Here is a 230686-nt window from a genome sequence, read left to right as displayed (position 1 = left end):
CCTGCTGGCTGAGCGCCGCCTGCACATCGGTCAACAACGCGCGCATTTCCTCATGCTCGCTGCGCATTACCACGGTCGGCCCCATGCGCATACCGGTCGCGTCTTCAAAAGCCGGAAACAGCTGTGTCTCCTCCAGTGTGAAGTGCGCCAGCATGGCAGTTTCGAAAGCCTGCCAATGGCTCAGGGCCGGCTGCCACTGGCCGGCGCGCACGGCAGACTCGCAGTCCACCAGATGGGCATCACAGGCACGGTGTTGGTCGATCAGTCTTTCTATGGCATTCATGGCATCGCCTTCCGGAAATCAAAAATGAGTGAAGCATCAGACATTGCGTGGCAGTATGTCGGCACGCCCTTATTAGCCAGAATGATTTGAATCAAGGATTTCAAGATCCCATGCCCCACGTCGATATTGCTGCCCTGTTGCGTCACCAACCCCTGTTCCAGGCGCTCTCGCCCGAGCAACTGAGCGCCTTGCTGCCGCATGCGCAGGAAGTGCGCGCCGACAAGGGGCAGGTGCTGTTTCAGAAGGGGGATCCCTGCGATGGCATGTATGTGGTGGTCTTCGGTCGCGTCAAGCTGTCGCTGTTCTCTGCTCAGGGCAGCGAGAAGGTCGTGGAGGTGATCCAGCCCGGGCAGAGTTTTGCCGAGGCGGTGATGTTTCTTGGCTACCCGATGCCGGTGCTGGCGCAATGTCTGGATGATGCCTTGCTGCTGAAAATTGATGCGGATGGCATTCTGCAGGCCTTGTCGGCGGATGCTGATTTCGCCCGGCGCCTGCTGGCCGGCATGTCGATGCGACTGCACGGCCTGGTGCGTGATGTCGAGCGCTACTCGACCGAAAGCACCTTGCAGCGTGTCAGCGGCTATCTGCTGCAGAGCTGGCGCGAGGCCGGCGAGCCGTCACAGGCGTTTCCCCTGCCGCTGAATAAAAACCTGATTGCCTCGCGCCTCAACCTGACGCCGGAAACCTTCTCGCGCATGTTGCAGCGGTTAATGACGGCGCAGCTGATCCAGGTGAACGGCAGAGAGATTCTGGTACTCAATCCGGCCGGCCTGGGTGAGTTTGCGGGAGAGGATGGCGACTGATGGAGGTGATTCGCGAAAGTCCACTGGAAGCTTTGCTGCGCCAGGCTGCCGCCGATCCGGCGCATCGGCCGGCGTTTTTCGCGGCGCTGCTGCAGGCCGAAGTGTTCATCATCGGCCATACCGATCTGGGGCCGGGCGAAACGACCATACAGGCCGGCAGCCAGCTGCATATCCAGCATTGGCAGCGTCCGGACGGGGTCAGTACCATTCCCTTCTTCACCTCGCTCGGCTTGCTGCAGCAGGCCATCGAGCAAGAGAGCCGCTACCTGGCGCTGCCGGCCCGCTCGCTGTTCGTGCTGACACTGGGCAGCGCACTGGATCTCAATCCCGGCTCGGACTGCGGCAAGTCATTCGAGGCCGCAGAAATCCGCGAGCTGCTGGCCAGCGGTCTGACCCATGCGCCGGAGCAGCGCGAAATCCGCGAGCAAACGAGCGTATTGCTGGGACAGCCTCTGCATGACCCGCAGGATCTCAAGCAGGCGCTGTCTACCCTGTTGCTCAAGCATCCGCCTGTGCAGCGCGCCTATCTGGCGCTGATGCACGACACCAGTCAGAGCGAGCAGCCACACCTGGTGATCGGCCTGGAGGGCGAGGGCGATATCGAGCAGGTCTTGCGCGAAGCCGGCAATGTGCTGGCTGACCTGCTGCCCGCCGGCGAAGTGGCCGACCTGCTGCAGATTCATGCCAATGAGGGTGGCCTGGCCGACTACTTTCATCAATCCGTTGTTCCCTTCTATCAGCGTGGCCCCTGGGCGCGCTTCAAAGCCTGGTGGCACTGAGTTGCGGTGTCTGGCCGTGCTAAATGCTTGATGCACCTGTAATTATTTTGTTTTTCTTCCTATATTTTTGGAATAAAGGTTGTCTCGACTAGATCGCAGGCAGCGACCATCTTCATGGGCGGTTCCAGAATTCGGGAGGGGGCATGCATTGGCAGTGTGCTGGCCTGTGGGTTATGCAGCAGTGTGGCGAGCTGATCGTGTGGTGCCGCACCGCCAGGTTTGAGGAAGGTCTCCATGCCCGGACGACTTGAACTGCGCACTCTGGCGGGCTGCTGGTTGCTGGCGCTGCTGGCCGTCTGGCTGGACCGGCATGCCCTGGCCGCGCTGGCCTGGTGGCCGGCCAATGCCTGGCTGGCCGGCATGTTGTGCCGCCTGCCCTGGCGGCGCAGCCTGCCCGTGCTGCTGCTGGGGCTGGCTGGTTGCCAATGGATAGGCGGACTGGGCAGCGGACTGCCGGCGGCCGTGATGTCCATACTGGAAGTGCTCAGTACCATTGCCCTGCTGCGCCATTTTGATCTGCCCTCCCGTTTCCATGCCGGGGCCATGCAGATGGTGCTCACGCTGAGTGTCGGTGCCATCCTGCCTGCCATGCTCGGTGGTGTGGCCGGCGCCGTGGTGTCGACCTGGGGATATGGCGAGGGGTTTGCCGCCCAGGCGCTGTTATTCGGTCAGGGACATATGCTGGGCGCCCTGACGGCCTTGCCGCTGGCGCTGTGGCTGAGTCAGCCGAATCAGCTGCGCGGCCCGGGCATGCCGGCGATCCTGCACTTTGGTGGCGGCCTGTTGCTGGTGACCTTGCTGGATTGGCTGGCGCTGCGTCTGTTGTCCTCCCCGTTCGAAGTCATTATTGCCGTCGAAGTACTGGCCAGCCTGCTGCTCAGCCTGAATGAGCTGTTCATCCTGCTGTGGTTGCAGACCCTGTTGATGAGCTGGGCACTGGCCAGTGGCCTGTATCTGCCACCGCCGGTACTCACCGAGGCCGATCAGGCCATGTCGGCTCTGCCGCTGCTGCTGACGCCCTTGCCTGCGCTGATCATGGCGGCGGCCGCCTGGCAGCGGCAACAGGAACAACGCCTGCTGTCGGCCGCCAAGCTTCGCCTGGATACCGTGCTGGAGTCGATGAACGAAGGGATTGTCATCCAGGCAGCCAATGGCCATATCGTCGGCCACAACCGGCGGGCGCTGGAAATTCTCGGCCTGGAGGAGTCTCAGTTGCTCGGCCGCAGCTCGCTCGACCCTGCCTGGCACTGCATTCATGAAGATGGCCGCCCGTTTCCGGGGGGGGATCACCCGGCCATGCAGGTGCTGGAGCATGGTGTGGCGATCGAGCGGGTGATCATGGGGGTGAATCTGCCCAGCGGAGATACCCGCTGGATCGAGATCAACGCCCACCCGATGCAGGAGCCCAGCTCGGGCGAGTGCATGTGCGTCTGCACTTTCTCTGATATCAGCAGCGAGCGTGAAACCGCCCTGCGCCTGCGCGCCATGCAGGCGCGGTATGTCGGACTGGTGTTCAATGCCCCGGATGCCATCATCACCGTCGACAGCCAGCAGACCATCGTCTCGGCCAACCCGGCCGCCGGCCAGCTGTTTGGCTACAGCACTGCCGACCTGATCGGGCAGCCGCTGTCGATTCTGATGGCGACTGACAGTCACGAGCGCCATACCCGCCTTTTCGAGCGCTTTGCCAGTGAAGAAGTTTATGGCCGCAGCATGGCCGGCGGGCGCAAGGTGCGCGCGAAGCGCAGTGATGGCAGTCACTTCCCGCTCGAAGTGACGCTGGCGACCGTCAGCCTGCCCGAGGGCAAATACTTCATGGCCATTGGCCGCGATGTGACACAGCGCGAGGCCTACGAGCAGACCCTGCTGGAGCTGTCGCAGGCCATCGGTCAGAGTCCGGTCGGGTTTGTCATGATCGACCGCGACGGACAGATCGAGTATGCCAACCGTGCCTATGAGCAACTGACCGGCCTGCCGAATGCCGAGCTCAAGGAGATGGCGTTGCAGGCGCTGTGGCAGTCTGCTGATCAGGGGACGGTTTCGGCCATGCCCTGGCGCAACGCCGAGGGCGGCCAGCCCTGGCAGGGTGAAGTGAGTCAGAAACGACCAGATGGCCGTGAGTATCAGGTTTTTTACGTCATTTCGCCGCTGTTTGATGCGGAGGGGCTGGTCGGCAAATACGTTGGCGTGGCGCAGGACGTGACCGACAGCAAGCGCACCAGCGCCGAGCTGGAGGCGCATCGTCACCATCTTGAAGCGCTGGTCGAGGAGCGGACCCGTGATTTGCTGGAGGCCAAGGAAGCGGCCGAAAGTGCCACCCGGCTGAAGAGTACCTTTCTGGCCAATATGAGCCATGAAATCCGCACCCCGCTCAATGCCATCGTCGGTTTCGCCCATCTGGTGCGCAACCAGGAGCAGAATCCGCGTGCCCAGGCCTGGCTGGACAAGATCGACAGCGCGGCTCAGCACCTGCTGGCCATCATCAATGATGTGCTGGACTTCTCCAAACTGGAGGCCGGCCATGTGGAAATCCACAGCGAGCCATTCAGCCTGCAACCCTTGCTGGAATTCATCCGCGATATGGTGATGCCGCGGCTGGCCGACAAGCCGGTCAGCTTCGAAATCCGGGTCGAGGGGACGGTGCCGGCCAATTGGCTGGGGGACAGCCTGCGCATCGGACAGATTCTGGGGAACTTCGTCAGCAATGCTGCCAAATTTACCGCCGAGGGCCGGATCGAACTGGTGGTGCGCGAGGAGGGCCGGGAGGGTGAGCTGGTGTGGCTGCGCTTCGAGGTCCTGGACAGCGGCATCGGGATCGACCCGGCCCAATTTGCCCGGCTGTTCGTGCCTTTTGTCCAGGCGGATGCCTCGATTACCCGACGTTTCGGTGGCACCGGCCTCGGCCTGGCGCTCAGCCGCAGTCTGGCGCAACTGATGGGCGGTTCGGTCGGAGGCGAGAGCCGGCCCGGTGGCGGCAGCTGCTTCTGGCTGACCCTGCCGCTGCGCCCCATGGAGACGCCGCAGGCGGAAGCGGTGCTGGCCGAGGAGACAGGGGACCTGCCGGTACCACTGCGGTTTGCCGGACATGTGCTGATCGCCGAAGACAATCCGCTCAACCAGGATTTCATGCAGGGACTGATGCAGGATCTGGGGCTGAGCTGCAAGGTGGTTGGCGATGGCCAGAGTGCGGTGGCCGCCTGTCTGGACGAGTCGTTCGATCTGGTGTTGATGGACATGCAGATGCCGGTGATGGATGGCCTCAGTGCCACCCGCGAGCTGCGTCAGTTCGCTCAGACACGTCATTTGCCGATCCTGGCCCTGACCGCCAACGCCTATGCCGAAGACCGCGATGCCTGCCTGCAGGCCGGCATGAACGACTTTCTCAGCAAGCCGATCGAGCCGCTGGTGCTGCGCGAGCGCCTGGCGCGCTACCTGCCGGCGGCAGCTGCCAGCGATGCCGAGCGTATTGCCTTGCCGGAGGCTCCGGCGGCGCTCTTCGGCCCGCTGGGGCAGCGGCTGCAGCAAGCCGGGCTGGTGGATTTTGCCTACCTGGAAAAGATGACCAAGGGCAATCCCGACACCATCGAGCGCGTGCTGGGCATGTTCCTGCAGCACCATGTGCCGCTGGCGGCCGGCTTGCCGGCCTTGCTGGCCGGCGGGGATCTGAGCGCGGCGACCCGCATCGTGCATACCCTTAAGGGCACAGGCATGTCCCTGGGGGCGGACGCGTTGCGTCTGGCCGCTGAGCGACTGGAGGGGGTGTTGCGCGGCGACACCCCGGCGCAGGCAGACTGCGGGGCGCTGTGCCATGAAGTGGCGCGGCTGGAGCGCGTTCTGCTCGGTCCGCAGGCTGCCGAGGACGGGGAGGCTGCCGAACAGCGCCTGCGTCACCGTCTGCAGACGCATGATGTCGAGAGTGCCGCCTGGCTGGCACAACAGCGCGCGGCGTTTCTCTGGATGCATGAAGAGGATTTTCAATATCTGCTGCGGCTGGTCGACAGCTTTGAGTTCGGCCCGGCGCTGCGTTTCTTTGACCAACGAAGCCTGGCTGCAAAGGAAGCGCCATGAGTGAAATCAAGACCATCCTGCTGGTGGATGATGATCCGATGTACCGCATGCTGACGGCCGATGCCCTGACGCCGCACTATCGCCTGCTGGAGGCAGAAAGCGGGGCCGATGCCCTGATGCTGGCGCGCGAGTATGTGCCGGCCCTGGTGTTGCTGGATATTACCCTGGCGGATCAGGACGGTTTTCAGGTCTGTCGCCAGCTCAAGCAGCATGCCGCCCTGGCCCAGGTGCCGGTGGTGTTCATCTCGGCCAATGTCAGCCTGTCTGACCGGCTGGCCGCCTATGAGGCCGGTGGTGAGGATTTCATCGGCAAGCCGGTCGAACCGGATGAGCTGCGCGCCAAGGTGTCGCTGACCCTGAAGAACGTGGCCGAGCGTCTGCGACTGGAAAGCGGGGCGCGGGATGCCATGGGCGTGGCGATGACGGCCATGTCTTCGGCCAGTGAGCTGGGGGTGTTGCTGGGGATTTTGCGTCGCTGCTTTGCCGTCAGCGACGAAAGCGGTCTGGCGGCCTGCGTGCGGCTGCAGACCAGCGCCGGGGTGTATGGCCGCAGCCAGCAGGGGGTACTGACCCGGGTCGAGGCCGGCGTGCTGGATCTGCTGTCCACCGGCGAGCGCATTGTCAGTCTGGGACGGCAGTCGGTGTTCAATTACGGGGGGCTGACCTTGCTGATCAAGAATATGCCGGATCAGGAACCGGATCGGGCCGGTCGGCTGCGCGACCATCTGGCGATGCTGGCCGAGGGGGGGCAGGCCTGCCTGCGCATGATCGAGGCCATGAACCAGCTGCGCGTGCGCGAACGCGCCCGGGCGCATTTTGGCGAGCAGGCCATGGCGGCGCTGGCCGAGATCGATGCCACCTTTCATCGCCATCAGAGCCAGACCGAAGCCTGGCTGGAAAGTACCCTGACTGAGTTGCAGATGGCATTCCCGACACTGGGACTGACCGACCACCAGGAAAACATCGTTCTGAGTCTGGTCGGCAGTGCCGCCGAACGCATTGCCGGTCAGTATGCGGAAGGGCTGGACATCGCCGGTCACCTGCATCGGCTGCAGGCGCTGGCTGGCGACAATGGCTGACTGAGCGGATTTAGTCAGCGTCCGGCAGCGCGGCCCAGCGGGCGACGCGGGCCAGCGGCTGACCGCAGGCGCAGCGCAGCCGGTCCGGGTGGCGACCGGCGCGCTCGCGGGCACAGGCCTGACACCGCGTGCGTCCGCAGGCCAGGCAGACATAGAGCGCTTCAATATTGTGCCGCGCGGCACAATCGCTGCAGTACTGGTAAATGCCGTGATGCAGTATCCCTGCCAGTCGCTGATGTCGGGCGGCGGCCAGCTGCAGGCGGTCAACCGGATGAGGCATGATGCTCTCCCAGACAGGTTGTGACCTGTTATCGGCTGTTTTTCCCCGGCATTGAGCCGGATGAGTGAAATCTGCAAGGCGGCTTGTCGGCTTTCTCGCAGGATGGGCGCGTCGGTTCCTGCCGACCGTTGTTCATCCACCATGGCGGATACGCGCTGTATCCGCGCAGAGAAAGCAGACACTCATGATTCTTCCCGATCCCATTCCCCTGCCGCCCGAACCGGATGGCGTCGAGCCGGCACTGGCCGCAGAGCTGGCCGATGCGCAGTGGCAAGGCGCCATTACCGAAGCCGAAACGGTCGAGCGCTGGCCGGAGGTGGCGCGTGCCATGCAGGCGGTTCGCCAGGCGCGCCAGCAACTGCTGAGTCGCTATCCGGTCATCCGGCGCCAGGTCGAGCAGGCCAACCTGGCGCTGAACGTGGCGCAACAGGTCATGGCCATGTCACAGCCCGGTCCCGAAGCCGAGTCCGCCGCGGCGCACGCCGTGCAGTTGGCTACTGAGGCGCATGCGGCCTATCGGCAGTATGAGGTTCAGCGCCAGCAGGCCGAGCAAATGCGCCAGCAGGCCGAGCAGCTGGCGCGTCAGGTGGCGGGGGAAATCCGCCGGATGGGCGCGCAGCGCGTGGCGCTTCAGGAAGGGGCCGATGCCTTGCACGGCGATCCTCAACTCATGTCGCCGGAGGATTTTGAGCGCGGGATGCAGGCGGAGGGACTGATGGTTGCGGTCAGTGACGATCCCTATGCCCGTCCGCAGATGGTGCATTTCGGCGACGTGCGCGCGGCGCTGGAGACCCTGCAGCAACAGACCCTGACACCACGCAGCCAGGCGCAACAACTGGGGGTCTTGCTGGCGGCCTTGTCTGCGACAGAGGTGGATCCGGCACTCAGTCCGACCCTGCGTCGCCTGCGTCTGCAGACCATGGCCCGGCTGGCGGCCCTGGGTGAACCGGCGCCAAACAGGGTGCATGCATTGTGGATCGGCGATCTGCCTAATGCGGCTCGTGCTGCCCTGCGCCTGTTGCTGGCGCGCCAGATGCAGGCAGATGCCTTACCAGGCGAGTTGCCATGGCAGTTTTATCTTGGTCATGATCCGCGTGCGCTGATGGCGCCGCGGCTGCGTCAGATCATTGCCCGCGTTGGCCGGGCCAGTGTGGCCGGCAGCCCGCCGGGCGCGGCGCGGGATCTGCGCTATCAGCGGGCCGTGCTGCAGATGCAGAACCAGGCTTATCAGGCGGTACTGGCCGGGGCGCAGCAAAATGGCGGCGATTTCAATCTGGCCGCCATCGATTTTCTGGTCGAGTTTCAGGCGCAGTCGCGGGCCGAACTCACGCAATGGCTGAGCGAGGTCAGACAGCGCTGGATCGAATTCGACGCTGACTTGCGCCAGCGTTTCGGGGCCGGGGCGCTGACCCTGGTCGATCTGGGCGAGCTGCTGCCAGCGGATCATCCGGTATACGACGCCTATCTGCAGGAGCTGTGGCTGCGCGGCAATCTGCCGGCGGCTGCCGATCTGGCCCGCTCCACCATGCTGCACCGCTATGGCGGCACCTATCTGGATACCGATGTCAGCCTGTTACCCGTGGATGAGGCGTTCGGCCAGAGCGTGTCGGCGCTGGAGACGCAAATCCTGCGCGAGATCGATTTGGCCAGCCAGCCGGGCGAGCAAAGACTGACCAATCGCATTGTGTTCTCTGCCCGACTGTGTGCCGCACGTATCCAGGCGCTCGGCAATTATCTGGCTGAGTTGCCGGGCGATCCTTATGGGGTGAGGGGGCTGCAAGGTGAGCTGGCCTATGAGGCCTTGCGCGACAGTCTGCTGTGCCAGCATTTGCCCGGTTTGCGCGCGCTGATCGCCGAATATCTGCCGCTGGTGGCGCAGGCGCCGGCTGCGCGGGTGCGGGCGCTTGGTATCGCGCCAGGCGAGGCCTTGCCGCAGTTATTCCAGCGGCTGAGTCCCGGGGTCGTCGGTCCTGCCGGTTTGTCCCTGCAGGTGCAGCTGAACATCGATCTGGGGGTGGACATCTCCGTGATGCATGGCCAGGCTGGCGCGGCGGTGTTTGCGCACTACTGGCAGACGGTGCAGCGGCGCTACCGCGCGATGTCGGCCAGCGGTCAGCGCTGGTTCCCGCAAGTGCCTGAGTCACTGGCACCTGATTCAATGTTCGCCGGCAAGGCCCATGGCATATACCGACTGGATGGCCTGGTCGAGGAGTCGGCGGCGACCGGGTACATGACCGGGCCGCAAGCCTATTTGCGTGCGGTCTACGACAGTCTTCAACCCGAGGAAGAGCCGGCACGCAGTCTCTGGGCCAGGATGGATTTCCTGGATCGCAAGGCCCTGTGTCTGGCGCCGGTGCGGCTGGAGATGGATACGCCGGGGGATCTGGCCTCTTCCTGGCGCGCCAGCGGCCTGTCGGCGCTGCGCGATGAGCCGGGTTCCTCGCCCTATGACCGCCAGGTGGTGGTGTTGCTCGACAAGGGGATGTCCTCGCTGAATGCGGCGCGCTATTTGAACAACGCCCATCCGCACTCCATGCTGATCGTGCGCCTGGCCGATGGCACCCTGCTCAGCGGCAAGCGGGCCATCGTGCAACTGAAGCTGGAGGACTGGGGCAGTCGTCCCCGGGTGGTGCTGGTCGGACACCTCAGCGCCGATCAGCGCACGCTGGGCGAGTTGCCGGCGAGCACGCTGGCGCAGTTACTGGGGGATTTGCTGCCGTCTGACAGCGAGACGCCACTGCATATCGAGCGACTGCGACTGGTGGCCAGTCATGCCATGCCGGCTCCCGGGACCCTGTTGAGCGGGCCGAGCTATGCCGAACAGCTGTTGCGCGCTCTGCGCCAGGTCGGCGTGTCCATCGGCGCGCTGAAGGGCTATGCCGGGCCGATTGCCGTGGATGTGTTTGGCCATGTCTGGGTGCAGGACGGGCAGCGCGGCATGCCGGTGCGCCATGCGGAGTCGCTGCGTTTGCTGGCGCGCTTGCAGGGTGAGCGCTTCGAGTGTGTGCCGGTGCAGGGCCGCACGGCCGCGTTGCCGGCACCGCGATTGCCACCGTTTGCTGCGCCCTTGCCGCTGGTGCCGACTCAGCGGCGGGCGGTGTTGCTGCTGGCGCCGGAGGCCGCGCTGCAGGGGATGGGCGGAGATGCTTTCCATCTGGCCATCGACAGCCTGACCCGCAAACACCCCACCACCGAATTTTATGCCCTGACCGAGCAGCATGGCGTATGGCGCCAGTGGGTGCAGCGCATGCCGCCGGGGCTGGACCGTCCCTGGGGCATGCGCTGGCAGCCCCTGCCGGCACCGCTGGCCGGCGCTTTCGCCAAGCTGACCTTGCTCGGGCACGCCCAGGGGGATCTGGGGCTGGTGGACTTGCTGCAGGATGGGGCACGGCTGTCGGCATTGTCGGCGATGTTGTCCGAGGTGCAGACCATCGGGCACCTGAGTGTGCTGGCCTGCGCCATGCGGCCGGAGAATGGCGTGTTGTTGCTGCGGGCACTGAGTACCTCGCCCGGGCCGCGCATCGGTCGTATCACCGGCTCGGAGCGGCAGGTGTTCATCATGGGGCCGGGCGATGTCAATCCGACCCCGCTGTCGGCCGGGCGTCGTCTGTATCGTGTCGGCGAGGTGGCGCAGCACGGCGGCCATGCCGGCAAGTGGCAGGTGAGCGCCAGGGAGGATGGCAGTCTGCAGGTCGACAGCCTGCTGGCCAATCTGCACGACAAGCCGGTGCAGTTGCGTCCGCTGGCGGCACCACTGATCGGGCCGTTTGATTTGCTGCTCTGGCAGCGGCAGGCGGTCCAGGCACGGCGTCAGGTCGCAGCCTGGCTGAATGAGCAGGAAGATCTGCTGACCCGGTTCTATGGCGAGCACGATTTGCCGCGGGCGCAGTGGCTGGCGCTGCCGGACAGCTTGCGGCGTGATGGCCGCGGGCAGTATCTCCTGTCGGTGAGTGATCGTCGCCAGGGTGTGGTGCGTGAGGTGGTGTGTCCTGACGGTGAGCGCCTGGCCGCTGTGCACGGTGCCTTGTCCACGCTCTGGCGCCAGTTGGCGCCACAGTTGCAGCGTGATGATGCCCACCGGCTGCAATGGCGTGGGGCGGCTTCCGGGCAGATCTGGCAGGGCGGCACTCCGGGCAGCAGCAATGGCGCCTTCCTGATCATGGCGCTGATGTCCTGCCTGCAGGCAGGACAACTCAGTGATGAAGCGCGGTTGTCTGCCTGGTGGAATCTGGCCGCCATGGGCACCGCCGCCACCGGGGACGGCGTGCAGCTGGGGCAACTGGTGCTGGCCGCCACGGCCCCGGATGGCGCCGTGGCGCAATCGCTGGCCCTGCTGTCCCGGGTCTTCGAGGCCGGCAATTTGCTGTTCCTGGCGGGGTCGCTGGTGTGGGACGCCTGGCATCTGAGCAACAGCCAGGATTGGGTCGGCCAGGTGAGCCGCGCGGTGCAGTTGGGCATGACCAGCGGGGCGCTGGCACTGCAGTTTGGTGCCAGTCTGCTGGCCTGGGCGCTGCCCGGGGCCGCCAGTGCCACGGCCTTTGGTCTGCTGGCGGCGCCGGTGATGGCGCTGGGTCTGGGATGGTCGGCATTCGCCAGTCAGATTGCCGCCCATCAGCAGGGAAGCCATCAGCTGCTGGATTATCTGCTCAAAGCGCAGAAGGCCTACCGTCAGGGAGGATTCCAGCAGGAGGAGAGCGGCCTGCGTGCTGCTGCCGACCCCTATGCCGTGATTACCCGGCTGGACTTTGTGCGCGGCGAAGTGACCTTTGGCAGTCAGATGCTGCTGCGCAGTAGCCCGCGCCCGATCAGTGCGCCGCATCTGGACATGTATCACGAGTTTCCGCTGCGCGATTCGCTGGGTCTGCCGGCCACGGTGCCCCTGCGTTTCACGGCTGATGAGTGGTTACTGCCTTCGACGCCACAGTTGTCGCTGCACTATGAGTACCTGGCCGGCGAGGTGTCGCTGAACGCAGAGGAGCAGGCGCTGGTCAGCCGGCTGGAGCAGGCCGGGGTGTTCTGGTTCGATGGCGGGATTTATTCCGCCAGCAAGCTGCAGTTGCTGGCCTCGCCTCTGCAGATCGAGGTGCTGCTGGCACGTGAGGCGCAGACCTGCTGGTTCAGCCAGACGGCACAGCCGGTCAGCTATCGCCTGCAGGGGCATGGAGCCTGCTATCAGCTCAAAGGTCTGCATGCCGGTCTGTCGCTGCAATTGACCGATGCTGACGGTCTGTCGGCCCCGTCGTTGTTCCAGTTGCAGTTGCCGGAGGCCCGTCTGATGGACGCGGGTGATCTGCAGCTGGCGCAGGGGCAGTTGCGGCTGCGCGATGATCAGGGGCGCTGGTTGTCAGTAGGGGTCTCGGGGCTGCAGGGGCGGCTTCTGGTCAGCGGGACGGCCGGTAGTTGGGACATCGATCCGCTGCGTGGCCGCATGGTGCTGATGACGCTGGATGTGCGGCGTCTGGGGGATGCGCCCTGGTTGTTGCGCCTCAGCCGCCTGGCTGCACAGCAGCAATGTGCGCCACTGGTACGGGTGATTCAGGGCAAGCTGCCCTTGCCCGTGGCGGATCTGCCGGCACAAGACGAGGCGCTGCGCCTGGCGGCCATGACCCGTCTGTCGAACCAGACGGTGTTCGATGCCGGGCAGGGACGTCTGTTGCGCCATGGACTGGAGCACGAAACAGCCCTGCAGTTCGGTACGCGCTTTGTCGGGGCCTCTGAGCAGCACGCCTACTTTTTCAATGGGTTGCATCAGGGCTTCTGGTGCACCTCGCGTCAGGATGACCGCGCCGTGGCGCAGTATGTGCTGCCGCTGAACCATGCTGAGGGCCAGGTCGAAGAAGTACGCCTCCAGGGCAATCTGTTGCTGGTGCGCCAGCGCATCGTGCTGGAGGGGGACACATTACAGCTGGCCTATGGCATGACCGCCGATGGCCCGATGCAGCTGCGGGTGCTCGGTGGCTTGCAGGGGAAGGCACTGACTGCCTGGCAGGCCATGCTGGCCCAGATGGTGCACCAGCCTGGGGAGGCACTCTGGCCGGCGCTGGCCGTGGCACTGGGACTGCAGGCAGCAAGCGCACGGCAGCTGTCGCCATCGCTGCCACAGCACGAGGTCGCTCTGGCTCCCTGGTTGCAGGTGGAGGGGCGCCATCAGGATGGGGCCGAGTTCCGTCATGCCGTGCAATTGATGCAGGGACGGGTGGTCGATCTGCTGCAGACCGGCGCGGACGATGTCTTGCTGGCACACCATTGGCCGCATGATGCCGGGGTGAGCCTGCTGTGCTGGTCGCCGCGTCAGGGGCGAGCCTGGCGGCTGCAGCTGGATGAACATGGTTTGGTGGCGGTGCAGCCGCTGGCGACCCGGGGCATTGTCGCGGTGGACCATCAGGGCGGGCTGGTCTGGCTGGTGTGTGGTGATCAGCAGTTGGTGGTCGTGGATGCCGGCGGACAGGAGCAACACTGCGATTGGGTGACGCTGGAGGGTTAGTCGTCGACGCGTGAGCGCTTCCTGCAAGTTGCGTGAAGGCGGGTTGCCTAGAGTATCGGGGCGTTCCATCGGGACGCCTCGATTCTTTTTGATGGGCATCGGCCAGGACCGGTGCCGGAAAGCGAAGCCATTCATGATTGATACAGATTTCCCTCTTGAGCCCGGGGTGTCGGCATTGTCTCTTGACCCGCAGGCGGCTGCCGCGCTGGAGGCAGTGCGTCAGGCTGCCGCCATGGACGAAGCGCTGGCCGTTGAGGCCCTGCCAGCGATCCAGCAGGCGCTGGACCAGGCCGATGCAGCCCGACTGCAGTGCGAGCAGGCGCACGAGGCGCTGCGTGTCTTGCGCCAGGACCCGTCGGCCGACCGTGCCGCGCTGGCCGAGGCCCGCCAGCACTATGAGCAGTCCCTGCAACAGGCCCGTGCCTTGTGGCAGTCTGCCGCCGCGGCGGCACGTGCCGCCCATCAGGCCCTGCGCACCGAACAGCTTGGCCAGATCGAACTGGCGGATGAGACCGATGAGGCCGAGGTGGCGGAAAGCGGTGAATTGATGTCGGAGGCGGCATGGCGTCAGGGCCTGGAAGCCGAGGGCATCGTACTGAACCCGTCCGGCGGGCATTACCGTCCCTTGTGGCTGATGCGCCTGCAGGATGTGCGGCTTTATCTGATCAACGCCCTGCAGCCCGGGCTGAGTCGTATGGCGCAGACCCAGCGTCTGGCGCTGTTGCAAGCCGCACTGCGGAGTGTGCCGCGTGCCAGCGCCACGCTGGCCCGTCTGGCACGCCAGGCCACGGCACGGCTGCAGCAGTTGGCCAAGCCGGTGCCGGGCAATGTGCACTTTCTCTGGCTGGGGGCGTTGCCGGCCACGCTCAAGGCCAGTCTGCGTCTGTTTCTGGCTCGTCAGCAGGCTGCCGATGCGGTGCCGCTGCGCTTCTATCTGGCCAGTGACGAGCGGGCGCTGATGGCGCCACGCCTGAATCAGTTGTTGAAAAAGCTGGCGCTGGCCAGTATCAATGGCCTTCCGGCTGACAGCGAGCGCACGGCACTGTTCCGGCAACGCTGGCTGCAGTTGCAGAACCAGGCCTATGAGGCCCTGCTGCCGCGGCTGATGCCGTCGGGCAGTGACCCGTCGCAGGTGGTGATCGATTTCATGGTCGAGGTACATGGTCAGCCACGGGCCGAGTTGCAAGCCTGGCTGGCGGCGGCGCGTCAGGAGTGGGCCTCGGTCGAGCAGATCTTTGCCGAGCGTTTCGGCGCCGGCAGCCTGCAACGCGTCGATCTGGCCAGCCTGTTGCCGGCGGAGCATGCGTTGTACCCGATTTATCTGCAGGAGCTATGGCTGCGCGGCAATTTGCCGGCGGCGGCGGATCTGGGGCGCTCCCTGCTGCTGAACCAGTACGGCGGCAGCTATCTGGATGCCGATGTCAGTCTGCGGCCGCGGGCCGAGGTGTTCAGCGGCCGTACCTTGCCCACGCTGGAGCGTGAATTGCTGGCACGGGTGGCACGTCATAGTTCGCCAGACACCCTGACCGGTAATCTGGCGGTGTTCTCCACCCAGTTGCACGCCATTCGGGTGCAGGCGACTCACAATCATCTTGCGCAGTGGCCGGGCGATCCGTTCGGCGTGGCGGCGCTGGCGGGGGATCAGGCCTATCAGGCGCTGCGCGACAATCTGATGGTGCAGTTCGTGCCGGAGATTGCCGAGCTGGCTCAGCGATATTTGCAGGAAGTGCAGGGAGCACCGGCCAGGCGCCTGCAAGGGATCGGGCAGGAACTGTCGCAGGTGTTGCCGGCCTTGTTCGAGCCGATCCCGCGGGCGACGGTTGGCGCCGTGGGGCTGGCGATGCAGCGTCGTCCGCGCCTGACCATCGGCTTCGACATTGATGTCATGCATGCTCGTGCCGGGGCTCCCGCCTTTGCCCACTATTGGCAACTGGTGCAGCAACGCTATCGCGAGCTGTCTGAACGACAGTTGCTGTGGTATCCGGACCTCCCGCAAGCCCTGCCCGAAGATGCCGACTATCGTGAGCGTGCCCACGGTCTGTACCGGCTGGATGGCATGGAGGTGGATTCGGGGGTAACCGGCTATCTGACCGGACCGAATGCCTTTGCACGCGCCATCTTGCAGGCGCTGGCACCGGATGAGCCGCAAGATGACAGCGACGACAGTGCGCAGAGTGACACCTCGGGGGACAGTGCCGCCAGCGAGATCAGCGATGAGGAGGAGGGTTCTGCTGTCCGTGAGGCCGATGCCATGCCCTGGATGGCCTGGCGCGACTGGCAGCAACTCACGGCGGAGGATGCTTTGCCGCTGTATGCCGCGCCGGCGTGGCTGGCGTCGGATACCCCGGCGGATATCGAGTCGTCCTGGCGCGGCGCCCCCTTGCCGGCGCGTCTGTCGCTGAGCGAGGCGTCGAAGTATGCCCGGCAGTTGGTGTTGTCGCTCGACCAGCGTGAACTCACGCAGACCGCCGCCCGCTATCTGAACAACCGTCACCCGAACTCGCGGCATATCGTGCGCCAGGGGGATGGGGCGCTGCGGCTGGACAACCGTCTGGTTCAGCAACTGGATGCCAGTCAGTGGGATGACAACAGCCGTCTGGTGCTGGTCGGGCAACTGAGCGCCGATCAGCGCGAGCTGGGCGATCTGCCGGCGGCGGCGCTGGCGCGGCTGATCGCCCAGCTGCTCCCGCCTGGCGGGCAGATTGCCCGCATCAAGCTGGTGGCCAATGCCAGTCTGCCGCTGGCACCTGGCCGCGGGCCGGACTATGTGGAAAACCTGCTGCGCGCGCTGCGTGCCGAAGGTGTCGACGGGGCGACGGTCAAGAGTTATGGCAGTGAGCTGGTGGTCGATGTGTTCGGCCAGGTGTGGCAGAGCGACATGCCGGGTGGCGAGTCCTGGCAGCGTGGCGGCGGCCTGCGCTATCTGGCGCGGCTGGAGGGCGAGCAGTTTGTCCGTGTGCCGGTCCCTGAGGCCGGTGTGCCCGGGCTGGCGCGTTATCAGCCGCCCTATGCCGTGGCTCTGCCGGGCGAGGCGGTCAGCCGGCGCGCCGTGCTGCTGGTGGTGCCGCAGGAGGTGTTGCAGCGTGCCGGGGGCACCTTGTTTCATCAGGCGGTGTACAGCTTGCGGCACAAACATCCGGAGACCGAGTTTTATGCCTTGAGCGAGCAGGATGGCGTCTGGCGTCAGTGGGTGATGCGCCCGGTCGGCGAGGGCAGCGGGCGTGATGGCTGGGTGCGTCTGGCCGAGCCCCTGCGTGGTCGCTTCGCCAAGCTGACGGTGCTGGGGCATGGCGAGGGTGATCTGGGGCTGGTCAGTGCCATGCGCCAGCCGGATTTGCCGGCGCAACTGGCGGGGATGCTGTCCGAGGTGCGGGCCATCGGGCATCTGGCACTGTTGGCCTGCCAGAGTGAGCCCGAAACCGGTGCCTTGCTCTATCACGCCTTGCGTCAGGCTCATCCCGAGTTGTCCTTGTCGCGCCTGAGCGGCTCTGAGCAACAGGTTTATCTGGTGCGGCGTGGCGGCCCGCTGCAGGGCACCATTCAGCCCGGTCGCCATGTCTACCGGGTGGGCAATCAGTTGCAGCATGGCGGCCATGTCGGCAAATGGCAGTTGACCCCCCAGCCTGACGGCAGCCTGCAGGTAGCGCGTCATGTGCCGTCACCCTATCCCCGAGCGACCACGGTGGTGAACGATGGGGGCCACGGGGTGGTGGGCCCCTTCGATCTGTGGCAGCAGCAGGCGGAGGCCCGGGCGGCACAGGTGCAGGTCGAGGACTGGCTGGGCACGCAGGAACGCATCCTGAGCGCGGTCTACGAGGCGCAGGGCTTGTCGCGCAGGGAATGGCTGGCGGTGCCGGACAGTCTGCAACGTCTGGCTGACGGGGGGTATCGCCTGAGTCTGGTACATCGTCAGCGTGGCGAGGTGCGCCAGGTGATGTTGGCCGAAGGGGCAGCACTGGCGCGGGCCCAGGCATCGTTGCGAGATCTCTGGCGGCAGCTGGCGTCACAGGTCGAGGTTGGCCCGGCAGGGTCGCCGTTGCGGTTGAAGCCCGCTGTGGAGGGGGAGGCCGGCGGGCTCAACAGCATGAACTCGGCCTTCCTGATCATGGCGCTGATGTCCTGGCTGTCCGGACGCGCGTTGTCGACCGAGGCGCGCCTGTCCGCTTACTGGAATCTGGCCGCCATGGGGACCGCCGTGGCCGGTGACGGCGTGCAGTTCGGCCGTCTGGTGCTTGAGCTGGCAGCGCCGGAGAGTGCCGCGCTGTCTTCGCTGGCCTTGCTCGCCAGGGCTTTCGAGACCGGTAACATGCTGTTCATGGCCGGGTCGGTGGTCTGGGATGGCTGGCGCTTCTTTCATGCGCCGGACCCGGTCAGCCGTGCGGCAGCGGGAACACAGTTCGGCTTTTCTTCGGCGGCGCTGTTGCTGCAGCTGGGCAGCGGTGTGCTGACGCGCCTGTTGCCTGAAGCGGCGCTGGCGGGTCCCTTTGGCCTGCTGGCACTGCCGCTGGCGGCGGCCGGTTTCGGCTTTTCCGCGCTGGCGGGGCAGATCGCCGCGCATCAGCAGCAGAGCCATGGCTTGCTGGACTACCTGAGCAAGGCGCGCGATGGCTATCGGCGTGGTGGTTTTCTGCGTGATGAGGAAAGTGGCGCCATGGTGGCCGACCCTTATGTGGTGATCGAACAGCTCGACTTTCTCAACGGTCAGCTGACCTTCGGCAGCCAGCAGATGGTCAAGAGCGGTTATGACGATGCGCTGAGTCGCCCCAGCCGGCGTCATGGCCAGCATTTCGCCTTGCGCGAAGCGTTCGGCGTGCCGCGCCAGCTGGCCTTGCCGGACAGCGATGCCGAGTGGGTACTGCCGTCGACACCGGCTTTGTGGCTGGATTATCAGTACACCGCCGGCCGGGTCAGTCTGAGCGAGCGCGAGCAGCAAGTGGTGACGTTGCTGGAGCAGGCCGGGGTGTTTGCCTTTGCCCGCGGTATTTACTCGGCCGGGGCGCTGACGCTGCGCCGTCAGGCGCTGTCCCTGTCGGTGATCCTGGCACGCGGGGCGCAGACGTTGTGGTTCAGCCGGGGCAGTGGCGAGATGGCGTATCGCCTGCAGGGGCAGGGGGGCAGCTACCGGCTGATGGGGCTGCATGCCGGTGTCCGTCTGCAGCTGAGCGAGGCGCAGCCTTCACATTTCGAGTTGTCGCTGCCGGATGCCCGGCTGGCCACGCCGGAGAGCGTGCAGCTGCAAGATGGTCAATTGTTGCTGCACGATGATCAGGGTGGCGTATTGACGGTGGGAATGCATGGTTTGCGCGGCAGTTTGCAGGTGGCGGGCAGTATCGGTCGCTGGCAGATCGATCTGTTGAGCGGGGTGGTGCGCCTGCAGGCGCTGGATTTGCGCAGCGGATCGCCTGTGCCGGCACGCGAGCAGTGGCAGCAGTGGCAGCGCCAGAGGCGCGTCGCCCCGCTGGTGCGGCTGATTCACGGGCAACTGCCGGCGCCGCTGCCCGCTTCGGCATCCGCCGCAGCTCGCGCAGTCTGGCGCCGGCAATGGTCCGAGCAACAGTCATACTGCAGGGAGCAATGGTACGACAGTCGGCAGGGGCGCCTGCTGTCCAATGGCATTGACGATGTTGGTCGTCTGGCGATCGGTCTGCGTTGTGTCGGCGTGACTGCCGAACATGCCTATTACTTTAATCCGCTGCAACTGGCGTTCTGGCGCAGTGCGCGTGACAGCGACCGGTTTGACGGCCGCATCCCGCTGTGTTTTGGCGGCGAGCAGAGCCTGATCGAGTCGGTGGTAGCCGCCGGGGCGCATTGTCTGGTGAGCCAGCGCATCGAAGGCGAAGGGCGGCCTGCGCTCGGCTTGCGTTATGTGCTGCAAGACGGGCAAATGGTGTTGCACAGTGTGCAGGGGCTGGAAGAGCGCCCGCTGCATGCCTGGCTGGCCGGCTGGCGGTCCCCGGTGGCGGGCGAAAATCTGCTGGCGCCCTGGCAGTCGCTGCTGACCGGTGCCGCACCAGGACGTGGCGTACAGCTGACCTCGCCACAGGTGATCGAGACGGTGCTGGCACCCTGGTTGTTAATGGAGACGAGCACCGCGCGTCGCCTGGTCTGCCTGCCGGCGCAGGGGTGCTGGCAGGTGCTGGAGGCCGGGATTGCAGACCAGGTGCCGGTTCATGTCTGGCACACGCCGGCCGGTGCGCGCCTGTTGTGCTGGTCAGCCTCCAGCGGCCAGCTGTGGTTGAGTGAGGCCTTGCAGGCGGGCGTACCAGGTGGGGCGTTGAGCTGCCTGCCGCTGCGTGGTGTGCGCGCAGTGCAGTCCCGCGGCACGGCTTTGTGGCTGACGTGTGCCGATGGTGCGCTGCGCATGCTGACGCTGACTGATGGCGGTCAGCCGCGCTGGTCTGAGATGATCCGGCCGGAAACGGCGTAGCACCCTTGCAGGGTCTGACAGCAGGAATGAGACGGTTCCGGGGCACTGCCCCGGACCGTTTTTTGCATGCTGCAGCCGCAGCATGGATAATGGCGGTTCTCTGTCTCGATTGCTGCTGCCGTGAACCCCACTGTTACCACCGATATCGATCAGGCCTGTGCACGCTTGCGCGTGGGCCAACTGGTTGCCATTCCCACTGAAACCGTTTATGGACTGGCGGCCGATGCCTGCAATCTGGACGCGGTGCAGAAGGTGTTCCGGCTCAAGCGTCGTCCGGCCAGCAATCCGCTGATCGTGCATCTGGCGGAAGCCGCGCAGTCGGTCAACTGGGTCAAGGATGTCCCGCCCGCCGCAGAAAAGCTGATGAAAACCTTCTGGCCCGGGCCGCTGACGCTGGTGTTGCCGGCGGCCGACCATGTGTCGCGGGTGATTACCGCCGGTCAGGGCAGTGTGGCGCTGCGTGTGCCGGCCCACCCGCAGGCACGCGAACTGCTGCATCGTTTTGGCGGCGGGCTGGTGGCACCGTCAGCCAATCGCTATATGTCGATCAGTCCGACCTCGGCGGCGCATGTGGCGCGCCAGTTTGCCGGCGAGGATTTGCTGATTCTGGATGGCGGCGCCTGCAAGGTCGGACTGGAGTCGACCATTGTCGGCCTGCTGCCCGGCGAGCCGCCGCGTCTGCTGCGCCACGGCATGTTGTCTGCGGCCGAGCTGGAAGCGGTGCTGGGCTGCAAGCTGGAGGTCGGTGCCAAAGGCGGGCTGCGCGTGCCCGGCCAGCATCACCGTCACTATGCCCCGCATACGCCGGCCTGGCGCTTTAGTGAGGTGCCGGCCGAAGCGCTGGCGGATGCTGGCTGTGCCTGGCTGTGGTGCGGTGGTGCCCAGGCCAGCGCCGGTCCGGCGCTGGATCTGGGGGACGATCCCAAAGCCTATGCGCGTGCGCTGTACGATGCGCTTTACCAGCTCGATCACCTTGAGGGCATCAGCCGTTTGCTGATTCAAACCCCGCCCGACACGCCCGCCTGGGCGGCCGTGCACGACCGCCTCCATCGCGCCAGTCAGCCGGTCTGACGAAATGGCTTTCCGTTCTCCATAAAAAAACCGCACGCCAGCAGCATGCGGTTTTTTTGATCACTACCGGATGGTCAATGAGACGGCCAGTCCTGATTCTGGGAAACAGCGCCGATATGGCCTGCATTGAAGTTATCCATGCTGTCACCATACATCTCCGGCAAATAATCCCCCAGTTCCGCGGCAGTCACCGGCTGCTGTACGGCCGGTGAGGCATAACAAGCCGCATGAATCGGGGAGCCTTGCCAGTTCTCATCCGCCAGCTTGTACCGCAAGATCACAGCGTAATCCGGGTTGCCCAGATAATAGCCCCTGTATTTCCCCCAGGTAATGACCGGCGGTGTGTTGGGATCGTCGCTGTATTGCAAACTCTTGGCTCGCGAGTCGCTGTTTGGACCAAAGAAGACGTAGGCATAGCCATCCTGGTCTTTCTGGCTGTCGAGCATGCGGCCGTTGACCGTCCAGTAGGGCATGGTCGGGTTGCTTTGCGTGGTGTTGGCACTGACGCTGAAGTAACGGGCCTGATAGGACTTGAAGACCAGATCTGGTTTGTCAGCGCTGATGAAAGTCTTGGGGACCTTAATGCGCATGATCATCATTTCCTGATTGGGCTGTTTGTAGGCAGTCAGGTAGTTGGCGCTGCAGCCATCTGCGGCAATGCCGTCCAGATGGTTATTGCCATTTTGCGATGTCTGCTGATCAGGGCGGTAAAACGCAATGGCACCATCATCATTGCTGCTCAGCGTGGCAGGACGAAGCAACTGCGCAGACCGCAACGGCGGGATGGCAGAGGGCTGGGGTGCCGCTTTGTGTTGCGCCGCCTTGTTTGCTTGAGTGCTGAATGGTTCCTGGTAGGCGAACACCGACGGGTTCAGCTGTCGGAAAGGATTCGCCTTGCTGGTGGCCATATCCTGATCGTAGATCTGGATTTGCTCGCCGGAGGAGAGATTGTCGAGCGAAACGTTCATGAAGGCGTACTGCTGGAAGGTGCCATGTATGGTCACCTGGTTCGCATAAGCCGGAACAAACGCGGCATAGTATTGCGCATATTGGTCATAGCCCAGCAAATTGGATCCCCCCAGATAATCGAGACCACCAAAGCCGCTGAGATAGAGCAGATCAACCGTGCTGCCGTCGTCCAGCGTGACGGTGGGTGGGGTCATGTCTTTTTGCCACCCCGTTTCGCTGCCATCTCCCCAGGGTTGATAGATGCGAACGATCAGCGCATTCCCTCCCCATTGCCAGTTTTCCGGAATATTGATGGTGGCGGAATAACCCGGCATGGCGTTGTCAGCGCCCTGCGGGAGACTGACGGGGGCCGCCTGAGCGCCTGTGGACGCGCCGAGGAGCAAACAGGTGGAAAGCATGGAGGAAAGAATGTGTTTTTTGATCATCTTGGCCAGAAAAGTCAGAGCCAGCACTCAGCCTTGCCGTGATCCTGGCGCGTCTGGTGCAGGACAAAAATAAAAAATTCGACGACGCCCGTGCCTTCGACAACGACACGTGCCTGACGCCGATGGTTTTGGTTGCTGTCAGTGTGACGTGCGTATCTTCTTGTCCTGTACCCGATGTTGTCTGTAGGTCCTATCTTAATTGACGAAATGTCGAAGGGAATCAATGCGATCCTTTAAGTCTTCCATGCCGCCAGCAGCGCCGCGAGTCCCGGCGGCTGGAACTGCCGTTCGACAGTAATGGCGTAAAACGTCTCTTCGACCTGGGGCAGGGTGCAGTACTGCACCAGCTGCCCCTGTTGCAATTCATCCTGTACCACCACAGCCGGCACCAGCGCCACGCAGCCGGCATCGCGCGCCAGCAGGCGCAGCATCGCCATGTCGTCGACTTCGGCACGGATCTTCGGCGTCACCCCCCATTGTTCACACAGCGTGCTGAAGCGTCCGCGCAGTTCGCTGTCCGGACCGGGCAGGATCATGGCGCAATCCTGCAGGCTCTGCGGTAGCCGGAAGGGCTGGTCGTCCCGGCGCGGCGGGCCGACCAGACAGACACTCTGGCGCGAGAGCGGGCGGCAGCGCCAGGGTTGGCGCGCATCGCTGCTGACTGGCCGGTTGGACAGGATCACGTCCAGCTCGTGGGCCTTGAGCAGGGGCAGCAGGGTTTCCAGCTGACCGGACCTCAACAACAATTGCGTGTCGCTCGTGGCCAGCAGCGGACGCAGGAAGTTCTCCTGAAAATTGCGCGACAGGGTGGCGTCACTGCCGACACGCAGCCGCCGGATCCCGGCGGCTCGGTGGTTGTCCAGCGCCGCCATCATTTCCTTGCCCAGAGAAAAAATGCTCTCGGCGTAACTCAATACCATGCGACCGGTCTCGGTCAGGCTGAGACTGCGGCCCTCACGCTCGAACAATGGCTGGCCGAGCTGCGCTTCCAGCTGACGGATTTGTGAGGACAGCGCCGATTGCGACACATGCAGGCGCTCTGCTGCGCGTGTCAGGTGGCCTTCGCGTGCCACGGCCCAGAAGTAATGCAGGTGGTGGAAGTTCAGTCTGTGCATGGTTCTTTAAAATAGAACGGAATGTAAATTTTATTCTATTTTACGAGAGGTAAAGGGCAAGGCAAAGTATGCGCCATGCTTGTTTTCAGGAGGCGCTCATGCCGAATTCCCTTTCTCTGCTCGCGCTGTTGCCACTGAGCTATCTGCTGGCCGGGGCGCTGCTGCCAGTGTTTCGGCGCGATGACCAGGCGTGGTCATGGGCCGAGGCCATCAGTCTGCTGGCCTTGTTTTTTGTGCTGGCGGGCGCCTGGCCGGCCTGGCTGGCTGCTCAGGGGGTGATGGTCGCCGTCAGCCTGCTGATCGCTTTGCTGGGCTGGGTGATCGTGCGCTATTCACGGCGCTATTTGCGTGGCGAGCCCGGACAGCGCCGCTATTTGCTGGCCATGCTGTGGACCCTGGCCGGCGCGGCCACGGTGGTGCAGACCGATCATCTGCTGTGGCTGGCGCTGGCCTGGACCGCCACCAGCCTGACCTTGCACCGTCTGTTGCTTTTTTATCCGCGGCGTGAGGCGGCGCAGGTGGCTGCGCACAAGAAGTTCATTGCCAGCCGGCTGGCCGATGTTTGTCTGTGGCTGGCACTGACCCTGATCTATCAACAGGTCGGCAGCGGTTCGCTGGCGGCGCTGAGCAGCGAGCTGGCGCGCCAGGGAGGGACGCCGGGGCTGCAGCTTGCCGCCATCCTGCTGGTGTTTGCCGTGTGCCTGAAGACGGCGCAATTGCCGGTGCATGGCTGGCTGCTGCAGGTGATGGAGGCGCCGACGCCGGTGTCGGCGCTGCTGCATGCCGGAGTGGTCAATCTGGGGGGCGTGGTGCTAATCCGGCTGGCGCCCTTGCTGGAGGTCGTCCCGCTGGCGCAATGGCTGCTGGTGCTGGTGGGCAGTCTGACGGCTTCGGTGGCCGGCCTGGTGATGATGACCCGGGTGAGTATCAAACTGCGGCTGGCCTGGTCGACCTGCGCCCAGATGGGTTTCATGTTGCTGGAGTGTGGTCTGGGCTGGTATTCGCTGGCTCTGCTGCATCTGCTGGCGCATTCACTTTATAAAGCGCATGCCTTCCTGTCGGCCGGCGAGGTGCTGCAGCATTATCGTCAGCGCCAGGGGTGGCCGGCGCTGTCCCTGCCTGGCTGGCCCTGGCTGTGTGTGGTGCCGCTGCTGCTGTTTGTCATGCTGCTGCCGACAGGGTTGCCTGCTCCCCTTTGCGGGATGCTGTCCCTGGGGCTGGCACCCTGCCTGTGGCAGGTGGCTTCGCCGTCACTGGCGCTCTGGGGGGGCTTGCGCGTGGCTGGCCTGCTGGCGCTGTATCTGCTCTGGCATGCGGTATTTGGCCAGTGGCTGCCTCATGGTCTTGCCCCCGAAGGGGCGGCCTGGTGGGCCGTGGCCTGGCTGACGCTGCTGTATGGCCTGCAGAGCTGGCTGGCTTGTCATCCGGCCGGACGTCTGGCGCAGTGGCTCTATCCCCGTGCATATGGTGGTTTCTATCTGGATGAGTGGTTTACCCGCCTGACTTTTCGTCTCTGGCCGCTGGCGCGGCCGCTGTCTGCAGGAGAACGCCCATGAATGCCCGTAGCGACGCTGCCGTCAGCCAGCAGACGACCTTGTGTGCCGCGGTGGAGCGTGCCTGTGGCGGCATTGCCCCGGCCTGGCCTCTGGATCAGCTGATTGCGGTCAATCCGCACTGGGGCGCCATCGACCTGCCGTTTGCCGAGCAGGGGGCACGACTGACGCGGCTGATGGGGCGTTCGCTGTTTCCATCCCGTCAGCGTTTTGCCGAAGACTGGCGCCAGGGCCGTATTCAGCCCGGGCATCTGGACCTGGCCTTGCAGGAGGGCGACCACAGCTGGTCGCGTGCCCGGCTGATCGCGTGGCTGGATCAGCCTGAGCCACCCGCGCAGCGCTGGCCCTTGCTGGTGCATGTCCTGGATGCGCGGAGAGATCTGGGGCATGCCCCGGCCTGGAGTACGGTGCTGACGCAGCAGATCAGCCAGTTTTGTGCCGCCTGGTTTGACGATGGTCAGGCGGATTGGCATGCGCCGCATGAGGGCAGCCTGTATCAGGCCTGGTTGCATGGTGTGCAGCATGATCATGCCGTCAGTCTGTTGCTGAACGCGCCCTGGCTGGCGGCGCGGGCGCGTGGCTTGCCCGATCAGGCTGAGGCGCTGCTGTGCCATGCCCTCTCCGTGCTGGGGCTGCCCGAGCCGTTGTGGGCAGACTATCTGCAGGCCCTGCTGTTGTCGGTCAATGGCTGGGCAGCGCATTGTGCCTGGCGTGACTGGCCCGAGCGACCGCAGGCGGGTCAGTTGCGTGAGTTGCTGGCCATCCGGCTGGCCTGGGAATGTCTGCTGGATGATGGCCGGCGTGAGGCAGGCAGCGTCTGGCATGACTGGCTGCAGGCCTGGCAGCAACGGCCTTCGCCCCGGGTCGATCAGGCGGCGGCCTTGTGGCTGCGTGCCCGTGAGCTGGCCTATCAGCTGCCGCTGGCGCGACAGCTGGCCGGGGTACGGCCAGCGGCGGCAACCTCGCCGTCGGTGCAGATGGTGTTTTGCATTGATGTGCGTTCCGAGGTGTTGCGGCGCCATCTGGAGCAACAGGACAGCCGCATCGAGACGCGTGGCTTTGCCGGCTTTTTCGGCTTGCCGATTGCGTTTGAACCGCTGGGGATGGCGCTGCGTCAGCCGCAGTTGCCCGGTCTGCTGAGTCCGACGATGACGGCGGTCGAGAGTAGTGGACAGTCGGCGCTGGATCAGCGTCTGACCACCCTGAGACAGAGACGGCTGCTGCGCCGTCAGGCGGCGCAGCCGTTTGCCCGCATGCCGGCTTCGTCTTTCCTGCAGGTCGAGGCGCTCGGTCTGGGCTATGTGGGCAAGTTGCTGCGTCGCAGTCTGCCGGGACGCGCGCTGACCGCCGCAGTCGCTGGCTTGCGTGGTGCCGAGGCCGCGCGCCTGCGCCCGCGGGTACAGATCGAGGGAGATGCCGCGCTGGATCTGGCCGAGCGGGTGTTGACGGGCATGGGCTTGCAGGGGGCGCTGGCGCCGCTGGTGTTGTTGGTCGGTCATGCCAGCCAGAGCGCCAACAACCCGATGGCGGCCGCGCTGGATTGCGGAGCCTGTTGCGGCCAGAGTGGCGAGGTCAATGCCAGGGCGCTGGCTGAGTTGCTCAACCGTCCGTCGGTACGGGCCGGCCTGGCGCAGCGCGGCTGGCCGCTGGGCGAGACGCTGTTCCTGGCTGCGCTGCACCAGACCAGCACGGATGTCCTGCAGTTGTTCGACACCGCTGGGCTGCCGGCGGCGCAGCAGGCGGCGGTGAATCGGCTGCTGCCCGTGTTGCAGCGTGCCAGCGAGGGGGCGCGTGCCGAACGCGCCGGGCGGCTGGATCTGGTGCCGCAGAGCGGGCAGGGTGCGGGCTTGCTGGCGGCCTTGCAGGTCAGGGCCTGTGATTGGGCGCAGACCCGTCCGGAGTGGGGGCTGGCCGGCAACGCAGCGTTTGTCGCCGCTCCGCGTCGGCGCACGCAGGGGCGGCCGCTGGATGGCCGGGTCTTCCTGCACGACTACGACTGGCGGCAGGATCCCGACGGGTGCTTGCTGACGCAGATCATGACAGCGCCGGTGGTGGTGGCGCACTGGATCAATCTGCAGTACTACGCCTCGACCGTCGACAACGAGCGTTTCGGCAGCGGCAACAAGTTGCTGCACAACGTGGTGGGCGGGCATCTCGGGGTGTTTGAGGGGAATGCCGGCGACTTGCGCATCGGTTTGCCGCTGCAGTCGCTGCATGATGGCCGCGACTGGGTGCATGAACCCTTGCGCTTGTCGGTGTTGGTGGAGGCGCCGGTCGCCATGCTGGATCAGGTGCTGGCCGCGCAGGATCTGGTACGGCAACTGGTGCAGAATCAGTGGCTGTTCCTGCTGCAGATCGATCCGCAGTCCGGGGCCGTGGCGCTCTGGCGCCGCGATGGCTGGCAGGTGGTGGCCGGTGATGGCGCCTGATCCGCTGTATGCCGGTCAGACCGTCGCGTTGTTGAGTTTGCATGACAAGGCGCGTCTGCTGGCGCCGCTGCTGAGCCAGGCCGGGCTCGCCGTGCAGCCGGAGACCGGCTTCGATACCGACCAGCTGGGCAGTTTTACCCGCGAGCATGCCCGGGCAGGCTCGCAGTTGCAGGCTGCCCGAACCAAGGCCAGGCTCGGTATGTCGCTGACCGGGCTGCCTCTCGGTCTGGGGAGCGAGGGCAGTTTTGGGCCGGATCCTTTCGGGATGGGGCTGCCGTGGAACGTCGAAGTGCTGGTGATGTTGGACGATCGTCTGGGGCTGGAACTGGTGGCGTGGGCGCAGGGGCCTGCCCGGCATCATCATGTGCGGGTGCCTGACTGGCCGGCCTTGCTGGCGGCGGCCCGGGCTGCCGGATTTCCTGCCCATCGCCTGGTGTTGCGTCCGGAGGGACCGGATCATCCCCTGCTGTACAAGGGGCTGGCGGACGAGGGGGCCTTGCGTCAGGCTTTCGAGCGGCTGCAGCAGGCTTCCGCCAACGGCCAGGTGTTCATGGAGAGTGATTTGCGGGCGCACTGCAATCCCACCCGGCAGGGCGTGATTGTCGAGGCCGGGCAGGCCTTGCTGGCCCGTTTGCGCGCACATTGCCCGGCCTGTTATGCCCCCGGCTGGAACAGGGTCGATACGGTGCCGGGTCTGCCCTGCGAGGCTTGTGGCTGCCCGACACGTCAGCCGCTTGCCTGCCGCTGGGTCTGCCTGCGTTGTCGCCATGAGCAGCTAGAGCCGGCTGCGTCCGGTGCGGCGGATCCTGCCACTTGCGACTTCTGCAATCCCTGATGCGCTCGCCTGCAGTTCTTCGGCAATGCTGCTACAGTCCATAAGTCGACCTGTCCTGCAGGACGGGTATTCCAAAGGAGAGCTGCATGAATGCCAAAGATACCAAAAAAGCGATTGAAGCCCTGAATCACATCATGGAACTGGAGTTGGCCGGGGTGGTGAAGTACACCCACTATGCGCTGATGGTGTATGGCTACAACCGTATCCCCATCGTGTCATGGCTCAAGGGCAATGCCACGGAGAGTCTGGACCATGCCCATCGTGCCGGCGAGCTGGTGACTCTGCTGGGCGGTCATCCTTCACTGAAGATCGGCGCCCTGCTGGAAACTGAGCGTCATGATATCGGCGATATCCTGCGCGAGAGTCTGTCGCATGAGCAGGCCGCACTCGATGCCTACTACGAGCTGCTGAAGATCAGTGCCGACAAGTCGGTTCTGCTGGAGGAATATGCCCGCGAGATGATCGTGCAGGAAGAGCTGCATCTTGACGAGGTCAACAAGATGCTGCGCGCACCGGGCGCACTCAAACCCTTCTCTGCCTGATCCTGACTGACCGGTTGCGGCTTGCACCGCAGCCGGTCATGCCTTGCTGCGCTTGAGACGCCGCCTCAACTGGAAGTTCAGGAAAGTGCGGCCGAGCGAGGGATGCAGCAGGGGCAAGCCCACCCATTTCCTTTCTCCTGGCGCCAGCGGCAGTTTGCGCAGCAGGCCGAGCGTCAGTTCGCCATCCAGGCGCAGGCTGCTGAGCAGGCGTTGATAGAGAAACTCGTCCAGAGACTGGTCGCGGATCAGATCCTTGAAGCCTTCCCTGCCGAGAAAGCGTACCGCCAGCTGCTGGAACTCCGGGCGCAGCGCCGGCCAGTGCTGGCTTTGCTGCAGGGTGTCCTTGACGCGTTGCAGGATGGTGATGCGGTCTTCCACCAGGAAGGGCGCGTACTGCGCACGAATGCCGCGCTGGCGCTGACGATTGCCGTACAGGGCCAGTGGCACGATCTGCACCCGCGTGACCGAGGCCATCAGCCGGACGGAGAACTCCAGATCCTCGTAAACCAGTCCTTCGGCAAAGCGCATCGACCCCATGCTCTCGCGCCGGTACAGCCGGCTGCAGACGCTGACGGGCAATTCTCCGGTCAGCAGGGCGCGCAGTCCGTCCAGGCCGGCCATCCCTTTGCCTGCCACGGTATAGGTTGGCGGGAAGTTGCAGGGGGTGCCATCGGCAAAGCCGTGCATCCAGCATTGCACCACGTCGGCCTGACTGTTCTCGGCCGCGTTGACCAGGGTGTGCAGGAAAGTGGGGTGCAGCAGATCGTCGGCATCGACAAAGGCAATAAAGCGGCCTCGAGCCTGCTCCAGCCCGGTGTTGCGAGCTGCGCCGACGCCGCCGCGCTGGCGGCGGGCATAGCGCAGCCGGGTGTCGGAGGCGATCAGCGAGCGCAGCCGAACCGGTGTTTCGTCGCTGCTGCCGTCATCGACGATGATCAGCTCGAAATTGGTAAAGGTCTGTGCCGTGATTGAGCGCAGCGTGGTTTCGAGATAACTGAGGTCGTTGTAGCTGGGAAGGATGATGGAAACGATGGGCTGCATGGCAAACCGCAAAAATGGAATGATTATCCATGCTCATGGGTTTGATCACAAGGCAGAAGGCCATTGTTGTCATGAATTCGTCCTTCAGCGGGGCCGAGGCTCAGGATCTGCTCGCATTGCTGCAGGCAATAAGCCGAGTGGCTGGCGACGATGATGGTCAGGCCACTGCTGCGCAGCCGGGCCAGTAACTGGCGCTCGGTTTCGCTGTCCAGCGCCGCCGTCGGCTCGTCCAGAATCAGCACCGCCGGCTGGTGCAGCAGGGCTCGTGCAATGGCCAGTCGCATCCTCTCTCCGCCGGACAGATTGCCCCCCTCCGGGCTGACCGGATGCTCCCATCCCTCAGGCTTGTCTGCGATGAGCCGGTCCAGGCAGGCCAGGTAGCAGGCACGCTGCAACAGCTGGGCATCGACCGGCTGGCTCAGACCCAGGGTCAGGTTGTCGCGCAGGCTGCCTGCCAACAGCTGAGGCTGCTGTCTGACGCCGGTCACCAGCGCATGCCACGTCTCATCACTGCAGGTTTCGGCGCAACACGTTCCCAGGCAGATGCTGCCCTGATAACCACTCAGTTTCAGCAGGGCGTCCAGCACGCGGCTTTTGCCTGTCCCTGAGGGGCCGGTGAGCCCCAGCCATTGACCGGGGGGAACGGAGAACGACAGGGGGGCACCGCTGCCCACCTGCAGTGCCGCCACCTGCAGTGCCGCCACCTGCAGGGTGGCCGGTAATGCCGGATGGAGAGCGGGCCGGGACGGCTGGCAGTCGGTCGATAGCCAGCGGACGCCTTCTTCCAGCGCCAGCAGATGACGCTGCATGTCGAACAGGCTGCCCGCCAGCCAGGTCATGGGCATGGCGAACTGGATCATGTAGGCATTGAGCATGACCAGATCGCCCAGACTGCCATGCCCCTGCTGAATCGCCAGGGTCGACAGCAGCAGGCCGGCCAGCAGGCCGGCCGAGATCAGCAGGATTTTGCCGGCGTAGAGTGTGCCCAGTCGGCGGTTGCCACGGATGACCGCGTCCTGCCAGCGTGTGCAGTACTGGCTGGCCTGCTGCATGGCCTGGGTCTGCGCGTTGTTCAGCTGCAGGGTGGGAATCAGGCCGAGGCGCTCCTGCAGATGTCCGCTCAGCCGGGTGCTTTCGTGGTGGATGTCGCGGGTGACGTCGCGTGCGACGCGCACGGTGAGCAGCGAGCAGCCGAAGAAGGCCGCCATGGTCAGGAGCAGGACCAGCGCGATCTGCCCGCCCTGGCTGAGGGTCAGCAGCCAGGCCGCACCGATCAGTTCGATGACGATGGGCAGCAGGCCCCAACTGAGATTGCAGGTCAGGGCGCCGACGCTGCCGGCTACGCGGCGGAAAATCGCCAGGGTTTCGCCGGCCGGCTCCTGCGGATTGTGTGTGCGCCATGGCTGGCGGATGCGATGTTCGAACAGCGCCAGCCCGAGGCCGCATTCGAAAGAGGCCGACAGGCTGGCGGCCAGGGTGTTCTTCCAGAAGAAGGCCACCTGGCTGGCGCCCCAGCACAGGGCATAGGCACTGATGGTCAGGATGCCGGGCCAATGTTGCTGGTCCTGCAATTGGTCCAGCGACTGCTTGAGCAGCCAGGGCGTGAGGATGCTGGCGCTGCTGATCAGGCAGACCACCAGCGAGATCATGCCCAATTGCGCCAGGGCACGCGGGTGGTGGCGGCGCAATGCCGCCAGCAGGCGGCGATAGTGTTGCCAGGCGACAGGCAGGTTCATCAGGGTATTCGCACCAGAAGATGCAGCGCGTGATTCAGGTCGGGGCGGTCGAGCAGAACCTCTCCGCCGACATTGAGCCAGGCGTGCGCCAAAAACGGGTTGAGCTGGAAGCCGATGCAGAACTCGCAGGCGATCGACTGTCTTGCCAACCATAGCGCGGTCACCAGGGCATTTTCCAGACAGGCTGTCCGGAAGGGCAGGTAGAGGCTGCAGGCGCGAATCTGCAGCGCCAGTGACCGGCATTGCGCAGGCGCCGCCGGGCGACAGTGCTGCGTCTGGCGCCGGGCCAGCCGGACAAACTGACCATGCAGGCCGCGCGTCTGCGTCATGAGGCGGGTCAGCAGGAAGTCCCACAGGATCCGGCTGCGCTGGCCCGGGACCAGGGGCGGCGGGTGGTCTGGCGGCAGCTGCCATTCGTGCAGACCGACGCCGGCCGGGCGGTGTGTCTCCTCGCGCAGGGGCTGTGACATGGCGGCGTGCCGCAGGACCCCGCCATGCAGGGCGCGTTGCACGATCGGCGCCGGTGCCCCTTCTGGGGCGGCCTGCAGGGCTTGCCGCAGCAACAGGCTGTCCGGCGCCTCGATGAAGAGGTAACGGTCACGCCGGGCATCGAGCAGGATCAGTCGCTCGCCGACAAACAGATGGTGAATGTGGGGAGCAAAGATCAGATGCGCCGTCATGTCAGCTCCCGGCTGGCTTGCTGCAGGAAGCGCTCGACGGCGATGACCTTCATCAGCAGCGGCGAGATGTCGCCGATGCCGTAGCGCTGCCGCTGCAGTTCAGCTTCGAGTGCCGGCCAGGAAAGCAGTCCCTGCCTCACCAGCCAGCCTTCGCGGATCAGTTCGGCCAGGGCCTGGTGATGCCGGTTCAGTGCGCGCAGCACCATGGCCGTGGTGTGACCCTTGCTCTGACGCCAGAGACCGGGTTCGCGGTAACGCTGGTACAGGGCGCGTCGCAGCGCGAGCCGGCTGTGTTGCGCATCAAAGCTCTGCCAGGCTGGCAGCGCATGCGCAGCGCGCAGAATGGCCCGGTCAAAGAAGGGAAACACCACCCGGGTGCAACCATCGCGCAGACGATGGTGTGACAGCTCCTGTGCCAGCTGGAACAGCAAGGTGGCGCGCCAATGCTGCATCAGCGTCAGCGTCTGCATGCCGGGCTGCTGGCGCCAGCTTTCCGCCTGGCGGGCCAGCCGCTGCAGGCGCAGGCTGCCTCCGTTGCTCTGCCAGGTCTGGTCATCCGGCATCTCCGCTCGGCCGCGCAGGGTTTGCCACTGCAGTTGCAGCAACTTGAAGCGCAGGCTCAGCAGGGGGAGTCCGTAAAGGGCGGCGAGGCGGCGCAGGGTGTCTTCGCGCTGGGCTGCCGGTGCCTCCAGCACGCTGGCCACCGGCGGGCTGGCAAGAAACAGATGATCGCCACCGTGACCGTTCAGGTGCGGCAGTGAGCTCGCGCCATGACAGTGGTCGAGCAGGCTTTGTTCATAGCCGAGGGCGAGAAACATCATCGAGGGGTGGTTGGCCGGCAGCGTCGTATGCAGCGGCATGCAGTCGATGTGTGCCAGATCGATCAATTGCTGTGATACACCGAGCCGTACGGCGCATTGCTGGGCATGACGCCGGTCATCCGGCGCGCTCGACTGGCTGTCCCAGGCGGTGACGGTCTGTACCGGGATGCTCAGGGCGCGGGCGCTGAGCAGCAGGGCAGTGGAGTCGAGGCCGCCGGAAAACTCCAGCAAGGCCCCCTGCTTGCCCAGTCGGGTCGCCAGGCTGTCCTGCAGCCCTTGCGCCAGATCTCCGGGCGGATCCTGGGGGATAAGGCAATCAAGTACCTCGTGCATGCTGCTGTCCATGCGGCCCCCCTGACGCTGCAGGCGCAGTTGCTCGCCATTGAACAGTTGCAGGATGCCCTTGAGCGGGGACTGGCGTAGCTGGGTTTCCTCCCGGCACAGGAAGTAGGCCAGATGGGGCAGGTCCCACTCGCGCCAGCCGGTCTGGCGTTGCAGCCACAGCCAGCGGTCGCCGATCAGCAGCGTGTCGTGGTGCAGGCAGAAGAACAGCGGAAAGCGGGCATCGATGGCTTTGCGCAGGGTGATGTGTTCGGGAGTCAGATGGAGCTGGTTGCCCTCCGGCAGGGGCAGGGTACGGTCCAGGGGGGCGCTGAGCAGTCCCGGTGTGGCCAGCAGGGCGAGATCGTCCGGCCAGACGGGGGAGTGCAGAGGGGTGACGGGCTGATCGGAGAACCATAATTGGATTTGTCGGATGGTGGTGGTCATGGCGGGCTTGTTGGTAGGGAAGAAAACCGCCCCGGCCAGGTTCCGGGGCGGCCGTGGCGGGGTCAGACGCGCTTGTAAACCCAGGCGGAGATTTCATAGATCGAGCCACCCTGGGTGCCTCGTGTGTGGTGAGAGGCGCAGATTTCGTGGCCCAGTTTTCCGGCAGTCAGTACATGGCGCTTGAACAGTTTCATGAGGCTTTCTCCAAGAAGAGGCGTCCGTGAATTCGGTCGCCTTTGTCACAGAGGCGGCGGGCGGGCGATGGTTTCCGGCCTGCCACGGCATGGCCCGCCGCGCGGGCGGCGCCGGGCAGGAAATCAGCCTTCAGGGTTGTTTCGGCCGATTGCCGGAAGGGCCTTGCCGTGTCGCGATCGCGTCAAGCAAGGATGTCGGCGCTTTGTGGTTCGCGATGATCTCGCGTGCCAGAGAACGGTTCGAGGCCGGCTGGGATACAGAAAAAGCTGATGTCACGAGCGGCGCAGCACTGGCATGGGTACAGGCCAAGCCCTGCCGCTGGCGGGGCATTTTCTCTTTGTCTGCCTCGCGCCAATCATTGGTGTAATGGTTTTTTTACGCCGTTTTTATATCCCAAAGCGTAATGTGCCAGCGTGAATCCCCGGGCGAGGTACTGCGGTGCCGCCGCCCTGAATAACCTGGAGATCGTGATGGATTTGATCTACGTCGGTCTGACGCTGCTGTTCGCGCTGCTGACTTTCTTGCTGATCGAAGGCTGCGCGCGGCTGGGAGGCAAGTCATGAGTCTGATTTACCTGTTGAGTGCTGCCTCGGCAATCGGGTTGCTGGTGTACCTGATTTATGCCCTGTTGAAACCGGAGAATTTCTAACATGACGTCTGATGCCCTGATTTTGCTGGGGACCTTTCTGCTGGCGCTGTTGCTGCTGTCCTATCCGCTGGGTGGCTATATGGCGCGGATCATCAAGGGCGAGACCCCCGGTGCGGCCCGCGTGTTGCGGCCGCTCGAATGTGCCATTTATCGCCTGTGCGGCGTCGACCCGGAACAAGAGTCTGGCTGGAAGGGCTATGCCATCGGACTGATCGTTTTTAGTCTGGTGGGCACCCTGTTTACGTATCTGCTGCAGCGCGTGCAGGGCTATCTGCCGCTCAATCCGCAAGGAATGGGCGCGGTCGGCCCGGATACGGCATTCAATACCGCCATTTCCTTTGTCGCCAATACCAACTGGCAAAGCTATGGCGGTGAAAGCACCATGAGCTATCTGACCCAGATGATGGCGCTGACGGTACAGAACTTCCTGTCTGCCGCCAGCGGCATTGCCGTGGTGGTGGCGCTGATTCGCGGTTTTGCACGCCACAGCGCTGCCGCCATTGGCAATCTGTGGGCCGATTTGACACGCATTACGCTGTATATCCTGTTGCCGCTGGCTATGGTGTTCAGCCTGTTGTTTGTCGGCCAGGGGGTGATCCAGAATCTGCGCCCCTACCAGGAAGTGACCACGGTGCAGGCCACCCAGTATCAGCAAGCGCGTCTGGACAAGGAGGGCAATCCGGTCAAGGACGCCAGCGGCAAGCCGGTGGTGGATACGCTGACCGCCAGGACTCAGACCCTGGCCATGGGCCCGGTCGCCTCGCAGGAGGCCATCAAGATGCTGGGGACCAATGGCGGTGGTTTCTTCAATGCCAACTCGGCCCATCCGTTTGAAAACCCGACCCCGCTGAGCAATCTGCTGCAAATGCTGGCGATCTTCCTGATCCCGGCGGGTCTGTGCTTTACCTTCGGCAGCATGGTGGGCGACAAGCGCCAGGGCTGGGCGGTGATTGCCGCCATGACGGTGCTGTTTGTCTCGCTGACCTGCGTCGGCCTGTGGGCCGAGCAGAAAGGCGTGCCGGCACTGAATGCGCTGCATGTCGACCAGCAGGCCAGCAGTCTGCAGGCCGGCGGCAATATGGAGGGCAAGGAGACCCGTTTTGGCATCAACAGCACCATGCTGTTTGTGGCCGTGACCACCTCGGCCTCCTGCGGTGCGGTCAATGCCATGCATGACTCCCTGACGCCGCTGGGCGGTCTGGTGCCGACCTTCCTGATGCAACTGGGTGAAGTGGTATTCGGTGGTGTCGGTTCCGGTCTGTACGGCATGCTGATCTTTGCCATTCTGGCGGTGTTCATCGCCGGGCTGATGGTTGGGCGCACGCCGGAGTACCTCGGCAAGAAGATCGAAATTTTCGAAATGAAGATGACCGCGCTGACCATTCTGGTGACCCCGACGCTGGTGCTGGTGCTGACCGCCATTGCCGTGATGACCGATGCCGGTCGTGCCGGCATTGCCAATCCGGGAGCGCATGGTTTCAGTGAAATCCTGTACGCCTTCACCTCGGCGGCCAACAACAACGGCAGCGCCTTTGGTGGCCTGTCGGCCGGGACCCCGTTCTACAACACCATGACTGGTCTGGCGATGTGGTTTGGCCGTTTCTTCATGATCGTACCGATTCTGGCCATCGGTGGTTCGCTGGCGGCCAAGAAACGTCTGCAGGCAACCTCCGGCACCCTGCCGACGCATGGGCCGCTGTTCGTGGTGCTGCTGATCGGCGTGGTGTTGCTGGTCGGGGCCCTGAACTATGTCCCGGCGCTGGCATTGGGGCCGGTGGCCGAACATTTGCAAATGATCCTGGCGCACTAACAGACGACAGGAGAGACGGAAAATGAGCCAAACAAACAAAAACCTGTCGATGTTTGATCCGAGTCTGGTCAAGCCGGCACTGATCGATTCTTTCAGAAAGCTGTCGCCACGGGCGCAATGGCGCAATCCGGTGATGTTCGTGGTGTTTGTCGGCAGCATCCTGACCACCTTGCTGCTGATCCCGGCGGCACAGGGCAAGGGCGAGGCCTCCTTCGGCTTCATTCTGGCCATCACCCTGTGGCTGTGGTTCACCCTGCTGTTCGCCAATTTTGCCGAAGCGCTGGCCGAAGGGCGCAGCAAGGCCCAGGCGGCCAGTCTGCGCAGTGCCAAGAAAAATGTGGTGGCCAAGAAGCTGACGGCCGGCGGCAAGTACGGTGACTCGGTGACCGTGGTCGATGGCGCCAGCCTGCGCAAGGGCGACATCGTGCTGGTCGAGGCCGGCGATACCATTCCGGTCGATGGCGAAGTGATCGAAGGCGTGGCCTCGGTGGACGAGTCGGCGATTACCGGCGAATCGGCCCCGGTGATCCGCGAGTTCGGTGGCGACTTCTCCTCGGTCACTGGGGGTACCCGTGTGCTGTCCGACTGGATCGTGGTGCGCATCAGTGCCAACCCGGGGGAGACCTTCCTCGACCGCATGATTGCCATGGTGGAAGGAGCCAAGCGGCAGAAGACCCCGAACGAGATCGCGCTGACCATTCTGCTGGTGGCGCTGACCATCGTGTTCCTGGTGGTGACCGTGACCCTGCTGCCGTTCTCGGTGTTCAGCGTCAATGTGGCTCACGCCGGCACGCCGATCACCATTACCGTGCTGGTTGCCCTGCTGGTCTGTCTGATTCCGACCACCATTGGCGGTCTGTTGTCGGCCATCGGTGTGGCAGGCATGAGCCGCATGATGCAGGCCAATGTGATTGCCACCTCGGGCCGTGCCGTGGAAGCCGCCGGGGACGTGGATGTATTGCTGCTGGACAAGACCGGCACCATCACGCTGGGCAACCGCCAGGCGGCCAGCTTCCTGCCGGCCATGGGCGTCAGCGTGGAAATGCTGGCTGATGCCGCCCAACTGGCCTCGCTGGCCGATGAAACCCCCGAGGGGCGCAGCATTGTGGTCCTGGCCAAGCAGCAGTTCAATCTGCGCAGCCGGGCCATTCAGGATCATGAGGCCACCTTTATTCCTTTCTCGGCCATGACGCGCATGTCGGGTGTCGACTATGACGGCCGTCAGATCCGCAAGGGCGCCATCGACGCCATCCGCAAGCATGTGCAGTCTGCCGGCGGTACCTTCCCGGAAGACGTGGGCCGCATCGCCGACGAAGTCGCCCGTCGTGGCAGCACGCCGCTGCTGGTGGCCGAAGGCAATCGGGTGCTGGGGGTGATCGAGCTCAAGGATATCGTGAAGGGCGGCATCAAGGAGCGCTTTGCCGAACTGCGTCAGATGGGCATCAAGACCATCATGATCACCGGCGATAACCCGCTGACGGCGGCGGCCATTGCGGCCGAGGCCGGGGTGGACGATTTTCTGGCCGAAGCGACGCCGGAGAACAAGCTGTCGCTGATCCGCAAGCATCAGGCAGAAGGCAAGCTGGTGGCCATGACGGGCGACGGGACCAATGACGCGCCGGCGCTGGCCCAGGCCGATGTGGCTGTGGCGATGAATACCGGTACCCAGGCGGCCAAGGAAGCCGGCAATATGGTCGATCTGGACTCTAATCCGACCAAGCTGATCGAGATCGTGGAGATCGGCAAGCAAATGCTGATGACCCGCGGTTCGCTGACCACCTTCTCGATTGCCAACGACGTGGCCAAGTATTTCGCCATCATTCCTGCCGCGTTTGCTTCGACCTATCCGCAGCTCAATGCGCTCAACGTCATGCATCTGAACAGTCCGAATTCGGCCATTCTGTCGGCGGTGATTTTCAACGCCCTGGTGATTGTGGTGCTGATTCCGCTGGCGCTGAAAGGGGTGAAGTACAAGGCGCAGGCCGCCGCGCAACTGTTGCGCGACAACCTGCTGATTTATGGCCTGGGCGGCATCATCGTCCCCTTTGTCGGCATCAAGCTGATCGACATGATCATCGGTGCCATGGGCTTGGCCTGAGGAGAACATCATGAATAAAACCATTCGTCCTGCCGTTGTGCTGTTCGTCATGCTGACGCTGATGACCGGTCTGATTTACCCGCTGGCGATGACCGGGCTGGCGCAGTGGCTGTTTCCGCAGCAGGCCAACGGCAGCCTGGTGAGTCGCAACGGCCAACTGGTCGGTTCCCGCCTGATCGGGCAAAACTTCAGCGATAATCGCTATTTCTGGAGTCGTCCCTCGGCCACCAGCCCGATGAGCAATAATGCCGCCAACTCAGGTGGCTCGAATCAGGGGCCGACCAATCCGGCGCTGAGCGATGCGGTCAAGTCGCGTATCGAGGCGCTCAAGGCGGCGGGTCCGGTGCCGGCCGGTGCCGTACCGGTGGATCTGGTCACCGCCTCGGCCAGTGGCCTGGATCCGGACATCTCGCCCGCCGCGGCTTACTATCAGGTGCTGCGTGTTGCTGCCGTGCGCAAGCTGCCGGCCGAGCGGGTGAAGGCCCTGGTGGACAGCCAGGTCATTGGCCCGCAGTGGGGATTCCTCGGTGAGTCGCGGGTGAATGTCCTGCAGCTGAACCTGGCCCTCGACGAGATGAAATAAACCGTTGGGTGCCGTGTTGGATGGCGCACTTGAAGAGTGCGCCCTACGCATTTGTGCCGTAGGGGGCATTCGCCGAAGGCAATGCGCCAATGCACCTTTCCGATATTGAAGGAATGGCAACATGACCGATGATCAGCGACCAGATCCGGACGAACTGCTCAATCAGCTAAAGCGTGAAGAGGCGGAGGCGCAGCGTGGCCGGCTGAAAATCTTCTTCGGTGCCTGCGCCGGTGTCGGCAAAACCTACGCCATGCTGAGTGCGGCACAGGAGCGTATGGCTGGTGGCGGCGAGGTGGTGGCCGGGGTGGTGGAGACCCATGGCCGCAAGGAAACCGAAGAGAAGCTGGCCGGGCTGAAGCAGTTGCCGCTCAGGGAGATCGAGTACAAGGGGCACACGCTCAGGGAGTTCGACCTGGATGCCGCCCTGGCGCTGCGGCCCCCGCTGATCCTGATCGACGAGTTTGCCCATTCCAATGTGCCGGGTTCGCGCCATCCCAAGCGCTGGCAGGATGTCGAGGAGTTGCTGGCGGCCGGCATCGACGTCTACACCACCCTGAATGTGCAGCATCTGGAAAGCCTGAATGATGTGGTCGGGCAGATTACCGGCATCGTGGTGCGCGAGACCTTGCCGGACAAGGTCTTCGACTCGGCGGACGAGGTGGCGCTGGTCGATTTGCCGCCGGAAGAGCTGCTGGGGCGTCTGCATGCCGGCAAGGTGTATATCGCCCACCAGGCCAAGCGCGCCGTCGACAACTTCTTTCGCAAGGGTAATTTGCTGGCCCTGCGCGAGCTGGCGCTGCGCCGTACGGCTGACCGGGTCGATGCCCAGATGCGTGCCTATCGTGCCGACCAGGCGATCAAACCGGTGTGGCAGGCGCGCGAGCGTCTGCTGATCTGTCTCGGGCCGGCGCCGGGCGGCGAGAAGCTGGTGCGCAGTGCCAAGCGCATGGCGGCCAACCTCGATGCCGACTGGATCGTGGTGTATGTCGAGACGCCGCATCTGCAGCGGCTGAGTCAGGCGGCGCGTGACCGCATCCTGAAGGTTTTGCGTCTGGCGCAGGAGCTCGGCGCCGAGACCAGCGTGCTGGCCGGTGCCGATCTGGCGGAAACCGTCGAGGCCTACGCCAATACCCGCAATGTTTCCAAACTGGTGGTCGGCAAATCGCCGCGCAGCCGCTGGTCGCAGATTGTCCGTCCGACCCTGGTGGATGAACTGTCGCGTCGCCACAGCCAGTTCGATATCTATGTGGTCGGTAATGAGGCGACCACCGAGGGCGACGCCCGCCCGGATGGTCTGCGTCGTCGTGACGGCCTGTACGCGTCGCGCGAGGCGGAAGAGAAGAAACGGGTCGGCTATCTGGCCGCGGCCGGGGTGTGTGCCGCCACGACGGCACTGGCCTCCGTGCTGGTGCCACTGCTGGATCTGTCCAACATCATCATGATCTACCTGATGGTGGTGGTGGGGATTGCGGTGCGCTTCGGGCGCGGGCCGGGCGTGCTGGCGTCCTTCCTCTCGGTGGCGGTGTTCGATTTCTTTTTTGTGCCGCCGCGCATGTCGTTCTCGGTGTCGGATACCCAGTATCTGGTGACCTTTGTCGTCATGCTGGGGGTGGCGCTGACCATCAGCCAGCTGACGGCACGCATGAGTTTCTCCGTCCGCATTGCCACCCAGCGCGAACGTCGCACCCGCGCGCTGTTTGACCTGGGACGCGAGCTGGCCGGTGCCCTGACGGCGCAGCAAATCATCGAGATCGGCGCCAGTCATGTCGAGGCGCTGTTCCAGGCGCGATGTGATCTGCTCACGCCCAATAGTCAGGAGCAAGTGCGCCCGGCGCTGGAGAAGGAGATTGCCGATGTGGGGGTGGCGCAGTGGGTGTATGACCACCAGCAGCCGGCGGGACTGGGGACCGATACCTTGCCATCCAGTGCCGCGCTGTATGTGCCGCTCAAGGCGCCGATGCGCACGCGCGGCGTGCTGGCCCTGGTGCCGCAGGACCTGCATCAGGTGTTTATTCCCGAACAGCAGCGATTGCTGGAAACCTGTGCCAGCCAGATCGCGCTGTCACTGGAGCGGGTGCACTACGTCGAAGTGGCTCAGGATGCCATCGTGGCGATGGAGTCGGAGCGTCTGCGCAACAGTGTGCTGTCGGCCATCTCGCATGATTTGCGTACCCCGCTGACCACCATGGTCGGGCTGTCGACCTTGCTGGCGCAGACGCTGTCGCGCGAGCGCCAGCTGGAGGTGGCCCATCTGATCCATGACGAGGCCTTGCGCATGAACAATCTGGTGACCAATCTGCTGGATATGGCGCGCTTGCAGTCCGGCGTGCGGCTCAACAAGCAGTGGCAGTTGCTGGATGATGTGGTGGGCAGTGCGCTGCGCTCGGCCGATACGGCACTGCAGCACCATGAGCTGCAGATCGCTTTGCCGGCGGATCTGCCTCTGCTGGAGTTCGACGAGGTGCTGATCGAGCGTGTGCTGGTCAATTTGCTGCAAAATGCCGGCAAATATACCCCGGAAGGGTCCCTGATCTGCCTCTCGGCGCGTGTTGAGGCGCGTGAGGTGGCGATCATGGTGAGCGATAATGGTCCGGGCCTGCCGGTGGGGTTGGAAAACCGGCTGTTCGATAAATTTACCCGGGGTATCTCCGAGTCGCCGACGCCGGGTGTCGGTCTGGGGCTGGCGATCTGCCGCTCGATTGTCGAGGCGCATGGGGGCAGCATTGAGGCCAGCGCGGTCGAACCACACGGTGCCCGCTTCACCTTTACTTTGCCGCTGGGGCACCCCCCGGTGGTGCCGGAGGCCTGATTGCCATGAGTGAACTGCCGATTTCCATCGTCATGATCGAAGATGAAAAGGCCATTCGCCATTTTCTGGTGGCGGCGCTCGAGAACGAGGGCATGCGCGTGTTTGAGGCGGAAAGCGGCAAGAAGGGTCTGATCGAGGTCGAGACGCGCAAGCCGGATCTGGTCATCCTCGATCTCGGTTTGCCGGATCTGGATGGCGTGGAGGTGATCCAGCGCCTGCGCCAGTGGTCGCAAGTGCCGATTCTGGTGTTGTCGGCCCGTACCCAGGAAGCGCAAAAAGTGGCGGCGCTGGATGCCGGCGCCGAAGATTATCTGACCAAGCCCTTTGGCGTGGCCGAGTGCCTGGCGCGGGTGCGGGTGTTGCTGCGGCGCCGGGTGCGCGACAGTGCTTCGGCCAGTCAGGTGTTCGAGTTTGGTGATGTGCGGGTCGATCCGGTCAGGCGCCTGGTGTACAAGGCCGGCACCGAAGTGCGCCTGACGCCGGTGGAGTACCGGCTGCTCAGCGTGCTGATCCGCGATGCCGGCAAGGTGCTGACGCATCGTGAGTTGCTGCGCGAGGTCTGGGGGCCGTCTTATTCGGAGAGCAACCAGTATCTGCGAGTGTATATGGGGCATTTGCGCCAGAAGCTGGAAGATAATCCGGCCATGCCGCGCCATATCCTGACCGAGACCGGGGTCGGTTACCGGCTCAGCACGACGGGCTGAGGCCGGACCTTTGGTCAGGCCGCTAGCCCGCCCTGGCGAGGATCCGAGATCTTTGCTTGGCGCTGGTCAGGGTGCGGGATAAACTGCTGCTTTTCCCGTCGCCTGCCCTGATTACCCATGTTGAAGTCTTTGCGTTCCCTGTTGCCCCTGCTGCCGCTGTCCCTGCTGGTAGCGTGTTCCAGTCTTCCCCCGTCTGCACCGCTCACCCCGCCGTCTCCCGGCGGATCGCCGGTCAGTGCCGGTGCGATCCATTTCAGTCCCGGGCCGGTGACGGCGCTGCCGGATTGGCAGCAACAGGATCTGTCCGCCTCGCTGGCGGCCTTGCGCCAGAGTTGCCGTGTGGTGGCGCGGCAGCCGCAGTGGAGCGCCCCTTGCCAGGGGCTGGCGAGTCTCGGCAGCGAAGACAATCAGGCGCTGCGCCAGTTTTTCGAATCGCACTTTACTGCCTGGAAAATTCAGGACGGTGCCAAAGACAGCGGTCTGATCACCGGCTATTACGAACCGATTCTCAGCGGCAGCCGCACGCGCAGTGCTGCCACACCCTGGCCGGTCTACGGGCTGCCGGACGATTTGCTCTCGCTGTCCCTGCCTGCCTCGGCCCGCAATGGTGGCACGCTGGTGGCACGTCGGGTCGGTGCCAACCGCCTGCAGCTGGTGCCGGGGGCGAGCAGTGCCGCCCCGGGCCAGGTGCTGGTGAATCCTGCCGACTTCCCGGCGGATGCCCGCGGGCAGCTCAAGGGGCGCATCGATAATGGTCGTCTTTTGCCCTATTACACGCGCGCCGAACTGGCGGCCGGGCAGGGGCATACACCGCCGGTGCTGGCCTGGGTGGAAGATCCGGTTGAGCTGTTTTTCCTGCAGGTACAGGGCGCCGGTCGTATCCAGCTGGACGATGGCAGCATTCTGCGTGTCGGGGTGGCCGACAATAACGGCTGGGGTTATCAGTCGATCGGTCGCTGGCTGGTGGATCACGGTGAGCTGACCATGGGGCAGGCATCGATGAGCGGCATCCAGAACTGGGTGCGCCTGCATCCGGATCGCCAGCAGACGCTGTTCAATGTCAATCCGCGCTATATCTTCTTCCGCGCCATGCCGGGCAACGACGAGGGGCCGGTCGGGGCGCTCGGGGTGCCGTTGACCAATGGCTACAGCATTGCGGTTGATCCACATTTCATTCCACTGGGCACGCCGGTGTATCTGGCGACCACCCGGCCGAATTCGCAGCAGCCGCTCAACCGGCTGATGCATGCCCAGGATACCGGCAATGCCATTCGTGGCGCGTTGCGCGCCGATTTCTTCTGGGGTTATGGTGCCGAAGCCGGACTCAATGCCGGCAGCATGAAACAGGCGGGCAGCATGTGGTTGCTGCTGCCCAATGGGGCACGTCCCTCGCTCTGATGACAGGAAAGTCTTTGCCATGCGCCGATGGTTTTGCTGGTGTTTGTTGATCGGACTGACCGCCTGCGGCAAGCAGCAGGCCGAAGAAACGGCGGCGGTGGTGCCCCGTCTGTTATCGGCGCAGGACGTCCAGGTTGCGCGCATCGCGCCGGTGGTGGATGGATTGCCGTTTACCGGCACGCTCAATCCGCTGCGCAGCAGTGTGGTGGGCTCGGAACTGGAAGGAACGGTGCTGGAGGTGGCGGTGCGCGAGGGCGAACCGGTGCGGCGCGGGCAGGTGCTGGCGCGCATCGACAGTCGTGTGGCGCGCGAGGCGATGTCGGAGCAGCAGGCGCAGCTGGCCAATCACCAGTCTCGCCTTGCGCTGGCCCGTATCAAGCTGGAGAAGCAGCGCGAGCTGTTTGCCAAGGGCTTCATCTCCAAGCTGGCCTTTGAAGAGGAAAGCAGCAATTACCGCATCGCCGAAGGTGAGTTCCGTGCGCAGCAAACGCAGCTGGCGCGTGCGCGCAAGGTGCTGGCCGACAGCGTGCTGCGGGCGCCGATCGATGGGGTGGTGTATCAGCGCAAGATCAATCCGGGCGAGCAGGCGCAACGCGGAGCCAGTCTGTTCAGCATTGCTGATCTGTCGGTGCTGGAAATTACCGCCAATATCCCTTCGCAGCAGGTTGCCCGACTGCGTTTGGGCATGACGGGCCAGTTTCGTATCGAGGGCAGTGATCAGCGCTGGCAGGGGACGCTGGTGCGCATGAATCCGGTCGCTCAGTCCTCGACGCGCAGTTTTGCCGTGTTTCTGCGCGTGGCCAATCCGCAGGGGCAGTTGCGTGCCGGACAATTCGTCCAGGGGACGATCGGCCTGACTCAGGTCGCGGATCAGGTGGCGCTGCCGTTGACTGCGGTGCATGACGCCGATGGCCAGCCATGGGTGATGGGCGTGCGCGACGGCAAACTGGTGCGACTGCCGGTGCAGATTCGGCTGCGGGCCGAGGCAGAGCGCCTGGCCGCGATCTCCGGGGTGACGCCGGGGCAGACCGTGGTGGTCGGCAGTCTGCTGGGGCTGAAGGCGGGCGACGCGGTGACGCTGCCTGCCGGTCACTGAGGAGCGCAAACATGTGGCTGACCCGCATCAGCGTCCATAATCCTTATTTCGCCACGGTGCTGATGCTGGCCCTGGTCGTGCTGGGGGCATTCTCCTGGTCGCGCCTGCCGGTGGAAGAGTTTCCGGATATCCGCTTCCCGGTGGCGGTGGTGATCACCGAGTACAGCGGTGCCTCACCGGCGGTGGTGGAGAGTGAGGTCAGCCGGCCGCTGGAGGAGGCGCTCAACACCATCAGCGGCATCAAGCATATCCGCTCCTATTCCATGCTTGGCTTCTCTTATGTGGTCGCCGAGTTCGAGCTGGGCATCGATCCGACCGTGGCCCTGCAGGATGTGCGTGACCGCGTCGGCGGGGTGCAGGGACAGTTCCGGCGCGAGATCGGCACACCGCGCGTCTCGCAGTTCAATCCCAATGATCGTCCCTTGATGTCGCTGACGCTGAATACCAGTCAGGTGAGCCAGCGTGCGCTGACGACCTGGGTCGAGCAGGTACTGAAGAAGCGCCTGCAGACCGTGCCGGGGGTGGGCGAGGTGAAAATGTATGGCGGGGTGTCGCGCGAGATCCGCATCGATGTCGATCCCTACCGGCTGGAGGCGCTTGGCTTGTCGGTGCCGGAGATCGCCGATGCCGTGCGCGAGGCCAACCGTGATTTTCCCGCCGGCACGGTGACGACGGCGCACAACGAGCTGGCGGTGCGCATCGCCGGCAAATTGAAGACGCCGGAGGATTTTGCCCGCCTGGTGGTGGGCTATCGCGACAATCGCGCTATTGCGCTGTCGGAGGTCGCCAGCGTGAGCGACGCCGAGGGAGAGCAGGACAGTGTGGCCCTGATCAACGGCCAGCCGGGCGTCGGACTGGATATCCGCGCCACCCGCGGCGCCAATGTGGTGCAGATGGCCGATGGTGTTCATGCGCTGCTGGCGGAGATGCAGTCGCAGATGCCGGCGGGTGCCACGGTGCACTTTACCGAAGACAAGTCGGTCAGCATCAAGCGCTCGCTGGCCAATGTGCAGGCCACGCTGCTGGAAGGGGCGATCCTGACCGTACTGATCGTGTTTCTGTTTCTCGGCTCCTGGCGCAGTACGGTGATTACCGGCCTGACGCTGCCGGTGGCGCTGATCGGGACGCTGTTTGCCCTGCAGATGGCGGGATTCACCCTCAACATGATGACGCTGATGGCCCTGTCGCTGTCGATCGGCCTGCTGATCGATGATGCCATCGTGGTGCGGGAAAATATCGTGCGCCATGTGAATCTGGGCAAGGGGCACCGGCAGGCGGCGCTGGACGGCACCAACGAGATCGGTCTGGCGGTGCTGGCCACGACCCTGACCATCGTGGCGGTGTTCCTGCCGGTGGGCTTCATGGGCGGGGTGATCGGCAAGTTCTTTCACCAGTTCGGTCTGACGGTGACCGTGGCGGTACTGATCTCGATGCTGGTCAGCTTTTCGCTCGATCCGATGCTGTCCTCAATCTGGCCCGACCCGCATCGGCATGGCGACCGGCACAAGGGCTGGCTGGGGCCGTTGCTGGATGGTTTCGAATCGCTGCTTGACCGGGTTGGCGGGCATTATCTGCGCGCCCTGCAGTGGTCGCTGGCACATCGCAAGACGGTGATTGGCCTGGCCCTGCTGCTGACGGTGGGCAGCTTTGCCCTGGTGCCGCGCATTGGCGGCGAGTTCATGCCGCGCCAGGACCGTGGCAGTTTTCTCATCAGTTTCAAGACGGAGGCCGGCTCGACGCTGGCGTATACCACGGACAAGGCGCGGACGCTGGAGGTGCTGATGCGTCAGATCCCGGAGGTCAAGACGGTGGGGATCTCGACCGGCAACGGCGACTTCGGTTCAGCCGCCTCGGAAGGTTCGCTGCGGGTGGATGTCGGCCCGCGTGACCAGCGCCGGCGCACGCTGACGCAGATCATTGCCCAGGCCCGCACGCTGGCGGGGCAGGTCGGCGGTATTGAGGTCAAGTCGGTCAGTGAGCTGGATCAGGATGGCGGTGGCGGGCAACCGGTGAGCATTGCGCTGCGCGGCAACGATCTGACTGCGCTGTCGCAGGCTGCCCAGCAGTTCATCAGCGGTCTGTCCAAAGTGCCGGGCATTCGCGAGCCGCGCTCCTCCCTGGCGGAGGCCGATCCCTCGCTGGACATTCAGGTGCGACGTGATGCGGCCGCCTCGCTGGGCATCGATCTCAGTCGGGTCGGTCAGACCTTGTCGACCCTGCTGGGCGGTTCGGTGGTGACTACCTGGGAAGCGCCGGATGGCGAGAATTACGATGTGCGCCTGCAGGTGCCCAAGTCCCTGCGCCGCAGCGAATTGCTGGATGTACTGACCGTGGCCGGCAATCGGGATGCCAGCGCCGGCGCCAGCATGGTGCCCCTGTCGACCGTGACCCAGCTCAAGCGTGGCGAGACGCCGCGCGAGATTGACCGGGTCGATCTGCAGCGCGAGATCACCGTGACGGCCAATATCAGTGAACGTGATCCGGCGGCGGTGTTTGCCGATGTCGACCGTCTGATCAAGCAAACGCGCCTGCCGGACGGGGTGAGCATCGATCAGCAGGGCGACAGCCAGAACATGCAGGAAGCGCTGTCGGCGGCCTTGCAGGCCCTTGGTCTGGGTGTGATCTTCATTTACATGATTCTGGCCGCGCAGTTCCGCAGTTTTACCTTGCCGGTGACCATCATGATGGCGCTGCCGCTGGCTTTTGTCGGGGTGTTTGTCGCCTTGGGGCTGTGGGGCTCGACGCTGAACATGTTCTCGGTGATCGGGATCGTGATGCTGATGGGGCTGGCGGCGAAGAACGGGATTCTGCTGGTGGACTTCATCAATCAGTCGCGCCGCGAGGGGCTGTCGCGGCACGAGGCGATTCTGGCCGCCGCGCAGGTGCGTCTGCGTCCGATCGTGATGACCAGTCTGGCGATGATCTTCGGCATGTTGCCGCTGGCGCTGTCGGGCGGCGAAGGCGCGGAGACGCAGCGGCCGATGGCGCATGCCATTATCGGCGGCCTGGTGACCTCCACCCTGCTGACGCTGCTGGTGGTGCCGGTGGTGTATACGTTGCTGGACGGGTTGCGCCGGCGCGTGCGGCGCCTGATCGGTCAGCCGGAGGCCTAGGCCCCCGGCCTGGGGCTCACAGCAGGGCGAGATGGACGCGTTTGTTGCGTGCGCCCTTGTTTTCGATTTTCTTCACCTGCACCTGGCCGATTTCGCCGGTGCGCCGGACATGGGTGCCGGCACAGGACTGCAGGTCGATGCCCTCGATTTCCACCAGGTGCACTTCTGCCGCATCCATTGGCGGCGGGGCGCTCATGGTCTTGACGAGATCCGGCTGCGCGCGCAAGACCTCGCTGCTGGTCAGCTTCATGTGTACCGGATAATCGGCACCAACCAGCCGGTCCAGTTCGCGCTGGATGGTCTCCTTGTCCAGCACCACCCCTTCGGGCAGGTTGAAATCCATGCGCCCGCCTTCTTCGTTGAGATTGCCGCCGGTCACTTCATAGGGCAGCACCACGGTCAGCAGGTGCTGGCAGGTATGCATGCGCATGTGGCGGTAACGGCGAGACCAGTCGAGTTCCAGGCTGACGCGGGTGCCGGGCGGCAGGGTCGGTGCTGCGCCGAGGTAGTGCACGATTTGTCCGCTGTCCGGGTCGCGCAGGGTGTTGACGATCGGGTAGCACACGCCACCGCTGCATAGCGTGCCGGTATCCGCCGGCTGGCCGCCGCCTTGCGGGTAGAAAATGGTGTCGGCGAGGATCAGGCCGCCCTGCGCGTCCTGACTGACCACCTCGGTCTCGAGTCGGGTTTGATAGGTGTCTTGGTAAAAGAGCTCTGCCAATTGGTTTCTCCTCCTCAGGCGTCGGCGAAGGCAATCACCACGCGCTTGTTGCGCTTGCCCTTGTTTTCGATTTTTTTCACCAGCACCGGGCCGATTTCGGCGGTATGGCGCACATGGGTGCCGCCACAGGGCTCCAGGCTGACGCCACTGATTTCAACCAGGTGAACCTCCGGTTTGTCCAGCGGCGGGGGCAGCGCCATGGAGGCGATCAGGTCGGGTTGCCGGATCAGCTCGGCGGCCGGGATCATTTTCATGGTGACCGCATGGTCGGCCGCGATCATCTGGTTGAGACGGGTTTCGATGTCGTCCTTGTTCAGTTCCTCACCCTCGGGCAGGTTGAAGTCGAGCCGGGCGCTCTCGGCGGTCAGGTTCCCGCTGGTGACTTCGTATTTGAGGACTTCGGACAGCAGGTGCAGACAGGTGTGCATGCGCATGTGGCGATGGCGCCGTGCCCAGTCGATGCGCAGGGTGACCGGGCTGCCGCTGGCCGGGTACTGGGCGGTCTCCGGCAGGAAGTGCACGATCTCGCCACTGTCGGGGTCGCGCCGGGTATTTTCCACCGCGATGACGCTGCCGTCCTGCAGGGTCAGGGTACCGGTGTCCCCGGGCTGCCCGCCGCCTTGCGGGTAGCTGATGGTGTCCGCCAGCACCACGCCGCCGGGGCGGTGGTGCAGGACGGTGGTCTGCAGTTCGGTCTGATAGGGGTCGAGATAGAAGCATTCCTGCATGATGGCCTGCCCTTGTGAGATGTCTGTTTGACAGTATTCTTACAGCGTGGGGGCAGGATGCGTCAAATGCAATACGGGTGAAGCGGCCGGCGCTCAGTGGCGCAGTGGCCAGGGGAACCAGAACGGACCGCCTCGGTTATCGATCAGGTATTCGCGGTAGGCCGGCTGGTATTTGGCCAGGAAGGCCGGCTCGCTGCTCGCCGGGCAGACGCCTTCGTAGCCCTCGCCCCGCTCGCCGACTTTTTCCCCGTTTTCCGGGGTGCAATAGCTTTGTAAACCCGTTTCGCGTGCGGTCAGATAGGCCTGGCGGTCAAAGTCGATACCGAAGCGAGCGCAGGATTCGACATGTTTCTCCAGCCGCCACAGCCCGTAACCTTGCCGGCCATCCTTCAGGCCCAGCTGTGCCGGGGTGATGTTGCGGCACTCCTGTTCGTTCATGGTGGCGCAGCCCGCCAGTGGCAGCAGGCAGAGCAGGGCGGTCAGGATTTTCATGTCATTGTCTCGCGGTACGCAGGTTGACCGGTCCGGTGGCCTGCGGGTCGTTGCTGCGCCAGGGGTTGATGTCCAGACCGCCGCGGCGGGTGTAGCGGGCATAGACGGTCAGGCGGGCCGGGGCGCACTGGCGCTGAATGTCGGCAAAGATGCGCTCGACGCATTGTTCGTGAAACTCGTTGTGCTGACGGAATCCGATCAGGTAGCGCAGCAGGCCTTCGCGATCCAGACGCGGGCCCTGGTAGTGGATGGTCACGCTGCCCCAGTCTGGCTGGCCGGTGACCAGACAATTGGATTTGAGCAGGTCGGAGCACAGGGTTTCTTCCACGATGTCGCCGGCATGCGCACGCAGGCGCAACGGGTCGGGACCGTAGTCGCTGACTTCGATGTCCAGCTCGTCGATGGATTCGCCCGGCAGTTCGGCAAAGCGTTCGGCGGCAAAGTCGGCGCGCCGGGTCAGGCTGACGCGTACCGGCGCACCGGCGGCCTGGCTCAGGTCGCGGGTCAGGCAGTCCAGCAGTGCCTGCTCGTTGTCCAGTCGGGTCTGGTTGAAGGTGTTCAGGTACAGCTTGAACGACTTCGATTCGATCAGGCAGGGCGATTCGGCCGGAATCTCGAAGGTCACGATGGCGACTTGCGGTTTGCCGCGCGCATTGAGCCAGGAGAGTTCGTAGCCATTCCAGATGTCGACGCCGCGAAATGGCAGGGCCGCCTCATCAATGCCGATTTCTTCGCGTTTGGCGCGACGCGGAATCGGGAACAGCAGGCTGGGGTCGTAGTGATCCTGATAGTCGACTTTTTTGCCCAGTGGCGAGTTTTCGGGTTGTTGCATGGTCATGCCGTGATTCTCCGTATTACTGGTGTTTCAGATCGCGCGGGCGCAGACCGAGCGCCAGCAGTGTCAGAAAGTAGCCGATGGCACCCAGGCCGATGAGCAGCGCCAGGCCGGCCATGCGGCCATGAGCCTGCTGATCCCAGCCTGCCGGCAGCCCTTGCTGGAGGCCGTGCAAGAGCAGTGCCATGACGGCCAGTGCGCCGGCCAGTTGTGCCAGATAGCGTGGCCAGCCCGCGGCCGGACGATAGATGCGGCTGCGCCACAGTTCATAGAGTAGCAGGCCGGCGTTGAGCAGGGAGGCCAGTCCGATGGACAGGGCCAGTCCGGCATGGCGCAGCGGGACGATCAGCAGCAGGTTAAGCAGCAGGGTGGCGGCCAGGGTCCACAGGGCAATCCGGACTGGTGTGCGCAGATTTTGCCGGGCGAAGAAGCCCGGTGCCAGCACCTTGATCAGGATCAGGCCGACCAGACCGATGGCATAGGCGATCAGTGCCTGACGGGTCATGGCGGCATCGTGCAGGGTGAACTGGCCATAGTGGAACAGGGTATTGGTCAGCGGGCCGGCCAGCATGGCCAGGCCGAGGGTGGCCGGCAGGGCCAGCAGCAGGGTCAGTCGGATGCCCCAGTCGAGCAGGGCACTGTAGGCGGCGTGGTCGGCATCGGCGGCATGGCGGCTGAGCGAGGGCAGCAGGATGGTGCCGAGGGCCGCGCCGAGTACCCCGGTGGGGAATTCCATCAGCCGGTCGGCGTAATACATCCAGGAGACGCTGCCGCTGGGCAGGAAAGAGGCAAAGGTCGAATTCAGCAGCAGGGAAATCTGCGCGACCGAGACACTGAAGATGGCCGGCAGCATGCGCAGCATGACGCGCCAGGCCGCTCGGTCTTGCAGGTTGAGCCGTGGGCGCGGCAGCAGGTCCAGTCGCCTGAGGGCGTAAAGCGGATAAAGCAGTTGCAGGCAGCCGCCGAAGAAGGTCGCCCAGGCCAGCGCCGCCACCGGCGGATCGACATGGCGGGCGACGGTCAGCGTGACCACGATGAAGGTCAGGTTGAGGATCGCCGGGGTAAAGGCCGGAATGGCGAAGCGTCCCCAGGCATTGAGGATGCTGCCTGCCAGCGAGGACAGCGAGATCAGCAGGATATAGGGCAGGGTGATGCGCAGCAGGTCGACGGTCAGGGCAAACTGGGGGCCGCTGCGGCTGAAGCCGGGGGCCATCAGCCAGACCAGCAGCGGTGCGGCCAGCATGCCCAGCGCGCTGAGCAGGGTCAGGGCCAGTCCGAGCATGGCGCTGATGCTGGCGATGAAGGCGCGGGTTTCGGCATGGCTTCTGTGATGGCGGTGCTCGCTGAGCATCGGCACGAAGGCCTGGGCAAAGGCCCCTTCGGAAAACAGCCTGCGCAGCAGGTTGGGCAGCTTGAAGGCGACGAAAAAGGCATCGGTGGCCGGACCGGCGCCAAACTGGCGTGCGATCAGGGTGTCGCGCACAAAGCCGAGGATGCGCGACAGCAGGGTCAGACTGCTGACCCGGGCCAATGTCTTGAGAAGATTCATGCCGCTTGCGGAGGTTTTGTGAAGGGGGCCAAGTGTAGCGCAAAGCTGCCAGTGAGTTGTTTTCTGTCATTCTGTTGTATCATGCGAGACCGCTCGCGGCGGAGTGCTGGTATTTTTCTTGCAAAACTAGAACTTAAAGCATAAAATCGCGGGTTTCAGATTCAGTTCACCAGGAGAAAGTTTCATGGCTAATAGCGCACAAGCTCGCAAGCGTGCACGCCAGGCTCTCAAGCAGCGCGCGCACAACGCCAGCCTGCGCACTGCGTTCCGTACCGCAGTGAAGAAAGTCCTCAAGGCTGTCGAGGCCGGCGACAAGGCTGCCGCCCGCGAAGTCTTCCAGTCTTCGGTCAAGGTTCTCGACCGTATCGCCGACAAGGGCGTGTTCCACAAGAACAAGGCCGCTCGCCACAAGAGCCGCCTGTCTGCCCAGATCAAGGCAATGGCTGCCTAAGCAGTTTTCAGCCAGACAGAATACGCAAAAAGGCTCCTTTCGGAGCCTTTTGTGTTTTCCGGTATCCCTTCATGCCTCTTCGCGGGTCGCCAGCAGCAGGGCGGCGCTGCGTGCCATTTCTCCTTCTTCGTCCGTCGGCAGCATCCAGGCGTGTCGCGTGCTGTTCGGCGTGGTCAGTCGCCGCGCCTGTGACAGATTGGCCGACAGGTCCAGGTCGAAACCCAGCCAGCTCAGTTGCTTGAGGATGCGGGCGCGGATTTCCGGCGAGCGCTCCCCGATGCCGGCGGTAAAGATCAGGGCATCGATGCCCTTCATGCAGGCAGCCAGTGCGCCGATTTCCCGCACGGCGCGATAGCAGAACAGTTCCACCGCCTCGCGTGCCGCCGGGTCACTGCTGGCCAGCAACTGTCGCATGTCGGCCGACAGGCCGGAAACGCCGAGCAGACCGGAGTTTTTGTACAGCTCGCGCCGCACGTCGCGCACGCCCATGCCCTCGTGCTCCATCCAGTACAACAGCACCTCGGCATCCAGCGAGCCGGGCCGGGTGGACATCATCAGGCCCTCCACGGCGGAAAAGCCCATGCTGGAGGCGACGCTGGCTCCATTGACCATGGCGCAGGCGCTGGCCCCGCTGCCGAGGTGGCAGACCACCACCCTGGCTTCGTCCAGCCCCAGCTCCGGCAGGCGGCGCGCAATCGAGGCATAGGACAGGCCATGAAAGCCATAGCGGCGGATGCCTTCGTCGTGCCAGTGGCGGGCAATGCCGAAGCGGGTGGCGACTTCCGGTTGGCTGGCATGGAAGGCGGTGTCGAAGCAGACAATCTGCGGCAGGGCCGGGTCCAGCACCAGGAAGGCGTCGATGACCGCCAGGCTGACCGGCTGGTGCAAGGGCGCCAGGGGGATCCATTCTTCCAGGCGGTTGCGCACGTCCTCGTCCAGCCAGACCGGGCGGTTATAGAAGCCGCCGCCATGCACCACCCGGTGCACCACGGCATCGACGCGCAGGTGATGTTCGGCCAGGGTGGCGATCATGCTGGCAATCGCTGCCTCCTTGTCGCCCCGCTCCAGGCGATGTTCAGCCAGTTGATGGCCACGGGCATCGGAGAGGGTCAGGGTGCTGTCCTGACTGTCGCCAAAGCGGTCGATCAGGCCGCTGACCAGCAGGGTGCTGCCGGCGTCGTCGTAGACGCGGAATTTCAGCGTGGCAGAGCCGGCGTTGACGGCAAGCAGGGATGACCTCATGCAATCTTTCCGATTTTGCGCCGGCGGTGCGCCAGCAGGTTGGCAATGGCCGCCGAGGCCAGCCGGCCGGGCGCATCTTCCGAGCGGCTGGTCAGTACGATGGGCGCGCGGGCGCCCATGACGATGCCGGCCGAGGCGGCTGCCGCCAGATAGGTCAGCTGCTTGGCCAGCATATTGCCCGACTCTAGGTCAGGCACCAGCAGGATGTCCGGACTGCCGGCCACGGGGGAAACAATGCCCTTGGTGTCGGCCGCCTGCAGCGAAATCGCATTGTCGAAGGCCAGCGGACCATCGAGGATGGCGCCGCGGATCTGGCCGCGATCCGCCATCTTGCACAGGGCGGCGGCATCTACGGTCGAAGCGATTTCCGGGGTGATGGTTTCGACAGCCGACAGGATGGCCACCTTGGGTTCGGCGATGCCGAGCGAGTGACACAGATCGATGGCGTTCTGGCAGATGTCGCGCTTGGTCATCAGGTCGGGGGCAATATTGATGGCGGCATCGGTGATGAACAGATAGCGCGGATAGCTTTCGACCCGCATGATGAAGACATGGCTGATGCGGCGGTCAGTGCGAATACCGGTATTGCGCGCCAGTACTTCGGTCATGAACTCATCGGTATGCAGGCTGCCCTTCATCAGGATGTCGGCACGACCGTCGCGCACCATGGCGACCGCGGTTTCGGCTGCGGCATGGCTGTGAGGCATGTCGACAATTTCGATGTCCTGCAGGTCGATGTCGATTTCCTCGGCCAGGCGGCGGATTTTGTTTTCCGGACCGATCAGGATGGGGGTGGCGACACCGTCGTGGCTGGTTTCGATGGCGCCCTGCAGCGACTCGCGGCTGCAGGGGTGCGCCACGGCCATGGGCAGAGGGCCCAGGCGCTTGGCCTCCTCCCGGATGTCTTCAAAAGCATGGATGTCTCGCAACAGCATCGTCGGTTTCCCCTCAGGCCATGATGTTGAAGCCGCCATCGACATAGATGGTGGCACCGGTCAGTGCACGCGCCGCATCCGAAATCAGGAAGGCGGCGACCTGACCGACGTCCTCGATATCGACCAGGCGATTCTGGGGCGCCCGCTCGATGGCATCGCTGATCAGACTGTCGAAGTGGGCGATGCCCGAGGCGGCACGGGTTTTCAGCGGTCCGGGCGAGAGGGCGTGCACGCGGATGCCCTTGGGACCCAGCTCGTTGGCCATGTAGCGGCTGACGCTTTCCAGCGCCGCCTTGACCGGTCCCATGATGTTGTAATTTTCTACTACTTTATCCGATCCGTAGTAACTCATGGTCAGTAATGTGCCGCCATGGGTCATCAGGGGTTCGGCGTGGTGTGCCAGTTCCAGGAAGGAGTAGCAGGAAACCCGCATCGCTTGCTGGAACCCGTCGAGCGAGCAGTCGACCACGCGGCCGTGCAGGTCTTCCATCGGGCAGTAGGCGATCGAGTGGACCACGAAGTCGAGATGGCCCCATTCCTGGCGAATCGTGTCGAACACCTGAGCCATCTGGCCGGGTTCTTCGACGTTCAGCGGCAGAATCAGTTTGGCATCGAGACCTTCGGCCAGGGGGCGGACGTATTTCTCGGCTTTTTCGTTCAGGTAGGTGACCGCCAGTTCGGCACCCAGCTGACGCAGCACTGTGGCGCAGCCGTAGGCGATACTCTGGTCGTTGGCGATGCCGACGATCAGTCCCTTCTTGCCTGCAATGATGTTGCCGCTGACGTTCATGCCTACCTCTGTAAGTGGTTTAAATACTTCATGGTAGTCTTGTTTTGTTGCAATGCAATATCAGGAATGTTTCCATACGTTGTGGGCTGCGATCCCACGTGTTGTCAGATATAATCGGGGTTCCGGGGGCAAGTCCCCTTGAGTTTGTGCCGTTTGACCGCATCTGCGCTTGCATGGTGCAGCGGTTCGGGGCACGCGGTCCCGACCGTGTCAATGTCAAGAATGCGGAGTACGAGAAATGCCGATTTATGAATACCGCTGCGACGACTGTGGCAGCCAGAAAGAACACCTGCAGAAGATGAGCGATGAGCAGATTGCCAGCTGCCCGTCCTGCGGCAGTACCCAATATCGCAAGCTGATGTCGGCGGCCGGTTTCCAGCTGAAGGGCAATGGCTGGTATGCCACCGACTTCAAGGGCGGCAGCTGCCCGGTGGCCGAGTCGGGTGGCGGTCACACCTGTTCCGGATCCTGCAGCCACTCCTGACATGAAACCCATCAAGATGACCCTCAAGGGGTATCTGGTCACCGGCCTGCTGCTGTGGTTGCCGCTGGCCGTGACGCTCTGGGTGCTCAACCTGATCGTGGGCACGCTGGACCAGACCCTGAACCTGCTGCCGACCGCCTGGCGGCCGGAGCATCTGTTCGGCGTGAACATTCCGGGCTTCGGGGTCGTCTTCGCCGTGCTGGTGCTGCTCGGCACCGGCATGCTGACGGCCAACGTGCTCGGCCAGCGTCTGCTGATGTTCTGGCATGGCGTGATTTCGCGCACCCCGGTGGTCAAGTCGATCTACAACAGCGTCAAGCAGGTGAGTGACACCCTGCTGTCCGACTCGGGACAGGCTTTCCGCCGGGCCCTGCTGGTGCGTTTCCCGCATCAGGACGCCTGGACGGTCGCCTTCCAGACCGGCAAGCCGGCGGCGAACCTGGTCCCGCTGCTGGGCGAGGACGAGTACATCAGCGTCTATGTGCCGACTACGCCCAACCCGACATCCGGCTACTTCATCATGGTGGCCAAGAAGGATACGCGCGAACTCGACATGAGCGTCGACGACGCGTTGAAGTATGTGATTTCCATGGGGGTCGTCGCGCCGCAAACCGAGCGCAAGTCCTGAACAGGGAAAGCCGATAACCGGCCTGCGGCCGGTTTTTTGCTGTTCCTGCCACGATCTGTCCGTTTGCCGGGCGCCGGATTTTGATTCGGCGCTCAAACGCGTTAAGCTACCCCTCTTTACGAATGAATGACTTGAAGCGATTGTAAATATGCGAACCGATTACTGCGGACTGATTGACAAGAAATATCTGGGCCAGACCGTGACGGTCAAGGGCTGGGCACACCGCCGTCGCGACCATGGCGGCGTGATCTTCATCGACTTGCGCGACCGTGAAGGTCTGGTACAGGTCGTGATCGATCCGGATACCCCGGAAGCCTTTGCTACCGCCGATGCCAGCCGCAACGAGTTCGTCCTGTCGATCACCGGTATCGTGCGCGAGCGCCCGGCCGGTACCACCAATGCCAATCTGATTTCCGGTGAAATCGAGATCCTGGCCAAGGAAATCGAAGTACTGAACAGTGCGGTGACCCCGCCGTTCCAGATCGATGACGAAGGCCTGTCGGAAAACGTTCGCCTGACCAATCGCGTGATCGACCTGCGTCGTCCGCAAATGCAAAAGAACCTGCGCCTGCGCTACCGCGTGGCCATGGGGGTGCGTCAGTACCTCGACCGCATGGGCTTCATCGACATCGAAACCCCGATGCTGACCCGCTCGACGCCGGAAGGCGCACGCGACTACCTGGTGCCGTCCCGCGTGCACCCGGGCGAATTCTTTGCCCTGCCGCAGTCGCCGCAGCTGTTCAAGCAACTGCTGATGGTGGCCGGCTTCGACCGCTACTACCAGATCACCAAGTGCTTCCGTGACGAAGACCTGCGTGCTGACCGTCAGCCTGAATTCACCCAGATCGATATTGAAACCTCCTTCCTGGGTGAAGAAGAGATCATGGACATCACCGAAAGCATGACGCGCGAGATCTTCCGCGACGTGCTGGGCGTCGACCTGCCGGCCTTTCCGCGCATGACCTATGCCGATGCCATGTTCTATTACGGTTCCGACAAGCCGGACATGCGTGTGCCGCTGCAGTTCACCGAACTGACCGATCTGATGAAGACCGAGTCGTTCAAGGTGTTCCGCGCCGCCGCCGACCTGCCGAACGGCCGTGTCGCTGCGCTGAAGATTCCGGGTGGTGCCAGCCTGTCGCGCAAGGAAATCGATGACTACACCCAGTTTGTCGCCATTTACGGCGCCAAGGGTCTGGCCTACATCAAGGTCAATGACGTCAGCAAGCTGAGCAATGGCGAAGACAGCGGCCTGCAGTCGCCGATCGTCAAGTTCCTGTCCGAAGCCGCGCTGGCCGAAATCATCCAGCGTACCGGTGCCCAGAACGGTGACCTGATCTTCTTCGGTGCCGACCGTGCCAAGGTGGTCAACGAGGCGCTGGGTGCCCTGCGCATCAAGATCGGGCATGAAAAGGGCCTGGCCAGCAAGGACTGGAAGCCGCTGTGGGTGGTGGACTTCCCGATGTTCGAGCATGACGAGGAAGACGATCGCTGGACCGCCTGCCACCATCCGTTCACCTCGCCCAAGCCGGGGCACGAAGACCTGATGGACAAGGATCCGGCAGCCTGCCTGGCGCGCGCCTACGACATGGTGCTCAACGGCTGGGAAATCGGTGGCGGTTCGATCCGTATCCACCGTGCCGAAGTGCAGGAGAAGGTATTCGCCGCACTAAAGATCACGCCGGAAGAGCAACAGAACAAGTTCGGCTTCCTGCTGGACAACCTGAAGTTTGGCGCGCCGCCGCATGGTGGTCTGGCCTTTGGCCTGGATCGTCTGGTGACCCTGATGGCCGGTGCCGAGTCGATCCGCGACGTGATTGCCTTCCCGAAGACCCAGCGTGCCCAGTGTCTGCTGACCCAGGCGCCGAACCACGTCGACGACAAGCAATTGCGCGAACTGAATCTGCGCTTGCGCAAGACCGAAGGCCAGTAAATGGCCCGGCCAGCGCGCTGATCAAAAACGGATGCCACGGCATCCGTTTTTTTATGTCACTATAGCGAGCCTAAGCTGCTGATCTACCGGGTGCATTGAGAAAGTTAATTACCTCGATATTAATTTACTATTTCCCGTTTGGTGTTGTCTGGGCTATAAATATGCCAACTCCTGGCGCCAGACGCCAAACAGATGCTAAAAAAGGAGATCCATGATGGCAGTACTAGTTGGTAAGCAAGCTCCGTTTTTCCATGATGCAGACAAGAAGTTTGCCGCCGTACTGGGCAATGGCAACATCGTTGAAGACTTCAACTTCCAGAAGGCCACCGCCGGCAAATACACCGTCGTGTTCTTCTACCCGTTGGACTTCACCTTTGTTTGCCCGTCCGAACTGATTGCATTCGACCATCGCCTCGAAGAATTCAAAAAGCGTAATGTCGAAGTGATCGGTGTATCGATCGACAGCGAGTTCACCCACAATGCATGGCGTGAAACCCCGGTCGAAAAGGGCGGTATCGGTAAAGTGGGTTACACCCTGGTCGCTGACGTCAACCACGTGCTGGCACGCGAGTTCGATGTCGAGTCGGTCGATGGTCCGGCATTCCGCGGCACCTTCCTGATCGACAAGAGCGGCGTGGTGCGCCACCAGGTCGTCAACGACATGCCGCTGGGCCGCAATATCGACGAAGCCCTGCGCATGGTCGATGCCCTGCAGTTCTTCGAAGAGAACGGCGATGTCTGCCCGGCAGGCTGGAACAAGGGCAAGAAGGCCATGGAAGCCAGCATCAGCGGTGTGGCTTCTTACCTGGCAGAAAACGCCAAGGACCTGTAAGTCTCAAGACGTCCGTTCCTGCCTCCGAACGGATCAAAGGCCAGCCCTCACCGGCTGGCCTTTTCGTTTTTTGCTGCGGATAATGATGTAGTCATTTTATCTGCGGGAGACGCGACGGTGAGCACACAAGCCCTGCACCCGGCCCTGGCCAGCTGGCTGGCCGAGTTCAACCAGCGCGTGGCACAGATGATGGCGGACGGATACAAGCCGACCGCCATTGGCGCGCGCGAGGCCCTTGCCGGTCTGACCCGCCAGATGGTAAGTGAGGGGCCGCCCATCGCCTGGGTCAACGATGACCTCATCCCCGGCCACGACTATAGTGTGCCCGTACGCATCTATCATCCGGCCCCGACGCAAGCATGCCCGGTGTTGCTGTTCCTGCATGGCGGAGGACATACCGCCGGAGGGGTCAGCGTCTATGATCCGATCAGCCGGCGGCTGGCTGCCGCCACCGGTCATATCGTGGTTGTGCCGGAATATCGCCTTGCCCCGGAAAACCCTTATCCTGCCGCGCAGATGGATACCCGCACCGTCATCAAGGGGGTATTTGCCATGCTGCAGGGGCGTCAGATGACCTTTATGCGCCGCCTGTCGGTGGCCGGCGATTCGGCGGGGGCCGCGCTGGCGGCCGCCGGATGTGCCTGGGCACAGCATGAGGGCGAGGTGTCGATCCACCGGCAGGTACTGATCTATCCCTCGCTGGACTACACCATGACGTCACCGTCGATGCAGGAGAATGCCGACGGCTACTTCCTGACCCGGGCACGCATCGCCTGGTATTTCAACCAGTACTTCCAGCATGGCGAGGATCGCCGTGCGGCTTCACCCCTTTACCTGCCGATCGGCCCGCGCCTGCCGGCAACGCTGGTGATCAGCGCCGGCTTCGATCCGCTGCGCGATGAGGCACGACAGTACAGTCAGGCGCTGCAGGCCGCCGGCGTCAACGTGGCGTACGAGGAGAAGCCGGACATGATCCATGCCTTCCTGAATCTGGAACGGCTGGTGCCTGCGGTGTGTGCCGAAACCTATCGGCGCATCCATGACTTCTTGCAGTGATCAGGCCTGCTGCGGCAGGGAGGCCGGGACGCCCGGTTGCAGGATTTGCCTCAGCGGTGCCATCTGGATCAGCGCCGCCAGGGTGGTGGCCAGCGCACAGCCTACCCAGAGCGTCACCCCGCCGGCCGTGCCGTAGACCCAGGCGCCCAGCGCCGGGGCAAACAGGGTGCGACCTGCCCAGGCCGAGCTGTACATGCCCATATAGCGCCCACGCAGACGACCTTCCGAGCGCCGCATCACCAGCAGCATGAAAGCCGGTGAAATCAGCAGTTCACCACAGGTCTGCCCGATAGCGGCCAGCACCGGCCAGAGCGGGTGTGGGCTGACCAGCAGCAACAGGTAGCTGAACCCGGTCAGCATCACCCCGATCTGGGCGCAACGCCCGATCCCCCAGTGGTTCATCCGCTGGGACACCGGCACTTGCAGGAAGACCACCATCAGACCGTTGATGGTAAACAGGATGCCCAGCCAGTGCGGTCCGAGATGGTTGTACTCAGCCAGATACAGCCCAAGCACTGAATACATCTGATCGAAGACGGCAGCGGCAATCACCATGCCGAACATCAGTCGCAGAAAGGGCAGGTCATGCCAGGGACTGAGGCTGGCCGTCGTCGGGGTCGTCGCTTCGCCCCGCTGCAGGCGTCGCTCCAGCACCACCGGATAACGATGATAGGCCCAGGCCAGCCAGAGGGCCCCCAGGCCGGTCGCGATCCCATTGCTGAGATAGACCCACTGATAGCCCAGGGTCGCCAGAAAACCACCGGTAATGCCGCTGACCGCCACCCCAAGATTGATCGCCACGCGCAACATGCCCTGAGCCTGCCCTCGCTGCTCCGGCGTACAGGGCTCGAGTGCCAGTCGCTGATTGACCGGACGGAAGGCCCCGTCGCAGAAGCCGGACACAATCAGTACCGGAGCAAACAGCCACAGCGGGATCGGCAGGGCCAGCAGCACCATGCTGATGCTGGCTCCGGCCAGAAACAGCTTGGACAGCAGACGGCTGTCGTAGCGATCGGACAGGCTGCCGCCGCGATATGAGCCGACCAGGGCACCGATGCCGTAGGCCGACACCATCAGCCCGACCCAGCGATAGGGCACGCCATAGTTGGCATGCAGATACAGCGGCAGAAACAGCTTGGCCATGCCACCCATATTATTGAGAAAGGAGCAGACGATCTGGATGTAGACCGTGCGCGGCAGGCCGCGGTAGGGGGCAAGCAGGCGCAGTAAAGTCGAGCGTGGCATGAGTCGGTGATTTCCGTTACGGTTCAGTCATATTTCTGAACCAATCGCTGCGCCGCACCCTGTGTGCTGGCGCATAATTCATAAAGGTAATGCCTGCCGGACGGTCTGCATCATCTGACCTTGCGCCGACGCAGCCGGATGAATGCCATCCGCCTGAAAACGCGACAGGTCGCCGGCGAAGCCCGCCATCAGTTGTGGGACATAGGACAACTTGAGTTCTCGCGCCAGCCGGTCGTACACCGCGTGAAATGCCCGGGTGTAGTCCGGTCCGTAATTGGGCGGCAAGGCGATGCCGATCAGCAGAACGTTGGCATGCGCCTGGCGGCTCAACCGGATCATGCGCTGCAGATTGGCCTGCATGGCGGGCAGAGGCAGGCCGCGCAGACCGTCATTGGCACCGAGTTCGAGAATCACCCAGTCCGGTTTGTGCGTCGCCAGCGCCTGGGGCAGGCGACTGAGCCCGCCGGCAGTGGTTTCGCCGGACAGACTGGCATTGACGACCTTGTGCTTCGGCGCCAGATCCCGTGCCAGCAGGGCGACCCAGCCCTGGGATGGCGACAGTCCGTAAGCCGCCGAAAGGCTGTCGCCAAAGACCATGACCGTGGCGGCCTGCAGCGGCAGCGACAGGCCGCAGATCAACAACCCAGCCAAATGGAAGCGTCGAAAACGCATGCAAGATCATCCGGAGCAAATTGTGCTGACAGCCCGTGGCCTGGCCAGACAGATTCTGTTTCAAAATGAAACAATTCCCATTCTGCATGACATCAACCTGAATGTATATCAGGGCGACAGCGTGGCGATTGTCGGCGTTTCCGGCTCCGGCAAATCGACGTTGCTGGCCCTGCTGGCCGGACTGGACCAGCCCTCTGCCGGCGAGGTCGCACTGTTCTCGACGCCGCTGGGCGGACTCGACGAAGACGGTCGAGCGCGATTGCGGCGGCAGCGTGTCGGTTTCGTGTTCCAGAACTTTCAGCTCATGCCGCAACTGACGGCGCTGGAGAATGTCATGCTCCCGCTGGAACTGAGCGGGATTCACCCGGCCAGGGAGCGGGCGGCGCAGATGCTGGCAAGGGTGGGGCTGTCGCATCGGCTGGCGCACTATCCGCGCCATCTTTCGGGGGGCGAGCAGCAGCGGGTAGCCCTGGCACGTGCCTTTGTCGGCCATCCGGCGCTGTTGTTTGCCGATGAGCCGACCGGCAATCTCGATGCCGCCTCGGGGCAGCAAGTGATCGAGCTGCTGTTCGAGCTGAACCGTGAACAGGGTACGGCCCTGGTGCTGGTGACGCACGACCCGGCTCTGGCCGGGCGCTGCCAGGCGGTGTACCGCCTGCAGGATGGCCATTTGCAGGCCGAGCCCTCATGAAACGGCGGATGCTGAGCTGGCGCTTTGTCTGGCGCGAAGGCCGATCCGGCGAGTTGCGCCTGTTATGGCTGGCCCTGCTGGTGGCCGTCTGTGCTACCAGCAGCGTGAGCATGCTGGCGGATCGGGTGACGCAGGGAATGAGCCTGCAGAACCGGCAACTGCTGACTGCCGATGGTGTGTTGCTGGCCGATACACCCTTGCCGGAAGGGCTGGCCGCCCGGGCGCAGCGCGACGGGCTGCAAGTCAGCCGCAGTGTGACCTTTCCTTCGATGGTATCGAGCGGACAAGCCATGATGCTGGCCTCCCTGCGCGCCATCCCCGGCAACTACCCCCTGCGGGGAGTGTTGCGCGTGCGTCTGGCCGATGGTCGGGTGGTGCAAGGGCGTATCCAGCCGGCCCCGGGCGAAATCTGGGCCGATACCCGCCTGCTGGCGCGGCTTGACGTCCGGCCGGGGGCCAGGCTTCGGCTGGGGCTGCTGACCTTGCGGCTCGGCGGCGAACTGCTGCGCGAACCGGATCAGGCGCTCAATGCTTTCAACTTTATGCCGCGAGTGCTGCTGAACCAGCAGGATCTGGCGGCGACCGGCCTGTTGCTGCCGGGTGCGCGTGCCAACTGGCGTCTGATGGTCAGCGGGGAGCCGGCGCGTGTGCGACAGTGGCTGCAGTGGGCCAGGCCGCAACTGCCAGCGGGGGCGCGCATCGAGAGCGCCGAATCCGCTCAGCCGGCGCTGCGTCAGGCCATGGATCGCGTACAGCGTTTTCTCGGCCTGAGTGCCATGCTGACGGTCACGCTGGCGGCGGCCGCCGCCCTGTTGGCGGTGCGCCGCTATCTGGCCCGCCACTGGCAACAGGTGGCCGTGCTGCGCTGCCTGGGTATGACACGACGGCAGGTGACCGGGTTGTTTGCCGGCATTCTGTTCCTGGTCGGGCTGTTGGCCGGCGCCTGTGGCAGCCTTGCCGGTTATGGCTTGCAGGAGGTGCTGGCACGGGTGGCCTTGCCAGCTCAGCTCGACAGTCTGCCGCCCCCTTCACGCTGGTTGCTGGCGCTGGGGCCGTTGAGCGCCCTGTTGCTGCTGCTGGGGCTGGCTTTGCCGCCGCTGCTGATGGTGCAACGTGTGCCGCCGATGGCGGTCCTGCGGGCCGGCCTACGACCGCAGCCGGCCGGGCTGCTGCTGTCGGTATTCAGTGTGCTGGTGCTGCTGGCGCTGTCATTGTGGCAGGTGGGCGAGCCTGGACCTGCCGTCTGGCTGCTTGTCGCCATCCTGGTCTATGCCTTGCTGGCCGGGGGGCTGGCCTGGGGGGCCGTGCAGGGGATGCGCTATCTGTCGCGGTACGCGGCCGGGGTTGGCTGGCGCTTTGGCATGGCAGCCCCTGGCCGGCGACCCGCGCTTGCCGTCCTGCAGGTGCTGGCGCTGTCGCTCGGCCTGATGGCCCTGCTGACCATGACCGTCGTGCGTACGGATCTGCTGCAGGCCTGGCGGGCCAGTTTGCCGGCCGATACGCCGAATCAGTTCGTCCTCAATCTGCAGGAGGACCAGCTTGCGGCATTCAGCGCCCGGTTTCGCTCGGCGGGCCTGCCCGTCCCCGAGACGGCCCCGATGGTGCGGGGCCGTTTGATCGCCATCAATGATCGCCCGATCGTCCCAACGCACTATGCAGATAGTGAAACGCAGCGGTTGCTGCAGCGTGAGTTCAATCTTTCCTGGCGTGACACGCCGCCGCCGGGTAACCAGCTGGTCGCCGGACAATGGTGGTCGCCGGATGCCAGCGGGGCGTTTTCCGTCGAGCAGGGGCTGGCCAGGAAACTGGGGCTTCGCCTGGGCGATCGTCTGACCTTTGACCTGGCCGGCACCCCTTTGCAGGGGCGGGTCATGAATCTGCGCCAGCTCGCCTGGGATAGCTTCCGGGTGAATTTCTTTGTGCTCGCGACACGGCCGATGCTGGCGTCGCAACAGGGCAGTCTGGTGGCCAGTTTTTATCTGCCACCGGGGCGTTCGCTGTTTGCCACACAACTGGTGCAGGCCATGCCGAATCTGACGCTCATCGATGTCAGCGAGGTGCTGGCACAAGTGCGGGAGATCATCGAGCGTCTGGCGCAGGCTATCGAGGCCTTGTTCGTGCTGACCTTGATGGCCGGTCTGCTGGTGCTGTGGGCGGCGCTTGGTGCGACCCGTGATGAGCGCCTGAGCGATGCGGCCCTGCTGCGGGCGCTCGGCGCCTCGCGACAGCAGTTGCTGGCGGTGGTGTTGGGCGAATTGCTGAGCCTGGGGGCGGTGACCGGCCTGATTGCCGGCAGCGGTGCCATGTGTCTCGGTGCGCTGGCGGGCTGGGTCCTGTTTGATCTGCCCTGGCACTTCAAGGGGCTTTTACCTTTACTGGGCATGCTTTGCGGCATGTTCCTGGTGCCATTGGCGGGCTGGCCGATATGCGGTCAGCTGTTGCGCCAGTCTCCCTTGCGCCTGCTGCGTGACGGATGAACTGGAAAAAATGCCTTGGCTGGGCTTTGATGAAAAGTACCTGAGTGGAGGAGTGAACATGGAATTCAATGAAGTCAAGCCGGAGCATTTCAGCACCCTGTCGCGCGACCCCCATCCGCACATTCTGATCGACCGCTATCTGATGCAACTGGTCGGCGGGGGCACGGCAGCACCGCCCTTCCACAAGAAGATCATGGCAGCGGCCGGCTGGAAGCATCACAGTCTGACCCCGTTCACCAAGTATCCGGCCGAAGCCAGCGTCGCCTACAACAAGGTGCGCGAGGCGCTGCGATCCTGCGATCAGGATCCCGATGCGCTGCTGCAGGCGCTCGGTGGTGATCCGGATCTGCGCTGAGTACCGGCACGGCGCGATCATCTTGCCGGGTCGGTCATGATATTCAGGCGTCTTATCCATTTCGGGTAAGATGCCTGATGTCAGCAAACCGTATCGACAAGGAGCGTGCATGGATGCGCAAGTCATTGCCGCGATGGCCAAATGGCCGGATGTGGCCGCTGTCTTCGGCTGGTTGCGGCTGGATGCCCGCGGGCACTGGTGGCTGCGTGACGAACGGTTGTCACACGATGCAATGAATGCCTTTTTCCAGCGCAACTACGGTTGTGATGGCCAGGGGCGCTACTACGTGCAGAATGGCCCGCAAAAGGTCTATGTGGCCCTGGAGACAGCACCGTATGTTGCCAGGCGGGTGAGTCATGGCTGGCAGATACGGCCCGGAGAGACGGTCCGCCCCGCCCGCAGTGCTTTTGTGACACCGGATGGCGAGATGTTGCTCGACATCGACGGTACCCTGGCTCTCATCGACGATCGAGAACTGGCCAGCGTGGTGGCAGAATGCATGCCGCACTGGGATGGCATGCTGTCATCGCTGCCTGGCAGCGTGGCGCTGCCGGAGGGCGAGATTCCGCTTCAGGTGGAAACCCTGCCCCGGCTGTGGCGCCAATACGGTATCGAGGTCGATCCCTGCGATTGACGCCTAGGCCTGATCCCGGCCCAGAGCCTGCGCCAGTCTGCTGGCACTGGCCAGACTCCAGTCATCCAGCAGGGCGGTCATGTCACTGCGCTTGCCGCCCGAATGCGGCGTCTGACCCAGCTGGGCCACCCCGGCCAGCAGCAATCCGCTGTGTGAGTCCGCCACCTCCCCGACGATCTGCACCTGAGACAGATAATGCGCCACGCCGTCGGTCAGACGGTTCAAATCCAGCGAGGCCGCCACCAGCGCCGGGTCGGCGGGGTGCGCCAGTGCCAGCTTCAGGCACAGGATATCGCTGGCAGGCTCAGCGGCCAGAGACAGCCCCTGGGCCTGCAGCGCCTCGCTCATGACCAGGCGGAAATGCTGCTCCAGCGGGTGATCGGCGCTGGCGCGCTGCAACTGCCAGTCCGCACCCGATGCCGCGATGAAGGACAGCGGCGCCAGCATCACGCCGCGGTATTGGCTCAGATCCACGCCGGGACGAACAAAACTGAATCGTTCCGGATGCTCCTGCGACATCTGGAAGGCAGTCATGGGCAGCGAGGACAGCGGTTGTGCTGCCAGTGCGCCATCCGACATCGACAGGGCCGACCAGGCCACCAGTGCGCAGGCCAGTTTGTAGAAGGCATTCATAAATCATTAAACCTATGCAGAAGGTTTAAAAGAGACCAAAGTGCTAGGCAATGGTTCCGGCGCAGACGTCAGGTCGACCAGCCTGCCGGGCAGAATTCTCCTGGCCGGAGGCAGGGAGAGGGTCGGTAGAAGCGGCGCAGTCTGCTATCATGCACATACTTTTTCTCACCGGCGCTTGGCCGGTCAGGCGTATTGACATTGCGGACGCGGTAGATGATGAAATGGTTGACCCGTTTGGTGCTGGCAGCATTCCTGCTGGCGGTTGTCTGGCTTTCCTGGGTGGTGTTCGTGCCGATCGAACCGCCGGCCACGCCATACACGATTACCGTCGGCCCGAGCCGCACCCTGTCGCAGGTAGCGACCAGCCTGAAGCAGGAGGGGGTGGTGCGCAGCCGGGGCGTGATGGTGTTGCTGGCCCGTCTGCAGGGGACGGATCGCCGCATCAAGGCGGGCCAGTACCGTTTCAATGGCTCGATCAGCCTGTGGGGCATTCTGCAGCGTTTTGCCGAGGGCAATCCTGATGAGGCCAGTGCCACGGTCGTGGAGGGATGGACCTTCCGCCAGTTCCGCAATCTGCTGGATCAGCATCCGGATGTCACGCACGATACCGCCGGCCTGAGCGATGGCGAAATCCTGGCGCGCATCGGTGCCAGCGAACCGCATCCGGAAGGGCTGTTTTTCCCCAGCACCTACTACTTCACGCCCGGTTCCAGCGATCTGGACATTTATCGGCGTGCCTATGTCACCATGCAGCGCAAGCTGGCCGAGGCCTGGCAGGGGCGCAACAGTACTTTGCCGGTCAGTTCTCCCTACCAGTTGCTGACCCTGGCCAGTCTGGTGGAAAAAGAAACCGCGCGGCCGCAGGACCGGACGATGATTGCCGCCGTGTTCGTCAACCGGCTGAACAAGAGCATGCGCCTGCAGACCGATCCGGCCGTCATCTACGGGATGGGCGATGCCTACCATGGCAATATCACCAAGGCCGACCTGCGCCGGGATACGCCGTACAACACCTACACGCGCAACGGGCTGACCCCGACGCCGATTGCCCTGCCGGGCTCGGCCGCGCTGGCGGCCGCCGCGCATCCGGCGGCCAGCGATGTGCTGTACTTCGTTGCCCGCGGCGATGGCAGCAGTTATTTTTCGCAAACCCTCGATCAGCACAATGATGCTGTGCGCAAGTACATTCTCAAGAAGGGCAACTGATTGATGAGTCCCCGTTTCATCACGCTGGAAGGTATTGACGGCGCCGGCAAGAGTTCTCATCTGGACTTCATCCGCCAATGGCTGGCCGAGCGCCACATCGATGCCGTCTTTACCCGTGAGCCGGGCGGTACCGTGCTGGCCGAGAAACTGCGCGCGCTGCTGCTGGCACCGGAAACCGAGGTCTCGCTGGAAACCGAAACCCTGCTGATGTTCGCCTCGCGCCAGGAGCACATCCAGCGCGTGATCCGGCCGGCGCTGGCCGCCGGTCGCTGGGTGGTCTCCGACCGTTTCACCGACTCTTCCTTTGCCTATCAGGGGGGCGGGCGTGGCCTGCCGTCCGCACGCATCGCCGTGCTGGAAGACTGGGTACAGCAGGGCCTGCAGCCTGATCTGACCTTGCTGTTCGATGTGCCGATCGAGGTGGCCAAGGCGCGCATGGCCGGGGAACGTACCCTGGATCGTATCGAACGCGAGCAGCAGGATTTTCATCAGCGTGCACGACAGGCCTATCTGGATCGTGCCGCCACTTTCCCGCGATTCTGTGTGCTGGACTCGACCCGTCCGCTGGCGGTGATCCGCGACGATATCGCCGCCCGTCTGACCACCCTGCTGGAGTCTGTCTGATGCGCTATCCCTGGCAAGCGGAGGATTGGCGGCGCATCAACCTCGAACGCGAGCGCCTGCCGAATGCCTGGCTGCTGACCGGCCTGGCCGGCATCGGCAAGGCCGCCTTTGCCGAAGAGCTGGCGCGCTCGCTGCTGTGCGATTATCCCGCCGCCGATCATGCGGCCTGCGGCGAATGCGAGTCCTGCCGCTGGTTTGCCCTCGGCAGCCACCCCGACTTCCGCCGCCTGTCGCCGCTCACCGAAGAGGACGAGGAAAAGACCAGCCGCAAACTGCCGGTCATCAAGATCGAGGCCGTGCGCGAGGTGATCGAATTTGCCCACCTGACCTCTCATCGCCAGGGGCAGCGCGTGGTGCTGGTCGAGCCGGCCGAGGCCCTCAACCCAGCCGCGGCGAATGCCTTGCTGAAAATCCTCGAAGAGCCACCGGCCGATGTGCTGTTCCTGCTGGTGGCCCATGCGCCGCAGCGTCTGCTGCCGACCATTCGCAGCCGCTGTCGTCAGTTCGCCATGACCGCTCCCTCGCAGGAGCAGGCCCTGGCCTGGCTGCGCCAGCAGGGGGTGGCCGATGCCCAGACCGAGCTGGCCCACCACGGCGGCGCCCCGCTGTTTGACCACGACCCGGCGCTGAGCACCGCCCGGGCGGCATTCATCGACGGGCTGATCCAGCCGAGTCTGGCCAATGTGCTGCAGATGGCCGAGCGTGCCGACAAGCAGAAACTGCCGCTGGCTGTGCCGCTGGAGTGGCTGCAGATGTGGCTGCATGATCTGGCGGCACTGCGTCTGTCCGGCATCGTGCGCTATTACCCCGATCATCGCGTGGCGCTGGACAATCTGGCCCGCCGAGCCGACTTGCCGCAGCTGATGCAGGCGGCAGCGGCTCTGGATCGTCTGGCCCCCTATGGTCAGCACACGCTGAACGTCCGGCTGCAGCTCGAGTCTGCGCTGATGGAATATCTGAAAATTTTTGCCTGAGCGCGCCGTGACGCCGCTCACTGAAGGATGCCCCATGCTGGTTGATTCGCACTGCCACCTGAATTTCCCCGATCTCGCCAATCGCCTGCCCGAGGTGCTGGACGCCATGCGCGACCAGCAGGTCAGTCATGCGCTGGTGATCGGTGTGACCCTGCCCGATTTCCCTTCGGTGCTGGCCCTGGCGGAACAGCACGACAATCTGTGGGCCACGGTCGGCGTCCATCCGGACAATCCGGAGGCGGTCGAGCCGTCCTGCGAGCAACTGATCCAGCTGGCCAGCCATCCGCGGGTCGTCGGCATCGGCGAAACCGGTCTGGACTATTACTGGTGCAAGGGGGACCTCGGCTGGCAGCATGAACGTTTTCGTACCCACATTCGCGCGGCACGTGCCTGCGGTCTGCCGCTGGTCGTGCACACCCGCGAGTCGGTGGCCGATACCCTGCGTCTGCTCGAAGAAGAGCAGGCCGGCGAGTGCGGCGGCGTGATGCACTGCTTTACCGAAGACTGGGCCAGTGCCCGGCGTGCCCTGGATCTGGGCATGTATATCTCGATTTCCGGGATCGTCACCTTCAAAAATGCCGCCCAGGTGCAGGAAGTGGCCAGCAAGGTGCCGCTTGACCGCTTGCTGGTGGAAACCGACTCCCCTTACCTGGCCCCGGTGCCGCACCGTGGCAAGCAAAACCAGCCGGCCTATGTGCGCCATGTGGCCGAGTTCATCGCCGCACTGCGCGGGGTGCCGTACGAGACGCTGGCGCGGGCGACCAGCGAGAACTTTTTCCGCCTGTTTGCCAAGACCGGCGTCCAGGTCGCAGAGGTCACGCCATGAGTCAGTCTGTCGAAGCGATCGTGCTGGGCTGCGGCTCCAGTTCGGGGACCCCGGCGATCGGCTGTGGCTGTGAGACCTGCCGCTCGACCGATCCGCGCAATCAGCGTCGTCGTGCCAGCCTGGCGGTACGCGCCGGCGGGCAGACCTTCCTGATCGATACCGGCCCCGACCTGCGGACCCAGGCCCTGGCGCACGGCATCGACTGGCTGGATGCCGTACTCTACACCCACCCGCATGCCGACCACCTCAATGGCATCGATGACCTGCGCGCCTTCTGCTATCGCCGCAAGGGCGCGCTGACCCTGTACGGCAATGCCTTTACCCTGGACAACATCCGCCAGCGTTTCGGCTACGCGCTGCAGGCCCCCTCGGCGCACTGGGACAAGCCGGTGCTGGAGCCGGTGGTGGTGACCCAGCCCTTCGAGCACGGCGGGGTGCGTCTGACCCCGCTGCCGCTGGAGCATGGCGCCTGGCCCTGCCTGGGCTGGCGTATTGGCGACATGGCATGGCTGACCGACCTGTCGAACATTCCCGAGGCCACGATGGACAGCTTGCAGGGCGTGCGGCTGTTATTCCTGGACTGCCTGCGCCAGACGCCCTATCACTCGCACCTGTCGGTCGCCGAGTCCTTCGAATGGGCAAGTCGCATCGGGGCCGAGCGTACCGTGCTGATCCACATGACCCACGAGCTGGAGTATCACGCCTTGCAGGCACAATGCCCGCCCGGTGTCGAAGTTGGCTACGATGGCCTGCGGATTCGGCTGGACGCCTGATGCCAAAATAATATCCAAAAAAACATTTAATAATCATCGATTTGACGTGTAAAAATTCGCAGTCGAGACTGGGCGTTTTTCTGAACTCGATATGGGAAAACACGTGGCAATTTTTGCTCGAAAATCACTTCCGCCCTGGCTGGTGATTCTGCTGTCGATGGTGTCCGGCGTGCTCGCCGGTCTGCTGCTCGGCCAGCAGGCTCAATGGCTCAAGCCGCTCGGTGATCTGTTTGTCGCCCTGATCCGCATGATGGTCATGCCGGTGATCTTCGTCTCGCTGGTCTGTGCGGTCACCGCGCTCAACGATCTGTCGCGCATGCGTCGCATCGCCGTCAAGACCCTGCTGATCTATGCCCTGACCATGATGCTCTCGGCCATCCTGTCGATGGTGCTGGCCGAGACCTTCGCGATCGGCAAGGGTTTGCACTATGCGCACCAGTCGGTGGTACAGGACATGGCGATGGACTGGTCCAGCCTGATGCCGACCAACCCGGTGCAGGCCATGGCACAGGGCCAGGTCCTGCCGGTGATGCTGTTTTCCCTGCTGTTCGGTCTTGCGATCAATCTCTGCGGCGAGGCGGCCCGGCCGGTGACGCATTTCTTCGATGCCCTCAACCAGGTGATCTTTCGCCTGATCAGCATGCTGCTGCGCCTTGCCCCGCTCGGGGTGTTCGCCCTCATGGCCTGGGTGACAGCCAATAACGGCCTGGGTATGCTCAGTCAGCTGGCATCGCTGGTCGGCACGCTCTATCTGTCCTGCCTGCTGGTGCTGACCGTGGTCTATGGCGGTCTGTTGCGCCTGGCCGGCCTCAACCCGCTGCCCTTCATGAACAAGATGCTGCCAGTGCAGTTGTTCGCCTTTTCCACCTGCAGCTCCAACGCCGCGTTGCCGATGACGCTGGATACCGCCAACCGGCTCGGCGTGCGCCAGACCATTTCGGCCTTCGTTCTGCCGCTGGGCTCCACCATCAACATGAACGGGCTGGCCACCTATCTCGGGGCGGTGGCGATCTTTGCCGCCAATGCAGCCGGGGTCGAGCTGTCTCTGCTACAGAAACTGATGGTGGTACTCACCACCACGCTGGGCGCCATGGGCGCGGCCGGTGTGCCGGGAACCGGTCTGGTGGTCATGAGTCTGGTGCTCAGCAGCGTGGGCCTGCCGCTGGAGGTGATTGCCATCGTCGCGGCCGTTGACCGCATCATCGACATGATCAATACCTCGACCAATATCTCGGGTGATGCGCTGGCGGCGGTGCTGGTGGCCAAAAGCGAGGGGGAGTTTGACGATGCACGCTATGCCGAAGTGTCGCGCGCCTGAGTAAGGCGCAAAAAAAGCCGGAGCACGCGCGGTGCTCCGGCCGGGGATCGTGCAGGCAGGCTCAGAAGTAGTTGATGCCCATGGCGCCCTTGACTTCAGACAGGGTGCGGCCTGCCGCTTCGCGCGCCTTGTTGGTGCCTTCCTTCAGCATGGCCATGACCTGCGCCGGATCACGGGCGAACTCTTCGCGGCGAGCACGGATCGGCGCCAGCAGGGCCTGCAGGATTTCCTCCAGACGACGCTTGATCACCATATCGCCCAGGCCGCCACGGCGGTAATGCGCTTTCAGCTCTTCCACCGCAGCGGTATCCGGATCGAACACATCCAGGTAGGTGAAGACCACATTGCCCTCCACCTGACCCGGGTCGGCCACGCGCAGGTGATTCGGGTCGGTGAACATCATCTTCACGGCCTGGCGGATTTCGTCTTCCGAGGCCGACAGCGGCAGGGCATTGCCCAGCGACTTGGACATTTTGGCCTTGCCGTCGATACCCGGCAGACGTGCACCGTTTTCCGGCACCAGGGCACGGCATTCGACCAGGATCTCGTCATTCACGCTGTTGTTGAAGCGACGTACGATTTCATTGGTCTGTTCGATCATCGGGATCTGGTCGGCACCAACCGGCACCACGGTGGCCTTGAAGGCGGTGATGTCGGCCGCTTGCGCTGCCGGATAGGTGAGGAAGCCGGCAGGGATGTCGCGCTCGAAACCGCGCAGCTTGATCTCGTCCTTGATGGTCGGGTTGCGTTCCAGCCGTGCCACGGTCACCAGGTTGAGGTAGTAGGAAGACAACTCGGACAGTTCCGGCACCAGGCTCTGGATGAAGATGGTGCTCTTGGCCGGATCGATGCCGGCAGCCAGATAGTCCAGCGCCACCTGCAGCACGTTGTCGCGCACCTTGACGTAATTGCCCATGTTGTCGGTCAGGGCCTGGGCATCGGCCAGCAGCAGGAACTGCGGGCAGACCTCCTGCAACACCACACGGTTTTTCAGCGAGCCGACATAGTGGCCCAGGTGCAGCGGGCCAGTGGTCCGGTCACCGGTCAGAATAATGTCCGAGGCCGTAACCGGTTTGTTTTCCTGTGTTTCCATCCGCAATCTCCGTTTTCAGATTTCTGGAGGCGGCCGGTGAAGCCCGGAAACAAAAAACCCGGGGTCGCCTGGCCGGCTGCCTCCGGGTGTTTGGGGTACGACTCTCCCGGGCGCCTAGTTGTGGCGCCACCACCAGTTGGAGAGGCGTGTGCTTGAATTCGTCATGCGGGCTATCAGACCACGTTGCCCGCTTTCCGTCAAGGGACCCAATGTTTTCAGAAATGTCTCTCTAGCGTGGCCTTGTGCATGATGGTAGAGGCAATTTCCTCGATGGATTTGTGCGTGGTGCTGATGAAGGGCACGGCATGCTGGCGGAACATCGATTCGGCCTCGTTGACCTCAAAGCGGCAGTTGTCCAGGCTGGCGTAGCGCGAATCCGGGCGCCGTTCGGAGCGGATATGGTGCAGCCGGGCAGGGTCGATGGTCAGTCCGAACAGCTTGCTGCGATAGGGCAGCAGGATCTTCGGCAGCGAGGTGGTGTCCAGGTCTTCCGGTGTCAGCGGATAGTTGGCGGCCTTGATGCCGTACTGCAGGGCAAGGTACAGACAGGTCGGGGTTTTGCCCGAGCGCGATACGCCAACCAGGATCACGTCGGCCTCGGCCAGATCCTTCAGTTTGACGCCGTCGTCATGGTTGAGCGAGAAGTTCACCGCTTCAATACGGTGGTCGTACTTCTCTTCGCTCACCATGCCGTGCGCCTTGCCCATGGTGAGCGAGGCGTTCTGACCGAGTTCGGCTTCCAGCTCGCTGATGAAGGTCTCGAAGAAGTCGATCACCAGCGCATTGTCGATCTTCAGCACCCGGCGGATCTCCGGGTTGACGATACTGGTGAACACCAGTGGCTTGTGATGATCGATCTGCGCCCGCTCGCGGATACGTGCTGCCAGCGCCTGCGCCTTCTCCACGGTGTCGATGAACGGAACCGTCTCGCGATGGAATTCCAGCGTGTCGAACTGGGTCAGCAGCGTCTGCCCCAGCGACTCGGCCGTGATGCCGGTACGGTCGGAAATGAAAAAGGCGGAACGTTGGTGTGGCATGGATGCACCTGTTTGCACGATAAATCCGGAATTCAAGTATACCGCGTTGTTGTCATGACGCTCGGGTTGTCATGCAGGTTTTCTCAGGGGTGAACCCGCGCCCCTTGTAGTTTGAAGACTACATTAACTTTATGTGAAGATATTTTTACGTCAACATTATGCAGGTGGAATTGTCGGAAATGCGCCAGAAAGCCCGGTATATCAGGATTGTGCGATGCAAAATGCACTACGCAAAGCCAGGGTTATTCGGATAGAATCTCGGCTTCTACCGTTCCAATCCAAAACAGGAAATGAAGTGATGGCAGAGAATTACGTGATCTGGTTCGAGCATCTGCGGATGACCGATGTCGAGCAGGTGGGCGGCAAGAACGCCTCCCTGGGGGAAATGATCAGTCAGCTGGCCCATTCCGGCGTCCGTGTTCCGGGCGGTTTTGCAACCACCGCCGAAGCCTACCGTGATTTCCTGCAGCACAACGGCCTGGCAGACCGCATCAATCAGGCGCTGGCCAAGCTGGATATCGAAGACGTGACCGAACTGGCGCGTGTCGGCAAGGAAATTCGCCAGTGGATCATCGATACCCCCTTCCCGGCCAAGCTTGAGCAAGACATCAAGACTGCCTGGGACAAAATGGTCGCCGATGCCGGCAACAGCGACATCTCGGTCGCCGTCCGTTCCTCCGCGACCGCCGAAGACCTGCCGGACGCGTCATTCGCCGGTCAGCAGGAAACCTTCCTGAATATCCGCGGGCTGGACAATGTCAAAGAGGCGATCAAGCATGTGTTCGCCTCTTTGTACAATGACCGCGCCATTTCCTACCGCGTGCACAAGGGCTTTGCCCACGACGTGGTCGCCCTGTCGGCCGGCATCCAGCGCATGGTGCGCTCGGACTGTGGCGCCGCCGGTGTGATGTTCACCATCGACACTGAATCCGGCTTCGAAGACGTGGTGTTCATCACCGCCTCCTATGGCCTGGGCGAAACCGTGGTCCAGGGTGCTGTGAACCCGGACGAATTCTATGTGCACAAGCCGACCCTCAAGGCAGGTCGTCCGGCCATCCTGCGCAAGAACCGCGGCTCCAAGCTGATCAAGATGGAGTTTACCGACGCCTCGCAGGCTGGCCGTTCGGTGCGTACCGTCGACGTGGAAGACAAGGACCGTCTGAGCTTCTCCATCAGCGATGCCGAAGTCAGCGAGCTGGCGCACTATGCCCTGATCATCGAAAAACACTACGGTCGCCCGATGGACATCGAGTGGGGCCGTGACGGGATCGACGGCAAGCTGTACATCCTGCAGGCTCGTCCGGAAACCGTGAAGTCGCAGGAAAACCGTGTCGAGACCCTGCGCCGCTACCGCCTGAAGAACAAGTCGAAGATCCTGTGTGAAGGCCGTGCCATCGGCCAGAAGGTCGGCCAGGGCGTGGTGCGCCTGATCAAGAGCGCAGCCGAAATGGATCGCGTCAAGCCGGGCGACGTGCTGGTGACCGACATGACCGACCCGGACTGGGAACCGGTCATGAAGCGTGCTGCGGCCATCGTCACCAACCGTGGCGGCCGTACCTGCCACGCGGCCATCATTGCACGCGAACTGGGCATTCCGGCCGTTGTCGGCTGCGGCGATGCCACCGATGTGCTGTCGGACGGCATGCAGGTGACCGTGTCCTGCTCGGAAGGCGATACCGGCAACATCTACGATGGCCTGCTGGACATCGAGGTGATCGATCTGGCGCTGGACAAGATGCCCAAGAGCCCGGTCAAGATCATGATGAACGTCGGCAACCCGGAACTGGCCTTTGACTTTGCCCAGCTGCCGAACGAAGGCGTGGGTCTGGCTCGTCTGGAGTTCGTCATCAACCGTCAGATCGGCATCCACCCCAAGGCACTGCTTGCATTCGACCAGCAATCGGATGAGCTGAAGGCCGTGATCCGCGAACGCATCGCCGGCTACGCCAGCCCGGTCGACTTCTATGTCGACAAGCTGGCCGAAGGCATCGCCACGCTGGCCGCTGCCTTCTATCCGAAAAAGGTCATCGTGCGCATGTCGGACTTCAAGTCCAACGAGTACGCCAACCTGATCGGCGGCCAGGCCTACGAACCGCACGAAGAAAACCCGATGATCGGTTTCCGCGGCGCGGCGCGTTATGTGTCCGAATCCTTCCGCGACTGCTTCGACCTCGAATGCCGTGCCATGAAGAAGGTACGCGACGAGATGGGCCTGACTAACGTCGAGGTCATGATCCCCTTCGTGCGTACCCTGGCGGAAGCCGAGAAGGTGGTCGAGCTGCTGGCCCACAATGGCCTGAAGCGCGGTGAAAATGGCCTGCGCCTGATCATGATGTGCGAGCTGCCGACCAATGCCGTTCTGGCCGAGAAGTTCCTGCAGCATTTCGATGGCTTCTCCATCGGCTCCAATGACATGACCCAGCTGACCCTGGGGGTGGACCGCGACTCCGGCGGCCCGATCGCCTCGACCTTCGACGAGCGTAACGAAGCGGTGAAGGCCATGCTGTCGATGGCGATCTCGGCTTGCCGCAAGCTGGACAAATACATCGGTATTTGCGGCCAGGGCCCGTCGGACCATCCGGATTTCGCCAAGTGGCTGGTGGAAGAGGGGATCGAAACGGTCTCGCTCAACCCGGACACCGTGGTAGAAACCTGGCTCTACCTGGCCAAGGAACTGAATCAGTAAGGCCTTTGGCCTGGCAAGGACAAACCGCCTCCGGGCGGTTTTTCTTTGTTTGTCGCAGGCCGCGCGCCATGGGGGGCAATTTTCCGAGTTGTCTCATTCGACAGCAGGCGGCCTGGCAGGCGACAATATGCAGACAAAATAATCAAATATGAATTAGGGATTGCCGTGCCGTATGTTGCCATTCTGACCGCCATGTTCCTGTGGTCGAGTACCTTTGTCGTGCTCAAGCTGGTGTTTGCTGTCTTTGATCCCATGGTGGTGCTGTTTGCCCGCATGCTGGTGGCCTCGCTGTGTCTGGGCCTGCTGGTCTGGTGGCGCGGCGGCGTGCGTTTCGACTACCGGGCGGGGGACTGGAAGTGGCTGCTGGCCATGGGGCTGATCGAACCCTGTCTGTATTTCCTGTTCGAAGCGCGGGCGCTGCAGTACACCAGTGCCTCCCAGGCCGGCATGATCACCAGCGCCATGCCGTTTCTGGTGGCCCTGGGCGCCATGCTGTTCCTGCGCGAGAAAGTGTCTTTGCACAAATGGCTGGGCTTGTGTCTGTCCTGTGCCGGCATCATCTGGCTGACGCTGGGCAGCCATCCGGACGAACATGCGCCCGACCCCTGGCTGGGCAACCTGCTGGAGCTGGCCGCCATGTGCTGCTCGGCGGCCTTCGTACTGATTGTCAAAAAACTGTCGGACCGCTACTCGCCGCTGGTCATGACCGGCATGCCCGCCCTGATGGGCTGTCTGTGGTTCGGCGCCGGCATGTTGTTGCCCGGCGTGCAGCTGCCGCAGCATTACCCGCTCGGCGCCTGCCTGCTGATCCTCTATCTGGGCGCCGGGGTGACCCTGGGTGCCTATGGCCTGCATATCTGGGCGGTGACCCGGGTGCCCGTGACGGTCGCCGCCTCCTTCAACAACCTGATCCCGGTCATGACCGTGCTCAGTGCCTGGATTGTCCTGGGAGAGACCCTCAGCCTGCCGCAGATGCTGGCTTGTGCCCTGGTGCTGCTGGGGGTGCTCATCGGCCAGCGACGTTAGCGCGTGCTGTCTTGCCAGTACCAGCGCGCGGCAAATCCCGAGTAACCCTGCGGGTCCAGCACGACCTCGCCTTGTGCACTGCGACGCAAGCGCAACGGCGCCTGGTCCAGGCTGTCCAGCTGATGACTGTCGTTATGGAACCAGTGCCGCAGGGCCTGCTTATCCCGGCAGTCACCCAGCAGGACCTGATTACCCTGACGCAGCAGGCATTGCTGCGCATGGCGCTCATTGATCAGCCGGTATTGTCCGTCAATGCGCCAGCGTTGCTCACTGGCCCCGGGCTGGCAGGTGGCCAGCACCACACGCCAGACGCCCTCGGCCCGCACGCTCAGACACTGCTGACTGTCATGCCAGCGCAATGGCCTGAATGGTCGGGCGCCAGCCATATTGAACCCTTGTCCGCGGTATCCCGGCGCATCCTGTCCCCAGCGTTGCCCGGGAGAGGCCCATTCCAGTGCCCGTATCCCGCCCAGGGCATTGGGCATGGCGATCGGGGCCCGGGTCGGTTGCCAGCGGTAAAATTGAAACAGGTCTGCCACATCCGCCTGTCCAATCCGCAGCTGCGGCCCCTGCGCCTTGCCATCGACGATCAGCGACAAATCAGGACTGTCGCGCAGGGTCAGTTGCGCACCGGCCTCTCCACCACCCAGATGCCCGTAGCGCGGGGTGCGCCAGTGCCATTGCTGATCCGGCGCCTGATCCTGGCAGGGCTGCATGGCGGCGTAACCGGTCAGGCGAAACCCTCGTTGCAGGTAGCTGTGGTGTCGTTCCTGGCCAAGCCGGGCACGGTTTCTGCCCAGACACAGCCCGGGCAGGGCAGGGCTGCGCAACTGACCGTTATCGAGTAATGACCAGCGCTGGAGCGGCTTGCCCGGGTCACAGTCTGCGATGCCGACCCCGCGTTCCTGCGGGTCAAAACCGGGCGGGCGTCCCGCCAGAATTTGCAGGCACTGCTTGGCCGTTTGTCGCGCACTGGCACCGCCAAGCAGAGGAATCATCCGTCCGGCGGCGTCAGGCAGGGAGTGCGGTGTGGTGCCGGGCTCTGTTGCACGTGGTGCCGGTGCGGGCTGCTGACCGAAGGGCTCGATTTGCCAGCCGCTGCGCAGACCCGGCGCGCGCGGGCGGACAAAAAACAGCTGTCTGTCTGGCGAGGTGGCCAGCAGGTGCAGGTCCTCGCTCAGCAGGGCATTGAAGCTGGTGCTGAGGACCTGCTGCGCACTGCCTGTGATGCTCTGTATGGTCCAGCGCTGTGGTCGTCGGCCCTCGCGACAAGGCTGCAGAACCGGCATGGCGCTCGGTCTGGCCGGTTCTCCGCTGCTGTCCAGGCACCAGCCAGGATGCGCGACGTTACCAAGACGCCCCCGGATCAGTTGCCACTGCAGGCTGCGACGAGTGTCGCAGCGTTGCATGCTCAGCGGGATCGTCGTAGATGTCGCACCGGCAGCGCTGCCGAGGCAGTACTCCCCCTGACGCAGGCGCAGAACCGATTCGCCAAGGTGCGGCTGGCGGTTCAGCGTGAATTGCCAGGGGTCGAAGGCGGCGGCTTGGGCCGCCACCACCGGTCTGGCTCCCGGCGTCGTCACTGCCAGCGCTTGCCACTGCGACCTGAGTCGCTCGTCCTGCCCCCAGACCAGTACATTGCGTCGCTGTGGATCAAATTGCAGGCTCAAATGTGGCTGCGCCTGCGAGACCAGTTGACCTGAGCGCTGCTGCCACTGCTGGGCCGGTTCTCCCGGGCGGCGACGTACCAGCGCGGCATGGCTGCCGGCGCGCGCATCGTGCGCCGTTTCCGCCAGCCGCATCACACAGTGATCAGGATAAGGCAGGCTGTGCAGGGCACCGTGGCGGTCGAAGGCCCAGCGTTGCCCGGGTGACAGTTCATCGCAGCGTGCCACGAACAGCTCGCGCCAGCGGTGCTGCCCAACGGTCTGGTTGCCTGGAATGGCGCCTGTTTGCAGACATTGTCCCTGCTCGATCGACAAACGTTGAAATGTCAGATCCGGTCGCTCGCGTGCGGCCCGTGCCAATTGGCCGGCCAGTGTCTGCTCGGGACGATAGTACTGGCGGATGCTGGCCACATCCTGAGTCGACAGCTCCTGAAACCATCGTCCCGTGGCGTCGCTGCCGTGGCGCAGTCTCACCAGCAGGATGTCGTGCGGTTGACGTTGCTGGTCCAGTCGTTCTCCCTGCACGCCATCGTTGTAGGTGATCGAGTCATGATCGACCTGCTCGCGGGTATCGGCATAAAAGCCTCGTGCCCAAGGGCGCCGCTCGTGATCCATGATGGCCTGAAAGCGCTGGTTTTCATGCAGGAAACCCAGCGTATGCATCAGCTCATGCAGCGCAACGGCACGTGTTTTGCAATCGCTTCGATCGGTCAGCTGCAGCGTGGCATGGCTGTGATAGCCCACACTGGCGATGCCGCAAAGATGCTGATCCGGGTGGTCGGGCATCAGTGACATCCGGACGCGCTGCGGATGATCGGTGGAGGGCACGAACACCACGGCCTCTGCCGTGCGCTGACGAATGTGTTGCATCGCCTCCAACAAAACCTGCCGTGCGGCCGCATCCAGCGGGCGCCGTGTCTCGCTCTGGGCCGGATCACTGTGTGAGGCCTGCTCGATCAATTCGTAATACACCACGCCATCCGGCCACAAACGCCAGGTCTGGTCTTCGGCGATGGCCGTCGGCATGGCATGGCTCCAGCCCAATGCCGGCAGGCAGAGCAGGGTGAGGGCGCACATTCTGTTGTGTCTGGGAGAAAACACGTGCATCTGACAGGAACTCCTTGCAGTCATGAATGGGAAACGCGCTACAAAAGGGCGTGCAGCTTAGTCATGACTGGCTGCAATTGAATCTTCCCTTGCCGTGTTTTGGCTGTTATCGGCCGGTGCCTTCAGTCTCCACTGTCAGTTTTTGGGTCTCCCACCGCTGCCTGGGGCAACTTTTGCTAAAGACGGGACGTTTGCCAAAGCTCGCTGTCGAGCCCGGTGGCACGATGCCAGGCAAGTCAGTGGCAACTAAAGAGGCGGGAGATGCAGGATCTGGACAATTTCCATCGGGTGGTGGGTGAACTGCTGAAGCATATCGGCATGCCAGGATCGGGTTTTGTGGAAGGGCAGGAGATGCTGACGCTGGATGTGGATCAGCGCTACACACTGCATTTTGGTCATATCGATCGCGAGCATTGCTTTGTGCTGGTGGATCTGAGCGCAGCGCTGCCGGCTGCGTCGGAGGCCGTGTGGCGCCGCCTGCTGCAGGCTAATCAGATTGGTCCCCGACGCTGGCAGCCGGTGCTGGCGCTGGACGAGCAGGATCGCCTGACGATGTGGCTGCGCTTGCCGCTCAGTGGTTCGACCTTGCCACAACTGCTGGAGGCGTTTGACGGGCTGCTGGCCGAGGCGGCGGCGCTGTGGCTGCAGTTGACGGCACCGGCCAGTGGACCTGGCTCGGCGGGTGAACGCCGGGGGCCGCCGATCCTGCCTGGCCGCTGACTTTTAAAGCCGCTGTTATCTACGTTATCTGGAGGTTGAAATTATGAGTTTATTTGCCAGTGCCATGGGTCGTGCGCGTCTGACGACCGAGTCGTCTCCTAAAGTGATTCTGAGCCGCATGGAGAACTTGCAGGGTAGCTCCACCGTGTTGGTGAACGAATCGGGGAAGTTTTCGTACGGGGGTTCCAATATGTTCTGCTCCCGTGAGTCTCAGCAGCGAGCGGTAAAATTTTTGAATGGCAAGGGAGCCGATACCGCAGGCATGAAGTCGGCGTCGGTCAGAGATTTCCGACGTCTGCTGGGCCAGGGGGGCCGTCAAGCTGGCCAGACGGATGCGGCAAGCCAGACGGATGCGGCAAGCCAGACGGATGCGGCAAGCCAGACGGATGCTGGCAGTGCCGGCAGCAAGTTGCGGGCCAGAACCAACGTGGCCTTGCAAGCCGATGGTCTCTATGTGCGCATCATTCCGCGTCCCCAGTTCATCAACAGCGGTAGCAGCAGCAATTTGCTGGCCAAAACCAACGTGGCCTTGCAAATTAACCGCGCTATTTCACGGTCCTAAGCTTGTCGTCTCGTGCTGAAACCACCACGCCCTGCCGTCCTGGCAGGGCGTGGTTTGGTCAGCTCAACTCCTTGAACAGCTCCTTGACCCGTACCACGCGCAGGGCCACGTCCTCGATGCCGACCTCGACGCGCAGCTTGTCCTGGCCGGCCAGTTTGTAGTTTCGCTTGCTCTGGATCAGGCTGATGATCTTCATCGGCTCGATCGGCGGGTTGGCGATGAAGGTCAGCTGGATGGCGCTGTCGCTGGCATCCACTTTCTGCACCCCCAGCTGTTTGGCGGCCAGCCGCAGGCGGTGGCTGTCGATCAGTGTCTTGACCGGCTGCGGCGGCAGGCCGAAGCGGTCGACCAGCTCTTCGTGAATGGCGTCGATCTCGCTGTCGGTTTCGCACGTGGCCAGCCGCTTGTACAGCACCAGCCGTTCGTGCACGTCCGGACAGTAGTCTTCCGGCAGCAGAGCCGGGCCATGCAGATTGATCTCGGTGGTCACGCCCAGCGGGGCATCCAGATCGGGCTGACGGCCCTTCTTCAGGTCGCGCACCGCCTGCTTGAGCATTTCGGTGTAAAGCGCAAAGCCGACCTCCTGCATTTCACCCGATTGCCCTTCGCCCAGTACTTCGCCAGCCCCGCGGATTTCCAGATCATGCATGGCCAGATAGAAGCCGGCGCCGAGTTCGCCCGACATCTGGATGGCTTCCAGCCGCTTGGCGGCGTCTTTGGTCATGCCATCCGGGGTCAGCAGATAGGCGTAGGCCTGGTGATGCGAGCGGCCGACCCGGCCACGCAGCTGGTGCAGCTGGGCCAGGCCGAACTTGTCGGCACGGTTGATCAGGATGGTGTTGGCATTGGGGATGTCGATGCCGGTTTCGATGATGGTCGAGCACAGCAGCACGTTGAAACGCTGCTGCAGGAAGTCGCGCATTACCTGCTCCAGCTCGCGTTCGCGCAGCTGGCCGTGCGCCACGCCGATGCGCGCTTCCGGAATCAGCTCGGCCAGCTTCTGGTGCATGTTCTCGATGGTGTCGACTTCGTTGTGCAGGAAGAACACCTGACCGCCGCGCTTGAGTTCGCGCAGCATGGCTTCGCGGATCACGCCATTGGACAGTGGCGAGACGAAGGTCTTGACCGCCAGACGGCGCGACGGGGCGGTGGCGATGGCGGAGAAGTCGCGCAGGCCTTCCAGCGCCATCGACAGCGTGCGCGGAATCGGGGTGGCGGTCAGGGTCAGCACGTCAACATTGGCGCGCAGGCGCTTGAGCTGCTCTTTCTGCCGTACGCCGAAACGGTGCTCTTCGTCGATGATCACCAGACCGAGGTTTTTGAATTCGATATCCGGCTGCACCAGCTTGTGGGTGCCGATGACGATGTCGACGGCGCCGGTTTTCAGACCCTCCAGTGCGGCCTTGCTCTCCTTGGCCGAACGGAAGCGGGACAGTTCGGCAATCTTCACCGGCCAGTCGGCAAAGCGGTCGCTGAAATTCTGGAAGTGTTGCTCGGCCAGCAGGGTGGTCGGCACCAGCACGGCCACCTGCTTGCCGCCCATGACGGCCACGAAGGCGGCGCGCAGCGCCACTTCGGTCTTGCCAAAGCCGACATCGCCGCAGACCAGCCGGTCCATCGGCTTGCCGGAGCACATATCCTCAATGACCGCCTGGATGGCGCTGGCCTGATCCGGGGTTTCTTCGAAGCCGAAGCCGGCGGCAAAGGCGTCGTAATCGTGGTGGGCCAGCGAGAAGCTGTGGCCTTCGCGTGCCGCACGCTGGGCGTACAGATTGAGCAGTTCGGCCGCGGTGTCGCGCGCCTTCTCCGCGGCCTTGCGTTTGGCCTTTTCCCAGGCCGGAGCGCCCAGCCGGTGCAGCGGGGCGTTGTCGCTGGCACTGCCGGCATAGCGCGAGATCAGCTGTAGCTGAGACACCGGCACATACAGTTTGGCGTTGTCGGCGTACTCGAGCTGCATCATTTCGCTGGTGCCTTCGCCCAGATCCATGGAAACCAGACCCATGTAGCGGCCGATGCCATGCTGCTCATGCACCACCGGGTCACCGATCTTGATCTCCGCCAGGTCGCGCAGCATGGCGTCTGACTGGGGTTTGCTGCGCGCGCGCCGGGTCTGGCTGCGCGCGATATGCTGATAGAGCTCGGTTTCGGTGATGACGGCGATGGCCGGTTCACGCAGGCAGAAGCCACGATACAGCGGCGAGACCGTCAGCATCAGCGGCGCCTGGCCGCCGAGGAAACCTTGCCAGTTGTCGGTGGTTTGCGGCTTGAGGCCATTTTCCGCCAGAAACTGCAGCATGGTTTCGCGTCGCCCCATGCTTTCGGCAATCAGCAGCACGCGACCGGGCTGTTGCTGCAGGAAGGCCTGCAGACGGTGCAGCGGCTGTTCGGCACGGCGATCGACCGCCAGGGCGGGCAGCGACTGGATGCCGGCCGTCGCTTCGCCGTCGCGCGGCAGCTCGTAGCGCGCGAAGTCTTTCAGGCGGCGCATCAGGTCGTCGGGGCGCAGGAACAGTTCGGCCGGCGGCAGTACCGGGCGTTCGCTGTCGCTGCGCGCCATCAGGTAACGGCTGTCGACATCGCGCCAGAATTGCTCGGCCTCCGCCACGTCAACGTGGTGCAGCACCACCAGGGCGTTGTCGCCGAGGTAGTCGAACAGGGTGGCGGTCTCGTCGAAGAACAGCGGCAGATAGTATTCAATGCCCGCCGGAAAGAGTTGCTGCGAGACGTCGCGGTAGATGCGGCTTCTCGACGGGTCGCCTTCGATTTTTTCACGGTAGTGCTGGCGGAAACGGGTGACGCCGTCTTCGTCGGCCGGATACTCGCGTGCCGGCAACATGCGGACTTCCGGCACCGGGTAGAGGGTGCGCTGGCTGTCCGGGTCGAAGGTGCGCAGGGTCTCGATGTCGCGATCGAACAAGTCAATGCGGTAGGGCAGCACCGAGCCCATCGGAAACAGGTCGATCAGGCCGCCGCGCAGGGAGAACTCGCCCGGCACCATGACCTGGGTGACGTGGTTGTAACCGGCAGTGACCAGATCGGCGCGCAGTGCCTCGACGTCGAGGGTCTGGCCGGTCTGGAGGAAGAAGGTGCGGCCGAGCAGAAAGGACACCGGCGGCAGCCGGGTCATCACGGTCGACAGCGGTGCCAGCACCACATCGCACTCGCCATGGCGGATCTGCCAGAGGGTGGCCAGGCGTTCGCTGATCAGGTCGCTGTGCGGCGAGAAATGATCGTAGGGCAGGGTTTCCCAGTCGGGAAACAGCGCCACGCGCAATGCCGGATCAAAAAAAGGGATTTCCGCCTGCAGTCGCTGTGCGGACTGGGCATCGGCGGTCAGGATCAGCAGCGGACGTTCTGCCTGGCGGGCCAGGCCGGCCAGCCACGCGGCATCCACGCCTTCCGGCAAGGTGCCGAGGCGATGTTTCTGTCCTGGGGAAGGAATTTCGGGGTATTTGTCCAACATAAATTGCTTCACATTCATGGCGCTCACGGTATTATACCAGCAGCCCGATGGCTGTTTCAGAAAGGTTCCCGGCAGGAAAGACCGGTTGACCGGCCGCTCGGGAGACAATGAGGGAATCTGCGGGCGTGAATGCCAAAAGACTGTCCGATGCAGGGGCCTTCCTCTGCTTTCTTGCCGCCCTGGCCTTTTGGCCCCGGGCGCCGCTGGCTGCCATTTCACTGGCCTCCTTTCTGCCGCACGCTTTTTTTGCCGCCAGCGTGGTGCGTGCGCGTCGCGCGGCACCGGTGCTGTGGTGGCCGCTGTGTGCTTTCCTGGCCATGCTGCCTTTTTCTCCGCCTGGCTGGGCCGCCTGTCTGTCGCTCTCTTTGTATGGGCTGGCTGCCGCTCTGTCGCTGCTGGGGCTGACCACGGAGCGCGAGTCGCTCGACAGTCCGGCCAGTCTGCTACGCCTGGTACTGCGGCTGATTTTCTATCCGGCGCTGTTGCTGGCGCTGTCGCTGTCCCTGCTTTCCCTGCTGTTTGACGTGTCGCTGCATCTGCTGGCCTGGGGCGGCATGGTGTGGGGCTGCGCCAGTCTGTGCCTGTGTGCGCTGGTACCGCCGGCGATGAGCGACGAAGCGCCGGAGCGTCGTCGCCTGGTGGAGCTGCTGCTGTATGGCCTGCTGACGCTCGGGATTGGTCTGGCGCTGTATCCGGGACGCCATCTCTTGCTGTTTCCCAGTGCCCTGTTGTTCCTGCCGGTGATCGTGGTGGCTGCCTATCGCCTGACCTGGCGTGGCGTCGCGCTGGTCTGCGTGATGGTGATGGTGCTGCTGACGGGGTTCAATCTCGGCGGCACGACGTATGGTGCCGTCGCCGATGGGCTGGTGCTGTTGTCGGCCGAGATCATGGGGCTGGTGGTGGCGGCCGTGGTGGCAGTGCAGCGTCGGCATGAGCGCAGCCTGGGCGAGTTTCAGGCGCGGGTTGAAGCCCTGGTCAACAATAGTCCAAACCTGATGGCCTTCAAGGGGCCGGATGGTTGCTATGCCATGGTCAATCGTGCCTACGCCGCCCATGTCGGTCTGGCGCCGATCGACATGATCGGCAAACGGCCGAGTGAACTGTTTCCGGTCGAGATGGCCAGCAAGATTCGCGCGCAGGACGAGATGGTACTGCGTTGCCTGGAACCGCGGCAGTTTGAATACGATGTCGAGGTGGCGGGCCGCAATTACTATCTGCTGGTGTCCAAGTTCCCCTTGTTTGATGCCCAGGGCCTGCCGGCCGGGATTGGTTCGGTGGTGACCGACATCACCGAATCACGCAAGCAGCAGCAGGCGGTTCAGGAAGCCGAGCAGAAGTATGGCGCACTGATTGAGCAGTCGCTGGCGGGGATTTTCATTTTCCAGGATGACCGTCTGGTCTATCTCAATGACAAGCTCGCCGAAATGCTCGGCGGCAGCAGCGAGTCGCTGCATGGTTGCCGCCTGGAGGACATCCTGCCGGCAGAGGAGCTGTCGCGCATCCGCGAGCAGGTCCGTCTGCGCTTTGACCAGCAGTTGCCGATCATGCATTACACCACCCGCATCGTGCGCCGCGATGGCAGCCTGCTGGATGTCGAGGTGCACAGCCGCCTGTTCGACTATAACGGCCGTCAGGCCAGCATTGGTTTTGCACTGGATATCTCGGACCGCATCGCCGCCGATGCCAATCAGCAGCTGACCGCCAAGGTATTCGAGACCTCGGCCGAAGGCATTCTGATCTGTGATGCCGAGCTGCGCATCATTGCGGTGAACCGTGCCTTTACCCGCATTACCGGCTATCAGCGCGAGGAAGCGCTCGGCAAGGTCTCGCGGGTCTTCAGTGATGAGCAGCGTGATAACTATGCGCAGATGATGAGCGCGCTCAGCAGCCAGGGCTACTGGCGTGGCGAGATGCTCGACCGGCGCAAGAATGGCGAGTGGTATCCCGCCGAGCTGTCGCTGTCGGTGGTGTTGGATGCGCAGGGCATGGTGGTGAACTATGTCGGCCTGTTTGCCGATATCACGGTGCGCAAGCAGGCGCAGGAGCGCATGCACTTCCTGGCCAATCACGATCCGCTGACCCGTCTGCCCAACCGCAGTTGCCTGATCTCGGCGCTGGAAGATCGTCTGCTGTCGATGGTGGAGGGCGAGGGCAAGCTGGCGGTGATTTTCATCGATCTGGATCGCTTCAAGCTGATCAATGACTCGTTTGGTCACCAGTCGGGGGATGAGCTGCTGCGTGTCATTGCCATTCGTCTGGCCAATGCGATCGGTGATCGCGGCATGCTGGCGCGGCTGGGGGGCGATGAGTTTACCCTGCTGGTATCGGATTTCGAGGGCCAGGCAGATCTGTCGGCGATTGCCGAGCAGGTGCTGGGGGTGCTGGCCAAGCCGCTGCGTCTGGAGGAGCACGAGGTGTATGTCACCGGCAGTATCGGTGTCAGTGTGTATCCCAATGACGGTGCCGATGCACGTACCCTGCTGAAAAATGCCGATGCCGCGATGTATCGCGCCAAGGACTCCGGCAAGAATACCTATGAGTTCTTCGATGCCGAGATGAATGCCCAGACCGTGGAACGGCTGGTGATGGAGAACAGTCTGCGGCTGGCGCTGGAGCGCGATGAGTTCGAGCTGCATTTCCAGCCGCAGGTCGATGCCAAGCGCCGCGAGCTGGTCGGGGTCGAGGTGCTGCTGCGCTGGCGTCACCCGCAGCTGGGACTGGTGGCGCCGGGGCGCTTCATTCCGCTGGCGGAGGAAACCGGTCTGATCAAGCCGATCGGCGCCTGGGTGCTGCGGCATGCCTGTCGCCAGCTGACCGCCTGGGATCGCGAGGGTTTGTCGGTGCCGCGTGTGGCGGTCAACCTGTCGGCTCGCCAGTTTGAGCAGGCCAATCTGATCGGTCTGGTGGCCGAGGCGCTGCAGCAGACCGATCTGGCGCCGCACCGGCTGGAGCTGGAGATCACCGAGAGCATGATTATGCAGAATCCGGTCGAGACGGTGCGGATTCTCAATGAGCTCAAGCATCTGGGGGTGAAGCTGGCGATTGATGATTTCGGGACCGGCTACTCGTCCTTGTCGATTCTGAAGCGCTTCCCGCTGGACTCGCTGAAAATTGACCGCTCCTTTATTGATGGTCTGCCGCAGGATGGGGATAGTGCGGCGATTACCGAGGCGGTGCTGGCGATGGCACGCAAGCTCGGCTTTGCGGTGGTGGCGGAAGGGGTGGAACACGAGGGGCAGGCCAATTTCCTGCAGAATATTGGTTGCGATACGCTGCAAGGGTATTACTTCGGCAAGCCGATGCCCGCCGAGCATTTTGTTGCCTGGCTGGCCGCGGATGAGGAGATCGTGCAGCCGGCGCGCTGAGATCGTGGGCTCTGTCGGGCATTGCGGTTGCATTCCCCGGCGCTGCGCGGTTAAATAGCCGCGAATCTTCATATGAGTAAATAATGAGCAACAAGCGCCTGATACACGGGTTTCATGCCGTGAATGCCCGTCTGTGGCAAAACCCCAAGAGTCTGATCGAGATCTATCTGGCCGGCGGCCGTCAGGATGAGCGCGCGCGCGCGGTGTCCGAGCGGGCGCAGTCGGAAGGGGTCAAGCTGCATGTGGTGGACAAGACCCGGCTGGACAGCCTGACCGGCAATGCCCGTCATCAGGGGGTCGCTGCCTGGATTGATGCCAGCCACCAGTTTGTCAGTGTCGAGGATGTGCTCGACAGTCTGCAGGAGCCGCCGCTGTTGCTGATCCTGGATGGCGTGACCGATCCGCATAATCTGGGTGCCTGCCTGCGGGTGGCGGACGCCATGGGCGCCCATGCGGTGATTGCGCCGAAAGATCGCGCCGCCAGCATCAATGCCACGGTGTCGAAGGTCGCCTGCGGCGCGGCCGAAACCATGCCCTACATCATGGTGACCAATCTGGCGCGCACGCTGCGTGATCTGAAGGATGCCGGCGTGTGGATCGCTGGCACCACCATGGAAGCCGATACCGATCTGTTCCATTTCGATCAGCGTGGTCCGCTGGCCTGGGTGATGGGCGCCGAGGGCGAGGGCATGCGCCGTCTGACGCGCGAACATTGCGATGTGCTGGTCTCGATTCCGATGTTCGGTACGGTGGAAAGTCTGAATGTATCGGTGTCGGCCGGTATGGTGCTGGCCGAGAGCCGTCGCCAGCGTGTGCTGGCGGCCGAGGGGTAAACATGAGTGAAGCCACGCACGACTGTGGTTGCTCGACCGGCGCGGACAAGTCGGTGGTGCAACCGGACAAGACCCGGCTGTTGCAGCGTCTGGCCCGCATCGAAGGTCAGGTGCGTGGGATCAGCGGCATGATCGCCGATGATCGTTATTGTGTGGATGTGCTGACCCAGGTGGCGGCGGTGAAATCGGCGCTGGATGCGGTGGCGATGCAATTGCTGGAAAACCATGTGCAGGGTTGTGTGGCACGTTCGTTCGGTACGGCCTCGGCGCAGGAGATGGCGGCCGAGCTGCTGGATGTGGTGAAGAAAATCAGATAGGAGCGGGCCATGAGCCAGCAAGTCTTGCAGGTGCAGGGAATGAGTTGCGGCGGTTGTGCCGCCAGCGTGGAAAAGGCGCTCAAGGCGCTGGACGGCGTCGAGGCGGTCGCGGTGGATCTGCCCAGCGGCCGGGTGACGGTTGAGCTGGCTGCTGAACTGGCACCGGCCCGTCTGGCCGATGCTGTGCGCGCGGCCGGCTTTGACGTTGCCTGAGTCAACGGGCGCGAATCAGACACCTTTTTAACCATTACCGGAAAAATCCCTCGTTTCATCAGGTATTTGCTTGCCTGGCGAGGGGTTTTTGCGTAGAATCGCCCGGTTTCTACCCTTGCTTTTCCACACGCATGGTGGAAGGGCTTTAATCCAAAAGGAGTTCACATGCGTCATTACGAGATTGTGTTCATCGTACATCCGGACCAAAGCGAACAGGTTCCGGCGATGATCGAACGCTACAAGGGCATGGTTGTCAGCGCTGGTGGCGTGATTCACCGTCTGGAAGACTGGGGCCGCCGTCAACTGGCTTACCCGATCCAGAAGCTGCACAAGGCTCACTATGTTCTGATGAACATCGAGTGCGCAACCGAAACCCTCGCTGAACTTGAACACGCATTCAAATTCAACGATGCGGTTCTGCGTCATCTGACCATCAAGATGGCTCATGCCGTGACTGAAGCTTCCCCGATGATGAAGGACGAGAAGGCCAAGAACCTGCTCGACGGTCAGCAATCGGCTGAAGAGGCTGAAGCCGCTGCCTGAGGCGGATGTTTTGCAGAATCACCTGGTATTGACCGCGACAGTCGAACGCGAAGAAGCACTGAGATACACCCCGGCCGGTCTTCCGGTGCTGGAAATGTGGCTCAGGCACCATTCGAAGCAGAATGAAGCAGGCTTCGAGCGGGATGTGACCTGTGAAATCCAGGCCGTCCTGATCGGCAAACAGGCGCCGCTCCATGCGGGCAAGCTGGCCGGCAACACGGTGACACTCACCGGTTTCCTCAGTCAGCGCAGTCTGAAAAATCCGCGGTTGGTACTGCATATCGAATACGTTGAATTTGTAAAAGGTTAGACAAATGGCACGTCAACTCTTCAAGCGCAAGAAGTTCTGCCGCTTCACGGCAGAAGGCATCAAGGAAATCGACTACAAGTCGGTTGAACTGCTGAAGGATTTCATCGCCGAAAACGGCAAGATCATCCCGGCTCGCATCACCGGCACCAAGGCCCGCTACCAGCGTCAGCTGACCACCGCGATCAAGCGTGCTCGCTTCCTGGCGTTCCTGCCGTACACCGATCAGCACTAATCCGGGAAAGGAACAGACAAGATGCAAGTAATTCTGCTCGAAAAAGTAGCCAACCTGGGTCAACTGGGCGATGTCGTCAAGGTCAAGGACGGCTACGGCCGTAACTTCCTGATCCCGCAAGGCAAGGCCAAGCGTGCAACGGAAGCCAACCTGAAAGAGTTCGAAGCTCGTCGCGCCGAACTCGAAGCCAAGCAAGCTCAGATCCTGGCTGATGCCAAGGTTCGTGGCGAAAAGCTGGAAGGCGCTGTTGTCACCATCGAACAAAAGGCCGGTGTTGATGGCCGCCTGTTCGGCTCGGTGACCAACGTTGACATCGCTGAAGCGGTTACCGCTTTCGGCGTTGAAATCAAGCGTCACGAAGTTCGCCTGCCGAACGGCCCGCTGAAGGCCATCGGCGAATACGAACTGGAAATCGCCCTGCACCACGACGTGGTTGCACCGATCAAGATCGTGGTTTCGGCTCTGGCCTGATCCTCGTCTGATCGCATGAAAAAGGCTGCCTGAGGGCAGCCTTTTTTCTTTTCTGCGCCGATCCATTGCTCAGGGCTGTTCCCCCTGCAGATAGGTCTTGCTGGCGGCCTTGAAGGCATCGGTACCGGCCTGCTGCAGGATTTCAAACAGCACCATCTCACGCGTCACGATCTGGGCTCCTGCCTGGCGCAGCCGTTCCAGTGCCAGCTGGTGATCGGCTGCATGGCGGCTGCCGATGGCATCTGCCACCACGAAGACCTGCTTGTCCAGGCGCAGCAGATCCATGGCGGTTTGCAGCACGCAGACATGACTTTCCATACCACACAGGATGAAGTGCCGTTGCCGCAGGGCATGGTCCGGCAGGCAGCCGGCGGCGATGCAGGAGAAGTGCAGCTTGTCGACCACGCTGGCGTCCGGGGCCAGGGCCAGCAAGGCCGGCAGCGTCTGTCCGAGACCGCGCGGATATTGCTCGGAGAAGACAATCGGCAGCTGGTGGTCATGGCAGGCGCCGATCAGCCAGGCCAGGCGGCGTTCGAGCAGGGGGGCGTCGAGGATGGCGGGGAGCAGTTTTTCCTGTACATCGATGACCAGCAGAACAGCGTGTTGCTTGTCGAGCAGCATGGTAGGGCTCCTGAGCGGTGAATGCCAGAATCATACCCTGCGCATCAGGGGCCAGCCAGCTGCTCAGCGGAAGAAAAGGCCGGGGGTCGTCCCGGCCTGTCTTGTCAGAGATCCTGCCCTTCCGGAATCCCCTCATGACTGGGGGCATGTTTGGGCAGAATCAGGTTCAGGATCAGTGCCAGCAGCGAGCACAGGCCGACACCGGCCAGACCAAGGTTGCCGATTTTCAGTTCCAGGCCACCGATGCCGGCGGTGAGTACCACCGAGATGATCACCAGATTGCGTGGTTCCATCAGGTCGACCTTGGCTTCGATCAGGGTTTTCAGACCAATCGAGGCGATGGTGCCGAACAGCAGCACCATGATGCCGCCCATGACCGGCATCGGGATCGACTGCAGCAGTGCGTTGAACTTGCCGAAGAAGGCCATGGCGATGGCAAACAGGGCAGCCCAGGTCATGGTGACCGGATTGAAGTTGCGGGTAATCATGACCGCGCCGGTGACTTCGGCATAGGTGGTGACCGGCGGGCCGCCGATCAGACCGGCCAGACAGACGCCCAGGCCGTCACCGAACAGCGTGCGGTGCAGGCCGGGATGCTTGGTGTAGTCCTTGCCGGTGACACCACCGATGGCCATCACGCCGCCAATATGTTCGATGGCCGGCGCAATGGCGACCGGCAGCATGAACAAGGCGGCCGCCCAGTTGACCTGCGGGGTGATGAAGTGCGGTACGGCAAACCACGGTGCTGCGGCGATTTTGGCCAGATCCACCTGACCCATGAACACGGCGCACAGGTAGCCGACGCTGACCCCGGCCAGGATCGGCACCAGGCGGAACATGCCGCGGGCAAACAGCGACACCACGATGGTGGTGGCCAGCGAGATGCCGGCCAGCAGCAGGGCCGTGTGGTAATCCATGACCTGTGCGCCGCCGGCACGGCCCATGGCCATGTTCGAGGCGGCTCCGGCGACGGACAGGCCGATGATCATGATGACCGGGCCGATGACCACCGGGGGCAGCAGCCGATTGACCATCTCGATGCCGCGCCAGCGGATCAGTGCGGCGAACAGGAAGTACATGAAGCCGGCACAGAACAGGCCGAACAGGGTCGATGGCATGCCCCAGGTGTGGGCCGAGTAGATGATCGGTCCGATGAAGGCAAAGGAGGAGCCGAGGAAAATCGGTACCTGGCGCCGGGTGCAGAGCTGGAACAGCAAAGTACCGATGCCGCCGCCCAGCAGGGCCATGGCGGGGTTCAGACCGGTCAGCAGCGGCACCAGAACCAGCGCGCCGAAGGCGACGAACAGGATCTGGGCGCCGGAGACGGCTAACTTCAGTTGTTGGAACATGGGCGATCTCTCTTGTCGGGATAGTGATAATGGGGGCGCCGTTCCGGCGCCATGTTGTCCTTCATGCGGTGCAGTACATGATGGCCTGGGCAATGATGTTGTTCTGTCCGGCTGCCAGGGTGCTGTGCTGGCGGAAGGTCTGCACCATCTGCCGTACCCGCTGGTAGGTGTCGTAATTGGGCAGTGCCTGATAGGCAATGTCCACCTGCAGCCGTGCCGCCAGACGCTTGATAGTGGTCGGCTTGATGCAGACATGCTCGAACGGCTGGCTGTAGGCCAGGAAGCAGGTCACGACCGGCCACTTGGCCGGGTTGGCGTTGTGGTCGTGGCGGCAGAGCTGCAGCACCTCGACGAAATCGGCAAAGCTGCCCGGTCCGAAGTGATGCAGCAGGGCATGCAGACTGTGCAGGAAGGGCCGGTGTACGTCGCTGAAGGCCAGATAATTGCGCATGGCCATCTTTTCGAAGGTGCTGACCGTGGTGCTGCGACCGATGATCTGGCGGCAGGTGTCGATCAGACCGGCCAGATCATCCTTCGCCAGGGCAGCGGCCATGGCGGGTTCGGCCAGGCCTTCGGCGCACAGCCGCATGACGTTGTTGACACTCTTGTGCTTCTTGCCGAGCGTCAGCCAGTCCGGGTCGGACAGGCCGCCGGGAAAGCGCAGCAGAAAATCATGGTCGATCTGTTGCCAGGCATTCATGGCTGTTTCCTCTGGTGTGGCGTTTCGGCAGGTTGCAAAAAAGCCGCTTGGCCAAAAGGGGCAAGCGGCGTGGTGTCGGATGTCATGTCAGGCGTGCTTGGTGCCGAAGATCTTGTCGCCGGCATCGCCCAGACCCGGGATGATGTAGCCGACTTCATTCAGGTGGCTGTCGAGCGAGGCCGAATAGATCTGCACGTCCGGGTGGGCGCTGTTGACGACTTTCACCCCTTCCGGTGCCGCTACCATGACCACGGCCTTGATGTGCTTGCAGCCCTTGCGCTTGAGCAGGTCGATGGTGGCGACCATCGAGCCGCCGGTGGCCAGCATCGGGTCGATGATCAGGGCGATGCGCTCGTCCAGGCTGTCGACGAACTTGTCGAAGTAGGGAACCGGTTCCAGGGTTTCTTCGTTGCGGTACAGGCCGACGACGCTGATCTTGGCCGACGGCACCAGATCGAGTACGCCGTCGAGCATGCCGAGGCCGGCACGCAGGATGGGCACGACGGTCACTTTCTTGCCCTTGATCTGTTGCACCTCGATCGGGCCGCACCAGCCCTCGATGGTGACCGTTTCCAGTTCGAAGTCGCGGGTGGCTTCGTAGGCGAGCAGACGCGCCAGCTCCTGAGTCAGCTGACGGAATTTCATGGTGCTGATTTCGCCCTCGCGCAGCAGGCCGAGTTTGTGCTGGATCAGCGGGTGATTGACGACGGTGATGTTCATGCTGGGTCCCAAACCTTGTGAAAAAGCTGTTTTTCCACGGCTGCGACCGGTGAAAAACAGCTTTTCATACGTCAACGGCAGCTTTCGCTGCCGCTCGGTGCGGGTGTCGCGCTGCCGGCCGGTTTCGGTGAACCGCGGCGCTTTTCTGACACTGACGCAGGTATGGGAGCGTATTCTAGCACGGTCTGTCGTGCCAGACCATGCCTCAGCCGGCAAATTCCTTCAGCAGGCTTTGCAGCTCTCCGTTCTGGTACATTTCGGCCATGATGTCCGACCCGCCGATGAACTCGCCCTTGACGTACAGTTGCGGGATGGTCGGCCAGTTGGAGAATTCCTTGATGCCCTGACGCACGTCCGGGTCAGCCAGGACATCCACCGTGAGGAATTTGGCGACGCCACAGGCCTTGATCAACTGTACGGCGCGGGAGGAGAAACCGCATTGCGGAAACTGGGCCGAGCCCTTCATGTAGAGTACGACCGGATTGTCAGTAACGGTTTGCTGAATGTGTTGCTGGGTGTCCATGGCTGGGCTCCTGATGATGAGGGCATGCGGGATTAATACCCGACTGATCTGATTGGGTATTTTACGCGGCGCGCCGCGCCTGGTCAATTTGTGCTTCTTGCTGCCGGACCTTGCGCAGCAGCATATTGCCCAGTTCACCGTACAGCGCCTTGCGGCAGATGAAGCGCGACAGGTTGGCGGCAATCAGTGCCGCGGCCATCAGCGGGATGATCATGCTGGAGGAGTCGCTCATTTCCATCACGATGACGAAGCCGGTCATCGGCGCCTGGGTCATGCCGGAGAAGAAAGCCACCATGCCCAGCAGGATGATGGCGGTCTGCGGCAGATCCGGCATCAGCGACGCCAGATTAAGTCCGATACCTGCACCAACCGCCAGCGAAGGCGCCAGCGTGCCGCCCGGTGCGCCGCTGATGAAGCTGATCAGCATGGTCAGCCACTTGAGGGGACCATAGGCCTCCAGGCCGTCACCGCCTTGCAGGATGATTTCGCGCGCGCGCCAGTAGCCGGTACCGAAGGTGATGCCATGGGCCAGAATGCCGATGACGGCAATCAGCAGGCCGCACAGCATGGCAAACAGGATCGGGTGCTCCGCGCGCAGACGGTTGAGCGGGGTCGGCAGATGACTGGCCAGCTTGAGCATGACCTTGGCGGTCAGGCCGCCGAGCAGCCCCCCGGCGATGCCGCAGACCGGCAGGGCAACCCAGCCCTGGTGCAGGTCGATCGTGACCGAGGTGATGCCGAAGTAGTTGTAATTGCCTTCCAGACTCATGGCGGTCAGACCGGCAATGATCACCGACAGCAGAATGGTCGAGGTGGCCCGCTGGTCGAAGGCATGGCTCATCTCTTCAATGGCGAACACGATGCCGGCCAGCGGCGCATTGAAGGCGGCGGCGACGCTGGCGGCGCCGCCGGCCAGGATCAGACTGCGCGAGGTCCCCTCGTTCTTGATCGCGGAGGCCCGGTTCAGGCTGTACTTGATGGCAGCCCCGACCTGCACGATCGGGCCCTCGTAGCCGAAGGTGGCGCCGGAGGAAATACCGATCAGGGTCAGCAGGATCTGACCGAAGGCGGCCTTGATGGTCAGGATGCGCTCGCGCAGCGCCAGGGTGCCGGGATGTAGCGAGGCAATGGCCTGCGGAATGCCGCCGCCGACGGCCCCGGCAAAGTAGCGATTGAGCAGGAGCACCGACAGCCCCAGGCCGCAGGGGGTAATCAGCAGCGACCAGTAGGGCGAGTGGGCGTAGGCGGCTTCGAACAGGCTGTGCGCCAGTTTGCTGCCGCTCGAAAAGATGAAAGCGGTAATGCCGATCAGCACGGCCGCCAGCCAGATCGGGGAACGTCGTCGCCACAGGGCTGTCGACAGGACAAAGTGGCGCAGACGCCGACTTATCTGTTGTCTGAGCAGTCCGGCAACGTGCTGATCTGGCATGCGGCTATCGTCCTTTTTTGAAAAATTCGAATTATCTAATATTCAATCTTAGGTCATTTGCCCTCTTTTGCCAATACCACGGCGAAGAAACCGTCCATATTGTCACGTGCCGGATTGATGCTGAGCGTGTCTTGCATTGCCAGCGGGATTTTCTGCTCGGCGAGGATCTCTGATGCCGGAATAATAGAATATTCCGTATGAGTAGAAAGGAAGCTGTCGACGATCTGCTGGTTTTCTTGTGGCAGCAGGCTGCAGGTCGCATAGACCAATCGTCCGCCCTGGCGTACCAGGCGGCTGGCGCTGGTCAGGATCGAAAGCTGCTGCTCGTTCAGCGCGGCCACCGATTCCGGCGTCTGGCGGAACTTCAGATCCGGGTTGCGGCGCAGGGTGCCGAGACCGGAGCAGGGGGCATCGACCAGCACGCGATCCAGCTTGCCGGCCAGGCGCTTGATACGGGCGTCGTTTTCATTGGCAATCAGCTGCGGGTGAACGTTGGACAGGCCGGAGCGGGCCAGGCGCGGCTTGAGATTGGCCAGACGCTTTTCCGCGATATCGAAAGCATACAGCCGGCCGGTGGAGGCCATCTGTGCGCCCAGCAGCAGGGTTTTGCCACCGGCGCCGGCGCAGAAATCGGCCACCATCTCGCCGCGGCGGGCACCGACCATCAGGCCGAGGATCTGGCTGCCTTCGTCCTGTACCTCGATGGCACCGCTCTTGAAAAGCTCCAGCTTGTTGAGTGCCGGCTTGCCTTCGACACGAATGCCGATCGGCGAATAGGGCGTGGCCACCGCCTTGATGCCGGCTTCATCCAGTCGGCTCAGCGCCTCGTCGCGCTTCATCTTGAGCAGATTGACGCGCAGATCCAGCGGCGCACTTTGCATCATGGCGCGGCCCAGTGCCATCACGGCTTCCGGGCTTTGGTCTTCCAGGCGGTCGATCACCCATTGCGGCAGCTCGGCCTGGATGGCCAGATCGTCCGGCAGGGTGCGGGCCTTGAAGGTGGAGAGCCACTCTGCCTCGTTGTTCTTCAGGGTACTGCCGAATTCTTTCAGATTGAGGCCGCGCACCCGGGCCAGGGTGGCCAGGGCCAGGCGGCGCGCGGTGATACGATCCGGTTCGATCAGCGCCCGCAGCTGGCTCAGCCGGCGCAGGCAGGCGAAGGCGGTTTCGGCAATCAGGTGGCGATCCTGCGCGCCGAGCGATTTGTTCTGGTAGAAGTAATTCGACAGAACCGCGTCGGCCGGTCGATCAAAGGCCAGCATCTGGCCGATAACGTTTTCAATATGTCCCAGTTGGGCGGCGTGAATCATTTGTCGTGCTTTCTCGGTGTGGGTTTGGGCAGGTGCCACTCGCTGTTGTCGTCAATGACAATGTCGGTGACCCGCATGTCCAGTTTCATTCTAGTGTCCGAACGGATGATCCGGACGGGTTGATTGGCGAAATCCGGCGCCAGCCAGAATTCGGTGGTGTCGTCGCTGCCGCTGGCGCGGAAAACCAGCGCATGGATCTTGCCGAAGCCGGTATCGAAATCGGCCTGGCCGACCGCGGTCAGCGGATATTGGTAAACCTTCTTGCCGGTGGTGATCTGCACCGATTCGCCATCCGACCCTTTCAGCGCCAACTGGTAAATCAGGCTGAAAATATCCTGCGCCCCCTTTTGCAGGGCGACTTGCTGGCGATTGTCCTCGCCGTAATCCAGTATCAGCCCGTCCCAGTCGAAATGCGCGTGTTCGCGCGCATCGTCGTTGCGGAAGGCCTGGTAATCGATGGGCTTGAGCCCGTGCCTGCTGATCACCCCGCTCGAGCGATAGCGCAGCGTGGGGCCGAAAATCGGCCGGATGCGGCTTTCCAGCACATAGTGGTTGCCGCTGCGCTGCCAGTCGATGATCGCCACCCCGGCCATCAGGGCACCATAGAAGACCTGGTAGTGCAGTTGGGCGACCTTGGGGAAGCGCGGCAGGGCGTGCTCCGGACTCAGGATGGCATTCCGGCTGTCCTCCTGCGGGGCGGAGGCCTCCTGCTGCGGCAGCCTGCTCGCGACGTCGGAGGCAACCGCCGCCGGGCTACTGCTGGCCTGGTCGCTGCCCGGCCGCTTCTTGAGCGGGCGTTGCCCGTGGCCGGGCAGGGCGGCCACGCTCATGGTGCCTTTCTCTTCTTTTTTGGCTGCGGGGGCGGGGGGCGCTGGTGCCGGGTCCAGTTGCATGGCCTGCAGGCGGATGCTGATCGGATCGAGCTTGCTGTCCGGCGGCGGGGCGAAGGAGGGCAGCCAGCCGGAGCCCAGCAGTGCCAGATGCAGCAGCACCGAGACCAGCAGGGCCAGCAGCAGGGCCTGTCGCTGCAGACGCTTCATCCGCGCGGATTCACCAGCGCATCGCCACCGCGATCCGCCTCCTCGTGCAGGTAGACACGCCCCTGTTGCCATTGCAGGCGCCCTGCGGCAAACCAGCCAATGACCTGGGGATACAGCCGGTGCTCCTGCTGCAGCACGCGGGCCGCCAGACGGCTTTCGTCATCATCCGGCAGGACGGGGACGGCCGCCTGGGCCACGATCGGCCCGTGGTCCAGCTCTGCTGTGACGAAATGCACCGTACAGCCGGCCAGCTTGCAGCCGGCCTCAATGGCGCGCTGGTGCGTGTGCAGGCCGGTGAAGGCCGGCAGCAGCGACGGGTGGATGTTGAGCATGCGTCCTTCGTAATGACGGGTGAACGCCGGGGTCAGGATGCGCATGAAGCCGGCCAGTACCACCAGGTCGGGGTGGTGGCGGTCGATTTCCTGCGCCAGGGCGCTGTCGAAGGCTTCGCGCGAGTCAAATTGCTTGTGATCCACGACGCCGGTGGCAATGCCATGCTCGCGGGCGAAGGCCAGGCCGGCCGCCTCCGCCCGGTTGGACAGGACGGCGGCAATGTGCACGCCGGGCAGCCGGGCGCGCACGATGGCCTCCATATTGGAGCCGCGACCGGAAATCAGGATGACGATGTTTTTCATGTGTGTTCGCCTGGCTGTGCCAAAAAATAACGGCGCCGCGGGGACGATCCGCGGCGCCGTGACGGACGGAGCTTAGCTTACCCGGGTCTGATGCTCGGCGCCATCCCGCTGGCGGATCTTGCCGATGGTATAAACCGTTTCACCCTGCTGTGCCAGCAGCGCACTGGCCTCGGCCGCATGCTCCGGCGCCACGATGACCACCATGCCGATGCCGCAGTTGAAGGTACGGTACATTTCCTGCGCGTCGACACCACCCTGCTGCTGCAGCCACTGGAACAGCGGCGGCAACGGCCAGCTGGCGGCATCGATTTCCGCGACCACCCCTTCCGGCAGGACGCGCGGGGTGTTCTCGGTAATGCCGCCACCGGTGATGTGGGCCATGCCCTTGACCGGCAGCTGCTGCATCAGCGCCAGCAACGGCTTGACGTAGATGCGGGTCGGGGCGATGACGGTGTCGCGCAGCGACTTGCCGTCGGCAAACGGCGCGTCCAGATCCGGCGCGGCGCGCTCGATGATCTTGCGGATCAGCGAGTAGCCGTTGGAGTGGGCGCCATTGGACGCCAGGCCCAGCACCACATCGCCCGGGCGGATACTGCGGCCGGTGATGATGGCCGCTTTTTCCACCACGCCGACGGCAAAGCCGGCCAGGTCATACTCGCCGACCGGGTACATGCCGGGCATTTCCGCGGTCTCGCCGCCGATCAGCGCACAGCCAGCCTGTTCGCAACCGGCTGCAATGCCCTTGACCACTTCCGTGGCCTGCGCGACGTCCAGCTTGCCGCAGGCAAAGTAGTCGAGGAAGAACAGCGGTTCAGCGCCCTGCACCAGAATGTCGTTGACGCTCATGGCCACCAGATCGATGCCCACGGTGTCATGGCGCTGCCAGTCAAAGGCCAGCTTCAGTTTGGTGCCGACGCCGTCGGTACCGGAAACCAGTACCGGCTCGCGGTACTTTTTGGAGATTTCCACCAGTGCGCCGAAACCGCCGATACCGCCGAGCACTTCCGGACGCATGGTGCGCTTGGCGTAGGGCTTGATGTTTTCGACCAGCGCGTCGCCGGCATCGATATCAACACCGGCATCGCGATAACTGAGGGACGTGGGATTCAAGATCTGCTCGCTTTCTTCACGTGACATAGTTTGACGTCGAGCTTTTATCTGCACAAAAGCCGCTGTATTTTAACCGAATTTTCCTCCTTTGGCTGGTCAATCGACTGTCATGAGACAGGGCGGGCAGCGGACAAAAAAACGAGGTTTCGCCCAAGCCCCGGTTCAGCGTAAAATCAGACCCTGAACTTTTCTTTCGCACGCCCAAGATTTTGGATCAGCTCGTACTGGATTTAGCCCCTGTTCCCCTGCCGGTTTTCGATACTTTCGTCGCCGAGCGCAACCGGGAAGTGATCTCTGCCCTGACCGACCCGGGCAGCGAACGCTTCATCTATTTGTGGGGCGATGCCGGCAGCGGCAAGACGCACCTGCTGCAGGCCTGGATTGCCCATGCCGAGACGCTGGGGCGTTCCTCCATCTATCTCGACGCCAAGCTGGAGCGCCTGCCGGACTTCGCCCGCGAGGCCAGCTTCATCGCCGTCGACCATATCGATGACCTGGATCCGGATGATCAGATCACCCTGTTCTCGATCTACAACTCGCTGAAAGATGCCGGCAGCGGTTACCTGCTGATGGCCGGGCGCAAGCCGCCGCTGGCGCTGGCCGTGCGCGATGACCTGCGCACCCGGCTGGGCTGGGGCCTGGTGTTCGAGGTCAAGGCGCTGTCCGACGAGGAAAAACTGGCTGCCCTGCATGCCCACGCCGCCAAGCGGCAGCTGGCGGTAGCCGACGATGTGTTCCGCTATCTGCTGACCCACTGGCGGCGCGACCTGTCCAGCCTGATCTCGATGCTCGACATGCTCGATCGCTACTCGCTGGCCATGCGCCGGCCGATTACCGTGCCGCTGGTCAAAAACGTTTTGCAAACCACCAGAGCCCAACCATGAATCTCGCGATTTTCGATCTCGACAATACCCTGATTGCCGGTGACTCCGAGGCCGAGTGGCCGCGTTTCATGCTCAAGCGCGGACTGCTGCCGCCGGCGCACCTGGAAAAGAGCGAGGCGTATTACCAGCAGTACCTGGCCGGAACACTCAACCTGCAGGAAGCACTCAACCACCAGCTGGCGCACCTGGCGGACTTCCCGCGCAGCGAGCTGGATGCCCTGCATGCCGAATACATGGCCGAGCACATCCTGCCGATCATTCCGGACAAGGCGCGCCAGTTGCTGGCGGCACACCGGGCGCAGGGCGATCTGGTGCTGATCATTACCGCGACCAACCGCTTCCTCACGGCGCCGATTGCCGCCGAACTGGGCGTCGAGCACCTGATTGCCATCGAGCTGGAACAGGATTCGGCCGGCAATTTCACTGGTCGTTCCGAAGGCGTGCTGAGCTTCCAGGAGGGCAAGATCACCCGCCTGCATGCCTGGCTGGCCGAGCGCGGCGAACAGCTGGCGCAGTACGACAAGACCTTCTTCTACAGTGACTCCAAGAACGATCTGCCCCTGTTGTCGCTGGTGAGCCACCCGGTGGCAGTGGATCCGGACCCGGTACTGCGTGCCCATGCCGAGGCGCATGACTGGCCCGTCGTCTCGCTGCGCGACTGAGGCGGCCCATGGACAAGCTCGAAGCCTTGCTGGTGCGCGCCGAGACCGTGCTGTCGCGGCTGGAGACCCTGTTGCCGCCGGCACCGCAGGCCCCGGACTGGACCGCCCCGGCCTTCGTCTGGCGCCGTCAGGGCGCGGCGGGCTGGCTGGCGCCGATTCATGAGCCCCACACCCTGTTGCCCGGGCAGTTGACCCATGTCGAACGGCAGCGCGAGCAGCTGATCCAGAACACGCGCCAGTTCGTGCGCGGCCGGCCGGCCAATAATGTGCTGCTGACCGGGGCGCGCGGCACCGGCAAGACCTCGCTGATCAAGACCCTGCTGCCGCTGTTCGCCGACCAGGGGCTGCGCCTGATCGAGGTCGACAAGGATCATCTCGCCGATCTGCCGATGATGGTCGATCTGGTGGCCGGGCGACCCGAGCGCTTCATCCTGTTTTGCGATGACCTCTCCTTCGAGGCCGGCGATGATGGCTACAAGGCGCTCAAGGTGGCGCTCGATGGCGGAATTGCCCGCCGGGCGGCCAACCTGCTGGTGTATGCCACCTCCAACCGGCGCCACCTGCTGCCGGAGCGTCAGGCCGACAATCTCGATACTCACGCCCGCGATGGCGAGATCCATCCCGGCGAAGCCATTGAGGAAAAGATCTCGCTGTCGGATCGCTTCGGCCTGTGGCTGTCGTTTTATCCCTTTGATCAGCAGGCGTACCTGGATGCCGTCCGTGGCTGGCTGGCGCATTTTGCCGTCGAATTCGATGCCGTGGCCGAACGGGCAGCGCTGCAATGGTCCCTCACCCGTGGCGGCCGTTCCGGGCGTGTGGCCTGGCAGTTTGCCTGCGACTGGGCCGGGCGCAGCAAGAAAGAACGCAAGGTATGGCAGGCGACATGACCTCCCCAAAAATCATTGAAGTGGTGGCCGGGGTTCTGACCCGGCCCGATGGCAGCTATATGCTCGGCAGCCGCCCGGAGGGCAAACCCTATGCGGGTTACTGGGAATTCCCCGGCGGCAAGGTCGAGCCGGGCGAAAGCTTCGAGCAGGCGCTGGCGCGCGAGCTGGCAGAAGAAATGGGCATCCGCATGACGCGGGCCAGTTACTGGCAGACGCGCGAGCACCACTATGAACATGCCTCGGTCAGGCTGCGCTTTTTCCGTGTCTGGGACTGGCAGGGCGAGCCGCGTCCGCTGGAGGGGCAGCAGTTTGCCTGGATGGCGCCGGGCACCGTGACGGTCGAGCCGATGCTGCCGGCCAATGGCCCGATCATCAAGGCCCTGTCCCTGCCATTCGACTATGCCATCACCTGTGCCCATCTGGTGGGCGAGGACGCCATTCTGCACCGGCTGAGTGCGCCGGATGCCCCGCGCCTGGTGCAGGTGCGCGAGCCGGAGATGAGCCTGCCGGCGCTGCGGCGCTTCACCGAGGCGGTGGCGCAGCGGGTGCATGGCTATGGGGGGCGTGTGCTGGTCAATGCCGATCCGGCACAGCTGGCTGGGTGGCCGATTGATGGTGTGCACCTCACGGCGGCACGCCTGCAGGCCTGTCATGCCCGGCCTGACTTCCCCTGGGTCGGTGCCTCCGTGCATCAGGCCGCTGAGCTGCAGCAGGCCGGTGAGCTCGGTCTGGACTATGCGCTGCTGGGACATGTGCTGCCGACGCCGAGCCACCCCGGCGCGCCGGGGCTGGGCTGGACTGGTTTCAGCCAGATGCTGGCGGTCGGTGCGCCCCTGCCGGTGTATGCGCTTGGCGGGCTGAACGCGGCGGACCTGGCGCTGGCGCAGGCGCATGGCGCGCACGGCGTGGCCCTGATGCGGGGCGCCTGGTCATGAACCGCCGCCAGTGGCTGCTGCTCGCGCTGGCCTTGCTGGCGCTGGGCATCGTCAAGCTGGTGGTGCTGCGCTGGTATTGGCAGTCCGGACAGGACAAGTCCGTGGCACAGACCTTGCCCTGTGCGGCAGGGGCGACCTCCTGTGCTTTGCCGGGCGGCGGCACCCTGCGCTTTTTCGGTCCGATCGTGGTGGGGCAGTCCTTTGTCATCGAACTGACCGGGGTCGGCGGCGAGGAGCCGGCAGCGGAATTCAGCATGCAAAGCATGGACATGGGATTCAACCGCTACCGCTTCGTACGCAGCGCCACGGGGTGGCGCGCGCGGGCGACCCTGCCGGTCTGTGTTACCGGGCGCCGCGACTGGCAGATGGTCTTGCTGCTGAACGGGCAGCGCTACCGCCTGCCCCTGCAGGTGAAATGACAACAGGCGCCGAGGCGCCTGTTGTCGTCTGAAGTCCACCGGTTTATGCGGCGGAGGCCTTCTTCTTCATGTGCATCTGTTTCTTGTGCATGGGCTTGTGCTGTTTTTCCATCTGTTTCATGTCCTTCGGGGCCGAGGCGTCGGCGGCAAAAGCCGGCGCGGCGACGGCGCACGCCAGTAGCAGGGCAACAACGGTTTTCATGGGCGGTTCCTGTCTGTGCGGGGTTGTCAGAGGTCGCGAGCAGGGAAGGGCCTCGGCAGCTTATCGGCTCAGGTAGTCCAGGACGATGGCGACAAACAGCACCAGACCGACACGGTTGTTATCCAGGAAAGCCTTGAAGCAGCGCTGCCGGTCACGCCCCTTGATCTCGCGGTACTGAAGCATAATCAGGAATGCGGATACAAGTATCCCGGCATAAAAGACCAGGCCGAACTGCCACTGGCGGCCGAGCCAGCTCATCAGGACCAGAAACACGGCGTGGCACAGCATGACCGCCTCGGCATCGAAACGGCCAAAGGTAATGGCCGAGGTCTTGATGCCGATTTTCAGATCGTCCGGTTTGTCGGCCATGGCATAGGCCGTGTCGTAGGCCACCACCCAGAAAGCCGTCGCCAGCATCATCAGCCAGGCCAGCAGCGGGACATGGTTGCCGATGGCGGCAAAGGCCATGGGGATGCCAAAGGAAAAGGCGATGCCCAGATAGGCCTGCGGCAGCGGGAAGAAACGCTTGGTATAGGGGTAACTGGCGGCCACCAGCACCGCCGGCACGCTCAACAGCAGGGTGAGCCGGTTGAGCGGCAGGATCAGCAGCAGGGACAGCAGCGCCAGGCCGCCAGCCAGCAGCAAGGCCTCCTTGCCACTGACCGCCTTGCGTGCAAAGGGACGCCCGCTGGTGCGCGCCACCAGGGCATCGAAATCACGGTCGGCATAATCGTTGATGACACAGCCCGCCGAGCGCATCAGCAAGGTGCCCAGACAGAAGATCAGCAGAACCGGCAGCGTCGGGTGGCCGGCCGAGGCAATCCAGATGGCCCACAACGTCGGCCAAAGCAGCAGCAGGGTGCCGATGGGCTTGTCCAGACGCATCAGTTGGCTGTAGATGGTCAGCCTGTCGCGCAGCGCTGTCGTCACAGGAAGGTCTCCAAGACCGGCAGAAAGGCCTCGCATACATTCAGGGCGGCGCCATCGAGCAGAAAAGTGGAGCGTCGGGCGGCATAGCGCGGCGCCTCTTCCATATCCTGGCCGCGCACCAGCGCAAACAGCGGGTGGCCGGGCTGCAGCTCACGATAGCGCAGGGGTTGACGTATAATCGCGCTGTCCTGACTGAACAGCGTCAGGCCGAGCGAGCGGCTGCCGCGCTGCAGGATCGGCTCCCAGACCGGGCAACCGGGGCGGATGATGCTGCGCGCCACGACGACACAAACGCCATCCAGCGTCAGGGCGACATGCCGGGCGCTGAGCGGGCTGCCGGCGGCCGCGCCGACCAGGTCGGCCTCGTCGGAGGCGGCCACCGAAGGCCCCTGATACAGTACGCGCACGGCAAACTCGCGACCGGTGGCCATCAGTCGTTCCGTCAGGGAGGTGCTGTCCGTCAGCCATGGCTGCAGCAGCGCAGAGGTGTGGGGCGGCGTGGCCGCCCAGTGTGTATCGGCAAACATGGCGCACATTATGCCAAACGTAAACCCTGCTGTCCCGTGGCCCGACGACACGGCAGACAGATCATCCTGTGGAGACCCGCCATGCTCAATGCCCTGATCTGGCTGCTGGGCTACCAGATCGCCGGCGAGGCGCTGGCCCGCCTGCTGTCCCTGCCGGTGCCCGGTCCGGTGCTGGGCATGCTGCTGCTGTTTCTGACACTGTGCCTGCGCCGCGGCATTCCGGATGACCTGCGCAGCACCGTACCGGGCCTGCTGCGCCATCTGTCGATGCTGTTCATTCCCGCCGGGGTCGGGGTCATGCTCTGGCGCAGTCAGCTGGCGCCGCTGGCCTGGCAGTTGCTGGCCGTCGTGCTGCTGGCCACCCTGTTGACCTGGCTGGCCAGCGCCGGCCTGCTGCATGCCTTGCTGCGCAGAAAGGCCAGACAGCCATGAACGCAGCCCTGCTGGCCGTCCGCCACTCCCCGCTGACCGGCCTGTTCCTGACCCTGCTGGCTTATCGGCTGGCCATCCTGCTCAACCGGCGCTGCCATGGCCATCCCCTCACCAATACGGTGCTGGTCGGTGTCCTGCTGGTGATGCTGGTGCTCTGGGCAACTGGCATCCGCTACGAGGAGTACATGGCGGGCGGACGTTTCATTCACCTCCTGCTCGGCCCGGCAACCGTGGCGCTGGCCGTGCCGCTGTATGACAACCTGCACCACCTCAAGCGCCATGCCGCCGTGTTGGGGCTGGCGCTGCTGGGCGGCGGGGCAGTCGGCATTCTCTCCGGCGGTTTGCTGGGCAAGCTGCTGGGACTGCCCCGGCCCATCCTGTTGTCCCTGCTGCCGCGCTCGGCCACCACCCCCATCGCCATGGGCATTGCCGAACAGATTGGCGGCATCCCCTCGGTGGCGGCCGCCGGTGTCATCCTGACCGGCATCCTCGGCGCTGCCTTGCTCGGTCCCTTGCGGCAGCGCTTTCCACGGCTGGACGACATGACGCTTGGGTTTGCCACCGGTGTGGCGGCGCACGGCGTCGGCACCGCCAGAGCGCTGCAGTTGTCGGAGACCGCTGGCGCCTTCGCCGGCCTGGCCATGGGGTTGAACGGTTTGTGGACAGCGGTGCTGGTGCCTCTGATTTGCAGTATGCTGAAGTAATAACCAACGCTTTGAATGTCATGCAGAGAGGGACTCATGGATTTGATCCTGTGGCGTCACGCCGACGCCGAAGAAGGCTCTGACGATTTGTCGCGGGCCCTGACCCGCAAGGGCCAGCAGCAAGGGCGCAGCATGGCGGCCTGGCTGGGGCGTCGTCTGCCGCAAGACTATGTGGTGCTGGCGTCAGAGGCCAAGCGCTCACGCCAGACGGCGGCCTTTCTCAGCAAGGGGTTCGAGACCGAGGCGGCCCTGAACCCCGGTGCCGCCATGGAAGACGTGCTGGCGGTGCTGGATCAGTACCATCATGTCGACACGGTGGTGCTGGTCGGCCATCAGCCTTATCTGGGCCGCCTGGCCGCCCGGCTGATGTCCGGCGATCCGCAGTACTGGAACATCAAGAAGGGGGCCATCTGGTGGCTGGGCCTGCGTCATCAGGCCGGTGGCGATCCGGTCCGCCTGAAAGCCATGATCACCCCGGGGATGCTCGACGACTGATTGCGTTACAATGTCGGCATGAAGCGGATTTTTCTCATGATGCTGGCGCTGTGCCTGACAGTGCCGGCACTGGCTGCGAATCAGAATCTGACCTTGCTGGAGCAGATGGCGCGCAGCTATGTGCAGGGCGAACTGAGTCAGCGTCCCCAGGCCACCTTCCGTCTCGGCAGGCTGGACCGCCGTCTGGCTCTGCCGGCCTGCCCCGCCCCTCAGGTGGCATGGGCCGATGGTGCCGTGCCAGGCGGCAACACCTATATCGATCTCTATTGCCTGGCACCGGCCTGGCGTCTGCGCCTGCCGGTCGCCATCAACGAGACCGTGCTCGGCCTGGTGCTGACCCGGCCTGTCAGGGCCGGCGACACGCTGGAACCGGGCGATGTGCGCCAGGCGCCGCTACCGGATGCCGCCATGGCGCGTGATGTACTGTCGGACCCCGCCCAGGTCGTTGGTCAGAGCATGACCAGCGGTGCTGCCGCCGGGATCTGGCTGCGTAATTTCATGGTGCGCCCGCCATTTGTTGTGAAAATGAATCAGCGTGTGAGAGTGGTTGTCAGTGGTGACGGATTCAGCGTGGAGGCCGAGGGGGTCGCCATCGCCAATGGCCGCGCGGGTGACGTCGTGACGGTGCGCATGCCCAACGGACAGTTGTTGCGCGGCGTGGCGGGACAAGATGGTGTAGTAAGCTTATCTAATTAAAATAATTTCTCATGTTACGCATATTTGAGACGATAATACAGGTAACCGTGGAGTCTTGAAGGAAGGGACCCAATCATGAAAATCGATCAATCGGGTAATATCCAGGATCTTTATCCGGCGCAGAACAAGCCGGCCAAGCGCAAGCAGGACACTGAATCGTCCAGCTCCAGTGCGCCGTCGTCTCAGGTTGCCATCAACCCGCTGGCCAGCCAGATCAATGAGGTTGCCCAGAACATGGCGACCGAGCCGTCTTTTGATATGGCCAAGGTCGAATCCATCAAGAGTGCGATCGCTGCCGGCAACTTCAAGATCAACGCTGAGGATATTGCCGACGGGCTGATTAATTCGACCAGGCAGTTGCTGGCGGGCTGAGACGCGCGCATGACAGCCTGATATATGGATGGTTATGGCGGATATTGAATTGTTTGCCAGATTTTGCCGGGACGAAACCGAACAGGTGTCCCGGCTAATTGCATTTCTGGAAATGGAACAACAGGCCCTGTTGGCCGGCGAGGTGCTGAAGCTGGAGCAGCTGGCCGATGACAAGAGCCGGGCGCTGGATCAACTGGCGCAACTGAGCCAGCAGCGTCAGCAATGGATGCAGACCCAGGGGCTGACCAGCCCGCAGGCGGTGCATGAATGGCTGACTTCGCGGCCGGCACTGTGTGATGCCTGGTTTCAGCTCGAGGGCGCGATCAAGCGCGCCGTGGTGCTGAACGAATTTAACGGCCAGCAGATCAATCAGGGGCTGCACCGTGCCCGGGAGGGGCTGAATGTCCTCAAGAGCGCGGCGGCGTCGATGATGTCCTACGGGCCGGATGGCGCCCAGGCGCAAGTACCGATCGGTGGCCGTCACCTTGGTTCGGCCTGACAAGTGATTGCCGGGTGGTAGTTGTGGTATCTTCCAGTTGGGCCTGAACAACCTTCCAAAAACAATGACCCTGCTATCACTGATCTTCGCACTGGGGCTCGAGCAGATTCGCCCGCTCGGCAACCGCAACCGCGTCTGGCTGCTGTTCATTCGATTCGCCAATCATCTCGAGCGAAATCTGAATGCCGGCGCCAACCGGCATGGCGTCTTTGCCTGGCTGCTGGCCATTGTGCCGGCGATGCTGCTGAGCATTGTCATTTATTACGGACTGAAAGCCATCAGTCCGGTGCTGGCCTTGTGCTGGAACGTTTTCGTGCTGTACCTGACGATGGGGTTCCGCCACTTCTCCAGTGCGTTTTCCGATATTTCCCTGGCGCTGGCCGAGGGGCGTGATCTGGATGCCAGGGTCGCCCTGTCGCGCTGGACCGGGCAACCGAGCGCCGAGCTGTCCGTCAACGAGATCGCCCGCCTGTCGATCGAGCAGGGCGTCATGGACAGCTATCGTTTCGTGTTCGGGACCATGTTCTGGTTCGTACTGCTGCCGGGACCTTCCGGCGCGCTGATGTATCGCCTGAGCCAGATGCTGTACCAGAAGTGGGGCAATCGTCCGCAGGCGGAAGACCGCTTCGGGCAGTTTGCCGACCGGGCTGCCAGCTGGCTGGACTGGCTGCCTGTGCGTCTGACCGCCGCCAGTTTCGCCGTGATGGGCGATTTTGAAGATGCGGTGTACTGCTGGCGCTCCCAGGCCAAAGCCTGGGGTCATTACGCCAACGGTATCCTGCTGGCGTCCGCAGCCGGTGCCCTCGGCATCCGGCTGGGTGACCCGCTGAAGCAGGACTATACGGTCAAGTTCCGGCCGGAACTCGGTCTCGGCGATGAAGCCGATCCGAACTATCTGCGTAGTGCCGTCGGGTTGATCTGGCGCTCCGCCCTGTTGTGGTTACTGGTCATCCTGCTCATGAGCGTGGCCAGCCTGCTGGGCTGAGAGATCGCGCCGACCCCCTGCGCCGCCCCGAAGGGCGGCGTTGGCATTCTTGCCCCTTGCGGGTGTGATGTACAGTGCCGTCGCTGGCACTGCTGAAGAATTATCAGTGGAGATTTCACATGTCTTTTTCCGAACTTGGCCTGTCGCCGGAGCTGCTCCGTGCCATCGGCGAGCAGGGCTATAACGAGCCCACCCCGATCCAGGCCAAGGCCATCCCGTTGGTGTTGACCGGCCGCGACATGCTGGCTGCCGCACAAACCGGTACCGGCAAGACCGCCGCCTTCATGCTGCCGATCCTGGAGCGCCTGAAGAAATACGCCAATGCCAGCGCCTCGCCGGCCATGCACCCGGTGCGCGCCCTGATTCTGTCGCCGACGCGCGAGCTGGCTGACCAGATCGGCGTCAACGTCAAGGCCTACACCCGTTATCTGCCGCTGCGCGCCACCACCATCTTCGGCGGCATCAATATGGATCCCCAGGTGGCCGAACTGCGGCGCGGGGTCGAGATCCTCATCGCCACCCCGGGGCGCCTGCTGGACCACGTTTCGCAAAAAACCGTGCAGCTGAACAAAGTCGATGTGCTGGTGCTGGACGAAGGCGACCGCATGCTCGACATGGGCTTCATCCAGGACATCCGCAAGATCATGGCCTTGCTGCCGCGTGAACGGCAGACCCTGCTGTTCTCCGCCACCTTCGCGCCGGAAATCAAGAAGCTGGCCGAAGACTTCATGCGAGACCCGCAGGTGGTCGAAGTCGCGCGCCAGAACTCGACCAATGAAGACGTCGAGCAACTGGTCTATGCCGCGGATGGCTGGCAGAAGCGCAAGCTGCTGTCGCACCTGATCCGCAATCGCGACATGGGCCAGGTCATTGTCTTCTGCAAGACCAAGCTCAGCGCCGATCAGCTTGCCCGTGACCTCAAGCGCGACGGTCATGCCGCCGAAGCCATTCACGGCGACAAGGCCCAGGCAGCCCGACTGGAAACCCTGTCTGCCTTCAAGGAAGGCAGCATCAAGGTGCTGGTGGCGACCGATGTCGCTGCCCGCGGTCTGGACATCACCGAACTGCCCTATGTGGTCAACTTCGAGCTGCCCAACGCCCCGGAAGACTACGTGCACCGCATTGGCCGTACCGGTCGTGCCGGTGCCTCCGGCGTTGCCATCTCGCTGATGTCCCAGGAAGAAAGCCGTCAGCTCGAGGCGATCAACAAGCTGATCCGCAAGAACCTGGAAGCGCAGGCGGTGGATGGCTTCTGGCCCTCCTGGATGCCGCGCCCGGTGGTGGAAGCCCCGGTGGCACCGACGGCCGCCGCCCTGACCGGTGCCCCGGAAGGGATCAAGCAGCCCAAGGCCGTTCGCCGTGGTCGCGGCAAGCAACAGCGTGAAATCCCGGCATTGCTGCTGCCGCCGCGCTACAAGGTCAACGCCCCTGCCCGCTGAGCATTCTGACCGGCATTTCCCTGCCATGGGTCGCAATCCGATATACTGCGACCCATGGAACCCTCTGCGCCGCCCTTTGCCGGGCTGACTCCCGATACCCTGCTCGACGCCGTCGAGACCCTGGGCCTGCGCCCTGATGGCAGCCTGCTGGCGCTCAACAGCTACGAAAACCGTGTCTATCAGATCGGCATGGACGAAGGGCCGCCACTGGTCGCCAAGTTCTACCGGCCCGAACGCTGGACCGAGACACAAATCCTCGAAGAGCATGCCTTCGTGGCCGCCCTGGCCGGGCTGGAAATCCCGGTTGTCCCCGCGCTGGACTTTGCCGGGCACACCCTGCACCGGCACGCTGACTACCGTTTTGCCCTGTTTCCGCGTCGCGGCGGTCGCATGCCGGATTTCGACCAGGCCGACACCCTGATGTGGATGGGCCGCTTCATGGGGCGCATTCATGCGCTTGGCGCCAGCCAGCCCTACCAGCACCGTCCTGCCCTGAATATCGAGACCTTCGGCGAAGAACCGCTGGCCTGGCTGATGGCGCATGACTGGCTGCCGGCCGAGTTGCGCGAGGTGTATCAGGGCGTGGCCCGACAGGCCCTGGATGGCGTGCGGCGCTGCTTTGACCGCGCCGGCGCGGTACGCAGCATCCGTCTGCATGGCGATTGTCATGCCGGCAATGTGCTCTGGACCGATGACGGTCCGCACTTCGTCGATTTCGATGACAGCCGCAGCGGTCCGGCGGTACAGGACCTGTGGATGCTGTTGTCCGGCGAGCGGTCAGACCAGGTGCGCCAGCTGGCCGATCTGCTGGCCGGCTATGAGGACTTCTGCGAATTCGATACCCGCGAGCTCTATCTCATCGAAGCGCTGCGCACCCTGCGCCTGATGCATTACAGCGCCTGGCTGGCACGGCGCTGGCATGACCCGGCCTTTCCCGCCGCCTTCCCCTGGTTCGGCAGCCAACGCTACTGGCAGGATCGTATCCTTGAGCTGCGCGAGCAGATCGCCCTGATGGACGAGCCTCCCCTCTGGCCGGTCTGATCCTGCCGACGAAAAAAAGCCCGGTCACCATGACCGGGCCAGACGGAATGCCGGTCACTTACCAGAGGTGGATGCGCTCGCTCTGCGGCTTGAACATCTTGTCACCTGCCTTGACCTCGAAGGCGTCATAGAACCCATCGGTATTCACCGCCGCCCCCTGCGGCCGGAACGCCGCTGGTGAGTGCGGATCGGTCACCAGCAGCTTCAGCAGGGCCTGATCCTTGATCTTGCTGCGCCATACCTGCGCAAACCCGATAAAGAAGCGCTGATCACCGGTCAGCCCGTCGATCACGGCCGCTGGCTTGCCCCCCAGTGACAGGTGATAAGCCTTGTAGGCAATCTGCAGGCCGGCATTGTCGGCAATATTCTCCCCCAGCGTGAGCTTGCCGTTGATGTGCTTGCCCGGCAGCGGCTCATAGGCATCGTACTGCGCCACCAGCTTGCTGGTCAGCGCATCAAAGCGGCTGCGGTCCTCCGGCGTCCACCAATTGCGCAGCTTGCCATCCCCGTCGAACTGGCTGCCCTGATCATCAAAGCCATGGCTGATCTCATGGCCGATCACCGCGCCGATCGCCCCGTAGTTCACCGCCTCATCCGCCCTGGCATTGAAGAACGGCGGCTGCAGGATGCCGGCCGGGAAGACGATTTCATTCAGCGAAGGGTCGTAATAAGCGTTGACCGTCTGCGGCGTCATCTGCCATTCCGTGCGATCGACCGGGCGGCCCAGCTTGCTCAGCCGGTACTGATAGGCAAATTGCGAGGCACGCAGCACGTTGCCGGCAAGATCGTGGCGATCAATCTGCAACTTGCCATAATCTCGCCACTTGGCCGGATAGCCGATCTTGATCTGATACTTGGACAGTTTTTCCTGCGCAGCCTGACGCGTCGCCGGCGTCATCCAGCTCAGCTTGTCGATGCTTTGCTGGTAGGCCTGCATCAGATTGTGGACCAGCTCATCCATCCTGGCCTTGGCCTCGGGCGGGAAGTACTGCGCCACATACAGCTTGCCCAGCGCCTCGCCCATCGAGCGTTCCACCAGCGACACGCCGTTTTTCCAGCGCGCGCGCTGCTCCTTCACGCCGGACAGCGCCTGCTGATGCAGCGCGAAATGCGCATCCACAAACGGCTTGCTCAGGAAGGGGGCATAGCCGTCCAGCAGACGGATGGTCAGATAATCGCGCCAGACCGGCAACGGCGTGTCATGCAACAGCTCGCCCAGTGCCTTGACATAGCTTGGCTGGGTCAGGTTCAGCTTGTCCGTATTGCCCACCCCGGCCGCTGCAAACCAGATCTGCCAGTCGATGCCGGGTGCGGTTTTCTGCAACTGGGCCCGGCTCATCGGGTTATAGGTCTTGATCGGGTCGCGGTTGGTGACGTTGTCCCATTGCGCCTGGGCAATGCGGGTTTCCAGCGTCAGCACGGCCGTGGCCCGTTCGGCGGCATGGCTCATCCCGGCCAGGGTAAACAGCTGGGTCAGATAACCCTGGTAGGCCTGGCGCGCGGCGACAAAACGGGCATCGTTCTGCAGGTAATAATCGCGATCCGGCAGACCCAGACCATCCTGATTCAACTGCAACAGCGTCACGCCCGGATTGGCGGCATCCGGATCGACGCTGACACTGATCGGCAGCTCTATCGGCGCGGCCTGCAGCTGACCCAACAGACGCGTGAGCGCCGGCAGACTGTCCGCCCCGGCGATCTGAGCCAACTGGCCGGACAGCGGGCTGAGGCCGCGCTGATCAGCCGATTTCACATCCATGAAGCTCAGGTAAAGATCCGCCAGCTTGCGTTCCTCCTTAGAGGCGGACGGCGCCTTGGCGACTTGTTCGATCAACTGCCGGCTGCGGGCTTCATTGTCATCGCGCAGCTTATTGAAGGCGCCATAGGAGGCATGGTCGCCGGGAATACTGGTGGTCTTGACCCACTGACCATTGACGGCCGAGAAGAGGTCATCCTGGATGCGAACCGAACGATCGAAGCCGCTGAAGTCGATGCCGGATACCGGTGCGCTCAGGGCTGAGGCAGAACCAAATGCCAAACCAAGCAATAATGCCAATGAATGCAGTTTCATGGGTGTCTTTCTTGTGATTTGAGCGAAAGAGGATGCAAGTCTGCTATTTTGCGGCATGGCGCGAGAGGGTGCCACTGGCGTAGTTGCCTTGGGTCAAACGATATGCCGTAAACATACCTTGGCATGCAGGTACCCGCCTGTCCATTGTCCTGACCGGACAGGCGGGGGAAGAGGAGGGCAGTGAAGCGGGGCCGGTGACCGCGACGGGTACCGGCCGGTACAAGCATCAGGCGGTGGTATTGATCTGCGAGCCGGTCAACTGGCCACTGGTGTTGACCGTCGGGGCCTGAATCTTGCCGCCCCCGTCATCTCCGTCACCATCACTGCGGGCTTCCTTGCCATTGACCTTGGGCTCGGCGGCCTCGCGCGTCGCACTGGTTGCCGGGGTATAGACCTGGCTATTGCCAGAAGAAACGGGGCTGATCGACATCATGGACTCCTTGTTCGGCGATGCGCCGGTCTGTAAGAGAAGAGCTCAGTAAACTGATCTCACTTCTTCTATCGGCACGGCAGCGGTTGAGTTTAGGGTTTTTTGCTAAAAAACACAAAAAAATCAATATATTAATCCAATATTAAGGTCGAATGGCCATGGGCGGTGCCTGTTGCTTGCATTGTAGTCGTCATACAGGATTTTGCTGCCAGGCAAGGGGAAGGGTGCCTTTCCTGCGCCGGAAAAATTCCGAAGGATGGCTGCTGCGCGGTATCATGCACCATTGTCTTCGAATGCATTGATTTCATGGATACCCTGCAAGCCCTGCAAACCCTCGCCAACGATCCCGATTTCCGCCTGTTGCGCCGCGTGCCGGAAAGCCTGCCGCCCGTTGCGGAAGCCGAAGGGGATACCGGTCTGGCGCTGATCATCGATACCGAAACCACCGGCATGGACAAACAGCGGGACCTGGTCATCGAGGTTGGCATGCTGCTGGTGCGTTATCGCCGCGATACCGGCGAGTGGCTGGCGATCGAGGGACACTATGACGGCCTCGAAGACCCGGAGCAGCCGCTGTCGCGCGTGGTGCAGACCGTCACCGGTTTGCGCGATGCCGATCTGGCCGGCCAGCAAATGGATGACGAGCGCGTCAATGCGCTGGCCAGTCAGGCCGATCTGGTCATCGCCCACAATGCTGCCTTTGACCGCCCCTTCCTCGAACGACGCTGGCCGGTGTTCCGCGACAAAGCCTTTGCCTGCTCGGTGAACGAAATCGACTGGATGGAGGCGGGTTTCACCAGTGCCAAGCTGGAGCTGCTGGTCTACCACTGTGGCTATTTCTACGACAGCCACCGTGCGCTGAATGACTGCTGGGCTCTGCTGTTCATGCTCGGGCAGGTGCTGGAACCGCGCGGCGAAACCGCGCTGGCCGCCCTGCTGCAAAGCGCGGACAAACCGTCGTTTCTGCTGAACCTGCAAGTGCGCTTCGACGACAAGGACAAGCTCAAGGCCGTCGGCGGGTTTCAGTGGCAGGACGGCAGCGATGCCCGCTACCTGCCCAAGAGCTGGTTGCGCCGCTGCAAGGACAAAGTCGAACTGCGCGCGGTGCTGGACCAGATCCATGCCGCGGTGTTCGGCGGCAAGTCCTTTCCCTGTCAGATCGGCAAACTGACTGCGTGCGAACGTTATGCGGCAGATTCGCCGAATATTCGCATGAAAAGCTATGAATTCCCCGCGCCGGGAGCTTGATCCAGGCCAAATGCCGAACCCATGCGGCAGTCTATATTGAAGCGATTGACCGGCCTGCGGGCTGCTGTCCTAAGGCCGTGAAATGCCGGTGCCTTTGATGACCTGCATTTCCGGATCGCTGACAATCTTTTCGATCTTGAAGATGTCACTGGCCAGCCATTCGCTGGTCAGGGTGCGATACCGGTCCATGTCGGCGCATTGAATGCGCACGACATAGTCGAACTGACCACTGACCAGCCAGCAATCCAGGACTTCGTCGCGCTGCCGCACTTCCGCCTCGAAGGCCTGCTGTGCCGAGCGGCCGCTCTGGCTGGAAAACGCGATCTTGGCGTGCAGGGTCACGCCCAGCGGGTGGACGTCTTCGTCGATGATGGCCGTGTAGCCACGGATAATGCCGGCCTGCTCCAGCCGGCGTACCCGCTCCTGGCAGGGGCGGGGGGTCAGGTAAACGATTTCCGACAGGCGCTGGTAAGTGATGCGCCCGTCCTGACGCAGGACCTCGAGGATTTTGCGATCAATGCGGTCGAGCTGGCTGATGGCAAGTTTCTTGTCGTCCCGTTTCATGGCAAAAGCCCCGGAGAGTACTGTGTTTAAAGGTTTGCAGCGGAATCCGCTGTCGTGCTGTCGAATATAACAGAAACCGCTGTCAGCCAACAGGAATTACAGCCGGAATTGTTAGGCAAATGCTCGCAAAATGAGCCCCATTCTCACCCGCCTGATTTCATCACGAGGTCATGTCATGCAAACCACGAAACACATCCTGATGGTCCGTCCGACCAACTTCACCAGCAACCCGGATACCATGGGCAGCAACACCTTCCAGCACGCCGATATGACGGCCGAAGAAGGCCAGGCCGCTGCCGTACGCGAGTTCGACGAATACGTCGCGCTGCTGCGTGAAGCCGGTGTCGATGTCATGGTGATTCAGGATCGCCAGACGCCGCACACCCCGGACTCGATTTTCCCGAACAACTGGATCACCACCCATGATGACGGCACGGTCATCCTGTACCCGATGGAAGCCCTGAACCGCCGCCTGGAACGTCGTCGCGACATTCTGGAATGTATTGGCGAACGCTTCGATATTTCCTCGGTCATGGACTTCAGCTCCTACGAATCGAAAGAGTACTTCCTGGAAGGGACCGGCTCGATGGTGCTGGACCGGGAAAACTACATCGCCTATGTCTGCCGCTCCTCGCGCAGCCATGAAATGGTCGAAGGGGCATTTGCCAAGGTCATGGGCTACAGCACTGTCTGGTTCACTGCCGTCGACAAGTCCAACATGCCGATCTATCACACCAACGTGATGATGCATGTCGGCAGCAAGATGGCCGTGGTGTGCCTGGAATCCATCCTCAGCCCGTACGAACGCAAGGCCGTTGTGCAGTCGCTGGAAAAGAGCGGCAAGGAAATCGTCGACATCACCCTGGATCAGGTCGAGCACTTCGCCGGCAACTGTATCGAGCTCAAGGGCCACAAGGATCAGCCGATCCTGGCGCTGTCCCGTCAGGCATGGGGGTCGCTCAGCAAGGGCCAGCAGGAACAGATCCTGAAGTATGTGACCCCGGTGCAGGCCCCGGTCGATACCATCGAACGACTCGGTGGTGGCGGTGCACGCTGCATGGTGGCGGAAATCCATCTGCCGCTGCGTACCCCGAGCCAGGCCATCGTGTTGCCGGAAACCCATACCCGTCAGGACGATTCGCCCTACCTGTCCTGATCGGCTTGCAAGACGCAGGGAGAGAGAAAGCAAAACCGCCGCGACAACCTGTCGCGGCGGTTTTTTCATGCGTGGTGCAGACAGGGCTTACTGCGCGTTGTCGGCGATAACGACCGGGAAGCGGTCGGCACGCAGGCCGTACAGAATGTAACCGGCCAGCATCACCAGCGCACCCCAGAACACCGCATCGGTACCGGCGGCATAGATGCCGTACAGGCTATACAGCAGCGCGACCATCACGATCACCATATTGCGCAGGTAAATCCCCGACGCCACGGCGTTTTTCTTCATGATGGCCGACAGGGCCGTCAGCGACAGGATATAGGGCACCACATTGGTGAACACCGCCAGATTGACCAGCACGTTGAACTGCTGGTTCAGGCTCGGCGAAATGGTCATCAGCGAGATCACGGTCTGTGCGGCCGTGACGATCACCATGCCCTTGACCGGCGCGCCCTTGCTGTTGACGGCGCTGAATATCTTGGCAAACACCCCCTGATCGGCGGCCGCCTTGGAAACCTGACCGATCGTGAATTGCCAGCCCAGGAGCGAACCGGTGCAGGCAACCACGGCCAGCAGGCTCACCAGGCTACCCAGTGCCGGCGAGAACAGCATGCTGAACGCCAGGCCGAACGGTGCCGAGGACGTGGCCAGTTCATGGTTCGGCACGATACCCTGCATGGCGGTCGTCGACAGAATATAGATCACTGCCGCTACCCCGGTACCGGCCATCACGGCGATCGGTACATTCTTCTTGGGGTTTTCCACCGCGTCCGAGTTGGCGCAGGCCGACTCCATGCCGAGGAAGGCCCACAGGGTCAGGGCAATACTGGAGGAAATGGCTTCGCCGAACGGCTTGTGCTGCACGTTCCAGGCGCTGGTAAACAGATGCGGGTCAAACCAGAACCAACCAAAAATCGCCAGTGTCGCCACCGGGATGATCACCCCCCACACCGTGACGCCACTGATCCGGCCGGTAATGCGCGGACCGCCAAAGTTGGCGATGGCGGTGATCCACAGCAATGCGATGACCCCGATGCAGGTATTCACCGGCGAGGCCGACAACCATGGAACGAAGGGGGAGAGGTAGCCAATGGCCGTGATGGCGATGGCCACGTTGGCGATGGCCAGCGAGAGGTAGTAGGTGTACGAGGCCATGAAGAAGGCCGACTTGCCGTGAGCCTCTTCCGCATAGGCCGACATGCCGCCCGAACGGCTGACGAAGAAGCCGCACTGTGCGAACGAGTAGGCCAGCGCCATCGAGCCCAGCGCCGTGACGACCCAGGACAGCAGCGAAATGGTCCCGACCTTGGCCAGGCTGGCTGGCAGCATGATGATGCCGGAACCCATCATATTGACGGCAACGATAATGGTCAGACCGACCACCCCCATTTTGGTACTTTTGGCAGAACTGGAAGACATGATGATCCCGAATCAATGTTTAAAAAATTTGCGCGTGCTTTGAAACTTGCGCCACAGGGCGCGGGTAGTGCTGAAGGTATGTGCCAATTCACTGCTTCCTGGTTGGCGGTTGGAACATGACGGTTCAATGACGATGTCATTGACGCTGGGCAAGCCAGAGACAGGGACGGAACCGTCGCTTTTTCAATCACATTTCAGAAATCGACAGACGTGTCACCCGCGGTGACACGGCAGGGTGTGCCCGGGGGCACCCGTTTTGACCTGGACCGCCAAGGCCGTCAGCCTGCAGTCCAGCAGAAATCACGTCATACAACCGAATCAGCGTGGGGTAGTCTGACTGGGCCGAAGAGGGTACGTATGCCGGAGATCATGCTCCGGGGATGACAAAACGTCGGACTCGCACAAGGAGTCGAAAAAAGCGGAAGGCCTGATCATTCCAGGCGGTGAAACATCCGAATCAGGTATTCGGCATAATTGTTATATTCGAAAATAATTCTATAGTAACGAGCTCTGGGCAGGCAAGGCAGCCCATTGATCCAGATCAACCCTTTTCCGGGTTGGCTGATTGCCCGTAAATTCCAATGGAATATGACTTGGGTATTTATTCTTGCGCTCACTGCCCGAGGGATCTGGGAGAGACGCAGCGCCTCAGTATTTGTATGGCTTGGCGCCGGGACTCGGTTTGACCCTGTGGCGTAAACCTGTCTAAATCACCGTTTTTTTGAAATGGTTAATTAAGCGTCATTTTGCGACTTGTTATCATTCAAATATGCGAATGATTCTTGCTAAATGACATGCAATATTTTGTCTTGGACTTCCGGCAAAATGACTGTTTACAATAGCTTTCACTTGACCATTTTGGCGTGATGGCGATTTTGCTACGGTATTTAAAAATCAGGGTGTTTTCATGAGTTCAGAAATGACGGTCCGGCCAGCGCAGGATCAGGACGTACAGCGGCAGCAGGTCGCTCATCGCAGCACCATGGTCAGCGTCCTGACGAATGTGGTGCTGACGGTGGGGCAGGTGATGGCCGGTTTTCTTTCCGGCTCGCAGGGCCTGATTGCCGATGGTATCCACTCCTTGTCCGATCTGCTGGCCGACTTCGTGGTGCTGCTGGCCAATCGCCACAGTCAGAAAGCCGCCGATGAAGACCACCAGTATGGCCACCTGCGCTACGAGACCGCCGCATCCCTGGTGCTGGGCGTGCTGCTGCTGGTGGTGGGCGTCGGCATGGTCTGGAACGGTGCGCACAAGGTGCTGGATCCGCAACTGATCGTGCAGGTGCATGGCCTGGCACTGTGGGTGGCGCTGTTCGCCCTGGTGGCCAAGGAAATTCTGTTCCGCTACATGCTGCGCGCCGCACGAAGCGTGGGTTCCAGCATGCTGGAAGCCAATGCCTGGCATGCCCGCTCCGATGCCGCCTCCTCACTGGTGGTGGCCATCGGCATTGGCGGCAACCTGCTGGGTTTCCATCTGCTCGATCCGCTGGCCGCCCTGGTGGTCGGCGTCATGGTCGGCCGCATGGGCTGGACCTTTGCCTGGAATGCCATGCACGACCTGATGGACCGGGCCGCCAGTGACGAACAGATCCGACAACTCAACGACTGCCTGCTCAGCACGCCGGGCGTGCAGGGGCTGCATGATTTGCGCACCCGCATGATGGGCGATCGCATCGTGGTGGACGTGCATCTGGAGGTGGATGGTGACCTGACAGTGCGCCAAGGCCATGCCATTGCCGTGGCCGCCCGCAACAAGGTCCTGACCGCCCTGCCGGTGCTCTATGTCACCACCCACCTTGACCCCGCCGGCGAAGAAGACGAGGACGGCGACTGAGTCCTCCTCCCGGGGGCGGTCGGCAAACCGCCCCTAGACCGACACATCCACCTGACTGATCAGGCCTGCCTGGCCTTGTTCGGTCAGGTAGACCCCGCTGCGGCGCACCTCCCCCTGAGACTGATTGTCGCTATCGCGCAAGCTGAACGGCGTGTCGATGCTGGGCAGCAGAATGGCGCCGATCTGCAGGGACGACAGTGATGCCAGTTGTGCTTTACCCTGGCTGTCCATGCCGGTCCAGACTTTAAGATCGGCAAACACCGGATCACTGCTGTCGATGACCTGATCATGATTACTGTCCTGGCGGGCCAGATCGGCGAAGCCGTTGCCACTTTGCGGGCCAAACAGCTGTCGGCCATCGGTCATCTTGCCATCGTGATTCTTGTCCCAGACCAGCCAGCCGCCCTGGCTGGCAAAAGGCAGGTCGACCAGTTGGCCATTGGCCTGCAAGTCGAATTTCACACTGGCACCACTGAACCGGGTTTCATCCCGGGGCAGCGTGATCATCAGTGGGTCGATGCTGCCATGGGCATTCAGCCGGCGCACGCTCTCGCTTGTCTGCTCAAATGAACGCTGCAGGCTGCTGTTCAACTGAAAAGCAAACACCTGCCCGTCTGCGGTGGTGATGCTGCCATTCGCCTGAAAGCTACTCTGCTCCTGCTCCTGCGTGTGTTGCCGGGTGATCAGCCAGCCGCTTTGCTCGCGGTTGGCTGGCGTGGTGTTCGGTGCGGCCGGCGTGGTCGTCGCCTCGGCGTTATCGGTGGACGGATCAGGCTGCAGCTTGCCGTGATAGAGCGAGAAGTGTACCCCCATGACCTTTTCCAGAATCATCTTCGCCAGGTTCAGCAAGGGCGGGATGCTGCTGTCGTCGGCCATCTCCTGTGCCGAGCCCGCTGTCGACGAGGCTGCCGCCGGTGATGCCGTACTGGCGGTGCTGATCTGACTGCGCTGGGTGCTCGCACCGGTTTGCCACGCGGATTCAACAGATAACTCGGGTGAAGGGCCTGCCGACAGGCGGGTGAGGGTGCTGGATTGCCTGGACATCTGGCTATGTTGTGCCGCCATGTCCAATGAGAACGAACGAATCTGCATGACGATCTCCAAAAAAACCCAACGGATCAACCTGCTGTCGACAGTGACCCGTCTCATTCCCTTGCCTTGTTCGGGACAAAAAAAACGATCGCCAGACTGCACGATCGCCGATGGAGGCTGTGGATGGACTCTTCGTCTCTATTTCGATGCCGGATTTGCCCGGCATCGAATCATGCCTCGTTGCTTGCCAGATCCTTCGCCTGTGTGGCGGTGGTGTCTGCCTGAGCTTGTGTCTGGGCAGCGGTCTGGGTAGTCACGTCCTGGTGTTTGCCCTGGCCATGCTTGTGATGACGATGAGCGGGTTGCAGCAAGGCGCTGATCTGCTGCTGTGCCTGACGCTTCGTTTTCCCGTCCTGTTGCTCTGGTGTCAGGATCAGGCTGGCCAGCGCGCTGTTGATCTGCTGGCCGATCGAGGCCAGCGTCGGGGCGCTGCTGGTTGCTGAGCCTTCGTCCTTGTCCTTGCCCTTGTCCTTGCCTTGCGTCGCAGACTGCAGCGTCGGTTGCGGATAGCTCAGGCTGGCACCGCTGAACAGACCGGCCATGGCGCCCAGCTGCAGGCTTTGCATGCCGCCACTATTCTGGCTGGCATTGCCCGGGCCAAATGTACCGGACTGGCTGCTGCTGATGGCGACATCCACTTCCAGATCGACCTGCAGGGAAAACTGGTAGCGCTGACCACTCGCCGTGGTCAGCTGACCACTGGCCGCGAAACTGAAATGCTGGCTCTCCGCCACCGACACCTGACTGAGATAGCTGCCCGAGGCGCCTTGCGACACGGCACTGCCCAGCAGGCCGTTCATCATCGATTGATTCTGGGCAGACAGGTTGTTGAACAGCGACAGGGCATCGCTTTCGACCGAGCGGCCCATATTGCTCAGGGCGCTCAACAGGCTGTCCTGGTTGCCGCCACTCTTGGCAGACTGGCTGGCGCCATCGCCCTGCAGGGCCGACAAAATGGAAGACGTCAGCTGATCCAGCGAGCTGTCCGGGCCACGCTGGCTGGTGTCCGAGCCTGCCGTACTCCCGCTGACCGCATCGGGTTTACCGGTGGCGGCCACCGTGTTCATCGACACGCCCAGCACCTGCTGCAGAATGCTTTGCATCACCCCCAGCAGCGAGCTCATCGGATCGGTTGCGTCGCTGGTGCGACTGCCCGCCAGTGCCCCCGGGCTCAGACTGATCTGGTCCGACACTGAGCCTGGCCTGCTCTGGCTGCTGTTGACTGCCTGCAACTGAAACTGCGTCTGGGCCATGAGCGACTCGCTAAAGCCGTAAGCCGCGGTGTTGTTCTGGGTCTGATGAGAAATCTGCATGGCCACACTCCTGATGCTGTCGAGCTTTTATCGACGGATTGACGGCTTTCTTTATGCCTGTCGCTGGCATCTTTATCGGCCGTCGGGACCATGAATTGACAATGGCATGAATTGATCCTGTAATGAGCCCACTACAACAAGGAGAACACCATGCTTGCTGCCTCTGCTGCCCAGGCCCAGAGCCTGCTGCGCGATACCAGCCACTTCCAATGGGGCATCCTGCCGGTCTTCCTGCTGGTGCTCTATGTCTATAACGAGCAAATTGCCGAGCGGCGCTGGTCTGTGGTGCTGGCCGGCATCGCCTTCTGGCTGATGGACTGGGTCAACGAGATCTGGAACGGCCTGATTGCCCACTTCTCCGGCTTTGCCCCGGTGTGGGGGACGCCCAATGGCTCGTCATCCCTGGTGCTGCTGATCGGCCTGAACCTGGAAATTTCGCTGATGTTCGCCGTGATGGGACTGATGGCCGTACGCATGCTGCCGCCGCAGCGCGAGCTGAAAATCCTCGGCGTGCCCAACCGGCTGCTGCTGGCGGTGGTCAACTCGATCCTGTGCGTCCTGGTCGAGTGCTGGCTCAACCACATCGGGGTGCTGACCTGGGCGTGGTCCGGCTGGGGGCTGCATGCCCCCTGGCTGATTTTCCTCATCGGCTACCTGCCGTTCTTCCTGGTGGCCTACTGGGTGCACGACATGCCATCGCGCATTCGCCAGATCAAAGTCGTGGCCGGACTCGCCGGCGGCGTGGTCAGTGCGCTGCTGATCTTCGGTTTTCTCGGCTGGATCTGACGCCGGGGGCTTATAATGGCGCCCATCAAGTTACAGGATGGCTTTATGGGCACCAAAGCTGCCACCACGCTTCACCCTCGCAACCGTCACCAGGGCCGCTATGATCTGGCCGCCCTGGTTGAGCTGAATCCGGCGCTGGCGCCGTTTGTGCAGGCCAATCCGGCCGGCGAGGCTACCATCGATTTTGCCGATCCGCAGGCAGTGCGCCTGCTCAATGCGGCCCTGCTGCAACAGCATTACGGCATCCGTTTCTGGGATCTGCCCGCCGGCTATCTGTGTCCGCCCATCCCGGGCCGCGCCGATTATCTGCACTACCTGGCCGACTTGCTGGCTGAAGATCATGGCGGCGAGGTGCCGCGAGGCGGATCCGTGCGGGTGCTGGATGTCGGCGTGGGCGCCAACTGCATTTATCCGCTGATCGGTCAGGCTGAGTATGGCTGGCGCTTTGTCGGCAGCGACATCGATCCTCAGGCGCTGGAAACGGCCCGGGTGATCGTCGGTGCCAATGGGCTGGGCAAGCAGATCGAGCTGCGCCTGCAGCCTGACCCGCAGGCCATCTTTCAGCAGGTGGTCAAGGCGCGCGACCAGTTTGACCTGGTTCTGTGTAACCCGCCTTTCCATGCCTCGGCCGAGGAGGCACGCGCCGGTTCGGCCCGCAAGTGGCGCAATCTGGGCCGAACCCAGCCCGGCGCCCCGCTGCTGAACTTCGGCGGTCAGAGCAATGAGCTGTGGTGCCCGGGCGGCGAGGCCGGCTTCCTGCTGCGCATGGTGGCCGAGAGTCGCGAGCTGGCCGGACAGTGCCACTGGTTCAGCAGCCTGGTCTCGCGCGCCGAGACATTGAATGCCCTGCGTCCGGCTCTGCGCCGTGCTGGCGCGGTTGATGTCCGCACCGTGGCCATGGCCCAGGGGCAGAAACAAAGCCGCTTCATCGCCTGGCGCTTCGCCCGCGAAGCCGAGCCGCCTCAGGCCTGATCAGGCCTTTGTGCCCTGACGCTTTTTCGGCGTCACCGCCGGCTCGCCTTTCTGCAGATGGGTCAGCCGGCGGCGAATTTCGTCGGTATCCATCCAGATATCTTCGCCATGCAGAATGCGGCCAATTTCCTCATCCGCGAGGAAGGGGCGGCAGACGTGGCGCATGACCTTCTCGAACCATTTGCTGACCGCGCCGACCTGCGCCTGTTGCTCATTGCCCTTGCCGATCAGGGCGGACGAATAGTTGTGGAACATCAGCTGGCAGGTGTCATGGACGATCAGCTCGTCGCCGGCGAGAAAAATCAGCGCGGCCATCGAATAGGCCCGTGCTTCCAGTACCGTCATGACATGGGCGTCACTGGCGGCGATGTTGTTGATGATTTGCAGCCCGGTATCGAAATTGCCGCCCGGGCTGTTGAGATGCAGCAGGATCAGATCCGTCTGGCTGGCACTGCGCAGGGTATAGAGCAGATCGGTGTAGTGAATCGGATCACCGATCTCGCCCGACAGGTAGAACGAAATCTGGCGGGCAATGCCCTGGCTTTCATAGCGCTTGAACAGTGGCAGCACCTCCGGCGCCAGATCCTCATCGTCGGGTTTGCTGTCGTTGGGCACGATCTGGATGTTTCGGCTGCGGCGCATGATGTTGTCCTCCTGACTTCAGCATAGGCCGCAGCGCATCGCTTTGCCTCAGCGGGCCGGGCGCACGCTCACCCCGTCCACCCCATCCTCCAGCACATAGCCGAGCGCACCCAGTTCGTCACGCAGCGCATCCGCCCGGGTCCAGTCCCTGGCCTGGCGTGCCGCCTGGCGAGCCTCTGCCAGCGCCAGAATCTCTGCCGGGATCGCCTGCTCGACCGGTTGCCACCGATCGAGCGCCAGACCCAGCACCTGATCACAGTGGCGCAAGGTGGCTTTCTTGTCCGCATCGCTGTCGGACTGCTTCAGCAGCCCCCATACCAGGGCCAGCGCGCGCGGCAGATTCAGATCCTGATTGATCTCGGCGGTGAAGGCCTCGACGAACGCCGGCAGCAGCTTGCCGCCCTCAGGCCAACCTGCATACGTACTGCGCAGACGGTTCAGCGCCTGCTGTGCGCCCTCCAGCGAGTCCCAGCTGAAATTGAGCTGCTTGCGGTAATGGGCGGTCAGGCTCAGATAGCGATAGGCCAGCGGGTCGTAGCCGCGATCCAGCAAGGTCTGCAGACGCAGGAAGTCGCCGCTGGACTTGGACATCTTGGCCTCATCCAGTTGCAGGAAAGCGCCATGCAGCCAGAAGTTGGCGGCACGGGTGCCATGGCAGGCCTGGCTCTGCGCGATCTCGTTGCTGTGATGCACCGCCACGTGATCCTCGCCGCCACAGTGAATGTCGAACCAGGGCGACAGGTACTTGGCCGACATGGCTGAGCACTCGATGTGCCAGCCAGGAAAGCCGCGCCCCCAGGGGCTGTCCCACTCCATCTGGCGCTGGCTGTCGCGCGGGCTGAACTTCCACAGAGCGAAATCGGTCGGCTGACGCTTCTGCCCCAGCTCGACCCGGATACCGGCCTGCAGCCCTTCGCGTTTCAGTCGGGCCAGATAGCCGTAGTCATCCTGGCGTGCGGTATCGAAGTAAATGCCGTCGTCGGTACGGTAGGTATAGCCCTTGTCTTCCAGGATGCGGATGAAGTCGATCTGCTCCGGGATATGCTCGGTGGCACGGCACCACAGGGTGGGGGGCAGCATGTTCAGCGCCTGCATGTCCTGCCGGAAGGCCTCGGTAAAACGCTCGGCCAGCGCCCAGGCCGACTCGCCGCCGGCCCGCTGGCTACCCTTTTCCATCTTGTCCTCACCCTCATCCGCATCCGACACCAGATGCCCGACATCGGTAATGTTGACCACATGGCGTACGGTATGCCCGTTGAACTGCAGCACGCGGCGCAGCGTGTCCTCGAACAGATAGGTGCGCAGATTGCCGATATGGGCATAGTCGTACACCGTCGGGCCACAGCAGTACAGGCCGACGCCCTCCGCACGCAAGGGTTCGAAGGGGCGCAGGGCGCGTTGCCAGGTATCGTACAAATGCAGCTGCATGCGGTTCTCCAAAAGAAAAAGCCGCCGGTTGCAATAACACGGCGGCCCTGGGGGTGCTGAACGGATGCGTTAGACGCACGACCTCCCTGGCCGTGTCGGACAACACGGTTGCGGGCGCAGGGTCAGGTTCAGCAGGTTCAGTTTCATGATTTCGATACTATCGGTGTCGCCAGCGACGGTCAACCGTCACCTGGTCTCGTCCTCGAGATCATCATGGTGCAGGTTTTCCTCGATGATGACGTTGATCACCGCCAGCGAGATCGCCAGCGGCAGACCCAGCATCCAGGCGAAATACCACATGTGCGTCTCCTTTCAGTAAGCCGATTTCGAGTTCTTGCGGACCTGCTCGACCGTTACCGGGCCACGCATCACGCGATAGCACCAGCTGGTGTACAGCACGATCAGCGGGGTAAAGATCAGCGCGGCCCAAAACATCACCGACAGCGTCAGATGGCTGGAGGTGGCATCCCAGGCGGTCAGGCTGGCATTCGGGTTCAGGCTGGACGGCATCAGGAACGGGAACATGCTCACCCCGGCGGTGCCGATCACGCCGGCCTGGGTCAGGCTGGAGGCGATGAAGGCCAGACCGCCGCGCCCGGCGCGCGCCAGTGCCGAACCGACCAGCGCCGACAGCACCCCCACGGCCGGTACCAGCCACAGCAGCGGCCAGTGATGATAATTGGCCAGCCAGCCGCCGGCATGCAGCGTCACCACCTTGGCCAGCGGATTCGACTCGGCCGAGGGCAGGGCACCGGCGATGATCTGGTAGCCGGGCAACTGGCTGACCCAGACCCCGGCCCCGACGAACAGCAGGGCACACAGCAGACCGGCCAGATGCGCGGCGCGGCGTGCGCGCAGCTGCGGGGCACCGACGGTCTTGATCATCAGGAAGGTCGCCCCCTGGAAGGTGATCATGGCGCTGGACACCAGGCCGCACAGCAGCGGGAACGGTGTCAGCAGGGCCCAGAACGAACCGGTATAGTCGGCCCGCAGGGTGTCGTCGAAGGTGAACGGCACGCCCAGCAACAGATTGCCGAAGGCTACGCCGAAGATCACCGGCGGGATGGCGCCGCTGATGAACAGCGCCACATCCCAGAAACGACGCCAGCTGGCCTGGGGCAGCTTGCTGCGATAGTCGAAGCCGACCGGACGCAGGAACAGGGTCCACAGTACGGCCAGCATGGCCCAGTAAAAACCGGAGAATGCCGTGGCATAGATGAACGGCCAGGCGGCAAACAGGGCACCGCCCCCGGTGATGAACCACACCTGATTGCCATCCCAGTGCGGCCCGACCGTGTTGAGCAGCACCCGGCGTTCGTCGTCGTCGCGTGCCACCCACAGCAACAGGGTGCCGACGCCCAGGTCATGACCATCCATCACGGCAAAACCGATCAGCAGCACGCCGACCAGCAGCCACCAGATAAAGCGCAGGGTTTCATAGTCGAGCATCACTTGGCTTCCTTGACTTGTTCATCGTGGTAACGACCGGTGCCCAGGCTGGCCGGGCCAAGGCGGGCATACTTGATCATCAGCAGCAGCTCGGCGATCAGCAAACCGGTATACAACACCACAAAGCCGATCAGCGAGCCGGCGACCGAGGCCACGCTCAGCGTCGAGGTCGACAGGTGCGTCGGCAGCAGACCGTAAATGGTCCAGGGCTGCCGGCCGTACTCGGCGACAAACCAGCCCAGCTCGCAGGCAATCCACGGCATCGGAATCCACAGCAGCGCCCAGCGCAGCAACCATGTCTTCTGCGCGAAGGTATTCTTCAGCGAGAACAGCAGGGCGGCGGAGAACAGCAGCAGGAAGCTCATGCCCAGACCAACCATCAGCCGGAAGCTCCAGAACAGCGGTGCCACCCTGGGAATGGTGCTCCAGGCGGCCTGATCAATGATGGCCGGCGTTGCCTGGCGCACATCGGCGACATATTTCTTCAGCAGCAGGCCGAAGCCGAGATTGGCCTGATGCTGCTCGAAGGCGGCACGCAAGGCCGGGTCATCCGGCGCCTTGCGCAGCGCTTCCAGTGCGATCACCGCCTGCTGACCATCGACAATGCGCTCGCGATTCTTGGCCACGATCTGGTTGATGCCCGGAATCTCCTTGGTGGTCGAGCGGGTGCCGATCAGCCCCATGACATAGGGAATCTGCAGCTCATAGTGATTGGTGCGCGCCTGCTGGTCCGGCAGGGCAAACACGGTCAGCCCGGCCGGTGCCGGTTCGGTATTCCAGATCGCCTCAATGGCGGCCATCTTGGTCTGCTGCGACTCACTGACCGTATAGCCGGATTCGTCGCCCAGCACGATCACCGACAGGGCGGCGGCAAAACCGAAGGCTGCGGCGATGCGGAAACTGCGGCGGGCAAAGGCGATGTCACGACCGCGCAGCAGATACCAGCTGGAAATCCCCAGCACGAAACAGGCGGCGGTGACATAGCCGGCGCTGACGGTATGCACGAACTTGGCCTGGGCCGTCGGGTTGAAAATGATGTCCCAGAAGCTCGACAGCTCCATGCGCATGGTGCGGTAGTTGAAATGCGCACCGACCGGGTCCTGCATCCAGCCGTTGGCGATCAGGATCCACAGCGCCGACAGGTTCGAGCCGATGGCCATCAGCATGGTCACCATCAGGTGCTTGGCGCGCGACAGCCGCTCCCAGCCAAAGAAGAACAAGCCGATGAAGGTCGATTCGAGGAAGAAGGCCATCAGGCCCTCGATGGCCAGCGGCGCGCCGAAAATATCGCCGACATAGTGCGAGTAGTAGGCCCAGTTGGTGCCGAACTGAAACTCCATGGTGATGCCGGTGGTGACCCCCAGCGCGAAGTTGATGCCGAACAGCTTGCCCCAGAAGCGGGTCATGTCCTGATAAATCTGCTTGCGGGTGATCACATAGACCGACTCCATGATCACCAGCATCATGCTCAGTCCCAGCGTCAGCGGCACAAACAGGAAGTGATACAGCGCGGTGACCGCGAACTGTAATCGTGAAAGATCAACCAATGTTTCTGTCATGGGTGCTCCTTGGAGCCGTTTTCTGCCGCAGCTGGCGCCGCCAGCAGGCGGCTGGCCACCGCCTGGTCGCTGATCGGCGGTCGGTCGGAAAACCAGATCATCCTGATGGTGAGAATCAATACGATCTTGATCACCAGCACGGCGATGATCTCTCGGCGGTAACGGCTCATCATGGCTTTTGTTTTTGAGTGGAAATTCCGGACGGAGTGGGACATCTGGAAAGCGGCATGGATTCAGCCAACCCGCTGTGCAGAGGACCCCCTTGTCATGATAGGGGGTGGGGGTATCGCTGGGGATGCGACAAATGGTCGCAGGGGAGGGGGCGGCGGCGATGCGCCGCCGGGCAAAGAGCGGTCAGAGCAAGCCCTGCGTCCACTGGCGATAGACGCCAGGCGTGACCCCGAGTGCCTGCTGGAAATGACGCGTCAGGTGACTGGCATGGGTGAAACCACTCTGATTGGCGACCACGCTCAGCGGCAGATCGCCCCGGGCCAGCGCCTTGCGCGCCCGCGCCAGCCGGCGGCGCATGATCCAGCGGTGCGGCGCTTCGCCGACTGAGACGCGGAACATGCGGGCGAAGTGGTATTCCGACAGGGCCAGCTCATTGGCCAGCTCGCCGATCGACAAGTCGCTGTCCAGCCGGGCTTCGATCAGATCCAGCGCACGCCGGCGCTGGCTCGGAGCCAGTCCGCCACGGATGCGCAGCTTGCGCGGCTGATCGCTGTAGTTCAGCAACAGATGCGCCAGCATCTCGTGGCCGATGGCATTGGCCTCGAGCCGGCTGGCATTGTCCTGCCAGGTGAGGGTGGCCAGCTGGCGCCCCAGCGTCGCCAGACGGCCATCATCGACATAAATCCGCTCGCTCAGACTCAGGGTGCGCGGTTCGCGGTCCAGCATGCGGATCGCCAGATCCCCGAACTGCGCCTGGCTGAAATAAAAGTGAATGAACCGGATGCGGCCGTTGATGCGCCAGAACGATTCATGTTCGGCCGGCAGCAGGCACAGCTTGCCCGGGCCGCCGCGCTGCTCCGGGCGGCCGTACAGATGCACGTCGTAGCCATCTTCCAGATACAGCGACAGGGTATGGTGTGCAGGCCGGTCATAATGGGTATCTTCCAGCTGCTCGCGCAGCCATAGCGCCGCGCGCAGATCATCGCCCAGCAAACCCTCACGCTCCAGATCGGCACGTGAATGGCTGAGGACTTCATACACCGGGCTGGCCGGTCGCGGGTGGTGGATCAGATTCTCCATGCCGTCAGTGTAGCGTCGGACAGGTGCTTTGCGCGTTCATTTTATTGATTCATCAATCAAAAGCGCAGGATTGTGCAATACCCGGCTCCGGCCCGGCGCCATGCTGAAAAAAAGGAGCCGACCATGAATGCCTTTCTGTATCTGTTGACTGTCCTGATCTGGGGCACCACCTGGATTGCCATCAAATGGGAGCTGGGATCCACGCCGATTCCGGTCTCGATCGCCGTGCGCTTTGCCATGGCGGCGCTGGTGCTGTTTGCCATCCTGGCCTGGAAGAAGCGCCTGGCGCCGCCACGAGGACCGGCGCTGAAGCTGGTACTGGCGCAAGGCGTGCTGCTGTTTTGCTGCAACTTCCTCTGCTTCTACAACGCCACGCGCTGGATTCCCAGCGGCCTGGTCGCCGTGGTGTTCTCCATGGCCACCCTGTGGAATGCCCTGAATGCGCGGATCTTCTTCAAACAGCGCATTGCCCCGCAGGTCGTGCTCGGCGGTGCCATCGGCCTGACCGGCATCACCGTCCTGTCCTGGGAGCAACTGGCCGGCGCGTCCTTCTCCTGGTCGAGTCTGCTGGGACTGGGGCTGGCCCTGCTGGGTACGCTGTGCTTTTCCTTCGGCAATCTGCTCTCCAGCCGCCTGCAGTCCCTCGGCCATACCCCGCTGCAAACCAATGCCTGGGCCATGCTGACCGGTACCCTGGTACTGATCGTCGGCTGCCTGCTGGCCGGGGTACCGTTCCAGCTGGAAAGTGACCCGCGCTACTGGGGCGCGATGCTGTACCTGGCCGTGCCGGGATCGGTGATTGGCTTCACCGCCTACCTGATGCTGGTCGGACGCCTGGGCGCTGCGCGCGCCGCCTACTGTACCGTGCTGTTCCCCATTGTGGCGCTGAATGTTTCCGCCCTGCTGGAAGGCTATCGCTGGACGCCGGCCGCCCTGACCGGCGTGGTGCTGGTCCTGCTGGGGAACGTGCTGGTGTTCCGCAAGCCGGCGGCGCGGGTGGTGCTCAGCGAGGCTCAGCGCGCCCAGGCGAGCTGAGGCCAGTGACGCTCGGCCGCCACGGCGGCCAGTCGGGCATCCGGATTCACCACATGCGCCTGACTGACCGCCTCCAGCAGCGGCACATCATTGATCGAGTCACTGTAACCATGACTGTCGGCCAGCGTTTCGCCTTGTTCGGCCAGCCAGTCGTGCAGCCGGCTGACCTTGCCATGCTGATAAGTCAGCGTGCCGCGGGTGCGGCCGGTATAGCATCCCTCGCGGGTTTCCAGCTGGATCGCCAGCGCGTCATCGACCCCGAGCGCCCGGGCAATCGGCTGCACAATGTGGTCGCCGGTGGCCGAGATGATCACGATGCGGCGCCCGACGGCACGATAGTCGGCCAGGGCCGCCAGCGCCTGCGGGAAGAGGCGCGGCAGGATGCGCTGCTGGATATAGTCGGCTGTCCACGTGGCCACCTCCTGCACTGATTTGCCCTGCAAGGGCTGCATGGTGAACAGCATGTAGTCCTCCATGCCCAGCTGGCCGGCACGATAGTCGGCCATCATCGCCGCTTCGCGTGCCAGCATGTCCGCCGCGGCCAGTCCCGCATCGACCAGATATTGCAGAAACATCGACGAGCTGTCGCCGTCGACCAGGGTATCGTCCAGATCAAAAATCGCGAGAGACATCAGGCAAGCAACTCCGGGCAGTGAGGTTTGGTGTGAGAGAGACCGAGCAGATCGGCCGCGATGCCGCACAGCGCGGTCTGCGTGACCGACACATCGGGGCGGTGGCTGAACGCCCGGCCCAGCACGAACAACGGCACGTCGCGTTCTTCCGGCAGATTGCCGCCGTGCGTGTGATCGTTGTTCATGCCGTGATCGCTGGTGACGAGGATCTGATAACCCTCGGCCAGCCAGGCGGGCAGCAGGTCAGACAGCAACTGGTCAAAGCACCGCGCCGCATTGCGATACTGCGCCGAGTCCAGACCGAAACGATGGCCGGCATCATCGACATTCATCGGATGAATCAGCAGAAAGTCCGGGTCATGCCGGCAGCGCAGGGCTTCGGCATCCAGCAGCAGATGCTCATCCGGATAGTCATCGCTGTGATAGAACATGCCGTACTGAATCGGCAGGCCTGCATCCTGGGTATGGCGGTCGCGGCGGGCGAGATAGGGCGTACGGTTATACAGCTCGCTGATCCAGTGGTACGCCGCCGCTGCGGTGACCAGCCCGGCATCGCGAGCCAGATGAAAAATGCTCTGCTGGTTCGACAGCCGCTGGATGCCGTTGTGGACAATACCACTCTGCACCGGGGTACTGCCGGTCAGGATGCATTCATACAGGGGCCGGGACAGCGAGGGCAGGGCACTGCAGAGGCGATACATCGTTGCCTGGCGTGCTTCGCACAGCCCCAGCAGATAGCCCATGCCATGGCTGGCCACTTGCCAGGCCAGGCCGTCGATCAAAACCAGGATCACTTTTTGGCGCATGAGATCTTCCGTCTGCGGAAACTTTGACTATTGGACTAGGTCAGAAGGTGTCGGCCGATCATAGCCAGCCATGATGACAAAAATATGACTTCAGCCGCCGTTATCCGGGGCATTCATGGCGGCATATCGACGATCATCAATTTGCAATCTTGCCCGAGTACAGTGAAAACATTTGTTTTCTCTGGATTTTGCGATCCAGGATCGATTGTGGACTAGTCCAAATGAGCCAAGTGCCCCGTTCCCAAGCAGCAACCATCCGCGAGTCCCTGTCGGCCCAGATTGACAGCGGCCTGCTGCCGCTGGGCAGCAAGCTGCCTTCCGAGCGCGAGTTGTCCGAACTGTTTTCCACTACCCGCATCACCATCAAGGATGCCCTGCTGGCCCTGGAGGCCGAGGGACGCATCTATCGCGAGGACCGCCGGGGCTGGTTTGTTTCCCCGCCGCGACTGATCTACAACCCGCAGTATCGCTCGCACTTCCATGATATGGTGACGCGCCAGCAGCGCCAGGTGGAAACCCGCGTCCTGTCGGCCTCGACCGTGCTGGCCACGCCGGCCCTGAGCCAGGAACTGTCGCTCGGGCCGCTGGCCCAGCTCTTGCAGATCCGCCGCACCCGCAGCATTGATGGCCGGGTAGTGATGTATGTCGAGCACCATCTCAAGCCCGAGTTCTTTCCCGGCATCCTGCAACAGGACCTGTCACAGTCGCTGACCCTGATCTACCAGCAGCGCTACGACATCCGCTATGGCCGCTCGCGTTTCGACATTTTTCCCAGTGCCGCACGCGGTGAAGTGGCGCAAGCCTTGACGCTGGCCGAAGGGAGTCCGATCCTGCTGGTATTTCGCATCAACTATGACCAGCATGGCCGCATCATCGACTGTGATCACGAGTACTGGCGACACGACGCCATCCGCATCACCGTGGACAGCCATGTCGCGGCCGGAGAGTAAAACCGAACCATGCATATCGAACTCGCGCAACTGCCCTGTGAAGACGGCAACCTCAAGGCCAACCTGGCCAATGCTCTGCAGGCCGTGGCCCGCACCGGCAATGCCACGGACCTGATCGTCTTCCCCGAAACCTTCCTCAGCGGTTTTCCGACCCCGGAGAACGTTGCCAGCCTGGCGCAGCCGCTGGATGGCGCGGTGGTCGGCCTGCTGCAGGGCGCCGCGCGCGAGCACAAGCTGTCGATTGCCATCGGCCTGGCCGAGGTGCGCGACGGGCGCTTCTTCAATACCACCATCCTGCTGACCCCGGACGGACTGGCGATGGCCTATCGCAAGGTGCACATGTGGGCCTCCGATCAGGGCGTGTTCAGCCCGGGTGATCGCATCGAATGTTGTGACTGGCGCGGACTGCAGGTCGGCAGCCTGATTTGCTATGACATCGAGTTTCCGGAGTCGGCGCGCGCCCTGGCCGCGCTGGGCGCCGAGCTGCTGCTGGTCACCGACGGCAATATGGACCCCTATGGTCCGGTACACCGTCGGGCCATCGTGGCCCGGGCCATGGAAAACCAGATGTTTGCCGTGCTGGTGAATCGCTGCGGCGAAGGCGCCGGCCATCAGTTCCCCGGCCAGAGCGTGGTGGTCGATCCTTTCGGCGAGATCGTCGCCGAGTGCGGGGCAGGCCCGGAACAGCGGGTGGTCGAACTGGACATGACGCTGCTGAGTCGTTCGCGCAGTCAGTATGACTACCGCCGCGAGCGCCGCATCGGGCTGGGCGGCGCCATCCGGCAGGATGATCAGGGGCACCGCTGGTTCGAGATTGACAGCACAGAGGCGCACTGAAACCGGCGCCGCCTGCGTTTTGCAGCGAAGTGCTTGTCAAATGTCATAAAGCCAATTACATTGCAAGTCATGGAAAACATTCGCACATTTCTCTCCGAACACTCCGCCGCCCTGCGCGGGGTGTCGCCGTGCGTGTTTGCCAAAGCCAAAAAACAGCTGCTCATCTGACCGGAGCGTGCTGTTCCGTCAGGTGAGCGACGGAACAGGCCCCGGTCTCTGCTTACTCTTGCCCTGCCTCCCGATCGCCCGCTGCTGACGGACCCGAATACGGTCTTGTACTCACAGAGAGGGTGTCAACATGGATTTTTCCGGTATCTGGGTGCCGCTGGTTACGCCGTTTCGCGACGGGGCGGTTGACCACATCGCCTTGCGGGCGCTGACCGAACATTATCATCAGGCCGGCGTGGCCGGCATCGTGGCGCTGGGTACCACGGGCGAAGCTGCTGCCCTGGACGACGACGAACAACTGGCGGTGATCGACAGCGTGCTGGCCGTGGCCGGCGACCTGCCGGTGATCGCCGGTCTGGCCGGCAATCACCTGGGCCATCTGCATGCGCGCCTCAAGGCGTTCTGCCAGCGGCCGATTGCCGGCCTGCTGACCCCGGCGCCGTACTACATCCGTCCCAGTCAGCAGGGCCTGGTCGACTATTTCACCGGGCTGGCCGAACTGAGCAGCGTGCCGCTGGTGCTGTACGACATTCCCTATCGCACCGGCGTGCGCATGGAACTGGATACCCTGCTGACCCTGGCGGCCCATCCGAACATTCGGGCCATCAAGGATTGTGCCGGCTCGGTGGATACCACCCAGACGCTGATTGCCGATGGCCGCCTGCAAGTACTGGCCGGCGAGGACATGAACCTGCTCAACACCCTTTGCATGGGCGGCAGCGGTGCCATTGCCGCCTCGGCCCATATCCGTCCCGACCTGTTCGTGGCGCTGCAACAGGCCGTCGCCGCCTGCGAGCTGCCGCGAGCCCGGGCCATCTTCCATGCTCTGGCGCCGATGATGCGGCTGATGTTTGCCGAAGCCAATCCGGGTCCGGTCAAGGCGGCACTGGCGCTGCAGGGGCGGATTCACAATGAATTGCGGGCGCCGATGAGCGAGGTGTCACAGGCGCTGGCGCTGCGCCTGCAGCAGGGGCTGAGCGCGCTGGATCAGCGTGCACGCGGCCTGGCCGACTGACTAAGGCTGACTTAATCGAGCAATGCGATGATGCGTACCGGAACCCGAACGATGGTGTCGGGTCTCAGTACGATTATCAACATTGCATGCCTTAGTTATTTTAAATATGGAACACCTCAATCAAGCCCTGTTTCTCAAGTTGAATGCGGCGGCGGACGCCAACTTTCAGCTGTTTGCGCTGGCCTATCTGTGCGGCGAAATGCTGATCTGGTTTTTACCGCTGATGCTCGTGGCGGGCTGGTTGCGCGGCAGCGAACCGACCCGCCGCGTCATGCTGGAAGTGTTCCTGTCGGCCTTGCTGGCCCTGCTGGCCAACCAGATCATCGGCATGATCTGGCCGCATCCGCGACCCTTTGCCATCGGCCTGGGGCATACCCTGATCGCGCATGTGGCCGATCCATCCTTTCCCAGTGACCACATGACCCTGATGTCGGTGACCGCGGCCAGCCTGTGGCTGCAGGGCTGGCGCCAGGCCGGCCGGCTGTGGGCCCTGATGGCCGTGCTCACGGCCTGGGGACGGATCTATCTCGGCGTGCATTTCCCCTTCGACATGCTCGGCGCCGTACTGGTGGCCTGCATCGTGGCGCGCCTGACGCGGCAATACGGCGCCATGCTGCTCGACCCGCTGCATCGTCGTCTGCAGCGGCGCTGGTATCGGCTGCTGACGCGCTGAGCCGGCTCAGACCAGCACGGCGCTGTGAGGCTGGTGCGCCTTGTCGCGTTCGAAGTCGCCCTGCGGCACCGGCGGGCTGAACAGATAGCCCTGGCCGATGTCGCAGCCCTCCTGCAGCAGGAACTGCCACTGCGCCGCCGTCTCCACCCCCTCGGCCACGACCTGCAAGCCCAGGCTGTGGCCCATGCTGATGATGGCGCGGACGATGGCGGCATCGTTGGCATCGGTCAGAATATCGTGCACAAAAGAACGGTCGATTTTCAGCTGCTCCAGCGGCAGCGTCTTCAGATACGACAGCGACGAGTAGCCGGTGCCGAAATCATCCAGGCTGAACTTCACCCCCATGGCGCGCAGCGTCGCCATCTTGGCGGCGGACTCCGCCATATCGTGCAGCAGCAGGCTTTCCGTCAGCTCCAGCTTGAGCCGCGAGGGATCGATGTCAAACCGCGTCAGCAACTCGCGGATCTGCGGGACAAACTCGCAGTGCCGGAACTGGCGCGCGCTGACATTCACCGCCATGGTGATCTGGCTCATGGTCGGGCAGGCCTTCCACAGCGCCAGTTGACCGCAGGCGATCTCCAGTACACGCAGGCCCAGCTGGTGCACCAGGCCGCACTCTTCGGCCAGGCCGATGAATTGCGCCGGCGGGATCAGGCCACGTTGCGGATGCAGCCAGCGCACCAGCGCCTCGGCGCCGATGATGCGGCCATCGCGGTCAATCTGCGGCTGGTAATACAGCACCAGATGATCCTTGCGCAGCGCATTGCGCAACTCGCTCTCCAGCGAACTGCGCGTTTCCAGCTCGGCCTGGGTGACCGGATCGAAGAAACACAGGGTGTTGCGCCCGGCGGCCTTGGCCTGATACATCGCCAGATCGGCGTGCTTGAGCTGCTCCTCGACCGTGGTCTGATCCTGGTCATTGAACATGGCGATGCCGATGCTCGGGGTATTGTGGAAATCCACCTTGTCCAGCGGGTAGGGCTGATTGAGTGCCGCCATGATCATGTCGGCCACTGCGCGGATCTGGCTGGCGGCCTTTTCCCGCCGCGCGTCCAGATCCTCCAGCAGAATGATGAACTCGTCGCCGCCCAGACGCGCCACGGTATCCTTGGCGCGCACACAGGCCTTGAGCCGCTTGGCCACCATGACCAGCAGACGGTCGCCCATGTCATGGCCCAGCGTGTCATTCAGCAGCTTGAAATTATCCAGATCAATGAACAACAGCGCGCCATGCTGGCGCGAGCGCTTGCAGCTCACCAGCGCCTGTTGCAGCCGCTCCAGCAGTAACTGGCGGTTGGGCAGACCGCTGAGCGAGTCATAGAAGGCCAGACGGCGAATTTCATCCTCCGAGCGCTTGCGTTCGGTGATGTCGCGTACAAAGGCGTAAATCTTGCCGCCATCCCCGCCGGCGCAGGTGGCCGAGATTTCCGCCGGCCAGTGACTGCCATCCTGCCGACGCATGCGGCACTCAAAACGCTCGCTGCCATGGTGCACGATGCGGTGAATCCGTGCCGCCACATCCTCGCGGGTGGCATTGAGCTCCAGCTCGTCGACCGACAACTGCAGCAAGTCGGCACGGGCATAGCCGCACAGCCGGGCGAAGACATCGTTGGTTTCCAGCAACTGGCCATGATTGTCGATGGCAAAGAAGCCATCGACCATGTTCTCCACCACCTGGCGATACTGATGATCCAGCCGTGATTTTTCCAGCTCGGCATCCATCGCCTGCTTCATCAGTCGCGCGGCCTGGCGATAGGGGGTGATGTCCTTGGCCAGCAGCATCAGATAGCGCACCCCCTGTACCTCCGGCAGGGTGAACTCGCAATCCACTTCCATCATGCGGCCGAAGCTGGACACCATATGCAGCTCATAGTGCTGCGGCTGCCCGGTTTCCAGCGTGTGCAAGGCCACCGTCAGCAGACCGGAGTTGGCCCAGGTGCTGACCTTGCGGAAATTCTGCGCCAGCAATTGCTCACGTGTGGCGCCGGCCAGATCGGCCTGTGCCTGATTGGCCATGATGCACTGGCCATCGCTGTGGTACAGCGACATGCCCACCGGCGCCGTCTCGAACAACTGACGGAAGCGGCCCTCGGACTCCCGCAGGGCCGCTTCCGCTTTCTTGATCGGCGTGATATCCAGAATCAGGGCAAACAAGCCGTGAATCTGATCGTCCTGCCGGTCCGGAATCAGATGAATCTGCGCATGCCAGTGCTGTGTGTTGTCGGCCCGGCTGACACGGTAATCAAAGATCTGCGGTGTGCCGGCCAGCGCCTCGCGCAGACGCGGCAGCGCCAGCTGGAAATGCTGAGCCGGAATCAGATCGGCCAGCGGCAAGCCGGCCAGCCGGTCGGGGGCAATGCCGTACCAGTCGCAATAGCCCTGGTTGCCGAAGCGATGGCGCAGATCCGGATCGTAATAGCTGATCAGCGCCGGCATATTGTCGAGGATGGTATGCAGCTCCTGCTCGCGCTGACGCAGCAGGGTGGTTTTTTCGGCCACCAGCCGCGCCAGCTCGGCGTGATGCAGCTGGGCTTCGGTGACATCAATCAGTGAGCCGATGATGGCCGGTCGCCCTTCATGCATGAAACGCCGGCCGTGTACCTCGACCACCAGCGGCGAGCCATCGGCGCGCACGGCATTGAAATGGTAGCGCAGCGAGTCGGCCGTCCCGTCCAGACGTTGCTGAATCTTCTCGGCCACCTGCTCGCGGTCCTGCGGCGCCACCAGCAGCATCGAGCGCTTGTCGAGCAGGGCCTCGGCCGAGGCAAAGCCAAAGATGTCGGCAAACGCCTGATTGGCGTAGACCACGCGACCATCCTGCACGATATACACCCCGGTAATCGACTGCTCGACCAGCGCGCGGAACTTGGCCTCCACCTCGGCCTTTTCCCGTTCAGCGCGTTTCTTTGGCGTGATGTCGCGCGAGATGCGCGAAATGCCGATCTGCCAGCCCTGCCGGTCCAGAATGACCGACACCGTGGTGGATATATCCACCAGATGGCCATCCTTGTGGATGCGCTGCGTCTCATAAGCCGGGACATGCTCGCCCTGCCGGACCCGGTCGAGGATCGCCTGCTCATGGGCCAGCAGCCAGGCGGGCACCAGCAACTGCGCCGACTGGCCAATCATCTCTTCCGCCCGGTAGCCGAACAACTTTTCCGCCCCGCGGTTCCAGTGGGTGACGATGGCGCCGTCGCGCGTCGAGACCACCGAGTCGTCGGTGGAGTCGATCAGTTGGGCAAACGCCTCCAGCTTGCGTTCGACCCGGGTGCGCAGGCGCAGCGCGGACAGGGAGCGCTGGCTGAGGGCACTGATGCACAGGCCGGCAGCAGCAAAGGTGGCCAGACTGCTGAACGGTACCGCCGAGCCCGGATAGACCGGCTCCCAGGGAATCAGGGGATCGCTGGCGGACCAGACCCCGATGGCGGTGGCCAGCATGCCCGGGACAAAACCACTCAGATAGGCACTGAGAATCACGGGCAGCATGCCGACCAGCAGCAGGGCGTGCCCGGTCAGCAAGAAGGGGTGCAGAGAGTGAATGGCCAGCGGCAGCAGGGCCAGCACGATGGCCAGCACGATTTGCAGAGCGCGGGGCCAGTGCTGCAGCGGATCATCGCTGGCGGAAAACATCCACGTCACGGTTGGGGACTTCCTCCGGGGCAGAGTACATGAAAAATGAAATTGTCATGGCAGTGTACCCGAATGCCCGGGGTGCGCAATATGCATGGCGCATACTGTGGCTGATATGCCCTTTGGGTATCGTTTTGAAATTAATCAAATTTTCAGCATTTAGCACTTCAATCAAAAAAAGAACTGTGCATACTTATCTGGTTTAAAAAGTTTTCAAGTACCCCAAACGGGTTACTTATACCAAATAAAACAAATCATGCCGGCCAGACGCGGGAAACGATTTAAAATCGCCCTGGCTGACATGCTCATACGACATCCGTCTTCGTCCCCGGCCTCCGGTGTGTTGTGTCGGCGATACGGCGAGGTGGCCAGGTTAACAAGAAGGGGGCATGACCATGCGCAACAATCAACCGGTGACCAAACAAGAGTACGTCATCCCGCAAGGCGTATTCATCTATTCCCGCACCGACCTGAGAGGGATGATCGTCGAGGTCAACCCGACCTTCGCCGAAATCAGCGGCTATGAGCCGGCCGAAATGCTCGGCCAGCCGCACAATATGATCCGTCACCCGGACATGCCGCCGGCGGCCTTTGAAGACATGTGGCGTAATCTCAAGGCCGGCAAACCCTGGAAAGGGGTGGTCAAGAACCGGCGCAAGAACGGCGACTTCTACTGGGTCGTGGCCAATGCGTCGCCGGTACGCGAAGACGGCCAGGTCGTCGGTTACCAGTCGGTACGCACCAGCCCGACCCGCGCGCAGATCGAGGCCGCCGAGGCCGCCTACCAGCGCATCAACGGCGGAGATCGCCGCATCCGCGTGCAGGAGGGCCGGGTGGTCAAGAACCGCTCGCCGCTGATGGAAAAGCTGATCTCACACGAGTCGCGGCTGTATGGCTTCGTTCTGCTCGCCTTCCTGACCCAGCTGACCGGTGTCCTGTCCGATATGGACCTGATCCCGCAACTCGAACGCTTCCATCAGGGACTGTCGTTCACCATGCTGGCCCTGTCGCTGTACATGGGGATGATCTACCTGCCCAAAGCGCTGGGACGCTTGCAGCGCATCAGCAACTACCTGTCGCACGCCCTGTCGGTCGGTGATCTGACCGACGCGCCGGTGCCGCAGCAGAACGATAGCATCGGACAGGTCTCCGGCCAGCTGGAAACCCTGATGTCGGCCATGCGCGCCACGCTGCAGGTGATTGCCGATGCTTCGCGCGAAGTGAATGCGTCCAGCGACGCGCTGCAGGGCACGGTGGCCCGTCTGGCGACGGCCGCCGAACAGCAGAGCGCTACCTCGTCCGCCGCCGCCGCCGGGGTGGAGGAAGTGTCGGTCTCGATCGGCGAAGTGGCACAGCATGCCGAATCCACCCATGCCGTGGCGGACGAGACCCGGGCGATGGCCGAAGAGGGGGCCCGACTGTCCGGCAAGGCCACCAGCACCATCCAGGCGCTGGCACAGACCGTGGCGCAATCGGCCGAAACCGTCGAACAACTGGGACAACGTACCGAAGAAGTGGGCAAGGTGGCCGCGGTGATCAAGGACATCGCCGACCAGACCAATCTGCTGGCCCTGAACGCCGCCATCGAGGCGGCACGCGCCGGGGAACAGGGGCGTGGCTTCGCCGTGGTGGCCGATGAAGTACGCAAGCTGGCCGAGCGCACCGCGCGGGCCACCCAGGAAATCGATCACATGATCAGCGGCATCCAGCAGGAAACCGGCAATGCCGTGGACGGCATGCGTCAGAGTGCCGATCAGGTCGGCCTGAGTGTGAGTCTGGTGCATGATGCCGAGCTGTCCCTGCAGCGCATCAATCAGGAGATGCGCCGGACCCAGGAAATGGTGTCGCACATCTCGCATTCCTCCAGCGAGCAGAGCGTGGCCATGCAGTCGATGGCCCAGGGCGTCGAGCAGGTGGCCCATCTGACCGACGAAAACCTGGCCGTGGCCCACCAGACCGAATCCATCACCCATCAGCTGCAAACCAGCGTCGGCAAGATGCGCAAGGCGGTGACGCAGTATCGCGTCTGAGGCCCCGCGGGCCGTGTCTGCCGGCAAGTGGTCCGGTCGCACGGCCCGATTCTGGCTCTTGGCCGCGCCGGCCGCGGCGGCTACAGTCTGCGCTCTGATGTGACGGGAGCGTTCATGAACCGGCAGTACACCTGGCGCTGGCTGGCGCTGCTCATGGCCGTGGTCTGTCTGCCCAGACTGACCATCGATCTCTATCTTCCTTCCCTGCCTGCGATGGCGAGCGAGCTGGCGGCCACCCCGGCCGAGGTCCAGCGCACCCTCAGCGACTACATGATCGGCTATGCCTGCTCCATGCTGCTGTGCGGCCCGCTGGCCGATCGCTATGGCCGACGTCCGGTCTTGCTGGGCGGCCTGGCGCTCTATCTGCTGGCCACCCTGGTCTGCCTGTTTGCCGCGCGCATCGACGTCCTGACCGCCGCCCGCCTGCTGCAGGCACTGGGCGGGTGTTGCGGCACGGTCGTCGGACGCGTGATCGTCAAAGACCGCTTTCCCCCCCTCGGCCCAGGCCTCGCTGCTGGCCCATCTTTCCAGTGGCATGGCGCTGACGCCGGTGCTGGCCCCGATGCTCGGCGGCCTGATCGAGACCCATGCCGGCTGGCGCGCCGACTTCCTGCTGATGGCCTTGCTGGGCGCCGTGCTGCTCTGGCTGATCTGGCGCCATGTGCCGGAGACCGTGACGCTACAGACCCGGCAGCAGGCCCGCACGCCACTGGCCCGCCAGTACGCCTTGCTGCTGCGTGACCGCGACTTCCTGCGTCCGACCCTGACCATCAGCCTGGGCTATGCCACCTACTTTGCCTTCATCTCGGCATCATCCTTCCTGTTCCAGCACGATCTGCAGCTCAGCCCCCTGCAATACGCCGGCTGCTTTGCCCTGTCGGTGCTGGGTTATCTGCTCGGCGCGCACCTCATGCGGCGCCTGGCCGGGCGCCTGGCGCTCGATCGCCTGCTCGGGGGCGCCTGCCTGCTCAATCTGCTGGCCAGTCTGCTGCTGTGGCTGAGTGTCCGGATCTGGCCAGCCTCGCCCTGGGCCATCGTGCTGCCGATGATGCTGCTCATGCTCTCGGTCGGGGTGCTGATACCGGCCTGCCAGCTGGCCGTCATGCAGGCCCATCCGCAGCGGGTCGGGACCGCTTCGGGACTGTTTTTCTTCGTGCAGATGAGTTGTGCCGCCCTGTGCAGTACGCTGATCGGCTGCCTGCCCGGCGGCGCCGCAGTCATGGCCGGCGTCATCCTGTCGGCCAGCCTGCTGACCAGTCTGGCGTGGTTCGCGCTGGCGCCGCGCGGCGTCAGGCCGCGAGTGACAGCATAAAACGCCAGGCCATGGTGCCGGCGGTGATGAACATCACCAGCGCCACCCCGCCATCCAGCCAGCGCCAGCTGTTCGGCCGCTCGAACCAGGGCGCCAGCCGCGTCGACAAACCGCCGACCAGACTGAACCACAGCACCGATGCCAGCAGGGCGCCGGCGAAGAACGAGGGACGCGCCTCGGGCAGACAACTGGCCGAGACGCCGCCGATCAGTACCACGGTATCAAACCAGACATAGGGGTTGAGCAGCGTCACCGCCAGAATCGTGCGGATGGCCGCACTGCGCTGATCAGCCACCTTGCCGCCGGGCAGACCGCCGGCCGGACGCAGCGCCGCGCGCAGCGAGCGCAGGCCGAGCCAGGCCACCAGCAAGGCCGACGCCAGCAGCGCCATGCCGACAAAACCGGGAATGGCATTGAGCAGCTTGCCCATGCCCAGTACCCCCAGGCCGATCAGCAGGAAATCACTCAGGATGCAGATCAGAATGATCGGCACAATGTGTTGCCGGGCCAGGCCCTGGCGGATCACGAACGCATTTTGCGGGCCGATGCTGACAATTTGCGAGGCGGCCAGCAGGGCGGCGGAACCAAATACGGCAGGTGAAAAAATCATGCGTCCCCCAGATCAATTTGCGTGGTGTGACGGTCCAGCAGGAAAGGCTGCAGCTCGGCGGCACACGGTGCCAGCTGCGCGGCCAGCCAGTCCATGCCCGGTTGCGGGTCCGGCAGCGTCCGGTCGGGGCGTTCGCTGACAAACACCACCTCGCGGGTCTGCCCGGTAATCTTGTGCAGATCCGACTCCAGCCAGTTCAGTGCGCGGCAGACCACCTTGCCCGCCCCGTCCAGCCAGACCACTTCGCCGGCACCGGGCAGCTGTACCTCATCGGGACGGCCCAGCGGCACAAAACGCTCCTGACCCTGCGCCAGCGTCAGGCGCAGTGCGCCGGACAAACAGCGAATATCTTCGCCGCCGAAGGGGCTCAGACTGCGTAGCGAAGCCTGGTTATACCAATCCACCAGCGGGTTGATACGGCGCAGACTGTCGCGGTTGGCCGCCTTGACCAGATAGGCGATCGAGCTGCGGGCATGCTTGTCGCCGGAGAGCTGCTTGTGCAGCGCCTTCCAGTGACGGATGACGGGCTCGGCCTGCTCCTCGGCGGCTTGCGGCCAGGCCGGAAACGCCAGAGCAGCCACCGCCGCCTGATCGATGCCGCGCACCAGCAGGCCGCTGACCTGCATGTCGGGATACTTGGCCAGCAGGCTGGCGTCCAGTTCACATCGCATGATTTCTCCTTGATTGTTCAATATGTTATGCACGCAGTGTGGCAAAAGCGCTTGCCAAGGTAAACAAAACTAAAGATATTTAAGATAGGCTAAAAATATCTTAATGAGGTCGAGATGCAATTTGACTGGCGCAAGGGCGAGGCACTGCTCGCCGTGCTGGAAGAGGGCAGCTTCGAACGGGCGGCCGAACGCCTGCACCTGACCGCGTCGGCGGTATCGCAACGCCTGCGCGCACTGGAGGAAGAAATCGGTCAGCCGCTGGTCCTGCGCAGCCGCCCCTGCCAGCCGACCCCGGCCGGCCGCAAGATCCTGCTCTATCTGCAGCGCAGCCGGCTGCTGGAGCAGGAGTGGCGCGCCGAAATGGCACTCGAAGATCAGGGTTGGCTGTCTGTCCCGCTGGCGGTCAACCACGACTCCATGGCGACCTGGCTGCTGCCGGCGCTGGGCGAGTGCCTGCAACAAGAGCGCATCCTGCTCGACATCACCCTGGATGACCAGACACACACCCAGGGCCTGATGGAGGCCGGCCGCGCCGTGGCCGGCATTGCCAGCCAGCCCGATACCCTGCGTGGCTGTCGGGCCGAGTGGCTCGGCCACATGCGCTATCGCATGGTGGCCAGCCCGGCCTTCGTCGCGCGCTGGTTTGCCGCCGGCTTTACACGCCAGAGCGCACAGCGGGCGCCGCTGGCCGTGTTCGACCGCAAAGACCTGCTGCAATGGCAGGTCCTGCAACAGGTCTTTGGCCTGCCGGCCTCGGTATTACCCTGCCTGTACCTCCCCTCCAGCGAGGCCTTCATGCGGGCGATCCTTCAGGGCCTGTGTTATGGCCTGCTGCCGGAGCTGCAGGCCGATGCCGAACTGGCACAAGGCCAGCTGATCGACCTCTTGCCGGCCCATCCGCTGGATGTCCCCCTGTGGTGGCACTGCTGGAACCTCCAGCCCCCGCGACTGGAACGCCTGACCCGCGCCGTCTGTGACGGTGCCCGCAGCAGCCTGCGCCAACCCACGCCCTGACCCCCTTCGGGCTGATCCCGTTCCGGTTTGTGGCTTGCTGTGGCAAGGTGGCTGGCTCATGATGCGTTTTTGTCTTGCGCCGGAAAGGTCATGCCGTGACGTCGTCTGTTTCTCCTGCCGATCATCCTTTTGCCGCCGCTGCCCGTGATGCGGTGTATCAGGCCATTTTCAGCCGCCGTGATGTGCGCGGTCAGTTTTTGCCCGATGCCATTGAGGATGAGGTGTTGGCGCGTATTCTCCTTGCGGCGCATCACGCGCCATCGGTCGGCTTCATGCAGCCGTGGAATTTTCTGCTGGTGCGTTCACCGGCGGTGCGCCAGCAGGTGCATGCCCTGTTTTCCCAGGCCAACGAGGAGGCACGGGCGCTGTTCAGCGGCGAGCGGCGCGAACTGTACAGCCGCTTCAAGCTGGAAGGGATTCTCGAGTCGCCGCTGAATCTGTGCATTACCTGTGACCGCCAGCGCAGCGGCCCCCTGGTGCTGGGCCGGACGCATATCAGCAGCATGGATCTCTACAGCTGCGTCTGTGCCGTGCAAAACCTGTGGCTGGCGGCGCGTGCCGAGGGGCTGGGCGTCGGTTGGGTGAGCATCTTCGATCAGCAGCGGTTGCAGACGGTGCTGGGCATCCCCGAGCAGATCGTGCCGATTGCCTATCTGTGCCTGGGCAAGGTCAGTCATTTCCATGAAAAGCCCGAGCTGGAGAAGGCCGGCTGGCTGCCGCGTCTGCCCGCCGATGAGCTGGTGTTCATCGATCAGTGGCAGCAGGGCGCCGCGCAGGACGACCCGCTGATAGCCGCCCTGAAGCAGCTGCAACAGGCCGAGTCCGAGGGGCGCTTCCCCGGCTGAGTGCCTTGCCGTGCTTTGCTTCACTGCGTTTTCTCGCTAAAACGATAGAAGGTGCCTGGTGCATGTCTGCCAGGGGGCGAGGCGAGCAGGCAGCAGCGGGGGTGACGCATGGCAAGGTCAGCGTGGTGCCGGATGGGGCTGATGGCGCTCTGGGGCATGTTGCCCTGGCTGGCGCTGGCCTCGACCACCGTGATTCACGCCGTGACGGAAGAAACCCCCTGGGCGTTTGTCAGCAATGGCAAGGTCGCGGGGACCGCCACCGAGGTGGTGCAGCGCACCCTGACGCGTGCCGGCTACCGTTTTCAGCTCAGCCTCTATCCCTGGGCGCGCTCCTACGAAATGGCGCTGCGCCAGCCCGATGTGCTGATCTACCTGATCGCCCGCACCCCGGCGCGCGAGAACCAGTTCAAATGGGTGGGCGAAGTGGTGCGCTTCCGCCCCTATCTCTACAAGCTCAAAGACACCCCGCCGATCACGCTGCGCAGTTTGTCCGATGCCATGTCATACAACATCGGCGTGGTGCGTGACGATGTCAGTCAGCAATACCTGCAGAAAAAGGGCTTCCATCGTCTGATCGTCTCCAGCAGTGCGCTGAACAACTTTCAACTGCTGCTGGCCCGTCAGGTACAAATGGTGCCGCTGCTGCCCGAGGAGCCGGCCGCCTACTGTGCCAGGCTGAAGGCGGATTGCACGCGGCTGGAAAAAGTGTTCGCCCTGGATGAGCTGACGACCAAGCTGTACATGGCCTATAGCCAGCAGACGTCGGACGAGGTGGTCAACCGTACCCGACAGGCCTTCGAGGCGCTGCGGGCGGCTGGCGTGGTCGATCACATCATGGCGCCGCGCTGAGCGGCCGGTCGGGAGGACTTATGGCGGGCTGGCTGCTTCGGGCGATTGCGGGATTCCTGGCACTGTTACTGATCCTGCCTGCCTGTCGGGCGGCGGACGAGCTGCTGATCGTGACCGAAGAATTGCCGCCCTACAATTTTACCGATCAGGGCAGCCTGACCGGTCTGAGTACCGAGGTGGTGCAGGCCGTGTTGCATCAACTCGACCTGACGGCCCGCTTCAAGGTGATGCCCTGGGCGCGGGCCTATGAGCTGGCGCAATCCGCCCCCAATGTGCTGATCTACTCGATCACCCGCACCCGGCAGCGCGAGCCGCGGTTCAAATGGGTCGGCAGCGTGGCTCCCGAGGACATCTACTTGTTTTCCTCGGCACAGCACCCCGTGGTGGTGCACCGCCTGCAGGAGGCCAGCCGCTATACCGTGGCCACGGTGTATGAGGATGTGGGCGACCAGTATCTGCGCAGTCTCGGCTTTACCGTCGGCAAGAACCTGCAGCCCAGTGCCGCGTATCAGCTGAATTACCAAAAGCTCAAGGCGGGGCGGGTCGATCTGTGGGTGATGAATCTGCTGGTGGCGCAATACCTGGCACGCCGCGAGGGCGATGATCCGCAGCAGGTGCTGTACCCCAGCCTGCATCTGACCGAGATCAGCGGCGACTACTATATGGCGTTCAGCCCGCAGACACCGGATGCGCTGGTCGAGCGCTTTCGCAAGGGGCTGCTGGCCATCAAGCAGAACGGAACCTTTGACCGCATCAAAGCCAAGTGGCTGATGTAGCGCCGCCGGAAGGAGTCGCCATGTTGCTTGCCACCCGCAATACCCAATCGCTCGGCAGCCGGATGGTGCTGGCCACGCTGGCATTTTGCCTGGTGTTTACCCTGGGTGCGGTGGCCGTCAAAACCTGGCTGGCCTGGATGGACGACGTGACGGCCATGCGTGCTGAATTGCTGCTGGTGGCGCGCATTTACGATCACACCCTGACCAAGGCGATCTGGGAGCTGGATCGCGAATCGGTACAAAGCCATCTGGCCAGCAGCCGGGCTGTACCGGCCATCGGCCGGGCGGTGATTACCATCAACCATGACCAGCAGCCCCCCGAAATCCTCACCCTGACGCGGCCGGGCTGGCAGCCTTCGGCCTATGCCCCGGTAGAAAACCTGCCGCTCGGCTATCAGACCTTTGCCGGGGCCGCGCCGCAGCGGGTCGGCTCCCTCTTGCTGTATGGCGACGAGCGCGTGCTGTGGAGCCGGCTCAAAGGTGAGATCACCAACATCATCATCACCCAGGTCATTCAGTCCCTGCTGCTGGCCAGTTTCATCATGCTGATCTTCAATCGTTCGGTGACCGTGCATGTGCAGCGCATTGCCCGCCACCTGCAGGCACTGACGCCGCAGACCCTGGGCGAGCGCCTGCGACTGCAGCGCAAGCAGCCGCTCAATGACGAACTGGCCACCCTGGTCGCCGGGGTGAATCAGCTGCAACACAATCTGTCCGATTACCTGCTGCAGAAGCAGCAATACGAGAGCGAGCTGGCGGCGCACCGCGATCATCTGTCCGAGCTGGTCGAGGCGCGCACCGTCGAATTGTCGGTGGCCAATGATGCGCTGGCGCATTCGGCCGAGACCCTGCGCCAGCTGGGCGACATCGGCAAGGACCTGACCGCCAGCCTCAACCCCCAGGCCATCTGCCAGTCGCTGCACCAGCATCTGGAGGCCCTGATGCCGCTGGATGCCTTTGCCGTGGCCATGCGCACCGCCACCCCCGACCAGCTGGAGCTGGTGTACTGCGTCGCCGACGGTCGCAGCGCCGAGCCGGCCGCGCTGCGGCTGGACCCCGAAGCCGCCCTGATCGCGCGCGCCTTTCTCGCCAGCAGCGAGGCCATGCTGGTGGATGAGACGACACTGCAGACGTCGCCGCTGGGCATCGCCAACCTGCCGCCAGAGCCGATGCGCGAAGCCATCCTGCGTCCGCTGAGCGTGCATGGCCAGCGCCTCGGCGTGGTGATCGTGCTCAGCCATGTGCCGCATGTCTACCACGAGCGCGAGCAGGACATCGTGCGCTCCATCGGCGCCTATGCCGCCATTGCCCTGGGCAATGCCAGCGCCTATGCCGCCGCCGAGGCGGCACGCCAGCAGGCCGACCAGGCGCTGATCGAAGTGCGCCAGGCGCAGGGGCAACTGATCCACTCGGAAAAAATGGCGGCGCTCGGGCAACTGGTGGCCGGCGTGGCGCACGAGATCAACACGCCCATCGGTGCCGTCAAATCCAGCGGCCGCAATATCCTCGATGCCCTCGACCATGCCCTGCAGAGCCTGCCTGCCGCCCTGACCCAACTGGAACCGGCGCAACGCGTATTGTTTCTGCAGCTGCTCGACCTGAGCCGCCAGCCGGGGCAGGTCATCAACACGCGCGAGGAGCGTGCCATCTCGCGTGATCTGGCGCTGCGACTGGCGCAGCACGGCATTGCCGACGCCCGCCAGCGCGCCAGCGTGCTGGTACAGCTCAAGGTGCACGACGATGTCGAACGCTTCCTGCCCTTGCTGCAGCATCCGCAGTGCAGCCAGATCCTGGAGACCGCCTACAGCATCTCCGCCATCGTGATGAATGCGGTGAACATCAACGTGGCGGTCGAGCGCGTGACCAAGATCATCTTTGCCCTCAAGACCTTCTCGCGCTTCGATGCCGAAGGTGAGCTGTGCGAGAGCGATCTGCGCGAGGGACTGGAAATGGTACTGACCATCTACCAGAACAAGATCAAGCAGGGCACGGAAATCGTGCGCCATTTCCGCGAGATTCCGCCGGTGCGATGCCTGCCGGACCAGCTCAACCAGGTCTGGACCAATCTGGTGTCCAACGCCCTGCAGGCCATGAACTACAAGGGCACCCTGACCCTGGGCATCGACGTGGCGGGTGAGTACGTGGTGGTGAGCATCGCGGACACCGGCAGCGGTATGGCGCCGGAGGTGCGCGAGCGGATCTTCGAACCCTTCTTTACCACCAAGCCGGCCGGCGAGGGCACCGGGCTCGGGCTGGACATCGTGCGCAAGATCGTCGAGCGTCATCGCGGCCGCATCGAGGTCGACAGCACGCCCGGGCAGGGCTCGACCTTCCGGGTCTATCTGCCCTGGGGAGAGGCGACATGAGCGGGCAGGGGGCTGAGATGGCACTGGATACCATCCTCTGTGTCGACGATGACAGCAGCGTGCTCCATGCCCTGCGGACCCTGCTGAGCCATCACCTGCCCGGACATGTCGTGATCGAGATCGCCGAGAGCGGCGAAGAGGCGCTCGAGCTGGTGGACGAGCTGGCGCGGGAAGGCCAGCCGCTGACGGCGGTGGTGGCCGACTACATCATGCCCGGCATGAAGGGCGACGAGCTGCTGATCCAGGTGCATGCACGCATGCCCGGCACCGTGACCATCATGCTCACCGGGCAGAGCGACATGCAGGGCGTCAAACGCGCCATCAACGAGGCCAATCTGTTCCGCTTTCTGGAAAAGCCGTGGCAGAACGAGGACATCGTGCTGACCATCCAGGCGGCAATTCGTACCTTTGCCCTGGACCGGGCCCTCAAGCAGCAAGTCGAAGAACTCGCGCGCGTCAACCAGGCGCTGGAAGCCACCGTGGCCGAGCGCACCGATGAGCTGCGCCGCAAGAACCAGGAACTGGAGCAACTGGCGGTGACCGACACCCTGACCGGACTCTACAACCGCCTGTTTGTCGATCAGGTCCTGCTGCAGGCCAGTGCCACGGCCCGGCGCAGCGGCGCGCCGTTGTCGCTGGTGATGCTGGATATCGACCATTTCAAGCTGGTCAACGACCACTACGGCCATCAAGTTGGCGATCAGGTATTGCAGCAGTTTGCGCAGATCCTGCGTCAGCAGGTGCGCGACAGTGATGTCGTGGCGCGCTGGGGCGGGGAAGAATTCCTGATCGTGTGCGCCGGCACCCCGCTCGATGGCGCCCTGGCGGCCGCCGAGAAATGGCGCCGCTGTGTGGAAGACAGCGTGTTTGCCGGTGGCGGCCATTGCACCGCCAGCTTCGGCGTGGCCAGCTGGCGTGATGGCGACACGGTCAGCAGCCTGCTGAGCCGCGCCGATCAGGCGCTGTATGCGGCCAAACAAACCGGGCGCAATCAGGTTCAGGCCGAGCCTTGATGCCAGGCCAGCATCTGATCGACCTCCTGTCTCATCCAGGACAGGAAAAGGGTAATTTTCCTTTCTGCCGCGCGCCAATGCGCATAATGGGCGCAATAACCATATTCGCTGGGCAGCGGCGCACAGCGCGCCGTCAGCAACCATCCCTGACGCAGATCCTCATAGGCCAGAGAATATGGCGCCAGTGCGACGCCATGTCCGGCGACGGCAGCTTGAACCAGCAGGCCACTATGGTTGTAGCAATGGGCAAAATCCACATGAGGCCGTCTGATGTTCTCCCGCTCCAGCAGGGTGACCCAGTTGGCCGGCGTCTCTTCATACAGCAAAGGGTAGCCTGACAGTGCCTGTAGCGGTAAAGGTGCAGGACAAAGTCTGGGGCTGTAGATAACCAGTAGTTGCTCACGAAACAGCAATGCCGTCTCATTCTGCCGCAGCTTGCGATATCGCAGTGCAATATCGCAGGAACCATCTTCGACATTGGCCAGCGCATCGCTGGAATCCACTTGCAAGTCCAGCCAGTCTTGTTCGGCCGTGAAGCGGTTCAGGCGTGGCATGAGCCATTTGAAGGCAAACGAATGCGTTGCCGACAGGCGCAACAGGTGGTCATTGTTCTGTGACTGCAAGTGCTGAATCCGCGCTCGCCATTGTTGCAGTACCGCCGTGGCGGTGTGAGCCAGGGCCCTGCCGTTCTCTGTCAGGCTGAGCCCGCGAGCATGCCGGATAAACAAAGCAAAGCCGAGTGTCTCTTCCAGCAACCTGACCTGTTGGCTGACGGCGGCTGGCGTTTTGCTCAACTCGCGTGCAGCCAGACGAAAACTGTTCCAGCGCGCGGCGGCTTCGAAGTCAATCAGGCCGGAAAGACTACGAACGGGGGAGTGTGATGACATATCATGACCAAGAAAAACTATCTCATTAGAGCAGAATAACTGGTTTGTTCCTGGGTTTGAAACAAGAAAAAATAGTCGTTCAAATCAAACAGGAGAAACCTATGCCTCAGCATATCTTGATCATTGGCGGCACCCGGTTCTTTGGTCTGCGGCTGGTTCAGCGTCTGCTGGATGAGGGGCATCGCGTGACGGTGGCCACACGCGGCCAACAACCGGACCCTTTCGCAGATCGAGTGCAGCGACTGCAGGTGGATCGACGTGATCCCCAGGCCATGCTCAAAGCGTTTGCCGGGCGCAGTTATGACATCGTGTATGACCAGGTGTGCTACCACCCGCTGGATGCCCGGATCTCTCTGGATACGTTTGCCGAGCGTACGGGACGGTATGTCATGGCCTCGACCATCGAGGTGTACCGGCCCTTGCTCGGCCGGCAGCCTGTGATGCGCGAACAGGATTTTGATCCCTATACCCAGGCGGTTCAGTTCGATGTCGACTGGTTGAATCCGGCATTGGCCGAGGTGCGCTATTCGGCAGGGAAGCGCCAGGCGGAAGCCTGCCTGTATCAGGATGGACGTCTACCGCTGGTGTCAGTGCGGATTGGTCATGTGTTGGGTGGAAAGGCCGATTTCACCGGGCGATTGGCACATTATGTCCGGCTGGTCCAACAGGGACGTCGGCTGGTGCATGGTCCGGATTCGCCCAGTGCCTATATCGGCGAAGACAGTATTGCTGCCTTTCTGCACTGGCTCGGGCAGGTCGATGTGCTGGGACCGCTCAATGCCGCCGATCAAGGTTCGCTCACCCCGGCAAGTCTGATGCAGCAGATTGCCAGAGTGCTGGACGTCGAGGCCCTGATCGCGCCATCTACGACATCGCCAGAGCCGCAGGGCGGGCCATTTGATTTTGGTGCGCCCTACCTCATGGACACCTTTCGGGCACAGCAAGCCGGCTATCGCTTTCCAGACCTGTTGCCACAGCTGGTCCCGTGGATCCTGGCCCATGCCGAAACGCCCGACGAGGTTCTGCCATGAGCCTTATCATTCATCCGCTGGCATTTGTCCCGGCGTCGCTGGCGCTGATTTTTCTGCCAGGGCCGGCGACGTTGCTGGTGGCCGCCGTGGCGGCCGAATCAAAGCAACGGGCGTGGCTCACTGTGGCTGGCGTGGTCGTCGGTGACTTTGTCCTGATCCTGCTCGCCGGACTCGGGTTTTCGGCGTTTCTGGCCTGCTGGCCGAATCTGCTGTTCTCCATCAAGTTGTTGGGTGGTCTATATGTGTTGTATCTGGGGGGCTCGCTCTGCTGGCCGGCACGTCGGGCAAATCAGCCGGCGCAGGCGCCGGACGGAGGGTTTCGCCACGGCTTGTTGCTCACATTGGTGAATCCCAAGCCGATTCTGTTTTTTGCTGCATTCCTGCCCCTGTTCGTGGCGCCACAAAGCCCGTCGCGCCTGTTGAGCTTTCTGTTGCTGGGAGTGTGGTTTGAGCTGATGAATATGCTGTATTTTTGTCTGGTCCTGCTGACCTCGCATCGCCTGGCGCGACAGGGGGGGCACGGTGTCTGGATGTCCCGCGTCGCCGGTGGGGTGCTGATGCTGAGCGGCAGCAGTGTTCTGGCCACGCTTTGGCACTAGGCCCACTGGGTTTCCTGAGGGCATCATGAGGTCGAAATGAGGGAGGTATCGGAATGCATCCTGACAGGGTTGTTCGTCAGCAGCTGCGGCATTTGACGGATTTGCCGAATATCGGTCCGGCCATGGCGCGTGATCTGCAGCTGCTCGGCGTGCACGCGCCGGGTGAGCTGGCAGGGCAGGATCCACTGGCACTCTACTGGCGGTTGTGTGAATTGACCGGAGCCCGGCAGGACCCCTGCGTGCTGGATACGCTGATCTCGGTGGTGCGCTTTGTCGATGGCGCCCCTGCTCGGCCCTGGTGGGCTTTTACCGCTGAGCGCAAGGCGCTGCTGGCGCGACTGGCGGCCAGTTCATAACAAGGAGGGGGCGGATGCCCCCTCCTTATCCTGTCGCCATCAGGCCAGATCGAAACGATCCAGACTCATCACCTTGTGCCAGGCGGCGGCAAAGTCGCGCACGAACTTCGCCTGACCATCCGCACTGGCATACACCTCGGCCAGCGCCCGCAGCTGGGCGTTGGAACCGAACAGCAGGTCCACTACCGTCGCCGTCCACTTCAGCTCCCCGCTGTGTCGATCGCGTCCTTCCAGGACACCGGGTTGCGTGGCAGAGCGCTGCCATTGGGTGGCCATATCCAGCAGGTTGACAAAAAAGTCATTGCTCAGGGTTTCCGGCCGATGAGTGAACACACCATGGTCGCTGTGGTCACTGTTGGCATTCAGCACCCGCATGCCCCCGATCAGCACGGTCATTTCCGGTGCGGTCAGCGTCAGTTGCTGTGCCTTGTCGATCAGCCATTCCGCTTGCCTTTCCTCCTGCCCGGCACGGACATGGTTGCGGAAGCCATCGGCCACCGGCTCCAGCACGGCGAACGACTCAACATCCGTCTGCGCTGCCGTGGCATCGGTCCGGCCCGGCACGAAGGGCACCTTGACCGGATGGCCGGCTTTGTCGGCCGCGGCTTCTACCGCGGCACAACCACCCAGCACGATCAGGTCCGCCAGCGAAATCTGCTTGCCATCGCGCTGAGCCTGGTTGAAGGCCTGCTGGATGGCCTCGAGCTGGCTCAGCACCTGCGCCAGTTCCGCCGGCTGGTTGACCGCCCAGTCCTTTTGCGGTGCCAGCCGCAGTCGGGCGCCGTTGGCCCCGCCGCGCTTGTCGCTGCCGCGGAAGGTGCTGGCCGAGGCCCAGGCGGTACTCACCAACTGGGACAGGCTCAGGCCGCTGGTCAGCAGCCGGGCCTTCAGCAGGGCAATGTCCTGCTCATCCACCAGCCGATGATTGACGGCGGGGACCGGGTCTTGCCACAGCAGCACTTCGGCCGGTACGTCCTGGCCGAGGTAGCGGGTACGCGGGCCCATGTCGCGGTGGGTCAGCTTGAACCAGGCGCGGGCGAAGGCGTCGGCAAACTGTTCCGGGTGCTCAAGGAAACGGCGGGCGATTTTTTCATACGCCGGGTCGAAGCGCAGCGCCAGGTCGGTGGTCAGCATGGCCGGCGCATGGCGACGCGAGGGGTCATGGGCATCCGGCACCGTGCCGGCCCCCATGCCATGCTTGGGCTGCCACTGGTGCGCGCCGGCCGGGCTGCGTGTCAGCTCCCATTCATAGCCGAACAGATTCCACAGGAAGTTATTGCTCCACTGCGTCGGCGTGGTGGTCCAGGTGACTTCCAGTCCGCTGGTGATGGTGTCCGCCCCCTTGCCACTGCCAAAGGCATTGTGCCAGCCCAGCCCTTGCTGCTCGATGCCGGCGGCTTCCGGTTCGGCCCCCACATGCTGACTGTCGGCGGCGCCGTGGGTCTTGCCAAAGGTATGGCCACCGGCGATCAGCGCGACGGTTTCCTCATCGTTCATCGCCATGCGGGCAAAGGTCTCGCGGATATCGCGCGCCGCGGCCAGCGGGTCCGGATGACCGTTCGGCCCTTCCGGATTCACATAGATCAGCCCCATCTGCACGGCGGCCAGCGGGTTTTCCAGCTCGCGCTCCCCGTGATAGCGTTGGTCGGCCAGCCAGCTGCGCTCCGGCCCCCAGTAAATGTCTTGTTCCGGCTCCCAGATATCTTCGCGGCCACCGGCGAAACCGAAGGTCTTGAAGCCCATGGATTCCAGCGCCACGTTGCCGGCCAGAATCATCAGGTCGGCCCAGGACAGGCTGCGGCCGTATTTCTGCTTGATCGGCCACAGCAGGCGCCGTGCCTTATCCAGATTGACGTTGTCCGGCCAGCTGTTGAGCGGCGCAAAGCGCTGATTACCGGTGCCGGCGCCGCCACGGCCATCGCTGATGCGATAGGTGCCGGCACTGTGCCAGGCCATGCGCACAAACAGCGGACCATAATGGCCGAAGTCGGCCGGCCACCAGTCTTGCGAATCCGTCATCAGTGCCGTCAGGTCGCGCTTGACGGCGTCCAGGTCCAGTTGTTTGAAGGCTTCGGCATAGTTGAAATCGGCCCCCAGGGGATCGGACTTGGCCGAGTGTTGGTGCAGGATGTCGAGTTTTAGTTGCTGCGGCCACCAGTCCGCATTGCCGGGGGCGGCGGCGGTGGTGTGTTGGCGGACATCGTGCGCAAACGGGCATTTGGCTTGGCTGGACATGGTCTTTCTCCTTGCTCATGGATGGCGGTTTTGTTGTTATAGTTTTATTGTATTGCCGCGTAATTACCAATTTTAATTTGCTATTGATGCCATAGGGGGAGGGTGGTTGGCGCACCTGGCGCGTGCGCCAACCGCTTGTGCGTCGGACATCTTGCGGTCTGGGCGAGCGGCACCAGGTCATGATCGCGTCGCCAGCTTCAGCATCCCGACGATTACCCAGGCCATGCGTGTGGCGTCATTTCCCGTGATGTGGGGCAGTCAGGCCAAAGCGATCGTGCACATGCCCGTGCCGCTTGGCCAACCTTCTGTCCGGGTGGGGCGGGGGCCGACTGTGCGGCAATTGTCAATCACATAAAATTATCAATAGTTTATGGCAAAAGAATAATCTGTTGACTAGGCTTCGAAAGTCGCCGTGTGCGGCATGCCTTGCCGTTCAAACGAATACCGAAGGAGTCACATGAGCCCCGCCAAGCCGCCGAAACCCAAGAAGCCACCGAAGACGCCGTCGACCACCACCGGTCAGCCGGTGTCAGGCTTTCCCATTCAGTTCACCTGGCAAAACGTCTGGCAACCGGTCTTCGACCTGCAAACCGAGTTGGTGCGCAACCATATCCAGCGCGCTCGCGCAGCCGGCAAATCGGTGATCTACATGAGTCTGCCGGTTAGTACCGAAGCCGGCGGCTTTCAAGTCACCAACGTCGAAATCGCCCAATTCACCCATCGGCGTCTCAGCAACGAATGGGGGGATGGCTTCTTCTTTCTCAATCCGGCCGACTTTCAGTTGCACTCGCAGTCGGGCGCCAGTCAGCTGTCGCAGCATATTGCCTATTTGAGCCAGCAGGGCATCAAAGACCTGCCGAGCCAGAATGCCGAGGGCCAATTCGAGCCGGTGCCATCCGGCGGCAGTTACATGTATATGTGGACCAAAGTGCTGGTGACGAATGCCGCCCGCACGGAGTGGTATATCGATTACCAGGGCCAGGTCAGTACCCGCAGCCTGGCGGCCAATCTCGGTTACGACTTCGATGGTGTCTACTTTCTCGGGCCCTCCGACGTGCGCGCGTTCTTTACCCAGCGCGAAGCCAGTATCACGGCAGGCATCGAAAGCTATTTCGCCAGCAAGTTGGCGCTGGACCCGCGCTTTCAGGCGTTCTACAACGCTGGCGCCGGTACGAGCAAAGCCACGCCGGCGCAAGTGCAGGAAGCGTGGCAGAACGCGCGGCGCGAGTTCATTCGTTACTTCGCACTGCGTGCCAGCAGTAATTTCGCTATCGGTTGTCATGACGAATGGAACATTTTCCAGACGCTCAACGCCATGCGCTATGCCGCCACGAGCAACACCGGCAATCAACTGGCGGTGTTTTTCGACGGTCGGCAAGTATCACCAGCGGCGACCACCATCTCGATCCCGCCTGGCTTTGCGGTGAACTCCTGAATCCCGGGGAAACAGTCGCGTTTCGCTGTATTGCATTGGTGCATTGCCGTTGGTGAATGCACCCAGTCCGGCGTCGACGGGTGTTTGATCTGGACGTACACATCCCCGTCCTGCCCTGTGCGCTTCAGGGCATAGCACACGTCACCACAATGGCTGCACCGTGCCGGCTCGACGAAGCTGCCGCAGGCTGTCGCGCGGGTACCCGCGCGACAGATGACACGACACGACGCTCATGCCTTGATTCGAGGCGCGATGTGTCGGGGGGCGTTGTGCGCTTACATGTCTGTATTTGGTGCAATGACCTTTGGCGACTAGCATTGTATAAATGGTCAAAAACAAGGATCGGCCTCTATGCATCTTGCGCGATTGTTACGCCAGCTGTTGCTCGGGATGCTCATCCTGCCGATCCTGGCCAAGGCCGAGACGGTGGAAGTCTATGCGCTGCAGGCTATGCCTTATTGCGGATCCAGTGGGGGATACGCCACCGGATTGGCGATAGAAATCCTGCAGGCGGCTACCCGCTATGGTGCACCGGAATTTCACTTCCGTTTCGATGTCCCGTGGAGAAGAGCGCAAGAGATGATCCAGCAACAAGGCAATGAACTATCCGGCATCATTCCCTTCTCCCGCACTGCGCAGCGAGAAAGCAGCTATCGTTGGCTGGCAAAGCTGCTTGTGACCCAGTCGCACTTCTATTCCTACATGCTGCCACACCCCATTGCTTCCATCGACGAGGCGCGAAGGGTGGACATTGGGCTTGTCAGAGGGCACGCGCTGATTGGCGAATTACAGGCGGCCGGGTTCTCGCTGCTGGACACTGGCGCGGAAAACGCCAGCAGTAATGTCCGAAAACTGTATCACCATCGTGTTGTGAGCATTGCAGATTCGGATCTCATTGTGCGCTATTACTGGAAAACCATGGGCTATCCTGAAGGCGCCTTGCAGATGGGGGCCGCCTTCGGGCCGCCAACCGGGGTCTATCTGGCCGCAGGGCTGCATTTCCCCTATGACACCGAGCAGCGTATCCAGAAGGCCTTTGCTCGACTTCAATCCAGTGGGGAACTCGCGCAAATTCTCGCCAGGTGGTGAATCGTCACATGTCGTCACGTGAATTCCGGCGTGGTATCGCTGGCAGGAGATGAGGATGGCGTGCCATGGGCGCATTGCATCGGTGCATTGCCATTCGGCGAATGCATCATTGGCGCATTGCATCGGCGCATTGCCTTCGGCGAATGCACCCTACGCGAATGCACCATTGGCGCATTGCATCGGCGCATTGCCTTCGGCGAATGCACCCTACGCGAATGCACCCTACGCGATGCATTGATGCATTGCCATTCGGCGAATGCATCCTACGTAGGGCGCACTCTTCAAGTGCGCCGTTCACATTGCATCGGCGTATGAAGCCCCCATGTTCCCGTTGCATTCAGGAACGGGAACGCGGTGTACCCGGTTGAAACCCTTGCCAGACAAGGCTGTTCCCGTTGTTCCCGCTGTTCCCGTTCGTTTTAAGCAAGAAAGTAAAGAGAGGGGGAGGGGGGAGGAATTGATCTGTTATGTAGGTAATTAGTATTTGTATGTATGCCTATATATATTTATATGTATTTGTCATCCTTAAACATCTCTCCCGTACAGTATTTCACGTGATCACGGTACCTATTCCCCTCTTTACCTCAAAAGGCACGGGAACAACGGGAACAACGGGAACAGCCTTGTCTGGCAAGGGTTTGCGGCGAGCGTCCCTGTTCCCGTTCCAAATTGGCAACGGGAACAGGGAGCTGTCGCGCCAGGTGCCGTCCGCCTGCTCGCGGCGGAAGCCGACGCGTTGCAGGGGGCGCCGTGGCAGCGGTTCGTCTCTCTCGTTGTACCAGGGCGAGCGAGGCTGGAGCACAGGTGCGGCTGAAACGAGATGCTGACGCGGGCTGGGCGATACGTGAGGCGCAGCAGGTCTTGGCGGGGCGGGAGGGGAGCAAGCTCAGCACCGGGCGCGGTTGCTGGCGGACTGGCTGGGGCGGCAGCGGTGGGAGATGAAGTACGAGGGGGTGTGGGGGGCGGGTAAGGTGACCGCTCGGCACGAGTAGGGCACATTCGCGTAGGGCACATTCGCGTAGGGTGCATTCGCGTAGGGTGCATTCGCCGAAGGCAATGCACCGCAGAAATGCACCGCAGCAATGCGCCAAACCGACCCCTCCGGGGGGCTTAACACCCCCCGGCCTCCAGTTGAATGCCTACTCCGCCAGCAACACCGTGCAACCCGCCAATTGCCGCATCGGTACCGCCTGCGGCAGATACAGCCAGCTCTGGCCATTGACCCTGGCCAATGACCAGTCGAGCCGGCCATCCACGATCAGGCGGCACATGCCGGGTTCGGCCAGCGCCTCACGCGGCGGGCACAGCTCGGAAACCAGCTCAAACAGCGGCATGAACGTTGGTTGGTGAGAACGGCGATTTGTGAAGTGGGACAGGGGTGAATTACCATGCTTGGCAGCCATACTGACTCCTGATTCGAGTTGGTTTGGTTAGCGGGCTCGGGGGTGTTACCAGCACCCCCGGGCCCGCGCCTATTCACGGCATCATTGCCGCGACCCATACCCTAGCGAAAGCGATGACAGATCCGCAAGTCAGCGCGGTCATCCTTCCTAGAGAGCACCGTAGGGCGCACGCTTCAAGTGCGCCATCAATCTGCGGGGAGTGGGCTGTGGCGGATGGTGCTGCTTAAGGTGGAGCCTTGGCGGGGTGGTGTGAGGTCTTGCGCGGGCTGCTGCGTTGTCATGATGGATCTGATCCTCATCGCAAAGAGATGACGGCGAGGACAGGGATTTGTCATCGGAAGGATAACTTTGCCGCGGGGGGGAAGCATATCCTTGTCTGTGGGGCATAGGACCAGGGCGTTTACGCGAGTGAGGCCAATTCAGTGTTTGCCCGACGTGAGGCCCTCGGCCAATCCAGACGTTGGCAGTAGTCGAGACTTTACCGTGTCTGCTGTTCTCCCTTCCGGGTTATTTTTTTACGTATAATTTCTCCCTATAGGGAGATTATAATTTGCAATAAATATCCCTTTGTGGATATTTTATATTATTATTAGTATCCCTATGGGGATGTTTTGGTATTGTATTTTTATCCCTGTATGGCTAATGTATAGCTTTCGATTTCGCGCTACAGGGAGATCCTCATGGACAAGTCCTACCGCTGGCTGCAGTTGCGCCAGGCCGACAAGCAACTGAAGCCATGGCTCAAGAAGACCTTCCCGCCGAGGCCCTCCAGCGGCTGGATACAGACCATCCGGGAAGCGCTTGGCATGACTGCCGTCTCGCTCGCGCAGCGCCTGCACGTGAGGAACACCACGGTGCACAAGCTGGAGAAGAGCGAGGCCGACGACAGCATCTCGCTTGCCTCTCTGCGCAAGGTTGCTGCGGCGCTCGATTGCGAGCTGCACTATATTCTCGTGCCGAAGAAACCCCTGGAGGCCAAACTGAATGACCAGGCCATGTCCGTGGCTCGGAAGCACATGCGCCCCGTGGCGCATACCATGTCACTCGAGGACCAGTCCGTTGACAGCAAGGCGCAGCAGGCTCAATTAGAGCTCATCGCGAAAGAGCTGCTAGACGGCAACTGGCGCGATTTGTGGTGATGGAGTTCACGTACCAGCCTGGGCAGACCCCGCTCGAACCGGATGAAAAAGAGGGCCTGAAGCCCAAGCACGTCTCGACGCAGGCCGAGCTCAATGAGTGGGAGCAGTACAACATCATCAAGGGCACCCGGTGGGCTCAGCGCCAGTTCAAGCAGGACATCCTGGATGATGTGTTCCTGCGCGAACTGCATAAGCGGATGTTCGGCGATACATGGACATGGGCCGGCACGTACCGCAAGAGCGACAAGAATATCGGCTGCGATTGGCGCCAGGTTTCTATGCGCGTCCGGAACTTACGGGAGAACACCAGGTATCAGGTCGAACACCAAGTCATGCCCCCGGATGAACTGGTGGCACGGTTTCACCACCAGTTGGTGCTCATCCACCCGTTTCCGAACGGCAATGGGAGGTGCTGTCGCTTGATAACCGACCTCCTGCTCCAGAAGATGGGGCAGGATCCGTTTTCATGGGGTAGTGGGGGATACGCCTCCCTCGTGAGCCAGAGCGCGCTGCGGGCTGAATACCTGGCCGCCCTACGAACAGCTGACCAAGGCGACATTGCGCCACTTCTTGCCTTCGCGCGCAAGTAGCTTAATCCTCGCAACGGCGTCAGCATCCGTCTGTTCCGACAAACAGGATTGGGTCGATATGGTAAAAAAATGATGGGCACCTGAAGGGGCGCTTATCTTCGTATTTCTGACTGAATTCACAGCAGGTTGAATGACCGGAAAGGCCGGCGAGCACGTATTTGCCATCCGGCAGCTTTCGGAGTTATCCATCTAAGTCGCTTTACCCTCCTGATGAGGCGTGCTTTTTAGGGACAGACCCAGAAAAATAGTGTAATCGGAACCATAACTTTGCCGCGGAGTGGAAGCATATCCTTGCCGCGGGGCTCAAGCTGGCGTCGACGTGAACGGGAGCATTTCACCACCGCAGGAAGCTGTCTAGTGAGACCGGGGCGATTCAGCGCTAATCGCATCAGGCGTCATCAAGCCTGCTGCGAGTCAGGAACCTCAAAGCCACAAACCGAAAGATGTCGTGGGGCGTGTTTTGCCCTCGGATCTACCCAAACCGACAAGCAAACAGAAAAAGCAAAAACCTCTTTCCCTCTCCCAAAAGCCGCTACAGAAAAAAACGTCCTGAAACGCCTGAAAGCTTCGACGTCCCCCCGGTATTGAGTAGCACGTAGCTTTAGAGTCCAATCACCCATGACACGGAGATTGGATATGAAGAAGCGATTCACCGAAGAACAGATCATCGGATTTCTGCGCGAAGCTGAAGCCGGCATGCCTATCGTAGAACTATGCCGTAAGCACGCCTTCTCGGAAGCCAGCTACTACCTCTGGCGCAGCAAGTTTGGCGGGATGAATGTCTCGGACGCCAAGCGGCTCAAGGAGTTGGAAGCCGAGAACACTCGGTTGAAGAAACTCCTGGCCGAGTCGCTGCTCGAGAACGAAATCACCAAAGAGGCCCTGCGAAAAAAGTGGTGAGCGCACCGTCTCGGCGGGAACTGGTGCGCCATCTGAAGGATAAAGGTCTCAGCGAGCGCAGGTCGCTGCGTATCGTCGGGATGAGCCCAAGTTCATTGCGCTATCAACCAGCCACCGCCCGCAATGCTGCGCTGAAAGCGCAAATCATCGCGCTCGCACAACGCCACCGGCGCTACGGGGCCGGCATGATCTACTTGAAGCTACGGCAGGCTGGCATGCAGGTAAATCACCAACGAGTGGATCGGCTCTATGCCGAGGCGGGTCTGCAAGTTCGTCGGCGCAAGCGCAAGAAGATCCCGGTGACGGATCGGCATCCATTGGAACGTCCATTGGCGGCAAATCAGGTCTGGTCGATGGATTTCGTGTTCGACCGAACAGCGGAAGGTCGGGTGATCAAGAATCTGACGGTTGTCGATGATGCCACGCATGAGGCGGTCGCCATTGTTCCGCAACGCGCGATAGGTGGCATGCAACTGACGTCCATCCTGGACCAACTGGCGAAGACACGGGGGTTGCCCAAAGCGATCAGAACGGATAACGGCAAGGAATTCTGTAGTCGAGCCATGTTGACCTGGGCGCATGCTCGCGGGGTGCAACTGTTTCTGATCGAGCCCGGCAAGCCCAATCAGAACGCTTATATCGAATCGTTTAACGGACGTTTCCGCGATGAATGCCTAAACGAGCACTGGTTCACTAGCCCTACACCATGCCCAGGTCGTCATCGAAGCCTGGCGCAGGGAATACAACGAGGAAAGGCCCAAGAAAGCCCTTGGTGGTTTGACGCCGGCAGCCTACGCCAAGTCACTCACCGAAAAATCAGGTAAATTACCCTTGGACTCTAAAGCCCTTTGCTACTGAAAGCGGGGGGACGTCGACGCTATCGGATCTGGCCTCCGGTAGCGTTGAAATTGCTGTTTGGAACCAAGCTGCTGCTTGGGTTTTGTTAACCTTAGGGAGGTATTCAATGTGGTTCTATGAAAGGGTAGTTACTGCAGAATACCTGGAGCGCCATCCGGGAAAGGCGCGGTATAAAAGCCGAATCATATTGTGCAGTGATCCTTGACTGCACTGAGATTATCATCTCGCAGCCCGACACCCCCCTGTTTTTAAGGGGGTGTCTTTTTATGTTAGGCTAATTGTGGTTGGTGTTTTTTGAAGGGGGATGCACGATAAAATTTAAAAAATAGTAATCTAGGGAAATGCTTGAATTGCTTTTCTATTTTTTGTGTTGATTTAACTGCAGGACTTTGCCTTGAGTGGAGGGAGCAGGTGAATTCGCTCCTTTACGGAAAACGGGGGCATTCAGCTCTATTATCTTTGCCGGTTGGTTGCTCATGAAGCCTTCTGGCAAAGAACACAAGCGCTCAATATCAGTCGCAGTGAATCCAGTTGTGTCCATGAATACAGGCTTGCTGAAACCTCCTTGATCAAGCAGCATTTTTACTGCCCTTGGCATGAGAAATGGTTTTTCAGCCTCAAGGGTGTCGTCTAGTGGTTCTCCTTTTCTCCAGCCGCGGGCACTGTAGTTTTTCCACAGTCGTGTGGAATATGCATCATCGATCAAATCTAGGGACTTGGCTCTCATGATCAATGCGCCGATGGATACCTTCCACTTTTTCTTCAACGTGAGCAACGTATCCAATGTAGGATAGTTCAGTGCTCCAGCAACGCTTTCCGCGGGCATCAGGAATGCGCTGGCAAACAAGTGTGCTTGCCGCTCAAGTTCATTGTGGTGCTGCTCTTCATCCTCTTGTGTCAGCCCCGCGTGCATCAGTATGTGCCCTAGTTCATGCGCAACGTCAAAGCGGTTTCGTACGGCAGAAGTTTTGTCGGCCGAGATGAACATATAGGGGCGACCGTCCCGCTCGAACCAGCGCGAGACTCCATCCATCTTCATGTAACCCAAGGCCTCGCGGGTTGTAATGACCCCTGCGGCCTCAACAGCTTTGATTACATCCTCAATCGGGCCTGTACCCAGACGCCAAAGCTCTCTGCATTGCATCGCAAGAGCCTCTATCTCGGAATCTGTTAAGCCGAGAGCGTCGCTTCTTTCCAGCGGCTTAGGAAGTGTTAACTCAGGCCAAGCTATCCACTCTTGGATGCAAAGCGAGAGCTCATGTAGCCACTCGAGTCGTGTGCGAGCGATCGCTCGTCCTGCGGCTGCTAATGAAGAGTTAGACCTAAAGAAGTAGGTGCCGTTGCCATAGTCGGGCAACGGTTGTAAGAACCAGGTTGTGGGCAACGAAAGCGCTTCGGCGACCTTCTCCAGTGCGGCAAACTCAGGCATCTGCTCCCCTCGTTCCCATTTTGAGATTGAGGGGCAGGAGATGCCTGATGCTTTTGCTAACGCAGTTTGGGTCATTCCTCGCGCGGCGCGGGCCTGCGTAAGGCGCGCTCCTTGGAACCCTTTAACACCAATGCGCATGTTGAACCTTATGCCTCCTTCGCGCCGCGCTCCGCATCGTCCAGCCTCTTCTTAAGAAACACTAATGGCTCAAGCGGTTCCTCAACTGATTGCTTGGTTGCTTCACGTACTTCATCCAAGGTTGCGGAGAAGTGGTAGCCATCAAGTGTCGAGTACGGCACGGCGAAATAGATATCAGGAAACCCGCCACGATAGCGGTTCTCTGCTACGGCGACAACCAGGAAAATCCTGTCTTGAATTACCCCTTCTTCGATTGCATCAAATAGATCCCGCGTCAGTGGCTCAAGTGCTTTGTTCAATCGACCGAAATTTTTCGCGTACTTTGCTCTTTGCCAGTGGGGGGACTCGATACGGGTGCCCCCCATTGTGAAGCTGGGGAGGATTACTTTCGCGTAGTGGTGACCCTTGGGCGTCGTAGGGGCCATCGTGGCGTCATGCCCAGCCTCCCTTGCGACTCTTACAACTTCTTGAAGGATATGAACGGACTGGTTATGGCCTTTGTTGCTTTGCCGTAGCTCAGGGTCAAACCATTGGTTCGCATAGTCATTACTCGCCTTGAAGGCGGCAGTAAGCCTATCCTCCAGCTTTACCGTAAAAATGTCGCCAACCTCAAAGGCAATGCGTTGCAACAACGCTGTATGTAGATCGTGCATAAAGAGAAACTGTCCTTGCTCGCGTTTAACAGGTAGAGATGTTGGGTTTTCTCTATGCGGAATTGTAGTCGATTTTTTTTCGTTATGATAGGTGCGGACCGCTTGCGTTCAGTTCGTTCTTGGCGCGGTATGCGGTCTCTGAGGAGCGAGATGCTGCTTGCGCGACAGGTGCTAAGCCGCGAGGCCGCGGCAAGCACCGCTACCCCGTTCGGGACACAGGGCGTCCCTCTCGGGTCACTAGCGGCACGGCGTCCCGCCGGCCATGCGCCATTAACTTTGGTTTACGTCTAGGGTTCTTGTTGTCTGCAGAAATGAGGCTCTTGTGATCTACTGTGCAAGGGGGGCTATTGTTTCCGGCAGGTTTTCATACTTGTTACCTGATGGTAAACAACTACCATAACGATCAAGCCTACAACAGTAAGACCCAGTGCCGTCCAGGAAAAGAAGTCCATCAACAGCCCCTCCTTCGTGATCATGTGACGAGGTTGCCGGAAAAATCCAGTCAATTTAATTATGATAAGCCAACGGCGGTTGCACAAGGCTCAAGTCTGAAGAAATAGCCGGAGTCGGGGCGATTGTTCATGGGGTGCTCTGCCTACCTTTAATAGGCTAAAGGTACGCGATAATTCTTCTTCTATGTCAATGGGGTTGTGGTGGCTGCGACCGGCGGCTCATTTCCTGCTAAATGCAACAAACTCAACTACGACATGGCAGAGAGGTCGGCTTCAAGTTCCCGTACTGCCGTGCTGATGCGCATTTTGAAAAGTTCAGAGATACGCTTGTCCGATAAATCTCGAATTCGGTTCTCTCCCAATAGTATAGAAAGGATACTCCGCTGTTGAAGTACGGGCATGGTGTCAAAGTTTGGAATGTAATTATGTGATTCCTTGTTTTTACGTTGTCCTTCGTAGTATGTCTTTATCAGCGATTTTGGTTGAATATCATCAGTTAGAGCGAAGCGATTCAACAAAGAATCTATTGTTCGATTGACGGAACGAAGGCACGAAGTATTTGTTATCTGAGAAAAATAGAAGACCCAACCGAGTCTTCGCCCTTCAAAAATACATCCTGTGATGCGTAGGTTTAAGCGCCAACGACAAAGCGCAAGTGCAGCGGCTTTGTCCTTTGGATTTTTTGCGTAGGAAAGTTTATACCGATAAGAGGTGAATATGCTTGCAAGAGATGATTCGAATTTAATTATGCTTTCTGGCCGGATGGAGATAGATGTGCCTTCTATTTGGTAGCCAAGAAATGTGAATGGCTCTCTGAGTGAAGCTATTTTTGTTTTGGAGCCGGGTACATCCAGAGCGTGTGGTGTAAGTCCGAGCGACACTAATGAGGCCATGATCTGATCGTATACAGCCTTTGAGTTCCCTGCTGGAACGAGGATTAAAATATCGTCGACATAACGCTTATACCAAATACTTGGCTTGTTATTAAATTGTTTGTCAATCGACATTAGGGCAATTTCTGCAAGCAAGTTGGAGATGGCAAGTCCTTGCGGGACACCTATCAGATTAGGTTTACTTCCCTTGCCTCCCTTGTACTCTGGAACGGTCGCGGTTTCTATAGCGGAGCGCAGAAGTTTCAGAATCTCAGACTTTCGTATTTTCTTCTGTAGCTCACGGAAAATGACATGGTGTGGAATGGATGGGTAAAAGTTTTTTAGATCAATTTTTATGTATTCGACATATGTGCCACTAGCGACGGCTTTTGCGAGAGAGTCGATGACGGCTTGTGGTAACGTTAGCGCCGCTTCGGGGAAGACATCCACTAGGAACTCACAAAGTCCCCTCATGACAATCCGATCACGAGCGGTAGGGATTGAAATTAGTCGTGGAGGAACGCCTTGCCCTTTTGATATAAGTTTCTCCTTGTATGGAGTAAACGTATATGTTCCTGTAAATATTTTTCTTATAATTACATCGATCTCTACTTTGAGTCTGGGGACGAGTTGGGAAGGGCGAATTCGATCTATGCCTATTGCGCCAGTCTCTCGAATTTTTTCAAAGTAAATTTTGCTTAGGCTTCTCTTGCGGAAGACCTTCTTGAATTTACGTGCGGCGCTCAATGTATCCACCATATAATTAATATTGGTAATAAATAAAGCGTAAGAGTTATGGCTTGGCGCCTAAACAAATAGGCGTATACCTTTAAAGTTTCAACGCAAGTAGGCTTACGGCTTGTAAGTGTCGAGGCATTCAAGACTCGGAAGAGCATGTCGTCTATTTCTAGGTGGTTTTCGGCTGAAGACAAGAGCTCATGATAGCAATCTAAGTCGGCTGTTGACGTGGTGCCATTCTGCTTCAGACGATCATGCAAATGCTGAAGATCAAGGTAGTTTTTGCGCATCGCAATTGAGCGCCCCCTAAAGTCCCGGTTAGTGACTGCCATAGAAATACCAAGCAAGGCAATCGATAGTACTGCAGAAAGTATATCGGTATCTTTGCCGAGCACGTGTGGGTATCGAATTGTGGCGACTGCGAGACTTGCCCCTAGGATGGCATACCAGACCAAAAGAAGCTGCGAGTGAAAGTCTAGCCTAGCGAGGCGTAGCTGGGCCTGGATGCGTGCCTTGTAGGTAAACCAAACTTTGTCGTCCACTATGCTCTCCAAAATTAGGTGGGAGAGCCGAGGATGTTGGAACATTGAACATCCCTTGCGGGATCGGTGAGCCAAAGCTCAACGGCCAAGACCGTTATTTTTCAGAGCCGCCCTTACTTTCGTAAGAGGAAGTGCCCAGCTCCCCCGTCCATCAGTTTACATGTTTCACGGCGAAGAGTTAGTTGCATTCGACAGAATTTTGATTATCGGAGGCTCCTTAAGAGCCTCGTATTGCGTGGGGCTCCTTTGCTGCAGACTTCCAACAGCGACTACTGCATGCAGTATGCCGGCAGACGCGCACACGCGTCCGGCTGACCGGGCTGTGCGGCGCATAGCGCCTCGCTGGGCGGGCTTCGTCCGGGGGCCGGTTCTAGACGGGCGTGCCCGTTTGGAACCGTGCATCTGCCACGGTAAAACACAATGTTTGCGGACTACTCTGGATTGTGTGGCGGAGCTCATTTTGGACGAGCCCCCTGAAACATAGGACACCGATTCCCGCTTAGAATAAGGGATAGGTTTAAGGCTATGTTTATGACTAACACCAACAACAAGACAGACGTGCTCGGACCCGAGCGTCGTCGCCGCTGGAGCATCGAGGAGAAGCAGGCCATCGTTGCCGAGAGCTTCATGCCCGGCCAGTCGGTTTCCCTCGTTGCCCGCCGTCATGGGCTCAATCCCAATCAGCTGTTCAAGTGGCGCAAGCTTTATCAGGAAGGCAGCCTATCGGCGATTGCCGCGGGAGAAGAAGTCGTGCCCGCCTCTGAATTGGCTTCTGCCATCAAGCAAATACGCGAACTACAGCGACTCCTCGGCAAGAAGACGATGGAGAACGAAATCCTCAAAGAAGCCGTGGAAATCGCCCGCGCAAAAAAGTGGATTGCGCGCTCACCCTTATTGCCGGGGGAAGACCAGTAGCACCGGTCTGTACCTCGCTGGGGTTGGCGCGTTCGAATGTGATTCGCCGTGTGTCGCGTTCTGCCGATTGGCGGGATGGGCGTTCCTGTCGCTCGACCGACGATAGTGAGCTGGTCGAGGCAATTCGGGCCGCGATTTCGCCGCTGCCCAGCTACGGCTACCGCCGGACTTGGGGGGTGATTCGCCGGCAGCGAGAGGCCGGTCACTTGCCGCCGGTCAACGTGAAGCGCGTTTATCGCGTCATGCGCCAGCATGGTCTGCTGCTTCAGCGGCGGATCAAGCAACCAGGCACCCCGCGGCGCCATGATGGTAGGGTTGCTGTTGCCGACAGTAATCGCCGCTGGTGCTCTGACGGCTTCGAATTTCGCTGCGATAACGGCGAAAAGCTGCGTGTCGTGTTTGCGGAGGACTGCTGCGACCGTGAAATCATCAGTTGGACAGCCTCGACCGGGGGCTACACGGGCGACATGGTTCGAGATGTCATGTTGGAAGCTGTTGAGAAACGCGGCATTCAGTTGGGCATCTCGCCCGAGGTGGAATGGCTGAGCGACAATGGTTCGAGTTATATTGCCGCCGACACGCGGCTGTTTGCGCGAGAAATCGGCCTCAAGCCGTTAACCACGCCCGTCTGCAGCCCGCAGAGTAACGGCATGGCGGAAAGCATGGTCAAGACGCTGAAGCGGGACTACGTCGGCCATATGCCGAAACCGGATGCCCACACGGCCTACCGGAATCTGGCGATTGCCATTGAGCACTACAACGAGTTTCACCCGCATAGTGCGTTGAAATACCGCTCTCCACGAGAGTTTCGACGCCTGGCGGCTTCATCAACTTAAGCGTTGATCGGTGTCCTGTTATACGGGGGCAAATCCACATTTAAAAATGATTAAAAGCGGATTAGCAAGTAGTTTGGTGTCGTGGGAATGCCCGCCTGGTGTGGCACTTGGACCCGCTAGGATGTGGCGGGGCCCGTTGCAGGAACGGTATCCCCCCGTTGCGGGAACGGCACTCCCACGTTGTAGGAACGGCACCACCCCGTTGCAGGAACGGCATTCCCCCGTTACAGGAACGGTATCGCCTCGTTGCGAAAACCATACTTTACCCGCTACGAGTTGATATCAAATCTACGGCGTGCTTTCGTTTCTGCTGCTGTAAATTTCTTGGCAAGGTGCCGTCGCTGGCTAGCGCTGGCTGCTTTTGTAACGTGCACTAGGTCTCTATCTACGCAAATCGTGTAGCAGAACTCCTCGCCAAACGATCCACAGGTCCTACTAATGGCATCGAGAGCTTTTCGTAGATTTTCCCTAAAGTGATCTAAACGTTTAGTTTCACTGCCGCTTAGCTTGCGTAATGTCTCGACTTTGATGGGATACGGCCTGGCATGGCTTGCGTAGAATCCGTATAGCCACTGCGCTAACGGTTTTCTCTTCAAGGCGTGGCGTATTCCCCATTCAATCCGAGTGAACTGATCGGGCGCGAACAAGCTTCCCAATTTTGGATTCAAGGCTATGATCCAGCCCCTCGTTTTTTCGTCTTTGTATGCCTGATCGAGCAGACCGCCGATGTAAATATGCTGGCCCTGCCTTATCTCGACAGCATTTGCCCGGAGCCGTGTTAGTCGCTCAACAAGTGTCCCTCTATTTTTGCCGCTGTCGCTCAGACCTGAAAGCTTTAGCAATGCATAAGATGACACCCGGCAGGATTCGCCAATCTTGTGCAAGCGCGCTACATGAAGGACGTTCTCATAGGTTTCCAGATCATCCTGATCGAGGCGTTGTCCGGTGTAGAAAATCTCGATGCCATCCGGTGCAGCAAGCCGCTCTCGCTCCAAGTAGTGCCGGCTGTTGGCTACACCGAACAGAGCTGATCGAAGTAGTCCATTAGGTACATCTCGGACAGACTCAGGCCACAGTGGAAGCTGCCCTGTTTTCTCGCATGACAATTTGACTTGATTACTCGCCTCTGAATTCCGGCGCCTCTGTGTCCGCTTTGCGTGCTCGAGAACCTGGGCGAGCAGCTGTTGTACGCTATCGCTCATTCTTGGCCTCCAGCAATGCGCTCACGCCCGAGTTGCTCTTGTTTGGTAGGGCGGCCTCTGCGGCGTTTTGCTGGCGGGCTGACAGGTTGTGCTGCGGCGAGCCACTCTAGCACATCCTTTTCGAACCACACGAGGCGGCGGCTATGTGGAAACTTGAACGGTCGGGGGATGAGGTGCTTGTACTTTTCGTTGGTCGTGCAGGTGCGGATTGTCGTTACGCTTTTGCCGATGATGGCGGAAACCTGTTCAATGAATAGAATACGCGGAGCAGCAGAGGAGGTTACAGCTTCTTCCTGATGGGGGGTAATGGCAGACATGGGAGACTCCAAGCCATTGACTCCAGACACGGCGAAGCCATGTCCCTGGCGTGGCGGCCCACCGAGGAGTAGTCAATGGTTGGAGAGGCTAGCCCATCGATGGGCTAATGTGCTGTTGGATAGCTTCTCAGCGGAAGCTGGCCCAGCGAACGGTCCTGCACTTTTGCTCCACGCTTTGATCCGCCTTGGAAAACCCATTGAGGGTGGAGAGCTATATGCCGGCGAGGTCCTGCCTCAGATGCCTGTCCTGCTTCCGATTGGCCTCACAAACAACCTGGAGCAAGCATATGACTGGTTATCCGTTTATTTAATCCAGTCATCGTGGATGGCGGCATGAATCCATCTAGCATTAACAATAATGTATAGCAACGTGGAGTATAGGGTCAAGCAGGGTGGGGCCATTATTGGGCCACTGATGTTGCAGAATTACTCTAAATTGGCATTCATGCCAATAAAGAGTTGTACTGATAACTAGTTGATTTACTAGGGGTGTTGATGGTGGACCGAAGGAGGATCGAACTCCCGACCTCTGCATTGCGAACGCAGCGCTCTCCCAGCTGAGCTACCGGCCCGAAGAATGGCATAAATTCTAAAGAGGCCGCTCTGGGCTGACAAGTTTGTTCCCGCCTTTTCAGAGTGATCCGTGGCCTGCTGTTGCGACGCAGCAGAAAATGCCGGATATGCCGCCATGCTGCTTGCTTTTCTTGTCCGCTTGCGGCATTAATCGAAGCTCGACATTCCACAAAATTCAAAAGACAAAGAGCATGGCACTAATCGTACAAAAGTACGGGGGCACGTCAGTCGGCACCACGGAGCGTATCAAGAACGTGGCTCGGCGTGTCGCCCGTTGGAAGGCACAGGGGCATGATCTGGTGATCGTGGTGTCGGCGATGAGCGGCGAGACCAATCGCCTTATCGCCCTGGCCAATGAGATCCAGGCGCAGCCGGACCCTCGCGAGCTGGATGTGGTGGTGTCCACCGGCGAGCAGGTCACGATCGGTTTGCTGGCCATGGCACTGCAGGAGATCGGTGTTCCCGCGCACAGCTATTGTGGCTGGCAGGTGCGGGTCACGACCGACAGTTCGCATGGCAAGGCGCGTATTCAGTCCATTGATGAAGAAGAGATCCGCAGCGATCTGGCCGCCGGCAAGGTGGTGATCGTGGCCGGCTTCCAGGGGGTGGATGAGCTGGGGCATATCACCACACTGGGGCGCGGTGGTTCGGATACCTCGGCGGTGGCGCTGGCGGCGGCCCTGGGGGCGGAGGAGTGCCAGATCTATACCGACGTGGACGGGGTGTATACCACCGATCCGCGTGTGGTGCCGGAGGCGCGCCGGCTGAAAACCATCACGTTTGAAGAAATGATCGAGATGGCCAGCCTGGGCTCCAAGGTGCTGCAGATCCGCTCGGTGGAGTTTGCCGGCAAATACCGCGTTCGCCTGCGGGTGTTGTCCAGTTTCGAAGAGGACGAAGGTGAAGGTACGCTGATTACGTTTGAGGAAGATGAGAATATGGAAAAGGCAGTCGTGGCAGGCATCGCATTTGACCGCAATGAAGCGCGCATCAATGTCAAAGGGGTGCCGGACAAGCCGGGCATTGCCTACCAGATTCTCGGCCCGATTGCCGACGCCAATATTGAAGTGGACATGATCATTCAGAATGTCGGCGAAAACGGTACCACGGACTTTTCCTTTACCGTGCCGCGCGGCGAGTTCCAGCGTTCGCTGACCATTCTGCGCGATGTGCAGGCTCATATCGGTGCCGCCAAGATTGATGCCAATGACAAGGTGGCCAAGCTGTCCATCGTTGGTGTCGGCATGCGCTCGCACTGTGGGGTCGCATCGACCATGTTCCGTACCCTGGCGGAGGAGGGCATCAACATTCAGTTGATCTCCACGTCGGAAATCAAGGTGTCGGTGCTGGTGGATGAAAAGTACCTGGAATTGGCCGTTCGCGTGTTGCATAAAGCTTTTTCCCTGGATCAGGAAGATTAAGGCTTGACAGAGGGAGCGGCATTCCTTAATATCGCAACCCTCTGAACGGAGAAATGGCCGAGTGGTCGAAGGCACACCCCTGCTAAGGGTGCATACGGGCAAAACCTGTATCGAGGGTTCGAATCCCTCTTTCTCCGCCAGACCTCCCGCGCACCCGTAGCTCAGTTGGATAGAGTATCTGGCTACGAACCAGAGGGTCGGGCGTTCGAATCGCTCCGGGTGCGCCACTCCTGGTCCCCATCGTCTAGAGGCCTAGGACATCGCCCTTTCACGGCGGTAACCGGGGTTCGAATCCCCGTGGGGACGCCAAGGACCGGTTAGTATTCAAGAAGCACCTGATCTCGTCAGGTGCTTTTTTGTTTTCTGCGCCCGGTTGCCTTCCTTATGCATCTGCATCCCATATGATTGTTTTGAATATGCCTATGTTCTTTTTATCTAGCTGTGGATAAAATGAAATGGACTCTTCGCTGGAATGACGATGTATCTCGCTAATCTGCTATGGCAATGGTTGCTCGGCATGCTGCCGGGGGAAGTCGAGCCGAATGAAACCGGCTGGCTGGTCAGCCCGCGCCTGCACATGCCGTTGATCGTGTTCCGGCGTGCCCAGATGATTCTCAATCGGGTGCGGCTGTTTGCTTCGCTGTTTGCAGTGCTGACGCCGCTGTGGGTGGTGGTGGATATGGTCACGCTGCCCTTGTCGCTGTGGCTGCGCCTGGCGCTGCTGCGTCTGGTGGCCACCTGTGCGTTTGTCGCGCTGGTGGTGCTGCTGCCGCGCAATGGGCGCATGCGCCATGCCTATCGTGCCATGGTGGCGCTGTTTGCCATTCCGACGGTGTTCTATCTGGTGTCGCACATGTTGCTGGTGGATCAGCACTTGCAGGGTGCGGCGGCCGCGATGAGTGCCGGTTATGCTTTCCTGCCGTTTGTGTTGCTGGCGGGTATGGCGATTTTCCCGCTGACGTTGATCGAGACGGTGTTGTTTTCGCTGGCGGTGCTGGCGGCCAATATGGTGGCGTATGCCTTTAACTGGCATGAGGTGAATTTGCCGTCTTTTGGTGCGCAGCTGTGGTTGCTGGTGTTGCTGGCGGGGGTGGGCAGTCTGGCCAGTCTGAGTCAGCTGGCTTTCATTATTGCCCTGGTGAATCAGACGATTCACGACCCGCTGACCGGCATGTTTTCCCGTCGCAGCGGCGAGGAGCTGCTGGCGCTGCAGCAAAGTTATGCCCGGCGCCACAATACGCCGCTGTCGGTGGCATTTGTCGATCTGGACAGTTTCAAGAAGATCAATGACGAGTATGGGCACGAGGCCGGCGACCGGGTGTTGCAGCAGGTCAATCGCTCGATTTCGCGCAGTCTGCGCCATGGTGACATTCTGATTCGCTGGGGCGGCGAGGAGTTTTTGCTGCTGATGCCGAATACCGATATGCAGCAGGCGCGTCAGGCGCTGTTGCGGGTGCTGGAGAATGGGCTGGGACGGCGGCCGGATGGTTCGCTGCTGACCTGCAGCATCGGGCTGGCCGAGCGGCAGGCGGATGGCCTGGAGGACTGGCATACGCTGGTGGAGTTCGCCGATGTCCGTATGTATCAGGCCAAGCGCGATGGCGGCAACCGGCTGGTGACGGCAGCGGAGCAGCGTCAGGCCGGTGCCTTGCAGCTTACGCCTTGATCATGTCCTGCAGCTGGCGGGCGACTTTGAGCGTGGTGGCGGATTCCTGCTCGGCGGAGTAGGCGATATGGGTCACGGCGTCTCGCAGTGCGACCAGCTCGTCCACAATTTTGGTTAATGCCTCTTCGGCGCGGCGGAAGTCCTGTTCGGTGGTTTCCACTTTTTGCCGTCCGTCTTCAATCACGGCCACGTTTTGCTTCACCTCGCGCTGGATGTCGCCAATCATGGTGGAGATCTCGCCGGTGGCTTTGGCGGTGCGTTCGGCCAGTTTGCGTACTTCGTCGGCCACCACGGCAAAGCCGCGTCCCTGTTCGCCGGCACGGGCGGCTTCGATGGCGGCGTTCAGTGCCAGCAGGTTGGTCTGGTCGGCAATCTCGCGAATCACGTTGACGATCTGGCCGATGGTTTCCGAGCGTTTGCCGAGTTCTTCGAGGTTCTGTGCCGTCTGGCGCACCATGTTGCCGACGCCGTTCATGCTCTGGCTGGTCTGGCTGAGGATGTCGACGCCGGTGTGGGTCTCGGCCAGCATGACGCTGGCGGATTCGGAGACGGAGGCGGTCTGTTCGGCGACTTCGTTGATGCTGTGGCCGAGGCTGGTCATGCTGCCGGAGACTTCGGCCACGCGGCTGCGCAGGTCGCTGCGGTGGCTGTCTTTGTCGGCCTCGAGGGCGCGGGCGCGTTCTTTGGCGGTGACGTCCATGAAGGTGGCGAGGAAGCAGTCGATTTCGCCGGGGCGTTCGCTGTGCCAGAGGGGTTCCAGCCGGGCTTTGAAGATCAGCTCGCCGATCTGCATCAGGGCTTCGTGTTCGCTGATGCGGCGCGCCTTGAGGTCGGCAAACAGTGAGCGGCTGCGTTGCGGGTCCTGGTGGAGTTGGTGGATGCTCTGGCCGAACGCGTTCTGCACGTCGTGGCCGTTGTTGAGGTGACGGTTGAGGGCTTCGCGGTGCTGGTTGAAGGCCTGGCGGGCGGTACGGTTCATGTAGAACACCAGGTTGTCCTGGCTGTTGTCGGCCAGCATGACCAGGTGGTCTGACAGGTCGAGTACGCTTTTCAGGCGTGCCAGCTCGGTACGCTCCGCACTGGTGTTGTCCCGCTGTTTGCCCCATCCGAACATGTTCACTTCTCCTGGTTTTTGGTTTTCTGACAGTTTCCCGGACGCATTGATTCATATTACGACATCTGCGTGGCTTCGCAGGTCATGACATGCGCATTGTGGTGCGGAAGTGCAAAAAAAGCAGCCGCGAGGCTGCTTTGGGTGGCTTCGGTGTCGATCAGCGGGTGATCGGCTTGTAGCGGATGCGCTTGGGTTTGGCGCCTTCTTCGCCCAGGCGCTTTTTCTTGTCGGCTTCGTATTCCTGGTAGTTGCCGTCGAAGAAGGTCCATTTGGAGTCGCCTTCGCAGGCCAGGATGTGGGTGGCGATCCGGTCGAGGAACCAGCGGTCGTGGCTGATGACCATGACGCAGCCGGCGAATTCGAGCAGGGCGTCTTCCAGGGCGCGCAGGGTTTCCACGTCGAGGTCGTTGGAGGGTTCGTCGAGCAGCAGGACGTTGCCGCCGGCGATCAGGGTCTTGGCCAGGTGCAGGCGGCCGCGCTCACCGCCGGAGAGCTGGCCGACGATTTTCTGCTGGTCGGCACCCTTGAAGTTGAAGCGGCCGATGTAGGCGCGCGACGGGGTTTCGTAGCGGCCGACGGTCAGCAGGTCGTGGCCATCGGCGATTTCGTCGAAGACGGTCTTGTTGGCGTCGAGCGAGCCGCGGCTCTGGTCGACATAGGCCATTTTGACGGTCGGGCCGATCTTGACGCTGCCGCTGTCGGGTTGTTCCTGTCCGGCCAGCATGCGGAACAGGGTGGACTTACCGGCGCCGTTGGGGCCGATGATGCCGACGATGGCGCCGGGCGGTACCTTGAAGCTCAGGTCGTCGATCAGCAGGCGGTCGCCGAAGGCTTTGCTGACGTGGTCGAATTCGATGACTTCATTGCCCAGGCGTTCGCCGATCGGGATGAAGATTTCCTGGGTTTCGTTGCGGCGCTGGTATTCCTGGCTGGACAGCTCTTCGAAGCGGGCCAGACGGGCCTTGGACTTGGCCTGGCGTCCCTTGGGGTTTTGCCGCACCCATTCCAGTTCTTTCTTGATGGCGCGCTGGCGGGCGGATTCGCTGTTTTCTTCCTGTTTCAGGCGGGCTTCTTTCTGGTCGAGCCAGGAGGAGTAGTTGCCCTTCCAGGGGATGCCGTGGCCGCGGTCGAGTTCGAGGATCCATTCGGCGGCGTTGTCGAGGAAGTAGCGGTCGTGGGTGACGGCGACCACGGTGCCGGGGAAGCGCACCAGGAATTGTTCCAGCCATTCGACGGATTCGGCGTCGAGGTGGTTGGTCGGCTCGTCCAGCAGCAGCATGTCGGGTTTGGACAGCAGCAGGCGGCACAGGGCGACGCGGCGTTTTTCCCCGCCGGAGAGATGGCCGATTTTGGCGTCCCAGTCGGGCAGGCGCAGGGCGTCGGCGGCGATTTCCATTTGCTGGTTGGCGCTGCCGTCGCTGGTGGCCAGGATGGCTTCGTATTTGGCCTGTTCGGCGGAGAGGAAGTCGAAGTCGGCGTCGGGTTCGGCGTAGGCGGCGTAGATCTCGTCGAGTTTTTTCTGCGCCAGCATGACGTCGCCCAGGCCTTCTTCGACGGCTTCGCGGACGGTGTGCTCGGGGTTGAGTTCCGGCTCTTGCGGCAGATAACCGATCTTGATGCCGGGCATCGGCGTGGCTTCGCCTTCGATTTCTTTGTCCAGGCCGGCCATGATGCGCAGCACGGTGGATTTGCCGGAGCCGTTCAGGCCGAGCAGGCCGATTTTGGCGCCGGGGAAGAAGCTGAGCGAAATGTCCTTGATGATCTGCCGTTTGGGCGGGACCACCTTGCTGACACGCAACATCGAAAATACGTATTGAGACATGTTTATCTGCCGAAAGCTAAGTCAGAAAAAGAGGGATTTTACCACGCGGTCAGCGGGTGTATTCCTCGAGCAGGGTATCTTGGGCGCAGCGTAAGCGGCCGCGCACGTTTTTGCGCCGGTAGCTGCCGTCGGGCTGCATTTCCCAGGCGTTGACGTTGTCTTCCAGGTAGAGGCGCAGGGCTTCCTTGATCAGGCGGCGCTTGAGTTTGGGGTCGATGATCGGCACGCAGCTTTCGATGCGGCGGAAGAAGTTGCGGCCCATCCAGTCGGCACTGGCGATGTAGAGGTTTTCTTCGCGGTCGTTGTAGAAGTAGAACACGCGCGGGTGTTCGAGGAAGCGGCCGACGATGGAGCGTACGGTGATGTTTTCGGACATGCCGGGGACGCCGGGGCGCAGGGCGCAAACGCCGCGCACGATGAGCTGGATTTTGACGCCGGCCTGGCTGGCGCGGTAGAGCGCGGCGATGACCTGCGGGTCGAGCAGGGCGTTCATCTTGGCCATGATCTGGGCCGGGCGGCCGGCTTCGGCGTTCTGGATTTCGCGCTCGATGGATTCGAGGATCATGCTGTGCAGGGTGAAGGGGCTCTGGTGCAGCAGGTGCAGTTTGCTGGCGCGGCCGAGGCCGGTGAGCTGGACGAAGATGTCGTTGACGTCGCTGGCGACTTTTTCGTTGCAGGTCAGCAGGCCGAAGTCGGTGTACATGCGCGCGGTGCGCGGGTGGTAGTTGCCGGTGCCCAGATGTACGTAGCGTTTGAGGCCGCGTTCTTCGCGTCGTACCACCATGAGCATTTTGGCGTGGACTTTGTAGCCGAAGACGCCGTAGACCACGTGGGCGCCGGCATCTTCCAGCAGGGAGGCCCAGCTGATGTTGGCTTCTTCGTCGAAACGGGCCATGAGTTCGACGACCACGGTGACTTGTTTGCCGGCGCGGGCCGCGGCGATCAGCGAGTCCATGAGGACGGAGTCGGTGCCGGTGCGGTAGACGGTCATCTTGATGGCCACCACTTGCGGGTCGGTGGCGGCCAGGTTAAGCAGGTCGATGACCGGCTGGAAGCTCTGGTAGGGGTGGTGCAGCAGGATGTCGCCCTGGCTGATGGCGTCGAATAGTCCGACTTTTTTCTCCAGTTGCGGTGGCAGGCTGGGGATGAAGGGTTTGAATTTAAGGTCCGGGCGGTCGACGAGGTCGGGCAGGGACATCAGGCGTACCAGGTTGACCGGGCCGTCGACGCGGAAGACGTCACGCGGGTCGAGGCCGAACTGGGTCAGCAGGAATTCTTCCATATGGGCCGGACAGGTGTCGGCAACTTCGAGCCGGACGGCATCGCCGAACTGGCGGTGGCGCAGCTCGCCTTGCAGGGCGGTGCGCAGGTTTTTCATGTCTTCCTCTTCGAGGTTCAGTTCGCTGTTGCGGGTGACGCGGAACTGGTAGCAGCCCTTGACCGTCATGCCGAGGAACAGTTCGTGCACGTGGGAGTGCAGGATGGAGGAGAGGAAGACGAAGGTGTGGCGGTGGCCGTCGCTGATTTCTGCCGGTAGTTTGATGACGCGCGGCAGGATGCGCGGGGCCTGGACGATGGCGATGCCGGACTGGCGGCCGAAGGCGTCGCGGCCTTCGAGTTCGACGGCAAAGTTCAGACTCTTGTTCAGCACCTTGGGGAAGGGGTGGGAGGGGTCGAGTCCGATGGGGGTGAGGATGGGCAGCAGTTCGCGGTGGAAGAAGTCTTTGACCCACTCTTGCTGCTCGATGGTCCATTCGTTGCGGCGCAGGAACTGGATGTTTTCTTCGCGCAGGGCCGGGAAGATGACTTCGCGCATGACGCCGTATTGTTCGCGGATCAGCTGGCGGGCGGCGGCGCAGACTTTGGCCAGGCATTGTTCGGCGTTGCTGCCGTCGGCGAGGATGCGTTCGGGGGTGTGCTCTTTGACTTCCTTGAGCCAGGCGACGCGGACTTCAAAGAATTCGTCCAGGTTGGAGGAGACGATGCAGAGGAATTTCAGTCGCTCTAGCAGGGGCAGTCTGGGGTCTTCCGCCTGTGCCAGGACGCGGCGGTTGAATTCGATCAGTCCCAGTTCGCGGTTGAGCATGGTTTCTTCTTGGTTTGCCATGGTGCAGTCCGTGCGGAAGTCAAAAAGAAAAAAGCCCAGTATACCGGGCTTTTATTATGTTTCATTGACCTGCTGGTGGAACGTACCCAGTTGGGGTATCGGCACCCTCGCCAAAGAAATAGGCTTCCAGCTGTTGCGACAGGTATTGTCGCGCACGCTGGTCGGCCAGGCTCAGGCGGTTTTCGTTGATCAGCATGGTCTGGTAGCGAATCCAGCCTTGCCAGGCTTCTTTGGAAACGTTTTCGAAGACGCGCTGGCCGAGCGGGCCGGGCAGCGGCGGGAAATCCAGACCATCGGCTTCACGGCCGAGCTTGATGCATTGAACTGTGCGTGCCATTGAAAATCCTTGATTCAGTTAAATCAGTTATGCCGGCTATTGTGGCATATCCGGTCATCGGCTCCAACCTTGATGTGGGTAGGGGCTCACAGGGTTTTCACGAAGACTTTGGAGCGGCGTTGCTGGTTGTAGAGCTTTTGTCGGGTCTCCGGCAGGGCGCTGGGGGGCTGCTCGCTGAAGCCGCGCTCGATGAACCAGTGGGCGGTCTTGGTGGTGAGGACGAATAGTGAGCTGAGTCCCTGGGTGCGTGCCTGGTATTCGACGTGGTGCAGCAGCATTTCGCCAAAGCCGCTGTTGCGGCGTTCGGGCGAGACGGCCAGGCAGGCGAGTTCGGCGGTTTCGGCTTCGTGGAAGGGGTGCATGGCGACGCAGCCGTAGATGCGGTTGTCGTGTTCCAGCACGGTGTAGCGGCCGATTTCCATTTCCAGGTGTTCGCGGCTGCGGCGGACCAGGATGTTTTGTTCTTCCAGGGGGCGGATCAGTCCCATGAGGTCGCCGATGTCGTCGATGTTGGCCGGGCGCAGTTTGACCAGCGGGTCGCGGGCGATCATGCTGCCGGCGCCGGCGGAGGTGAAGAGTTCGGTCAGCAGGGCGCCGTCGTCGCTGTCGCTGACCAGGTGGGCGCGGGTGACGCCTTCGCGGGTGGCGCGCACGCTGTAGGGCAGGTAGAGCCGGGCTTCGTCGTTGAGGTTGCCGGTGGCGAGCAGTTCTTCGGCCTGCTGGGCGGTCATGTTGTGGATCAGTTCGCCATCCTGGTTGAGGACGCCGATGCCTTCGATGAGGAAGATCAGTTTTTCGGCGCGCAGGGCAATGGCGGTTTCGGTGGCGACTTCTTCCATGGTGAGGTTGAAGGCTTCGCCGGTGGGGGAGTAGCCGATGGGCGACATCAGCACCAGGTCGCCGTTGGCCAGCCAGGAGTGGATGGCCTGGGTGTCGAGGCGGCGGACCTGGCCGGTGTATTGCATGTCGACGCCGTCGACGACGCCGAGCGGTTGTGCGGTCAGCACGTTGCCGCCGACGACGCGCAGGTGGGCGCCGTGCATCGGTGAGTTGGGCATGCCGGTGGAGAGGGCGGCTTCGATGTCGAGTCTGGCCAGGCCAACGGCCTGTTTGACGACGTCGATGGTGTCGTCGTCGGTGATGCGGCGGTGGTGGTGGAACTGGCGGTTCAGCCCGTGGCGTGCCAGCAGTTTGTCGATTTGCGGGCGGATGCCGTGCACCAGAACCACGCGCACGCCGAGGCTGACCAGCAGGTTGATGTCTTGTGCCAGTTGCGGGAAATGGCCGTTGTCGACGGTCTCGCCACTGATGGCCAGCACGAAGGTTTTGCCACGAAAGGTGTTGATGTAGGGGGCTGCCTCGCGAAATGGCAGCGCAAACTGGTGAGACAACATGATGCCCGGCTCCGACAGTGGGGTAGTGGTAAAAATCCAGGCCGGGGAGAGCCTGCGCACCCCGGCCTGACGGATCTGACTGCAGCCTGTCGGCGCAGTCGCGGTTTTACTGGCTGGCGGCTTTCTTGACCAGCAGTTGTTGTACTTTCAGGGTGTTGAGTGCCTGGCTCAACTGGTAGTCGCTGGACGGGTCCGGTACGTCGCCGTTGACCTGGGCGCGCGGCGGCTTGCTGCTGTCCGGGGCGGTTTTGGGCGCCGCTGCGGGCTTGGGCTGGGCTGCCGGGGTCTTGTCGTCGCCGTTCGGGTTGGCCAGGTGGCCTTCCAGGTCGGCTTCGCGCACGGTGAAGGCGCGGTAGGCGGAGTCACCATCGTCGGCCAGGATGTCGGGGGTGATGCCCTTGGCCTGGATCGAGCGTCCACTCGGGGTGAAGTAGCGCGAGGTGGTCAGGCGGATGCCGCCATCGTTGGACAGGGGCAGGATGCTTTGTACCGAGCCCTTGCCGAAGGTCTGGGTGCCGATGATCAGGGCGCGTTTGCTGTCCTGCAGGGCACCGGCGACGATTTCCGAGGCGGAGGCGGAACCGCCGTTGACCAGGACGACCATCGGCACCTTGCGGGTCTGCGGCGGCAGTTTGGCCAGCGGGTCGCTGCCATCGGCGTTGGCGTAGTTGGCCAGGTTGGCGGTCAGGTGCATCTTGGAGTCGGCGGTGCGGCCCTGGGTGTAGACCACCAGGGTGTCCTTGGGCAGGAAGGCGGCGGCGACGCCGACAGCGCCATTGAGCAGGCCGCCGGGGTCGTCGCGCAGGTCGAGGACCAGACCCTTGAGGTCGCCCTTGTTGCTGGCGTACATGCTCTGGATGGCGTTGGCCAGGTTTTCCGCGGAGTGTTCCTGGAACTGGGTGACGCGCACATAGCCGTAGCCGGGTTCGAGCAGTTTGAACTTGACGCTCTTGGTGCGGATGATGGCGCGCGTCAGGGTCAGGACGATCGGTTTGTCGGCATCTTTGCGTGCGATGGTCAGGGTGACTTTGGAGCCGGGTTTGCCGCGCATGCGCTTGACGGCGTCGTTGAGGCTCATGCCGCGGACCGGGGCGTCATCGATTTTGACGATGTAGTCGCCGCTGCGTACGCCGGCTTTTTGGGCCGGGGTGTCTTCGATCGGCGAGACGACTTTGACCAGGCCGTCTTCGGCGCCGATTTCAATGCCCAGGCCGCCGAATTCGCCCTGGGTTTTTTCGCGCAGGTCTTTGAATTCGTCCGGGGTCATGTAGTCGGAGTGCGGGTCCAGACCGGTCAGCATGCCTTTGATGGCATCGTTGATCAGTTTTTTGTCATCGACCGGCTCGACGTAGTCCTGCTTGACGCGACCGAAGACCTCGGCAAAGGTCCGCAGTTCGTTGAGCGGCAGGGTGGAGAGGTTGTTGTCTTTTTCTGCAAAGGCTTGCAGGCTCAGGGTCAGCACCCCGCCCGCCAGGGCGCCGGCACCCACCAGGGCAATTTTTTTCAGGCGATGACTACTCATCAGGAATGACTCTCCGTTTGTAGTTAATGCACCCAGGTAAGCGGGTTGATTGGCTTGCCCAGATATCGTATTTCAAAGTACAGGCCAGCTTCGCCGCTGTCCAGTGCCCCGGTGCTGCCCAGGCTGTCGCCTGCCTTGACTGCATCACCGACACCACGTCCGATGGCGGACAGGCCGGTATAGACGGTCAGGTAGTTGCCGCCATGGTCGACGATGACGGCGTTGCCGAAGCCGCGCAGGGCATCGGCGTAGACGACGCGGCCATCGGCGACGACATGCACGGCCTGGCCGCGGCTGGCATGGATGAAGACGCCTTTCCAGGTGGTGCCTTCGTTGCGCATGCTGCCGAAGCGGCCGGCAATTTCGCCGGTGACCGGCAGTTTCATGCGGCCTTGCAGGCTGCGGAAGGCGCGGCCGGCATTGCTGTCGTCTGCGGCGCTGTCGACGGTTTCGACCGGCACCTGGCTCTTGGCGACTTCCGGCACCGGCTTGCCTTGTTTCTGGGCTTCGGCGGCCAGTTTGCGCCGGCGTTCGTTTTCTTTGCGGGCGGCTTCCTGACGCGCCTTGAAGGCGGCTTTTTCTTTCGCCTTGCGTTCGGCGATCTGCTGCTGGATCTTGCGGTTGATGTCGGCAATCAGGTCGGTCAGCCGCTTCTCATCTTGCTTGAGTTTCGCCAGCTGATCCTGACGGTTCTGGATTTCGTTGCCCAACTGGTTGACCTGTTGCTGCTTGCTGGCCTTGGCCTGCTGCAGTTGACTCTTCTCCTGCGCCTTGCGGGTGCTCATGCTGACGATGACGTGCAGCTGCTGTTCCAGTTGCTCGGCCAGTTGCGCCAGGGTGGCCTGGCGCTGGTTCAGGTCGGCGATCAGTTTTTGTTGTGCGCGGGCAATGTACTGGTAGTACACCATGTCGCGCGAGGTCTGATTGGGGTCTGAACCGTTGAGCATCAGCTTCATGGCGTCGTGTTCGCCGTTGCGGTATTGCCGCGCCAGCATTTGCGCCACTTTCTGCTGTACCAGGGCGACCTGTTGCTGGGCGTCCCGGATCTGCTTTTCCAGGTCTGCCAGCCGGGCGGAGGAGGCGTTTTGCTTTTTGCCCAGCTGGTTGAGGACCTGGTTGGTCTGCTGGATGGCGACTTCGGACTGCTGGATGGCGGTCTGCGCCTGCTTCTGGACGGCCTGTTTCTGGGCGATGTCCTTTTGCAGGGTGTCGATTTGCTGACGCACCGCCTTGAGGTTTTTCTGCTGCGGGGCGGTGCTCAGGTTGTTGCTCGCGGCCCAGGTCGGGCCGGCGAGCAGCAGGAGGAGGAGAAGAGTACGTTTCACTGGAAGTCGATCAGGGATTCACCGGTCATTTCTGCGGGTTTGTCGATGCCCATCACGGCCAGCATCGACGGCGCAATATCCTTCAGCGCGCCACCCTGGCGGATGCGGGCATGGCGGCCGATATACAGGAACGGTACCAGATTGGTCGTGTGCTGGGTATGCGGTTGCTGGTTGATTTCGTCATACATCTTTTCGCAGTTGCCGTGGTCGGCACTGATGATGACTTCGCCACCGGCGGCCAGCATGGCTTCGACACAGCGGCCGATGCAGGCGTCCAGGGTTTCGACGGCTTTGACGGCGGCGTCGAAGACACCGGTATGGCCGACCATGTCGCCGTTGGCAAAGTTGCAGACGATGGCGTCGTATTTGCCGCTGGCGATGGCTTCGACGATGTGGTCGGCGACTTGCGGTGCGCTCATTTCCGGCTGCAGGTCATAGGTGGCGACTTTGGGGGAGGGCACCAGGATGCGGTCTTCGCCCGGGTAGACCTGCTCTTCGCCACCGTTGAAGAAGTAGGTGACGTGCGGGTATTTCTCGGTTTCCGCGATGCGCAGCTGTTGCAGGCCAAGGCCGGACAGGTATTCGCCGAAGCCGTTGTGGATGGTCTGCGGGGCGTACAGCGTGGGTTGCGGGAAGTCTTCGCCGTAGCGGGTCAGGGTGGCGAAGTAGCCGAACTTGGGCTGACGGTGTTTGAAGCCGTCGAAGGCCGGGTCGGTGAGTGCCGTGACCAGTTGGCGCGCGCGGTCGGCGCGGAAGTTCATGAAGATCACGCTGTCGCCATCGGCCATGACGGTTTTGTCGCCGATCGAGGTCGGTTTGACGAATTCGTCGTTTTCGCCGCGGTCGTAGGCGGCCTTCAGGCCATTCAGGCCGGTGTCGCTGTGGAATTCGCCTTCGCCGTCGACCAGCAGGCGGTAGGCGGTTTCGACGCGTTCCCAGCGTTTGTCGCGGTCCATGGCCCAGTAGCGGCCGGTCATCGAGGCGAGGCGGGCCTGGGGAATGGTGGCCAGCACGGCGTCGAGGCGTTCCAGGTAGAGCTTGGCGCTTTGTGGCGGGGTGTCGCGGCCGTCGAGGAAGGCATGGACGGCGATGCGGGCCACGCCGGCTTGCTGGGCGGCGCGCAGGACGGCATGGATGTGGTTTTCGTGGCTGTGTACGCCGCCGTCGGACAGCAGGCCCATGATGTGCAGGGTGCCTTGCTGTGCCTGGCGGAAGGCGGCTTGCAGGGTCTCGTTGCCGGCAAAGCTGCCGTCTTCGATGTCGCAATCGATGCGGCTGATGTCTTGTTGCACGATGCGTCCTGCCCCGATGTTCAGGTGGCCGACTTCGGAGTTGCCGAACTGGCCGCGCGGCAGTCCGACATAGTGGTCGGAGGCCTGAATTGTGCCAAATGCATACTGATCGCACAGCGATTTCCAGTTCGGCATGGCAGCGTGCAGGATGGCATTGTCATCGCCTTCCGGGCGATAACCGAAGCCATCCAGGATTAACAACATTACGGGTGTGGGTTTTTTCATGATATTGGCAATCAGAATATTAGAAATTCTTGATGGATGGCGATTTTATGTTTACTATTGTACCGTATATCGCATCAGAAAAATGACTACATTAGGAGTAATACCTTGTTGTTCAACAACGACCAGATCGAACAGTCTTCGCGCGCGATGAAGGCCATGTCGCATCCGCTGCGCCTGAAGATCATCTCGGTGCTTGGGGATCAAGAGGTCAGTGTTCAGGATATTGTCGAACAGGTAGGCACGTCACAGAGCAATATTTCGCAGCACCTCGCCATCATGCGCGACAAAGGTGTGTTGCGGACGCGCAAAGATGCCAACAGGGTGTATTACCGGGTGGGTGATATCCGGACACTCGAAGTGCTGAAAATGATGCGCGAAGTGTTCTGCGGTTTCGGCGACTGATTTTCCTGTTCGTGACGGCGCGAACCTGCGGGTTCGGCCAGTACGGGCCACGTCCAGCGTGGCCCGTTGTCTTTTCTGCGCGCAGTATCCGGCCGTGTCAGAACGGCAGTTCGGGTTGCTGTGCGATCTTGAGATCGACGCGTACGTCGGTCTGCCCCTCTGCCAGCTGTACCTGCAGGCGCTGTCCCTGACGCAGGTTGTGGCTGCTGCGCACGACGATACCCTGTTCTGTCTGCACGATGGCATAGCCTCGCTGCAGGACGGATTGCGGGTTGTAGGATTCCAGCAGGCCGGCCTGGTTGAGCAGGGTTTGTTGTCGGCGTTGCATGCCGGTCTGCATGGCGCGTTGCAGTGCGGCGGCCTGTTGCGCCAGGCGTTGTTGGCGCGTTGCCAGGGCGGGACGGTTGGCTTGCAGGCGGTTTTGCAGGCGTTCCACCTGCATGCCGTAGCGCTGCATGCGCATTTGCAGGCGTTGTTGCAGTTGTTCGGCGAGGTGGCTCAGCTGGCGAGCCTGTTGGCGCAGGCGCTCGCCCGGGTGGCGCAGGCGTTGTGCTTTCAGGTCGAGTTGCTGTGCCTTGTGGCCGAGTTGCCGGTCGAGGGCGCGGCGCAGTGTCTGCTGGCTCTGGTCGAGCTGGCGTTGCAATTGGTCGCGACTGGGGGCGGCCAGTTCGGCTGCGGCGGTCGGGGTGGGGGCGCGCAGGTCGGCAACAAAGTCACTGATGGTGAAGTCGGTTTCGTGGCCGACGCCGCTGATGACCGGGATAGGGCTCTGGCTGATGGCGCGGGCGACGATTTCTTCGTTGAAGGACCACAGGTCTTCGATGCTGCCGCCGCCGCGGCAGACGATCAGGACGTCGACTTCCTGGCGTTGGCCGGCGCTGCGGATGGCCTGGGCGATTTGCTGGGCGGCGCCCTCTCCCTGGACCTGGGTGGGGTAGAGGATCAGGGGCAGGCCGGGCATGCGGCGTCGCAGGGTGGTGACGACGTCGCGCAGGGCAGCGGCGGCGGGGGAGGTGACGATGCCGATGGCGCTTGGCAGAGAGGGGATCGGGCGTTTGCGTTCGGCGGCGAACAGGCCTTCGGCGCTCAGTTGTGCCTTGAGGCGTTCGAAGGCTTCGAACAGTTTGCCGAGGCCGGCCATTCTGACGGTGTCAACATTGATCTGGAATTCGCCCCGCGCTTCGTACAGTGAGGGGGTGCCGCGCAATTCGACTTGCTGGCCGTTGCTGAGCCGGAAGGGCAGGGTGGCGACGCGGCCGCGGAACATGACGCAGCGTACCTGGGCGCCGGCATCTTTGAGCGAGAAGTAGGCGTGGCCGGAGGCGGCGATGGTCAGGTTGGAGATTTCGCCGCCGATCCATGCGGCAGGCAGGCCGGATTCGAGCAGATCACGGGCCAGGCGGTTCAAGGTCGAGACGCTGATGACGTCACTGGCCAAAGGGGGAAATGGCATTTTGTCAAGTCATCCACAGCAGTTGACAAAGCACGATTTTATCTGAAGACATCGTGCAAAATCGGTGAAAATATCCGGAGTGATTGGTAAAAAACCAAATAAAATCAAATCGTTGCGTTGACATTATCAAATCATTCTAGATGATGCACCGACTTGGTGTGTTCGGTTTTTCGGGGTGGATTTTTCAATATTATCAACAGGTTTATCCACACCGTTGAAGCCGCGCTTTAATTGTTTGTCAGCGACCGGTGCATTGTAGCAGTCAGTGCTGGTGGCCGGTATCTTTGCAACAGTCTGGCAAGAAAAACGGCCGCGATTCGCGGCCGTTTGCGTGTTGCGCTCTCAAAGTGTCAGCGGGTCATCAGGCTTTTTTGCCCGACTTTTCTGCCGGCTTTTCTTCGGTGCGCAGGTGGCTCTCGACGTACGGGCGACCGTAGTAGGTGTCGAGCAGGATCTGCTTCAGTTCACTGATCAGCGGGAAGCGCGGGTTGGCGCCGGTGCACTGGTCGTCAAAGGCTTCTTCGGCCAGCTTGTCGACCTTGGCCAGGAAGTCGGCTTCTGCCACGCCGGCTTCGCGGATGGAGGCCGGGATGTCCAGTTGCTGCTTCAGTTCGTCGACCCAGGCGATCAGGTTTTCGACCTTTTGCTTGTCGTTCTTGCCGGCCAGTTTGAGGTGGTCGGCAATGGCGGCATAGCGGCACAGTGCTTGCGGACGCGAGTACTGGCTGAAGGCGGCCTGCTTGGTCGGGGTGTCGGTGGCGTTGAAGCGGATCACGTTGCTGATCAGCAGGGCGTTGGCCAGACCGTGCGGAATGTGGAATTCCGAACCCAGCTTGTGTGCCATCGAGTGGCAGATGCCGAGGAAGGCGTTGGCAAAGGCGATACCGGCAATGGTCGCGGCATTGTGGACCTTTTCGCGGGCAACCGGGTCATGGGAACCCTGGGCATAGGAGGCCGGCAGGTAGTCCTTGAGCAGTTGCAGGGCCTGCAGCGACTGGCCGTCACTGTATTCGTTGGCCATGACGGACACGTAGGCTTCCAGGGCGTGGGTGACCGCGTCGATACCCCCGAACGAGGTCAGCGACTTCGGCATGTTCATCACCAGGTTGGCATCGACGATGGCCATGTTCGGCGTCAGTTCGTAGTCGGCCAGCGGGTACTTCATGCCGGTCTTTTCGTCGGTGACGACGGCGAACGGGGTGACTTCGGAGCCCGTGCCCGAGGTGGTCGGAATGGCGACCATCTGTGCCTTGACGCCCAGTTTCGGGAACTTGTAGATGCGCTTGCGGATGTCCATGAAGCGCAGGGCCAGTTCTTCGAAGGAGACGTCCGGGTGCTCGTACATGACCCACATGATCTTGGCGGCGTCCATCGGCGAACCACCGCCCAGGGCGATGATGACGTCCGGCTTGAAGCGCGAGGCGACGGCGGCGCCACGGCGCACGATGGCCAGGGTCGGGTCGGCTTCGACTTCGTAGAAGACTTCGACTTCGACGCCGCTCTTCTTGAGGATGTCGCTGACCTGGTCGACATAGCCGTTCTTGAACAGGAAGCCGTCGGTGACGATCAGGGCGCGCTTCTTGTCGGAGAGTTCTTCAAGGGCAACCGGCAGGCAGCCGCGACGGAAATAGATCGACTTCGGAAGTTTGTGCCACAGCATGTTTTCAGCCCGTTCAGCCACCGTTTTCTTGTTGATCAGGTGTTGCGGACCCACGTTTTCGGAGATGGAGTTACCGCCCCACGAACCGCAACCCAGCGTCAGCGACGGGGCCAGCTTGAAGTTGTACAGGTCGCCGATGGCGCCTTGCGAGGCCGGCGAGTTGATCAGGATGCGCGCGGTCTTCATGCGCTCGCCGAAGCGGCGGATGCGTTCGCGTTCCAGGTCCTGGTCGGTATAGAGCACCGAGGTGTGGCCAATGCCGCCCATGGTGACGAGGGCCTCGGCTTTGTCGAGGGCGTCGTCGAAGTCGCGGGCGCGGATCATGGCCAGGGTCGGCGACAGTTTTTCGTGGGCGAAGGCTTCGTCTTCGCTCACCTTGTCGATTTCGCCGATCAGGACGCGGGTGGTCGGCGGGACCTTGATGCCGGCCATTTCAGCGATGCGGATGGCCGACTGGCCGACGATGTCGGCATTGAGGGCGCCTTCCTTGAGGATGACCTTGCTGACGGCCTTGCATTCTTCGGCGGTCAGGACGTGGCCGCCATGGCTGTGGAAGCGCTCTTTGACTTGCTTGTAGACCGCGTCGACGATGACGACCGATTGTTCGGAGGCGCAGACGACGCCGTTGTCGAAGGTCTTGGACATCAGGATCGAGGCGACGGCACGCTTGATGTCGCAGGTTTCGTCGATGATGACCGGGGTGTTGCCGGCGCCGACGCCGATGGCCGGCTTGCCGGAGGAGTAGGCGGCCTTGACCATGCCCGGGCCACCGGTGGCCAGGATCAGGTTGATGTCGGGGTGGCGCATCAGCTGGTTGGACAGCTCGACGGTCGGTTCGCCGACCCAGCCGATGATGTCGGCCGGTGCGCCGGCCTTGACGGCGGCTTCCAGGACGATGCGGGCGGCTTCGCAGGTGGCTTTCTTGGCGCGCGGGTGCGGGCTGAAGATGATGCCGTTGCGGGTCTTGAGCGAGATCAGTGCCTTGAAGATGGCCGTCGAGGTCGGGTTGGTGGTCGGCACGATGCCGCACAGCAGGCCGATCGGCTCGGCGATGGTCAGGATGCCGAAGGACGGATCATGGTCGATGATGCCGCAGGTCTTCTCGTCCTTGTACTTGTTGTAGATGTATTCGGAAGAGAAGTGGTTTTTGATCACTTTGTCTTCGACGACGCCCATGCGGGTTTCTTCTGCTGCCAGTTTGGCCAGCGGAATGCGGGCATCGGCAGCGGCCAGGGCGGCGGCGCGGAAGATGGCGTCGACCTGTTCCTGGGTGTAGGTGGCATAGAGCCGCTGAGCCGCTTTGACACGGCTGACCAGTTGGTTGAGCTGGTTACTGTCCATGTTACTTCCTCTCTACATAGCAAAATTGGGTTGTCGCCCTTGGGCGAAGCAAAGTCGTTCACGAATGTCCGGGGACGCGCGACACGGGCAGCGGCGGGTGGCTGAGGCGGCAATTCGTGAAAAACCTCGGGAGGCAGGGGGAGGCGGGCCTCCCCCTGTTTCAGGCTTTACTCAGTGCGATCAGGCATTCCACATGGCATGCGCGGTATCCAGCATGCGGTTGGAGAAGCCCCACTCGTTGTCGTACCAGGACAGGACTTTGACCAGGGTGCCGTTGCCGTCAACGCGGGTCTGGGTCGAGTCGTAGGTGGACGAGGCCGGGTTGTGGTTGAAGTCGATGGAGACCAGCGGCTCTTCGTTGTAGTTGAGCACGCCCTTGAGCGCGCCTTCGGAGGCTTCGCGCAGGATCTGGTTGACTTCGGCCACGCTGGTCGGACGAGCGGCCACGAAGGTCAGGTCGACGACGGAGACGTTGATGGTCGGCACGCGAACCGCGAAGCCGTCCAGCTTGCCGGCCAGTTCCGGCAGCACCAGGCCGACGGCGGCGGCGGCGCCGGTCTTGGTCGGGATCATCGACTGGGTGGCCGAGCGGGCGCGGCGGCGGTCGCTGTGGTACACGTCGGTCAGGACCTGGTCGTTGGTGTAGGAGTGGATGGTGGTCATCAGGCCGCTCAGGACACCGATCTTGTCAGCCAGCGGCTTGACCAGCGGGGCCAGGCAGTTGGTGGTGCACGAGGCGTTGGACACGACGGTGTCGGTGGCCTTCAGGGTCTGATGGTTGACACCGTACACGATGGTGGCATCGACATCCTTGCCGCCCGGGGCGGAGATCAGGACTTTCTTGGCGCCGGCGGCGATGTGGGCCGAGGCTTTTTCCTTGCTGGTGAACAGGCCGGTGCATTCCAGCACGATGTCCACGCCAAGTTCTTTCCACGGCAGTTTGGCCGGGTCGCGTTCGGAGCACACCTTGATGGCCTGGCCATTGACGATCATGTTGTCACCTTCCACCTTGACGCTGGCGTTGAAGTGACCGTGAACAGAGTCGTGGCGGGTCAGGTAGGCGTTGATTTCGGCATCGCCCAGGTCATTGATCGCCACCAGGGTGAAGTCCTTGTCGCGGCCACTTTCGAAGATGGCGCGCAGGACGTTGCGACCGATACGACCATAACCATTGATTGCCAGACGGATAGCCATGTTGTGCTCCTTGCTTTCCCCCGCGGCGCCAGCGGCATGCGGGAGCAAAAAATCGGGTAAATGAAACGAGCGTGTTCTGTGTTACTTGCTGCTTTGACTACGGGCGGCGATCCGGTCGGGCCGGATCGCCGCCGGCCCTGCAAAACTGCTTAGTGGTGCTTCAGGTACTCTTGCATGTCGGTCTTCAGGTTTTCGGAGCGCGGTCCGAAGATGGCCTGAATGTTGTTGCCAACCACGACCACGCCAGCGGCACCCATGGACTTCAGGCGAGCCTGGTCGACCTTGTCGACTTCGGCCACGCTGACGCGCAGGCGGGTGATGCAGGCATCCAGGCTGGTCAGGTTGCTGCGACCACCGAAAGCTTCTACCAGGCCTTGGGCCATGGCCGACTTGTCGTTACCGGCCGGTGCGGCTGCCTTGGCTTGTTCTACCGGTGCGCCGGAAGCCGATACGGCCTTGGCTACGGCGACTTCGTCAAGTTGCTCTTCCTCGACGGTGTCTTCACGACCCGGGGTCTTGAGGTTCAGGGCGGTAATCAGTACGCGGAATACGGTGTAGTAAACAATCGCGTAGATCGGACCCAGAATAAACACCAACCACGGCTTGACGTCTTTGACATAGAACACAGCAAAGTCAATAAAGCCCTGGGAGAAGGTGAAGCCCATGTGGGCGCCGAAGGTGTTCATCAGCCAGAAGGCCAGGCCCACCAGGACGGCGTGCACGGCGTACAGGACCGGTGCAACGAACAGGAAGGAGAACTCGATCGGCTCGGTGATACCGGTCAGGAACGAGGTCAGCGCAGCGGAAACCATCATGGCGCCGATCTTGGTGCGGTTTTCCGGCTTGGCGGTGTGCCAGATGGCAATCGCAGCGGCCGGCAGGCCCCACATCTTCGGCAGGAAGCCGCCAGCCAGGATGCCGGCAGTCGGGTCGCCTGCGAAGAAGCGGTTGATGTCGCCGTGGATGATCTGACCGGTCACCGGGTCGGTGAAGTTACCCATCACGAAGAAGAACGGTGCGTTCCAGATGTGATGCAGACCGAACGGCAGCAGCATGCGTTCTACCACGCCATACAGGGTAACGGCGACGGCCGGGTTGCTGACGGCAGCCCATTGGGAGAACACGTCGATACCATGTTGGATCGGTGCCCAGATGAAGGCCAGGACAACCCCCAGGAAGATGGAGGAGATACCGGTCACGATCGGCACGAAGCGCTTGCCGGCAAAGAAGCCGAGGTAGCTCGGCAGTTCAATGCGGTAGTACTTGTTGAACAGCGCGGCAGCCAGGATACCCGACAGGATACCGCCGAAGACGCCGGTGTCCATGGAAGGCATGCCGAATACCATGACGGTCTTGACGCCCAGGATCGGCGCCATGATGCCCATGGTGGCGACCAGGACGGCATAGCCGACGATGGCGGCGATGGAAGCAACGCCATCATTGTCGGTCAGACCGAGTGCCACACCCACGGCAAACAGAATGGGCAGGTTGCCGAAGACGGCACCACCGCCAGCTGCCATCAGGTGGGACACGATAGGCGGTATCCAGCTGAAATTGGCGGCGCCGATACCCAGCAGCAAGCCCGCAACCGGGAGCACTGCGACAGGCATCATCAGCGCCTTGCCGATCTTTTGTAGTACAGCAAATGCATTGAATGACATGATCTACTACCCCTTTTCGTTGTGTCGTGTAACCTTTGCCCGCGGCGTTATTCCTTGATTGCCTGGGTCAAACGAGCGCGAACTTCTGACGCGGTGGACAGCGTCAAGACCTCGGCTGCCAGTGCCTCGCATTCGGTTTTGCTGAACTTGCGCACCAGTGCCTTGATTTCAGGAATCGACGGTACGGAGACCGACAATTCATCCACCCCCATCCCCACCAGCACCGGTACGGCCAGCGGGTCGGATGCCAGACCGCCACATACCCCGACCCATTTGCCGTGGCGATGTGCAGCCTGCACCGTGCTTGCCATCAACTGCAGCACGGCTGGATTCAATGCGTCCGCCTGACGCCCCACGCCCGGGTGGTTGCGGTCCATCGCAAGCACGTACTGGGTGAGGTCGTTGGTGCCGATCGAGAAGAAATCGACTTCACGGGCGAACTGTTCGGCCATGATGGCGGCCGACGGAACTTCAATCATGACGCCCACTTGTACCGGCGGTACGTTGAGCGCCTGGCGCTCTTCCTCGACCATGGCCTTGCATTCGCGCAGCTCGTCGAGGGTGGCGATCATCGGGAACATGATGCACAGCTTGGCGTAGGGCGCGGCGCGCAGGATGGCGCGCAGCTGGCTGCGCATGATGTCCGGCTGGGCCAGCGTCAGGCGTACGCCGCGCACGCCCAGGAAGGGGTTTTCTTCTGCCGGCATCGGCAGGTAGGCCAGCGGCTTGTCGCCACCGACGTCCAGGGTGCGGATCACCAGCGGGCGGTTGTGGCCGACGGCACGGGCGATGCTCATGTAGGAGTCGGCCTGTTCGGCTTCGCCCGGGGCATCTTCGCGCTGCAGGAACAGGAACTCGGAGCGCAGCAGGCCCACGCCTTCCGCGCCTTTTTCCATGCCCTTTTCGGCATCTTGCAGGCCGCCGATGTTGGCCACGACTTCCACGCGGTGGCCGTCGGAGGTCAGGGCCGGCTGGGCGGCGTTTTCCAGGTCGGCTTCGCGCTGTTCAGCCTGGCGCTGCTGCTGCGAGCGGATGCTGGACAGTTCTTCCACGGTCGGGTTGATGCGCAGGGTACCGCGGCTGCCATCCAGGATGACCGGGGTGCCGTCGGCAATTTGCAGGGCCTCGCGGTCGATGCCGACGACGGCCGGGATGTCGAGCGAGCGGGCCAGGATGGCCACGTGGCTGGTGGAGCTGCCGCCGCTGGTACAGAAGGCCAGTACCTTGCTGCGGTCGAGGCTGACGGTCAGGGACGGGGTCAGGTCTTCGGCGATCAGGATGGTGTTGGCCGGCAGTTCCGGTGCGGTCATGCGGCTGCCGGTCAGGATCTGCAGCACACGCAGGCCGACGTCGCGCAGGTCGTTGGCGCGGGCGGCCAGCAACGGGTTGGGCAGATGCGACAGGCGTTCTGCATGCAGGGTGAAGGCTTGTTTCCAGGCAAAGGCGGCGCTCTTGCCATTGCTGATGCCGCTGAACACCATGTCTAGCAGGTCCGGGTCTTCCAGCAGTTCCTGGTGGGCGGCGAAGATTTCGGCGCGGCCGCTGCTGGTCTTGCCGTGGGTCTGGTACTTGAGTTGTTCCAGCTGGGTATGGGCTTCGGTCAGCGCGTTTTGCAGGGCTTCGCGCTCCTGGCTTTCACCGGTGCCGTTTTCGGTCAGGGTGATTTGCTGGTGGTTGAGGATGAAGGCCTGGCCGACGGCGATGCCGGCCGAGGCGCCGACGCCGCGCAGCAGGTTGGGGTCGCGTTCGCCGACTTCTTCCTGCGGGGCTTCTGCCTGTGGTGTCTGGGTTTCCGGTGCGGCCTCATGGGCGTCGCCGGCGGCCAGCAGGGTCAGCTTTTCGATGGCGGCCTGGGCATCTTCACCTTCGGCGATCAGGCGGACGACGTCGCCGTGGCGCACGTTCAGACCGAGCAGGGCGACGACGCTCTTGGCGTTGGCCTGTTCGTTGCCGCAGATCAGCTTGATGTCGGACTGGAATTGCTTGGCGGCATGGGCGAGCACGGCACAGGGGCGGGCGTGCAGGCCGGCGCGGCCGACGACGGTGATGGACGGGGACTCGACGCTGGCGCGTGCTTCGCTGTCGGCCAGGCGGCTGGAGAACTCGCCGGTGCGGCTCAGGGTCAGGATGCGGTCGCGGCCGGCGACGACGTGGCCGCTGGCGCTGTCCATGGCGGCAACCTTGTCGCCGGTCAGGATGATGATCGGGGTGATCAGGCTGCGGGCATGGGTGGCCAGGAAGGCATCGTCGAATTCGATCAGTGCGTCACCGGCATTGACGTGGTCGCCCTGGCTGACGCGGGCGGTGAAGCCCTGGCCCTTGAGGTCGACGGTGTCCAGGCCGATGTGCATCAGGATTTCGATGCCGTCGTCGGAGGTCAGGGTCAGCGCATGTCGTGCCGAGTGAATGTGGGTGACGGTGCCGGCGCAGGGTGCGCGCAGCATGTTGCTGGCCGGCGAGATGGCAATGCCGTCGCCGATCATTTTTTCTGCGAAAACCGGATCAGGTACCGCGCTCAGGGGCAGCAGCATGCCGGAAAGGGGGGCATTCAGGACCAGTTCCTGATGCAGTTCAGAAGTACCCATATTGAAAACCTCTCGGCTTGCCACGGTCTCTTCGGAGGCGATGCGCCTGATGTGACCCTGGCATGCAAAACAAGATTGAAGATATCCGTGTGGTGCCAACCTGCATTGCAGTCGGAAATGCCGTCGGCGAGTCAGAGAATATTCTCATTTGTAATCAAAATCCATTGATTTGGATCAACCGAGTCAGTACTTGCCAAGGCGGAATAAAATACTTGCGTCATGTAACATCGCTACATGGCGCGCCTCGCACGTCGATAAGACCAGTATTTGCTAATGGTTACGTGATGCTAGGCAATGGCAGGCGCCGCCCTCTTTCCATCGGATGCCTCCTTCTGCAGGGATGCGTCTGTTCTGGCCATTCTCTTACTGTAGTATTGCTACAACAATTTGTCGGTGATGAATCTGGCCCTGACCGGGATGGCCATGCCCGGATCATTTTTTACGGGCGTTATTTAACAGTTAGTTTAAAATGGTGTTTTACCGCTTGCGGGTATGCGTATTGCCCTGCGGTGTGTGAAACGGATAAAGTCTCTGCTTTATAGCGCGGATTCTGGAGAATGACTCGTGTGGTCAATCATTGAAGCGGCCGGTTGGCCGATCTGGACAATTGTGGTTGCCTCGGTGGTTTCGCTGGCCATTATTCTCGAACGCCTTTACTCCCTGCGTCAGAGCCTGGTGGCGCCTGCCGGTCTGCTGGCTCAGACGCTGGAGGAGTACCGTCGCAACGGGGCGGACAGTGCCGCGCTGCGGCGTATTGCGCAGGCCTCGCCGCTGGGCCGGATTCTGGATGCCGGCATTCGCAATGCCGATGTCAGCCGCGAGGTGATGAAAGAAGCGATTGAAGATGAGGGGCGGATTGTATTGTTCCAACTCGAACGATTTTTAACCACTTTGGGGTCGATCGCCGCCATGGCTCCGCTGCTGGGTCTGCTTGGTACCGTGGTGGGGATGATTGAACTGTTCGGTTCGCAGACCCCGGCCGGCACCAATCCGCACGTTCTGGCGCACGGGATTTCCGTGGCGCTCTATAACACGGCCTTCGGTCTAATTGTGGCGATTCCCAGCATGATGTTTTACCGGCATTTCCGCGCCAAGGTGGATGCCTTGCTGGTGGAGATGGAGTCCCAGGCGGTCCGGCTGGTGGAAGTGATTCACGGCGAACGCCGCCAGGGGTAAGCCATGAATTTCCGTCGAGGGCATCATCGCGATGAGCCGGAAATCAATTTGATTCCGTTGATTGACGTGTTGCTGGTGATCCTGATTTTCCTGATGGTCACGACCAGTTATCAGCATTACGCCGAGATGCAGGTCAATCTGCCGGTCGGACAGGGGGATGTCGCCAAGGACAAGCCGCTGACCGTACAGGTGAGCATAGCGGCCGATGGCCGCATGTCGGTTGATCAGCATGCACTGGCGGCCGGGGACGAGAAGGGTCTGCTGGCGGCGCTGCAGCAGGCCAAGCCGGATAGCGTGGTGATCATTAATGCGGATGGCAAGGCGTCGCATCAGTCGGTGGTCAGTGTGATGGAGGCGGCACGCAGTGCCGGTCTGACCCGGCTGACTTTTGCTACCCAGGTGCCCGCTCAGTGAGCCTGATCGAACGGCACTGGCAGCAGCCGCGCCTCTGGCTGACTGTATTGCTGACCCCGCTGGAATGGTTGTTTGCCGCACTGGCTGCCCTGCGCCGTGCGGCTTTTCGTTATGGCTGGCTGGCCAGCGAGCGTTTGCCGGTGCCGGTGGTGGTGATCGGCAATATTCATGTGGGCGGGGTCGGCAAGACGCCGCTGACGCTGGCGCTGCTGCATTCGCTGCGGCAGCAGGGCGTGCGGGTCGGGGTGATCAGTCGCGGTTATGGCGGTCAGCACCGTCAGCCGACGGCGGTGTTGCCCGACAGTGACCCGGCGCAGGTGGGGGATGAGCCGATCTTGCTGGCCGCCGCCGGGGTGCCGGTTTTTGTGGGCCGGGACCGGGTGGCGGCCGGGCGTGCCTTGCTGGCGGCGCATCCGGACGTGCAACTGATTCTGACTGACGATGGTTTGCAGCATTATCGTCTGGCGCGTGATCTGGAAGTTGTGGTGGTGGACGGGGCGCGGGGTTTCGGCCAGCGTCATCTGTTGCCCAACGGGCCGTTGCGTGAGCCGCTGCGGCGTCTGCAGCAGGTGGATGCGCTGGTGATCAACGGCCGGCAGCAGGGGCGGGTTTCGCTGCCGGCGCACTTGCCCTGTTTTGCCATGTCGCTGGCGCCCGGGGCGCTGTATGCCGTGGCCGAGCCGGGCAGGCTGGCCGCGGCGGCGGATTTTGCCGGTCGCAAGGTGGTGGCGCTGGCGGGTATCGGTAATCCCTGGCGTTTCTTTGCCTCGCTGCGCGAGGTGGGGATTGTTGCTGAGCGCGAGCTGGTGTTTCCCGATCATCATGTGTTCACCCAGGCGGATCTGCCGACGGACGCTGATGCTGTCATCATGACAAGCAAGGATGCTGTCAAGATGAGACACCTCAATCATGATAAACTGTGGGTTCTGCCGGTCGAGGCTCATCTTGAGCCGGATCTGGCCGCGTGGATCCTGGCAAGACAGAAGGCAATGAATGGACGCTAAATTTCTCGATATCCTGGTGTGCCCGGTGTGCAAGGGGCCGCTGGTGCTGGTCAAATCGCAGCAGGAGCTGGTCTGCAAGGGCGATCGCCTGGCTTTCCCTATCCGTGACGGTATTCCGCTGATGCTGGAGGAAGAGGCGCGTGAGCTGGCGCCGGAGGAAGAGGTCGAATGACCGGCTTTGTCGTGGTGATTCCGGCGCGCATGGCTTCCAGCCGTCTGCCGGGTAAGCCGCTGGCCGATATTGCGGGTGTGCCGATGGTGGTGCGTGTGGCGCGTCAGGCGCTGCAGAGTGAGGCCACGCGCGTGCTGGTGGCGACGGATCATGCGGATGTGCAGGCGGCTTGCCGGGCGCACGGCATTGAGGTGGTGATGACGCGCGCGGATCATGCCTCCGGGACGGATCGGCTGGCCGAGGTGGCGGAACAGCTGGCGCTGGCGGATGACGCAGTGCTGGTGAATGTTCAGGGTGATGAGCCGCTGATTGATCCGGCGCTGATCAACCGGCTGGCGGGTCTGCTGGATGATGCGGCACTGCCGATGGCGACGCTGGCGCATCCGATTGCCGATGCGGCCGAGATGTTTAATCCGAATGTGGTCAAGGCCGTGGTGGACAGTCACGGCCGGGCGCTGTATTTCAGCCGGGCGCCGATTCCGTTTGCGCGCGATGCTTTTGCGGCCGGGCGTGACAGCCTGCCGGACGGTTTGCCGGTTTTGCGTCATATCGGCATGTATGCCTATCGTGCCGGTTTTTTGCGGACTTATGCGCGGCTGGCGCCGGCACCGCTGGAAACCTTCGAGGCGCTCGAGCAGCTGCGTGCGCTGTGGTATGGCTATCCGATTGCCGTGGCGACGGTGGACGCCGCGCCTGCGCCGGGGGTCGACACGCCGGAAGATCTGGCGCGTGTCCGCCAACTATTCATCTGAACCGACAATAACCCATTCAATCCTGGAGTAATGAGATGAGACTGATTCTGTTGGGCGCCCCGGGCGCCGGCAAGGGTACCCAGGCCAACTTCATCAAGGAGAAGTTCGGCATTCCGCAGATTTCCACCGGTGATATGCTGCGTGCCGCCGTCAAGGCCGGTACCGAGCTGGGCCTGGCGGCCAAGAAGATCATGGACGAGGGTGGTCTGGTGCGTGACGACATCATCATCGGCCTGGTCAAGGAGCGCATTGCCGAGGCGGATTGCGCCAATGGTTTCCTGTTTGACGGTTTCCCGCGCACGATTCCGCAGGCGGAAGCGATGAAGCAGGCGGGGGTCGATATTGATTTCGTGGTCGAAATCGATGTGCCTGATGCGCTGATCGTGGACCGTATGTCGGGCCGCCGCGTGCATGTGGCGTCCGGTCGTACCTATCACGTGAAGTTCAATCCGCCCAGGCAGGATGGGCTGGATGATCTGACCGGCGAGCCGCTGATTCAGCGCGATGACGACAAGGAAGAGACCGTCAAGAAGCGCTTGCAGGTTTATCACGAGCAAACGGAAGTGCTGGTGTCCTACTATTCGCAGCAGGCGGCTGCCGGTGATGCCAAGGCGCCGAAGTATGTGCGGGTGGATGGCACGCGTGCGGTCGAGGCCGTGCGGGATGAGGTGCTGAAGGCGCTTGGCGCCTGATGAAGAAAACCGCCGCAAGGCGGTTTTTTTTGGGCCTGCCGTGCCGGCCGGCGTGGTGTGATTTCATTAGAAATCAATCACCTCCTGATAATTCTCAGAGATTTCGCACAGGGCCTGCGTTAATCTGTACACTTGCCGCAAGGTAATTTGAACGTCGGTTCTGGAGAATGGCATGTATCAAGGAGAACGCTTTAACGGCATCTCCCATTTGATCGGTACGCTGCTGGCGATCACCGGTCTGGCCGTGCTGGTCACGCGCGCGGGGATCGAGGGCGACCCCTGGAAGGTGGTCAGTTTCAGCCTGTATGGCGCCACGCTGGTGATTTTGTATCTGGTGTCGACGCTGTATCACAGCGTTCGGGGCCGGGCCAAGGCGATTTTGCAGAAGTGCGATCACTCGGCGATTTATCTGCTGATTGCCGGCAGTTACACCCCGTTTGCCCTGGTCACACTGCGTGGGGCATGGGGCTGGACGCTGTTTGGTCTGAGCTGGGGGCTGGCGCTGTTCGGCATTGTGCAGGAGTTGACCATTGGTCGTCGTACCCGGCTGTTGTCGATGATTTTGTATGTGCTGATGGGCTGGATGGTGCTGATTGCCATCAAGCCGCTGGTGACGACGCTGGCCCTGCCGGGTCTGATCTGGCTGGCGCTGGGCGGCCTGTTCTACAGCGTGGGGATTTATTGGTTTCTGAATGATGAGAAGATCCGCCACGGGCACGGGATCTGGCATCTGTTTGTGCTGGCCGGCAGTGTCTGCCAGTTTGTCTGCGTCATGTGGTACGTCTGAAGCCTGTCACTGTCGCAAAGAAAAATGCATCGCCACGGCGATGCATTTTTTTTGTCCGGCCGGCCGGGGGGCTTACTCGGGGCGCGGTACTTCGAATGGCACGCGCTGTTCGGCGACCAGGGTCGACAGGGCGGTGACGACATGGGGGTCGAACTGGCTGCCGGCGCGCTGGCGGATGTAGTCCATGGTCTCGCTCAGGGTCCAGGGTTCTTTGTACGGCCGTTTGTGCAGCAAGGCATCAAAGACATCGACCACGGCCACGATGCGCGCTGACAGCGGGATTTCCTCGCCCTGCTTGCGCTGCGGGTAGCCTCGACCGTCGTAGTGTTCGTGGTGGCCGCCGGCAATCTCGCTGCCGAAGGACAGATAGCTTTTGCCTTCGACCATCAGGCTGGATTTGTGCAGGATCTGCGCGCCGATGGTGGCGTGCTGTTCCATGATGGTGCGTTCGTCCGGGTCCAGTTTGCCTGGCTTGAACAGGATGTGATCGGGTGTGCCGACTTTGCCGACATCGTGCAGGATGCTGGCCATGCCGATCATTTCCATGAACTCGCCACTCAGGTCGGTGGCATAGACTTGCATGCGCTTGAGTTCCTGCGCCAGGGCGTCGGTCAGGCGCTGCACGCGCAGCACGTGCTGGCCGGTGTCGGAGTCGCGGTATTCGGCCAGGTCAGCCAGGGCCACGACGGTGGCTTCCTGGGATTTGCGCAGCTGGTTGTAGAGGTAGAGGTTGTCGTAGGCCGCCGAGATGCGCTGGCAGAAGACTTCCAGCAGGTTGCGCTCGACGTCTTCCAGTGGCCAGGGCGGGCTGAAATGGACCACGAACTCGCGGTTGTTCTGCGAGGTGATGTAGAGCACGTCATACGGGTGGTGGTACATGCTCTTTTTCTGTTTCAGTGCCTCGTGGATGGCGGCGGCCAGTTCTGGCAGGGCGCTGAAATCGCTGGTGTGGGTCAGGTGCTCGTAGGAGCCGGTGGCGGCGATGACTTCGACGGCCAGCCGGCCGTTGGTCTGGCTGCCATTTTCCACGCACAGGATGCCATCCATGCCGACATCAAGCAGGGTGCTGACTTGCTTGAGCACGCCGGAGGCAAATTCTTTCAGTGAATGCAGCTGGTAGAGATCGCCGGCGCCTTCGAGGATCTTGGCCAGTCCCTGGCGGTTTTTCTCTATGGTCAGCAGGTTTTCGTGCGCGCGCAGGGAGGCAATGACGGTGGTGAACAGTTTCTGTACCGTCAGCTCGGTCTTGGTCTTGTAGTCGTTGATGTCGTAATCGAGGATGACTTCCTGTTCGGGGGCCTGGCCGGGCTGGCCGGTACGCAGCACGATGCGCACGGTCTGGTTGTTCAGTTCGCTGCGGATGCGGTGCACCAGCTTCAGGCCGGCATCGTCGGTCTCCATGACGACGTCGAGCAGGATCAGCGCGGTATCCGGATGTTCGGCGATGACCCGGAAGCCTTCGTCGGCGGAGGAGGCGTATAGCAGCATCAGCCCCTTGTCTTTGAAGCGGATGTCCTGGATGGCCAGGCGGGTGGCGGTATGCACGTCTTTTTCATCATCGACGATCAGGACCTTCCACGGCCGTTTCGGCGGCGACAAGGGGTCTTCGCTGACCTCGACGTGATCATCGTCCAGTAGCCAGTTTTCTTCGTCTTGATGTTTGTTCTTGTCGACCATCAGCTGCCCTCCTTGGGCGCAATTTCAGGCGCAATGCACGGCAGGGTGATCGAGAAGGTGGTCCCTTCGCCGAGCACGCTGGAGACGTCGATGCTCCCGCCCAGGCGCTGCCGCACAATGTTGTAGACGATATGCAGACCCAGCCCGCTGCCCCCGCTGCCGCGGCGGGTGGTGAAGAAGGGCTGGAAGATCTTGCCCATGTTTTCCGGTGCAATGCCTTTGCCGTTGTCCCGCACGGACAGGGCCAGATAGCCGTTTTCCAGGCGGTGGGCGTGAATGTCGATGCGTCCTTCCTGGCCTTCTTCAAAGGCATGGGTGGCGGCATTGACCAGTAAGTTGGTCATGACTTGCGACAGGGCGCCGGGATAGCTGTCCATCAGCAGATCCGCTTCGCAGTCGACCTGGATGTCGATCTGGGTGCGCTTGAACTTGGGGCGCAGGCTGGTGATGATTTCGTGCAGATAGTCTTCCAGCTGGAAGTCGCGCCGTGCCTCGCTGGTCTGGTCGACGGCCACCTGCTTGAAGCTGTGGATCAGGTTGGCCGCGCGTTCGGCGTTGGACAGGATCAGGTCACAGCTTTCCTTGGCGGTCGACAGGTAGTTCTGGAAGTCGCTCTTCTTGATGGCGCCAGCTTCCAGTTCGCTGTTGAGTTGCTGAGTGATGGCGGCCAGGTGTGAGGCGGCGGTGAGCGAGATGCCGACCGGGGTGTTGATTTCGTGGGCGACACCGGCGACCAGGCCGCCGAGGGAGGCGAGTTTTTCCGATTCGACCAGGGTTTGCTGGGTCTGCACCAGGCGGCGATAGGCATCCTGGGCTTTTTCTTTTTCTTCGCGGGCAATGGCTTCGGCCTGTGTCCGCATTTTCAGATCATCCATGATCCGTTCGACGATGCGGTTGAAGCTGTGCATGACATCGCCGAATTCGTTTTTCTGGTTGACTGTGATGGTGGCGGATTCGAGGTCGGAGCTGCTGGCGGCCAGGTCCAGGGCGTCTTGCAGGTCTTTCAGCGGGTGGAAGACGAAATGGCGCAGGGCGTAGCTCATCATGATCAGGATGAGGAAGTCGAGCAGGACGATCTGCACCACGCTTTCGGTCAGGCGGCTGCGCAGCTGGGCATTCAGGTCGCGCCGTGACAGGTAGACCTGGGCAATGCCGAGTTTTTCTTTGCCCTGATAGACGATGGGGATGGTCAGGACATCGTCGGCCACGGGTTCTTCGCTGGGGGTCATGTCGCGCAGGCCGCGGCTGTCGCGGATGCGGCCGATGTTGAGGCCGGCATCGCCCTTGATACGGATGGCAATCAGCGATTGCCAGCCCAGTTCGGCATCCAGTGTCAGCTGGATGTATTGGTCATCCAGCTGCCAGACGCCGTGCGGAAGCGACAGCGCGAGACGCTCTTTCAATGCGGTGCGCAAAGCCTGATAGTCGGCTTCGCCTTGGGCTTTGCTGTTGCTGAAAGAGACGTAGCCCATGACCGATAGGATCACGGTAATGCCGACGATCAGCCAGACAGTCAGTTGAGCCTTGATGCTTTTCATCATGATGGGCGGCTTCCTCACTCCTTCTCATCGTAAATAAGCCGGATGCAAAATGCAAAACACAATCATGAATAGTTGATTAATGCCATTGTCGATGCAGATCGGTGGGTCAGGCGGTGGCCGGACGGGGCGCAGGCCATTTCTGCAGCAGCAGTCCGAACAGGATCAGTGCCAGTCCGTACAGGGTGGAGGGCAGGATGGCTTCGCCGGCCAGCAGGTGGATGAGCAGCAGCGAGAGCAGGGGGGACAGGAAGATGAGATTGGCGATGCGTGCGGTATTGACGGCGCGTTTGAGGGCCGAGAGCCATAGTACGAAGGTAAAGCCCATTTCGAAGGCACCGACATAGCTGCCGCCGAGCAGGCCTTGCCAGGAGGGCCACTGCAGCTGGCCGCGCCAGGCGCACCACAGCAGGATCAGCGGCAGGGCACAGGCAAAGTTGAGTGTCAGGCCGATCACCGGCTCACGGCGGTCGCGCGTGTTGGCCAGCCAGTAGCCGGCCCACAGCAGGGTCGATCCCAGTGCCAGGATGACGCCCTGCGGGTTGCCGAAGTGCAGTGACAGTAGGTCGCCATGGGTGGCGATGGCGAGGACGCCGAGGTAGCAGACCAGGGCCGCCAGCATGTCCTGGCTGCGCAGGCGTTGTTTGAGGACGGGGACGGAGAGAAGCGACAGCGTCAGGGCCCAGGTGTAATTGATGGCCTGTGCTTCCTGTGCCGGCAGCAGGGCGTAGGCCTGGAACAGCACCAGATAGTAGGCAAAGGGGTTGATGGCGCCGAGCAGCAGCGAGCGCTGCCAGTGGGCGCGCCAGCTGGTGCGCAGTTCACCCAGCCTGCCCTGAACGCTGAGGATGGCCAGCAGGCAGAGCAGGGAGGCGAGATTGGCCCACAGCAGCAGTTGGGACGGGGTCAGGTGCTGCAGGCTCAGCTTGAAGGCGCTGGCGACGGTTGACCAGGCCAGGACGGCGCCGAGTCCGGCGAGGGTGGCGCGGCGTTGGTCAGGGCTGTGCATGGGTCCCCGGGAGAGTGCGCTGACGGGGCAGCAGGCGGTTGAGTTCGGCGGACAGGGCGGTGGCGGTGGCCGATGCGCTCAGGCCGATGGGACCGCCCTGCTGCCGGGTGTAGTGGTTTGCCACGCAGCCGTGGACGTAGGCGCCGAGCGAGGCGGCGGCAAACGGGTCGAGTTTCTGGGCCAGCAGGGCGCCGATCAGGCCGCTCAGGACATCACCCTGACCGGCTGCGGCCAGGGCCGGCCCGCCGCTGGTGTTGACATGGTAGTAGCCATCGGGGCCGGCGATCAGTGTGCCGCTTCCCTTGAGCAGGGTGACGGCATTCAGTCGGGCGGCCAGCGTCCTGACGGTGTGCAGGCGGTTTGCCTGCACGGCGGCGGTGTCGGTCTCGAGCAATCGGGCGGCTTCGGCCGGGTGCGGGGTGATCAGGCTGGGCCAGCGTCGTTCGGCCAGCTGGTTCTGCAGCTCGCTGGCGCCGGCGAGCAGGTTGAGGGCATCGGCGTCCAGCAGCAGGGGGCCGGGGTGGGCGAGTGCCTGTTGCAGCAGTTGCCGCGCGCGCAGATCCTGTCCCAGTCCGGGACCGATGACCAGTACGTCACAGTCGGGCAGGGGATCGGCGGGCCGGATCATCAGTTCGGGCGCGGTCGGGTCGACGGCAAGCCGGTCGTCCAGGGTGGCCAGCAGGACTTTGCCGGCGCCTGCCGCCAGGGCGGCGCGGCCGGCCAGCAGGGCGGCGCCCAGCATGCCTTCGGCGCCCCCGGCGATGGCGAGGGTACCGAAGCGGCCTTTGTGGCTGTTGAGGGGGCGCAGCAGGGCGCTCAGGTCGACCGGATGATAGACCGCCCCTTCGGGGGCTTCGCCGGCCCAGCCCGGGTGCTGCAGGGTGTCGAGGTAGATTTCGCCGGCCAGGTCCGGTCCGTCACCGGTCAGCAGACCCGGTTTGTGACTGAGGAAGGTCAGGGTGGCATCGGCGCGCAGCACCCGGTTGCGGGCGGTGCCCTGCCAGGCATCGAGTCCGGTCGGTACGTCGAGTGCCAGGGTCGGTACATGCAGAGCCTGCAGTCGATCGAGTAGCGCACACCAGAAGGGATCGAATGGTCGATCTGCGCCGATGCCGAACAGACCGTCCACCAGCAGGTCGGGGCGGGTGGCATCGGTCGGCAGCTCTGCCAGGGTCGTGCCTTGTACGGCTTGCCAGGCGGCCAGTGCCTGGCGTGCCGCCGCCGTTCTGGGGGCCGCCGGCAGCAGCACTTCGGCCCGGAATCCGGCGTGCAGCAGGGCGGTCGCGCAGACCAGGGCATCGCCGCCATTGTTGCCGGGGCCGGCGGCCAGCAGGATGTGGGCGCCTGTCGGCCAGCGAGCCGCTATCCACCGGGCGGCAGACTGGCCGGCGCGGGCCATCAGGTCGATGCCCAGTGTCTCGGCGCGCTGTTCCAGTGCGCGCAGGGCGGCACCGCTGTAGATGGCGCTGCTCATGGCCGGGTTTCACCCCAGCGCTGGATCAGGTTATGCGGTACCCCGAGCTGGTCCATGATGCGTGCCACGATGAAGTCCACCATGTCGTCGACGGATTTCGGGTGGGTGTAGAAGCCGGGGCTGGGGGGCAGGATGACCGCGCCGAGGCGGGCCAGCTTGAGCATGTTCTCCAGGTGCAGGGCCGAGAAGGGGGTCTCGCGCGGGACCAGGATGAGTTTGCGGCCCTCCTTGAGGCTGACATCGGCGGCCCGCTCGATCAGGTTGTCCGACAGGCCATGGGCGATGGCCGCCAGGGTGCCCATCGAGCACGGGCAGACCACCATGGCATCGGCCGGGTTGGTGCCCGAGGCCACCGGGGCAAACCATTCTTCGCGGCCGAAGACTTTCAGTTGGCCGGGTTCGGCGCCGCTTTGTTCGATGAACCATTGTTCGGCGTCGGCCGGACGGCCCGGCAGGGTGAGTCCCAGCTCTTGCTGGGCAACGACCTGGGCGGCCTGGGAGTAGAGCACCCAGACCCGCACGCCGGCGGCGATCAGGCAGTCGATCAGGCGCAGGCCGTAGGGCAGGCCCGAGGCGCCGGTCAGGGCAACGGCGATGGTTTGAATCTGGCGCATGGTGATGCTCGTTCGGTGAACGGGTCGCGTGCGGCGGCCCTAGTCGGCATATTGTAACTGGCGGTGGCGAAGCATGATTTGCTGGTCAGGGAAGCATTTCGCCAGTTGCTCGGCAATGTAGACCGAGCGGTGCTGGCCGCCGGTACAGCCGATGGCCACGGTCAGGTAGCTGCGGCTTTCCTGGTTGAAGCAGGGCAGCCAGCGGGCAATGATGCGGCGGATGTCTTCGGTCATTTCGGCGACGGCGGGCTCTTGCAGGAAGAAGTCGATGACGGGTTGATCCTTGCCGGTCAGCGGCCGCAGTTGCGGGTTGTAGTAGGGGTTGGGCAGGCAGCGCACGTCAAAGGCGAAGTCCAGATCGAGCGGGACGCCGTGCTTGAAGCCGAAGGATTGCAGTACCAGGGTCAGGCGGCTGCTGTCTGCCGACACCAGGTCCTTGACCCAGCTGCGCAGGGCATTGGGAACGAGGTCGGTGGTGTCGAAGCGGGCGCCGAGTTCCTGGATGCTGCCCAGCATGTCTTTCTCGGCCAGGATGCATTCGTTGATGGTCAGGAGTCCGTTGCCGGCCAGCGGGTGGCGGCGGCGGGTTTCGGAAAAGCGTTTGACCAGGGTGTCGTCCTGCGCTTCAAGGAACAGCAGGCGCACATCGACGCCTTGTTCGCGCAGCTTCTGCATTTCATGGGGCAGCGCACCGAGGGAGGGGCTGGAGCGGACATCCACGCTGATGCCGATCTGCTCGAAGCCGTAATCCTGATACAGCGACACGGCCTCGCTCAGCATGGTGGCGGGCAGGTTGTCGACGCAGTAGAAACCCGAGTCTTCCAGCGCCCGCAGGGCAATGGATTTTCCCGAACCGGATTGCCCGCTAATCAATATCAGTTGCATGTTCCTGATCCTTCAGGAAATTGGTGTGACGTTCGATGAATTCGCGCGTGCTGTCGATGCCGCGCAGTTGCAGGATGTAGTTGCGGACGGCGGCTTCGACCAGAACGGCGAGGTTGCGGCCGGCCGCCACCGGCAGGACGACCTTGCGCACCGTGACGCCGAGAATGTCCTGTGTTTCCGACTGGATGTTCAGCCGGTCGAGGGCCTGCATGGCCTGATCGTTGGCCTTGACCAGGTGGATGATCAGTTTCAGTACTTTCTTCGGTCGTACGGCGGTTTCGCCGAAGATGGTGCGGATGTTCAGAATGCCCAGCCCGCGTACCTCCAGGAAGTCGCGCAGCAGAGGCGGGCAGCGTCCTTCCAGGGTTTCCGGCCCGATCCGGTAGAGTTCGACGGCATCGTCGGCCACCAGGCCGTGGCCGCGCGAGATCAGGTCCAGGGCCAGTTCGCTCTTGCCCATGGCCGAGTCGCCCATGATCAGTACGCCGATTTCCAGGACGTCGAGGAAGACGCCATGCAGTACGGTGGAGACGGCCAGCGCGCGAGCCAGATAGATGCGCAGCACATCCATCAGGTAAGGGCTTTCCAGCGGGGTGGACATCAGCGGCACGCTGTGGGAGTGGCAGTAGTCGCGCAGCAGTTTCGGTACCGGCTGGCCATTGGCCACCATGACCACTGACATGCTCTTGTGGAACAGTTGGTCGAGGGCGGTTTTGGCCGCCGACTGTTCCAGCCGGTTCAGGTAATCGACCTCGGCGAGGCCCAGTACCTGGACACGGTTGGGGTGGATGAAATTCAGGTGGCCGACCAGCGCCAGCGTAGGGCGCTGTTCGTCGATGCCGATAATGTTGTCGGCGCCCGCCGTCCCGACAACCCAGCTGAGATTAAGCTTTTGCTGGTTTTCCTGGTAAAGCTTGCGCACGGTTATGCTAGGCATGGGTCGACCACTCGGAAAGAATCTGGTAGAGCTCGTCCACGCTTTGGGCGGTGAGCATTTTTTCGCGCAACGGGCGGCTGGAGAAGAGTTGCGCCAGCTCGGACAGGACCTGCAGGTGCAGGTCGGTGGCCTGTTCCGGTACCAGCAGGACGAACAGGCTTTGTACCGGTTTGCCGTCCGGGGCATCGAAAGGAATCGGCGCTTTCAGGCGGATGAAGATGGCCGCGGCTTCCTTGAGTCCCTGGGCTCGGCCGTGGGGAATGGCAACCCCCTGACCCAGGCCGGTGGAGCCGAGTTTTTCTCGGGCAAACAGACAATCGAACACCTCGCTGCGGGCGATGCCGCAGGTATTTTCCATCAGCAGACCGACCTGCTCGAAAACCCTTTTCTTGCTGCTGACGTCGAGGTCGAGCAGGATGTGCTCGCGGGAAAGAATCTTACCGATCTGTTTCATAGCGTTTGGCGGCATCGGAGGCCGGGCGGACCGGCTTCGTCAAAAAGTCTGGCAAACAAAAACGGGAACCCGAAGGTTCCCGGCAGTACTGAATGTCACTTTACAGCGAAGCTTCCGGGTGGGCGCCGCGGTGCTCGGTCTGCTTTTCCTTGAACTTCAGCACCTGACGGTCCAGCTTGTCCATCAGCAGGTCGATGGCGGCGTACATGTCGGCCTCGGTGGCTTCGACATGGATGTCCTTGCCGGACAGGTGAACGTTGACCTCGGCTTTCTGGACCAGTTTGTCCACGGACAGGGTAACGGAGACATCGATCAGGTCGTCGACATGGCGGCTGATGCGCTCGAGCTTCTCATCAATATAGTCGCGCAACGACGGGGTGATCTCGAGGTGAAGACCAGTCACTTTGATGTTCATAACCCTTACTCCTTACTTTGTTGCCATGATGACTGCACGGTCGGGTCGGCCGTACAGCCGGATGTTGGATTACAGAGCCTTTCTTTGATTGACCGGCGCTATCTGCATGGCTTCACGATACTTGGCAACGGTACGTCTTGCAACCTGAATTCCCTGGCTGGATAGCTGTTCGGCAATGGCGCTGTCTGACAGTGGCCTGGATGGGTTCTCCTGTTCGATCAGCCTGCGGATATGTGCCTTGATGGCGGTGGCGGAGCATTCTTCGCCACTGTCGGTTTCCAGGGCACTGCCGAAGAAATATTTCAGCTCGAAAAGTCCCCGGGGACAGAGCAGATATTTCTGGGTGGTGACTCTGGAGACGGTGGATTCGTGCAGCCCGAGCTCATCGGCGATATTGCGCAGGATCATCGGCCGCATGGCCACTTCGCCTTGTTCAAAGAACGCTTGCTGCTTGTCGACTATAGCTTCCGACACTTTCAGGATAGTGTCAAATCGCTGTTGAATGTTCTTGACCAGCCACCGTGCCTCTTGCAGACGACTGCCGAGATCGCCGGATTGCTGGCGGTTTTCCGACAGCATGCGGGCGTAGATCTGGTTGACGCGCAATTGCGGGACGGCGCTGCTGTTGAGCTCGGCCACCCAGCGGCCTTTACGCTTTCTGACGGTGACGTCCGGGGTGACGTAATGGGTGTCGCGCGCGTCGAAGCCGCTGGCCGGACGCGGGTTGAGGCGGGCGATCAGGGTCTGGGCTTCGCGCAGGGCATCGTCGCTGGTGCCCAGCAGCTTGCGCAGGCGGGTGTAGTCACGGGCGCCGAGCAGGGCCAGGTGCTGCGCGATGATGTCGCCGGCCAGGGATTTGCCGGGGGTGCTGGCCGGTAATCTGGCCAGTTGCAGTTGCAGGGATTCGGGCAGTGAGCGGGCGCCGACGCCGGGGGGGTCGAACTGCTGCAGCATGCGCAGGCCGACGGCCAGTTCATCTTCGTCCAGGGCCAGCTCTTCGGGCAGACTGGCCACCAGTTCGGCCAGTGGCGTGGTCAGGTAGCCATCGTCATCCAGTTCTTCAATCAGCAGTTGCACGACGGCGTGGTCGCGCTGCGGCAGGTCGATTTCTCCCAGCTGCGACAGCAACAGCTCGCGCAGGGTCTGATGACAGGGCACGTTGTAAAAGGGGTCGAATTCGTCGTCGTAGCTGCCACCACTGCCGGTCCCGCTGCCGCTGCCCCAGTCCTGCAGCGCTTCCATGCCCGGTTCGCTCGCCGTGTCCTGCTCCTGCTGCTTCGGGACCTCTTCGCTGTGGCTGCTTTCCATCGGGCGCTCCGGCAGGCCGGGTTCGCCGGGGGTGTCTTCATCGCGCTCGAGCAGCGGGTTTTCCAGCAGATAGCGTTCGACTTCGGCTTGCAGTTCGACCGTCGACAGTTGCAGCAGCTTGATCGACTGCTGCAATTGCGGCGTCAGGGTCAACTGCTGGGAGACTTTGAGCTGGAGGCTTTGCTTCATGATGGTTTACAGATGGAAATGCTCGCCCAGGTAGACTTTGCGTACCCGCTCGTCGTTGACCAGTGTTTCCGGCTCGCCGGCAGCCAGCACGGCACCGTCGCTGATGATGTAGGCGCGGTCGCAGATCCGCAGTGTTTCTCGCACGTTGTGGTCGGTGATCAGTACGCCGATACCGCGTTCCTTGAGGAAGGAAATGATCTTCTGGATGTCGATGACGGCAATCGGATCGACCCCGGCAAAGGGTTCATCCAGCAGGATGAAGCGTGGCCGCGTGGCCAGCACGCGGGCAATTTCCACCCGGCGCCGCTCGCCGCCGGACAGCGACAGGGCATTGCTGTTGCGCAGATGGGCGATGTTCAGGTCATCCAGCAGCAGGTCGAGCTCTTTTTCCAGTTCGTCTTTCTTGAAGCCGGTGATCTCCAGAATGGCGCGGATGTTTTCGTCGACCGTCATCTTGCGGAAGATCGAGGCTTCCTGCGGCAGATAGCCCAGCCCGAGCCGCGCCCGACGGTGGATCGGCATGTGGGTGATGGACTGCTCGTTGATGGTGATTTCACCGTCATCGGCACCGACCAGACCGACGATCATGTAAAAGCTGGTGGTCTTGCCGGCACCATTCGGCCCCAGCAAACCCACGACTTCGCCACTCTTGATCTGCAGCGAGACATCCTTGACTACCGTGCGGTTCTTGTAGCGCTTTTTCAGGCGCTGCACTGTCAATACGCTATCGGTCATGATCACTTTCCGGCGCCGCTGCTGGCGTCTTTCTTTTGTGGCTGGATGATGGCGGTGACCCGGCCCTTGTTGGCGGTATTGCCGCTGCCGCCCTGGCTCTGATAGACCTGGGTTTCGGTGTTGTAGACGATGACGTCGCCGATCAGCAGGTCATCCCCCTTCTTGACGCGGGCATTGGTGGTCAGGATGGCGGTATGGGTGACCGTGCTGTAGTCGATGCGCTTGGCCTGCCCGTCGATCCAGACATTTTTCTTTTCCGGCGTATCATCCGCCTTCTGACGGAAGGTGACCAGCTTGCCGGTGGCGATCATGGTCTGATTGCCCTGAGCGTCACGGGTGACCGTCAGGTGGTCGGCATGCATCAGCATGGTGCCCTGGATGACCACGACCGCGCCATCCCATTCGGTGATGCCCTTGATCTGGTCGAGCGTGGCGCGGTCGGCGCTGATCTGGATCGGCTTGCCGCTGTCGGCTTTTTCGGCGAACGCCAGCGGGGTGGCCAGGGCAAGGAGTGTCAGCAGCAGGGCGGATTTATTGAACATAAGTGGCCTTTGCATAAGACAGCATGTTCACGATGCCGGTCTTTTGGTCGTAATTGAAACCCGTCGAATTGGCGACACTGCTGCCATAGTGAACGGTGGTCGGCATCGGTGAGCTGGCGTAGTGACGGACGGTGTCGACGGTCATGGCAGAGCTGTCCAGCGTCATCGGCGGCTGACCCGCGACCGCCGGTTTCTGCAGATGCGCCTTATGCTCAAGGAACGCGACGCGCGACTCGGTATTGTAACGCCCGTTGTCGGCGATCAGCGTGTAATCCAGCTGTCCATTCTTGAACAGCGCGATGTTGCCCTGATTGAAATACAGCTCGCGCTGGTTGGGGTACTGCCACAGTCTGTCGGCAATCATGTGCTGCAGGACGCGCCCTTGCTCATCAAAGCGTGTCGCGTCGATTTTCTCGGCAACATATTCGGGCTGGGACGGATCGAGATCATGGCCGAAGCTGCCCAGCTTGGAGACCTGATCCAGCCAGATCGTCAGCAGGGCGGTGAGGGCGACCAGCGCCACGGGGAACAACCGTGTCCAATGCCCGCTCTTCATGACAGATAGCCCGCGATCAGGTCGTCCAGCGTGCCCTGGGCCTGCATGATCAGCTCGCAGGTTTCGCGTACGGCCCCACGTCCGCCACGATTGCCGGTGACGTAGTGGGCGTGCTGGCGCACCACGCTCGGGGCTTCGGGGACGGAAATCGCCAGCCCGACACGCAGCATGACCGGCAGGTCGACCACATCATCGCCCACATAGGCACATTGCGCCGGCTGCACGCCCGCCTTGGCCAGCAAATCCTCGAAAGCCGTGCGCTTGTCGTGAATGCCGGCATAGTAAAAATCGATGCCGAGCCCGCGGGCGCGGTGCTCGACACAGCTTGCGGCGCGGCCGGTAATGAGGGCCAGTTTGACGCCGGTGGACTGCAGCATTTTCAGGCCATGGCCATCCAGCGTATTGAACCCCTTGAGTTCTTCCCCCGCGGCGGTAATGAAAATCGTGCCATCGGTCAGTACACCGTCCACATCCATGATCAGCAGACGGACATTGCGTGCCAGGTCATTGGTCGCTTGCATGTTATTCCTCGGGCTGGCTGGCGGGATCAGACCACGCCGGCCTTGAACAGGTCGTGCATGTTGAGGGCCCCGACCAGCTGCTGTTCGGCATTGGTCACCAGCAGACAGAGCACCTTGCTGGCTTCCATCTGCTCAACGGCCTCGGTGGCCAGGCAGTGTGCCGCAATGGTGCGGGGCGATCGGGTCATGACGTCTTCGATGCGGATGCCGGTCAGGTCCAGGGTCTTGTCCAGCGTGCGACGCAGGTCGCCGTCGGTGTAAACCCCGACCAGCGAGCCGGCGGCATCGGCCACCGCCGTCATGCCCAGACCTTTCTTCGACATTTCCAGCAAGGCATCTTTCAGGGATGCGCCCACCTTGACGCAGGGCAATGCCTCACCGGTGTGCATGACATCGGCAACACGCACCAGCAGGCGGCGGCCGAGGCTGCCCGCCGGATGCGACATGGCAAAGTCTTCTTCGCGGAACTGCCGCTCCTGCATCAGGGTGACGGCCAGGGCATCGCCCAGGGCCAGCTGCGCCGTGGTGCTGGAGGTGGGGGCCAGTCCCAGCGGGCAGGCTTCCTTGTCGACATGGGCATCCAGGTGGACATTGGCCAGCTTGGCCATGGTCGATCCCTCGCGTCCGGTCATGCAGATGGTGTGAATGCCCTTGCGCTTGAGCGCCGGCCACATGGCCAGGACTTCATCACTCTCACCGGAGTTGGACAGTGCCAGCAGGACGTCTTCGCGCATGATCATGCCCAGATCGCCATGCACGGCTTCGGCCGGGTGCAGGAAGAAGGCAGGGGTGCCGGTACTGGCCATGGTGGCGGCGATCTTGCGCGCGACATGACCGGATTTTCCCATGCCGGTCACGACCAGGCGTCCCTTGCAGGCGAGGATCAGATCCACGGCGCGCGAAAAGTCGCCATTCAGACGCAGGGCCAGCGCTTCCAGCGCCTCGGCCTCGGTTCGCAAGACTTCTCGGGCGCTTTGCAAGCGGTTCGTGTAAATTTGGGTATCCATAAGCGTGAATTATATCAAGGTTATAAGCCCAGGGGTCGCGGCTGGTGCAACTTTTGCTTAAACCTTTGACTCTGTCATGTGATATCGATAAAAGTTGCGGAGATCATAACTGACCATGCATTCACTTGCTGTTGTCGTCGTGGTATTGCTGCTGGCTGTACTGGTCATTACCTTGTGCCGCCGGTTGCGCGTTCCTTCCCTGCTGGCCTACCTGCTGATCGGCTTTCTGGCCGGCCCGGCGGTGGCGGGCCTGGTGCCCGAAGGGGAGTCGACCGCCCTGCTGGGTGAGATCGGCATTGTCTTCCTGATGTTTACCATTGGCCTGGAGTTCTCGCTGGCCAAGCTCAAGGCCATGCAACAGCTGGTGTTTGGCGTTGGCCTGCTGCAGGTCACGCTGACCATGCTGCTGGGCGGGGTGGTTTGTTATCTGTTCATTGGTCATGCCGGTGCTGCCTTTGCGCTGGGAGGTGCGCTGGCCATGTCCTCTACCGCGATCGTCAGTCGCCTGCTGACCGAGCAGCGCGAGCTGGGGCAACCGCATGGCCAGCTGGCCATTGGCGTGTTGTTGTTCCAGGACATTGCCGTGGTGCCGCTGTTGATCCTGCTGCCCGCCCTGAGCGGCAGCCAGGCGCTGCTGTGGCAGTCGCTGGGCATGGCGGCTCTCAAGGTGCTGGTGGTGCTGACCGTGTTGCTGGTGCTGGGCCAGCGCCTGATCCGTCCCTGGTTTCATCTGGTCGCACGCCAGCGCTCCGGCGAGCTGTTCATGCTGAATGTCCTGCTGGTGACGCTGGGCATTGCCTGGCTGACCGAGTTGTCCGGGCTCTCGCTGGCTCTGGGGGCCTTTGTCGCCGGCATGCTGATCTCCGAGACCGAGTATCGCTATCAGGTTGAAGAGGATATCCGGCCATTCCGTGATCTGCTGCTGGGCTTCTTCTTCATTACGGTCGGCATGCGTCTGTCCCTGCCTGTGCTGGTTGACCAGTTCGAGCTGGTGCTGTTGATGGTGCTGATTCTGTTGCCGGTCAAGCTGGGCGTGGTCTATGGCGTGGCGCGCGCCTTCGGCCACCAGTCCATGGCCTCGATGCGCGGTGCGCTGGCGCTGGCGCAGGGCGGGGAGTTCGGCTTTGTCCTGCTGACGCTGGCCTCGCGCCTGGATCTGATCACGACGCCGGTCATGCAGGCGGCGGTCGCTGCCGTGTTGATTTCCATGCTGGTGGCGCCCTTCATCCTGATGCATGGCGAGGCCATTGCCAAACGGCTGGTCCGGCAAGACTGGACCCTGCAGGCCTTCGACCTGCACCACGTGCTGGTGGAGAGCATGTCCAAGAGTGATCACGTGCTGATCTGCGGCTACGGACGCAGCGGTCAGGCGCTGGCCCGGTTGCTGGAAACCGAGGATATCCCGTTTTTTGCTCTCGACATGGATCCGACCCGGGTACAGGAGGCGGCCGAGGCGGGGGACCCGGTGGTGTTTGGTGATGCCTGCAAGACGGAGGTGCTGCTGGCGGCAGGTATTCAGCGTGCCAAGGTGATGGTGATTTCCTTTTCCGATACCGAGGTGGCTTGCCGCATCCTGAATCGCGTGCAGCAATTGCGGCCGGATTTGTCGGTCATTGTGCGCACGGTGGATGACGGTGATATCGATCGGCTGCGTGCGGCCGGCGCGGACGAGGTGGTGCCGGAGATCCTGGAGGGCAGCCTGATGCTGGCCTCGCAGGCGCTCATGGAGGTCGGCGTCCCGTTGCAGCGTGTGCTGAGGCGCATCCGTCGGGTGCGGGAAGAGCGTTATGGTTTGTTCCGTGGTTTCTTCCACGGCATGGACGATATCGATTCGCTGGAGGATGAGGCCCGAATCCCGCGCTTGCAGAGTGTGGTGCTGTGCGAGGGGGCGGCGGCCATCGGCCAGCCCCTGCATGCGCTGCAGCTGGCTGAACTCGGTGTGTCCATCAAGTCGATGCGCAGTCAGAACCGGCGCTTCTTTGATCTGGACGAGAATCTGCAGCTGGGGATGGGGGACGTGCTGGTGTTGCTGGGCAATGCCGAGCAGCTGGCCCGGGCGGAGAAGCGCATCCTGAGCGGCGCCTGAACGACAGGGGCGGCCATCGGCCGCCCGCCGCTCATGGCAGGATGGTGGTGATCTGTTTTTTCAGTTCCTGCTTCAGCGCCTGCTGTTTTTCGGTCTCGGTTTTCTTTCCCTTGACCAGGGCATTGAAGTTCAGCGCATACACCGGGGCATTCAGCGGCCCGGTAATCTTCAGCGGGATATTCACGCCCTTCAGGCTGGAAAACTCTTTCGGATTGGCCTGCACGTTCATGTTGTAGTCGATGATGCTGTGGCGCAGGTCGAGCTTGCCGCCGCCATTGACGTTGACCAGCTGCGAGGCAAGCTTGAGATCCTGATTGCGCCCGATGCCCTGATCCATGTGGAAGCTGGCCTGCAGTGTCGAGAAGGTGGTCTTCTGGTTGGCGCGCGCCGGGGTGTTCATTTCCTTGAGTTCGGCAGGCAGGTTCTTCAGGGCGGCGACCAGGTCGATCCCGGTCAGCGCCCCCTGGTTCAGGCTCATCTGCACGTCACCGCTCAGGTTATTGCGCAAGTCGACAAACGAGTCGCCCTGTGCCGACAGCGCGACCTGGCCATTCCCCTTGCCGTCCAGCTGGCCAAAGCTGAACAGATCCACCAGCAAGGGGCGGATGTTCATGCCGCGCAAGGTCTGGCGCACTTCGTAGCGATTGACCGGGCCGCGCTTGAGTCGTGCGTCACCCTGCAGTCTGCCGGCATAGATATTGGCGGAAATCTGAGTCAGTTCCATTTCCTGCGGCAGGATGCGTACCGCGGCAGCGACATCCTTCATGCGGAAGCGTCCGACTGACAGTTCACCGGCGCTGATCTTGCCATTCAGGTCAAAGAAATCCATCCAGTCCAGCGGGATCGGGTTCTTGTTCTGGAAAATGGCGACCGCCTCTCCCTTGGTTTCCGGCAGATAGCGGTTCAGGTCGAGTGCCCCGATGCTCAGTGCCGCTTCATGGCGCGGGTGGACCAGACCATATTGCGTTACATCCAGCGCGATATCCGAACCATCGATCTTGCCCTTGCCATGCAGGTCAAAGCGTTCGTCATGCAGTGTGCCGCTCAGCGAGCCCTGCATATTGGCGATCAGCTGGCCACGGGGTAGCAGGGGGGTGATGGCCTGAGCGCTCAGGCTGAGTGGTGACAGTTGCAGGTCATTCAGCCTGGCCAGGGTGAAGGGTGCATCCAGCGTCAGCTTCACCCGGTTGTTGCCCACCTGCCAGTTGAACTCGCCGTTGAGGCGGCTGGCGTTCATGGCGTTGCGGCTGATGTTCAGGTTGGCCAGATTGGCTTCCAGCTGATAGTGGCTGCGTTCGTACTGCATGCTGCTCGACAGGTGGCTTTGCGGAATCAGGATGTATTCCGGGCCGGCCTCCAGCGTGGGGACATTGAGCGTGGCGCTGCTTTGCGGACGTTCGGTGGTGAATTCGAACACCAGGTCATTGCCGGACGCCTTGAGCTTGTTGATGTCAAGATGCAGCGAGCCCCGGGTCTGCAGCTGTGTCTTGCCCAGCGTCGGTGTCTCGTTTTCGATCTGCGATTCGATCTGGCTGAAATCCAGGCGGTTGTCCACGATGGTCAGCGGGGTGCTCAGCGTCATGCGCAGCGGTCGTGAGCCATTGTCCAGCACCGCTCCGGCACTCAGCATGGCGCTGCTTTTCAGGCCGTCGGCTTCCAGGGTGATGCCGGTCAGCCGCTGATGGCTGTCGTTGACATCATCCTGATAATTCAGTTCGCCGTCATGGATGACCAGGGTATTCAGATTGATATTGAAGCCCTGTTGCGGGCGTCGCATGAACAAATCACTGATCGACAGCAGCCCGTCTTTCTGGCGCGTGATGGCGATATTCGGTGCGTAAAGACGCAGCGAGCGGACTTCACGCCGGCCAAACAGCAGTGGCCACCAGGCCAGTCTGGCTTCCATGCGGACCACCTTGGCAAACCGGGCGGTACTGTTCGGTTCGGTGATTGAAATATCGTTGACGTCAATGCCCGGGAACGGGAAAACCCGCGGGGTGATGGTGCCTTCGACCAGCACCTGGCGCCCGGTGTCGCGCAGCGACTCCCCCAGCGAGCGTCGCACGGCGGCTTCATCGAACTGCCAGAAGATCAGACTTTGCGTCACGATGCCCAGCAGCAGCAACGTCAGGGCAGAGTAAACGGTGATGCGTAACCAGAGGCGGCCGGAGTTCCAGTTCATGGCAGGGGGAGGACGGGCGTTGGACTAACGGTGCGGGTTAGCATGGGTCTGTTGGAGCGGGTGAAGGGAATCGAACCCTCGTCGTAAGCTTGGGAAGCTTCTGCTCTACCATTGAGCTACACCCGCGTGCTTTCGCGTAAGAGGGGACGAATTTAGCCGGTTTTGCCGCTTTTGGCAAGGCATTGTGCGGTTGCAAAATGTTTCCATTTCTAAGTCAAAGGCTTGATTGCTTGCGCCTGGTGATATGGTTAGTATGCAAAATAGATCAGCCACGACAATGTCGTCGGCGAATACCATTGCCGAGAGGGGTATGAGCGTGAGTATGGAGGAGGGTGAAGCAGATCGACTGCGCGCCCGCATTGCACAGTTGGAAGCCAACCTGGCCTCGGCGCAGGCGACCATTCGCGATCTGAATGAAAAGCTGGACGCGGCATTGGACGGGACTGGTCTGTGTCTGTGGCAGGGCGTGCCGCCGACCGGGGAGTTGAAGGTTTTCAATCTGCAGAACTTCCGGGATGGCGATATGGCGCCGAATTTCGATGCCTTCTGTGCCAAATTGCATCCGGAAGATGCCGGTCATGTGCTGGCGAACTACCATGCCCATCTGGCGGGCAAGACGCCGCGCTATGAAAGTCAGTACCGCACCGTCGGCCCGGACGGGACGGTCACCTGGCTGTGGGATCAGGGGCGTGTCATCGAGCGCGATGCCAGGGGCAGGGCGCTGCGTATCCTGGGGACGCATGTCGATATCACCCAGCGCAAGCTGGCCGAACAGGAACTGGCCCGACTGGCCTGGTTTGATCCGTTGACCGGCCTGCCCAATCGCATGCATTTCTTCCGCCAGCTCGAGCAAGCCATCAGCGAGCTGGCCGGGCACGAGCGCCAGCTGGCCGTGCTGTTTCTGGATCTGGATTACTTCAAGCACATCAACGACCAGTACGGCCACGTCATTGGTGATCAGGTGCTGATCGCCGTGGCCGGCGAGCTGCGGCAGATCCTGCGCGATGAGGATATCGTGGCGCGTCTGGGGGGGGATGAATTCATTGTATTGCTCAAGGGCGCCGGCATTATCGACAAGGTCCGGCAGATTGCCGCCCGCATCCTGCAAAGCATCGGCCCGACCCTGCAGGTCGGCGAGCTGTCGGTTCGCCTCGGTACCAGTATCGGCGTCAGCCTGTTTCCCGACCACGGCGCCACGGCCGAGGAGCTGGTGCTGCATGCCGACAGTGCCATGTACAGCGCCAAATCCGCAGGTCGCCACATGATTGTCCACTATCAGCCGGGTCCGTCCCGGGCACGGCACGATGTGGTGTCTTCCATGGAAAATCAGGCATAAAGGGTCGTTAGGGCCTGTGGGGGATCCGCGCTCGCACCCTGTTCATCGTGGCAAGGCATGCGCTGCCTGTATGGTGCGCTGTTGACCGGCATTTATCGCCGTCCCTGTTTCTTCGTTGGCATACCTCTGGGTGACGCTGTCAGAAGGGGTGGGTATACTTGCATTCCTCTTTAGATGAATAGAAGCCTTGTGGCGACGAACTGCTTTGAGCAGGTGGTCCCTGCTGGTTCGTGACCGATCTGGATCTCTCGTGGCACAGAATCTCGTAAAAATTCAAAATTATCGTCCTGATATTGACGGCCTGCGCGCGCTGGCCGTGCTTTCCGTGGTCTGTTTTCATGCTTTTCCCGGCCTCTTGCCGGGGGGCTTTGTCGGGGTAGACATTTTCTTTGTCATCTCGGGGTATTTGATCTCCGGCATCATGTACAAGGGGATGGATGCCGGGTCTTTTCGCTTCTCCACCTTTTATGCCCACCGAATCAAGCGGATTTTCCCTGTTTTGTCGGTCGTGATGCTCTGTTGCTATTTTTTCGGCTGGTTTGCCCTGTTGCCCGACGAGTTCCAGACGCTGGGGCGTGAAATGCTCGGTGGCGCGGGTTTTTACGCCAACCTGCTGCTTTGGCAGGACACGGGTTATTTCGATACGGTGGCCCACACCAAACCCCTGCTACATTTATGGTCGCTGGGGGTGGAGGAGCAGTTTTATTTCGCCTGGCCCTTGATTCTGTTTGCCGTCTACCGCCTGCGCCGTGCGACGCCGGTGGTGATTGTGTTGCTGATGGCCGCCTCGTTCGTGTCCAGTCTGCACCTGATGGCGATTGATCCTGCCGGTAGTTTCTATTCGCCGTTGAGCCGCTTTTGGGAGTTGCTGGCGGGCGCCATGCTGGCCTGGGTGGTAAAAAGTCGAACCTCGGCGGAGGCTGGCCAGCCGCCAGCCGGGTATCATGGCTTGTCCGTCATCGGTGGCGTGCTTCTGCTCGGGTCTGTGTTTTTGCTGGATGAAAGCCGGATTGCTTTTCCCGGCTGGTGGGCCACGCTGCCTGTACTGGGTGCCTTCTTGCTGATTTATGCCGGACCGGATGCCGTGCTCAACCGGCGGCTGCTGTCCCATCCGCTTGCCGTCTGGATCGGGTTGATCAGTTACCCGCTGTATCTCTGGCATTGGCCGATTCTGTCTTTCTCGCGCATCGTGCTGGCGCAGGATCTGCCTTGGTGGGGGCGCTGTCTTGCCGTCGCGCTGAGCATCCTGCTGGCCTGGATCAGCTGGCGCTGGATCGAGCGACCGATCCGTTTCGGCATCCCCGGCCGGGGAAAAATTATTGTGCTGTGCCTGCTGATGGCCCTGGTGGCCTGGCTGGGACACGATGCTGAGCGACGCCATGGGCTTCCTTTCCGCATCAAGTTGCCGCTGTCGGTGATGGATGATGGTATCAGCCGTTTTCCGCAGTGCCCCGACGTCATCGGCCAGGGGGCCAATGCGCCCGAATATTGCCGCCGTTCGGCAGGCAACCAGACTCCGGATCGGGTTGTCATCGGTGACAGCCATGCGCGCAGCGTGTTTCCAGGATTCGCCAGTATGGATCAGCAGCATGCCTGGCTGTTGCTGGCCAACCCGAGTTGTCCGCCCACCCTTGGTCTGACGATCCACGAGCCGAATGGCGTGCGCCATTGCGCCGCCCGGCGGGACCGTGTCATGCAATATGTCGAAGAGAACGCCTCGATTCACACGGTCGTGCTGGCCTTCTTCGCTGACTATATTCTGGATACCGATTTCGCCGGCCAGCGCAAAATTGACCACTGGGCCAGCTCGGTGCAGATGAGTAGCCCCGATATGCCGGGTGCCAGCAAGGCCGAGCTGTTTTATCACGGACTGGAAAACACCATCCATGCCCTGACCAAGGCCAACAAGTCTGTCGTCATCATGATGGATGTGCCGGAGTTGCCCTTCCTGACCCACGATTGCGTCCAGCGGCCTTTGTTTAAGCTGACGCCGCGTTGCGAGCTGGCGCGTACGACGGTTCTGGCTCGTCAGGGGCAGGCACGTTTGATGGTGAAAAAACTGGTCGCCAACAATCCGCAAGTCCGAGTGTTCGACCCGATCAATGTGTTCTGTGGCCGAAGCCAATGCAAGGTGACCGACAGCGGGACTTTGCTCTACCGGGATTCCGATCACTTGAACTGGGCGGGAAGTCGCCTGCTGGCGCCGCCTTTCCTGTCCTGGCTCCAGGGTGGGCAGCAGTGGGGAGGCGCCGCGGCTTCCCCCGCACCGTAACTTGCCGGCCGGCGGACCGCGCGTCAGTCAGCGCATGACGAGGGTGGTAGGTCTGGTGCCAGCCACCCTCTGCTGCCTTCGCCTCATTCTGGAGACACTGACCTATTCCGGTGTCGCCCAGATGACTGCAAGTGACGCCACAGCCGCCCGCAAATCATTTAATATTGCGAGTTGCTAATCTCACTTCATTTCCAGGACAACCGGCATGTCTGATCTCGTGGTCCATGGCGGCCTACCCCTTAAAGGCCGTATTACCCCTTCCGCCAACAAAAACGCCGTGCTGCCGATTCTGTGCGCCACATTGCTCACCCGCGAACCGGTGACCTTGCGAGGCGTGCCGGACATTACCGACGTCCGCAAGATCCTGTCGGTGTTCCGCGAGCTGGGCAGCCATGTCGAAGGCGAGCTGGATCAGGGCCTGTTGACCATTCACCACCACGACACACATTTCGACATTGCCCATAACCGGCTGCCGGAAGAAATGCGCTCTTCCATCATGCTGGTTCCTCCCCTGCTGGCGCGCTTCGGTTGTGCCCGCATCGAGAACGATGTGCAAGGCTGCACCCTGGGGGTGCGTGAAATCGACCCGCATGTGGAGATTTTCCAGGGCTTTGGTGCCGAGGTGCTGCGCGGGGCGGAAATGCTGCTGGTCAAGGCGCCGCAACCCCTGCATGCGCAGGATTGCTGGCTGGACTATGCCTCGGTGACCACGACCGAAAACTTCGTGATGGGCGCTGCCATGGCCGATGGCACCTCGACCCTGACCAATGCAGCCTGCGAACCGCACGTGCAGGAGTTCTGCCGCTTCATGCAGCAGATGGGCGCCGAGATCGACGGTATCGGCACCTCGCGCCTGACCATCCGTGGCGTGCAGTCCCTGCATGGTGTCGACTTCAGCTTTGTCGAAGACTTCCACGAAGTGGTGACCTTCCTGGCGCTTGGCGCCATCACCGGTGGTGACATTCAGGTCAAAAACGGCGCGCCGGAGTTCTTCCCGCTGATTGATCGTACTTTTGCCAAATTCGGCGTGCGCGTGGTGCATCAGGACGGCTGGTCGCAGGCCTTCGTCGATGACGGCCTGCGGGTGCGGGAACCCTTTACCCGCAACATGCTGCAAAAAGTCGAGGCGGCGCCGTGGCCCTATCTGGCCGTGGATCTGCTGCCGATCTTCATTGCCCTGGGTGTCCGCGCCGAAGGCAATATGATGTTCTGGAACAAAGTCTACGACGGGGCGCTCGGCTGGACCTCGGAGCTGAGCAAGTTCGGTGCCCATGCCTTCATTTCCGATCCGCACCGCGTGGTGACCTTTGGTGGCAAGCATCTGGTGGCCGCCGAAGTCGAAAGCCCCTACATCATCCGGGTCGCCATTGCACTGCTGATGCTGGCCGCCAGCATCGATGGCAAGTCCAAGATCTTCAATGCCACGCCGATCCGTCGTGCTCACCCGCGGTTTGTCGAAAACCTGGTTTCACTCGGTGCGCGTATCGAGTGGGTCGAAAACGGTCATTGAGGACGGGGTATGAGCAAACTGAGAGTAGGGCTGATCTTCGGCGGTCAGTCTGCCGAGCATGAGGTGTCTCTGCAGTCGGCCAGGAATATTGCCAATGCCATGGATCCGGCGCGCTTTGACGTGCTGCTGATCGGCATCGACAAACAAGGTAACTGGCATGTCAGTCCGGCCAACGATTATCTGCTGCATGCCGATGATCCGGCCCGCATTGCCTTCAAACCTTCTGGGCAGTCGGTGTCGCTGCTGCCCGGCGCCGCCAGTCAGCAACTGCGTCACGCCGCTTCGGCCCACCCGCTGGCACAAATTGACGTGGTGTTTCCGATCGTCCATGGCACCCTGGGGGAGGATGGCTCCTTGCAGGGGTTGCTGCGCATGGCCAATCTGCCTTTTGTCGGCTGTGGTGTGCTGGGCTCGGCAGTCTGCATGGACAAGGATGTCGCCAAGCGTCTGTTGCGCGATGCCGGCTTGCCGGTGGCGCCTTTTGTCTGCGTGACGCGTGCCAATCGTGCCTCGCTGCGTTTTGCCGATGTCGAGGCCAAACTTGGCCTGCCTCTGTTCGTCAAGCCGGCCAATCAGGGGTCCTCGGTCGGGGTCAGCAAGGTGCATGACGCCAGCGAGTTCGACCAGGCCATCGATCAGGCCCTGCGCTTTGATCACAAGGTGTTGATCGAGCAGACCATTGTCGGTCGAGAGATCGAGTGTGCGGTGCTGGGGAATGATCAGCCGCGGGCCAGTGTTTGTGGCGAGATTGTACTGAGCGACGAGTTCTACTCTTACGACACCAAGTACATCAGTGACAGCGGTGCCCGTGTGGTGGCCCCGGCGGACCTGCCGGACGATCTCCATCAGCGCATCCGCGACATCGCGGTGCAGGCTTTCCAGGCGCTGGATTGCCGTGGCATGGCCCGGGTGGACGTGTTCCTGACGCCATCGGGCGAGGTGATCATCAACGAACTCAATACCTTGCCGGGGTTCACCAACATCAGCATGTACCCCAAGCTGTGGGAAGCCAGTGGTCTGAGCTATCGGGATCTGATCAGTACCCTGATTGATCTGGCGCTGGAACGTCACCATCAGGACACGGCCCTGGCCAGCACCATTCTCTGATTGCCGATGCTCATCGAGGCACTCGATCTGTCCAGCAAGGCCGTTGCCACAACCTTGCTGGCGGTGCATCGCGCCGCTTATCTCCATGAGGCGGCCTTGCTCGGGCTACAGGACTTTCCACCGCTGCAGGTCGGGCTCGAGGTACTGCAAGCGACTGCCTGGCAGTATCGCGGGGCCTGGCAGGGGGCACGCTTGCTGGGGGCCCTGGCGATTGAGCCTGATCCTGACGGGGGCTGGT

General features: G+C 62.2%; 199 protein-coding genes, 5 tRNA genes and 2 pseudogenes (2 of these 206 only partly in view). 111 read left to right on the top strand and 95 right to left on the bottom strand.

Features of this window, described 5'->3' with window-relative positions; translation table 11 throughout:
- On the bottom strand, positions 1–283 hold the 5' portion of the coding sequence (locus tag JNO51_RS13520; protein ID WP_215778142.1) for a hemerythrin domain-containing protein. 137 nt of this gene lie to the left of the window's left edge; the window shows 283 of its 420 coding nt (coding positions 1–283); it begins with the start codon at positions 281–283; its stop codon lies beyond the left edge, outside the window.
- A 110-nt stretch (positions 284–393) separates the two neighbouring features.
- Between JNO51_RS13520 and JNO51_RS13515 the strand changes: the two genes are divergently transcribed.
- The 4 genes from JNO51_RS13515 to JNO51_RS13500 all read left to right on the top strand — a co-directional run bounded on the left by JNO51_RS13515 (position 394) and on the right by JNO51_RS13500 (position 7012).
- Positions 394–1086, top strand: a complete 693-nt coding sequence (locus JNO51_RS13515) for a Crp/Fnr family transcriptional regulator (protein ID WP_215778140.1) — start codon at positions 394–396, stop codon at positions 1084–1086.
- On the top strand, positions 1086–1865 hold the full coding sequence (locus JNO51_RS13510) for an enhanced serine sensitivity protein SseB C-terminal domain-containing protein (protein WP_215778137.1): 780 nt from the start codon (positions 1086–1088) through the stop codon (positions 1863–1865). The genes JNO51_RS13515 and JNO51_RS13510 overlap by 1 nt, the downstream gene beginning before the upstream one ends.
- 234 nt (positions 1866–2099) lie before the next feature.
- Positions 2100–5933 (top strand): PAS domain S-box protein, encoded by a 3834-nt coding sequence (locus JNO51_RS13505; protein WP_215778134.1) that lies wholly within the window; start codon positions 2100–2102, stop codon positions 5931–5933.
- The gene (locus tag JNO51_RS13500; RefSeq protein WP_215778131.1) at positions 5930–7012 is read left to right on the top strand and encodes a PleD family two-component system response regulator; all 1083 of its coding nucleotides are present in this window, start codon (positions 5930–5932) and stop codon (positions 7010–7012) included. Before JNO51_RS13505 ends, JNO51_RS13500 begins: the two co-directional genes overlap by 4 nt.
- A 10-nt stretch (positions 7013–7022) precedes the next feature.
- On the opposite strand, the gene JNO51_RS13495 is transcribed toward JNO51_RS13500, so the two are convergent.
- Entirely contained in the window at positions 7023–7292 is a 270-nt protein-coding gene (locus JNO51_RS13495) for a hypothetical protein (protein WP_215778128.1), read from the bottom strand.
- A gap of 184 nt (positions 7293–7476) precedes the next feature.
- Here JNO51_RS13495 and JNO51_RS13490 point away from each other — a divergent pair, with 184 nt between their 5' ends.
- The 3 genes from JNO51_RS13490 (at position 7477) to JNO51_RS13480 (ending at position 21274) form a co-directional block, all read left to right on the top strand.
- Positions 7477–13776 (top strand): TcdA/TcdB pore-forming domain-containing protein, encoded by a 6300-nt coding sequence (locus tag JNO51_RS13490; protein WP_215778125.1) that lies wholly within the window; start codon positions 7477–7479, stop codon positions 13774–13776.
- 133 nt (positions 13777–13909) lie between these two features.
- On the top strand, positions 13910–20203 hold the full coding sequence (locus tag JNO51_RS13485; RefSeq protein WP_215778120.1) for a TcdA/TcdB pore-forming domain-containing protein: 6294 nt from the start codon (positions 13910–13912) through the stop codon (positions 20201–20203).
- A 120-nt stretch (positions 20204–20323) separates the two neighbouring features.
- Positions 20324–21274, top strand: coding sequence for an L-threonylcarbamoyladenylate synthase (locus JNO51_RS13480; RefSeq protein ID WP_215778117.1), 951 nt, complete (start codon positions 20324–20326; stop codon positions 21272–21274).
- Positions 21275–21348: 74 nt separating this feature from the next.
- Here JNO51_RS13480 and JNO51_RS13475 read toward each other — a convergent pair whose 3' ends face one another.
- Positions 21349–22557 carry a hypothetical protein gene (locus JNO51_RS13475; RefSeq protein ID WP_215778114.1) on the bottom strand — a complete coding sequence of 403 codons (1209 nt, stop codon included), beginning with the start codon at positions 22555–22557 and terminating at the stop codon, positions 21349–21351.
- A 344-nt stretch (positions 22558–22901) separates the two neighbouring features.
- Positions 22902–23783: a LysR family transcriptional regulator gene (locus JNO51_RS13470; RefSeq protein WP_215778111.1), complete on the bottom strand. Its 882-nt coding sequence runs from the start codon at positions 23781–23783 to the stop codon at positions 22902–22904.
- Positions 23784–23881: 98 nt separating this feature from the next.
- Here JNO51_RS13470 and JNO51_RS13465 point away from each other — a divergent pair, with 98 nt between their 5' ends.
- From JNO51_RS13465 to JNO51_RS13450, 4 genes are all read left to right on the top strand, one after another.
- Entirely contained in the window at positions 23882–25339 is a 1458-nt protein-coding gene (locus JNO51_RS13465; protein ID WP_215778107.1) for an NADH-quinone oxidoreductase subunit L, read from the top strand.
- Positions 25336–27765: a YbcC family protein gene (locus tag JNO51_RS13460; protein ID WP_215778101.1), complete on the top strand. Its 2430-nt coding sequence runs from the start codon at positions 25336–25338 to the stop codon at positions 27763–27765. Before JNO51_RS13465 ends, JNO51_RS13460 begins: the two co-directional genes overlap by 4 nt.
- Positions 27755–28600 carry a DUF6671 family protein gene (locus JNO51_RS13455; protein WP_215778098.1) on the top strand — a complete coding sequence of 282 codons (846 nt, stop codon included), beginning with the start codon at positions 27755–27757 and terminating at the stop codon, positions 28598–28600. Before JNO51_RS13460 ends, JNO51_RS13455 begins: the two co-directional genes overlap by 11 nt.
- A gap of 86 nt (positions 28601–28686) precedes the next feature.
- Positions 28687–29142 carry a bacterioferritin gene (locus JNO51_RS13450; protein WP_215778096.1) on the top strand — a complete coding sequence of 152 codons (456 nt, stop codon included), beginning with the start codon at positions 28687–28689 and terminating at the stop codon, positions 29140–29142.
- A gap of 36 nt (positions 29143–29178) precedes the next feature.
- Here JNO51_RS13450 and JNO51_RS13445 read toward each other — a convergent pair whose 3' ends face one another.
- From JNO51_RS13445 to JNO51_RS17475, 5 genes are all read right to left on the bottom strand, one after another.
- A complete protein-coding gene (locus tag JNO51_RS13445; protein ID WP_215778093.1) occupies positions 29179–30183 on the bottom strand; it encodes a glycosyltransferase family 2 protein in 1005 nt (334 codons plus the stop codon).
- Between the two features lie 23 nt (positions 30184–30206).
- Positions 30207–31919 carry an ABC transporter ATP-binding protein gene (locus JNO51_RS13440; RefSeq protein ID WP_215778091.1) on the bottom strand — a complete coding sequence of 571 codons (1713 nt, stop codon included), beginning with the start codon at positions 31917–31919 and terminating at the stop codon, positions 30207–30209.
- Positions 31919–32599 (bottom strand): lasso peptide biosynthesis B2 protein, encoded by a 681-nt coding sequence (locus tag JNO51_RS13435; protein WP_215778088.1) that lies wholly within the window; start codon positions 32597–32599, stop codon positions 31919–31921. The genes JNO51_RS13440 and JNO51_RS13435 overlap by 1 nt, the downstream gene beginning before the upstream one ends.
- Positions 32596–34188: an asparagine synthase-related protein gene (locus JNO51_RS13430; RefSeq protein WP_215778085.1), complete on the bottom strand. Its 1593-nt coding sequence runs from the start codon at positions 34186–34188 to the stop codon at positions 32596–32598. Before JNO51_RS13430 ends, JNO51_RS13435 begins: the two co-directional genes overlap by 4 nt.
- 62 nt (positions 34189–34250) lie before the next feature.
- Positions 34251–34382, bottom strand: coding sequence for a hypothetical protein (locus tag JNO51_RS17475; RefSeq protein WP_256444948.1), 132 nt, complete (start codon positions 34380–34382; stop codon positions 34251–34253).
- 26 nt (positions 34383–34408) lie between these two features.
- Between JNO51_RS17475 and JNO51_RS13425 the strand changes: the two genes are divergently transcribed.
- The 10 genes from JNO51_RS13425 to JNO51_RS13380 all read left to right on the top strand — a co-directional run bounded on the left by JNO51_RS13425 (position 34409) and on the right by JNO51_RS13380 (position 48643).
- On the top strand, positions 34409–34750 hold the full coding sequence (locus JNO51_RS13425) for a hypothetical protein (protein WP_215778083.1): 342 nt from the start codon (positions 34409–34411) through the stop codon (positions 34748–34750).
- Positions 34751–34942: 192 nt separating this feature from the next.
- Positions 34943–35032 carry a K(+)-transporting ATPase subunit F gene (gene kdpF / locus JNO51_RS13420; protein WP_133678765.1) on the top strand — a complete coding sequence of 30 codons (90 nt, stop codon included), beginning with the start codon at positions 34943–34945 and terminating at the stop codon, positions 35030–35032.
- A 1-nt stretch (position 35033) separates the two neighbouring features.
- Positions 35034–36842: a potassium-transporting ATPase subunit KdpA gene (gene kdpA / locus JNO51_RS13415; RefSeq protein WP_215778080.1), complete on the top strand. Its 1809-nt coding sequence runs from the start codon at positions 35034–35036 to the stop codon at positions 36840–36842.
- 22 nt (positions 36843–36864) lie between these two features.
- Entirely contained in the window at positions 36865–38940 is a 2076-nt protein-coding gene (gene kdpB, locus JNO51_RS13410) for a potassium-transporting ATPase subunit KdpB (RefSeq protein ID WP_215778078.1), read from the top strand.
- A gap of 10 nt (positions 38941–38950) precedes the next feature.
- Entirely contained in the window at positions 38951–39523 is a 573-nt protein-coding gene (kdpC, locus tag JNO51_RS13405; RefSeq protein ID WP_215778076.1) for a potassium-transporting ATPase subunit KdpC, read from the top strand.
- Positions 39524–39644: 121 nt separating this feature from the next.
- Positions 39645–42332 (top strand): DUF4118 domain-containing protein, encoded by a 2688-nt coding sequence (locus JNO51_RS13400; RefSeq protein WP_215778073.1) that lies wholly within the window; start codon positions 39645–39647, stop codon positions 42330–42332.
- A gap of 5 nt (positions 42333–42337) precedes the next feature.
- Positions 42338–43036: a two-component system response regulator KdpE gene (gene kdpE / locus JNO51_RS13395; protein ID WP_215778071.1), complete on the top strand. Its 699-nt coding sequence runs from the start codon at positions 42338–42340 to the stop codon at positions 43034–43036.
- Positions 43037–43153: 117 nt separating this feature from the next.
- Positions 43154–44434, top strand: a complete 1281-nt coding sequence (locus tag JNO51_RS13390; protein WP_215778069.1) for a murein transglycosylase A — start codon at positions 43154–43156, stop codon at positions 44432–44434.
- A gap of 19 nt (positions 44435–44453) precedes the next feature.
- Positions 44454–45530: an efflux RND transporter periplasmic adaptor subunit gene (locus tag JNO51_RS13385; protein ID WP_215778067.1), complete on the top strand. Its 1077-nt coding sequence runs from the start codon at positions 44454–44456 to the stop codon at positions 45528–45530.
- An 11-nt stretch (positions 45531–45541) separates the two neighbouring features.
- On the top strand, positions 45542–48643 hold the full coding sequence (locus JNO51_RS13380; RefSeq protein WP_215778065.1) for an efflux RND transporter permease subunit: 3102 nt from the start codon (positions 45542–45544) through the stop codon (positions 48641–48643).
- Between the two features lie 16 nt (positions 48644–48659).
- Here the strand turns inward: JNO51_RS13380 and JNO51_RS13375 are convergent, their stop codons facing one another.
- The 5 genes from JNO51_RS13375 to murJ form a co-directional block, all read right to left on the bottom strand.
- Entirely contained in the window at positions 48660–49364 is a 705-nt protein-coding gene (locus JNO51_RS13375) for an alanyl-tRNA editing protein (RefSeq protein ID WP_215778063.1), read from the bottom strand.
- Between the two features lie 14 nt (positions 49365–49378).
- The gene (locus JNO51_RS13370) at positions 49379–50092 is read right to left on the bottom strand and encodes an alanyl-tRNA editing protein (protein ID WP_215778060.1); all 714 of its coding nucleotides are present in this window, start codon (positions 50090–50092) and stop codon (positions 49379–49381) included.
- A 93-nt stretch (positions 50093–50185) separates the two neighbouring features.
- Positions 50186–50584, bottom strand: a complete 399-nt coding sequence (locus JNO51_RS13365; RefSeq protein ID WP_215778057.1) for a DUF2799 domain-containing protein — start codon at positions 50582–50584, stop codon at positions 50186–50188.
- A 1-nt stretch (position 50585) separates the two neighbouring features.
- The gene (queF, locus tag JNO51_RS13360; protein WP_215782730.1) at positions 50586–51416 is read right to left on the bottom strand and encodes an NADPH-dependent 7-cyano-7-deazaguanine reductase QueF; all 831 of its coding nucleotides are present in this window, start codon (positions 51414–51416) and stop codon (positions 50586–50588) included.
- Between the two features lie 22 nt (positions 51417–51438).
- Positions 51439–52968, bottom strand: a complete 1530-nt coding sequence (gene murJ / locus JNO51_RS13355) for a murein biosynthesis integral membrane protein MurJ (protein ID WP_215778055.1) — start codon at positions 52966–52968, stop codon at positions 51439–51441.
- 184 nt (positions 52969–53152) lie between these two features.
- On the opposite strand from murJ, the gene rpsT reads away from it, so the two are divergent.
- Entirely contained in the window at positions 53153–53419 is a 267-nt protein-coding gene (gene rpsT / locus JNO51_RS13350; RefSeq protein ID WP_215778053.1) for a 30S ribosomal protein S20, read from the top strand.
- A 69-nt stretch (positions 53420–53488) separates the two neighbouring features.
- On the opposite strand, the gene JNO51_RS13345 is transcribed toward rpsT, so the two are convergent.
- The 3 genes from JNO51_RS13345 to fabI are packed head-to-tail and all read right to left on the bottom strand — an operon-like array spanning position 53489 to position 56386.
- Positions 53489–54661, bottom strand: coding sequence for an acetate/propionate family kinase (locus JNO51_RS13345; protein ID WP_215778051.1), 1173 nt, complete (start codon positions 54659–54661; stop codon positions 53489–53491).
- Positions 54658–55596 (bottom strand): bifunctional enoyl-CoA hydratase/phosphate acetyltransferase, encoded by a 939-nt coding sequence (locus JNO51_RS13340; RefSeq protein WP_215778049.1) that lies wholly within the window; start codon positions 55594–55596, stop codon positions 54658–54660. Before JNO51_RS13340 ends, JNO51_RS13345 begins: the two co-directional genes overlap by 4 nt.
- Before the next feature lie 13 nt (positions 55597–55609).
- Positions 55610–56386: an enoyl-ACP reductase FabI gene (fabI, locus tag JNO51_RS13335; RefSeq protein WP_215778047.1), complete on the bottom strand. Its 777-nt coding sequence runs from the start codon at positions 56384–56386 to the stop codon at positions 55610–55612.
- A gap of 238 nt (positions 56387–56624) precedes the next feature.
- On the opposite strand from fabI, the gene JNO51_RS13330 reads away from it, so the two are divergent.
- The 5 genes from JNO51_RS13330 (at position 56625) to JNO51_RS13310 (ending at position 61319) form a co-directional block, all read left to right on the top strand.
- Positions 56625–56870: an FmdB family zinc ribbon protein gene (locus JNO51_RS13330; RefSeq protein ID WP_215778045.1), complete on the top strand. Its 246-nt coding sequence runs from the start codon at positions 56625–56627 to the stop codon at positions 56868–56870.
- A 1-nt stretch (position 56871) separates the two neighbouring features.
- On the top strand, positions 56872–57498 hold the full coding sequence (locus JNO51_RS13325) for a DUF502 domain-containing protein (protein ID WP_215778043.1): 627 nt from the start codon (positions 56872–56874) through the stop codon (positions 57496–57498).
- 148 nt (positions 57499–57646) lie between these two features.
- Positions 57647–59431, top strand: a complete 1785-nt coding sequence (gene aspS, locus JNO51_RS13320) for an aspartate--tRNA ligase (RefSeq protein WP_215778041.1) — start codon at positions 57647–57649, stop codon at positions 59429–59431.
- Between the two features lie 214 nt (positions 59432–59645).
- Complete coding sequence (locus tag JNO51_RS13315; RefSeq protein ID WP_215778038.1) at positions 59646–60263, top strand: peroxiredoxin; 618 nt, start codon at positions 59646–59648, stop codon at positions 60261–60263.
- A 117-nt stretch (positions 60264–60380) separates the two neighbouring features.
- Positions 60381–61319 carry an alpha/beta hydrolase gene (locus tag JNO51_RS13310; RefSeq protein ID WP_252346089.1) on the top strand — a complete coding sequence of 313 codons (939 nt, stop codon included), beginning with the start codon at positions 60381–60383 and terminating at the stop codon, positions 61317–61319.
- On the opposite strand, the gene JNO51_RS13305 is transcribed toward JNO51_RS13310, so the two are convergent.
- Both JNO51_RS13305 and JNO51_RS13300 read right to left on the bottom strand, forming a co-directional pair.
- The gene (locus tag JNO51_RS13305) at positions 61320–62564 is read right to left on the bottom strand and encodes an MFS transporter (protein WP_215778036.1); all 1245 of its coding nucleotides are present in this window, start codon (positions 62562–62564) and stop codon (positions 61320–61322) included.
- 78 nt (positions 62565–62642) lie between these two features.
- Entirely contained in the window at positions 62643–63236 is a 594-nt protein-coding gene (locus JNO51_RS13300) for an arylesterase (RefSeq protein WP_215778033.1), read from the bottom strand.
- Between JNO51_RS13300 and JNO51_RS13295 the strand changes: the two genes are divergently transcribed.
- The 4 genes from JNO51_RS13295 (at position 63235) to JNO51_RS13280 (ending at position 67393) form a co-directional block, all read left to right on the top strand.
- Positions 63235–63927, top strand: coding sequence for an ABC transporter ATP-binding protein (locus JNO51_RS13295; protein ID WP_215778031.1), 693 nt, complete (start codon positions 63235–63237; stop codon positions 63925–63927). The two genes, JNO51_RS13300 and JNO51_RS13295, sit on opposite strands and share 2 nt — an antisense overlap.
- The gene (locus JNO51_RS13290) at positions 63924–66404 is read left to right on the top strand and encodes an ABC transporter permease (RefSeq protein ID WP_215778028.1); all 2481 of its coding nucleotides are present in this window, start codon (positions 63924–63926) and stop codon (positions 66402–66404) included. The genes JNO51_RS13295 and JNO51_RS13290 overlap by 4 nt, the downstream gene beginning before the upstream one ends.
- 58 nt (positions 66405–66462) lie before the next feature.
- Positions 66463–66759 (top strand): hypothetical protein, encoded by a 297-nt coding sequence (locus JNO51_RS13285; protein WP_215778025.1) that lies wholly within the window; start codon positions 66463–66465, stop codon positions 66757–66759.
- 109 nt (positions 66760–66868) lie between these two features.
- Positions 66869–67393 (top strand): DUF2946 family protein, encoded by a 525-nt coding sequence (locus tag JNO51_RS13280; protein WP_215778023.1) that lies wholly within the window; start codon positions 66869–66871, stop codon positions 67391–67393.
- 3 nt (positions 67394–67396) lie between these two features.
- Here the strand turns inward: JNO51_RS13280 and JNO51_RS13275 are convergent, their stop codons facing one another.
- Positions 67397–68026, bottom strand: coding sequence for a DUF3313 family protein (locus tag JNO51_RS13275; protein ID WP_215778021.1), 630 nt, complete (start codon positions 68024–68026; stop codon positions 67397–67399).
- Between the two features lie 216 nt (positions 68027–68242).
- On the opposite strand from JNO51_RS13275, the gene mltG reads away from it, so the two are divergent.
- The 6 genes from mltG to JNO51_RS13245 all read left to right on the top strand — a co-directional run bounded on the left by mltG (position 68243) and on the right by JNO51_RS13245 (position 73747).
- Positions 68243–69232 carry an endolytic transglycosylase MltG gene (gene mltG, locus JNO51_RS13270; protein ID WP_215782728.1) on the top strand — a complete coding sequence of 330 codons (990 nt, stop codon included), beginning with the start codon at positions 68243–68245 and terminating at the stop codon, positions 69230–69232.
- 3 nt (positions 69233–69235) lie between these two features.
- The gene (gene tmk, locus JNO51_RS13265) at positions 69236–69856 is read left to right on the top strand and encodes a dTMP kinase (RefSeq protein WP_215778018.1); all 621 of its coding nucleotides are present in this window, start codon (positions 69236–69238) and stop codon (positions 69854–69856) included.
- Positions 69856–70830, top strand: coding sequence for a DNA polymerase III subunit delta' (locus JNO51_RS13260; RefSeq protein ID WP_215778016.1), 975 nt, complete (start codon positions 69856–69858; stop codon positions 70828–70830). The genes tmk and JNO51_RS13260 overlap by 1 nt, the downstream gene beginning before the upstream one ends.
- A gap of 34 nt (positions 70831–70864) precedes the next feature.
- Entirely contained in the window at positions 70865–71656 is a 792-nt protein-coding gene (locus JNO51_RS13255) for a TatD family hydrolase (RefSeq protein ID WP_215778014.1), read from the top strand.
- The gene (locus tag JNO51_RS13250; protein WP_215778011.1) at positions 71653–72429 is read left to right on the top strand and encodes an MBL fold metallo-hydrolase; all 777 of its coding nucleotides are present in this window, start codon (positions 71653–71655) and stop codon (positions 72427–72429) included. Before JNO51_RS13255 ends, JNO51_RS13250 begins: the two co-directional genes overlap by 4 nt.
- Before the next feature lie 103 nt (positions 72430–72532).
- Positions 72533–73747, top strand: coding sequence for a dicarboxylate/amino acid:cation symporter (locus JNO51_RS13245; RefSeq protein ID WP_252346088.1), 1215 nt, complete (start codon positions 72533–72535; stop codon positions 73745–73747).
- A 61-nt stretch (positions 73748–73808) separates the two neighbouring features.
- Here JNO51_RS13245 and trpS read toward each other — a convergent pair whose 3' ends face one another.
- The gene (gene trpS, locus JNO51_RS13240; RefSeq protein WP_215778006.1) at positions 73809–74840 is read right to left on the bottom strand and encodes a tryptophan--tRNA ligase; all 1032 of its coding nucleotides are present in this window, start codon (positions 74838–74840) and stop codon (positions 73809–73811) included.
- A gap of 215 nt (positions 74841–75055) precedes the next feature.
- Positions 75056–75877, bottom strand: a complete 822-nt coding sequence (locus JNO51_RS13235) for a pyruvate, water dikinase regulatory protein (RefSeq protein WP_215778003.1) — start codon at positions 75875–75877, stop codon at positions 75056–75058.
- A gap of 298 nt (positions 75878–76175) precedes the next feature.
- On the opposite strand from JNO51_RS13235, the gene ppsA reads away from it, so the two are divergent.
- The gene (gene ppsA, locus JNO51_RS13230; protein ID WP_215778001.1) at positions 76176–78563 is read left to right on the top strand and encodes a phosphoenolpyruvate synthase; all 2388 of its coding nucleotides are present in this window, start codon (positions 76176–76178) and stop codon (positions 78561–78563) included.
- A 165-nt stretch (positions 78564–78728) separates the two neighbouring features.
- Entirely contained in the window at positions 78729–79589 is an 861-nt protein-coding gene (locus JNO51_RS13225; RefSeq protein ID WP_215777999.1) for a DMT family transporter, read from the top strand.
- On the opposite strand, the gene JNO51_RS13220 is transcribed toward JNO51_RS13225, so the two are convergent.
- A complete protein-coding gene (locus tag JNO51_RS13220) occupies positions 79586–82333 on the bottom strand; it encodes a ricin-type beta-trefoil lectin domain protein (protein ID WP_215777997.1) in 2748 nt (915 codons plus the stop codon). The genes JNO51_RS13225 and JNO51_RS13220 overlap by 4 nt on opposite strands.
- 291 nt (positions 82334–82624) lie before the next feature.
- Between JNO51_RS13220 and JNO51_RS13215 the strand changes: the two genes are divergently transcribed.
- Complete coding sequence (locus JNO51_RS13215) at positions 82625–83083, top strand: CesT family type III secretion system chaperone (protein ID WP_215777995.1); 459 nt, start codon at positions 82625–82627, stop codon at positions 83081–83083.
- Positions 83084–83126: 43 nt separating this feature from the next.
- Positions 83127–83645: a hypothetical protein gene (locus tag JNO51_RS13210; RefSeq protein ID WP_215777992.1), complete on the top strand. Its 519-nt coding sequence runs from the start codon at positions 83127–83129 to the stop codon at positions 83643–83645.
- Between the two features lie 58 nt (positions 83646–83703).
- Here the strand turns inward: JNO51_RS13210 and mfd are convergent, their stop codons facing one another.
- Positions 83704–87108 (bottom strand): transcription-repair coupling factor, encoded by a 3405-nt coding sequence (gene mfd / locus JNO51_RS13205; protein ID WP_215777990.1) that lies wholly within the window; start codon positions 87106–87108, stop codon positions 83704–83706.
- Positions 87109–87233: 125 nt separating this feature from the next.
- Between mfd and JNO51_RS13200 the strand changes: the two genes are divergently transcribed.
- The 8 genes from JNO51_RS13200 to rplI all read left to right on the top strand — a co-directional run bounded on the left by JNO51_RS13200 (position 87234) and on the right by rplI (position 93392).
- A complete protein-coding gene (locus JNO51_RS13200) occupies positions 87234–90473 on the top strand; it encodes an EAL domain-containing protein (RefSeq protein WP_252346087.1) in 3240 nt (1079 codons plus the stop codon).
- A gap of 83 nt (positions 90474–90556) precedes the next feature.
- Positions 90557–91306, top strand: a complete 750-nt coding sequence (rlmB, locus tag JNO51_RS13195; RefSeq protein ID WP_215777988.1) for a 23S rRNA (guanosine(2251)-2'-O)-methyltransferase RlmB — start codon at positions 90557–90559, stop codon at positions 91304–91306.
- Positions 91307–91308: 2 nt separating this feature from the next.
- Positions 91309–91623, top strand: coding sequence for a metal-sensitive transcriptional regulator (locus JNO51_RS13190; RefSeq protein ID WP_215777986.1), 315 nt, complete (start codon positions 91309–91311; stop codon positions 91621–91623).
- Between the two features lie 9 nt (positions 91624–91632).
- A complete protein-coding gene (locus tag JNO51_RS13185; RefSeq protein ID WP_215777983.1) occupies positions 91633–91836 on the top strand; it encodes a heavy-metal-associated domain-containing protein in 204 nt (67 codons plus the stop codon).
- 165 nt (positions 91837–92001) lie between these two features.
- Positions 92002–92379, top strand: coding sequence for a 30S ribosomal protein S6 (rpsF, locus tag JNO51_RS13180; protein WP_215777981.1), 378 nt, complete (start codon positions 92002–92004; stop codon positions 92377–92379).
- Between the two features lie 10 nt (positions 92380–92389).
- Positions 92390–92689 carry a primosomal replication protein N gene (gene priB / locus JNO51_RS13175; protein WP_215777979.1) on the top strand — a complete coding sequence of 100 codons (300 nt, stop codon included), beginning with the start codon at positions 92390–92392 and terminating at the stop codon, positions 92687–92689.
- 4 nt (positions 92690–92693) lie between these two features.
- On the top strand, positions 92694–92921 hold the full coding sequence (rpsR, locus tag JNO51_RS13170) for a 30S ribosomal protein S18 (protein ID WP_133678808.1): 228 nt from the start codon (positions 92694–92696) through the stop codon (positions 92919–92921).
- Between the two features lie 21 nt (positions 92922–92942).
- Positions 92943–93392 carry a 50S ribosomal protein L9 gene (gene rplI, locus JNO51_RS13165; RefSeq protein ID WP_215777977.1) on the top strand — a complete coding sequence of 150 codons (450 nt, stop codon included), beginning with the start codon at positions 92943–92945 and terminating at the stop codon, positions 93390–93392.
- Between the two features lie 69 nt (positions 93393–93461).
- Here rplI and JNO51_RS13160 read toward each other — a convergent pair whose 3' ends face one another.
- From JNO51_RS13160 to purM, 10 genes are all read right to left on the bottom strand, one after another.
- The gene (locus JNO51_RS13160; RefSeq protein WP_215777975.1) at positions 93462–94013 is read right to left on the bottom strand and encodes a hydrolase; all 552 of its coding nucleotides are present in this window, start codon (positions 94011–94013) and stop codon (positions 93462–93464) included.
- Positions 94014–94117: 104 nt separating this feature from the next.
- Positions 94118–95362 carry a uracil-xanthine permease family protein gene (locus JNO51_RS13155; protein ID WP_215777973.1) on the bottom strand — a complete coding sequence of 415 codons (1245 nt, stop codon included), beginning with the start codon at positions 95360–95362 and terminating at the stop codon, positions 94118–94120.
- Between the two features lie 61 nt (positions 95363–95423).
- Complete coding sequence (locus tag JNO51_RS13150) at positions 95424–96062, bottom strand: hypothetical protein (protein WP_215777971.1); 639 nt, start codon at positions 96060–96062, stop codon at positions 95424–95426.
- Between the two features lie 87 nt (positions 96063–96149).
- Entirely contained in the window at positions 96150–96782 is a 633-nt protein-coding gene (gene upp, locus JNO51_RS13145; RefSeq protein ID WP_215777968.1) for a uracil phosphoribosyltransferase, read from the bottom strand.
- A gap of 205 nt (positions 96783–96987) precedes the next feature.
- The gene (gene grxD / locus JNO51_RS13140; protein WP_215777966.1) at positions 96988–97305 is read right to left on the bottom strand and encodes a Grx4 family monothiol glutaredoxin; all 318 of its coding nucleotides are present in this window, start codon (positions 97303–97305) and stop codon (positions 96988–96990) included.
- Positions 97306–97366: 61 nt separating this feature from the next.
- Positions 97367–98734 (bottom strand): chloride channel protein, encoded by a 1368-nt coding sequence (locus JNO51_RS13135; protein WP_215777963.1) that lies wholly within the window; start codon positions 98732–98734, stop codon positions 97367–97369.
- Positions 98735–98787: 53 nt separating this feature from the next.
- Entirely contained in the window at positions 98788–100041 is a 1254-nt protein-coding gene (locus tag JNO51_RS13130) for an RsmB/NOP family class I SAM-dependent RNA methyltransferase (RefSeq protein WP_215782726.1), read from the bottom strand.
- Positions 100041–101084, bottom strand: coding sequence for a DUF3108 domain-containing protein (locus JNO51_RS13125; RefSeq protein WP_215777961.1), 1044 nt, complete (start codon positions 101082–101084; stop codon positions 100041–100043). The genes JNO51_RS13130 and JNO51_RS13125 overlap by 1 nt, the downstream gene beginning before the upstream one ends.
- Positions 101081–101719 (bottom strand): phosphoribosylglycinamide formyltransferase, encoded by a 639-nt coding sequence (gene purN, locus JNO51_RS13120; RefSeq protein ID WP_215777959.1) that lies wholly within the window; start codon positions 101717–101719, stop codon positions 101081–101083. The genes JNO51_RS13125 and purN overlap by 4 nt, the downstream gene beginning before the upstream one ends.
- Before the next feature lie 72 nt (positions 101720–101791).
- Positions 101792–102856, bottom strand: a complete 1065-nt coding sequence (purM, locus tag JNO51_RS13115; protein ID WP_215777957.1) for a phosphoribosylformylglycinamidine cyclo-ligase — start codon at positions 102854–102856, stop codon at positions 101792–101794.
- Positions 102857–103038: 182 nt separating this feature from the next.
- Here purM and hda point away from each other — a divergent pair, with 182 nt between their 5' ends.
- The 5 genes from hda to JNO51_RS13090 are packed head-to-tail and all read left to right on the top strand — an operon-like array spanning position 103039 to position 106616.
- The gene (gene hda, locus JNO51_RS13110) at positions 103039–103713 is read left to right on the top strand and encodes a DnaA regulatory inactivator Hda (protein WP_215777955.1); all 675 of its coding nucleotides are present in this window, start codon (positions 103039–103041) and stop codon (positions 103711–103713) included.
- Positions 103710–104375, top strand: a complete 666-nt coding sequence (locus JNO51_RS13105; protein WP_215777953.1) for an HAD family phosphatase — start codon at positions 103710–103712, stop codon at positions 104373–104375. The genes hda and JNO51_RS13105 overlap by 4 nt, the downstream gene beginning before the upstream one ends.
- A gap of 8 nt (positions 104376–104383) precedes the next feature.
- Positions 104384–105262, top strand: a complete 879-nt coding sequence (locus JNO51_RS13100; protein WP_215777950.1) for an ATP-binding protein — start codon at positions 104384–104386, stop codon at positions 105260–105262.
- On the top strand, positions 105259–106197 hold the full coding sequence (locus JNO51_RS13095) for a Nudix family hydrolase (RefSeq protein ID WP_215777948.1): 939 nt from the start codon (positions 105259–105261) through the stop codon (positions 106195–106197). The genes JNO51_RS13100 and JNO51_RS13095 overlap by 4 nt, the downstream gene beginning before the upstream one ends.
- Positions 106194–106616 (top strand): hypothetical protein, encoded by a 423-nt coding sequence (locus tag JNO51_RS13090; RefSeq protein ID WP_215777946.1) that lies wholly within the window; start codon positions 106194–106196, stop codon positions 106614–106616. The genes JNO51_RS13095 and JNO51_RS13090 overlap by 4 nt, the downstream gene beginning before the upstream one ends.
- 43 nt (positions 106617–106659) lie before the next feature.
- Here JNO51_RS13090 and JNO51_RS13085 read toward each other — a convergent pair whose 3' ends face one another.
- The 3 genes from JNO51_RS13085 to JNO51_RS13075 are packed head-to-tail and all read right to left on the bottom strand — an operon-like array spanning position 106660 to position 108275.
- Positions 106660–106818, bottom strand: coding sequence for a hypothetical protein (locus tag JNO51_RS13085; protein WP_215777944.1), 159 nt, complete (start codon positions 106816–106818; stop codon positions 106660–106662).
- Positions 106819–106878: 60 nt separating this feature from the next.
- Positions 106879–107784 (bottom strand): 4-hydroxybenzoate octaprenyltransferase, encoded by a 906-nt coding sequence (gene ubiA, locus JNO51_RS13080; RefSeq protein ID WP_215777941.1) that lies wholly within the window; start codon positions 107782–107784, stop codon positions 106879–106881.
- Positions 107745–108275 carry a chorismate lyase gene (locus tag JNO51_RS13075; RefSeq protein ID WP_252346086.1) on the bottom strand — a complete coding sequence of 177 codons (531 nt, stop codon included), beginning with the start codon at positions 108273–108275 and terminating at the stop codon, positions 107745–107747. Before JNO51_RS13075 ends, ubiA begins: the two co-directional genes overlap by 40 nt.
- A gap of 81 nt (positions 108276–108356) precedes the next feature.
- Here JNO51_RS13075 and JNO51_RS13070 point away from each other — a divergent pair, with 81 nt between their 5' ends.
- The 9 genes from JNO51_RS13070 to JNO51_RS13030 all read left to right on the top strand — a co-directional run bounded on the left by JNO51_RS13070 (position 108357) and on the right by JNO51_RS13030 (position 114938).
- Positions 108357–108707, top strand: a complete 351-nt coding sequence (locus JNO51_RS13070; protein WP_215777936.1) for a CidA/LrgA family protein — start codon at positions 108357–108359, stop codon at positions 108705–108707.
- Entirely contained in the window at positions 108704–109411 is a 708-nt protein-coding gene (locus JNO51_RS13065; RefSeq protein ID WP_215777934.1) for an LrgB family protein, read from the top strand. The genes JNO51_RS13070 and JNO51_RS13065 overlap by 4 nt, the downstream gene beginning before the upstream one ends.
- A gap of 36 nt (positions 109412–109447) precedes the next feature.
- The gene (locus JNO51_RS13060; protein WP_215777931.1) at positions 109448–109906 is read left to right on the top strand and encodes a histidine phosphatase family protein; all 459 of its coding nucleotides are present in this window, start codon (positions 109448–109450) and stop codon (positions 109904–109906) included.
- An 18-nt stretch (positions 109907–109924) separates the two neighbouring features.
- The gene (gene flgA / locus JNO51_RS13055; protein ID WP_215777929.1) at positions 109925–110602 is read left to right on the top strand and encodes a flagellar basal body P-ring formation chaperone FlgA; all 678 of its coding nucleotides are present in this window, start codon (positions 109925–109927) and stop codon (positions 110600–110602) included.
- A gap of 75 nt (positions 110603–110677) precedes the next feature.
- Positions 110678–110974: a flagellar biosynthesis anti-sigma factor FlgM gene (gene flgM, locus JNO51_RS13050; RefSeq protein WP_215777926.1), complete on the top strand. Its 297-nt coding sequence runs from the start codon at positions 110678–110680 to the stop codon at positions 110972–110974.
- Between the two features lie 112 nt (positions 110975–111086).
- The gene (locus JNO51_RS13045; protein WP_252346085.1) at positions 111087–111473 is read left to right on the top strand and encodes a flagellar export chaperone FlgN; all 387 of its coding nucleotides are present in this window, start codon (positions 111087–111089) and stop codon (positions 111471–111473) included.
- 64 nt (positions 111474–111537) lie between these two features.
- Positions 111538–112458, top strand: a complete 921-nt coding sequence (locus JNO51_RS13040; RefSeq protein ID WP_215777920.1) for a CobD/CbiB family protein — start codon at positions 111538–111540, stop codon at positions 112456–112458.
- 119 nt (positions 112459–112577) lie between these two features.
- Entirely contained in the window at positions 112578–113897 is a 1320-nt protein-coding gene (locus JNO51_RS13035; protein WP_215777917.1) for a DEAD/DEAH box helicase, read from the top strand.
- Between the two features lie 54 nt (positions 113898–113951).
- Complete coding sequence (locus JNO51_RS13030; RefSeq protein ID WP_215777915.1) at positions 113952–114938, top strand: serine/threonine protein kinase; 987 nt, start codon at positions 113952–113954, stop codon at positions 114936–114938.
- Positions 114939–114996: 58 nt separating this feature from the next.
- On the opposite strand, the gene JNO51_RS13025 is transcribed toward JNO51_RS13030, so the two are convergent.
- Together JNO51_RS13025 and JNO51_RS13020 are read right to left on the bottom strand one after the other, a co-directional pair.
- Positions 114997–117009: a M13 family metallopeptidase gene (locus JNO51_RS13025; protein WP_215777913.1), complete on the bottom strand. Its 2013-nt coding sequence runs from the start codon at positions 117007–117009 to the stop codon at positions 114997–114999.
- A 226-nt stretch (positions 117010–117235) separates the two neighbouring features.
- Entirely contained in the window at positions 117236–117439 is a 204-nt protein-coding gene (locus JNO51_RS13020; RefSeq protein WP_215777910.1) for a hypothetical protein, read from the bottom strand.
- A 306-nt stretch (positions 117440–117745) separates the two neighbouring features.
- Between JNO51_RS13020 and JNO51_RS13015 the strand changes: the two genes are divergently transcribed.
- Entirely contained in the window at positions 117746–118687 is a 942-nt protein-coding gene (locus JNO51_RS13015; RefSeq protein WP_215777908.1) for a 3'-5' exonuclease, read from the top strand.
- A gap of 69 nt (positions 118688–118756) precedes the next feature.
- Here the strand turns inward: JNO51_RS13015 and JNO51_RS13010 are convergent, their stop codons facing one another.
- On the bottom strand, positions 118757–119251 hold the full coding sequence (locus tag JNO51_RS13010) for an Lrp/AsnC family transcriptional regulator (protein WP_215777906.1): 495 nt from the start codon (positions 119249–119251) through the stop codon (positions 118757–118759).
- A 175-nt stretch (positions 119252–119426) separates the two neighbouring features.
- Between JNO51_RS13010 and ctlX the strand changes: the two genes are divergently transcribed.
- Positions 119427–120407, top strand: a complete 981-nt coding sequence (gene ctlX, locus JNO51_RS13005; RefSeq protein ID WP_215777903.1) for a citrulline utilization hydrolase CtlX — start codon at positions 119427–119429, stop codon at positions 120405–120407.
- Between the two features lie 87 nt (positions 120408–120494).
- Here the strand turns inward: ctlX and potE are convergent, their stop codons facing one another.
- A complete protein-coding gene (gene potE, locus JNO51_RS13000) occupies positions 120495–121829 on the bottom strand; it encodes a putrescine-ornithine antiporter (protein ID WP_215777901.1) in 1335 nt (444 codons plus the stop codon).
- Between the two features lie 907 nt (positions 121830–122736).
- Between potE and JNO51_RS12995 the strand changes: the two genes are divergently transcribed.
- A complete protein-coding gene (locus JNO51_RS12995; RefSeq protein ID WP_215777899.1) occupies positions 122737–123663 on the top strand; it encodes a cation diffusion facilitator family transporter in 927 nt (308 codons plus the stop codon).
- Between the two features lie 33 nt (positions 123664–123696).
- Here JNO51_RS12995 and JNO51_RS12990 read toward each other — a convergent pair whose 3' ends face one another.
- Together JNO51_RS12990 and JNO51_RS12985 are read right to left on the bottom strand one after the other, a co-directional pair.
- The gene (locus JNO51_RS12990; RefSeq protein ID WP_215777896.1) at positions 123697–124755 is read right to left on the bottom strand and encodes a hypothetical protein; all 1059 of its coding nucleotides are present in this window, start codon (positions 124753–124755) and stop codon (positions 123697–123699) included.
- A gap of 170 nt (positions 124756–124925) precedes the next feature.
- Positions 124926–126068 (bottom strand): hypothetical protein, encoded by a 1143-nt coding sequence (locus tag JNO51_RS12985; protein ID WP_215777894.1) that lies wholly within the window; start codon positions 126066–126068, stop codon positions 124926–124928.
- A gap of 150 nt (positions 126069–126218) precedes the next feature.
- Between JNO51_RS12985 and JNO51_RS12980 the strand changes: the two genes are divergently transcribed.
- Positions 126219–126854, top strand: coding sequence for a hypothetical protein (locus JNO51_RS12980; protein ID WP_215777892.1), 636 nt, complete (start codon positions 126219–126221; stop codon positions 126852–126854).
- A 45-nt stretch (positions 126855–126899) separates the two neighbouring features.
- Entirely contained in the window at positions 126900–127826 is a 927-nt protein-coding gene (gene rlmF, locus JNO51_RS12975) for a 23S rRNA (adenine(1618)-N(6))-methyltransferase RlmF (RefSeq protein ID WP_215777890.1), read from the top strand.
- On the opposite strand, the gene JNO51_RS12970 is transcribed toward rlmF, so the two are convergent.
- The 7 genes from JNO51_RS12970 to JNO51_RS12940 form a co-directional block, all read right to left on the bottom strand.
- A complete protein-coding gene (locus JNO51_RS12970; protein ID WP_215777888.1) occupies positions 127827–128468 on the bottom strand; it encodes an ATP-dependent Clp protease proteolytic subunit in 642 nt (213 codons plus the stop codon). It abuts the gene before it with no gap.
- A 48-nt stretch (positions 128469–128516) separates the two neighbouring features.
- Positions 128517–129896 (bottom strand): cysteine--tRNA ligase, encoded by a 1380-nt coding sequence (gene cysS / locus JNO51_RS12965; protein ID WP_215777885.1) that lies wholly within the window; start codon positions 129894–129896, stop codon positions 128517–128519.
- Between the two features lie 186 nt (positions 129897–130082).
- A complete protein-coding gene (gene cydX / locus JNO51_RS12960; protein ID WP_215777883.1) occupies positions 130083–130196 on the bottom strand; it encodes a cytochrome bd-I oxidase subunit CydX in 114 nt (37 codons plus the stop codon).
- 12 nt (positions 130197–130208) lie between these two features.
- Complete coding sequence (gene cydB / locus JNO51_RS12955; RefSeq protein ID WP_215777881.1) at positions 130209–131345, bottom strand: cytochrome d ubiquinol oxidase subunit II; 1137 nt, start codon at positions 131343–131345, stop codon at positions 130209–130211.
- Positions 131345–132904 (bottom strand): cytochrome ubiquinol oxidase subunit I, encoded by a 1560-nt coding sequence (locus JNO51_RS12950; RefSeq protein WP_215777879.1) that lies wholly within the window; start codon positions 132902–132904, stop codon positions 131345–131347. The genes cydB and JNO51_RS12950 overlap by 1 nt, the downstream gene beginning before the upstream one ends.
- Complete coding sequence (gene cydP / locus JNO51_RS12945; protein ID WP_215777877.1) at positions 132901–133077, bottom strand: cytochrome oxidase putative small subunit CydP; 177 nt, start codon at positions 133075–133077, stop codon at positions 132901–132903. Before cydP ends, JNO51_RS12950 begins: the two co-directional genes overlap by 4 nt.
- A gap of 181 nt (positions 133078–133258) precedes the next feature.
- Positions 133259–134155, bottom strand: coding sequence for a helix-turn-helix domain-containing protein (locus JNO51_RS12940; RefSeq protein WP_215777875.1), 897 nt, complete (start codon positions 134153–134155; stop codon positions 133259–133261).
- Between the two features lie 123 nt (positions 134156–134278).
- On the opposite strand from JNO51_RS12940, the gene JNO51_RS12935 reads away from it, so the two are divergent.
- The gene (locus JNO51_RS12935; RefSeq protein ID WP_215777873.1) at positions 134279–135190 is read left to right on the top strand and encodes a DMT family transporter; all 912 of its coding nucleotides are present in this window, start codon (positions 134279–134281) and stop codon (positions 135188–135190) included.
- Here JNO51_RS12935 and JNO51_RS12930 read toward each other — a convergent pair.
- Entirely contained in the window at positions 135169–135822 is a 654-nt protein-coding gene (locus tag JNO51_RS12930) for an HAD family phosphatase (protein WP_215777872.1), read from the bottom strand. The genes JNO51_RS12935 and JNO51_RS12930 overlap by 22 nt on opposite strands.
- Positions 135822–136628, bottom strand: coding sequence for an alkaline phosphatase family protein (locus JNO51_RS12925; RefSeq protein ID WP_215777871.1), 807 nt, complete (start codon positions 136626–136628; stop codon positions 135822–135824). Before JNO51_RS12925 ends, JNO51_RS12930 begins: the two co-directional genes overlap by 1 nt.
- A 230-nt stretch (positions 136629–136858) precedes the next feature.
- Here JNO51_RS12925 and JNO51_RS12920 point away from each other — a divergent pair, with 230 nt between their 5' ends.
- From JNO51_RS12920 to JNO51_RS12905, 4 genes are all read left to right on the top strand, one after another.
- Complete coding sequence (locus tag JNO51_RS12920; RefSeq protein ID WP_371822840.1) at positions 136859–137578, top strand: UTRA domain-containing protein; 720 nt, start codon at positions 136859–136861, stop codon at positions 137576–137578.
- 9 nt (positions 137579–137587) lie between these two features.
- A complete protein-coding gene (locus JNO51_RS12915; RefSeq protein WP_215777869.1) occupies positions 137588–138415 on the top strand; it encodes a carbon-nitrogen hydrolase family protein in 828 nt (275 codons plus the stop codon).
- Positions 138416–138713: 298 nt separating this feature from the next.
- The gene (gene dapA, locus JNO51_RS12910) at positions 138714–139598 is read left to right on the top strand and encodes a 4-hydroxy-tetrahydrodipicolinate synthase (protein ID WP_215777868.1); all 885 of its coding nucleotides are present in this window, start codon (positions 138714–138716) and stop codon (positions 139596–139598) included.
- Between the two features lie 106 nt (positions 139599–139704).
- Positions 139705–140271, top strand: coding sequence for an undecaprenyl-diphosphatase (locus JNO51_RS12905; RefSeq protein WP_215777865.1), 567 nt, complete (start codon positions 139705–139707; stop codon positions 140269–140271).
- Between the two features lie 6 nt (positions 140272–140277).
- Here the strand turns inward: JNO51_RS12905 and JNO51_RS12900 are convergent, their stop codons facing one another.
- On the bottom strand, positions 140278–143901 hold the full coding sequence (locus JNO51_RS12900; RefSeq protein WP_252346240.1) for a PAS domain S-box protein: 3624 nt from the start codon (positions 143899–143901) through the stop codon (positions 140278–140280).
- Between the two features lie 395 nt (positions 143902–144296).
- Between JNO51_RS12900 and JNO51_RS12895 the strand changes: the two genes are divergently transcribed.
- The 3 genes and pseudogenes from JNO51_RS12895 (at position 144297) to JNO51_RS17415 (ending at position 147243) form a co-directional block, all read left to right on the top strand.
- The gene (locus JNO51_RS12895; protein ID WP_215777860.1) at positions 144297–145931 is read left to right on the top strand and encodes a PAS domain-containing methyl-accepting chemotaxis protein; all 1635 of its coding nucleotides are present in this window, start codon (positions 144297–144299) and stop codon (positions 145929–145931) included.
- Positions 145932–146045: 114 nt separating this feature from the next.
- A pseudogene (locus JNO51_RS17420) lies at positions 146046–146366 on the top strand (MFS transporter); the annotation flags it as partial.
- Positions 146367–146466: 100 nt separating this feature from the next.
- Positions 146467–147243: an MFS transporter gene (locus JNO51_RS17415; protein WP_252346084.1), complete on the top strand. Its 777-nt coding sequence runs from the start codon at positions 146467–146469 to the stop codon at positions 147241–147243.
- Here the strand turns inward: JNO51_RS17415 and JNO51_RS12885 are convergent.
- Both JNO51_RS12885 and JNO51_RS12880 read right to left on the bottom strand, forming a co-directional pair.
- Positions 147221–147853, bottom strand: a complete 633-nt coding sequence (locus JNO51_RS12885; protein ID WP_252346083.1) for a LysE/ArgO family amino acid transporter — start codon at positions 147851–147853, stop codon at positions 147221–147223. The two genes, JNO51_RS17415 and JNO51_RS12885, sit on opposite strands and share 23 nt — an antisense overlap.
- A complete protein-coding gene (locus tag JNO51_RS12880; RefSeq protein WP_215777855.1) occupies positions 147850–148524 on the bottom strand; it encodes a B3/4 domain-containing protein in 675 nt (224 codons plus the stop codon). Before JNO51_RS12880 ends, JNO51_RS12885 begins: the two co-directional genes overlap by 4 nt.
- Positions 148525–148638: 114 nt before the next feature.
- On the opposite strand from JNO51_RS12880, the gene JNO51_RS12875 reads away from it, so the two are divergent.
- The 6 genes from JNO51_RS12875 (at position 148639) to JNO51_RS12850 (ending at position 155387) form a co-directional block, all read left to right on the top strand.
- The gene (locus tag JNO51_RS12875) at positions 148639–149538 is read left to right on the top strand and encodes a LysR family transcriptional regulator ArgP (RefSeq protein ID WP_215777852.1); all 900 of its coding nucleotides are present in this window, start codon (positions 148639–148641) and stop codon (positions 149536–149538) included.
- A gap of 95 nt (positions 149539–149633) precedes the next feature.
- On the top strand, positions 149634–150383 hold the full coding sequence (gene bluB / locus JNO51_RS12870) for a 5,6-dimethylbenzimidazole synthase (RefSeq protein WP_215777851.1): 750 nt from the start codon (positions 149634–149636) through the stop codon (positions 150381–150383).
- Positions 150384–150491: 108 nt separating this feature from the next.
- Positions 150492–151232, top strand: a complete 741-nt coding sequence (locus JNO51_RS12865; RefSeq protein WP_215777850.1) for an ABC transporter substrate-binding protein — start codon at positions 150492–150494, stop codon at positions 151230–151232.
- Between the two features lie 20 nt (positions 151233–151252).
- Positions 151253–152008 carry an ABC transporter substrate-binding protein gene (locus JNO51_RS12860; protein ID WP_215777849.1) on the top strand — a complete coding sequence of 252 codons (756 nt, stop codon included), beginning with the start codon at positions 151253–151255 and terminating at the stop codon, positions 152006–152008.
- Between the two features lie 20 nt (positions 152009–152028).
- A complete protein-coding gene (locus JNO51_RS12855) occupies positions 152029–154374 on the top strand; it encodes an ATP-binding protein (protein ID WP_215777848.1) in 2346 nt (781 codons plus the stop codon).
- Positions 154371–155387, top strand: coding sequence for a diguanylate cyclase (locus tag JNO51_RS12850; RefSeq protein ID WP_215777847.1), 1017 nt, complete (start codon positions 154371–154373; stop codon positions 155385–155387). The genes JNO51_RS12855 and JNO51_RS12850 overlap by 4 nt, the downstream gene beginning before the upstream one ends.
- On the opposite strand, the gene JNO51_RS12845 is transcribed toward JNO51_RS12850, so the two are convergent.
- The gene (locus tag JNO51_RS12845) at positions 155372–156274 is read right to left on the bottom strand and encodes a LysR substrate-binding domain-containing protein (protein ID WP_215777846.1); all 903 of its coding nucleotides are present in this window, start codon (positions 156272–156274) and stop codon (positions 155372–155374) included. The genes JNO51_RS12850 and JNO51_RS12845 overlap by 16 nt on opposite strands.
- 101 nt (positions 156275–156375) lie before the next feature.
- On the opposite strand from JNO51_RS12845, the gene JNO51_RS12840 reads away from it, so the two are divergent.
- Genes JNO51_RS12840 through JNO51_RS12830 form a run of 3 tightly spaced genes read left to right on the top strand, consistent with a single transcriptional unit; the run spans position 156376 to position 158260 of the window.
- Positions 156376–157305 (top strand): NAD-dependent epimerase/dehydratase family protein, encoded by a 930-nt coding sequence (locus tag JNO51_RS12840; RefSeq protein WP_215777845.1) that lies wholly within the window; start codon positions 156376–156378, stop codon positions 157303–157305.
- Complete coding sequence (locus JNO51_RS12835; protein ID WP_215777844.1) at positions 157302–157904, top strand: LysE family translocator; 603 nt, start codon at positions 157302–157304, stop codon at positions 157902–157904. The genes JNO51_RS12840 and JNO51_RS12835 overlap by 4 nt, the downstream gene beginning before the upstream one ends.
- Before the next feature lie 53 nt (positions 157905–157957).
- Positions 157958–158260, top strand: coding sequence for a helix-hairpin-helix domain-containing protein (locus JNO51_RS12830; protein WP_215777843.1), 303 nt, complete (start codon positions 157958–157960; stop codon positions 158258–158260).
- 39 nt (positions 158261–158299) lie between these two features.
- On the opposite strand, the gene katG is transcribed toward JNO51_RS12830, so the two are convergent.
- A complete protein-coding gene (gene katG, locus JNO51_RS12825) occupies positions 158300–160495 on the bottom strand; it encodes a catalase/peroxidase HPI (RefSeq protein WP_215777842.1) in 2196 nt (731 codons plus the stop codon).
- Positions 160496–160952: 457 nt separating this feature from the next.
- On the opposite strand from katG, the gene JNO51_RS12820 reads away from it, so the two are divergent.
- Both JNO51_RS12820 and JNO51_RS12815 read left to right on the top strand, forming a co-directional pair.
- On the top strand, positions 160953–161930 hold the full coding sequence (locus JNO51_RS12820; protein WP_215777841.1) for a hypothetical protein: 978 nt from the start codon (positions 160953–160955) through the stop codon (positions 161928–161930).
- A gap of 351 nt (positions 161931–162281) precedes the next feature.
- Entirely contained in the window at positions 162282–163019 is a 738-nt protein-coding gene (locus tag JNO51_RS12815; protein ID WP_215777840.1) for an ABC transporter substrate-binding protein, read from the top strand.
- A 1139-nt stretch (positions 163020–164158) separates the two neighbouring features.
- On the opposite strand, the gene JNO51_RS12810 is transcribed toward JNO51_RS12815, so the two are convergent.
- Positions 164159–164422 (bottom strand): hypothetical protein, encoded by a 264-nt coding sequence (locus JNO51_RS12810; RefSeq protein WP_215777839.1) that lies wholly within the window; start codon positions 164420–164422, stop codon positions 164159–164161.
- A 680-nt stretch (positions 164423–165102) separates the two neighbouring features.
- On the opposite strand from JNO51_RS12810, the gene JNO51_RS12805 reads away from it, so the two are divergent.
- The 3 genes and pseudogenes from JNO51_RS12805 to JNO51_RS12795 all read left to right on the top strand — a co-directional run bounded on the left by JNO51_RS12805 (position 165103) and on the right by JNO51_RS12795 (position 167909).
- Positions 165103–165561 carry a mobile mystery protein A gene (locus JNO51_RS12805; protein WP_215777838.1) on the top strand — a complete coding sequence of 153 codons (459 nt, stop codon included), beginning with the start codon at positions 165103–165105 and terminating at the stop codon, positions 165559–165561.
- Positions 165561–166151, top strand: coding sequence for a mobile mystery protein B (locus JNO51_RS12800; RefSeq protein WP_215777837.1), 591 nt, complete (start codon positions 165561–165563; stop codon positions 166149–166151). The genes JNO51_RS12805 and JNO51_RS12800 overlap by 1 nt, the downstream gene beginning before the upstream one ends.
- 636 nt (positions 166152–166787) lie before the next feature.
- Positions 166788–167909, top strand: a pseudogene (locus JNO51_RS12795) (IS3 family transposase).
- A 358-nt stretch (positions 167910–168267) separates the two neighbouring features.
- On the opposite strand, the gene JNO51_RS12790 reads toward JNO51_RS12795, so the two are convergent.
- From JNO51_RS12790 to JNO51_RS17565, 4 genes are all read right to left on the bottom strand, one after another.
- Positions 168268–169476 carry an ImmA/IrrE family metallo-endopeptidase gene (locus tag JNO51_RS12790; protein ID WP_215777836.1) on the bottom strand — a complete coding sequence of 403 codons (1209 nt, stop codon included), beginning with the start codon at positions 169474–169476 and terminating at the stop codon, positions 168268–168270.
- An 8-nt stretch (positions 169477–169484) separates the two neighbouring features.
- Entirely contained in the window at positions 169485–170129 is a 645-nt protein-coding gene (locus JNO51_RS12785; RefSeq protein WP_215777835.1) for a hypothetical protein, read from the bottom strand.
- 700 nt (positions 170130–170829) lie between these two features.
- Complete coding sequence (locus tag JNO51_RS12780; RefSeq protein WP_215777834.1) at positions 170830–172200, bottom strand: reverse transcriptase domain-containing protein; 1371 nt, start codon at positions 172198–172200, stop codon at positions 170830–170832.
- Entirely contained in the window at positions 172197–172778 is a 582-nt protein-coding gene (locus JNO51_RS17565) for an SLATT domain-containing protein (RefSeq protein WP_371822839.1), read from the bottom strand. Before JNO51_RS17565 ends, JNO51_RS12780 begins: the two co-directional genes overlap by 4 nt.
- Before the next feature lie 486 nt (positions 172779–173264).
- Here JNO51_RS17565 and JNO51_RS12770 point away from each other — a divergent pair.
- Positions 173265–174484, top strand: a protein-coding gene (locus JNO51_RS12770; protein WP_215777831.1) for an IS3 family transposase whose coding sequence is annotated in 2 segments (ribosomal slippage) — positions 173265–173607 and positions 173607–174484 — 1221 coding nt in all. Because the reading frame shifts where the segments join, the coding sequence is not laid out codon by codon here.
- A 269-nt stretch (positions 174485–174753) separates the two neighbouring features.
- On the opposite strand, the gene trfA is transcribed toward JNO51_RS12770, so the two are convergent.
- The 3 genes from trfA to JNO51_RS12755 all read right to left on the bottom strand — a co-directional run bounded on the left by trfA (position 174754) and on the right by JNO51_RS12755 (position 176575).
- Positions 174754–175686, bottom strand: a complete 933-nt coding sequence (trfA, locus tag JNO51_RS12765) for a plasmid replication initiator TrfA (protein WP_215777828.1) — start codon at positions 175684–175686, stop codon at positions 174754–174756.
- Positions 175683–176003: an AlpA family transcriptional regulator gene (locus JNO51_RS12760; RefSeq protein ID WP_215777826.1), complete on the bottom strand. Its 321-nt coding sequence runs from the start codon at positions 176001–176003 to the stop codon at positions 175683–175685. The genes trfA and JNO51_RS12760 overlap by 4 nt, the downstream gene beginning before the upstream one ends.
- Before the next feature lie 496 nt (positions 176004–176499).
- Positions 176500–176575 (bottom strand) — tRNA-Ala (locus JNO51_RS12755).
- A gap of 192 nt (positions 176576–176767) precedes the next feature.
- On the opposite strand from JNO51_RS12755, the gene JNO51_RS12750 reads away from it, so the two are divergent.
- The 5 genes from JNO51_RS12750 to JNO51_RS12730 all read left to right on the top strand — a co-directional run bounded on the left by JNO51_RS12750 (position 176768) and on the right by JNO51_RS12730 (position 179663).
- The gene (locus JNO51_RS12750) at positions 176768–177997 is read left to right on the top strand and encodes an aspartate kinase (protein WP_215777824.1); all 1230 of its coding nucleotides are present in this window, start codon (positions 176768–176770) and stop codon (positions 177995–177997) included.
- Positions 177998–178044: 47 nt separating this feature from the next.
- Positions 178045–178137 (top strand) — tRNA-Ser (locus tag JNO51_RS12745).
- A 10-nt stretch (positions 178138–178147) separates the two neighbouring features.
- A tRNA-Arg gene (locus JNO51_RS12740) sits at positions 178148–178224 on the top strand.
- A 6-nt stretch (positions 178225–178230) separates the two neighbouring features.
- Positions 178231–178306: transfer RNA gene (locus tag JNO51_RS12735), tRNA-Glu, on the top strand.
- A gap of 169 nt (positions 178307–178475) precedes the next feature.
- Positions 178476–179663, top strand: a complete 1188-nt coding sequence (locus JNO51_RS12730; protein WP_215777821.1) for a diguanylate cyclase — start codon at positions 178476–178478, stop codon at positions 179661–179663.
- Here the strand turns inward: JNO51_RS12730 and JNO51_RS17510 are convergent.
- The 8 genes from JNO51_RS17510 to gpmI all read right to left on the bottom strand — a co-directional run bounded on the left by JNO51_RS17510 (position 179653) and on the right by gpmI (position 190801).
- Positions 179653–180777: a methyl-accepting chemotaxis protein gene (locus JNO51_RS17510; RefSeq protein ID WP_215777819.1), complete on the bottom strand. Its 1125-nt coding sequence runs from the start codon at positions 180775–180777 to the stop codon at positions 179653–179655. The genes JNO51_RS12730 and JNO51_RS17510 overlap by 11 nt on opposite strands.
- A 157-nt stretch (positions 180778–180934) precedes the next feature.
- The gene (gene ettA, locus JNO51_RS12720; RefSeq protein WP_215777817.1) at positions 180935–182599 is read right to left on the bottom strand and encodes an energy-dependent translational throttle protein EttA; all 1665 of its coding nucleotides are present in this window, start codon (positions 182597–182599) and stop codon (positions 180935–180937) included.
- A gap of 49 nt (positions 182600–182648) precedes the next feature.
- Positions 182649–184706 (bottom strand): polyphosphate kinase 1, encoded by a 2058-nt coding sequence (gene ppk1 / locus JNO51_RS12715; RefSeq protein WP_215777814.1) that lies wholly within the window; start codon positions 184704–184706, stop codon positions 182649–182651.
- A 61-nt stretch (positions 184707–184767) separates the two neighbouring features.
- Complete coding sequence (locus JNO51_RS12710) at positions 184768–185043, bottom strand: oxidative damage protection protein (RefSeq protein WP_215777812.1); 276 nt, start codon at positions 185041–185043, stop codon at positions 184768–184770.
- Between the two features lie 86 nt (positions 185044–185129).
- Entirely contained in the window at positions 185130–186437 is a 1308-nt protein-coding gene (gene argA / locus JNO51_RS12705; protein ID WP_215777809.1) for an amino-acid N-acetyltransferase, read from the bottom strand.
- Between the two features lie 106 nt (positions 186438–186543).
- The gene (locus JNO51_RS12700) at positions 186544–187959 is read right to left on the bottom strand and encodes a S41 family peptidase (RefSeq protein WP_215777806.1); all 1416 of its coding nucleotides are present in this window, start codon (positions 187957–187959) and stop codon (positions 186544–186546) included.
- A gap of 23 nt (positions 187960–187982) precedes the next feature.
- Positions 187983–189284, bottom strand: coding sequence for a murein hydrolase activator EnvC (locus tag JNO51_RS12695; RefSeq protein WP_215777804.1), 1302 nt, complete (start codon positions 189282–189284; stop codon positions 187983–187985).
- Entirely contained in the window at positions 189281–190801 is a 1521-nt protein-coding gene (gene gpmI, locus JNO51_RS12690; RefSeq protein ID WP_215777801.1) for a 2,3-bisphosphoglycerate-independent phosphoglycerate mutase, read from the bottom strand. The genes JNO51_RS12695 and gpmI overlap by 4 nt, the downstream gene beginning before the upstream one ends.
- Positions 190802–190906: 105 nt before the next feature.
- Here gpmI and JNO51_RS12685 point away from each other — a divergent pair, with 105 nt between their 5' ends.
- The gene (locus JNO51_RS12685) at positions 190907–191203 is read left to right on the top strand and encodes a helix-turn-helix transcriptional regulator (RefSeq protein ID WP_252346082.1); all 297 of its coding nucleotides are present in this window, start codon (positions 190907–190909) and stop codon (positions 191201–191203) included.
- Positions 191204–191300: 97 nt separating this feature from the next.
- Here the strand turns inward: JNO51_RS12685 and xseA are convergent, their stop codons facing one another.
- The 5 genes from xseA to ptsP all read right to left on the bottom strand — a co-directional run bounded on the left by xseA (position 191301) and on the right by ptsP (position 201097).
- Positions 191301–192656: an exodeoxyribonuclease VII large subunit gene (gene xseA / locus JNO51_RS12680; RefSeq protein ID WP_215777798.1), complete on the bottom strand. Its 1356-nt coding sequence runs from the start codon at positions 192654–192656 to the stop codon at positions 191301–191303.
- A 361-nt stretch (positions 192657–193017) separates the two neighbouring features.
- On the bottom strand, positions 193018–195657 hold the full coding sequence (gene adhE, locus JNO51_RS12675) for a bifunctional acetaldehyde-CoA/alcohol dehydrogenase (RefSeq protein WP_215777794.1): 2640 nt from the start codon (positions 195655–195657) through the stop codon (positions 193018–193020).
- A gap of 180 nt (positions 195658–195837) precedes the next feature.
- A complete protein-coding gene (gene gap / locus JNO51_RS12670; protein WP_215777792.1) occupies positions 195838–196851 on the bottom strand; it encodes a type I glyceraldehyde-3-phosphate dehydrogenase in 1014 nt (337 codons plus the stop codon).
- A gap of 149 nt (positions 196852–197000) precedes the next feature.
- The gene (locus tag JNO51_RS12665) at positions 197001–198512 is read right to left on the bottom strand and encodes a PTS transporter subunit EIIC (protein WP_215777789.1); all 1512 of its coding nucleotides are present in this window, start codon (positions 198510–198512) and stop codon (positions 197001–197003) included.
- A 47-nt stretch (positions 198513–198559) separates the two neighbouring features.
- Positions 198560–201097, bottom strand: a complete 2538-nt coding sequence (gene ptsP, locus JNO51_RS12660) for a phosphoenolpyruvate--protein phosphotransferase (protein WP_215777786.1) — start codon at positions 201095–201097, stop codon at positions 198560–198562.
- A 62-nt stretch (positions 201098–201159) separates the two neighbouring features.
- Here ptsP and JNO51_RS12655 point away from each other — a divergent pair, with 62 nt between their 5' ends.
- The 8 genes from JNO51_RS12655 to JNO51_RS12620 all read left to right on the top strand — a co-directional run bounded on the left by JNO51_RS12655 (position 201160) and on the right by JNO51_RS12620 (position 206094).
- The gene (locus tag JNO51_RS12655; protein ID WP_215777784.1) at positions 201160–201639 is read left to right on the top strand and encodes a hypothetical protein; all 480 of its coding nucleotides are present in this window, start codon (positions 201160–201162) and stop codon (positions 201637–201639) included.
- A 22-nt stretch (positions 201640–201661) separates the two neighbouring features.
- Positions 201662–202273 carry a MotA/TolQ/ExbB proton channel family protein gene (locus tag JNO51_RS12650; RefSeq protein WP_215777782.1) on the top strand — a complete coding sequence of 204 codons (612 nt, stop codon included), beginning with the start codon at positions 201662–201664 and terminating at the stop codon, positions 202271–202273.
- Between the two features lie 3 nt (positions 202274–202276).
- Entirely contained in the window at positions 202277–202687 is a 411-nt protein-coding gene (locus JNO51_RS12645; RefSeq protein ID WP_215777779.1) for a biopolymer transporter ExbD, read from the top strand.
- Positions 202684–203691, top strand: coding sequence for a tetraacyldisaccharide 4'-kinase (gene lpxK / locus JNO51_RS12640; protein WP_215777777.1), 1008 nt, complete (start codon positions 202684–202686; stop codon positions 203689–203691). Before JNO51_RS12645 ends, lpxK begins: the two co-directional genes overlap by 4 nt.
- Positions 203681–203863, top strand: coding sequence for a Trm112 family protein (locus JNO51_RS12635; RefSeq protein ID WP_215777775.1), 183 nt, complete (start codon positions 203681–203683; stop codon positions 203861–203863). Before lpxK ends, JNO51_RS12635 begins: the two co-directional genes overlap by 11 nt.
- On the top strand, positions 203860–204615 hold the full coding sequence (gene kdsB, locus JNO51_RS12630) for a 3-deoxy-manno-octulosonate cytidylyltransferase (protein WP_215777773.1): 756 nt from the start codon (positions 203860–203862) through the stop codon (positions 204613–204615). Before JNO51_RS12635 ends, kdsB begins: the two co-directional genes overlap by 4 nt.
- Before the next feature lie 35 nt (positions 204616–204650).
- On the top strand, positions 204651–205307 hold the full coding sequence (adk, locus tag JNO51_RS12625) for an adenylate kinase (protein WP_215777770.1): 657 nt from the start codon (positions 204651–204653) through the stop codon (positions 205305–205307).
- A 172-nt stretch (positions 205308–205479) separates the two neighbouring features.
- Positions 205480–206094 carry a hemolysin III family protein gene (locus JNO51_RS12620; RefSeq protein WP_215777768.1) on the top strand — a complete coding sequence of 205 codons (615 nt, stop codon included), beginning with the start codon at positions 205480–205482 and terminating at the stop codon, positions 206092–206094.
- Between the two features lie 72 nt (positions 206095–206166).
- On the opposite strand, the gene JNO51_RS12615 is transcribed toward JNO51_RS12620, so the two are convergent.
- The 15 genes from JNO51_RS12615 to JNO51_RS12545 all read right to left on the bottom strand — a co-directional run bounded on the left by JNO51_RS12615 (position 206167) and on the right by JNO51_RS12545 (position 219955).
- Complete coding sequence (locus JNO51_RS12615) at positions 206167–207771, bottom strand: response regulator (RefSeq protein WP_215777766.1); 1605 nt, start codon at positions 207769–207771, stop codon at positions 206167–206169.
- Entirely contained in the window at positions 207771–209312 is a 1542-nt protein-coding gene (locus JNO51_RS12610) for a sensor histidine kinase (protein WP_215777764.1), read from the bottom strand. Before JNO51_RS12610 ends, JNO51_RS12615 begins: the two co-directional genes overlap by 1 nt.
- 106 nt (positions 209313–209418) lie before the next feature.
- Positions 209419–210318, bottom strand: a complete 900-nt coding sequence (locus JNO51_RS12605; RefSeq protein WP_215777762.1) for a DMT family transporter — start codon at positions 210316–210318, stop codon at positions 209419–209421.
- The gene (locus JNO51_RS12600; RefSeq protein WP_215777759.1) at positions 210305–211792 is read right to left on the bottom strand and encodes an NAD(P)H-hydrate dehydratase; all 1488 of its coding nucleotides are present in this window, start codon (positions 211790–211792) and stop codon (positions 210305–210307) included. The genes JNO51_RS12605 and JNO51_RS12600 overlap by 14 nt, the downstream gene beginning before the upstream one ends.
- Positions 211789–212406, bottom strand: coding sequence for a flavin prenyltransferase UbiX (locus JNO51_RS12595; RefSeq protein WP_215777757.1), 618 nt, complete (start codon positions 212404–212406; stop codon positions 211789–211791). Before JNO51_RS12595 ends, JNO51_RS12600 begins: the two co-directional genes overlap by 4 nt.
- A gap of 39 nt (positions 212407–212445) precedes the next feature.
- Positions 212446–213291 (bottom strand): RNase adapter RapZ, encoded by an 846-nt coding sequence (gene rapZ, locus JNO51_RS12590; protein WP_215777754.1) that lies wholly within the window; start codon positions 213289–213291, stop codon positions 212446–212448.
- Complete coding sequence (gene hprK / locus JNO51_RS12585; protein ID WP_215777751.1) at positions 213272–214228, bottom strand: HPr(Ser) kinase/phosphatase; 957 nt, start codon at positions 214226–214228, stop codon at positions 213272–213274. The genes rapZ and hprK overlap by 20 nt, the downstream gene beginning before the upstream one ends.
- Positions 214221–214682 carry a PTS IIA-like nitrogen regulatory protein PtsN gene (gene ptsN / locus JNO51_RS12580; protein WP_215777748.1) on the bottom strand — a complete coding sequence of 154 codons (462 nt, stop codon included), beginning with the start codon at positions 214680–214682 and terminating at the stop codon, positions 214221–214223. Before ptsN ends, hprK begins: the two co-directional genes overlap by 8 nt.
- Before the next feature lie 100 nt (positions 214683–214782).
- A complete protein-coding gene (gene hpf, locus JNO51_RS12575) occupies positions 214783–215097 on the bottom strand; it encodes a ribosome hibernation-promoting factor, HPF/YfiA family (RefSeq protein WP_215777746.1) in 315 nt (104 codons plus the stop codon).
- A gap of 69 nt (positions 215098–215166) precedes the next feature.
- Entirely contained in the window at positions 215167–216594 is a 1428-nt protein-coding gene (locus JNO51_RS12570; protein ID WP_215777744.1) for an RNA polymerase factor sigma-54, read from the bottom strand.
- A gap of 6 nt (positions 216595–216600) precedes the next feature.
- Positions 216601–217329, bottom strand: a complete 729-nt coding sequence (gene lptB, locus JNO51_RS12565) for an LPS export ABC transporter ATP-binding protein (protein WP_215777742.1) — start codon at positions 217327–217329, stop codon at positions 216601–216603.
- A 2-nt stretch (positions 217330–217331) separates the two neighbouring features.
- The gene (lptA, locus tag JNO51_RS12560) at positions 217332–217871 is read right to left on the bottom strand and encodes a lipopolysaccharide transport periplasmic protein LptA (protein ID WP_215777739.1); all 540 of its coding nucleotides are present in this window, start codon (positions 217869–217871) and stop codon (positions 217332–217334) included.
- A complete protein-coding gene (gene lptC / locus JNO51_RS12555; protein ID WP_215777737.1) occupies positions 217861–218427 on the bottom strand; it encodes an LPS export ABC transporter periplasmic protein LptC in 567 nt (188 codons plus the stop codon). Before lptC ends, lptA begins: the two co-directional genes overlap by 11 nt.
- Complete coding sequence (locus tag JNO51_RS12550; RefSeq protein ID WP_215777734.1) at positions 218424–218948, bottom strand: HAD family hydrolase; 525 nt, start codon at positions 218946–218948, stop codon at positions 218424–218426. Before JNO51_RS12550 ends, lptC begins: the two co-directional genes overlap by 4 nt.
- A gap of 26 nt (positions 218949–218974) precedes the next feature.
- Complete coding sequence (locus tag JNO51_RS12545) at positions 218975–219955, bottom strand: KpsF/GutQ family sugar-phosphate isomerase (protein ID WP_215777732.1); 981 nt, start codon at positions 219953–219955, stop codon at positions 218975–218977.
- Positions 219956–220070: 115 nt separating this feature from the next.
- Here JNO51_RS12545 and JNO51_RS12540 point away from each other — a divergent pair, with 115 nt between their 5' ends.
- On the top strand, positions 220071–222041 hold the full coding sequence (locus JNO51_RS12540; RefSeq protein ID WP_215777730.1) for a cation:proton antiporter: 1971 nt from the start codon (positions 220071–220073) through the stop codon (positions 222039–222041).
- 31 nt (positions 222042–222072) lie between these two features.
- Here JNO51_RS12540 and JNO51_RS12535 read toward each other — a convergent pair whose 3' ends face one another.
- Together JNO51_RS12535 and JNO51_RS12530 are read right to left on the bottom strand one after the other, a co-directional pair.
- Positions 222073–224223: an AsmA family protein gene (locus JNO51_RS12535; protein ID WP_215777727.1), complete on the bottom strand. Its 2151-nt coding sequence runs from the start codon at positions 224221–224223 to the stop codon at positions 222073–222075.
- Positions 224224–224275: 52 nt separating this feature from the next.
- A tRNA-Gly gene (locus tag JNO51_RS12530) sits at positions 224276–224349 on the bottom strand.
- A 184-nt stretch (positions 224350–224533) separates the two neighbouring features.
- On the opposite strand from JNO51_RS12530, the gene JNO51_RS12525 reads away from it, so the two are divergent.
- From JNO51_RS12525 to JNO51_RS12505, 5 genes are all read left to right on the top strand, one after another.
- Positions 224534–225559 (top strand): sensor domain-containing diguanylate cyclase, encoded by a 1026-nt coding sequence (locus JNO51_RS12525; protein WP_252346081.1) that lies wholly within the window; start codon positions 224534–224536, stop codon positions 225557–225559.
- Between the two features lie 250 nt (positions 225560–225809).
- Entirely contained in the window at positions 225810–227831 is a 2022-nt protein-coding gene (locus JNO51_RS12520; RefSeq protein WP_215777720.1) for an acyltransferase family protein, read from the top strand.
- Positions 227832–228036: 205 nt separating this feature from the next.
- A complete protein-coding gene (locus JNO51_RS12515; RefSeq protein WP_215777717.1) occupies positions 228037–229341 on the top strand; it encodes a UDP-N-acetylglucosamine 1-carboxyvinyltransferase in 1305 nt (434 codons plus the stop codon).
- A 9-nt stretch (positions 229342–229350) separates the two neighbouring features.
- Positions 229351–230448: a D-alanine--D-alanine ligase gene (gene ddlA / locus JNO51_RS12510; protein ID WP_215777715.1), complete on the top strand. Its 1098-nt coding sequence runs from the start codon at positions 229351–229353 to the stop codon at positions 230446–230448.
- Between the two features lie 6 nt (positions 230449–230454).
- Positions 230455–230686 carry the beginning of an N-acetyltransferase gene (locus JNO51_RS12505; protein ID WP_215777712.1) on the top strand. It continues 257 nt past the right edge of the window, so 232 of the gene's 489 nt are visible here — the first part of the coding sequence; its start codon is at positions 230455–230457; the stop codon falls past the right edge of the window.

Origin of the sequence: Paludibacterium sp. B53371, from assembly GCF_018802765.1 — a bacterium.
Taxonomy (GTDB): Bacteria; Pseudomonadota; Gammaproteobacteria; order Burkholderiales; family Chromobacteriaceae; genus Paludibacterium.
Note: the sequence above shows the minus strand (reverse complement) of the source record. Positions and strands in the feature narration are given on the sequence as shown.

Bases quoted from the DNA above. Each gene is read 5' to 3' on its own strand.
- JNO51_RS13515 (WP_215778140.1), top strand. From the start codon at position 394: ATGCCCCACGTCGATATTGCTGCCCTGTTGCGTCACCAACCCCTGTTC.
- JNO51_RS13510 (WP_215778137.1), top strand. From the start codon at position 1,086: ATGGAGGTGATTCGCGAAAGTCCACTGGAAGCTTTGCTGCGCCAGGCT.
- JNO51_RS13505 (WP_215778134.1), top strand. From the start codon at position 2,100: ATGCCCGGACGACTTGAACTGCGCACTCTGGCGGGCTGCTGGTTGCTG.
- JNO51_RS13500 (WP_215778131.1), top strand. From the start codon at position 5,930: ATGAGTGAAATCAAGACCATCCTGCTGGTGGATGATGATCCGATGTAC.
- JNO51_RS13495 (WP_215778128.1), bottom strand. From the start codon at position 7,292: ATGCCTCATCCGGTTGACCGCCTGCAGCTGGCCGCCGCCCGACATCAG.
- JNO51_RS13490 (WP_215778125.1), top strand. From the start codon at position 7,477: ATGATTCTTCCCGATCCCATTCCCCTGCCGCCCGAACCGGATGGCGTC.
- JNO51_RS13485 (WP_215778120.1), top strand. From the start codon at position 13,910: ATGATTGATACAGATTTCCCTCTTGAGCCCGGGGTGTCGGCATTGTCT.
- JNO51_RS13475 (WP_215778114.1), bottom strand. From the start codon at position 22,557: ATGCCGGGTTATTCCGCCACCATCAATATTCCGGAAAACTGGCAATGG.
- JNO51_RS13470 (WP_215778111.1), bottom strand. From the start codon at position 23,783: ATGCACAGACTGAACTTCCACCACCTGCATTACTTCTGGGCCGTGGCA.
- JNO51_RS13465 (WP_215778107.1), top strand. From the start codon at position 23,882: ATGCCGAATTCCCTTTCTCTGCTCGCGCTGTTGCCACTGAGCTATCTG.
- JNO51_RS13460 (WP_215778101.1), top strand. From the start codon at position 25,336: ATGAATGCCCGTAGCGACGCTGCCGTCAGCCAGCAGACGACCTTGTGT.
- JNO51_RS13455 (WP_215778098.1), top strand. From the start codon at position 27,755: ATGGCGCCTGATCCGCTGTATGCCGGTCAGACCGTCGCGTTGTTGAGT.
- JNO51_RS13450 (WP_215778096.1), top strand. From the start codon at position 28,687: ATGAATGCCAAAGATACCAAAAAAGCGATTGAAGCCCTGAATCACATC.
- JNO51_RS13445 (WP_215778093.1), bottom strand. From the start codon at position 30,183: ATGCAGCCCATCGTTTCCATCATCCTTCCCAGCTACAACGACCTCAGT.
- JNO51_RS13440 (WP_215778091.1), bottom strand. From the start codon at position 31,919: ATGAACCTGCCTGTCGCCTGGCAACACTATCGCCGCCTGCTGGCGGCA.
- JNO51_RS13435 (WP_215778088.1), bottom strand. From the start codon at position 32,599: ATGACGGCGCATCTGATCTTTGCTCCCCACATTCACCATCTGTTTGTC.
- JNO51_RS13430 (WP_215778085.1), bottom strand. From the start codon at position 34,188: ATGACCACCACCATCCGACAAATCCAATTATGGTTCTCCGATCAGCCC.
- JNO51_RS17475 (WP_256444948.1), bottom strand. From the start codon at position 34,382: ATGAAACTGTTCAAGCGCCATGTACTGACTGCCGGAAAACTGGGCCAC.
- kdpF (WP_133678765.1), top strand. From the start codon at position 34,943: ATGAGTCTGATTTACCTGTTGAGTGCTGCCTCGGCAATCGGGTTGCTG.
- kdpA (WP_215778080.1), top strand. From the start codon at position 35,034: ATGACGTCTGATGCCCTGATTTTGCTGGGGACCTTTCTGCTGGCGCTG.
- kdpB (WP_215778078.1), top strand. From the start codon at position 36,865: ATGAGCCAAACAAACAAAAACCTGTCGATGTTTGATCCGAGTCTGGTC.
- kdpC (WP_215778076.1), top strand. From the start codon at position 38,951: ATGAATAAAACCATTCGTCCTGCCGTTGTGCTGTTCGTCATGCTGACG.
- JNO51_RS13400 (WP_215778073.1), top strand. From the start codon at position 39,645: ATGACCGATGATCAGCGACCAGATCCGGACGAACTGCTCAATCAGCTA.
- kdpE (WP_215778071.1), top strand. From the start codon at position 42,338: ATGAGTGAACTGCCGATTTCCATCGTCATGATCGAAGATGAAAAGGCC.
- JNO51_RS13390 (WP_215778069.1), top strand. From the start codon at position 43,154: ATGTTGAAGTCTTTGCGTTCCCTGTTGCCCCTGCTGCCGCTGTCCCTG.
- JNO51_RS13385 (WP_215778067.1), top strand. From the start codon at position 44,454: ATGCGCCGATGGTTTTGCTGGTGTTTGTTGATCGGACTGACCGCCTGC.
- JNO51_RS13380 (WP_215778065.1), top strand. From the start codon at position 45,542: ATGTGGCTGACCCGCATCAGCGTCCATAATCCTTATTTCGCCACGGTG.
- JNO51_RS13370 (WP_215778060.1), bottom strand. From the start codon at position 50,092: ATGCAGGAATGCTTCTATCTCGACCCCTATCAGACCGAACTGCAGACC.
- JNO51_RS13365 (WP_215778057.1), bottom strand. From the start codon at position 50,584: ATGAAAATCCTGACCGCCCTGCTCTGCCTGCTGCCACTGGCGGGCTGC.
- queF (WP_215782730.1), bottom strand. From the start codon at position 51,416: ATGCAACAACCCGAAAACTCGCCACTGGGCAAAAAAGTCGACTATCAG.
- murJ (WP_215778055.1), bottom strand. From the start codon at position 52,968: ATGAATCTTCTCAAGACATTGGCCCGGGTCAGCAGTCTGACCCTGCTG.
- rpsT (WP_215778053.1), top strand. From the start codon at position 53,153: ATGGCTAATAGCGCACAAGCTCGCAAGCGTGCACGCCAGGCTCTCAAG.
- JNO51_RS13345 (WP_215778051.1), bottom strand. From the start codon at position 54,661: ATGAGGTCATCCCTGCTTGCCGTCAACGCCGGCTCTGCCACGCTGAAA.
- JNO51_RS13340 (WP_215778049.1), bottom strand. From the start codon at position 55,596: ATGCTGTTGCGAGACATCCATGCTTTTGAAGACATCCGGGAGGAGGCC.
- fabI (WP_215778047.1), bottom strand. From the start codon at position 56,386: ATGAACGTCAGCGGCAACATCATTGCAGGCAAGAAGGGACTGATCGTC.
- JNO51_RS13330 (WP_215778045.1), top strand. From the start codon at position 56,625: ATGCCGATTTATGAATACCGCTGCGACGACTGTGGCAGCCAGAAAGAA.
- JNO51_RS13325 (WP_215778043.1), top strand. From the start codon at position 56,872: ATGAAACCCATCAAGATGACCCTCAAGGGGTATCTGGTCACCGGCCTG.
- aspS (WP_215778041.1), top strand. From the start codon at position 57,647: ATGCGAACCGATTACTGCGGACTGATTGACAAGAAATATCTGGGCCAG.
- JNO51_RS13315 (WP_215778038.1), top strand. From the start codon at position 59,646: ATGGCAGTACTAGTTGGTAAGCAAGCTCCGTTTTTCCATGATGCAGAC.
- JNO51_RS13305 (WP_215778036.1), bottom strand. From the start codon at position 62,564: ATGCCACGCTCGACTTTACTGCGCCTGCTTGCCCCCTACCGCGGCCTG.
- JNO51_RS13295 (WP_215778031.1), top strand. From the start codon at position 63,235: ATGCAAGATCATCCGGAGCAAATTGTGCTGACAGCCCGTGGCCTGGCC.
- JNO51_RS13300 (WP_215778033.1), bottom strand. From the start codon at position 63,236: ATGCGTTTTCGACGCTTCCATTTGGCTGGGTTGTTGATCTGCGGCCTG.
- JNO51_RS13290 (WP_215778028.1), top strand. From the start codon at position 63,924: ATGAAACGGCGGATGCTGAGCTGGCGCTTTGTCTGGCGCGAAGGCCGA.
- JNO51_RS13285 (WP_215778025.1), top strand. From the start codon at position 66,463: ATGGAATTCAATGAAGTCAAGCCGGAGCATTTCAGCACCCTGTCGCGC.
- JNO51_RS13280 (WP_215778023.1), top strand. From the start codon at position 66,869: ATGGATGCGCAAGTCATTGCCGCGATGGCCAAATGGCCGGATGTGGCC.
- JNO51_RS13275 (WP_215778021.1), bottom strand. From the start codon at position 68,026: ATGAATGCCTTCTACAAACTGGCCTGCGCACTGGTGGCCTGGTCGGCC.
- mltG (WP_215782728.1), top strand. From the start codon at position 68,243: ATGAAATGGTTGACCCGTTTGGTGCTGGCAGCATTCCTGCTGGCGGTT.
- tmk (WP_215778018.1), top strand. From the start codon at position 69,236: ATGAGTCCCCGTTTCATCACGCTGGAAGGTATTGACGGCGCCGGCAAG.
- JNO51_RS13260 (WP_215778016.1), top strand. From the start codon at position 69,856: ATGCGCTATCCCTGGCAAGCGGAGGATTGGCGGCGCATCAACCTCGAA.
- JNO51_RS13255 (WP_215778014.1), top strand. From the start codon at position 70,865: ATGCTGGTTGATTCGCACTGCCACCTGAATTTCCCCGATCTCGCCAAT.
- JNO51_RS13250 (WP_215778011.1), top strand. From the start codon at position 71,653: ATGAGTCAGTCTGTCGAAGCGATCGTGCTGGGCTGCGGCTCCAGTTCG.
- trpS (WP_215778006.1), bottom strand. From the start codon at position 74,840: ATGGAAACACAGGAAAACAAACCGGTTACGGCCTCGGACATTATTCTG.
- JNO51_RS13235 (WP_215778003.1), bottom strand. From the start codon at position 75,877: ATGCCACACCAACGTTCCGCCTTTTTCATTTCCGACCGTACCGGCATC.
- ppsA (WP_215778001.1), top strand. From the start codon at position 76,176: ATGGCAGAGAATTACGTGATCTGGTTCGAGCATCTGCGGATGACCGAT.
- JNO51_RS13220 (WP_215777997.1), bottom strand. From the start codon at position 82,333: ATGTGCGCCCTCACCCTGCTCTGCCTGCCGGCATTGGGCTGGAGCCAT.
- JNO51_RS13215 (WP_215777995.1), top strand. From the start codon at position 82,625: ATGCAGGATCTGGACAATTTCCATCGGGTGGTGGGTGAACTGCTGAAG.
- JNO51_RS13210 (WP_215777992.1), top strand. From the start codon at position 83,127: ATGAGTTTATTTGCCAGTGCCATGGGTCGTGCGCGTCTGACGACCGAG.
- mfd (WP_215777990.1), bottom strand. From the start codon at position 87,108: ATGTTGGACAAATACCCCGAAATTCCTTCCCCAGGACAGAAACATCGC.
- rlmB (WP_215777988.1), top strand. From the start codon at position 90,557: ATGAGCAACAAGCGCCTGATACACGGGTTTCATGCCGTGAATGCCCGT.
- JNO51_RS13190 (WP_215777986.1), top strand. From the start codon at position 91,309: ATGAGTGAAGCCACGCACGACTGTGGTTGCTCGACCGGCGCGGACAAG.
- JNO51_RS13185 (WP_215777983.1), top strand. From the start codon at position 91,633: ATGAGCCAGCAAGTCTTGCAGGTGCAGGGAATGAGTTGCGGCGGTTGT.
- rpsF (WP_215777981.1), top strand. From the start codon at position 92,002: ATGCGTCATTACGAGATTGTGTTCATCGTACATCCGGACCAAAGCGAA.
- rpsR (WP_133678808.1), top strand. From the start codon at position 92,694: ATGGCACGTCAACTCTTCAAGCGCAAGAAGTTCTGCCGCTTCACGGCA.
- rplI (WP_215777977.1), top strand. From the start codon at position 92,943: ATGCAAGTAATTCTGCTCGAAAAAGTAGCCAACCTGGGTCAACTGGGC.
- JNO51_RS13160 (WP_215777975.1), bottom strand. From the start codon at position 94,013: ATGCTGCTCGACAAGCAACACGCTGTTCTGCTGGTCATCGATGTACAG.
- JNO51_RS13155 (WP_215777973.1), bottom strand. From the start codon at position 95,362: ATGTTCCAACAACTGAAGTTAGCCGTCTCCGGCGCCCAGATCCTGTTC.
- JNO51_RS13150 (WP_215777971.1), bottom strand. From the start codon at position 96,062: ATGAATGCCTGGCAACAGATCGACCATGATTTTCTGCTGCGCTTTCCC.
- upp (WP_215777968.1), bottom strand. From the start codon at position 96,782: ATGAACATCACCGTCGTCAATCACCCGCTGATCCAGCACAAACTCGGC.
- grxD (WP_215777966.1), bottom strand. From the start codon at position 97,305: ATGGACACCCAGCAACACATTCAGCAAACCGTTACTGACAATCCGGTC.
- JNO51_RS13135 (WP_215777963.1), bottom strand. From the start codon at position 98,734: ATGCCAGATCAGCACGTTGCCGGACTGCTCAGACAACAGATAAGTCGG.
- JNO51_RS13125 (WP_215777961.1), bottom strand. From the start codon at position 101,084: ATGAAGCGTCTGCAGCGACAGGCCCTGCTGCTGGCCCTGCTGGTCTCG.
- purN (WP_215777959.1), bottom strand. From the start codon at position 101,719: ATGAAAAACATCGTCATCCTGATTTCCGGTCGCGGCTCCAATATGGAG.
- purM (WP_215777957.1), bottom strand. From the start codon at position 102,856: ATGTCACGTGAAGAAAGCGAGCAGATCTTGAATCCCACGTCCCTCAGT.
- JNO51_RS13105 (WP_215777953.1), top strand. From the start codon at position 103,710: ATGAATCTCGCGATTTTCGATCTCGACAATACCCTGATTGCCGGTGAC.
- JNO51_RS13100 (WP_215777950.1), top strand. From the start codon at position 104,384: ATGGACAAGCTCGAAGCCTTGCTGGTGCGCGCCGAGACCGTGCTGTCG.
- JNO51_RS13095 (WP_215777948.1), top strand. From the start codon at position 105,259: ATGACCTCCCCAAAAATCATTGAAGTGGTGGCCGGGGTTCTGACCCGG.
- JNO51_RS13090 (WP_215777946.1), top strand. From the start codon at position 106,194: ATGAACCGCCGCCAGTGGCTGCTGCTCGCGCTGGCCTTGCTGGCGCTG.
- JNO51_RS13085 (WP_215777944.1), bottom strand. From the start codon at position 106,818: ATGAAAACCGTTGTTGCCCTGCTACTGGCGTGCGCCGTCGCCGCGCCG.
- ubiA (WP_215777941.1), bottom strand. From the start codon at position 107,784: ATGCGAGGCCTTTCTGCCGGTCTTGGAGACCTTCCTGTGACGACAGCG.
- JNO51_RS13075 (WP_252346086.1), bottom strand. From the start codon at position 108,275: ATGTTTGCCGATACACACTGGGCGGCCACGCCGCCCCACACCTCTGCG.
- JNO51_RS13070 (WP_215777936.1), top strand. From the start codon at position 108,357: ATGCTCAATGCCCTGATCTGGCTGCTGGGCTACCAGATCGCCGGCGAG.
- JNO51_RS13065 (WP_215777934.1), top strand. From the start codon at position 108,704: ATGAACGCAGCCCTGCTGGCCGTCCGCCACTCCCCGCTGACCGGCCTG.
- JNO51_RS13060 (WP_215777931.1), top strand. From the start codon at position 109,448: ATGGATTTGATCCTGTGGCGTCACGCCGACGCCGAAGAAGGCTCTGAC.
- flgA (WP_215777929.1), top strand. From the start codon at position 109,925: ATGAAGCGGATTTTTCTCATGATGCTGGCGCTGTGCCTGACAGTGCCG.
- flgM (WP_215777926.1), top strand. From the start codon at position 110,678: ATGAAAATCGATCAATCGGGTAATATCCAGGATCTTTATCCGGCGCAG.
- JNO51_RS13045 (WP_252346085.1), top strand. From the start codon at position 111,087: ATGGAACAACAGGCCCTGTTGGCCGGCGAGGTGCTGAAGCTGGAGCAG.
- JNO51_RS13040 (WP_215777920.1), top strand. From the start codon at position 111,538: ATGACCCTGCTATCACTGATCTTCGCACTGGGGCTCGAGCAGATTCGC.
- JNO51_RS13035 (WP_215777917.1), top strand. From the start codon at position 112,578: ATGTCTTTTTCCGAACTTGGCCTGTCGCCGGAGCTGCTCCGTGCCATC.
- JNO51_RS13030 (WP_215777915.1), top strand. From the start codon at position 113,952: ATGGAACCCTCTGCGCCGCCCTTTGCCGGGCTGACTCCCGATACCCTG.
- JNO51_RS13025 (WP_215777913.1), bottom strand. From the start codon at position 117,009: ATGAAACTGCATTCATTGGCATTATTGCTTGGTTTGGCATTTGGTTCT.
- JNO51_RS13020 (WP_215777910.1), bottom strand. From the start codon at position 117,439: ATGTCGATCAGCCCCGTTTCTTCTGGCAATAGCCAGGTCTATACCCCG.
- JNO51_RS13015 (WP_215777908.1), top strand. From the start codon at position 117,746: ATGGATACCCTGCAAGCCCTGCAAACCCTCGCCAACGATCCCGATTTC.
- JNO51_RS13010 (WP_215777906.1), bottom strand. From the start codon at position 119,251: ATGAAACGGGACGACAAGAAACTTGCCATCAGCCAGCTCGACCGCATT.
- ctlX (WP_215777903.1), top strand. From the start codon at position 119,427: ATGCAAACCACGAAACACATCCTGATGGTCCGTCCGACCAACTTCACC.
- potE (WP_215777901.1), bottom strand. From the start codon at position 121,829: ATGTCTTCCAGTTCTGCCAAAAGTACCAAAATGGGGGTGGTCGGTCTG.
- JNO51_RS12995 (WP_215777899.1), top strand. From the start codon at position 122,737: ATGAGTTCAGAAATGACGGTCCGGCCAGCGCAGGATCAGGACGTACAG.
- JNO51_RS12990 (WP_215777896.1), bottom strand. From the start codon at position 124,755: ATGCAGATTCGTTCGTTCTCATTGGACATGGCGGCACAACATAGCCAG.
- JNO51_RS12985 (WP_215777894.1), bottom strand. From the start codon at position 126,068: ATGCAGATTTCTCATCAGACCCAGAACAACACCGCGGCTTACGGCTTT.
- JNO51_RS12980 (WP_215777892.1), top strand. From the start codon at position 126,219: ATGCTTGCTGCCTCTGCTGCCCAGGCCCAGAGCCTGCTGCGCGATACC.
- rlmF (WP_215777890.1), top strand. From the start codon at position 126,900: ATGGGCACCAAAGCTGCCACCACGCTTCACCCTCGCAACCGTCACCAG.
- JNO51_RS12970 (WP_215777888.1), bottom strand. From the start codon at position 128,468: ATGCGCCGCAGCCGAAACATCCAGATCGTGCCCAACGACAGCAAACCC.
- cysS (WP_215777885.1), bottom strand. From the start codon at position 129,896: ATGCAGCTGCATTTGTACGATACCTGGCAACGCGCCCTGCGCCCCTTC.
- cydX (WP_215777883.1), bottom strand. From the start codon at position 130,196: ATGTGGTATTTCGCCTGGATGCTGGGTCTGCCGCTGGCGATCTCGCTG.
- cydB (WP_215777881.1), bottom strand. From the start codon at position 131,345: ATGCTCGACTATGAAACCCTGCGCTTTATCTGGTGGCTGCTGGTCGGC.
- JNO51_RS12950 (WP_215777879.1), bottom strand. From the start codon at position 132,904: ATGACAGAAACATTGGTTGATCTTTCACGATTACAGTTCGCGGTCACC.
- cydP (WP_215777877.1), bottom strand. From the start codon at position 133,077: ATGATGAGCCGTTACCGCCGAGAGATCATCGCCGTGCTGGTGATCAAG.
- JNO51_RS12940 (WP_215777875.1), bottom strand. From the start codon at position 134,155: ATGGAGAATCTGATCCACCACCCGCGACCGGCCAGCCCGGTGTATGAA.
- JNO51_RS12935 (WP_215777873.1), top strand. From the start codon at position 134,279: ATGAATGCCTTTCTGTATCTGTTGACTGTCCTGATCTGGGGCACCACC.
- JNO51_RS12930 (WP_215777872.1), bottom strand. From the start codon at position 135,822: ATGTCTCTCGCGATTTTTGATCTGGACGATACCCTGGTCGACGGCGAC.
- JNO51_RS12925 (WP_215777871.1), bottom strand. From the start codon at position 136,628: ATGCGCCAAAAAGTGATCCTGGTTTTGATCGACGGCCTGGCCTGGCAA.
- JNO51_RS12915 (WP_215777869.1), top strand. From the start codon at position 137,588: ATGCATATCGAACTCGCGCAACTGCCCTGTGAAGACGGCAACCTCAAG.
- dapA (WP_215777868.1), top strand. From the start codon at position 138,714: ATGGATTTTTCCGGTATCTGGGTGCCGCTGGTTACGCCGTTTCGCGAC.
- JNO51_RS12905 (WP_215777865.1), top strand. From the start codon at position 139,705: ATGGAACACCTCAATCAAGCCCTGTTTCTCAAGTTGAATGCGGCGGCG.
- JNO51_RS12900 (WP_252346240.1), bottom strand. From the start codon at position 143,901: ATGTTTTCCGCCAGCGATGATCCGCTGCAGCACTGGCCCCGCGCTCTG.
- JNO51_RS12895 (WP_215777860.1), top strand. From the start codon at position 144,297: ATGCGCAACAATCAACCGGTGACCAAACAAGAGTACGTCATCCCGCAA.
- JNO51_RS17415 (WP_252346084.1), top strand. From the start codon at position 146,467: ATGGCGCTGACGCCGGTGCTGGCCCCGATGCTCGGCGGCCTGATCGAG.
- JNO51_RS12885 (WP_252346083.1), bottom strand. From the start codon at position 147,853: ATGATTTTTTCACCTGCCGTATTTGGTTCCGCCGCCCTGCTGGCCGCC.
- JNO51_RS12880 (WP_215777855.1), bottom strand. From the start codon at position 148,524: ATGCGATGTGAACTGGACGCCAGCCTGCTGGCCAAGTATCCCGACATG.
- JNO51_RS12875 (WP_215777852.1), top strand. From the start codon at position 148,639: ATGCAATTTGACTGGCGCAAGGGCGAGGCACTGCTCGCCGTGCTGGAA.
- JNO51_RS12865 (WP_215777850.1), top strand. From the start codon at position 150,492: ATGGCAAGGTCAGCGTGGTGCCGGATGGGGCTGATGGCGCTCTGGGGC.
- JNO51_RS12860 (WP_215777849.1), top strand. From the start codon at position 151,253: ATGGCGGGCTGGCTGCTTCGGGCGATTGCGGGATTCCTGGCACTGTTA.
- JNO51_RS12855 (WP_215777848.1), top strand. From the start codon at position 152,029: ATGTTGCTTGCCACCCGCAATACCCAATCGCTCGGCAGCCGGATGGTG.
- JNO51_RS12850 (WP_215777847.1), top strand. From the start codon at position 154,371: ATGAGCGGGCAGGGGGCTGAGATGGCACTGGATACCATCCTCTGTGTC.
- JNO51_RS12845 (WP_215777846.1), bottom strand. From the start codon at position 156,274: ATGTCATCACACTCCCCCGTTCGTAGTCTTTCCGGCCTGATTGACTTC.
- JNO51_RS12840 (WP_215777845.1), top strand. From the start codon at position 156,376: ATGCCTCAGCATATCTTGATCATTGGCGGCACCCGGTTCTTTGGTCTG.
- JNO51_RS12835 (WP_215777844.1), top strand. From the start codon at position 157,302: ATGAGCCTTATCATTCATCCGCTGGCATTTGTCCCGGCGTCGCTGGCG.
- JNO51_RS12830 (WP_215777843.1), top strand. From the start codon at position 157,958: ATGCATCCTGACAGGGTTGTTCGTCAGCAGCTGCGGCATTTGACGGAT.
- katG (WP_215777842.1), bottom strand. From the start codon at position 160,495: ATGTCCAGCCAAGCCAAATGCCCGTTTGCGCACGATGTCCGCCAACAC.
- JNO51_RS12820 (WP_215777841.1), top strand. From the start codon at position 160,953: ATGAGCCCCGCCAAGCCGCCGAAACCCAAGAAGCCACCGAAGACGCCG.
- JNO51_RS12815 (WP_215777840.1), top strand. From the start codon at position 162,282: ATGCATCTTGCGCGATTGTTACGCCAGCTGTTGCTCGGGATGCTCATC.
- JNO51_RS12810 (WP_215777839.1), bottom strand. From the start codon at position 164,422: ATGGCTGCCAAGCATGGTAATTCACCCCTGTCCCACTTCACAAATCGC.
- JNO51_RS12805 (WP_215777838.1), top strand. From the start codon at position 165,103: ATGGACAAGTCCTACCGCTGGCTGCAGTTGCGCCAGGCCGACAAGCAA.
- JNO51_RS12800 (WP_215777837.1), top strand. From the start codon at position 165,561: ATGGAGTTCACGTACCAGCCTGGGCAGACCCCGCTCGAACCGGATGAA.
- JNO51_RS12790 (WP_215777836.1), bottom strand. From the start codon at position 169,476: ATGCGCATTGGTGTTAAAGGGTTCCAAGGAGCGCGCCTTACGCAGGCC.
- JNO51_RS12785 (WP_215777835.1), bottom strand. From the start codon at position 170,129: ATGCACGATCTACATACAGCGTTGTTGCAACGCATTGCCTTTGAGGTT.
- JNO51_RS17565 (WP_371822839.1), bottom strand. From the start codon at position 172,778: ATGTTCCAACATCCTCGGCTCTCCCACCTAATTTTGGAGAGCATAGTG.
- trfA (WP_215777828.1), bottom strand. From the start codon at position 175,686: ATGAGCGATAGCGTACAACAGCTGCTCGCCCAGGTTCTCGAGCACGCA.
- JNO51_RS12760 (WP_215777826.1), bottom strand. From the start codon at position 176,003: ATGTCTGCCATTACCCCCCATCAGGAAGAAGCTGTAACCTCCTCTGCT.
- JNO51_RS12750 (WP_215777824.1), top strand. From the start codon at position 176,768: ATGGCACTAATCGTACAAAAGTACGGGGGCACGTCAGTCGGCACCACG.
- JNO51_RS12730 (WP_215777821.1), top strand. From the start codon at position 178,476: ATGTATCTCGCTAATCTGCTATGGCAATGGTTGCTCGGCATGCTGCCG.
- JNO51_RS17510 (WP_215777819.1), bottom strand. From the start codon at position 180,777: ATGTTCGGATGGGGCAAACAGCGGGACAACACCAGTGCGGAGCGTACC.
- ettA (WP_215777817.1), bottom strand. From the start codon at position 182,599: ATGTCTCAATACGTATTTTCGATGTTGCGTGTCAGCAAGGTGGTCCCG.
- ppk1 (WP_215777814.1), bottom strand. From the start codon at position 184,706: ATGGCAAACCAAGAAGAAACCATGCTCAACCGCGAACTGGGACTGATC.
- JNO51_RS12710 (WP_215777812.1), bottom strand. From the start codon at position 185,043: ATGGCACGCACAGTTCAATGCATCAAGCTCGGCCGTGAAGCCGATGGT.
- argA (WP_215777809.1), bottom strand. From the start codon at position 186,437: ATGTTGTCTCACCAGTTTGCGCTGCCATTTCGCGAGGCAGCCCCCTAC.
- JNO51_RS12700 (WP_215777806.1), bottom strand. From the start codon at position 187,959: ATGAGTAGTCATCGCCTGAAAAAAATTGCCCTGGTGGGTGCCGGCGCC.
- gpmI (WP_215777801.1), bottom strand. From the start codon at position 190,801: ATGAAAAAACCCACACCCGTAATGTTGTTAATCCTGGATGGCTTCGGT.
- xseA (WP_215777798.1), bottom strand. From the start codon at position 192,656: ATGCCATTTCCCCCTTTGGCCAGTGACGTCATCAGCGTCTCGACCTTG.
- adhE (WP_215777794.1), bottom strand. From the start codon at position 195,657: ATGGACAGTAACCAGCTCAACCAACTGGTCAGCCGTGTCAAAGCGGCT.
- gap (WP_215777792.1), bottom strand. From the start codon at position 196,851: ATGGCTATCCGTCTGGCAATCAATGGTTATGGTCGTATCGGTCGCAAC.
- JNO51_RS12665 (WP_215777789.1), bottom strand. From the start codon at position 198,512: ATGTCATTCAATGCATTTGCTGTACTACAAAAGATCGGCAAGGCGCTG.
- ptsP (WP_215777786.1), bottom strand. From the start codon at position 201,097: ATGGGTACTTCTGAACTGCATCAGGAACTGGTCCTGAATGCCCCCCTT.
- JNO51_RS12655 (WP_215777784.1), top strand. From the start codon at position 201,160: ATGCAAAACAAGATTGAAGATATCCGTGTGGTGCCAACCTGCATTGCA.
- JNO51_RS12645 (WP_215777779.1), top strand. From the start codon at position 202,277: ATGAATTTCCGTCGAGGGCATCATCGCGATGAGCCGGAAATCAATTTG.
- JNO51_RS12635 (WP_215777775.1), top strand. From the start codon at position 203,681: ATGGACGCTAAATTTCTCGATATCCTGGTGTGCCCGGTGTGCAAGGGG.
- kdsB (WP_215777773.1), top strand. From the start codon at position 203,860: ATGACCGGCTTTGTCGTGGTGATTCCGGCGCGCATGGCTTCCAGCCGT.
- adk (WP_215777770.1), top strand. From the start codon at position 204,651: ATGAGACTGATTCTGTTGGGCGCCCCGGGCGCCGGCAAGGGTACCCAG.
- JNO51_RS12620 (WP_215777768.1), top strand. From the start codon at position 205,480: ATGTATCAAGGAGAACGCTTTAACGGCATCTCCCATTTGATCGGTACG.
- JNO51_RS12615 (WP_215777766.1), bottom strand. From the start codon at position 207,771: ATGGTCGACAAGAACAAACATCAAGACGAAGAAAACTGGCTACTGGAC.
- JNO51_RS12610 (WP_215777764.1), bottom strand. From the start codon at position 209,312: ATGATGAAAAGCATCAAGGCTCAACTGACTGTCTGGCTGATCGTCGGC.
- JNO51_RS12605 (WP_215777762.1), bottom strand. From the start codon at position 210,318: ATGCACAGCCCTGACCAACGCCGCGCCACCCTCGCCGGACTCGGCGCC.
- JNO51_RS12600 (WP_215777759.1), bottom strand. From the start codon at position 211,792: ATGAGCAGCGCCATCTACAGCGGTGCCGCCCTGCGCGCACTGGAACAG.
- JNO51_RS12595 (WP_215777757.1), bottom strand. From the start codon at position 212,406: ATGCGCCAGATTCAAACCATCGCCGTTGCCCTGACCGGCGCCTCGGGC.
- rapZ (WP_215777754.1), bottom strand. From the start codon at position 213,291: ATGCAACTGATATTGATTAGCGGGCAATCCGGTTCGGGAAAATCCATT.
- hprK (WP_215777751.1), bottom strand. From the start codon at position 214,228: ATGCCTAGCATAACCGTGCGCAAGCTTTACCAGGAAAACCAGCAAAAG.
- ptsN (WP_215777748.1), bottom strand. From the start codon at position 214,682: ATGAAACAGATCGGTAAGATTCTTTCCCGCGAGCACATCCTGCTCGAC.
- hpf (WP_215777746.1), bottom strand. From the start codon at position 215,097: ATGAACATCAAAGTGACTGGTCTTCACCTCGAGATCACCCCGTCGTTG.
- JNO51_RS12570 (WP_215777744.1), bottom strand. From the start codon at position 216,594: ATGAAGCAAAGCCTCCAGCTCAAAGTCTCCCAGCAGTTGACCCTGACG.
- lptB (WP_215777742.1), bottom strand. From the start codon at position 217,329: ATGACCGATAGCGTATTGACAGTGCAGCGCCTGAAAAAGCGCTACAAG.
- lptA (WP_215777739.1), bottom strand. From the start codon at position 217,871: ATGTTCAATAAATCCGCCCTGCTGCTGACACTCCTTGCCCTGGCCACC.
- lptC (WP_215777737.1), bottom strand. From the start codon at position 218,427: ATGAAGAGCGGGCATTGGACACGGTTGTTCCCCGTGGCGCTGGTCGCC.
- JNO51_RS12550 (WP_215777734.1), bottom strand. From the start codon at position 218,948: ATGCAAGCGACCAATGACCTGGCACGCAATGTCCGTCTGCTGATCATG.
- JNO51_RS12545 (WP_215777732.1), bottom strand. From the start codon at position 219,955: ATGGATACCCAAATTTACACGAACCGCTTGCAAAGCGCCCGAGAAGTC.
- JNO51_RS12540 (WP_215777730.1), top strand. From the start codon at position 220,071: ATGCATTCACTTGCTGTTGTCGTCGTGGTATTGCTGCTGGCTGTACTG.
- JNO51_RS12535 (WP_215777727.1), bottom strand. From the start codon at position 224,223: ATGAACTGGAACTCCGGCCGCCTCTGGTTACGCATCACCGTTTACTCT.
- JNO51_RS12525 (WP_252346081.1), top strand. From the start codon at position 224,534: ATGAGCGTGAGTATGGAGGAGGGTGAAGCAGATCGACTGCGCGCCCGC.
- JNO51_RS12515 (WP_215777717.1), top strand. From the start codon at position 228,037: ATGTCTGATCTCGTGGTCCATGGCGGCCTACCCCTTAAAGGCCGTATT.
- ddlA (WP_215777715.1), top strand. From the start codon at position 229,351: ATGAGCAAACTGAGAGTAGGGCTGATCTTCGGCGGTCAGTCTGCCGAG.